This window comes from Kitasatospora sp. NPDC094015 (assembly GCF_040304075.1).
Taxonomy (GTDB): domain Bacteria; phylum Actinomycetota; class Actinomycetes; order Streptomycetales; family Streptomycetaceae; genus Kitasatospora.
Genome location: NZ_JBEOUL010000012.1, coordinates 1 through 182,561 on the forward strand (window position 1 = coordinate 1; position 182,561 = coordinate 182,561).

Below are 182,561 nucleotides of genomic sequence, written 5' to 3' on the forward strand. Positions count from 1 at the left end.
GTCGCCTCCCCCTGGTCCCGCGGCGGCTGGACCAACTCCCAGGTCTTCGACCACACCAGCGTCCTACGCTTCCTCGAAGTCGTCACCGGCGTCCAGGAACCCAACATCAGCACCTGGCGCCGCCAGATCTGCGGCGACCTCACCAGCTGCTTCGACTTCACCAAACCCGACTACACCATCCCCACCCTCCCCGACACCACCGCCCTCATGGCCAAAGCCGACGCCAACACCAACCTCCCCGCCGTCAAACTCCCCACCACCGGCACCCAAGCCCTCCCACCCCAGGAGCAGGGGGAGCGCCCCCACCGCAGGCTGCCCTACCGTCCCTGGGCGGACCTCACGGTGGACCGCAGCACCGGCACCGTGACCTGCACGATGACCAACTCCGGTACGGTGGCGTTCCCTTACACGGTCTACCCGAACATCGTCTACGCGTTCGCGGGCACGCCGTTCACCGTCGCCCCGGGCGCCACCAAGACCTACACCTGGGACGCCGCCACCACCGACGGCCGCTACGACTTCACCGTCCACGGCCCCGACGGCTTCGTCCGCCGCTTCGCCGGCACCGTCACCAGGACCGGCCAGGACGACACCCCCGTCCCCTCGGTGACGGCCACGCCGGGCAGCTCCTCGCTCACCCTCCAGCTGGTCAACGACGGCGGCACCGAGGTCTTCCTCACCGCCGCCCCGAACGACTTCGCGGGCACGGCGCAGACCGTCTGGCTGGCCCCGAACAGCCGGACCACCCTCGGCTGGCCGCTCGACCAGGGCCGCTACGACGTCGTCGTGACGGGCGGCAACGGCACCCGCTTCACCCAGCGCTACGCGGGCACCCTGCACTGACCCGGGCGGTCCCGGACCGCCGCTGCGCGCCGGTCGCCCCGAGCGGCGGCCGGCGCACAGGGTCGGCGCAGCGTCAGTGCAGGGTCGGTGCAGCGTCAGTGCAGGCCGGCCCGGAGCGCGGTGACCCGGTCGGCCGCGGCGGTGAAGCCGGGCCGGTCCAGGGTGCCGGCGTCCAGCGCCGCGGCCAGCGCCGCGACCGCCTGGTCACCCTGGCCGGTGTCCCGGGCCGAGCAGAGCAGCAGGTCCATGCCGGCGGCGGCCGCGAGCACCGAGCGCTGCCCGGCGTTGCCGTACGCGTTGAGCGCCCCGGCCTCGATCGCGTCGGTGATGGTGACGCCCTGGAAGCCGAGCCGGCCGCGCAGCTCCTGCTGGACCACGGTGGGCGACAGCCCGGCCGGGTTCTTCGGGTCCAGCGCCGGGTAGACCGCCCAGGAGAGCATCACCAGCCCCACCCCGGCGGCGATCGCGGGCGGGTACGGCACCTCGTCCACGGTGCGCAGCATGGTCAGCGACAGCGGCAGGGTGACCGGCCCGAGGTCGGTGTTCTGGCCCGCGGGTGCCGAGCCGAGCCCGGGGAAGTGCTTGGCGGTGGCCGCCACCCCGGCCTTCTGCTGGGCCCGGACGAAGGCGGTGCCGAGGGTGGCGACCGTCCTCGGGTTGCTGCTGTAGGAACGGCCGGTGGCGTCGATGAAGTTGCCCGGCTTGTCGTACACGTCGAGGACCGGGGCGAGGTTGACGTTCAGGCCGAGCCCGGTGAGGTTCTTGCCGGCGCCGGTGCCGGCGGTGGCCGCCGCGGCGGCCGGGTCGGGCGAGTGGCCGATCTCCTTGGCGGAGGGCACCGGCGCCCCGGGCAGCCGCTTGATCTTGCCGCCTTCCTGGTCCGTCATCAGCAGCAGCGGCTCCTTGACGGGGCTCTGCCGCTGGGCCTCCCGCAGCTGGTCGACGACGGCCTTGAGCTGCGCCGGGCTGGAGACGTTCTCGCCGAAGAACACCACCCCGGCGGCCTGGCCGGCCCGGATGGTCCGCATCAGCGACTCGGGCGGGGTCAGACCGGGGTAGGAGTAGACGACCCGGCGCCCGGCGAGCTGCTCGGCGGTCTGCGCCGGCGCGGTCGCCGTCGGCTCCGGGCTCGGGGTGGCGGAGCTCGGGCTCGGGCTCGGTGTGGGGGTCGGCGTCGGCGTGGGGCTCTGCGCCGAGGGGCTCGGGGTGCTGGGGGCCGGGGACGGCCCGGCCGTCGGGGACGATCCCGAGGAACAGGCGGAGAGCAGCAGCGCCGCAGCGACGGCCACCCCCAGGACGCGCGAGGACACGGCCGCTCCCTTCTGCTCCACCGGGCCTGAAGATCGCCTCCAGGCTAATCCGGGGTGGCCGGGATGCGGCCGCCGCCGCGCGCGGTCACGGGGTGTTCTCGTACCAGCCCAGCGCGTCCGCCCCGGTCTCGTCCTCGGGTACCCCGTCGGCCCAGTTCGACGCCAGGTAGACCAGTGCGGCGGTGATCCCGAGCGCCCACCAGCCCCAGCGCGGTATCCGTTCTCCCATGGGGCCGAGCCTACGGCACCGTCGTCACACAATCGGACGACCAGTCAGATCCTTTGCCGTACAGCGACGTTGCGGTCGCCCGGCGGTCCGCGCCGGGCCGCCCCGCGGGTCACGCCCGGTCGCCGGCCAGCTGCCCCCGGAAGCCGCCCGCGACCAGCCGCCGGTAGGCCGCGAGGACCGGCTCCGGCACCTGCTGCTCGACGGCGAAGCCGCGGCGCGGGTACTCGACCACCCGCTGCAGGGTGCCGACCAGCTTCTCGACCACCAGCCGCCGATCCCCGATGCCGGCCGCGTAGGCGTCCAGCCCGATCGGTACCGAGGCGCAGACCGGCTCGACCTCGGGCCAGCGCAGCCGGCAGGTCGCGTAGGTCCGGCGCTCCATGTACGGCATCGAGACCAGCATCAGCGAGCGCACCCGGACGCCCGCCGCGGCCAGCACCGCCCGGGAGAGGGTGAGGTTCTCGCCGGTGTGGCGGGCGGCCGGCTCCAGCAGGACGGCCGCGGCGGGCATGCCGAGCGCGCGGGCCCGGGCGGCGAAGCCGACCGCCTCCCCGTCGGGGAACTCCTGCGGCCGGATCCGGTTGGCCCCGCCGCTGAACACCGCGACCGGGAACATCCCCGCCCGGTACAGCCGCGCCGCCTGGTCCGCCACCCCGAGGTCGTGGCTGCCGAACACCAGGGCCGCGTCGCACGGCCGCACCGGCCGGCCGAGCCGCAGGTACGCCCAGAGCACCCGGGCGTCCTGCCACCGCCGCCCGGCGGGCACCTGTTCCTGACCGTCCACCACATCCGCTCCAGCGCCTCGTCCCCGGCTCCCCACGCTAGGGGTTGTCCGGCCGGGAACGGCCGCGCCCCGGCCGACGGCCCGGGGCGGGCGGGTCGGCCGGGGCGGCGGGTGGCGCGCCGGGGCGGGTCAGCCCAGCAGGGCCGGCAGCTCGGCGATCGAGGCGAGCACGTGGGTGGCCCCGTCGGCCCGCAGGCGCTCCTCGCCGTGCGCACCGGTGAGCACGCCGGCCACCACCGGGGCGCCGGCGCGGGTGCCGGCGAGCATGTCGTAGCCGGTGTCGCCGGCCACCGCGACCTGGCGGACCGAGTCGGTGCCGGTGCGCAGCAGCGCGGTCAGCGCCAGGTCCGGGTAGGGGCGGCCGCGGCCGGCCTCGGCGGGGCAGAGTGTCAGGTCGGCGATGTCCTGCCAGCCGAGCGCGGCCAGGATGCGGTCCTGGGTGGAGCGGGAGAAGCCGGTGGTCAGCACGACCTTGCGGCCGGCCGAGCGGAGCTGCTCGATCGCCTCGGCGGCGCCGGGCAGGGCCTCGCAGTGACCGGCCTCGACCAGGTCGTGGTAGGCGGCTTCGAAGGCCAGGTTGGCCTGCTGGGCCTTGGCCTCCTCGCCGAACAGGTGCCGGAAGACCGAGATCTTGGACTCGCCCATGGTGACCCGGACGTGGTCCAGCATGCGGGCGTGGTCCGGGGTGCCGGCCTCGACGCCGAGCGCGGCCGCGGCGGCGTCGAAGGCCCGCTCGACCAGGCCGTCGTCGGCGACGGTGGTGCCGGCCATGTCCAGGACGACCAGGCGGATGTCGTTGCTCATGTGCGTTGCCCTTACAGGTTGGCGAGGTGTGCGGTGGTCTCGGCGATCGCCGGGGAGCAGGTCATGCCGCGGCCGCCGGGGCCGGTGACCAGCCAGACGGCGTCGCTCAGCTGCTCGCGGTGCACCACCCGGGTGGTGTCGGTGCACTGCGCGTACACGCCTGCCCAGCGGCGGCGGATCCGCGGCAGCGGACGGCCGAGCAGCTCCTCGGCGACCGCGGTGAGGTGCTCGTACGGCTCCTCGTCCACGTCGAAGCCGAACGGCTGGTCGTACTCGTGGGTGTCGCCGATGGTCAGCCCGCCGTGCTGGCGCTGGACCATCAGCAGCTGCATCTTGTGCTCGGCGGCGACCGGCGGCTGCGGGTGGGCGGCCTTGAGCGCCTCCAGCTCGGGGCCGGCGAAGGCGGGGTAGTAGCGGAAGCTGTCGCCGTCGGCGACCGAGGTGGTGAGCGGCTCGTCCAGCGGGTCGGTCTGCATCATCTGCAGCCGCACCCGGCGGACCGGCAGCTGGGGGGCGAGTTCGCGGACCAGGCCGCCGAGCCAGGCGCCGGTGCACAGGATCACCAGGTCGCCCTCGTGCAGCTGCCCGTGGTCGTCGCGCACGGCGCTGGAGCCGACCACCTCGCGGACCTCGCGGCCGGGCACGAAGGTGTACCGGCCGGAGGCCTCCAGCTCGGCACGCAGCGCGGGCTGGGCGAGCCGGGGTTCCACCGCGGCGTCCCGCTCGCACCACAGGCCGCCCAGGAAGTCGCCGCGCAGGGCGGGGTTGGCGGCCCGGACCTCGTCGGCGCCGAGCAGCCGGTACCCGCGCTCGGCGGCGTCCGGGCGCTTCAACGCCGCTTCGGCGACGGCCAGTTCCTCCTGGCTGCGGACCAGGGTGAGTGAGCCGTTGGCCCGGAAGTGCAGTCCGGGGACGCGCTCGCCGATCTTCTCCCAGAGCTCCCGGGCGCGCAGCGCGGTGGCGAGCTCCTCGCCGCCGGCCCGGCCGCTGACCCAGACCAGGCCGAAGTTGCGCACCGAGGCGCCGCGGGCCTCGGCCTCGCGCTCGATGTGGACCACCTCATGGCCGCGCTCGACGGCCTGCCAGGCGTGCATGGTGCCGAGCACGCCTGCTCCTACCACGATGACTCTCATGCGGACAGGCTCCGGCGGCCAGGTGACGGGAGGTCGTCCGGCCGGGGGACCGGAGATGAACCGCCTGGCAAAAGTTGTACAGACAACCTGGTCGGACCTGCGGGATCGACCCTCCCGCTACCCAAACCCCCTGCCCGCCCCACCGGTTCGACGGCCACCAAGAGTTCACCCCATCGTGGTCCGCCGGACGACCGGGCCATCACGGATGCCGCTAGTATCTGCCCGGTCACTCCCGGTGACCGCCGCAGGCGTGCACACCGCCCCCGCAATCGAAAGGCTCGCGGAGCCGATGGCCCCTCGACTCTCCGTCGTCGTCCCGATCTACAACGTCGAGCGCTACCTGCCCGAGTGCCTCGACTCGATAGCTGCACAGGCCTTCGACGACTTCGAGTGCGTCATGGTCGACGACGGCTCCACGGACGGCAGCGCGGCGATCGCCGAGGAGTACGCCGCGAAGGACCTGCGCTTCCGCCTGGTCCGGCAGGCCAACAAGGGCCTGGGGGCGGCCCGCAACACCGGCTGGCGCCACCTCGACCCCGGCAGCGAGTACCTGGCCTTCGTGGACAGCGACGACACCCTGCCCGCCGGCGCCTACCGGCTGATGATCGACACCCTGGACGACACCGGCTCGGACTTCGCCACCGGCAACGCCCTGCGCCTGCGCACCACCGGCTACTCGCCCTCGCACGCCCACCGCAAGCCGTTCCGCGAGACCCGGCTGCGCACCCACGTCACCGAGATCCCCGCCCTGGTCACCGACCGCACCGCGTGGAACAAGGTCTACCGGCGCAGCTTCTTCGACGGCGCCGGCGTGCTCTACCCCGAGGGCATCCTGTACGAGGACGCGCCGGTCAGCGTGCCGCACCACTACCTGGCCGAGAGCGTGGACGTGCTCTCCGAGCCGGTCTACCACTGGCGGGTGCGCGAGGACGGCGACCTGTCGATCACCCAGAAGAAGACCGACCCGCGGGGGCTGATCGACCGGGTCCGCTCGATGGAGCTGGTCCGCGAGTGGCTGCTCGCCCGCCCGGAGCCACGCTTCCGCGAGCACCTGCGCAGCTACGACCGGAACTCCCTGACCGAGGAGATCCCGATGTTCTTCTGGTCGGTCCCGGACGGCGACCCCACCTACCGCGCGGCCTACCAGCAGCACGTCGGCCGCCTCCTGCGCGCCATCGGCGTCGACCAGATCGACCCGCTAGGCGCCCAGCTGCGCGTCAAGTACCGCCTCACCCTGGCCAACCGGATGCACGAGTTCGTCGCCCTCCAACGCCTCCACCGCCGCGTCCGCCGCCTGCGCACCCGCACCACGACGGCCTGACACCGGCACCGGGCACGGCCCTCAGAGGTCGAGCTCTCGCCGCGACATGCGCCGCCGTAGACACCTCTCCCGGTCACGCGCCTGCATCCTCGGCTCCCGGAGCAGGGCGTCGAACTCATCGTCATCAATGAGCTGTTGGGCCATGACCACATCGGAGTGACCGCGACGGTGTACGCCCACATCCGCCTCCGGCGCGACGCCATCGACCTCCTCAGCCGCACCCTCGGCAAGCCCTCCGAGGCCGCAACCGACCCCGACGACAGCGACGGCTCGCCGCTTTGTGCAGCACCCGTCCGATGATGTTGCCGTCAACTACTGCCGTCAAACGCTCAGGGGCCCATCGGAGACGCTTCCGATAGGGCCCCTGAGTTTCAACTCAATCGAATTCTTCGAGCCGCTTTCGCGGATATCCATGGAGTCGCTTGAACCACTCCATGGGATCCTCTAATTCTCGCAGATCACAACTCGGTCCGGCAGTGGCTAAGCCGGGTCGATGACGATTGGCTCTCCCGAGTGCAAGTAGAGGACATATCCGGCTTCCTCATCCGAGAGATCGGAAACAGGACAAACCCCGAGTGCCCATGTCGGCCGAGGCGTCCATCCGAAATCAGCAGGCGGATCGTACTGGTCGATGGCGACCACTTGAACCTCGGTTGGTGGGATTCCCAGCATGCAAGTCTCCCCAGCCGAAAGCTCGGACGGGTCGGGCTCCACTCTCCACGGAGTATTGCGCCAATCCCAGTGGTTAGGATCGCGCGAGAATCCAACCGTTCCATCCCAACGATTCTTCGACTCGTCGTCGATCTCGCGCCACGGCCACTCAATGAAGACACGAGTGGCGGTCGTGGAAGATACATACGTGTCAACTGGCTCGGCGGAGAGGATCAGGCGATCGCCGCGCGCGAACCCTTCGGCACTCTCATGTCTGACTCGCCTCATTGCTACCACCCTTCAGACCAGAATAGTGTAAACGGCGACTTATCTGCGTTGCCGCCGCGATATCCAGCGCCACCAAACACTAGATTCCTTGAGTCCAGACGGCCATAGCAAATATCCCAGCAAATATTGCGGGACGTTCCTCCGTAGCCAACTATCTCATTTGGCCCAAGGTTATCCAGAATTGTTTCCTCCGCGTGCCCTCGCCCCGGCACGAACTCCTCCCCCGGACGGAGGATCCAGTTAGAGGGCATGCCACCCGAACCTTCGAAGGCAATTCGGTTCACCCAGGTCTTCGTTTCGGTATTAAAGACACCGATCACTGCCGTGGTGCCCTTTTGATCCGCATGCGGATAGTCAGTTCGCATGCCCTGGAGTTCTTCGGCTCTGCCCCTTGCGCCAATTGCATCCAGTTCACTGGGGCCACACTCATTATGCACCAGCACCGGCGTGGTCCCCGCCAGCACATAGTACGTGTGGTAGTTGGCGACCGTGAGGTTGTACATCGCCTTGGTACCGTGGATTGCAAGCACCGAGGTGATCTCGACCTGAGTCCCGTCGGCGCTCCGCAGGCTGTGACCGGCGACGAGGTCCGACGCCGGCGTCCACGAGCCTGTGGTTTCGTCCCAGAAGGGGTGGCGTGCGGTGGTGTGGAGAGTGGATTCGGCACCTGACGCGTCCTTGGTTGTGACATCGACCAGGTCCTCGTCCGTGTGGACCAGCTTGGCAGTGACGGTCTGGGCGGCCTGGTTCTCGACGTGGCTCTGGTCCGCTGCCTCGACCTGGTCGCCTTCCGACAGGTCGCCGATCGGCTTCGCCGTCCCGTCCGCCATGAGCACGGGGGTGTCCGGCGTGAAGCTGCAGGTGGCCGGTTCCGGCTCATGACCGCCGCCGCCTGCTCCTTCGCCCGGACTCGACGGCTCGGCCGCGGGCTCGGCCGGCGGGGAGGGATCGGACGGCGGGTGGGGGTCATCCCCCTTGGGCGTGGCCGGCTTGTCGGTCTTTCCGAGGCGCAGAGAATCGTCGAACGCCTTGGTCGCCGCTTCTCCGCCGTCCTCCGCGGCCTTGGTCAGCAGTCCTCTGAACTTCGACCCGATCTTCGCGACCACTCGTCGGGCGAATACGCTGAGCCCGCCTTCAACCTCGACCTCGGGGCTGACCACGAGCGTCGATGCTTCAACAAGAACCTTCCCAGCTTCGTACTGTGAAGTATTCTTCCTGACCTTCAGGTGCTTCGAGACCGTGTCGGAGATGAAGGAGGTGAACTTCTTCTTGAACGGCGCCAGACCGGGATTGATGAACTCGGTTGCGCTGTTGTCGAGCGAGGCGAGCTCATCGACAATGCCGCCGATCGCATCACGAAAGTCACCCTGCGGCGGGGGTGCGTCGCCGCCGCTCTTGTCGAGGCGGTTGGCGATCAGGCCGGTCGGGTCGCTGCCGGAGACGGGGTTGTTGGCGGCGTAGGCGTAGCCGCCCATCTGGTCGGGGTCGCCCGCTTCGAAGACGGGGTCGACGGTGAGGAAGCGGCCGATCGCCGGGTCGTAGTTGCGCGCCCCGAGAAGGCTGAGCCCGGTCGTGGCGTCCGTGGGTCGGCCCAAGTAGCCGTGGTTGTCGGCCCAGGCGTTGGGCGGTGTGCCGCGGACGTTGCCGTAGGGATCGAAGTTCCGCCTCGTGATGGCAAGCGTGCTGCCGTCGACCTGCAGCTGGGCCGTGCCCTGGGCGGTGGTCGGCTGGTAGCTGACTGTGCCGTTGCTGGAGCGGACGATGGCCGTGCCGTCGGGCGAGGAGTAGTAGCGCTGCCCGGTGACCACCTTGGTGGTGTTGTTGAGGGTGAGCTGTTCCGCCCCACCGAAGAGGTACAGGACGTTGGACCCGCTGGCGGGCCCGCGCTGGACGAGCAGGCCACCGTCGGCGTCGTAGATGTACTTGGTGGGCGCGCCGTTGGTGGTGACGGTGTCGGTGCGGCCCTCCTCGTTGTACGTGAAGGCCTGGCTGCCGGTCTTGCTGCCGGTGGTGTCGCGGCCGGTGGTGTTGCCGGCGGGGTCGTAGTGGGGGGTGAGGGTGGTGGTGCCGGTGGTCGGATTGGTGGTGGTGATGGAGGTGGCGGTGTTGGGCTGGGCCGCGACCGCGGTTCCCGCGCCGGGATAGGTGCTGCTCTGGGTGGTGTTCTTGGCGGCATTGCCGGTGATGTCGTGCTGGACCTGCTGGTTCCGGTCACCGAGCTGGTTGTACTGCCAGTCCAGCCAGTACGGAGCGGGCCCACCGATGGAGGCCGCCGTCGGCCGGGTGGTGACACACCGGGCCAACTGCCCCGCGGTCACGGCGGTGATGCCGTTGCTGTCGGTCCAGGCGGTGGTCAGACGGTTCTGGGCGTCGTAGCCGAAGCATTGGGTGTCCGTGGTGCGGTCGGTGCCGCCGCTGGACTGGGTGTCGGTGATGGTGGTGGGGTTGCCGGCCTGGTCGTAGCCGTAGGTGAGGTTGGAGATGGGGTTCGCGGTGTTGGTCTGGAGGGTGACCTTGTTGGTGGCGAGTCGGCCGGTCGCCTGGTCGTAGGTCCGGTTGGTGCGCAGCTGCTTGCCGGGCATGCCGACGGTGGTCTGCAGCACCTGCCCGAGCGGGCTGTAGGCGACCGGGCCCGCGTACTTGGTGCTATCGGATCCCGCACCGATCAGGAGACCTTGGGCGTTGTAGCCGTAGCCGACCGTCTCGGCGGGCAGACCGCCTTCGCTGCCGTAGGTGGTGGATCCGAGCCAGCCGACGTCCTTGGTGTAGTCGGTCTTGGCGGTGTAGCTGCCGGCCAGCTTGCCCTCGTCCACCGGAATGGTGGTGGTGACGCTGGTGGGCTGGTAGTTGGCGTTGTAGGAGTCGACCGTCTTGGTGTAGGCGCTCCCGGTCTTCCCGCCGACGTAGCGGGTGCTGCTGTCGATCAGGCCCTTGTACTTCTGGTCGTAGCTCCACTCGGCCAGGAGCTTGCTCGAGTCGGTCGTGCCCGTGCCGGAGTACTCGCCGACCCGTCGGCCCGCCAGATCGTAGCTGAAGGCGAGGCTCTGGTTGCGGGCATCGGTGGTAGTGGCGACGCGGCCGTACCGGTCGTAGGTCGTCCGGGACAGGCCGCTGTCGGGGTCGGTCTTGGAGGTGAGTTGGCCCTGCAGGTCGTAGCCGTAGGACCAGGTGTTCCCGGCGTTGTCCTTGACGGTGTCGAGCTGACTGCCGGGGGTGTAGGTGTACATGGTGGTGATGTCGGCCGCAGCTGCGGAGTTGGCGGTGTTGCTCGCCCAGACCTTGGTGTTGGCCGCGTCGTACAGGGCGAGGTTGGCGTCACCCTGGACCTTGAGATAGCCGCCGGTGTGGGTGCCGGAGTTGCTGGACCAGAGCTGCGTGGTGCCGTTGGTGTCGAGGACGACGAGGTTGCCGTCGGCCGTGACCTTGGCGCTCGCACCCGGGTGGCCGGCGGTGCTGGTGGACCAGAGCGCCTTGCCGTCGGCGATGCCGTTCAGGACCAGGTTGCCGTCCGCCTGCATCGACAGCCGGACGCTCCTGGACAGCACGGACGTCCCGGCGGTGATCGTCGTCCCGCCGGGCAACTGCCGGTCGGGAGTGGAATCACGGGCGACCGTGGACGTGGTCCGCCCGAGCGCGTCGACGTACGTGGTCGTGGCGGTCCCGCCCTCGGGCGGAGTGGTGTCGACCCGGTCCACGCCCTTGTAGGTGGTCGCGGACTGCCAGAGGACGTCGGCGAACGACCGGAGCGCGCCGGTCACAGCCCGGCCCTGCCCGTCGTAGCCGGTCTGGGTGACAGAGGGTCCGGTCTGGTTGGTCTCGGCCCACAGGGTGGTGCCCGGTGCGGTCGTCGTGTCGACGTACGGAGCGATGCTGCGGACGTTCCAGCCGTGCGAGTCGTAGAAGCTGGAGGAGATCAACCGCCCGGCACCGTTGTCGGGCCGGGTCGACTGGCCCTGGCGGGCCTGCAGGAATCCGTCGTAGAGGGTGACCGCCGTGTTGTACAGGCCACCTTCCAGGAGCGTCTGGGTGGTGACGGTGGTCGGATCGGGGTTGTCGCCCGCGCCGTGCACCGAGTAGCTGAACTTGCGGTCCGGACTCTGGGTCGCCTTGTCCCGGCCGGGGGTCCAGACCGCCGCACGGCGGCCCAGCGTGTCGTAGGTCGACTCGGTCACCTTGCCGTTGGCATCGACCGCCTTGGTCACCAGGCCCCGGGCGGGCGCGATGGTGCTGCTGGCTGTCCACCCCATCGGGTTGGTGGTCGAGAACGAGGTCGGCAGGACCGAGGTCACCGGCGAGTACGTGGTGGTGGTCGCCAGACCACCGAGATCCAGGCTCTTCACCACCCGGCCGTAACCGTCGTAGGCCACCGCGCCGGTCGTCTGGAACTGCGGTGCACCGGAACCGTCGTAGCCCGTCAGGATCTGGTTCGAGGTCGCCAGGCCGAGCGTCGTGCCGTTCTGGCCGAGCGTGCCCGGGGTCCCCGGGTTGGTGACCGTGCCGTCGCCGTCGTAGAAGACGCGGCTGTCGTTGATCGTCGTGGTGCTACCGGCTGATGTGGTGCACGGGCCGGCGACCGTGACGATCTCGCTCGGGTAGCCGAGCATCATGGGGTTGCCGGCCGGAGCGGCCGCGTACTTGGTGGTGGTACAGGTCTCCTGCGAAGGGACCGTGACATCTCCCTTGCTGTCGACCTGCGACACTCGCCCCAGGCCGTCGAAGGAGGTCCGGTCCTGGGTCGTGCGCCAGGTGACGCCGTCCGACAGCAGGCCGAGCGAGCGTGCCGACGCGGACTCGGCCCGGTGCGCGATCAGGTCCGGCAGGGTCGACAGGTGTGCCGGGGCGGGCACTTCCGAGGTCCACGCGGTGCGCGGTGTGCTGGTGACCGGCACGACCGTGGGCTCGTCGATCAGGGACTTGCCGGTGACGCTTCCGCCGGCCTGCGTGTAGGACGCGCTCTCCTGCGCCGCCCCCGCCAGCCAGGGGCTGTCGGTGATCTGCTCTCCGAGGGAGTTCGCCAGCTTGACGCTGCGCCGGGCGCCGTCAGCCTTGAAGTCACCGTCCATGCCGCGCAGATACGAGACCGTGCTCTGGGTGACCGGATCGGGCGCCGAGCCGGAGGTCGTCGTGACGGTGCGGTAGCCGCGGAAGTCGTTCCAGGTGCGGTACTTGTCGTCGGTGAGTTCGGAGTCGTCGCGGTGCCAGGCCGTGCCACCGCTGTAGTCGTACTTCACGACCTGCGCGGGAGACCCGGCCTTGGTCCGGTCGCTCGAGGTGATCTGGGTCACCAGGGTCTTGTTGAACCAGTCCGCGATCGGGTCCTTGGCCCCCGGCGTGTTCCAGTAGACCGGGTAGCACGCCATGGTGTTGCTGTCGGCGGAGGCCGGCATGGTGCCCTTGACCCGGGAGCACTCGGGGTCGCGGTAGGTGACCGCGATGGAGGCGCCCGTCTCGGTCTGGACGCTGGAGATCCGCGGGTGGTACAGCGGCGGGGCGGCCGGGGTGAGGCCGTCGACCCGGTTGTCCATCTCGATGCCGGTGAAGGTGACCGGGTCGAGGGCGATGCTGTCGGCTCCGCCTGCCGTGGTGTCCTTGCCGGTGTGCCGGACCGACTGCAGCCACATCACCGCCTGCAGGGCGCCGACGTTCTTGGGGTCCTGGGTCTTGCCGGTGACGGGGTCCATCGTGCCGCCCGCGTCCGAGAAGACGTGGGTGAGGTCGTAGGTGTCGACGTCCTGCCAGCCGGCCCCGGTGCGGATCCTGGTGTCGATGGACTTGAGCCGGTAGGTCGACCAGAAGGTCGGCGCCGCAACCTGGCAGACGTCGTCGCCGGTGCCGGAGGTCTTGTACGTGGAGGGGCAGTTCAGGTCGTACGGGCTGTCCTGCCAGTTGGTGGCGGTGGCCTTCGACAGGTTCCCGTACTGGCAGACCGCATCGGATGCGGTGCAGCGCTGAGCGGTGTTGAAGACGACCTTCGCGGAGGGCTCCCGGCCGGCGACGGCGTCGGCGAGCTGGTAGCCGTATGAGATCTGGGTGAGGTAGCCGCCGCGGGTGTACGCGGTCAGGGTGCCGCCGGCGCCGGACTGAACGACCTGTCCGTAACCCATGTTGTAGTAGTTGGACTCGTTGGCCCAGTCGTAGCGCTGGACGTTGCCGTTCGGGTCGACGATGAAGTCGAGGTTGAACCGGTAGCCGGGCTGCTTGTCGCACTGCGACGCACTGCCCTTGGCGGCGGAGTAGCACGGGTCACCGCTGTTGGGGTGGTAGACCGGCACGCCCCAGGCGCTGTTGGTGGCACTGTCCGACGTGGTGCCGGGCGCGTGGTTGAGGCCGAGGTAGTACGAGGTACCGTCGGTCGTGGTGACCTTGAAGTACTCGCCGTCCCACAGCCCGTTGGAAGCGCCCGTCAGCCGCTCGATCTTCGTACCGTCGTCCGTCTGCAGGTGGTAGACGCCCGCACCGTCCCGGACCAGCTGCCCGCTGTGGGAACCGAGCGAGAGGGTCGCGTTCCAGCCGGCCCAGCACTCGTCCCCCGAGTCCTTGATGCCGGAGTTCGCACAGGGCTTGTAGGACCGCTCGATGAATCCCGGGCTGTAGGACCAGCCGTCACCGATCCAGGAGGACTGCGAGTTGCGCGCCGAGGTCTCGCCGTCGATCGACTGCGAGTCGTACGACAGGCTGACGGTCGGGCCATCCCCGGCGAGTGACGGTGGAGCCGTCACCGGGTAGCTGTACGTGAACGATCCGGCCGCCGAGGCCGACCAGGCACCCGCCGCGGACAGCGACGTGGCCGTGTAGTCGCCCTGCGAGCCGCCGGTACCGGCCACCGCGGCGACCGCCGTGCCACCGGGAGCCGCCGCGGGCGCCCTCGGCGCGGCCAAGGCCGACCTGGCCCGGGGGGCCGTCCCGGTCAGCGCGACGGTGCCGGTGATCCTGCGGGTCAGCGGGTCGTTGGTGAACTCCATCGGCTGCTGCACCCGGCACGCCGCCACCTCGGGGGTGGTGAGCGCACAGGACGGCATCCGGACCAGGTGCAGGCGGGACGCCCACCCTCCGCCGTACGCCTGCTCGATGGAGCTGTAGTCGAGGGAGACCGCGACGTTGTCGGCGCCCGGTCCGCCGTCGGCGCGGCCGAGGCCGACCAGCAACCCGTCGACATCGGCGGACTTGGCCTGGTTCCGGTCGGCGACCTGCACGTTCACCGACGACGCCGATGCACCCTGTGCACCGGCGGACGGCGCCAGTGGACCGACCGGGGAGAGCACCTGCAGGGAAACCGGCGACGACTTCGCCGACGACCCGAGCTCGACCTTGGTGGCGGAACCCTTCGGCCAGGTAGCGGGCACGACGGGGCGCGGCTTGAGTTCGCGAGCGCCGACCGGCACCTGCGAAGGCAGGGAGCTGCGCCCGTCGGCGGGGTGGCCGGGAACCTTCGGCGACTCGGGGAGCGGGTCGGCCGCCCAGCTGCGGTCGATGGCTTGGAACGGACCGATGACGACCTCGGCGGCGGCAGCCACCGGCACGGTCAGGGAGAAGGCGGTGAAGGCCGCGAGCGCGACCGTTCCCCGTCTGCGCCAGGACCGGCGCCGGGCCCGTAGGAATGTGTGATACCTGTCGCGCAAAACTGACCCTCACTCAGGAAGTGGACGAATGCCGGGCGCGTCCATCCAGAAGCCACCCCCGACCATGGTCAGCGAGAACCGTATTGCCACGCACCGACAGCAGCAATAGCCTTTCCTGACAAGCCTCCTGAGTATCCATCACAGATTCTCCGATCTGTGCAATCGCTGCAGGACGAAGGCCGACAAATGAGCTTCAAATCCGACACTTCGTCAGCTCCGACGGAAGTTCGTGTGACCTCCGTCACCGGGGCTGCGAATAACGCCGTGCTCCTTCCGGAAAGGGATATCTCGTGGGGGAAACCGCCCAGGCCCGTAGCCGCGCCAGTCGGCGAGGCCGCAGAACACCAGGCATGCAACTGGCCGCCTCGCTCGCGCTGGCCGGGCTCCTGATGGCCGCCGCACCGGCAACCGAGGCAGCCGGTGCACCCGCTGCCGCACCGGTCGGCCCGATGTCTGCCGCTCGCACGGCGGCGGCCGCGTCCGGCAAGCCGGTCACGGTCGAGGAGTTGACCACCGAGACCTCGCAGACCGTGGCCAACGCCGACGGCACCTTCAGCCTCACCACTCACATCCTCCCGACCCGGGTGAAGAGGAACGGCGCCTGGACCAGTGTGGACGCCACGCTCGCCAGGAACGGCGACGGCACGCTCTCCCCCAAAGCCACCCCGTCCGGGCTGGCCCTCTCCGGCGGCGGCACCGGGCCGCTCGCCACCCTGACGGACGCCAAGGGCCGCAGGCTCTCGCTCACCTTCCCGGTCGCGCTGCCCGCTCCGAGCTTCTCCGGCGACAGCGCCACCTACAGCGCAGTGCTGCCCGGGGTCGACCTCAGGGTCATCGCGACCGACCAGGGCGGCCTGCGCGAGGTGCTGGTCGTCCGCGACGCGGCCGCCGCCGCGAACCCGCAGCTCCGCTCGCTCCAGCTCGCGACCAGCACCAGCACCGGCCTGACACTGGCCGCCGGCCAGGACGACACGCTGACCGCGCGGTCCGCCGACGGCAGTACGGCCTTCGCCGCGCCTGCTCCCGTCATGTGGGACTCCTCCACCGGCAGCGACAGCGCGACCGCCCGCATGGCGGCCCCGAAGGCGAAGGCCGCCGTGCGGGGATCGGCGCCCGCTGCGGGGAATGCATCCGCCGAGCCCACGTCGAGCTCCACCGAACGTGAGCCCGGGACCGGCGCCAAGGTGAAGCCGATCGCCGTCACGGCGGAGGCCGGCACCCTCACGCTCACGCCCGACGCCGGCCTGCTGACCGGACCGGACACCGTGTGGCCGCTCTACATCGATCCGTCCGTCAACCCGATCACCACCGGCACCAACCACTTCGCCACCGTGAAGGAGGGCTGCCCCGGCCAGCGAGCCTACGACGTCGCCCAGGACAACGGCCAAGGTGTCGGCTACCAGCACTGGGACGACTGCCAGGGCCTGTACCAGTCGTTCTTCGAGCTCAACACCGGCAATCTCACCGGCGACATGGTGGTCTCCCGATCCGAGTTCCACATCACCGAGAGCTACGGCGCCTCCTTCGACTGCAACCACTCGGCCGCGGTGTCCCTGGCCACGGTCAGTGCGCTCGCGTCGGACGTCACCTGGAACCTCCACCGGCCCTCGGTCGCCGGGGACGGCTGGCTCGGCGGCACCCAGTACCCGAAGAGCTCCAACATCTCCAACCACTGCGGCAACCACGACGTCGTCTTCGACGTCACCGGCCAGATGCAGAAGCTCGTCGGCAACAGCGCCACCTGGACGGTCGGCATCTACGGCAACGAGACGAAGTCCAGCGGCAACAACGACTTCATGCGGTTCAACCCGAACCCGTACGTGATCACCGTGTTCGACATCGCTCCCGAGGTGCCCGATGGCCTCGGCGTCACCCCTGCCCCGCACAACCCGGACGGCAACGGCTGTGACGGCGCCCCCGGCTGGATCGGGGACTCCGGCACCACGGGCGGCGCATCCAACATCACCCTCAACGCCCATCTCAGCACCAAGATGAGCGGCGTCAACCTGCGCGCCGGCTACCACGTGTGGGACGACATGGTGGACAACGGAAGCGGCGGTTCGGCCGACGCCTCCTGGCCCGTCAGCACCTGGGTCGCCAACGGCGGCACCGTCTACACCAACATCGGCGGCCCGGTCAGCGACGGCCACCAGTACGGCTGGAACACCTGGGCCAACGACGGCACCCTCAACAGCGGCTTCTCCCGGTTCTGCTACTTCAAGGTCGACCTGACCGCCCCGAGCGTCCCCGCCTTCACCGAGAACGCCGCCTTCCCCCCGATCGGCGGCACCAAGGCTCCCACCGGCCACGCCGGCGACACCGGGGCCAAGGTCACCGTCACGGCCAACGACCCGACCCCCGGCGGCTGCACGCACGCCGCCTGCATCAGCAGCGGGATCGACCGCTTCGAGTACTCGCTCGACGCCGACATCCCCGCCGTCGGCGCCCACTCCGTCACGGCGACCGCCACCGGCGGCGGCAACGCCACGGCCGCCGTGCCGATCGACGTCCCGAGCAACCTCTGGGGCGCCCACACCTTGTTCGTCCGTGCCGTCGACAAGGCCGGCAACACCCGAGCCACTGTCGGCCAGTACTCCTTCTTCGCTCCCTGGAACCCCACCGCCACCACCGCCCCCGGTGACCTCACCGGCGACGGGTCGCCCGACCTCGCCGCGACCAGCACGGACGGGAACCTCCTGCTGATCCCCGGTGGCACCGACCCCGGCAGTGCACCGACCATCGCCTCGACGCCCGCGCAGAGTCCCGGAGCGGCCAAGTGGTCGGACTTCCTCATCGCCCACCGTGGGTCGGTGAGCTCGACCATGGACGACCTGTTCGCGTTCAACAAGACCAACCACGAACTCTGGCTCTACCCCAACGACGGCAGCGTACTGATCGACGGCGTGGCCGGTGTCCCGGGGCACTTCACCAACGGCGGCTACAGCAACATCAGGAACGTCGGGAGCTGCCCCGCCAAGGGCTCCGACGGCACCTGGAACCGGGTCACCCAGATCCTCGCGACCGGCGCCCTCGCCCAGTCCAAGACCCCCAGTGACCTCATCACCGTCGACAACAAGGAGCTCTGGTACTACCCCGGCACCTTCCGCGACGGGTGCTTCCTCGGCACCGGCGTGCGGATCGGCACCGGTGACTGGTCGAACTTCACCGTGATCGCGCCCGGCACGGTGGGCGGGACGCCGACCCTGTGGGCCCGCGACAACTCCACCGGAGCCGTCACCAGCTACCCCCTCACCTTCACGAACGGCATCCCCACCACGACCATCACCGCCCCCGGCTCCACCCCCCTGATCTCCGGTGTTCGCAACGCCGCCGGTCAGACCATGTGCCTGGACGGCACCAACAGCGGCAGCGCCAACGGCACCCCCATCCAGCTCTGGAACTGCAACGGCACCGGCGCCCAGAAGGTGACCTTCGGCACCGACCGGACCGTCCGCATCAACGGAAAGTGCCTGGACGCCGGCGGTGGCACCGACGGTGCCGCCGCACAGATCTGGGACTGCAACGGTTCCGGCACCCAGCAGTGGGAGGCTGGTCCCACTCCCGGCAGCCTGAAGAACTCCGGTTCCGGCCGCTGCCTCGACGACCCGTTCGCCTCCAACACCCAGGGCAACAGGCTCGTCATCTGGGGCTGCAACGGCGAGGGCAACCAGAAGTGGACCACCACGGCCGACGGCACCGGTCAGCCCGCCCAGCAGAACATCCTGGCGATCGGCGGCGGCAACCAGGCCACCACCATCGCCTCCCCCGGCGACATCGACGCGGACGGCTACCCCGATCTCTACACCACGACCGGCGGTGAAATCACCCGTCTTCCCGGCGCCCCGCCCACCGGCGGCCTGGCCCGGTTCGGCGCTCCCGTCGCCATGGGCGCCGTCCACCAGCCGGCCGACCGCTGGACGCTGACCGACACCGCCGACTCAGTCCGACCTGCCAACAGCCTCACCCTCACCGGCGCGGCCGCCATCACGGCGGGCCGTACCAACAAGGTCCTCGGCCTCGACGGCAAGAGCCCCTCCACCGCCAGGACCGCCGGTCCGGTGCTCACCACCACAACGAGCTACACCGTCTCCGCCTGGGCCTACCTCACCGATGCGGGCAACTACGCCACCGTGGTGGGCCAGTCCGGCACCAACGTCAGCACCTTTTACCTGCAGTACTCCAAGGCGTACGGCAGCTGGGCCTTCGTCAGCCCGGACAGCGACGTGGCCGCACCTGGGTCCTTCGCGGCGGCTGCCGCGCCGAACCCGCCCCAGCTCAACAGGTGGACCCACCTGGTCGCCACCTACGACGTCACCAGCAAGGCCATGAAGCTCTACATCGACGGCACCCTCGTCGCCATCGGCACCAACCCCAGTCCCCTGACGTCCACCGGACCCCTGACCATCGGCAGTTCCCGGACCGGCGACTACTTCCCTGGCCAGATCAGCGATGTCCAGACCTGGAACTCCGCACTGTCGCCTGCCACCGTCGCCGCTCTCGACACCGACCGGCCGAACTTCACCCAACTCAGCTGAGTACCCGACGGCCTCTCTCGTAAGCGCGGCCCTTCCACCCCGTTGACCCGGGGGGAAGGGCCGCGCCCCGTTCCGCAGGACCACCCCCGGCGGCGGGATCCGCCCGGGTCAGCGCAGGACGCGGGCCCGTAGGTAGTTGCGGCGGCCGAAGTGCGGCTCGTCGACCGCCGTCAGCTCCTCGACCTGGAAGCGGTAGAGCGCCGCCGCGCCCCGGCCCGCCAGGAACCGGGACCGGACCTGCGGGTCCTGCCCGAAGGAGGGGAAGCGCGCCTGGTACGCGGCGAAGGCCGCCTCGGCGTGCAGCCCCCAGGCCTCCCCCGCGCTGCCGCTCAGCTGTACCCCGCGCAGCTGCTCGCCGAAGGCCGGCGGCGGCAGGAAGACGGTCGCCGCCGCCCTCGCCTCCTCCGCCAGGTGCAGGCTGTGCCGGGTCGAGCGCTCGCTCACGAAGTACAGCACCAGGTCCTGGTCGTGGGCGAAGAACGCGAGGTTGGCGTGCGGCCCCCGCTCGTGGCCGGCCGTCGCCAGGGTGAGCACCTGGCTCTCCGCCAGGATCCCCTCCACCCCCTTGCCCAGCTCCGCCGCGGGCCAGTCCCCCTGGGTGACATCGAGCCGGTACGGCATGGCGCGTCCCTCCGTACTGCCACGGGAAATCGTGAGCCGGGCGAGCGGGCCCCCTCGCCCCCGCCCACATGCTCTCCCCGCCCGGCGGCCCGGCACAAGGGGCCCCCGGCGGACCGCCGGCCGCCCGGCGGCGAACCGACCAGTGTGCCCGATCACCCCGGCCCCGCACGGCCGTTCACCCGCACTCGGCATGTCCCGGCCAGTCGGTCGTACCCTGTGTGCCAACGACTGCGGCTCGATCAGGGGGACGAAGTGCACCGGAGCCATCGGCCCACCCGCGGCCGCCGCGCCCAGGGCGGCACCGCCTCCCTCCCCCGCGCGTACGACCGCGCCATGAGCGGTGAACTCCCCGACGACGGACCCGCGGACGGGCCCGCGGTGGACGCCCAGCGCCCCGAGATCGGCGACTCCTGGGCCCGGCTGCGCCGGCTCGGCCTCGACCCGGACCGCGGCCGCAACGCCCGCCGGATCGGCGCCGCCGAACTCGAGCACCGCCGCCGCGACATCGGGCTCGACCAGGTGCTCCCGGTGCTCCGCTCCTCGCTGCTCCCACCGGACGGCGGCACCCCGCTGCTGATGGCCATCGCCGACGCCGAGGGCCACGTGCTCTGGCTGGAGGGCAGCCGCCCGCTGCTGCGCAGCGCCGACAGCATCGGCTTCGGCCACGGCGCCCGCTGGGCCGAGGACGAGGTGGGCACCAACGGCATCGGGCTGGCCGTCCGGACCGGCCGCGCCACCGAGGTCCACTCCGCCGAGCACTACCTGCGCAGCCACCATGCCTGGACCTGCGTCGCCGCCCCGGTCCGCGACCCGCGCACCGGCCGGCTCGCCGGCGTGATCGACCTCAGCGGCCCGGCCCACAGCGGCGCCCCGTACCTGCTCCAGCTCACCATCACGGCGGCCAGGTTGGCCGAGACCGAACTGCGCGCCCGGCACCTGGAGTCGCTGCACCGGCTGCGCACCGTCGCGGCCCCGCTGCTGGCCGGGTTCACCGGGCCGGCGCTGGTGGTGGACGGTGCCGGCTGGACCGCCGCCGCCACCGGACTGCCCGACCTGCCACGGCTGCGGCTGCCCGCCGACGGCTGGGGCACCGGCACCCTGCACCGGCTGCCCGGCCTCGGCGAGTGCGCGGTCGAACCGCTGGCCGACGGCTGGCTGGTGCGCCCGGTCGCCGACCCGGCCACCGCGGAGGCCGAACTCGCCGAACCGGCCGACGGCGCCCGGATCCACCTCGACCTCACGCACGCCGACCGCCCCGCGCTCCGGGTCTCCGGCGCCGCCGGCAGCTGGTCGTACACGCCCAGCCCCCGGCACGTCGAACTGCTGCTGCTGCTCGCCGTCCACCGGGACGGCCTGACCGCGGCCGGGCTGGCCCAGGCGCTGTTCGGCGACCGCAGCCGTACGGTGACGGTGCGGGCCGAACTCTCCCGGCTGCGCCGGCACCTGGGCGGGCTGCTGGAGCACCGGCCCTACCGGCTCGCCGGGGCCGCGCGGGTGTCCGTCCAGGCCCCCGCCGAGCCCTACGACCTGCTGCCGGGTTCGAGCGCACCGGGCGTGCGCGAGGTGCGGGCGGGGCTGGCGGCCGGGCGTCTGCGGCTGCCCGCCGGCTGAGCCGGCCGGCCCCGGGCCGGGAGCGGCTCCGTCAGCCGCCGGCCAGCAGCGCGGCGAGTTGCTCGTCGGTGGGGCCCGAGACGGCTTCGGCCTCCGCCGAGACGCAGGCGTAGGTCCGGTCCAGCCAGGCCTTGACCTTGGGCTTGGAGACCTCCAGCAGCGCGCTGCCGTGCGGGGAGTCCAGTGCGAGGTGCAGCGTGGAGCCGTGACAGGGACAGTAGGCGGGCCAGAGCTTGATGTCCCCCTGACCGCTGAGCGATGCCAGCCCGTCCCGCAGCAGCTCGCGGGAGAAGACCCAGTCCGCCTCGTCGGGACGCCCCAGGTGGAAGGTGAGCCGCACCTCGAACGGGCGCTCGGCCTCGTAGCGGAATCTGGTGCGCACCTCACCCACCAGGTCCTGGTCCAACGCGATCCGCAGCGTCAGCACCTCCTCCACCACCGGCGGGACGGCGACGGCCCGGCCGGGTTCGCCGCCCGTGGGGGTGGCGGCGAGGGGCTGGTTCGAGGGGGCGGACAGCGGGTCGCGCGGCATAGACGGTCTCTCCGGGGCGGCTGGGTTGAAGGCCAGCGTGCGGCACCGGGGGCCGGTCGGCAAGAGTTGCAACGGGGTTGCAGGCCCGGTCCGGGCCGATCACCGGACACTCCGTCAACTCGCCCGCACCGTGGGTCACTAGAATGTGCGGAGGATGCCGCCCGAGGGGTGGCGGAGGGTGTACCGGCCGCTGGTAGTCTCGTGGCCCCGCCGCAGCGGCCGGCGCCCGTGCGAGGCGGAGAGGGAGGGGAGCCCGGTGGTGCTCCGCGAGGACAGCAGGACGCCCCGGCCGGTGCGCCGGCACGGCCGGCCGAAGCCGGTGGGCGGCCGGTTCCGGATGCCCACCCTCAGGTTCTCCGGGGCCGCGATGGCGATGTCGACCGTGGTCGGGATCAGCCTGCTCACCACCTGGCTGCTGAACGAGCAGCAGCAGGTCGGCCGCCGGCCCGGGCTGTCGGTCGGCGCCAGCCCGCCGCTGCCCAGCCCCGAGGCCGCCACGCCGCTCGCGCCCCCGCCCGCCGAACCGACCGCGGCCGTCCCGGCGCCCGCCCTGACCGGCCCGCCGCCGTCGGCCGCCACCGCGCTGCCCGGCGCCCGGCAGAGCGGCGCGAGCAGCTCCCACGCGGTGACCACCCGCCCCGGCGGGACCCCGTCCCGCCCCGCGGCCGGCAGCGGCGACTCCGAGCCCCCCGCCGACCGGACCTCGGCGCCGCCCGCCGCCACTCCCGCGCCGACCGGCCCGGCGGTGGAGCCCACCCCGGCCACGCCGACCGAACTCGCCGCCGACCACGCACTGCGGGGCACCGGCGAGATCACCTCGCTCGGCCGCTCGGGCACCCGGCACACGCTGGCGCTCGCGGTCGGCGAGCCGCTCACCGCGCTCCAGGTCGAGCTCCGGCTACGGCGGCCCGACGTGCTGCCCGGCACCGCCCCCTGGACCGATCTGCCGGGCGCGGTGGCCACCGTCTCGCTCGACCACGACAGCCTGATCTACCGGTTCACCCTGCCGCCCGGCCTCGACGTCGCCCCGGGCGCGTACGGGTTCACGGTGACCGGCAGCACCGTGCCCGCGCCCACCGCCTCGCCCGCCCCGTCCGGCAGCGGCAGCCCCACTGCGGCGGGCACCGGCGGCGCCCGGAAGGTGACCGTCACGGTGCCGGCCGCGGAGGGCTGGAGCGCCTCGGCCTTCGCCCTGGTGAAGCCGCGCGCGGTGGCGGCCCGCGGCAGCTTCGACGCCACCTGACCCAGGGCCGGGGCGAGCCGGGGCCACCGCCACGGCCCGGCCCCGGCCCTCCCGTCTGCCTTCCCGGCTAGCCCTCCTGGACCGCCCGGACGTGGACCGCCCGCCGCAGGTCGTCCAGCTCGTCGAGCAGGCTCCGGCGCAGCCCCGGGGTCGGCTCCGGCCGGGCCAGGCAGGCCTCGGTGGCCGCGACCACCTCGGCGGTCGCCCGGTCGCGCGGGAACAGCGAGTGCCCCAGCACCCCGGCCACCCGGTCTCCGCGCTCCCCGCCCACCGGCACCAGCTCGAAGTACCGCCCCCGGTACTCCGCCAGGAGCTCGTCCGCGCCCGACCGCCAGAAGCCCTCCGCCGTGGCCGTCAGCAGCCGGTTGGACAGCTCGCCCTCGAACAGCGCCGCCCAGGCCCTGGCCTTCGCGTCCGCGCCGGGCAGCGCGGCCCGGGCCCGGGCCGCGCCCTGCTGCGCGGCGTCGCTCGGATCGGCGGCCAGCTCGGCCGCGATCGCCGCCTCGTCCGCCAGCCCCTTGGCGGCCAGCGTGACCAGCGCGGACCAGCGCCGGTCGGGGCTGAGCCGCAAGCCGTCGGGCAGCCCGTCACCGGCCAGCCAGGCGCGCAGCCGGTCCAGGTCGGCGGGCGAGTCGGCGCTCTCCACCACGCCGCGCAGGGCGGCCAGCCGCAGGCTCTCCCCGGCGCCGGGACGGGCGAGCAGGTGCTCGGCCGCCCGGCCCAGCAGCGCGAGGCCCGCGGGCCGGTGCTCGGGCGCGAGGTAGCGGTCGACGGCCTCGGCGCGGGCGAAGGCGAGCACCGCCTCGACGGCGGCCACCGCGGTCTCGGCGGGCAGGTGCTCGGCGACCAGCTCCAGGTAGGCGAGCGGCGCCAGCTCGCCGTCCCGGACCAGGTCGCGGGCGTGCTCCCAGAGCACCGCCCGGGTCAGCTCGTCGTCGATCCCGGAGAGCGAGGCGGCGACGGTGCGCCAGGAGTCCGGGTCCAGCCGGATCTTGGCCCAGCTGAGGTCGCCGTCGTTGGGCAGCAGCAGCGCGGCGCGGGGGGCGCCGGTCAGCTCGGGCACCTCGGTCAGGCCGCCGGGCAGCAGGTCGACCGGGACGGCGGCGCGGCGCACCAGCCGCCCGTCCGTGCGGTCGTACACGCCGAGCCGGATCCGGTGCGGCCGGCTGCCCTCGTTCACCACGGCGGCCCCGGCGATCCGCTCGCCGTCGTACCGGACCTCCAGGCGCAGCGTGTCGACCCCGCTGGTGCGCAGCCAGCTCCCGGCCCAGCCGCGGACGTCCTGGCCGCTGGCCTCGGCGAGCGCGGCGAGGAAGTCGGCAAGTTCGGCGTTGCCGAAGGCGTGCTGCTCGAAGTAGCGGTTGACGCCGGCGAAGAAGGCCTCGTCGCCGAGCCAGACCACCAGCTGGCGCAGCGCCGAGGCGCCCTTGGCGTAGGAGATGCCGTCGAAGTTGCCCATCGCCTCGGCGACGCTGGCGGTGCCGTTGCCGGCGACCGGGTGGGTGGAGGCGCGCTGGTCGGCGTCGTAGCCCCAGCCCTTGCGGCGGGCGGCGAAGCCCGTCCAGGCGCCGGTGAAGCGGGTGGACTCGGCGGCCACCCGGTAGCCGAGCATCTCGGCGAACGACTCGTTCAGCCACAGGTCGTCCCACCAGCGCATGGTGACCAGGTCGCCGAACCACATGTGGGCCATCTCGTGGCAGACGATCATGGCCCGCAGCTCGCGGTCGGCGTCGGTGGGAGTGGAGCGGAACAGCAGCTCGTCGCGGAAGACCACGCAGCCCGGGTTCTCCATCGCGCCCCAGTTGAACTCCGGGACGAAGGCCTGCTGGTACTCGCCGAACGGGTAGCGGCGGTCGAACAGCTGGTGCAGCCGGTCGAGCGAGTTCCGGGTGACCTCGAACAGCTCGTCGGCCTCGCGGTCCAGCTCGGCGGCGAGCGAGCGGCGGGCGTGCAGGGCGAGCGGGATGCCGTCGTGCTCGGCGTGCACGGAGTGCAGCGGGCCGGCGACCACGGTCACCAGGTAGGTGCTGATCGGCTCGGTCGGGTGGAACCGCCAGCGGCCGCCGCCGGATTCGGCGAGCGCGCCGTTGCCGACCACCGTCCAGTCCTCGGGGGCGGTCACCGAGAGCGCGCAGCGGGCCTTGAGGTCGGGCTGGTCGAAGCAGCCGAACAGCCGGGGTGCCTGGTCCGGCCCGAGGGTGGCGTAGACGTACGCGGCGCCGTCGGCGGGGTCGGTGAAGCGGTGCAGTCCCTCGCCGGTGTTCGAGTACAGCAGCTCGGCCTCGACCAGCAGCTCGTTCTCGGCGGCGAGTTCGGGCAGCGCGAGCCGGGCGCCGTCGTACCCGGCCGGGTCCAGCGGACGGCCGTTCAGCACGGCGCGGCGCAGCTCGACGGCCGCGAGGTCGAGGAAGGTCCCCGCCCCGGGCTCGGCGCAGTCGAAGCGGACGACCGTGGTGCTGGTGAAGGTCCGCTCGCCCCGGGTCAGGTCCAGGTCGACGGTGTAGGAGTGGATGTCGAGCAGGCGGGCACGGACGAGCGCCTCGGAGCGTTGGAGTGCTGACATCCCTGCATGCTTGCCCAGCCGGCCCGGGACGACAAGGGATTCCGCTGCCAGCCGAGTCACGGCCGGTCAGGCCGCCCGGCTGGTTAGGGTGGGAGCGGTCCTGCCATGTCTGTCCACGCCGTCGAGGAGGAGACCAGTGACCACGGTCCTGACCCAGGGCGGCAATGCGCCGCTCGCCGCCGCCCGGGTGACGGTCGAGGTGACGGCGCCCAAGGCGCTGGACGTCTCCGGCCTGCTGCTGACGGGAGCCGGCAAGGTCCGCTCGGACGCCGACTTCGTCTTCTTCAACGCGCCGAACGGCCCCGGCGTCACCCACCGCCCCGCCACCGGCGGCAAGCCGGACGCGATCACGGTGGACACCGCAGCCGTGCCGGCCGGCATCGACAAGGTGGTGATCACCGCCAGCCTGGACGACGCGAGCGCGACCTTCGCCGGCACCGAGCCGACGGCGACGGTCCGCGACACCGCCACCGGGCGGGTGCTGGCCACCTTCACCCCGCCCCGGTTGGGCCGGGAGACGGCCCTGGTGGTGGTCGAGGTCTACCGGCGCGGCAGCGAGTGGAAGATCCGCGCGGTCGGCCAGGGGTACGCCGACGGGCTGGCCGGCATCGCCACCGACTTCGGCGTCTCGGTGGACGACGCGCCGGCCGCCGCCTCCGCCCCGGCCGCCGGCCGGCAGGCCGCACCGCCCGCGCCGCCGGCCGCCCCGCCGCGCCCGGCCGGCCCGCCCTCGGTCGGGCGGATCACGCTCGACAAGGGCCGGGTCGACCTGGTCAAGGGCGGTTCGGTGTCGCTGGAGAAGGGCGGCAAGCCGTTCCTCTCCTCGGTCCGGATGGGTCTGGGCTGGGAGCCGGCCGGGCACGGCAAGAACATCGACCTGGACGCCTCCTGCATCGCCTTCGACGCCCAGCGCCAGAAGATCGAGACGGCCTGGTTCATGAAGCTCTCGATCTTCGACGGCGCGATCGCGCACTCCGGCGACAACCTCACCGGTGAGGGCGCGGGGGACGACGAGGCGATCACCGTGCACCTGGAGGGCCTGCCCGCCGAGGTCTGCGGCCTGGTCTTCGTGGTCAACTCCTTCTCCGGCCAGAAGTTCACCGACATCAAGAGCGCCTACTGCCGCCTGGTCGACGCCGGCAGCGGCCAGGAGCTGGTCCGCTTCGAGCTGGCCCAGTCCGAGGCGCACACCGGCGTCGCGATGTGCAAGCTGGTCCGCCAGTTCTCCGGTGAGTGGGTGATGACCGCGCTCGGCGAGTACGTCGACGCCAAGACCGCCCGCGGCATGGTGAAGCCGGCCGCCGCGATGCTCTGAGCCGCCCGGCCTGCCTGCATGCCTGCCTGCCCGCCTGCCCGCCTGCCCGCCTGCCCGCCTGCCCGCCTGCCGCTAGGCGAAGGTGCGGCGCAGGTGGGCGGCGAGGGCGGCCGGGTCGGCGGACGGCACGCGGTGCCCGAGGTAGCCGTCCGGGCGGATCACGAAGGCCTCGCCCTGGCGGGCCCCGTACGCCTCCCGGAAGGCCCCCGCGGTGTCGTGCACCGCGGGCAGCAGCAGCCCGCGCGGGTCCGCGTCGGGGGTGAGCACCACGTAGGCGTCGAGCCTGCCGTGCGCGGCGTCCCGGGCGACGGCCGCACAGGTGTGCAGCTCCTCCGGCGGAGTGGTCTGGTTCGCGTACAGCAGGAGGGTGTGGTTGGGGCCCCGGAGCAGGTCGAACAGGCGCAGCGGGTAGGCAACGATGTCGCGCGCCAGGCCGGTGCAGTCCGGGGCGCGGTCGCCGGGGGCGGGGCCGGCCGGGCCGGGTTCGGCCGGGCCGACGATCGGGCTGCCGGGGTAGCCGAGCAGCAGCTGGGCCTCGCGGCGCAGCACCGTCCCGGGATCGTCGTCGTCGGAGTCCATGCCCTCCCGGGCGTGCCGCACGGTGCGGCCCACCACCTCCTCGCCGACCGGGTGGCGCTCCGCGTGGTAGCTGTCGAGCAGGCCGGGTTCCGCCCTGCCGCCGATCACCAGGGCTAGCTTCCAGGCCAGGTTGTAGGCGTCCTGGATGCCGGTGTTCATGCCCTGCGCCCCGGTGGGCGGGTGGATGTGCGCGGCGTCGCCGGCCACGAAGACCCGGCCGACCCCGTAGCGGTCCACCAGGCGGTGGCTGATCCGGAAGACCGAGGACCAGCGCAGCGTGGAGGCGGTGGTGCGGCGCGGGGAGAGCCGGTCGAGCACCGCCTGGATGTGGTGCAGCTCGGGGGTGCGGGCGCCGCCGAGACCGTGCTCGACGCCGTCCGGGCCGCCCTCGGCGGAGAGGTCCGGCGGGACCAGCATGGACATCCGGTAGCGGCCGAGGCCGGGCAACGGGATGCAGACCAGCATGTCGTCGGTGGCGCCCCGGTCGTCGGTGTGCTGGGCGCGGATGCCGAAGCCGGTCGGCAGGTCCCAGTCGACCTCGACGTCGCCGAGCATGTACTGCTCGGGGAAGGCGTCGCCCTCGAAGCTCAGGCCGAGGCCCCGGCGCACGACGCTGTGCGCGCCGTCGCAGCCGATCAGGTACGCGGCCCGGACCTGCTGCTCGCTCCCGTCGGGCAGCCGCAGCAGGGCCCGCACCTCGCCGGCGTCCTGCTCGAAGGAGAGCAGCTCGGTCTCCCGCTCGACGCGCACCCCGTGCCCGGCGAGGCGGTCCGCCAGCAGCTGTTCGGTGGCGTACTGCGGGAGCGCCGCGAAGGCGTACGGGATGTCGTCGGGCAGCTCCAGCGGGATCCGCGCCACCTGCCGGCCGTTGACGAACATCAGCTGGCCCCGCAGCGGCACGGCCGCGTCCAGCGCCTCGCGGACCAGGCCCATGGCGTCCCAGATCTCCAGCGTCCTCGGCTGGATCCCCACCGCCTTGGCGTACGGCTGCACGGCGGCCAGCCGGTCGACGATCCGGCACCGGACGCCGCGGCGGCTCAGCTCCAGCGCGGCGGTGAGCCCGACCGGCCCGGCCCCCACCACCAGCACGTCGATGTCGGCCATGACCGCCTCCTGGACGCCGCACGGGACTCCTTCCTCCACCTTGACGCCGCCCACGCCACCGGGCGACCGGGCCGGGGCGTCGACCGGCCCCGCCCCATCCGCAGACCATCGCTCGCACACCCGATCGAGGCCCACCCGATCGGGTGGAGATCCACCGCACACGTCCGGAAGGGAGCCGGCGCCTCGTAGCGTGACCCGCACCCGGAGGAGGGGCATCATGAGTGCCATGGCACATGAGCGACCGGCCCAGGACGCGCCGACGCAGGACGACATCCTGTTGGACGGCTTTCTCGGCCTGCACACCCCCGAGGGCTTCCGAGCCGAGCTCATCGAGGGAGAGATCGTCGTGGCGCCACCCACGGACGGGGATCACGAGGACTGCATCGGTCTGCTGATCGACCAGGTCGCCCTGCGATCGACGGTGAAAATGCAGGTCGCCGGCTACAAGGGCCTGCGCCTGGTCAGCGGGGGCCTGTGCCCCAGGAATCACGTCATCCCCGACGCCACCTTCGCCCCGATGGAGCTCCGCCTGTTCCGCGGTGCCCCGCCGTGGATGGAGCCGGCGGGTGTCGCGCTGGTCGTCGAGGTCACCTCCAGCAGGCCCGCGCAGGACCGGGTGGCCAAGCGGCACTGCTACGCCCGCGCCGGCATCCCGCTCCACCTGTTGGTCGACCGGGAGCGCTCATTGCTCAGCCTGTTCGCCGGGCCGCTCCGGGACGAGTACACCGAGGTGCACCACGCCCCGTTCGGCCACCCCCTGGCGTTGCCCGCGCCGTTCGACTTCGAGCTGGACACCAAGCCGTTCCTGTGACCGGTCCGGGTACGACGACGGGGCGGGCCGCACCGGAGTGCGACCCGCCCCGTCGGGGCGCTGCCGGGTCAGCCCCGGGTGGCCATCGCGCGCAGGAAGAAGGTGAGGTTGGCCGGGCGCTCCGCGAGGCGCCGCATGAAGTAGCCGTACCACTCCTGCCCGTACGGCAGGTACACCCGCATGGTGTTGCCCGCCTCGGCCAGCCGCAGCTGCTCCTCGGGACGGATGCCGAGCAGCATCTGGTACTCGAAGCTGTCCCGGGCGCGCCCGTTCCACTCCGCCAGCTGACCGGCGATCTTGATCATGTTGGGGTCGTGCGAGGCGATCATCGGGTAGCCCTCGCCCGCCATCAGCACCTTGAGCGCCCGGACGTACGCCAGGTCGACCTCGCGCTTGCCCTGGAAGGCGACCGACTCCGGCTCCTTGTAGGCGCCCTTGCACAGCCGCACCCGGGAGCCCGCCGCGGCGAACTCGCGGCAGTCGGCCTCGGTGCGCCGCAGGTAGGCCTGGAGCACCACGCCCAGCCACGGGAAGTCCACCCGCAGCTCGCGGGCGATCGCCAGGGTGGAGTCGGTGGTGGTGTGGTCCTCCATGTCCAGGGTGACCGTGGTGCCGACCGCCGCCGCCGCCTCGCAGATCCGCCGGGCGTTCTCCAGCGCGATCTTCTCGCCGTCGGCCGGCAGGAACTGGCCGACCGCCGACAGCTTCACCGAGACCTCGGCGTCGGCCGCGAGGCCGGTCTCGCCGAGGGCGGCGAGCAGGTGCTCGTACGCCTCCGCGGTGCCCGCGGCCTGCGCGGCGTCCTTGGTGTCCTCGCCGAGGTGGTCGAGCGTCACCTTGCGGCCGGTGGCGACCAGTTCGTCGGTGGCCGCGATGCCCTGGTCGAGCAGCTCGCCGGCGACGAACCGCTCGACTATGGCGTGGGTGGGCGGGAACTTCTCGACCAGGGTGCGCACCTGCGGGGAGCGGGACGCGGCGAGGAGGGCGGAACGGAGCATCGGTACTCCTGGAGATGATTCAGCAGGGAGAGAGGGGGTGGGGCGGCGGCGTGAGGGTGGCACCGCCGCCCCGGGAGGCACCTGGGCCCGGTCAGCCCATGTGCGGGTAGCGGTAGTCCGTCGGCGGGACGAACGTCTCCTTGATGGACCGGGTCGAGGTCCACCGCATCAGGTTCTGCTTGGCGCCGGCCTTGTCGTTGGTGCCGGAGGCCCGGCCGCCGCCGAAGGGCTGCTGGCCGACCACGGCGCCGGTCGGCTTGTCGTTGATGTAGAAGTTGCCGGCCGCGTGGCGCAGCACCCGCATGGCGTGCTCGACGGCCGCACGGTCCTGGGCGATGATCGCGCCGGTCAGGCCGTAGCTGGAGACGGACTCCATCTGGGCGAGCATCTCGTCGTACTTCTCGTCCTCGTAGACGTGCACGGCGAGGATCGGGCCGAAGTACTCGTCGCGGAAGTACTCGCTCGCCGGGTCCTGGCAGACCAGCACGGTCGGGCGGACGAAGTAGCCGACCGAGTCGTCGTAGCTGCCGCCGGCCAGGATCTCGACCTTCGGGTCGGCCTTGGCGCGGTCGATCGCGGCCTTGTTCTTGGCGAACGAGCGCTCGTCGATCACCGCGCTCATGAAGTTCGACAGGTCGGTGACGTCGCCCATGGTCAGCCACTCGACCTCGGAGCGGAAGTCGTCCTTGATCTCGGCCCAGATCGAGGCCGGGACGTAGGCGCGGGACAGCGCCGAGCACTTCTGGCCCTGGAACTCGAAGGCGCCGCGGGTCATCGCGGTCTTCAGCACGGCGCGGTCGGCCGACGGGTGGGCGACCAGGAAGTCCTTGCCGCCGGTCTCGCCGACGATCCGCGGGTAGGTGCGGTAGCCGGCGATGTTGGTGCCGACCTCGCGCCACAGGTGCTGGAAGGTGGCGGTGGAACCGGTGAAGTGGATGCCGGCCAGGTCCGGGTGCTTGAGCGCGACCTCGGAGACGGCCAGGCCGTCGCCGGTGACCATGTTGATGACGCCCTTGGGCAGGCCGGCCGCCTCCAGCAGCTGCATCAGCAGGTGCGCGGAGTACTGCTGGGTCGGCGAGGGCTTCCACAGCACCACGTTGCCCATCAGGGCCGGGGCGGTGGGCAGGTTGCCCGCGATGGCGGTGAAGTTGAAGGGCGTGATCGCGTAGACGAAGCCCTCCAGCGCACGGTGGTCGCTGCGGTTCCACACGCCGTCCGAGGAGACCGGCTGCTCGGCGATGATCTGCCGGGCGAAGTGCACGTTGAAGCGCAGGAAGTCGATCAGCTCGCAGGAGGAGTCGATCTCCGCCTGCTGGGCCGTCTTCGACTGGTTGAGCATGGTGGCGGCGGCCAGCGTCTCGCGCCAGGGGCCGGCCAGCAGGTCCGCGGCCTTGAGGAAGATCGCGGCCCGCGAGTCGAAGGAGAGCGCCTGCCAGGCCGGGGCGGCGGCCAGGGCAGCGTCAATGGCGTCGCGCGCGTCGTCCTGGGTGGCGTTGCGCAGCGTGCCGAGCCGTGCCGCGTGGTTGTGCGGCTGAACAACGTGGATCTCGGAGCCGGCGCCCATCCGGCGCTCCCCGTTGATCGTCATGGTCAGCTGGATCGGCTCCTGGCCGCCCAGCTCCTTCAGCTTGGCCTCCAGGCGGGCCCGTTCCGGGCTGCCGGGGGCGTAGCTGCGGACCGGCTCGTTCACCGGCGCGGGGACCTGGGTCACAGCATCCATGGGGCGCGCTCTCCTTCGAGTCGTGGGCGGGGAGCCGACGCGGGTCACACGGCGGCCATGGACGAACGCTAAGCCCGCCGGGCGGGCCACATGATTGGCCTGGCGGCTAAAGTCATCCGGACGGAGTTGTCCGACCGGATGAAGGAGCCCCGTGACCGCCCCCGCCCCCGCCGGCGGCCTCCCGCTGCGCCAGCTGCTGATGTCGCTGGGCGAGCCGCTGGTCGAACTCCAGGCCGCCCCGGCCGGGCTGGACGTGCCGGTCCGGGACGTGGCGATCCTGGACCCGGAGGACCCGGCCATCGCCTCCGCCGGCGAGCTGGTGCTGGCGATCGGCGCCCGGGGCCGGGCCGCGCTGCCCGCGCTGCGCGCCGCCGGCCGGGCCGGGGCCGCGGCTGTCGCGGTGAAGCTGGACGCCCCGGGGCAGGCGGACGCGCTGCGCGAGGCGGCCGCCGAGGCCGGGGTGGCGCTGCTGTCGGTGCGCCGGGAGACCCGCTGGGAGCACCTGGACTCGCTGGCCCGGGCGCTCATCGCCGGGCCGGACGCGCCGGTGTCGGCCGAGCCGAACGCGGGCGACCTGTTCTCGCTGGCCCAGACGGTGGCGGTGCTCACCGGCGGGATCGTCTCGATCGAGGACACCTCCAGCCGGGTGCTGGCCTACTCCCGCTCCTCGGACACCGACGAGGTGGACGACCTGCGGCGGCTGTCCATCCTCGGCTGGCAGGGGCCCGAGCCGTACCTGTCGAAGCTGCGCGAGTGGGGCATCTTCCAGCACCTGCGCAGCTCGGACAGCGTGATCGAGATCGACGCCCATCCGGAGCTGGGCATCCGGCGGCGGCTGGCGATCGGCATCCGGGCGGGCGGCCAGCCGCTGGGCACCATCTGGGTGCAGGAGGGCGCCCGCCCGCTGGCGCCGCTGGCGGACCAGGCGCTGGTGGGAGCCGCCCGGGTGGCGGCCGCCCAGCTGATCCGCCGCCGGCGGGAGCTGTCCGCGGACGTCCGGCTGACCAGGACGCTGCTGACCGGGCTGCTGGAGGGCTCCACCGGCCCGCAGTCGCTCGCCACCCATCTGGGCCTGGGCCTGCGCCGCCCGGCCACCGTGCTGGCGTACGCGGCCGGGCAGGGCCCGGATCGTGAGCTGACCCGGGCCGAGGTGACCGGGCTGATCTCGGTGCACACGGCCGCCCGGCACCGCGGCGCGCTGCTCGCCCCGATCGAGGACCGGGTGTACGTGCTGCTGCCGGAGCTGCCGCCGGCGCTGCCGCTGGCCACCCTGCGCAGCTGGGCGCAGGAGGTGGTGGTCGCGGCCCGCGAGCACCTCGGGGTGGAGCTCCGGGCGGCGATCGGCTCCACCGTGGACGGTCTGGCGGCGGTGCCGGAGTCGCGGGCGCAGGCCGACCGGATCCTGGACGCGATGGGCCGCGGCGGGGTCGAGCTGGAGGTGGCCGCCCTGCTCGACGTCCAGGCCGAGGTCATGGTCAGCGAGGTGCTGGCGCTGCTGCAGGAGCGCGCCGGGCTGCGCGATCCGCGGCTGACGGCGCTGGCCGAGTACGACCGGCGGCACGGCACCCGGCTGGCCGAGTCGGTGCTGGCCTGGCTGGACGCGCTGGGCGAGGTCCGGGTGGCGGCCGACGCCCTGCACATCCACCCCAACACGCTGCGCTACCGGGTGCGCCGGGCCGAGCAGTTGACCGGGATCGACCTGGCGCAGCCGCAGCAGCGACTGCTGGCGATGCTGCAACTGCGGCTGCCCGCCGAGGACGCCTGACGGGTCCTCGGCGGGCAGCCGCGGGGAAGAGCTCGGGCTCAGTAGTCGTAGCCGTGGCCGGGGCGGTGCTGCAGGCGCCACCACGGGCCGGTGATCGCGACCATGATGCCGGGCACCTGGATGTTGGCGAACAGGATCTCGCCGTCGTCCGAGAAGGTGACGCCGGTGAACTCGCTGAACTCGGGCTTCTCGGCGGTGCCGATGTTCAGGTCGTTGCGGGCGATCGGGTAGGTGCGGCCCTCCTCGGTGGTGCCGAACAGGTGCGACTGGCCCTCGCCGTCCTCGGCGATGACCAGGCCGCCGTACGGCGAGACGGTGATGTTGTCCGGGCCGTCGTAGTTGCCGTGGTCGCCCATCACGTCGGTGTTGACGCCGAGCAGCACCTTGAGGGTGATGGTGCGGCGGGCCGGGTTGTAGAACCAGACCTGGCCGTCGTGCTGGACCGGGCTCTCGGTGCGGGCGAAGCTGGAGACGAAGTAGAAGCCGCCGTCGCCCCACCACATGCCCTCGAGCTTGCGGGCGCGGGTGACCTGGCCGTCGGTGAACTGCTTGCGGACGGAGACCGTCTGCGCGTCGCGGTCCGGGACGTTCACCCAGTCCACGCCGTACGTGGTGCCGACCTTGACGGCCCGGGAGAGGTCGTCGACGAAGGTGCCGTGCGAGTCGAAGACCTTGAACGCCTCCAGCTTGCCCGCGTCGGCGGCGAGCTTGCGGAGCTTGCCCTTGCCGTGCCGGAAGCCGGCCGGCGGGGTCCAGCGGAACAGCAGGCCGTTCGGGTTGGAGGCGTCCTCGGTCAGGTAGAGGTGGCCGCGCTTCTGGTCGACCACGACCGCCTCGTGGGCGTAGCGGCCCAGCGCCTTGATCGGCTGCGGGTCGCGGTTGGCCGCCTGGTCGTACGGGTCGACCTCGAAGATGTAGCCGTGGTCCTTGGTGAAGCCGTTCTTGCCGGCCTTGTCCTCGGTCTCCTCGCCGGACAGCCAGGTGCCCCACGGGGTGGCGCCACCGGCGCAGTTGGTGGCGGTGCCGGCGATGCCGACCCACTCGGTGACCTTCTTGCCGCCCTGGCGGACCTCGACGACGGTGCAGCCGCCGGCCGCGCCCGGGTCGTAGACGTGGCCCTCCAGCAGCGGCACCGGGTACGGCCAGCTCGAACGGGCGCCGGCCAGCTCGTGGTTGTTGACCAGCAGGGTGCCGCCGTGCTTGCCGGGGAAGGCGGCGGTGCCGTCGTGGTTGCTCGGCGTGGACTCGCCGGTGACCAGCTTGGTGGTGCCGGTGCGGGTGATGATCTGGTAGCGGAAGCCGTGCGGGAGGGCGAGGATCCCGGCCGGGTCCTTGACCAGCTCGCCGTAGCCGGTGGCCCGGCGGGCGGCCTCCACGGCCTCGGCGGCGGGGACCTCGCCGCCGGTCGGGGCGGCGATCGCCCCGGGCGCGGTGGCCAGCACCTCGGCGCTGCCGGCGACCAGCACGCCGGCGCCGAGAAGGGTGGAACGGTTGACGAAGTCCCGACGGGACAGCGGCATATCGGTCACTCCTGTGGGATGGCCGTGGCCGGGGCACGCCCCGGTGTCGCGGCTCTAGGGGTCTTCGACGGAGACCGTCGACGCCCAGCAGGCTGGGCCCGCGGAGTGAACCCCGGGTGAATCCGACGCAGCGTCAGCGTGGTCTTTTGCCAACCGTATGCACGTTCATGACCTGGTCTTTACCACTCGCGCGATCCCGGGTACGCTGCCCGACCGTCCAGCCGTCCAGCCGCCCGGCGGCTCAGCGCTGGGCCCGCTCCAGCCGCCACTGCTCCCAGGCCGCCAGCCAGTCCTCCTCGGCGCCCGCCGGCCCCTGCGCCGGCCCGCCCGACCAGAGCCGCTCCCAGGCGCGCTGGGCCGGCAGGCTCGGCACCTCGGAGGCGAACACGGTGTACCGGATGACCTCCTCGACCGCCGCCCGACCCTCCGCCGTCCCCACCAGCCAGTCGGTGTTCTGCGCCAGCCTGGTCAGCTGGTTGACCATCACGCCGACCGCCTCGCCCGCCTCGTCCCGGCTCTCGGAGGCGAGCCGCATCTGCTGCCGCACGGCCGCCTCCCAGCACAGCGTGCCGGCCTCCCCGCGCAGCCGGCGCGGCAGCCGCGGCGCGCGCCGGGAGCGCATCTGTGCCTCCATCACCAGCACCTCGCTGACGCTGTGCTCGACCACCGCGCGGTGCGCGTCCAGGCCGCTGACCGGCGGCAGTTCGCGCTCCTGGACCGGTACGTCGACGGTCAGCCGACGCTCCGCCAGCCGCCGCAGCAGCGCGGTGCGGCCGAGCACGTAGCGTTCGAAGTCCCCGATCGGGCGCAGCTCGACAGCGCCCGGCGGCACGCCCCGGCCGGTGACCGTCACGGTGACGCCGTCCAGGTGCAGCCGGCCCGCCCAGACCGGCCGCGGCTCGTCCTCCGGCCGCCGGTCCTCGTGGATCTGGACCGCGCGCGGCTCGCCCTCGACGGTGATCCACTCGCGCATCGCCCGGACCCGACCGGGGCCGTCGCCCTCGTCGATGCCGAGGTGGTCGTAGACCCGGTCGCGCTCGTCCTCGACCACGTCCTCCAACTCCGGCAGCAGCAGCCCCCGGTCGGCCCCCGGACGGTAGGTGCGCACGGTGACGTACGGCCCCTCGGGCGAGCTCCAGTCGCCGGAGCGGACCTCGACCCAGCCCAACTCGCCGTTGCAGAGCTCGTACTCGGCCAGCGCGTGGCGGGCGTCGCCGCCCGGCTCCGGGGCGGCGTCCGCGGGCGGGCCGCCCGGCAGCAGCCGGTCCACGCCGTACACCGGGAAGTCCACGGCGGCCAGCACCTCGCGGTTGCAGGCCTCGTGGTCCGCGTAGAAGTCCTCGGGATCCTGGGGCCCGCTCGTGCGCTGCCTCTTCATCCTCTGCCGCACCCCCGCGTCCTCGCCTCGCCTGTCGCCCGCGCGGGCGACAGCCGGGACCACGCCCCGCCCGCCCGCGCCGCGTGGGCCCCACCATACGGCCCAGCCACCTGCTGGGCCATCAGCTTCAACCGTACGGTTACCGGATCGGCGGCTCGGCCCCGCCCGGACGCCGATGTCGGTAACCTTGCCTACGCTGAACGCCATGACAGCAACCAGCGACTTCCCCGCCCGGATCAGCATCGTCACCCTCGGCGTCGCGGACCTCTCCCGCAGCACCGCCTTCTACGAGGCGCTCGGCTGGCAGCGCTCGGCCGCCTCCAGCCCGGAGATCGTCTGGTTCCGCACCGCCGACTCGGTGCTCGGGCTCTTCCCCACCGAGGAGCTGGCGGCCGACGCCGGGCTGCCGGCCACCGCCGGGGAGCCGAGCTTCCGGGGCATCACCCTGGCGGTCAACCTGGAGTCCCCGGAGCGGGTCGACGCCGCCCTCGCCACCGCCGTCAAGGCCGGCGCGACGGTGGTCAAGCCACCGACCGCGACCTCCTGGGGCGGCTACTCCGGGTACTTCGAGGACCCGGACGGCCACCTGTGGGAGCTGGCCCACAACCCGTTCTTCCCGTTCACCGCCGCGGGCCAGCTCGACCTCCCCTGAACCGAGCCGTCAGCGCTGCTGCGACCTGGCTCTGAAGGCGGCCTTCCGGGCCTCCTTGGCCACGCCGCGGTCCAGGTGCAGCTCCCCCACGATCTCCAGCACCTGCGGGGTGTACGGGTGGTCGACCCGCCACAGCTCGCCGAAGTAGCTCGCCGGGTTGTCGGTGACCGGCAGCTCCGCGACCAGGTCGCGCATCCGCCCGGCGTCCCCCTCGCTGGTCAGCATCACCGCCGCGAACGAGTCCACCGCCGTCCACAGCGCCACCGCGCGCTCCGGCGCCGCGACGTCCTCGCCCCGGCCGCGCAGCCAGGCCCGGGCCGCACCGCTCAGCTCGGGGTCGTCCAGCACCTCGCGCACGGCGGGCCGGGCCGGGTCGCCCAGCTCCTCCACCGCGATCATGCAGAACATCCGCCGGACCGGGCCGTGGACGTCGCGCCCGCGCGCCGCCGCCAGCAGCTCCCGGGCGGCGGCCTCCGGCTCCCGGTCCTCCAGCCAGGCCTGCAGCTCCAGGTCGGGCAGCACGTTGCCGGACTCGGTGATGCCGCGCAGCAGCGCCTCGGCGTCGCCCTCGGCCAGGTCGCCGACCAGCGGGGCGTCGTACCCCTGCTCCAGCAGCCACTCGCGCACCGCGTACTGGCCGAGCGGGGTGAGCCGTACCGTCCCGAACCGGGCGGCCTCCTCCTCGTCCGGCTCCTGCTCCGCGGCCGCGGCCCGGGCCTCGGCCGCCCGCCGGGCGCCGGCCTCCTCGTCCTCGGCCTCCTCGCCCTCCTCCTCGAACAGGTCGGGGTCGATCGGCCGGTGCTCCAGCAGCCCCAGCTCCGCGAGGTCGCCGAGCATCGGGTCGAGGGTGACCATCAGGTCGGTGATGTCGCCGAGCATCTCCTCGTCCGGCTCCTCCCCCTCGGGCACCACCAGCAGCGCCGCCAGCACCCCGAGCGGCACCGTCTCCTCGCCCGGCTCGGCGAAGGCGGTCATCTCGTACAGCACCTGCAGGGCCTCGTCGAGCAGGTCCGCGGCGGCGTCCCTGGCCTGCTCCACGTCGGACAGCTCGTCCTCCGGGGCGTCCTCCTCCTCGCCCTCGCCCTCGGGGGCGAGCGAGTCGGCCTCGGCGGCCAGCTCCCGCATGATCCCGGCCGCGTCCAGCCACAGGCCGAGGACGACCGACGGGTCGCCCTGCTCGGCCGCCTCCAGGTCAGGCCCGGGAATGGCCGCGTGATCGCCCTCGGCGGTGGTGCCGGTCTCCACCAGATCCAGGTCGCAGGCCAGCGCCCAGGCCCGCATCGCCTCGACCACCGCCTCCTCCGGGACCTCGCCCTCGGCCGGGGCAAGACCCAGCAGGCGGGCCGCCGCCTCGCGGTCGCCGTCGGTGAGGTCGCCGAACTCGTCCACCGGGCGGTGCGGCAGCGTCCAGCGGGCCAGCGCGACGGCGTGCGCGATCAGCGGCACCGCCAGCGCGGCGGCCACCAGCTCGGAGTCCGGCGGCAGCGTGATCGGCGGCACCAGCACCGCCGAGTCGTCCAGGTCCTCGTCGCCGCCGCCGCGGGCGCCGTACAGGTCGGCCAGGTCGAAGTCCGCGGGCAGCAGGCCCTCGCCGGGCTCACCACCGCCGGCGGCGGACGGGTGTTCAGGGGTGTTGCGGCTTCGTCCGGCCATCGTTGCGCGATCTCCCGGGGTGACGGTGGGCACTGCCGGACCGATCGCTGTGTGTCGGTCCGTCCACCCAGCGTATCGGGCGGGCACAGCCGATGCCCTGCCTACCGGGGGCACGGCGCCGAGCAGCTGCCGGGAGCACGTATCCTTCGCTGGGCGCCGTGCACACCCCGCGCGAGCCCCCCGGGCGACGAAGCCCACCCCCCTGTTCTGCACACCCCGCCCCAACCGGGCTGCTGCTCCGTGCCACCACCCCGGGCCCGGCACGGCCCGCTGGTGCCCGGCCACAGGAGATCCCTGCCATGGCGGACCTCTCCCGCGTCGCCTCCGGACCCGCCCGGTTCCCCGGAAGCCGACTGTCGGAGGCCCTCCTCCCCCCGGAGCTCGCCCCCCGTACCCAGCTCCGGCTCGCCGCGATCAGCCGCTGGAACGCGCTGCGCGGCATCCGCGTCGGCCTGGTCGCCGCCGCCCTGCTGCTCCTGCTGATCGGCGCCAATCTGGCCACCCCGATCTACCCGGTGCTCGCGGACCGGCTCGGCCTCACCCCGGTCGCCGTCACCGGACTGTTCACGGTCTACGTCTTCGCGCTGATCCCGGTGCTGGCCGCGGTCGGCCACTGGTCCGACCACCTCGGCCGGCGCGCGCTGATCCTGCCCGCGATCGCGCTGGCCGCGGCCGGTGACGCGCTCTTCGCCACCGCCGGCAGCTTCTGGCAGCTGGCCGCCGGACGGGCCGTCCAGGGCATCGCGGTGGGCCTGTCCACCGGCGCCGCCGGCGCCGCGCTCGGCGACCTGCTCCCCGGCCACCCGACGCTGGCCGCCAAGCTCACCCTGGCCTGCTCGGCCGGCGGCGTCGCGCTCGGCCCGATCGTCGGCGCCTCGCTCTCCGGCGGCGCCCACCCGCTGCTCACCCCCTTCCTGCTGCACGCCGTGGCGCTGCTGGCGCTCTGCGTGCCGCTGGCCGTGGTGCACCCGAGGATGCCCGGCCGGGAGCGGCCGCCGGCCTCCCCGCCGCGCATCACCACCCCCGCCCACCTGCGGCCGCAGCGGCTGCGGCTGCCGCGCCGGGGCCGCCGGGAGTTCCTGCTCGCCGCGGCGGCCGGCTTCACCTCGTACGCGGTCTTCGGCACCTACCTCAGCCTGGCGCCCTCGTTCTCCGCGCAGCTGCTGCACTCGCCGTCCCGGATGACCGGCGCGGTGGTCGCCGCGCTGCTGCTCGGGTCCTCGGCCGCCGCGCAGCTGCTGGTGCCGCCGACCTCGGACCGCCTGGTGATCGCGCTCGGGATGGCGGGCCTGGCGGCCGGTCTCGGCCTGGTGGTCGCGGCCCAGTACACCGGCACCCCGGCGCTGCTGTTCATCGGCAGCGTCCTCGGCGGAGCCTGCCAGGGCGTGGCCTTCCGCTCGCTGTTCACCACCGCCTCCTCGGCGATGGACCCGGAGCGCCGCGGCAGCGAGCTCTCCACCCTCTGGGTGATCGTCTACCTGGGCAGCTCGGCCCCGGTGGTCGCGGTCGGCGCGCTCACCCAGCGGTTCGGCCTGCTGCCCGCCGTCAGCGGCTTCGTCGGCCTGGCCGCCGTCGCCTGCGTGGTGCTGGCCGCGGCCGTCCTGCGCCGCCCGCGCTGAAGGCGCGGCCGGGGGGTGCGCCCACACGCACCCCCCGGCCCCTGCGGGCCCGCCCCCACGTCCTCGGGCGCCTGGCAGGTTAGGAAACCTTACTAACCTCCGCCCCTCATGCTCCTGCCGGGGTCCGGAGCCGTCAAGCCCCCGGGGCGACCCCGGCACGGAGCCGACCCCGGACGCACCGCACCCCCACCGCGGGAGCGAACTCCCGGGATGGGGGTGCGGGTGGAGCCGGCGGGCCGGCGCCGGGTGTCAGACGTTGAAGCCGAGCGCGCGGAGCTGGTCGCGACCGTCGTCGGTGATCTTGTCCGGGCCCCACGGCGGCATCCAGACCCAGTTGATCCGCAGGTCCTTGACCAGGCCGTCGGTGGCCGTCCTGGCCTGGTCCTCGATGACGTCGGTCAGCGGGCAGGCCGCCGAGGTGAGCGTCATGTCGATGGTGGCCACGTCGGACTCGTCGATGTGGATGCCGTAGATCAGGCCCAGGTTCACCACGTCGATGCCCAGCTCGGGGTCGACGACGTCCATCAGGGCCTCGGTGAGGTCCTCGACGGACACGGTGCCGGCCGTGGTGCCGACGATCACGGTCGGGCCCTCGGCGGCCTGGGTGGCCTCGGCGGGGCTGCCGCTCTCGGTGTCGCTCATGTGTACGCCCTCCTCGGGCACGTCAGTCGTTGATGGCGGGCTGCTCGGCCAGCGCCTTGGCGGTGGCGTCCTTCCAGGCCATCCAGCTCAGCAGCGCGCACTTGACCCGGGCCGGGTACTTGGAGACGCCGGCGAACGCGACCGCGTCCTCCAGCACCTCCTCGTCGCCCTCGGCCTGGCCCTTGCTCTGCATCAGCTCCAGGAAGGCCTCCTGGATCGCCTGCGCGTCGCCCACGGACCGGCCGACCACCAGGTCGTTCAGCACCGAGGCGCTGGCCTGGCTGATCGAGCAGCCCTGCGACTCGTAGGAGACGTCGACGACGGTGGCGCCGTCCAGCCGCACCCGCAGGGTGATCTCGTCACCGCAGGTGGGGTTGACGTGGTGCACCTCCGCGTCACCGTCCCGCAGCCCCTTGCCGTGGGGGTTGCGGTAGTGGTCCAGGATGATCTCCTGGTACATCGAGTCGAGCTTCATCGCGATCCCCGTCCCCTCAGCCGAAGAAGTTCCGGACGTGGTGCAGGCCGTCGATCAGGGCATCGACCTCGGCCGGCGTGGAGTACAGGTAGAACGACGCCCTGGTGGTCGCAGGAATTCCGTACCGCAGGCAGACCGGGCGCGCGCAATGGTGACCGACCCGGACGGCGATGCCCTGCTCGTCCAGCACCTGGCCCACGTCGTGCGGGTGGATGTCGCCGAGCACGAAGGAGATCGCCGCGCCGCGGTCCACCGCCGTGCGCGGACCGATGATCCGCAGGTCGGGCACCTCCAGCAGGCGCTCCACCGCGTACTCGGTGATCGCGTGCTCGTGGGCCGCGATCCGGTCCATGCCGATCGCCGACAGGTAGTCCACGGCCGCACCGAGACCGACCGCCTGGGCGATCGGCGGGGTGCCCGCCTCGAACTTGTGCGGCGCCGGGGCGTAGGTCGAGGCGCCCATGGTGACGGTCTCGATCATCTCGCCGCCGCCCAGGAACGGCGGGAGGTCCTCCAGCAGCTCCTGCCGGCCCCAGAGCACGCCGATCCCGGTCGGGGCCAGCATCTTGTGGCCGGTGAAGGCGACGAAGTCGGCCTCCAGCGCCTGCACGTCCAGCACCATGTGCGGGGCGGCCTGCGAGGCGTCGATCAGCACCAGCGCGCCGACCGACTGGGCCTTGCGGACGATCGCCTCGACCGGGTTGACCGTGCCCAGCAGGTTGGACACCAGCGTGAACGAGACGATCTTCGTCTTCTCGGTGATCAGCTCGTCGATGTTCGACAGGTCCAGCCGGCCGTCGTCGGTCAGGCCGAACCACTTCAGCTTCGCACCGGTGCGCTGCGCGAGCAGCTGCCACGGGACGATGTTGGAGTGGTGCTCCATCTCGGTGATGACGATCTCCGCGTCCGCGTCCACGCGGTACGGCTCGTCGGCCCAACCGAGCATGTTGGCGACCAGGTTGAGCGACTCCGAGGCGTTCTTGGTGAAGATCACCTCGTCCCGGCTCGGCGCGTTGATGAACGCCGCGACCTTGTCGCGGGCGCCCTCGTACAGCGCCGTGGCCTCCTCGGCCAGCACGTGCACGCCGCGGTGCACGTTGGCGTTGTGCTGCTCGTAGTAGGCGTTCAGGGCTTCCAGCACCTGGCGCGGCTTCTGCGAGGTCGCCGCGTTGTCCAGGTACACCAGCGGCTTGCCGTCGTGCAGCACCCGCTGCAGGATCGGGAAGTCCTTGCGGATCGCGTCGCCGAAGCCCTGCGCCTCGGTCAGGAGCCCGGCGAGCGCCGAGCCGGGATGGGTTGTCACTCGGAAGCGCCGCCCTTCACGTAGGACTCGTAGCCCTCGTTCTCCAGCTTGTCGGCCAGCTCCGCACCGCCGGACTCGACGATCCGGCCGGCCGCGAAGACGTGGACGTGGTCGGGCTTGATGTACCGCAGGATGCGGGTGTAGTGGGTGACCAGCAGGGTGCCGACCTCGCCGGTCGAGCGGACCCGGTTGATGCCCTCGGAGACCACCCGCAGGGCGTCCACGTCGAGGCCGGAGTCGGTCTCGTCGAGGATCGCGATCTTCGGCTTGAGCAGCTCCAGCTGGAGGATCTCGTGGCGCTTCTTCTCGCCGCCGGAGAAGCCCTCGTTGACGTTGCGCTCGGCGAACGCCGGGTCCATCTGCAGGCCGGCCATCGCCTCCTTGACCTCCTTGACCCACAGCCGCAGCTTGGGGGCCTCGCCGCGGACGGCGGTGGCGGCGGTGCGCAGGAAGTTGGAGACCGAGACGCCGGGCACCTCGACCGGGTACTGCATCGCCAGGAAGACGCCGGCGCGGGCCCGCTCGTCGACCGACATCGCCAGCACGTCCTCGCCGTCCAGCAGCACCTCGCCGCCGGTGACGGTGTACTTCGGGTGGCCGGCCAGCGAGTACGCCAGGGTGGACTTGCCGGAGCCGTTGGGGCCCATGATGGCGTGGGTCTCGCCCTGCTTCACGGTCAGGTCGACGCCGCGGAGGATCTCGCGGGGGCCGTTCTCGGCCTCGACGGAGACGTGCAGGTCGCGGATTTCAAGGGTTGCCATGGGGACTCAGGACTCCTGGTTGACGGAGACGAGCACATCGTCCCCTTCGATCTTGACGGGGTAGACGGGGACCGGCTTGGTGGCGGGCAGTCCGGAGGGCTTGCCGGTGCGCAGGTCGAAGCTGGAGCCGTGCAGCCAGCACTCGATCATGCAGTCCTCGACCTCGCCCTCGGCGAGCGAGACGTTGGCGTGCGAGCAGGTGTCGTTGATCGCGAACACCTCGCCCTCGGTGCGGACCAGGGTGACCGGGATCCCGTTGAGCTCGACCCGCTTGGGCTCGTCCTCCGCGAGGTCGGTCAGCGCGCAGGCGCGGAGAAAGCTCATGCGACGTTCTCTTCCAGCTCCGCTTCGATCTTCTCCATCAGGCGGTCCTGGATCTCCGCGACGCCGATCTGCTGGACCAGCTCGGCGAAGAAGCCGCGCACCACCAGGCGGCGGGCCTCCTCGGCCGGGATGCCGCGGGCCTGCAGGTAGAACAGCTGCTCGTCGTCGAAGCGGCCGGTCGCCGAGGCGTGGCCGGCGCCGGCGATCTCGCCGGTCTCGATCTCCAGGTTCGGGATCGAGTCGACCCGGGCGCCGTCGGTCAGCACCAGGTTCCGGTTGAGCTCGTAGGTGTCGGTGCCCTCGGCCGCGGCGCGGATCAGCACGTCGCCGACCCAGACCGCGTGCGCGTCCTGGCCCTGCAGCGCACCCTTGTAGGCCACGTTGGAGCGGCAGTGCGGCGTGTCGTGGTCGATGACCAGCCGGTGCTCCAGGTGCTGGCCGGCGTCGGCGAAGTAGAGCCCGAACAGGTCGGCCTCGCCGCCGGGGGCGGCGTAGTTGACCCGCGGGTGCAGCCGGACCAGGTCGCCGCCGAAGGTGACCACCACGGACTTGAACGAGGCGTCCCGGCCGACCAGCGCGGTGTGCTGGGCGGCGTACACCGCGTCCCGCTCCCAGTCCTGGATCGAGACGAAGGTGAGCTTGGCGCCGTCGCCGACCAGCAGCTCGACGTTGGCGGCCCGGGTGCCGGTGCCGGTGTGGTTGACCACCACGACCGCCTCGGCGAACGGCTTGACGTCGATCACCACGTGGGCGAAGCGGACCCCGCCCTCGCCGTGCACGTCGATCCGGACCGGCTCGGTGAGCACCGTCTCCTTGGGGACGGTGACCACCAGCGCCTGCTCGAACGAGCTGAACGCCTGCGCGGCGACCCGGTCGACCGGCTTGCCCGCGGTGCCGATCCGCGCGTCGTCCCGGCCGACGAGGTCGGCGGTGACGCCCTCGGGCAGGCCGAGGTCGATCTTGTCCTCGCCCTGGACCCCGCTCGCGGCGGTGCCGTCGTGCAGCCCGCCCAGCCGGTGCAGCGGGGTGAACCGCCAGTCCTCCTCGCGGCCGTGCGGCACGGGGAAGTCGTTCACGTCGAACGAGGGCTTGACCGAGACGCGGGCGTCGATCGGCTGCTTGACCGTGGACCGGCCGGTGCCGGGGCCGGCCAGCTGGGCGCCGGCGCCGGCCGTGCCGACCTCGATCGAACCGGCGGTGGTGGAGCCGGTGCTGTTGTTGACGTCAGCCATGGCTGTCGTGGTGCTCTCTTCCTAAGGGTGTGGACTGGACTGCGTGCGGCCGTGCGTCAGCCGACGGAGCCCTCCATCTGCAGCTCGATCAGCCGGTTCAGCTCCAGCGCGTACTCCATCGGCAGCTCGCGCGCGATCGGCTCGACGAAGCCGCGGACGATCATCGCCATCGCCTCGAACTCGGTCATGCCGCGGCTCATCAGGTAGAAGAGCTGGTCCTCGCTGACCTTGGAGACGGTCGCCTCGTGGCCCATCGACACGTCGTCCTCGCGGACGTCGACGTACGGGTAGGTGTCCGAGCGGGAGATGGTGTCGACCAGCAGCGCGTCGCAGAGCACGTTGGACTTGGCGCCCTTGGAGCCCTCGCCGATCTCGATCAGGCCGCGGTAGGAGGTCCGGCCGCCGCCCCGCGCCACCGACTTGGAGACGATGTTGGAGGAGGTGTTCGGCGCCATGTGCACCATCTTGGCGCCGGCGTCCTGGTGCTGGCCCTCGCCCGCGAACGCGATCGACAGGGTCTCGCCCTTGGCGTGCTCGCCCATCAGGTACACGGCCGGGTACTTCATGGTGACCTTGGAGCCGATGTTGCCGTCGACCCACTCCATGGTCGCGCCCTCGTACGCCACGGCGCGCTTGGTGACCAGGTTGTAGACGTTGTTCGACCAGTTCTGGATGGTCGTGTAGCGGCAGCGGCCGCCCTTCTTGACGATGATCTCCACCACGGCGCTGTGCAGCGAGTCCGAGGAGTAGATCGGCGCGGTGCAGCCCTCGACGTAGTGGACGTAGGCGTCCTCGTCGACGATGATCAGCGTCCGCTCGAACTGGCCCATGTTCTCGGTGTTGATCCGGAAGTAGGCCTGCAGCGGGATGTCGACGTGCACGCCCTTCGGCACGTAGATGAACGATCCGCCGGACCACACGGCCGTGTTCAGCGCGGCGAACTTGTTGTCACCCGCCGGGATGACGGTGCCGAAGTACTCCTTGAAGAGCTCCGGGTGCTCCTTGAGCGCGGTGTCGGTGTCCAGGAAGATGACGCCCTGCTCCTCCAGGTCCTCGCGGATCTGGTGGTAGACGACCTCGGACTCGTACTGCGCGGCGACACCGGCGACCAGGCGCTGCTTCTCCGCCTCCGGGATGCCCAGCCTGTCGTACGTCGCCTTGATGTCGGCGGGCAGGTCCTCCCAGGACTCGGCCTGCTTCTCGGTCGAGCGCACGAAGTACTTGATGTTGTCGAAGTCGATGCCGGTGAGGTCCGAGCCCCAGGTCGGCATGGGCTTCTTGCCGAACAGCTTCAGGCCCTTGAGCCGCAGGTTCAGCATCCACTCGGACTCGGACTTCTTCGCCGAGATGTCGCGGACGACGTCCTCGCTGAGGCCTCGCTTGGCGGTGGCACCCGCGGTGTCGGAGTCCGACCAGCCGTACTCGTAGGTGCCCAGGCCCTCGAGCTCCGGGTGTGCGATGTCAGTCATGCGAGGTTCCTCCGCGCGGACGAGCCGATTCGTGTCGGGACGTACCGACAGTCGGCACGGCACCGGGCCCCCGCTCGGCGGGGGACGGTGCGGCACCGGGTGCCGGCACATAGGTGGTGCAGACCCCGTCGCCGTGGGCGATGGTGGCCAGCCTTTGCACATGGGTGCCCAGCAGCTGCGAGAAGACCTCGGTCTCCGCCTCGCAGAGCTGCGGGAACTGCTCGGCGATGTGCGCGACCGGGCAGTGGTGCTGGCAGAGCTGGGCCCCGACCGGGGCCTTGGCCGCCGACGCGGCGGGCACCCGCCGCACCGTGGCAGCGTACCCGTCGGCGCTCAGCGCCTGGGCGAGCGCCTCCGCGCGCCCGCCCTCCTCGGCCTGCGCCAGGAGCCGCCGGTACTTCTCGCCCTGCTGGTGGAAGCGGGCCCGGGCGAACGCCGCGACCGCCTCCTCCCCGGCCTTGCCGCCGCCCACCGTCTCGGAGATCCAGCGCAGTGCGTCGGCGGCGAGCTGGTCGTACGCCTGGTAGAAGGCGTCGCGGCCGCACTCGGTGAGGGCGAAGACCTTGGCCGGGCGACCCCGGCCCCGGCTGCCGTAGACCCGCTGCTCCCGGGACTCCACCAGGCCGGCGGCGGCCAGCGAGTCCAGGTGCCGGCGGACGGCGGCCGCGGTCAGCCCCAGGCGGCTGGCCAGGTCGGCGGCGGAGGAGGGGCCGTGGTCGAGGATCGAGCGGGCGACCCGGTCACGGGTCGCCCGGTGACCGTCCACCGCCGCTTCGACCGCCGGCGCGGGCACCGTCGGCGCGGCGGCCGGATCGGCCTCCGGCTCCTGGTCGTGCTCGCGCAGGTATTTCACAACACGATTGTTGCGTAATTCCCTCGGGAAGGACAAGCCGTGATCCACGCCTCATCCGTGGCTTCAATCACGCAGGTAAGCCTTACCTGACCTGCGGAAATGATCAAAGGAGGGCGCGCGCGGCCCCCGCCACCGGCCCTCTTAGACTCCCCGGTATGCAGACAGAACCCGCGGTCGAGGTGGCCGGCCTGGTCAAACGGTACGGCGCCAAACTCGCCGTCGACGGTCTTGACCTGGCCATCTCTCGCGGCACGGTGACCGCCGTGCTCGGGCCCAACGGAGCCGGCAAGACCACCACCATCGAGACCTGCGAGGGCTACCGGCGCCCCGACGCCGGCACCGTCCGGGTGCTCGGGCTCGACCCGGTGGCCGACGCGGCCCGGCTGCGGCCCCGGATCGGCGTGATGCTCCAGTCGGGTGGCGTGTACGCCGGCGCGCGCGCCGTCGAGATGCTCCGACACACCGCGCGCCTGTACGCCGACCCGCTGCCGGTCGACCCGCTGGTCGAACGGCTCGGCCTCGGCTCCTGCGGCCGCACCACCTACCGCCGGCTCTCCGGCGGCCAGCAGCAGCGCCTCGCGCTGGCGATGGCCGTGGTCGGCCGCCCCGAGCTGGTCTTCCTGGACGAGCCCACCGCCGGCCTCGACCCGCAGGCCCGCCGCGCCACCTGGGAGCTGGTCCGCGAGCTGCGCGACAGCGGCGTCACCGTGGTGGTCACCACCCACCACATGGACGAGGCCGAGCAGCTGGCCGACCAGGTCGCGATCGTCGACCACGGCCGGGTGATCGCCACCGGCAGCCCCGAGCAGCTCTGCCGCGGCGGCGCGGAGAGCAGCCTGCGCTTCGACGGCCCGCCCGGCCTGGACCTGGCCGGCCTGCTCAAGGTGCTGCCCTCGGGCGCCGAGGCCACCGAGCCCGCGCCCGGCTCCTACCGGGTCACCGCCCCGGTCGACCCCCGGCTGCTGGCCACCGTCACCGCCTGGTGCGCGGAGGCCGGCGTGATGCCGGAGAAGCTGGCCGTGCAGCGGCGCAGCCTCGAAGACGTCTTCCTCGATCTGACCGGACGGGAACTGCGCTCGTGACCACCTACGAACCCCGGCCCGGCGCCGCCCCCGTCGGCCGGATGCTGCTGGCGCAGACAGCGCTGGAGACCAGGATGCTGCTGCGCAACGGCGAGCAGCTGCTGCTGACGGTGATCATCCCGACCGTGCTGCTGGTGCTGTTCAGCGCCGTGGACGTGGTCACGGTCGAGGGCCCCGGCAAGCGGGTGGACTTCCTGGCACCGGGCCTGCTGGCGCTCGCGGTGATGTCCACCGCATTCACCGGCCAGGCGATCGCCACCGGCTTCGAGCGCCGCTACGGGGTGCTTAAGCGGCTGGGCTCGACCCCGCTGCCGCGCTGGGCGCTGCTCACCGCGAAGACCGGCTGCGTGCTGGTCACCGAGGTGCTCCAGGTGCTGCTGCTGTCGGCGATCGCGCTCGCCCTCGGCTGGTCCCCGCAGGGCAACCCGCTCGCGGTGGCGGCGCTGCTGGTGCTGGGCACCGCCGCGTTCTCCGGGCTCGGCCTGCTGATGGCGGGCACCCTGCGCGCGGAGGCCACCCTGGCCGCCGCCAACCTGGTGTTCGTCCTGCTGCTGCTGGCCGGCGGCGTGGTGGTCCCGCTGTCGAAGTTCCCGGCCGCCGTCCGCCCGGTGCTGGAGCTGCTGCCGATCGGCGCGCTCTCGGACGGGCTGCGCGCGGTGCTCCAGCACGGCGCGGGGGTGCCCTGGTCGGACCTCGGCCTGCTGGCCGGCTGGTCGGTGCTGGGCCTTGGCCTGGCGGCGCGGTTCTTCCGCTGGGAGTGAGCGGGCCGGGGCGGGCCCGGCCGGACCCGCCCCAAGATCGGACATAAGCCCACCTAGGATGAGCGGGTGCGTACCCCCACCTCCCTCCTCGCCGACCGCTGGCACCCGACCGCCGAGACCGTCCGGCGGGCCACTCTCGCGGCGGTGGTGATGAGCGTGGTCATCGTGATCACCGGCGGCGCCGTCCGGCTCACCGCCTCCGGCCTCGGCTGCACCACCTGGCCCAGCTGCACCGGCGAGAGCCTGACCCCGACGCCCGCGATGGGCGTGCACGGCATCATCGAGTTCACCAACCGGATGCTCACCTACGTGCTGTGCGCGGCGATCGGCTGGGCCACCCTGGCGGCCCGCTGCGCCCGCCCCTGGCGGCGCGGGCTCACCCGGCTGGGCTGGGCCCAGTTCTGGCTGGTGGTGAGCAACGCCGTGATCGGCGGCCTGAGCGTGCTCACCCACCTGAACCCGTACGTGGTCGCGCTGCACATGGTGGCGGCGATGGGCCTGGTCTGGGTCGCGGTGCTGATGTGGGAGCGCTCGAAGGAGGGGGACGGCGCGCCGCGGCCGCTGGTCGCCCGCCCGATCCTCCAGCTGTCGCGGGTGCTGGTGCTGGTGGTCGGCCTGCTGGTGCTGGCCGGCACCCTGGTCACCGGCGCGGGCCACCACCCGGGCTCCTCCGGCACGCTGGACAAGCCGGTGCGCCGGATCATGCTGGACTACGACCGGCTCGCCCAGGCCCACGCCGACCTGGCCTTCGTCGCGGTCGGCCTGACCATCGCGGTGGTCTTCGTGTTCGCCGCCGTGAAGGCCCCGCCGGCCGCCCGGGCCCGGGTCCGCGACCTGATGGCCGTCCTGCTGCTGCAGGGGCTGCTGGGCTTCGTGCAGTACTTCACCGACGCCCCCGAGGTGATGGTGGGCGTGCACATGCTGGGCGCCGCGCTGACCTGGATCGCCGCGCTGCGGATCCCGTTCGCGCTGCGGGAGCGGACCGAGCCGACCGGCGCGGTGCCCGCGGTGCCCGCGCCGCAGGCCGCCGCCGTCTGATCCGGCCCGTGCGAAGGGCCCCCGAGCGCTGCTCGGGGGCCCTTCGCGTGCGTCTGCGGGCGGCTCAGCCGCCGATCTGGATGCCGGCCATCCGCTTCCACTCGTAGGCGCCGGTCCGCACCTTGAGGCCGAGCTCACCCTCGAAGGAGTCGTGCACCTTCACCCCGGCCAGCTCGGCGGCGCGCAGGCCGACGGCGTGGGTCGGGGCGACCTGGTCGCCCCAGGCGCCGTCCGCGCCGACCACGACGATCCGGGTGGCGGTGCGGCCGACGTACTCGACGACGCCCTCGGCGCTGCCGCCGTGCTGGGCGGCGAAGCGGGTCAGGTGCTTGGCGATGCGCTTGGCCCGCCGCTCGGCGCGGGCGTCGGGCGCGGCGGTGGTGGCGTTCTCTGCGCTGGTCATGCCCGCATGCTACCGATCGGTAGCCCGGCTCGCGACGGGAGCACGGTGTGCGGCGGGCCACACCGGCGGCGGCTAGCCTGGACCGGTGACGTTCGAAGGCTGGCAGGACGAGGCGCTGGAGTTCTACGAGCGGCTGGAGGCCGACAACTCGAAGGACTTCTGGACCGCCCACAAGGAGCTGTACGAGCGCGCGGTGCGCGAGCCGATGGCCGAGCTGCTGGAGCAGCTGGAGCCGGAGTTCGGCCCCGGCAAGATCTTCCGCCCGCACCGCGACGTCCGGTTCAGCGCCGACAAGGCGCCGTACAAGACGCACATCGGCGGCTACCTGGCGGCCGGCGGTTACATCCAGCTCTCCGCCGACGGGCTGGCCTGCGGCAACGGGATGTACCGGCTGGCGTCCGACCAGCTGGAGCGCTACCGGGCGGCGGTCGCCGAGGATCTGAGCGGGGCCGAGCTGGAGCGGGTGATCACCCGGGTCGGCCGCGCCGGCCCGGTGGTCTCCGGCCGCGACGCCCTGCGGACCGCGCCGCGCGGCTACCCCAAGGACCACCCGCGGATCGGGCTGCTGCGCAACAAGGGCCTGGTCGCCTGGCAGGACTGGGAGCCGGCCGACTGGCTGGGCACCCCGGAGACGTACCGCCGGATCACCGCCTTCCTGCGGGTCTCGCAGCCGCTCAAGGACTGGCTGGACGAGCACGTCGGCCCGAGCGAGCTGCCGGCACGCTGAAGGGCCCCCGCCGGCGTACCGGCGAGGGCCCTCCAGGAGTTGCGGCTACTTGACGAAGGGGTCGACCGCGATGACCACGAACAGCAGGGTCAGGTAGGTGATCGACCAGTGGAACAGGCGCATCTCCTTGAGCTTGGCGCCCACCAGACCGGCCTTGGCGCGGGCGTGCAGCCCGTGCGCCTCCTTCAGCCAGGCCGCGCCGAGCACCGCCGCCGCCACCGGGTACAGCCAGCTGGTGTCCGCCAGCGGCCACAGCGCCAGCGAGACCAGCACCATGACCCAGGAGTACGCGACGATCTGCCGGGCCACCGCCAGGTTGCCCTTGATCACCGGGAGCATCGGCACGCCGGCCCGGGCGTAGTCCTCGCGGACCTTCATCGACAGCGGCCAGTAGTGCGGCGGCGTCCAGAAGAAGATCACCAGGAACAGCACCAGGGCCGACCAGGACAGCGAGTTCGTCACCGCGGCCCAGCCGACGAAGACCGGCATGCAGCCGGCGATGCCGCCCCAGACGATGTTCTGCGCGGTGCGGCGCTTGAGGCCCAGGGTGTAGACGAAGACGTAGAAGAGGAGCGCGGCCAGCGCCAGCGCCGAGGCCAGCGCGTTGACCAGCAGGCCCAGCCACAGGGTCGAGCCGACCGCCAGGGCGATGCCGAAGACCAGCGCCTCGCGCGGCGAGACCATGCCGGTGACCAGCGGCCGCCGCTCGGTGCGGGTCATCACCGCGTCGATGTCGCGGTCGATGTACATGTTGAGCGCGTTGGCGCCGCCCGCCGACAGGTAGCCGCCCACCACGACCCAGAGCACCAGCAGCGGGTCCGGCACCCCGCGCTGCGCCAGGAACATCACCGGCACGGTGGTGATCAGCAGCAGCTCGATGATCCGAGGCTTGGTCAGTGCGACGAAGGCCCCGACACGGGCCCCGAACGGCCGATGCGCAGGCGTCGCTCCGACCGCCCCGGCGGGGCGGGATTCGACGGCGGTCACGAACACCCCAACTCACGATGAACCTTCACAGGCGTCCACCGGACCTCTGGGGTGCCGATACGTCCGCTCTGCGCGTACCACGCCACCTTAGACGCTCCATATCTCCCGACCGGCCCCGGGGTACCCCGGCGAGCCGAACCGCACACCGCCGGGTGAATCACCCCAGACCGGACATGACATATGACCGCCGATGCCCCCATTTGCACCACTCCCCCGTCTTGCTCCTCGGACGGGCGAAACGGGGGATTTTCGATGAAGGTAGGACAGAGGAGCTGACACAGTGCCAAGGGAATGGGCCCTCCCGATCCCCGGTTGTCCCACCACGCAGGGTGAGGGGCTCCATGAGCGGTAGGCTCGCACAGAGAAGCGGGATCAACCCTCCGTGACCGGCACCATCGATGCGTCCGGCCCACAGCGACGTGGCCGACCCGGTCCCCTTCACGGGGTCACACTTCACTATGGAAGGAGCCCTGAGTCAGGGTGAGCACGACGCCGAACGTATTCGAGTGGACCGAACTGGACCAGAGGGCCGTGGACACCGCCCGGGTCCTGGCCATGGACGCCGTGCAGAAGGTGGGCAACGGCCACCCCGGCACGGCGATGTCCCTGGCCCCCGCGGCTTACGTGATCTTCCAGCGCTTCCTGCGCCACGACCCGACCGACCCCTCCTGGGTGGGCCGCGACCGCTTCGTGCTGTCCCCGGGCCACACCTCGCTGACGCTCTACACCCAGCTGTTCCTGTCCGGGTACGGGCTGTCGCTGGAGGACCTGAAGGCGTTCCGGGTCGCCGGCAGCCGCACCCCGGGCCACCCGGAGCACGGCCACACCGCAGGCGTGGAGACCACCACCGGCCCGCTCGGCCAGGGCATCGCCAACGCCGTGGGCATGGCGATGGCGGCCCGCTACGAGCGCGGCCTGTTCGACCCGGAGGCGCCCGCCGGCGAGTCCCCGTTCGACCACACCATCTGGGCCATCGTCTCCGACGGCGACCTGGAGGAGGGCATCTCCGCGGAGGCGTCCTCGCTGGCCGGCCACCAGAAGCTGGGCAACCTGGTCGCGCTGTACGACGACAACCACATCTCGATCGAGGGCGACACCGCGACCGCCTTCTCCGAGGACGTCCTGGCCCGCTACGAGGCCTACGGCTGGCACGTCCAGCGGATCACCCCGAAGTCCGACGGCGACGTGGACGTCTTCGCCCTCGCCGAGGCGCTGGAGGCTGCGAAGGCCGAGACCTCGCGCCCGTCGATGATCGCGATGCGCACCATCATCGCCTGGCCGGCCCCGGACGCCCAGAACACCGCCAAGGCGCACGGCTCCGCGCTCGGCGACGCCGAGATCGCCGCCACCAAGAAGGTCCTCGGCTTCTCGCCGGAGAAGACCTTCGAGGTGTCGGAGGCGGTCCTGGAGCACGCCCGGCACGTGATCCAGCGCGGCAAGGCCGCCCGGACCGAGTGGGAGCAGGGCTTCCACGCCTGGCACGCCGCCAACCCGCAGCGCGCCGCCGACTTCGACCGGATCCAGATCGGCGAGCTCCCGGCCGGCTGGGAGAAGTCCGTGCCGACCTTCCCGGCCGGCAAGGAGGTCGCCACCCGCAAGGCGTCCGGCGAGACCCTCAAGGCGCTCGGCGCGGTGATCCCGGAGCTGTGGGGCGGCTCGGCCGACCTCGCGGAGTCCAACCTCACCACGATCGACGAGGACAGCTCCTTCCTCCCCGCCGACAACCCGCTGAAGTCCGCGAGCCCGTACGGCCGCACCATCCACTTCGGCATCCGCGAGCACGCCATGGGCTCGGCCATGAACGGCATCGCGCTGCACGGCCGCACCCGGGTGTTCGGCGGCACCTTCCTGGTCTTCGCCGACTACATGCGCCCGGCCGTCCGGCTCGCCGCGCTGATGAAGCTGCCGGTCACCTACGTCTGGACGCACGACTCGATCGGCCTCGGCGAGGACGGCCCGACCCACCAGCCGGTCGAGCACCTGGCCGCGCTGCGGGCGATCCCGGGCCTGGCCATGGTCCGCCCGGCCGACGCCAACGAGACCGCGGTGGCCTGGCGCACCGTGCTGGAGCGGCACACCAGCCACCCCGGCCCGGTCGGCCTGGCCCTCACCCGGCAGAACGTGCCGACCTTCGACCGCGAGGTGTTCGGCTCCGCCGAGGGCACCGCGAAGGGCGGCTACGTGCTGGCCGAGGCCTCCGACGGCGCCCCCAAGGTGATCCTGATCGGCACCGGCTCCGAGGTCCAGCTCGCCGTCCAGGCCCGCGAGGCCCTGGAGGCCGAGGGCGTCCCGACCCGCGTGGTCTCGATGCCGTCGATCGAGTGGTTCAACGAGCAGGACCAGGCGTACCGCGACAGCGTGCTGCCGCCGAACGTCCGTGCCCGGGTCTCGGTCGAGGCCGGCATCGCCCAGGGCTGGCGCGAGCTGGTCGGCGACGCCGGTCGGATCATCAGCCTGGAGCACTTCGGCGCCTCCGCCGACTACAAGGTGCTCTTCCAGGAGTTCGGCCTGACCGCCGACGCGGTCGCGGGCGCCGCCCGCGCCTCGCTCCGCACGGTCGAGGCCGTCTCCCGATAGCACCGCCTGGGCCGGGGTGGCCGACCGCACATCGGCCGCCCCGGCCCGTCTGACGACCCCACAGCAGACGAACGAAGACACGAAGAAGAGGACTGAGCACCATGACTGACGCACTGAAGCGCCTCAGCGACGAAGGCGTGGCGATTTGGCTGGACGACCTCAGCCGTGACCGGCTGAACACCGGGAACCTGGCCGAGCTGGTGCAGAACAAGCACGTCGTGGGGGTCACCACCAACCCGACCATCTTCCAGAAGGCCATCGGCGGCAGCAGCACCGCCTACGACGGCCAGCTGCGCGACCTCGCCGTCCGCAAGGTCACCACGGACGAGGCCGTCCGCATGATCACCACCTGCGACGTCCGGGACGCGGCCGACGTGCTGCGCTCGGTCTACGACGCCTCCAACGGCCGCGACGGCCGGGTCTCCATCGAGGTCGACCCGCGCCTGGCGCACGAGACCGCCGCGACCGTGGCCGAGGCCAAGCAGCTGTGGTGGCTGGTCGACCGCCCGAACGTGTTCATCAAGATCCCCGCCACCAAGGCCGGCCTGCCCGCCATCACCGAGGTGCTCGGCAAGGGCATCAGCGTCAACGTCACGCTGATCTTCTCGCTGGAGCGCTACCGCGCCGTGATGGACGCCTACCTCTCCGGCCTGGAGAAGGCCAAGGCCGCCGGCCTGGACCTGTCCTCGATCGAGTCGGTCGCCTCGTTCTTCGTCTCCCGGGTCGACACCGAGATCGACAAGCGCCTGGAGAAGATCGGCGGCGACGCCAAGAACCTCCGCTCCAAGGCCGCGCTGGCCAACGCCCGCCTCGCCTACCAGGCGTACGAGGAGGTCTTCGGCAGCGAGCGCTGGAAGGCCCTGGAGTCCGCCGGTGCCAAGCCGCAGCGCCCGCTCTGGGCCTCCACCGGCGTCAAGGACCCGGCCCTGCCGGACACCCTGTACGTCACCGAGCTGGTCGCCCCCGGCACCGTGAACACGATGCCCGAGGCCACCCTGGACGCCACCGACGACCACGGCGCCGTCACCGGTGACACCATCACCGGCACCTACGCGGACGCCGCGTCCGTGATGGCCGCCCTCGCCGCCGCCGGCGTCGACTACGACGACGTCGTCCAGGTGCTGGAGGACGAGGGCGTCGAGAAGTTCGAGGCCTCCTGGAACGAGCTGCTCGACACCGTGACGGCGTCGCTGGCCTCGTTCGCGAACGAGAAGTGACCCTGCTCGCCGCCATCGCACTGGAAGCGGAGCCCATCACGTGAGCAACACTCAGCCGTACCCGGATGTCGAGGGGGCCGACGTCGAGCAGGTCGACGCCCAGCTCGTCCCCGCCAACCCGCTGCGTGACCCCGCCGACCGGCGCCTGCCGAGGATCGCCGGGCCGTCCGGCCTGGTGATCTTCGGCGTGACCGGTGACCTGTCGCGCAAGAAGCTCATGCCCGCCATCTACGACCTGGCCAACCGCGGCCTGCTGCCCCCGGGCTTCTCCCTGATCGGGTTCGCCCGCCGGGAGTGGGAGGACGAGGACTTCGCCAAGGAGGTCCACGAGGCGGTCAAGCAGCACGCCCGGACCCCGTTCCGCGAGGAGGTCTGGCAGCAGCTGGCCAAGGGCATGCGGTTCGTCCAGGGCACCTTCGAGGACGACGACGCCTTCGACACCCTGCGCAAGACCATCGAGGAGGTGGACCAGGCGCAGGGCACCAGCGGCAACTTCGCCTTCTACCTCTCGGTGCCGCCGAAGGCCTTCCCGATCGTGGTGCAGCAGCTCAAGAAGCACGGGCTGGCCGACCCGCCGGCCGGCTCCTGGCGCCGCGCGGTGATCGAGAAGCCGTTCGGCCACAACCTGGAGAGCGCCCAGGAGCTGAACCGGATCGTCCACGAGGTCTTCCCCCGGGACGAGGTCTTCCGGATCGACCACTACCTGGGCAAGGAGACCGTCCAGAACATCCTGGCGCTCCGCTTCGCCAACACCATGTTCGAGCCGATCTGGAACCGGTCGTACGTGGACCACGTGCAGATCACCATGGCCGAGGACATCGGCATCGGCGGCCGGGCCGGGTACTACGACGGCATCGGCTCCGCCCGGGACGTCATCCAGAACCACCTGCTCCAGCTGATGGCGCTGACCGCCATCGAGGAGCCGGCCTCGTTCCACCCCAAGGCCCTGGTCGCCGAGAAGCTCAAGGTGCTCAGCGCCGTCCAGCTCCCCGAGGACCTCGGCAAGCACACCGTGCGCGGCCAGTACACGGCCGGCTGGCAGGGCGGCGAGGAGGTGATCGGGTACCTGGAGGAGGACGGCATCAACCCCAGGTCCAAGACCGACACCTACGCCGCCATCAAGCTGGAGATCAACAACCGCCGCTGGGCGGGCGTCCCGTTCTACCTGCGCACCGGCAAGCGGCTCGGCCGCCGGGTGACCGAGATCGCGGTGGTCTTCCAGCGCGCCCCGTACCTGCCCTTCGACTCCTACGCGACCGAGGAGCTGGGGCAGAACGCCCTGGTCATCCGGGTCCAGCCGGACGAGGGCGTGACGGTGCGGTTCGGCTCCAAGGTGCCCGGCACCTCCTTCGAGGTCCGCGACGTCACGATGGACTTCGCCTACGGCGAGTCCTTCACCGAGTCCAGCCCCGAGGCGTACGAGCGGCTCATCCTGGACGTCCTGCTCGGCGACGCCAACCTCTTCCCGCGCCACCAGGAGGTCGAGCTCTCCTGGGGGATCCTCGACCCGATCGAGAACTACTGGGACAGCCACGGCAAGCCCGCCCAGTACCCCGCGGGCGGCTGGGGGCCGACCGAGGCGGACGAGATGCTCGCACGAGACGGCAGGAGCTGGCGGCGGCCATGAAAATCGACCTGACGAACACCACGTCCAGCAAGATCAACGCCGCCCTGATGGGCGCCCGCCGGGCCGGCGGTGCCGGGATGGTGCTCACCCTCGTCATCGTCACCGACGAGGGCAGCGCCTACGACGCGCTCAAGGCCGCCAACGACGCCTCCCGCGAGCACCCCTCGCGGATCCTGGCGGTCATCAAGCGGGCCGGCCGCTCGCCGCGGGCCCGGGCCGAGACCCGGCTGGACGCCGAGCTGCTGGTCGGCTCGGACGCCGGCCCGGGCGAGACCGTCATCCTCCGGATGCACGGCGAACTCGCCAGCCACGCCCAGTCGGTGGTGCTCCCGCTGCTGCTCCCGGACGCCCCCGTGGTGGTCTGGTGGCCGGAGAACGCCCCGGAGAACCCGGCCCACGACCCGCTCGGCGCACTCGCCCAGCGCCGGATCACCGACGCGGTCACCGCCGAGTCGCCGGTCGCCCAGCTCGCCCAGCGCGCCGCCAGCTACACCCCGGGCGACACCGACCTGGCCTGGACCAGGATCACCGGCTGGCGCTCGATGCTGGCCGCCGCCCTGGACCAGCGGCCCGTGACGATCACCTCCGCGGTGGTCGAGGGCGAGTCGTACAACCCCAGCGTGGAGCTGCTCGGCCTGTGGCTGACCGCCCGGCTGCGGGTGCCGGTGGAGCGGGTCGTCACGGCCGGCCCCGGGATCACCGCGGTCCGCCTGCGGGCCGAGGACGGCGACATCACCCTCGACCGCCCCGACGGCCTGCTGGGCACGCTGGCCATGCCCGGCGCGCCGGACCGGATGGTCGCGCTCAAGCGGCGGGACACCGCCGACCTGATCGCCGAGGAGCTGCGCCGGCTCGACCCGGACGACATCTACGCGGCGGCCGTCCGCACCCCGGTCGACCGGCTCCGCGAGCCGTCCGACGCCGAGGCCGGCGCCCGGTCCTCGGCGGAGCCGGTGGCCGCCTCGGTCGCCGCCCCGGCCCGGGTCACGGCCAAGGTGCCGGCCGCCTCGGCCTCCACGCCGGACGCCGCCCCGAAGGAGGCGGCGGCGAAGAAGCCGGCGGCCGGGAAGGCGACCGCCAAGAAGGCCGCGGCCAAGAAGTCGGCCCCGCGCAAGCGCGGCAGCTCATGACCGCGGTCGACCGGCAGCTCGTCGTCCACCACGACAAGGAGCTGATGGCGCGGGCGACCGCGGCCCGGCTGATCACCCGGATCGTGGACGCCCAGGCCGCTCGCGGCACCGCCTCGGTGGTGCTGACCGGCGGCCGCAACGGCAACGCCCTGCTGGCCGCGGTCGCCGCCTCCCCGGCGCGCGACGCGGTCGACTGGGCGCGGCTCGACCTGTGGTGGGGCGACGAGCGCTTCGTCCCCGCCGCGGACCCGGACCGCAACGCCGTCCAGGCCCGTGCCGAGCTGCTCGCGCAGGTGCCGCTCGACCCGGCCCGGGTGCACGAGATGCCGGCCTCGGACGGGCCGGACGGTGCGGACCCGGACGCGGCCGCGGCGCGCTACGCCGAGGAGCTGGCCGCGGCCGCCGGGCCGGGGCAGCGCCTCCCGGCCTTCGACGTGCTGCTGCTGGGCGTCGGCCCGGACACCCACGTGGCCTCGCTCTTCCCGGACCACCCGGGCGTGCGGGAGGCCGAGCGCACCGTGATCGGCGTGCGCGAGGCCCCGAAGCCGCCGCCCACCCGGATCTCGCTCACCCTCCCGGCGATCCGGGCGGCCCGCGAGGTCTGGCTGCTGGCGGCCGGCGAGGACAAGGCGGACGCGGTGGCGCTGGCGCTCACCGACCCGGGCGAGCAGCTGGCCCCGGCCAGCGGCGCGTACGGCACCGAGCGCACCCTGTGGCTGCTCGACCGGACGGCGGCGGCGAAGACCCGCGCGGCCTAGGCCCGGCACCACGAAGGGGCGGGTGGACGCACAGCGCGTCCGCCCGCCCCTTCGCCGTTGCCCCGGGAACCGCGGAAGGGGCCGGGCCACCGGCCCGGCCCCTTCGCAGAGGTGAAGACTGTTCAGATCTCGCCGCGGAGCTTGGCCAGCGCCTCGGCGAGGATCGCCTCGCCGTCGGCGTCGGTGCGACGCTCGCGGACGTAGGCGAGGTGGGTCTTGTACGGCTCGTTGCGGGCCGGGGCCGGGGGGTTGTCCTCGTCCTGACCGGCCGGGAAGCCGCAGCGGGGACAGTCCCAGGTGTCCGGGATGGCCGCTTCGGCCGCGAAGCTGGGGCGCGTCTCGTGCCTGTTCGCGCACCAGAAGGAGATCCGGTTGCGGGGGGCGGACTCGCCGCGCTCCGCCTCGCCCATCGGGCCGGCGCCGACTCTGCTGCCTCGGATGGCGTTGCCACTTGCCACGGTCTGACTCCCTGCGTGCTGGTGCGATGCGACCTCGACCGATGCCCGGGACCCGGTCCTGTCTGCGGCCGGTACCCCCTGCCGCCCGGCCGCGGCCTGCGGACGGTGGCGAAGTCGTCCTAGTGTAAGCGGGAGTTAAGGATCTGCCACCACCGCCTCCGCCACCGGGCCCACTCAGGATAAGCGGCCGGGCCACACCCCGTCAGATCCCTGCCGGAGCCGGGTCAGTTCTTGTACTTGAGCACCAGGCCGAGCACCACGATGCAGGCGAACCAGCCGGCGCCGACCAGGATGGTGATCCGGTCCAGGTTGCGCTCGGCCACCGCCGAGCCGCCGCCGGTCGACATCGCGCCACCGCCGAACATGTCGGACAGGCCGCCGCCCTTCCCCTTGTGCAGCAGCACCAGGAGGATCATCAGCAGACTCAGGATGATCAGGGCAATCGAGAACCCGAGAACCACGACGGGACCAACTCTCTCGTATCTTCGGCGAAGGGGCCGGGCCGCGTGGAAGCGGTCCGGCCCCAAAGCCTACGTTGCTGCGGCGGCGTTAGCCTACTGCCTGGTCACGGTACCGCACGATCTTGACGAACTCGTCGGCGTCCAGGGAGGCACCGCCGATCAGGGCGCCGTCCACGTCCGGCTTGGCCATCAGGCCGGCCGCGCTGGACGACTTGACCGAACCGCCGTACAGCACCCGGACCTTGCCGGCCAGCTCGGCGGAGTACAGCTCGGCCAGGCGGGCGCGGATCGCCGCGCAGACCTCCTGGGCGTCCTCGGGGGTCGCCACCTCGCCGGTGCCGATCGCCCACACCGGCTCGTACGCCACCACGATCGACTCGGCGTCCGCGGCCGGGACCTCGGACAGCGCGCCGTCCAGCTGGGCCAGGGTGTGCTCGACGTGGGTGCCGGCCTTGCGGACCTCCAGCGGCTCGCCGACGCACAGGATCGGCGTGATGCCGTTGCGGTAGGCGGCCTTCACCTTGGCGTTGACGATCTCCTCGTTCTCGCCGTGGTACTGGCGGCGCTCGGAGTGGCCGATCACCGCGTAGCTGCACTTGAGCTTGGCGAGCATCGGGCCGGAGATCTCACCGGTGTAGGCACCGGAGTCGTGCGCCGAGACGTCCTGCGAGCCGTACTTGATCTTCAGCTTGTCGCCGTCGACCAGGGTCTGCACCGAGCGGAGATCGGTGAACGGGACCAGGACGGCGACCTCGACGGCCTCGTAGTCCTTGTCGGCCAGCGCGAACGCCAGCTTCTGGGTGTGCTGGATGGCCTCGAGGTGGTTGAGGTTCATCTTCCAGTTGCCCGCCATCAGCGGGAGACGGTCACTCATGCGATCAGCCTTCCAGGGCGGCGAGACCGGGAAGGGTCTTGCCCTCCAGGTACTCGAGGCTCGCGCCACCGCCGGTCGAGATGTGCCCGAACTTCGTCTCGTCGAAGCCCAGGATGCGGACGGCGGCGGCGGAGTCGCCACCGCCGACCACGGTGAACGCGTCGCTGTCCAGCAGCGCCTGCGCGACGGCCTTGGTGCCCTCGGCGAAGGTGGGGTGCTCGAAGACGCCCACCGGGCCGTTCCAGAACACGGTCTTCGCGTCGGCCAGCTTCGCCGCGAACAGCTCGCGGGTCTTCGGACCGATGTCCAGGCCCTCCTTGTCGGCGGGGATCTTGTCCGCGTCGACGACCTCGAAATCGGTGACCGGGGCGAGGGTCTTGGTGTCGGGGAAGCTCGCGGAGACCGCGATGTCCACCGGCAGCACGAACTCCACACCGTTCTGCTTCGCCCGCTCCAGGTACTCCAGGACGACCGGGATCTGGTCCTTCTGCAGCAGCGAGATGCCGACCTCGTGGCCGAGCGCCGCGAGGAAGGTGTACGCCATGCCGCCGCCGATCAGGATCCGGTCGGCCTTGCCCAGCAGGTTGTCGATCACGCCGACCTTGTCGGAGACCTTCGAGCCGCCGAGCACGACCGCGTACGGGCGCTCGACCTCGGCGGTGAGCCGCTTGAGCACGGCCACCTCGGTGGCGATCAGGTCGCCGACGGCGTGCGGCAGGCGGGCCGGCAGGTCGTAGACCGAGGCGTGCTTGCGGTGCACGGCGCCGAAGCCGTCGCCGACGTACAGGTCGGCCAGCTCGGCCAGCTGGTCGGCGAAGGCGCCGCGCTCGGCGTCCTCCTTGGCCGTCTCACCGGCGTTGAAGCGCAGGTTCTCGAGCAGCGTGACCTCGCCGTCGGCCAGGGCGGCGACGGTGGCCTTCGCGCTCTCGCCCACCGTGTCGGTCGCGAACGCGACCGGGGTGCCGAGCACCTCGCCGAGGCGGACGGCCACCGGCGCGAGGGAGAACTGCGGGTCGGGCTCGCCCTTGGGGCGGCCCAGGTGGGAGGCGACGACGACCTTCGCACCGGCCCGCACCAGCTTGGCGATGGTCGGGGCGACGGCGCGGATCCGGCCGTCGTCGGTGATCCGGCCGCCGGACAGCGGCACGTTCAGGTCGGCGCGGACGAACACGCGCTTACCGGCGACGTCGAGGTCTTCGATGGTCTTCACGGTCTTCGAATCTCCTGGGGAGAAGGTGGCGCGAGGCAGCGGCACGGCGGCGGGCCGCCGGGATCGAGTGAGGGTGCGGTGCGCAGCGGCAGGGCCCGGACGGCTGGAGTGCCTTCCGGGCCCTGCCCCTTACGTCACTTCAGCGCCCGCTGGGGTCAGAGCTGTCCACCGACGAGGGTGGTCAGGTTGACGAGGCGGTTGGAGTAGCCCCACTCGTTGTCGTACCAGCCGAAGACCTTGACCTGGTTGCCCTGGACCATGGTCATCAGCGAGTCGAAGATCGTGGAGAACGGCGAGTTGACGATGTCGGAGGAGACGATCGGGTCCTCGGTGTACTGCAGGATGCCCTTGAGGGAGCCCTCGGACGCCTTCTGGAAGGCCGCGTTGACCTCCTCGACGGTGACCTCGCGCTCCAGGGTGACGACCAGGTCGGTGATCGAGCCGGTCGGGACCGGGACGCGCAGCGAGGTGCCGTCCAGCTTGCCCTTGAGCTCGGGCAGGACCAGGGCGGTCGCCTTGGCGGCGCCGGTCGAGGTCGGGATGATGTTCAGCGACGCGGCGCGGGCACGGCGCAGGTCCTTGTGCGGGAAGTCCAGCGTGACCTGGTCGTTGGTGAACGCGTGCACCGTCGTCATCAGGCCCTTGACGATGCCGAAGTTCTCGTTCAGTACCTTGGCCAGCGGCGCCACGCAGTTGGTGGTGCAGGAGGCGTTGGAGATGACGGTGTGGTTCGCCGGGTCGTACTTCTCGTCGTTGACACCCATCACGATGGTGACGTCTTCGTCGGTCGCGGGGGCGGAGATGATGACCTTCTTGGCACCGGCGGTCACGTGCTTCTTGGCCTGGTCGGCCTTGGTGAAGATGCCGGTGGACTCGATCACGACGTCGACGCCCAGCTCGCCCCAGGGGAGGCTGGCCGGGTCGCGCTCGGCGATGACCTTGAAGGTCTTGCCGTCCACGGTGATGCTGTCGGCGGTGTGGGACACCTCGGCCTGGAGGGTGCCCAGGATCGAGTCGTACTTGAGCAGGTGAGCCAGGGTCTTGGTGTCCGTCAGGTCGTTGACACCGACGATCTCGATGTCCGCGGCCTGGGACCGAACCGCGCGGAAGAAGTTGCGGCCAATGCGGCCGAATCCGTTGATGCCTACCCGGATCGTCACGAACCGATCTCCTTGTGAGGTACGCCGGACCTAGCCCGACGGGGGTGGAAATGGGATGTCCCCGACCAGCACTGACCCTACCTCCCCAAGGGCTGCACGGGCACATCGCCTCTCCGGCGTCCGGGCGCCGACAGGGGCGCGCGCAGCCCGTCCGCGAGCCGCTCGCCGCAAGGGTGAGCGGGTCGCGCGGCTGCGCGCGCCCCTGATGGTCCGGTGCCCGGCGCGGGCCTAGCCGAGCGCCATCTCCTCGGTCAGGTTGGCCTCCGTGTTGGGCAGTCCCAGCTCGGCCGCCCGCTTGTCCGCCATCGCCAGCAGGCGGCGGATCCGGCCCGCCACCGCGTCCTTGGTGAGCGGCGGGTCGGCCAGTGCGCCGAGCTCCTCCAGCGAGGCCTGCTTGTGCTGCATCCGCAGCTGGCCGGCGGCCGCCAGGTGCTCGGGCACCTCCTCGCCGAGGATCTCCAGCGCGCGCTGCACCCGGGCGCCGGCCGCGACCGCGGCCCGGGCCGAGCGGCGCAGGTTGGCGTCGTCGAAGTTGGCCAGCCGGTTGGCCGTGGCGCGCACCTCGCGGCGCATCCGGCGCTCCTCCCAGGCCAGCACCGACTCGTGCGCGCCGAGCCTGGTGAGCAGGGCGCCGATCGCGTCGCCGTCCCGGATCACCACCCGGTCCACCCCGCGGACCTCGCGGGCCTTGGCCGGGATGCCGAGCCGGCGGGCCGCGCCGACCAGCGCCAGCGCCGCCTCGGAACCGGGGCAGGTGATCTCCAGGGAGGAGGACCTCCCGGGCTCGGTCAGCGAGCCGTGTGCCAGGAAGGCTCCGCGCCAGGCGGCCTCCGCGTCGCAGGTCGCGCCCGAGACCACCGCCGGGGGCAGGCCCCTGATCGGCCGTCCCCTGCCGTCCACCAGCCCGGTCTGCCGGGCGAGCAGTTCGCCGTCCTTCACCACCCGCACCACGTACCGGCTGCCGCGGCGCAGCCCGCCGGGGGCCATCACCACCAGATCCGAGGAGTGCCCGAAGATCTCCAGCAGGTCCTTGCGCAGCCGCCGCGCCGCAATGCCGGTGTCCAGCTCCGCCTCGATCACGATGCGACCGCTCACGATGTGCAGTCCGCCCGCGAAACGCAGGATCGCCGAGACCTCCGCCTTGCGGCAGCATGCCCGGGTGACGGGGAGCCGGCTGATTTCATCCTTGACCGCTGCCGTCATCGCCATGGGCCGATCCTTCCATGTGTCCGGAAAATCCGGTCGTACGCAGCCGCCAAGAGCTCCGGGTCGTGTCGCGGCGTGCCGTCGGCCCGGGCCACCCGGTCGAGCACCAGTGCGGCGCCCATCCGTTCGGCCGCTTTCTCCAGCCCGGCCAGGTCGGCCTGGCCGAAGGCGCCGCCGGTGACCGCCCGCTCGTCCACCAGGATCGCGTCGACGGCCAGCTCCGGGGCGTGGTCGGCGATCACCTCCAGGTGGCGCTGGGGGGTGAAGCCCTCGGTCTCACCGGGCTGGGGCGCCAGGTTGAGGGTGAGCAGGCGGCGGGCCCGGGTCTCGGTCAGGGCGGCGGCCAGCTCCGGGACCAGCAGGTGCGGCAGCACGCTGGTGAACCAGGAGCCGGGGCCGAGCACCACCCAGTCCGCCTCCAGCACCGCGGAGACCGCCTCCGGGACGGCCGGCGGGCCGTCCGGCAGGAGGCTGATGGAGAGCACCGTGCCGGGGGTGACGGCGACGCTGGCCTGACCCCGGACGGCGGTGACCTCGCCCGGGCGGGCCGGGTCGTGGCCGCGGACCTGCGCCTCGATGTCCAGCGGGACGGCAGACATCGGCAGCACCCGGCCCTGCACGTTCAGCAGCCGGCCGACCCACTTGAGCGCCTCGACCGGATCGCCGAGCTTCTCCCAGAGCGCGACGATCAGCAGGTTGCCGACCGCGTGACCGCCGAGGCCGCCGTTGCCGGTGAAGCGCTGCTGGATCACCTCGGACCAGGTCCGGCCCCAGTCGTCGTCCCCGCACAGCGCCGCCAGGGCCTTGCGCAGGTCGCCCGGCGGCAGCACCCCGAGTTCGCTGCGGAGCCGGCCGCTGGAGCCGCCGTCGTCGGCGACGGTGACCACGGCGGTCAGCTCGTTGGTCAAGCGGCGCAGCGCCGAGAGCGAGGCGGACAGGCCCTGGCCGCCGCCGAGGGCGGTGATCCTGGGCGCACCGGGACGCGACTTCTGTCCGGCCTGGACGGGCCCGGTCGCCAGGGCGCGCTCGGAGGGCCTGTGCTGGAGCTGCCGCGCTGGCGAGTACCCGGTCACACCGACCCCATGTTCCTGTCTCATGCTCCTCCGAGCGACGGACGGGGCGCTGGTGTCACTCCCGGCCGGTCACTCCCTGCCCATGTCACGGTGGACCAGCACCGTTTCGACCCCGTCCGCGATCAGACGCTTGGCCAGCCGCTCCGACATGGCGACGCTCCGGTGCTTGCCACCGGTGCAGCCTACGGCAAGAGTCATGTAGCGCTTTCCCTCGCGGCGATAGCCTTCGGTGATGACCCGCAGCAGGTCGGTGTAGCCGTCCAGGAACTCCTGGGCGCCCACCTGCTGGAAGACGTACTCGGCCACGTCGGGGTCGGTGCCGGTGCGGGCCCGCAGCTCGGGGACCCAGTGCGGGTTGGGCAGGAAGCGGCAGTCCACCACCAGGTCGGCGTCGACCGGCAGGCCGTACTTGAAGCCGAAGGACATCACGGTCGCCCGCAGCTCGGGCTCGTCGTGGTCGGCGAACTGGGCGTCCAGCTTGGCGCGCAGCTGGTGCACGTTGAGGTTGGAGGTGTCGATCACCAGGTCGGCCTCGCCGCGCAGCTCGCGCAGCAGGTCGCGCTCGCGCTCGATGCCGTCCACGATCCGGCCGTCGGCCTGCAGCGGGTGCGGGCGGCGGACCGACTCGAAGCGGCGCACCAGGGCGTCGTCCGAGGACTCCAGGAAGACCACCCGGAGCCGGACGCCGCGCTTCTCCAGCTCCTCCAGGGAGGTCAGCAGGTCGTCGAAGAAGGTCCGGCCACGGACGTCGACGACGGCGCCGATCCTGGGCACCGCGCCCTGGGACCTGGCGCCGAGGTCGACCATGGTCGGGATGAGGGCCGGCGGAAGGTTGTCCACCACGAACCAGCCCAGGTCCTCCAGGCACTTCGCGGCGGTGCTCCGGCCGGCTCCGGACATGCCGGAGATGATCACCAGCTCCGGTGCGGCCTCGCCCGTACTGGACACAGTCACTTCGGTTCCCCGCTCTCGGTGGTTCTGCTGAGGAGAACGCGCGCGGGGCCGCCGGGCTTCCCCGGCTCACTCGGCCGGGCGGCGCCCGGGCCCCGGTGTTGACGGGCGACATCGGCCGTCATGGCGTCTCCTGGGGTGCTGGCGTCTGCCGGTCGGCGTCGGTCGTGCGCGGACCGCCGGCGGGTTCGACGCCGTCGTCAATGATCTCGCCCGTGGCGGTGTTCACCGCGAATGAGGCGGGTGTACGGGAGGACAACGCTGCCGCAACAGTCTCCGCCGTGCGGCGGCCGATGCCCGGGACCTCGCACAGTTCGTCCACGGTGGCCGCACGCAGCCGCTTCAGCGAACCGAAGTGCTTGAGCAGGGCCTGGCGGCGAGTCTCGCCGAGCCCGGGGACGGAGTCCAGCTCCCCCGCCGTGAGCCGCTTGGAACGCTTGGTGCGCTGGTAGCGGATGGCGAAGCGGTGCGCCTCGTCGCGCACCCGCTGGAGCAGGTACAGGCCCTCGCTGCTGCGCGGCAGCACCACCGGGTCGTCCTGGCCGGGCAGCCAGACCTCCTCCAGGCGCTTGGCCAGGCCGCAGAGCGCGACGTCGTCGATGCCCAGCTCGTCCAGCGCCCGCCGGGCGGCGGCGACCTGCGGCTGGCCGCCGTCCACCACCAGCAGCTGCGGCGGGTAGGCGAAGCGGCGCGGGCGGCCGGACTCCTCGGCCTGGCCCGCCGGGCCGGCGTCGTCCTCCTCCGGGACGGCCCACTCGCCGGTCTGCTCGCGCTCCTGGAGGTAGCGGCGGAACCGGCGGGTGATCACCTCGTGCATCGAGCGGACGTCGTCCTGCCCGGCGAAGCTCTTGATCTGGAAGCGCCGGTACTCGCTCTTGCGGGCCAGGCCGTCCTCGAAGACCACCATCGAGGCGACCACGTCCTCGCCCTGCAGGTGCGAGATGTCGAAGCACTCGATCCGCAGCGGGACGGAGTCCAGCTCCAGCGCGTCGGCGATCTCCTGGAGCGCGCGGCTGCGGGTGGTGAGGTCGGCGGCGCGCTTGGTCTTGTGCAGCGCCAGCGCCTGCTGGGCGTTGCGGCCGACGGTGACCATCAGGTCCTTCTTGTCGCCGCGCTGGGGCACCCGCAGGTCCACCGGGCCGCCGCGCAGGCCGCACAGCCACTCGCGGACCGGCTCGGCCGGCTCGGGCAGCGCGGGGACGAGCACCTCGCGCGGCACCGGCTCGGTGCCGGCGCCGTACAGCTGCTGGAGGGCGTGCTCGACCAGGGCGGCGGTGTCGACGTCCTCGACCTTGTCGGTGATCCAGCCGCGCTGGCCGCGGACCCGGCCGCCGCGGACGTGGAAGATCTGCACGGCCGCCTCCAACTCGTCCTCGGCGAGGGCGAGCAGGTCGGCGTCGGTGCCGTCGGCGAGGACCACCGCGTTCTTCTCCATGGCGCGCTTGAGCGCACCGATGTCGTCCCGCAGCCGGGCCGCCCGCTCGTACTCCATCTCCTCAGCGGCCTGCTGCATCTGCTGCTCCAGCCGGCGCAGGAAGCCGCCCGTCCGGCCGGCCATGAACTCGCAGAACTCCTCGGCCAGTTGCAGGTGCTCGGCCGCGTCGACCTTGCCGACGCAGGGGGCGGCGCACTTGCCGATGTAGCCGAGCAGGCAGGGGCGGCCGACCTGCTGGGCGCGCTTGAAGACGCCGTTGGAGCAGGTGCGGACCGGGAAGACCCGCAGCAGCAGGTCCACCGTCTCGCGGATCGCCCAGGCGTGGCCGTACGGGCCGAAGTAGCGCACGCCCTTCTTGTGCGCCCCCCGCATCACCTGCACGCGGGGGAACTCCTCGTTCAGCGTGACCGCGAGCTCGGGGTAGCTCTTGTCGTCGCGGTACTTCACGTTGAACCGGGGGTCGAACTCCTTGATCCAGGAGTACTCCAGCTGGAGCGCCTCGACCTCGGTGCCCACCACCGTCCACTCCACCGAGGCGGCGGTGGTGACCATGGTCGCCGTCCGCGGGTGCAGGTTGGCGATGTCCTGGAAGTACGAGGACAGCCGCGGGCGCAGGCTCTTCGCCTTGCCGACGTAGATGACCCGGCCGTGCGCGTCGCGGAACTTGTAGACCCCGGGCGAGACCGGGATCTCACCGGGTGCCGGACGGTAGGTGGACGGGTCAGCCATGGGATTCACCCTACCGATTGGCGGTGACAGTCCGTGGCCTGATCCACTTCTCCCCCGCTGCCGGCTCAGTGCGGCGGGCCGCCGCGGTGCAGCAGGTCGGTGCCGAGCGGGGTCAGGGTGTGCAGCACCGCGCCCCCGCGGCGCCGGGTGGTGATCAGGTTGGCGTCCCGCAGGACGGCGGTGTGCTGGCTGGCGGAGGCGGGCGAGACCGCGAGCCGGCGGGCCAGCTCGGTGGTGGAGCAGCCCTCGGCGAGGATGCCCAGCGCGGCGGCCCTGGTGCGGCCGAGCAGCGCCGCCAGCGGACGGGCACCCGGTCCGGCCGGCTCGGCCGACCACAGGCCGGCGCCCACCAGCGGGTCGCGCAGGGTCGGGATCAGCAGGGTGGCGGGCGCCGCCTCGTCCGTCAGGTCGTACAGCAGCTCGGGGCCGTCCGGCAGGAAGACCATCGGGGCGATCACCAGGCCGCGGCCGGTCGGCCGGTGGTCCAGCTCCAGGCCGCAGCGGACCTCCAGGACCGGTGCCCGCCAGCGCACCACCTCGGGGCAGAGGGTCTCCAGCAGCCGTTCGATGCCGCTGTCCATCAGGGTGCGGGCCCAGTCCGCCCGGACGGCGTCGAGGTGGGCGCGCATCCGGCCCCAGTGCGGGCCGATCAGCTCCTGGTAGCAGGCCTGCAGGCTGTCCGCGAGCAGTCGGCGGGCGGGCAGGGCGCCGCCGCTCAGCTCGGCCAGCCAGCGCGGGTCGGCGCGCGGCGCGGTGATGTGCGACAGCTCCTGGCGCACCAGCTCGTCCGGGGCGCCGAGCAGCGTCTCCAGCCCGGCCGGCGCGGACGGCTCGGTGCCGGCCAGCGCGGTGACGTCCAGCCAGGGGCCGGGGCCGACCAGCGACCACAGCGGGCGGGCCGCCTCGCTCAGCCGGGGCGGGACCAGCCGGCGCCAGGGCCGGAACGGCAGCGCCGAACCGTACCCGGCCAGCAGGTGGAGGCTGTTGAAGGTCTCGGCGAGCGGGCCGGCGGTGGGTGCGAACCTGATCCGGACCAGGTCGTCGGAGGTCAGGTGGATCCGTAACAACTCTCGCCCCTCCCCAGGCGGCCCGCGCCGGGCCGAGCGCCGGGGCCATTGTCCCCGGCTCCCCGGACACCGTCCAGCTGCGCCTTTAAGGCACGGCCGAAAGGCGTGGGCGCACGGCCCCGGCACCCGCAGACTTGAGCCACGTCGACGCCGGACGACGGGCCGGCTCCGGTGCCCGCCACGGGGGTGCGGGCACCGGGGCCGCCGTGCTGCGGGCCGGGTGCGGTACGGGCCGGGTGCGGGCCGGTCAGGCGGGGGTGACCTGGAGCTTGCCGTCCTGCACGGTGACGGCGTACGCGGGCAGCGGGGTGGGGGCCGGGCCGTCCGCCACGGCGCCGTCGGCGATCGCGAACTTGCTGCCGTGGCACGGGCAGAGGATCTGGCCGCCCTTGACCTGGTCCACCACGCAGCCCGCGTGGGTGCACTTGGCGCTGAAGGCCTTGTACTGGCCGGCCTCGGGCTGGGTGACCACGATCTTCTGCTCGCGGTAGACCTTGCCCCCGCCGACCGGGACCTCGGTCGCGGCGCCCAGGTCGACCGGGGTGGCCGAGCCGCCCTTGGCGCCGTCCGAGGACGAGGAGGAGGAACAGCCGGTGAGCGCGACGGCCCCGCCGCCGGCCGCGAGGGCGGCGGCGCAGCAGAGCAGGGTGCGACGGGAGGGGGCGGGGATCTGGGCCTCGGTCATCGGGCGCTCCTGGGTCGGCGCGGGCGGGAACGGGCGGCAGTCTATGCCCGGAACCTGAGCGGCCCGCCCCGCGTGCTGCGGGGCGGGCCGACGGGAGGGCGCGGGAGGGCGCGGGCTACTTCTTCGCCGCCGCGCGCTTGCGGACCGGCTTGGCGGCCGTCTTGGCCGGGGCGGCCTTGGCGCCCGCCCTCGCACCGGACCTGGCCGGTGCCTTCGCCTTGGCCGGGGTGCCCGGCACCGGCAGGTCGCCCAGGATGTCGCGGAGGAACTTGCCGGTGTGGCTGGCGGGCACGGCCGCGACCTCCTCGGGCGTGCCCTCGCACACCACGCCGCCACCGCCGCTGCCGCCCTCGGGGCCCATGTCGACCACCCAGTCCGCGGTCTTGATCACGTCGAGGTTGTGCTCGATGACGATCACGGTGTTGCCCTTGTCGACCAGCCCGTCGAGTACCCGGATCAGCTTGCTGATGTCCTCGAAGTGCAGACCGGTGGTCGGCTCGTCCAGCACGTAGACCGTCCGACCGGTGGAGCGCTTCTGCAGCTCGGAGGCGAGCTTGACGCGCTGCGCCTCGCCGCCGGAGAGGGTCGGCGCGGACTGGCCGAGCCGGACGTAGCCGAGGCCGACGTCGTGCAGCGTGCGCAGGTGGCGGGCGATCGCCGGGACGGCCTCGAAGAAGGTGACCGCCTCCTCGATCGGCATGTCCAGCACCTCGGCGATGGACTTGCCCTTGTAGTGCACCTCCAGCGTCTCCCGGTTGTACCGGGCGCCGTGGCACACCTCGCACGGGACGTAGACGTCCGGCAGGAAGTTCATCTCGATCTTGATGGTGCCGTCGCCGGAGCAGTTCTCGCAGCGGCCGCCCTTGACGTTGAAGGAGAACCGGCCCGGCAGGTAGCCGCGGACCTTGGCCTCCTGGGTCTCCGCGAACAGCCGCCGGACGTGGTCGAAGACGCCGGTGTAGGTGGCCGGGTTGGAGCGCGGGGTGCGGCCGATCGGCGACTGGTCCACGTGCACCACCTTGTCCACCAGGTCGGTGCCGGTGATCCGGGTGTGCCGGCCGGGGACGCTGCGCGCGCCGTTCAGCTCGCGCGCCAGGTGGGTGTAGAGGATGTCGTTGACCAGCGTCGACTTGCCGGAGCCGGAGACGCCGGTGACGGCGGTGAAGGTGCCGAGCGGGAAGCCGACCGTGACGTCCTTGAGGTTGTGCTCGCGGGCGCCGTGCACGGTGATCCGACGCTTCGGGTCCTGCGGGCGACGGGCGGCCGGGATCGGGATCGCCCGCTTGCCGGCGAGGTACTGGCCGGTGAGCGACTCCTCGTTCTTCAGCAGCTCCTTGAGCGAACCGGAGTGCACGACCTTGCCGCCGTGCTCGCCGGCGCCGGGGCCGATGTCGACGACCCAGTCGGCCGTCTTGATGGTGTCCTCGTCGTGCTCGACCACGATCAGGGTGTTGCCGATGTCCCGCAGCCGGACCAGGGTCTCGATCAGCCGGTGGTTGTCGCGCTGGTGCAGCCCGATCGAGGGCTCGTCCAGCACGTAGAGCACGCCGACCAGGCCGGAGCCGATCTGGGTGGCGAGCCGGATCCGCTGGGCCTCGCCACCGGACAGGGTGCCGGCGGCGCGGTTGAGCGAGAGGTAGTCCAGGCCGACGTCGACCAGGAAGCGCAGCCGCTCGTTGACCTCCTTGAGCACCCGCTCGGCGATCTGCTTGTCCCGGGCCGTCAGCCGCATCGCGCCGAGGAACTCGGCGCAGTCGCTGATCGACATCGCGGCGACGTCGGCGATCGACCTGTCCTGCACCGTGACCGCCAGCACCACCGGCTTGAGCCGGGTGCCCGAGCAGGCCGGACAGGGCACCTCGCGCATGTAGCCCTCGAAGCGCTCGCGGCTGGAGTCGCTCTCCGACTCCGAGTGGCGGCGGGTGACGAACGGGACCGCGCCCTCGAACGAGGTGGTGTACGAGCGGTCGCGCCCGTACCGGTTGCGGTAGCGGACCTCGACCTGGGTCTTGTGCCCGTACAGCAGCGCCTTGCGGGCGCGCGCGGGCAGCCCGGCCCAGGGCAGGTCGGTGCGGAAGCCCAGCTCGCCGGCGAGCGCGTCGACCAGCCGCTGGAAGTACTCCCTGGTGTGGCCCTGCGACCACGGGTGGATCGCGCCCTCCTCGAGCGACTTCTCCTCGTCCGGGACGACCAGCTCCGGGTCGACCTCCATCCGGTTGCCCAGGCCCGAGCACTCCGGGCAGGCGCCGAACGGCGAGTTGAAGGAGAACGAGCGCGGCTCCAGCTCCTCGAAGGAGACGTCGTCGTACGGGCAGTACAGGTGCTCGGAGAACATCCGCTCGCGCTCCGGGTCGTCCTCCGGGAGGTCGACGAAGTCGAGCACCACCATGCCGCCGGAGAGCTTGAGGGCCGTCTCGACCGAGTCGGTCAGCCGGCGCTTGGCGCTCTCCTTGACGGTGAGGCGGTCGATGACCACCTCGATGGTGTGCTTCTCCTGCTTCTTGAGCGTCGGCGGCTCGGTCAGCTGGACCGTCGCGCCGTCCACCCGGGCCCGGGCGTAGCCCTTGGACTGGAGGTCGGCGAACAGGTCGACGAACTCGCCCTTGCGCTCCCGGACCACCGGGCTGAGCACCTGGAAGCGGGTGCCCTCGGCGAGCTCCAGCACCCGGTCCACGATGGCCTGCGGGGACTGCCGGGCGATCGGGCGGCCGCAGTGCGGACAGTGCGGCTTGCCGATCCGGGCGAACAGCAGGCGCAGGTAGTCGTAGACCTCGGTGATGGTGCCGACCGTGGAGCGCGGGTTGCGGCTGGTGGACTTCTGGTCGATCGAGACGGCCGGCGACAGCCCCTCGATGAAGTCCACGTCGGGCTTGTCCATCTGCCCCAGGAACTGCCGGGCGTACGAGGACAGCGACTCGACGTAGCGGCGCTGACCCTCGGCGAAGATGGTGTCGAAGGCCAGCGAGGACTTGCCGGACCCGGAGAGGCCCGTGAAGACGATGAGGGAGTCGCGGGGCAGGTCGAGCGAGACGTTCTTGAGGTTGTGCTCGCGAGCACCACGGACGATGAGGCGGTCGGCCACTGCTTCTGGCGCCTTTCTCCGGGGAGAGGTGGCTTGGAATCCCCTCCGAGGGGGTCCAACGTGCGAGAGGGGCTGTTTCTTCCAGCTTGCCGCAGGCAGCCTACTAGCTCAGGCGTTCGATTATCGAGCCGGTCCGGCCCGGTCCACCCGAACGAGTGATGGTCGCCCTCCGCACCACAGCGCCGACCTGCCCGAAGGCCCTGCTCGGCCGCGGTTCCGGGAGTAGCGTCACCCCCGTCAACGACCGACCGCCCGTGCGGGCAACGCCGCGAACGCGCCAATTCGGAGGCCAGTACCCCATGACCGACACGACCGCCGACCGGATCGCCGCCCGGGCCGCCGCCGACGACCTGCACCGGGTCGCGGAGAGCACCGAGCTGCTCCTGCACACCGTCGCCGGGCTGGAGCCGGCGGCCCTGTTCGAACCCTCCGCACTGCCCGGCTGGACCCGCGGCCACGTGCTGGCCCACCTGTCCCGCAACGCCGACTCGCTGGTCAACCTGCTGGAGTCGGCCCGCACCGGGGTGGACATCCCGCAGTACGCCAGCGCGGAGGCCCGCGAGCAGGGCATCCAGGACGGCGCCGGCCGCCCGCTGGAGGAGCAGCTGGCGGACCTGCGCCGCAGCCACGAGCGGTTCCTGGCGGCCGCCGCCGACCTGCCCGACGGGGCCTGGCAGGCGCAGCTGCGCCACCGGGCCGGCTACCTCTTCCCGGCCCACCAGCTGCCGTTCAAGCGCCTGGCCGAGGTCGAGTACCACCACGTCGACCTGGCCGCCGGGCACACCCCTGCGCACTGGCCGGAACCGTTCGCCGCGGCCGAGTTCCCGCGGCTGGCCGAGCTGTTCCGCACCGCCGAGGGCGTGCCGGCCGCCGTGCTGGTCGCCGAGGACGTCGAGCTGCGCGAGCACCTCGGGCCGGCCGGCGGCGGGCCGGAGCTGACCGTCGAGGGCCCGGTGCGGGCGCTCACCGGCTGGCTCTCCGGCCGCTCCGACGGCGACGGCCTGCAGGTCCACCGCGGCGGCGAGCAGCTGACCGACCCGCGCGCCGCGCTGCCCCGACTGCCGGCGATGGGCTGAGCGGGGCATCATGCGGGTGATCGACAATCGGACGGGCACGGCCCGGACGAGCGGTTATCGGAGACGAGGAGCGGCACGATGACGTACCACGGAGCGGTCAAGGTCGGCGGTCCGCCGGACGTGCGGGAACTGGCCCATCTCATCATCACCAAGGTGGCGGTCGGCCCGTACGACAACAACGCGTACCTGCTGCGCTGCCGGGCCACCGACACCCAGTTGCTGATCGACGCGGCGGCCGACGCCCCGGTGCTGCTGGAGACCGTGGGCGAGCGCCTGGACACCGTGGTCACCACCCACCGGCACCACGACCACTGGGCGGCGCTGGCCGAGGTGGTCGCCGCCACCGGCGCCCGGACGGCGGCCGGCCGGATCGACGCCGAGGGCATCGAGGTGCCGACCGACCTGCCGCTGGAGGACGGCCAGGTGCTCGGCTTCGGCCGGATCGAGCTCACGGTGCGGCACCTGGTCGGGCACACCCCCGGCGCGATCGTGCTGGTCTACGACGATCCGCAGGGGCACCCGCACGTCTTCACCGGGGACTGCCTCTTCCCCGGCGGCGTCGGCAACACCTGGAAGGACCCGCAGGCGTTCGCCACCCTGTTCCGCGACGTCAACGAGAAGATCTTCGACGTGCTCCCGGACGAGGCCTGGGTGTACCCCGGCCACGGCGCCGACACCACCCTGGGCGCCGAGCGCCCGCACCTCGCCGAGTGGCGCGAGCGGGGCTGGTGACGACCGGGGCCGGTGCCCGCATGACGCGCGCACCGGCCCCACCGGGTCCTGGCGGCCGCTATCCCCGGCCCGCCGCGGGGGCACCCGCCTCCGCCGGCGCCACCCGCGCGGACGGGCGGTCGAAGGCCTTCGTCACCCGCTGGCCGAGCCGCTGCGCGGGCAGCTCGATCAGGTGGAAGGTGAGGTGGCTGATCACCAGGACGACCGCGCAGAAGCCGACGCCCATCACGGCCCGGCTGCCCAGCGACAGCGAGGTCACCGCGTTGGGGCTGATCAGCCAGAGCATGACGCTGAGCAGCACGGCGTGCACCAGGTAGACGGAGTAGCTGACCGAACCGAGCCAGGTCAGCACCCGCGGCATCCGGAAGCGTCGCACCGCCATGCCCAGCGCGAAGGTCGCCCAGGTGGCCACCATGGTCGTCACCCAGTGCCACTGGAAGTGCGGGGCGACCTGGCCGTTCTCGCCGTAGCGTCCGCCGACCAGGAGGATCAGCGGCACCGTCACGACACCCGCCGCGATGCACACCAGGCGCCGGACCTGTCCCTGCTCGGCGCGGTAGATCGCGGTGCCGGCGAACATGGTGGCGAGGATGGTCATGCTGAACCAGCCGGGCAGGCGGGTGTTCAGCGAGAGCAGGCCGAGCGCCAGCGACCCCAGTACCAGGGCCCCGGCCACCGCCACACCGCGCCGGCGGCTCATCACACCGAACAGCCCCAGGGCCATCACCACGGCCACCCCGACCACCGCCCGGCGCAGCCCGCTCTGGTCGTGGGCGATCGTGATCAGCGGGAAGGCTCCGACGGCGGCCACCGCGACCACCGCGAAGGCGGTGGAGATCTCGGCGCTGCGCCGGTGCACGTTGAGCACGAACAGGGCCGCCACCAGGAGGTAGAAGGCCATCTCGTAGGAGAGCGTCCACATCACGAAGACGGTGCCGCCGACCCCGACGAAGTCGTGCAGCATGGTCGCGTTGCCGAGCGCCGCGATCGCCGGGTGCTCCATGGTGAACCAGCTGAGCGGGGTCAGCGCCTGGGTGTAGGCGTCGAACTTCCAGGCGACGGCGCCGACGGCCACCACGAACAGGCAGAGCGGATAGATCCGGAAGAGCCGGCTGACCCAGAAGCCCCGGACGCTGCCCCGGCGTTCCAGCGAGGCCGGCACGATGTATCCGCTGACCAGGAAGAACAGGAAGACGGCGTAGGTACCGATGTCGAACTTGCCGGCGGTGCGGGCGAACACCTCGGGCATCACGGCCTGGACGAAGTGGCCGACCATGATGGACAGGGCCGCGAAGCCGCGCAGCGCGTCGAGCCAGCCGAGCCTCGGCTTGGCGGGCCCTGCCGCCGCCGGGGCGGCGGGCGGCGCTGCCTCCCGGGCCGGTTCCTGAATCGTGAGGGACATCCGAGGAGGCTAGCGCAGGGCCCGCCGGGCCCCGCCGCCGCCCACCCCCGTGGCAGGGCACCGCGGGCCGGGACCGGAGGCGCCCGGGTGCGCGGCGGGGCCCGCGACCGGACGAACCGGTCGCGGGCCCCGTGCTGCGGACGGTCGGGCCGTCAGGCGTCGAGCTTCTCCTGCTCCTGCTCGCGCTCCAGCTGCTTCCTGGAGGCGATCAGGCTGGCCACCGTGGTCACCGCGAGCACCACCACGATGAAGCCCAGCGAGAGCGGGATGCCGATCTCCGGCACGTGCACGCCGCTCTCGTGCAGCGCGTGCAGCACCAGCTTCACCCCGATGAAGCCGAGGATCACCGACAGGCCGTACGACAGGTAGATCAGCTTCTTCAGCAGGCCGCCGATCAGGAAGTACAGCTGCCGCAGGCCCATCAGCGCGAAGGCGTTGGCGGTGAACACGATGTACGGGTCCTGGGTCAGGCCGAAGATCGCCGGGATCGAGTCCAGCGCGAACAGGACGTCGGTGGTGCCGATCGCGAGCATCACGATCAGCATCGGCGTCATCAGCCGGCGGCCGTTCTCCCGGATGAAGAGCTTGGTGCCGTGGTACTTGTCGGTCGACGGGAAGTGCCGCTCGATGGACTTGAGCAGGCGGTTCTCCTCGAACTCCTCGTCCTCGTCGCCGGCCCGGGCGTCCTGGATCAGCTTCCAGGCCGTCCAGATCAGGAAGGCGCCGAAGATGTAGAACACCCAGGAGAAGGTGGTCACCAGCGCGGCGCCGCCGGCGATGAAGACCGCCCGGAGCACCAGCGCGATGATCACGCCGACCATCAGCACCCGCTGCTGGTAGATCCGCGGGACCGCGAACTTGCTCATGATCAGGATGAACACGAAGAGGTTGTCGACACTGAGCGACTTCTCGGTGATGTAGCCCGCGAAGAACTCGCCGGCCGGCTTCGAGCCGCCGTACCACCACAGGAAGCCGCCGAACGCGACGGCGAGGGCGACCCACACCGCCGTCCAGATGCCGGCTTCCTTGATCGACACCTCGTGCGGCTTGCGGCCGCCGATGAAGAAATCGGCCACGATCAGGGCCACCAGGACCCCGATCGTGCCGGCCCACAATGCTACGGAAACGTCCACTTGCTGCTCCTCCGGCAGGTCGGCGGGACACACGTCGTCTGCCGGAGGTCTCCTCCGCCCGCCGCGCCCGCCGAACGGGCCGCGCGGACCCAGTGGCCCGGGCCGCCCGGATGGACCGGGGGCCGTGATGACGGACGCACTGCGACGGGAGTACTCCCCTCCGCTTCGGTCCACCGTACCAAAGAATCCCAAGAGAAGGTAAAGAGATCTCCCCGAAAGGTAAAAGGGTGGCCGGAACCCGCCCTCAGCGGGCCGCCCGTCGCGCCAGCGCGACCCGCTCCAGCAGGGCGGGCAGCGCAAGGCTGTCGGGCGCCGGCACCGCCGGGGTGTACGTCCACAGGTGCTCGACCCACGGGTCGGCGAGGTACTCCTGCGGGACCGGAGCCATCCGGGTGAGGCCGCGCCAGAACCGGTCGAGCACCGGACCGTAGGCGCGGGCCTGGGCCCGGTCCGCCACCATCAGCAGGTGGACGCCGGCCTCCGGGCCCTCCTCGGAGAGGAAGCGGAGCTTGGCGACGGTGCCGTCGTCGAAGCCGTGCGGGAAGTCGTGCACCAGCAGCAGCCGGGCCAGGTCCGCCTGCGACCCGAGCTCCTCGGCGGCTCCCGCCCCGCGGGCCATCTGGATCAGGTCGACCCGCTCGACCAGCGAGTCCAGCAGCCCGGCGATCCCGGCCGCGGTGGTGGCGGGCGGCTGCGCCAGCAGCCCGGCCATCGCCAGCGGGGCGAGCGCGGCCCCGGCCGCGCCGGCCGGGTCGATCACGTGCAGCAGCAGGCCGCCCGGCGGGTGGCAGGCCAGCAGCCGAGCGGCGGTGGCCACGGCCAGCGTGCCCGCGGCGGCCACCGCCTCGGCCCGGTCGACCGGCCCGCCGGTGGAGTCGGACGCCGCCCCGCAGTCCACCCACAGCCCCCGGGAGAGCGGCAGGCGCAGCAGCAGCGGGACCTTCAGCGCGGGGTTCTCCGGCAGGTGCAGATCGCCGATCCGCACGCCGTACGGCGGCTCGGCCGGCGGGCGCCAGTCGGCCCAGGCGGGAGCCTCCCAGCCCGCCATCGGGGCGGGCACGGCCGCCTCGACCACCGCCAGCTCGGCCAGCAGCTGCGCGGCGTCGCGCTCGAGCACCTCCCGGGCCCGGGACTCCAGGTCGTCGCGGCGGGCCCGGACCCGCATCCGGCCGAGCTCGGCGTCGGCGCCGAACCGGCTGCGCGGGTCGGCGAGCAGCGCCTCGATCTCCTGGTCCTGGCGCCGGTCCGCGTAGGCGACGGCGGAGCGGTAGGCGGCGGCGGACCGGGCGGCGTCCTCGAAGATGCCCCAGACCTGGTTGTAGAGCCGCTCGTCCATGGTCCGGCCGGGGGCGTCACCGGCCACCGGCGCCTCGGGGCCGGTCGGCGGGGACGGCGGCACGGACAGCGGTGGTGGCGTGCTGCCCGGGGCGGGCCGGCGCGGGTGCGCGATGTTCAGCGGGCCGCCGGCGGCCCGGGTCGTGGGCGCGGGTTCGGCCGCCGCCGGGGCCAGCGCGGCCGCCTGCGCGGCGGCGTCCGGCACGCCGTGGTCGCGCAGCAGCGCCTCGGCGCCGCCGGCGTACCCCTGGCCGACCGCGCGGAGCTTCCAGATCCCGCCCCTCAGGTACAGCTCCAGCACCGTCACGGCGGTCTCCGGGCCGAGGCCGGCGACGGTGAAGGCGGCGAACTCCGTGCCGCCGGGCCCCGCCACGGCCGCGACCGGGGCGGTGAGGGCGCCGAAGGCCGGGCCGCCGGGCGGCAGGACCAGCGCCACCGACAGCCGTTCGACGCCGGCCGGCAGCGCGTCCAGCTCGACCGAGACCTCCTGCCGGTCGGCGGGGGCGGTGGCCGGCCGGACGCCGGGCAGCCCGGGGCCGCCCGGACGGGCGATCCGGTCCGGGCCGGTGACCCGGCCGTCGGCGTCCGCGAGCAGCACCACCGCGGCCGGCCCGCCGGCCGCGGTGATCCGGATGCTCAGCCCGGTGTGCGGCAGCGGGAGGTTCTGCCCCCGCACCAGCTCGGCGGCCATGGTGCTGTTCCTCTCCCCGCTGTCGACTCCCCGCCCGTCCGGCCGGCCCGCGCGGGGCCGGCCGTCCTGATCAGAGGAAGGGCGCGATGTCGGGGAGCATGTCCTGGAAGGTCCGGGCCTTGGCGGGGGCGCCGATGGCCGTCATCTGCCAGCCGTTGCCCTCGCGGACCACCTTGGCCATGATCTGGCCGGTGTGCGCGCCGCCGCCGGCCAGCTCGTAGCGGGCCAGCTCCTTGCCGGTGGTCTCGTCGACCAGGCGGCAGTGCGCGTTCTCGACCTCCTGGAAGGTCTGCCCGGTGTAGGAGCTGACGGTGAAGACGATCTGCGTGATGTGGACCGGCACCCGGGCCAGGTCGACCAGGATCGACTCGTCGTCACCACCGGCGCCGACCCCGCCGACCACGTTGTCCCCGGTGTGCCGCACCGAGCCGTCGTTGCTCACCAGGTGCTGGAAGAACACCACGTCGGAGGGCGTCTTCTCGGCGTAGAGCAGGGCGGAGGCGTCGAGGTCGACCTCCTTGGTGCGGCGGCCGAACAGACCGCGCCGGGCGGCGGCCTTCCAGCCGAGGCCCATCCGCACGACGGTCAGCGACTCACCGGTGGACTTCTGGAGGCTGACGCTCTGGCCCTTTGCCAGGTTCACCGACACGGTGCTGTCCTCTCTCGGGTGGCCTCGGCACCGTGATCCGGTCGAGGCCCGTTCGGGTGGGGCGCAGAGCTCCCCGCGGCTACCCTAACGGCCTGACGGACGGTCGTCCCCGCCGGTGCCGGGGTTTGTGGCACCGCTGGGACAAACTCCCGCGGCCGGCCGGGCCGATCAGGCCATCCCGGCCTCGCGCATCTGCCGGAGCTCCTTCTTCAGCTCGCGGATCTCGTCCCGCAGCCGGGCCGCGACCTCGAACTGGAGCTCCGCCGCCGCGGTGTGCATCCGGTCGGTCATCTCCTGGATCAGCTCCGCCAGTTCGGTCGCCGGCAGGCTCTTGGACGGCTTGCGGCCGGCGCCCAGCGACGGCACCGGGGCCTTGCCCTTGCCCTGCCCCCGGTAGCCGGTGGCGAGCAGCTCCTCGGTGTCCACGTCCTCCCGGGACATGGTGGCGAGGATGTCGCCGATCTTCTTGCGCAGCGGCTGCGGGTCGATGCCGTTGGCCGTGTTGTACGCCTGCTGGACCTCGCGGCGCCGGTTGGTCTCGGAGATCGCCAGCTCCATCGCCGGGGTGATCCTGTCGGCGTACATGTGGACCTGGCCGGAGACGTTGCGGGCCGCGCGGCCGATGGTCTGGATCAGCGAGGTGCCGGAGCGCAGGAAGCCCTCCTTGTCCGCGTCCAGGATCGCCACCAGGGAGACCTCGGGGAGGTCGAGGCCCTCGCGGAGCAGGTTGATGCCGACCAGCACGTCGTACTCGCCCGCCCGCAGCTCGCGCAGCAGCTCGACCCGGCGCAGGGTGTCGATGTCGCTGTGCAGGTAGCGGACCCTGATGTCGAGGCCGAGCAGGTAGTCGGTGAGGTCCTCGGACATCTTCTTGGTGAGGGTGGTGACCAGGACCCGCTCGTCCTTCTCGACCCGCTTGCGGATCTCGTGCACCAGGTCGTCGATCTGGCCCTCGGTCGGCTTGACGATCACCTCGGGATCGATCAGGCCGGTCGGCCGGATGATCTGGTCGACCACGCCGTCGGCGCGGGCGAGTTCGTACTTGCCGGGGGTGGCCGACAGGTAGACCGTCTGCCCGATCCGCCCCAGGAACTCCTCCCACTTCAGCGGACGGTTGTCCATCGCGGAGGGCAGCCGGAAGCCGTGCTCGACCAGGGTGCGCTTGCGGGAGGCGTCGCCCTCGTACATCGCGCCGATCTGCGGGACGGTGACGTGCGACTCGTCGATCACCAGGAGGAAGTCCTCCGGGAAGTAGTCCAGCAGCGTGTTCGGCGGGGAGCCGGGCTCGCGGCCGTCGAAGTGCATCGAGTAGTTCTCCACGCCGGAGCAGGTGCCGATCTGGCGCAGCATCTCGATGTCGTAGGTGGTCCGCATCCGCAGCCGCTGGGCCTCCAGCAGCTTGCCCTGCTTCTCCATCCGGGCGAGCGTGTCCTCCAGCTCCTTCTCGATGTCGTTGACCGCGCGCGCCATCCGCTCGGGGCCGGCGACGTAGTGCGAGGCGGGGAAGACGTAGATCGACTCGTCCTGGCTGATGATCTCGCCGGTCAGCGGGTGCAGGGTGTAGAGCGCCTCGATCTCGTCGCCGAACATCTCGATCCGGACCGCGAGCTCCTCGTAGACCGGGAAGATCTCGATGGTGTCGCCGCGGACCCGGAAGGTGCCGCGGGTGAAGGCCAGGTCGTTGCGGGTGTACTGGATGTCGACGAAGCGGCGCAGCAGCGCGTCCCGGTCGACCTCCTCGCCGACCTTGAGCCGGACCATCCGGTCCACGTACTCCTGCGGGGTGCCCAGGCCGTAGATGCACGAGACCGAGGCGACCACCACCACGTCGCGGCGGGTGAGCAGCGAGTTGGTCGCCGAGTGGCGCAGCCGCTCGACCTCCTCGTTGATCGAGGAGTCCTTCTCGATGTAGGTGTCCGTCTGCGGGACGTAGGCCTCGGGCTGGTAGTAGTCGTAGTACGAGACGAAGTACTCGACCGCGTTGTTCGGCAGCAGCTCGCGGAACTCGTTGGCCAGCTGGGCGGCCAGGGTCTTGTTCGGCGCCATCACCAGGGTGGGCCGCTGGAGCTTCTCGATCATCCAGGCGGTGGTCGCCGACTTGCCGGTGCCGGTGGCACCCAGCAGGACGACGTCCTTCTCGCCCGCGCGGATCCGGCGCTCCAGCGCGGCGATGGCCGCCGGCTGGTCGCCGTTGGGCTGGTAGGGACTGACGACCTCGAAAGGCGTCACGGACCGCTCGATACTCGTGATGGGTCGCACGGATCCACCGTACGGCCAGCCACCGACAATCCGGGTCGGGATCCGGCGGGGCCGGCCGGCACCGGCTGAGTACGGGGGCTCAGGCGGGCGGCCGGGGGCGGGCGGGACACTGGGGGCCGACGCCCCGCCGACCCGAGGACCAGCCATGCTCAGCACCGTCGCCCGCACCGTCGTCCCGGCCCTCGGCCGGCTGCGGATCAGCGCCGAGGAGGGCGCCGCCATCGCGCCGGGCAGCATCGTGGCGGCCAACCACTCCGCGCTGGTCGACCCCGGGGTGGTGCTGGCCGCGGTCGGGCGGCTCGGGGTGCGGCCGGTGGTGCTGGCGACCGCCGGACTGTGGCGGATCCCGGTGCTCGCCGGGGCGCTGGTGCGCGGCGGCCACATCCCGGTGCACCGGGGCAGCGAGCGGGCGGCCGAGTCGCTGGCGGCGGCCGCCGAGGCGCTCGCCGCCGGCCGGGTGGTGGTGATCTACCCGGAGGGCCGGCTGCCGCGCCGGGTGGACGCCGGGGAGAGCGCGCCCGGCCCGTTCCGCACCGGTCTGGCCCGGCTGGCGGAGGCCACCGGCGCCCCGGTGGTCCCGGTCGGGCAGGCGGGCTCCCGGCGGATCAGCTCGGGCTCGACCGCCAAGCAGCTGGCCGGGCTGGCCACCGCACCGCTGCGCCGGCCCACCCTGCACGTGCACGTGGGCACCCCGGTCCGGCTGGCGGGGGACACCGGGGCGGCCACCGCGCAGGCGCACGCGGCGGTGTCGGCCGCCTGGCGGACGGCGGCGCAGCGGGCCGGGCTGCTGCCGGCCGGCTGACCGGCAGCGGGCACCGCACGGGCGGCGGGGCCGGCGGCAGGGAAGGCCGGCGCCGAGCGGCGGAGGCCGGCGGCGGGCAGCGGGCGGGCTCAGTCCTCGGCGGCCAGCGCCAGGACCTCCTCCTCGGGGATCTCCACGTAGCTCTCGCCGTCCACCTCGATCTCGGACCCGGCGAAGGCGGTGAACAGGATCACCTGGCCCACCTTGACGTCCAGCGGGTGCAGCTTGCCGCTCTCCAGCGACCGGCCGGCGCCCACCGCCATCACCTCGCCCCGGCGGGTGTCGGCGTCGTCCCGGGCGGCTCCCCCGAGCGGCTTGACGATCAGGCGGTCCTGCTTCGGCTGGAAGTCGGGCATGGCGAGGTCCTCTCGGGTCGGCGACCGCGGCCGCCGTCGGGCGGCCCCGCATGCCGATTCTGCCGGGGCCGGGGCCCGGCGCCCGGTAGGACGCGGCGCCTTCCGCGACGCCTTCCGCGCCGGATCGGGCCCGCGCGTCAGGCCTTCGCGCTGTCCCGGGCCAGGGCGACCAGGCGGGAGATGGCCCGCAGGTACTTCTTCCGGTAGCCGCCGCGCAGCAGCTCCTCGGGGAACACCTGGTCGAACGGGACGCCGGAGGCCGTGATCGGCAGCTCGCGGTCGTACATCCGGTCCGCCAGCACGACCAGGCGCAGCGCGGTGGACTGGTCGTCGACCTGGTGCACGCCGCGCAGGAAGACCGCGCCGACCTCGTCCAGCAGGGCGCCGTAGCGGCTGGGGTGGACCTCCTTGAGGTGTTCCAGCAGCGTGTCGAAGTCGTCCAGCACGGCGCCGGGGGCACGACCGGCCCGCTCGGTCACCTCGGCGTCGGTGTACGGCGGCGGGGCCTCGGGCAGCCCGCGGTGCCGGTAGTCCTGGCCGTCGATCCGCAGCGGGCGGAAGTGCGCGGACAGGCCCTGGATCTCGCGCAGGAAGTCGGTGGCCGCGAACCGGCCCTCGCCGAGCTTCTCCGGCAGGGTGTTGGAGGTGGCGGCGAGCTTGACGCCGTTCTCGACCAGCCGGCCGAGCAGGGTGGAGACCAGCACCGTGTCGCCCGGGTCGTCGAGCTCGAACTCGTCGATGCACAGCAGGCGGTGGCCGGAGAGGGTCTGCACGGCCTGCTGGAAGCCGAGTGCGCCGACCAGGTTGGTCAGCTCGACGAAGGTGCCGAAGGACTTGGGGCCCGGGGTGGCGTGCCAGAGCGAGGCCAGCAGGTGGGTCTTGCCGACGCCGTACCCGCCGTCCAGGTAGATCCCGGACGGGCCGGCGGGGGCCGGGGCGGAGCGGCGGAACCAGCTGCGCCGGGGAGCGCCCCCGGCGGTGGCGTTGAGGCCCGCGGCGAACTGCTCGAGGACCTGGACGGCCTCGTACTGGCTGGGCTGGGTGCGGTCCGGGATGTAGCTGCCGAAGCTGACCCCGGTGAAGCGCGGCGGCGGGACCATCTCGGCCACCAGGCGTTCGGCGGACACGACGGGGCGGCGGTCGGCGAGCGCGGCCGGACGGGGCGCGGCTATCGCTTCGGCGGTCTCGGGGTGAGGGGCAGCAGACACGTGGAAAGGGTACGCCCCTCCTGCCGGGCCCCTCACGGGTGCGGGAGTGGAAGACTCTGGGGCATGCAGCAGCTGATCAACCCCCTGTCGGGGCCGGTGGACGATCCGTGGTCGCTCCAGTCGCTGGCCGAGGTCTACGCCTACCCGGAGCAGGTCCGGCGGGGCCGGTCCTGGCTGCGCGCCAACATGGTCTCGGGCCTGGACGGCGCCGCCCGCCTCGACGGGCTGTCCGAGGGGCTCTCCGGCGCCGCCGACAAGCGGATCTTCGGGGTGCTCCGGGCGCTGGCCGACGTGGTGCTGGTGGGGGCGCAGACGGTCCGGGCGGAGGGGTACCGGCCGGCCCGGGCGCGGGCCGAGTTCGCGGCGGCGCGGGAGGCTGCTGGCCAGCGGCCGGCTCCGGCCATCGCGATCGTCTCGCGCGGCCTGGAGCTGGATCCGACCGCCCCGCTGTTCACCGATCCGCTGGTCCGCACGACTGTGGTGACCTGCGAGGACTCCCCCGCCGAGGCGCGCCGGGAGCTGGCCCGGGTGGCCGACCTGGTGGTGGCCGGCACCACCTCGGTGGACCTGCCGACGGCGGTCGCCGAGCTGGCCGACCGGGGCTGGACCAGGCAGCTGACCGAGGGCGGGCCCCGGCTGCTGGGGCAGCTGGCGGCGGCCGGGCTGCTGGACGAGCTCTGCCTGTCGCTGGCGCCGCTGGTGACCGGCGGTGACGCGGCCCGGATCGTGGCGGGCCCGGAACTGCCGGCCGCGCAGCGGATGCGGCTGGCTTCGCTGATCGAGCAGGAGGGTTTCCTCTTCACCCGCTACGTGCGCGCGGCGGGCCCGGAGGCCGGTACCGGGTGATCACGTACTCCCGTGGCCCATGTGGCGCGTGGGCAGCGTGAGGAAAGCCTCCTCCGGGCAGTATGAGAAGGGACACCGGACCCGGGGGCCTGCGACAGCGAAGGGACTCACGTGTTCAAGACCGTACTGATGATCGAAAAGGCGCTCTCCGACGCCGACGTGGAGCTGGTCACCACGCTCCACGGCGAGGAGAAGGTCTCGTTCGTCGTCCTGATGCAACCGCGCGGACGGCAGGACGAGCTGCTGCGCGCGCTCGACGACGTGGCCCTCGGCCATCTCGACAAGGCGGTGCACGAGCACGACGACGCCGACAGCCCCACTCTTGCGAGCGAATCGCTCGAGCACAGCCTGCGCCACCTGCGGCGGGCCGGGGCGGAGGCGACCGGCCTGGTGATCGAGCAGGACCCGCTGGAGCAGCTGCGCTCGGTGGTCGAGCGGCACGCCGCCGACGAGGTGCTGGTCCTCACCTCGCCGCACTTCGTGGAGGAGTTCTTCCACCGCGACTGGGCCTCCCAGGCCCGCCACAAGGTGGGCGTCCCGGTGCTGAAGCTGTTCGCCCGCGACTCCTAGGGGCCACCCGCCGGTAGTGCAGAATCGTCCTTGCGGAACCTCCGCGAGGACGATTCGCCGTCCGGCCGCCACGGCCTTCCCGCCGCACCCGAGTACGGAGCACTCTCTTGAACGACGCCGCCCACGACCTGCACGCCCCGCACTTCATCGGCATCGGCGGCGCCGGCATGTCCGGCCTGGCGAAGATCCTCGCGGTGCGCGGCGCCAAGGTGTCCGGCAGCGACTCCAAGGAGTCCGAGACGGTGCTGGCACTGCGCGCGCTCGGCGCCGAGGTGCACGTCGGCCACGCCGCCTCCAACGTGCCGGCCGGGACCAGCAGCATCGTGGTCTCCAGCGCGATCCGCGCCGACAACCCGGAGCTGGCCGCCGCCCGCGAGCGCGGCATCCCGGTGGTGCACCGCTCGGACGCGCTGGCCGCGCTGATGGGCGGCCGCCGGGCGCTGGCGGTGGCCGGCACGCACGGCAAGACCACCACCACCAGCATGCTCGCGGTCAGCCTCGGCGAGCTGGGCCTGGACCCCTCGTACGCGATCGGCGGCGACCTCGACGCCCCCGGCTCCAACGCCCACCACGGCACCGGCGACATCTTCGTCGCCGAGGCGGACGAGAGCGACCGCAGCTTCCACAAGTACGCGCCCGAGGTGGCGATCGTGCTCAACGTGGAGCTCGACCACCACGCCAACTACGCCTCGATGGACGAGATCTACGAGTCCTTCGAGACCTTCGTCGGCCGGATCGTGCCCGGCGGCACGCTGGTGGTCTCCGCCGACCACCCGGGCGCCCGGGAGCTGACCGCACGGGTGGCCGGCCGCCCGGAGCTGAACATCGTCACCGTCGGCGCCGCCGACGACGCCGACCTGCGGGTGCGCTCGGTGGTGGCGCGCGGGATGACCAGCGAGGTCACCGTCGAGCTGGACGGCGCCGAGCTGCTCTTCACGGTCTCCGTGCCCGGCCGGCACTACGCGCACAACGCGGCCTCGGCGCTGGCCGCCGGCGTCGCGCTCGGGGTGCCCGCCACCGACCTGGCCAAGGCGATCGGCAGCTACACCGGGGTCCGCCGCCGCCTCCAGCTCAAGGGCGAGGCCGCCGGCGTCCAGGTGATCGACTCCTACGCGCACCACCCGACCGAGATGGCCGCCGACCTGGAGGCGATCCGCGAGGCCGCCACCGGCCGGGTGCTGGTGGTCTTCCAGCCGCACCTGTTCAGCCGGACCCAGCAGCTGGCCGAGGAGATGGGGCAGGCACTGGCACTGGCCGACGCCTCGGTCGTGCTCGACATCTACCCGGCCCGCGAGGACCCGATCCCCGGGGTGACCAGCGAGCTGATCATCGACGCCGCCCGCCGGGCGGGCGCCGAGGTCACCGCCGAGCACGCCTTCGCGGCCGCCCCCGCCCTGGTGGCCGGCCTGGCCCGGCCCGGCGACCTGGTGCTCACCATGGGCGCCGGCGACGTCACCAACCTGGGCCCCGAAATTCTGGAGGCCCTCGGCGGCGTTGCAGCGAGGGACTGACACCAGCCGAGCCGGGGAGCCAGCCGTGAGCTACGAGATCCAGAAGACCGACGCCGAGTGGCGCGAGCAGCTGTCCCCCGAGGAGTACCACGTGCTCCGCGAGGCCGGCACCGAGCGCCCGTTCGTCGGCGAGTACACCGACACCAAGACCGTCGGGGTGTACGCCTGCCGCGCCTGCGGGAGCGAGCTGTTCAGCAGCGAGACCAAGTTCGACAGCCACTGCGGCTGGCCGTCCTACTACGCCCCGCTCGCCGGTGACCGGGTCGAGTACATCGAGGACAGCACGCTCGGCATGCGCCGGGTGGAGGTGCGCTGCGCCAACTGCGGCGGCCACCTCGGCCACGTCTTCGAGGGCGAGGGCTACGGGACGCCGACCGACCAGCGGTACTGCATCAACAGCATCTCGCTCACCCTGCGTCCCGCGGACGGATCCGCCGGGTAACCGTCCGGTCACCCTCGTCACCGCGCTCCCCCGACCGTGCCAGACTGATCATCGGTCAGGCAGGGGCGGGAGGAGCACGGTGGCACGGCACGGCACTGGGGTACTGGGGATGCTGGCGCAGGCGCAGCTCGACCAGCACCGCCGGGCGGAGGAGCAGCGCAAGGCGGCCGCCGCCGCCCAGGCCCGGTACGAGCGGGAGCAGCGGGCCGCCCAGCGGGCCGCCGCCCAGGGGCAGCGCGAGGCGCTGCGCGCCTACCAGCAGGCCCGGGAGGCGGACGCGGCCCGCCGCACCGCCGAGCTGGACGACCGGGTGGCGGACCTGCGCCGCATCCTGGCGCAGGGGCTGGCCGGGCCGGCCTTCCGGCTGGCCGAGCTGCGGCGCGCCGCCGAGCCCGCGCCGTTCGACCCCGGCCGCCTGGGCGTCCCGGTGCCGCTGCCCGACCAGTCCTGGTACCACGTGGTCCCGCCCACCGAGCAGCAGCTGTACGACCCGCGGATCCGGCGGGAGTACGAGGACCGGATCGGGCACGCCCGGGCCCGCTTCGAGCACGACTGGTACGCGGCCCAGGCGGCCGAGCAGCAGCGGCTCGGGCAGCTCGCCGAGTACCGCGCGCAGTACGAGAGCTGGGCGGCCGAGCAGCGCCGGGCCGCCGCCGCGCAGGCCGAGCCGGCCCGGCGGCTGGAGGCCGAGCTCGGCGCGGGCTCGGCCGCGGGCGTGGCCCAGTACTTCGAGACCGCCCTCGCCTGGCGGGGCGACTGGCCGGACGACGTGCCGCAGGAGTGCGCCGCGCGCTGGGAGCCGGGCGAGCGGCGGCTGGTGGTCGACCAGCAGCTGCCCGAGCCCTCGATCGTGCCCGCCCTGGCCCGGTACCGCTACGTCAAGGTCGACGACCGCGAGGCCGAGATGCCCCGGTCGGCCACCGAGCGCAAGGAGGTCTACCGCGAGGTGCTGGCCCAGTGCGCGCTGCGGGTGCTGTCCGAACTGCACCGGGCGGACGCCGACGGGCTGCTGGACTCGGTCACGCTGAACGGCTACGTGCTGGCCCCCGACCCGGCCACCGGGCAGAGCGGCCGGCGGTTCCTGCTGACCGTGACGGTGGACCGCGACACCTTCCGAGCCCTCGCGCTGGACCGGGTCGAGCCGGTGAGCTGCCTGGTCGACGGGCTCGGCGGCAGGCTCTCCGCCCGTCCGGAGAAGCTGCAGGCCGTGCCGGTCGGGGCGACCGCCGATCCGGCCGCCCTCCCGGCGGAGCCCGCCGCCCCGGCCCCGGCCCCGGCGTACGAGGGCTCGGCGGACGGCGAGGAGCCGGACCTCTTCCTGATGGACCCGCTGGTCTTCGAGGAGCTGGTGGCCGAACTCTTCCGCCGGCGCGGCTTCGTGACCAGGACCACGGCCCGCAGCGGCGACCAGGGCGTGGACGTGGTGGCCGAGGACCCGGACCCGATCACCGGCGGGCAGATCGTCATCCAGGCCAAGCGCTACCGGGGGCGGGTCGATCCGACCGCCGTCCGCGACCTGGACGCCACCCGGGTCCACCACGGCGCCAACAAGGGCATCCTGGTGACCACCGCGACCTTCGGCAAGGGCTCGCGGGACTGGGTCAAGGGCAAGCCGCTGACCCTGGTCGACGGCGCCCAGCTGGTCGACCTGCTGCACGAGCACGGCCTGCGGGGCCGGCTCGGCGTCCGCCCGGCCCGCGGTCGGCGCACCCCCGCGCAGCCGCTCGCCCCCGGCCAGAACACCGTCCTGCCGAGCACCGAGCTCGCCGAGCTGACGGTCTCGTTCAGCGCCGCCGGCGCCGATGCCGACCTGACCCTGCTGCTGCTCGCGGCGGACGGGCGGGTCCGCGGCGACGAGGACTTCGTCTTCTACCACCAGCCGAGCACGGCCGGCGGGGCGGTCGCGCTCGGGCGGCGGACCGTCGCCGGCGCCGTCGCCACCGAGACCGCGGTGATCCGCCCGGCCGCGCTGCCGGCCGAGGTGCACCGGATCGCCGTCTCGGTCAACATGGACACCGAATCCGACGCCGACTGCGGGCAACTGCGTGACGCCCGACTGGAGGTGAGCGGCGCGGCCGGCGCCGGCTGGTCGTTCGCGCCGCCCGCCGACCCCGGCATCTCGGCGATGCTGGTGGCCGAGGTCTACCGGCACCGGGCCGGCACCGCGGACGAGGTGTGGAAGCTGCGCGCGGTCGGCCAGGGCTGGGCGGACGGCCTGGCGGGCCTGGCCCGCGCGCACGGGGTGGACGTCGAGTGACGCCCGAGGTCAGGCCGGCAGGTCCCGGCTGTGCTTGAACTCGGTGGCGCACCGGCGGTAGCCGAGCCACGCGTTGATCGCCAGCATCGGCCCGTTGGAGCCGTCGTTGCTGGTGTACGCGGCCGTGCAGCCGGCCGCCCGGGCCCGGTGCAGCGAGTCGAGCTTGGCCAGCTTGGCCAGGCCGCGGCCGCGGTACTCCGGGCGGGTGGCGGTGAAGGCCGACCAGTACCGGCCGGCGCCGTCGGTGTGCACCGCGCTGAACGCCGCCGGGGTGCCGTCCACCACGGCGACCGTGGTGAGGTCGCGGTCCAGGTCCGGCCGCTGCCAGATCTCGGCGGTCCACTCCTGGTACGGCTGGGCGTTCAGGGTGAGGTCGCCGGGCTCGTCCCGGGAGCCGGCCACGTCCACCAGGTAGAGCGGGTACGGGTCGTCCAGGTAGTCGGCGGCCCGGCGCAGTTCGACGCCCGGCGGCGGGCCGGGCAGCGGCGGCAGCCCGGCGGTGAGGTCCAGCGCACCGAAGTGGGCGTCCCGGCCGGCCCGGTAGCCGTGCCGGGCGGCGAAGGCCAGGCCGCCGGGCACGTCGTCGACCCAGCCGTGCACCGTGACGGTGCCCAGGTCGGCCAACTCGCGTTCGGCGGCCCGCAGCAGGGCCGCGCCGGCGCCGCGCCGGCGCTCGCCGGGCAGCACACTGACGTTCAGGAAGGCCTGGCCGGGTTCGGCGCTGTCGGTCAGCGTCCCGAACCGCGCCGAGCCGACCACCAGGCCGTCCACCTCGGCGACCAGCAGGTGGTAGTGCGGGCGGGCGGCCAGCCAGGCGACCACCTCGGGGGTGACCACCAGGTGGTCGCGGCCCGCCCGGTGGGCGGCTGCTGCGGCGGGGGCGTCGGACGGCAGGAAAGTGCGGACTGTCACGGTCATAGACGCGTCACGTTAGCCACTCCGGTACTGAAGCGCCGCTGAATAACCCGCGGCCCCGGGGAAAGCTCAAGTTCAGCTCTGAGATTGCCGGGTGCGGGTTGGCAGCGGGGCGCCGGGGATACACCCTCAGCAGCGGGGCGGATGTGCGACGAAGCCTCCCCCGCCCCCGTAGTTCCCACACTTCTCTCTCACGCCGTTCGGCGAGTCCTCCGGAAGGGGGCGTCAGGCATGACATCGATTGCGTCCGGATCACCTCGGCTGGGCGTCGGCATCGGCTGGCGATCGGAGATCGACACCGCGGTGGAGCGGCTGCCCGGCCTGGACTGGGTCGAGGTGGTGGCCGAGAACATCTGCGCCGGTCACCTGCCGGACTCCCTGCACGCGCTGCGGGCGCGCGGCGTCACGGTGGTGCCGCACGGCGTCTCGCTCGGCCTCGGCGGGGCCGACCTCCCCGACCCGGGCCGCCTCGCCCGGCTCGCCGAGGTCGCCGAGGCGGTGGCGGCGCCGCTGGTCACCGAGCACCTGGCGTTCGTCCGGGCCGGCGGCCTGGAGGCGGGCCACCTGCTGCCGGTGCCGCGCACCCGCGCATCGCTGCGGGTGATCGCGGAGAACGTCCGGATCGCCCAGCAGGAACTGCCGGTGCCGCTGGCGCTGGAGAACGTGGCGGCGCACCTGCGCTGGCCCGACGACGAGCTGTCCGAGGGGCAGTTCCTGGCCGAGCTGGTCGAGCGGACCGGGGTGCGGCTGCTGATCGACGTCGCCAACCTGCACACCAACCGGGTCAACCTCGGCCTCGACGTGACCGCCGAGCTCGACCGGCTGCCGCTGGAGGCGATCGCGTACGTGCACGTGGCGGGCGGGATCGAGCGGGACGGCGTGTGGCACGACACCCACGCGCACCCGGTCGGCCCGGCCGTGCTGGAGGTGCTCGCCGAGCTGTGCGCGCGCACCGACCCGCCCGGCGTGCTGCTCGAGCGGGACGAGAACTTCCCGCCGCCGGCCGAGCTGGCGGGCGAACTGGCGGCCGTCCGCCGGGTGCTGGAGCGGCAGGTGCAGCATGTCTGAACGGGACGAGTACCTGCACCGCGGCGAGCGCGCCGCCGACGCCGAACTGGTCGTCGCCAGGGCGGAGTTGGCCCGCCGGCAGACCGAACTGGTGGCGGCCCTGGTGGCCGGCGGTCCGGTGCCGGAGGGCTTCGACCCGGAGCAGGTCCGGATCCAGGCCGACGGGCTGGCGGCCAAGCGCCGGGAGACCGTCGCCCGGGTCGCGCCCGAGCTGGCGGCGATCCTCGGCGAGGCCTACCACCCGCTGTTCCGCCGGTACGCCGCGCAGCACCGGCAGACCGGCGGCTACCGGGCGGACGCCCGGGCCTTCGCCGAGTGGGCGCTCGCCGCCGAGGCGGCCACGCCCTGGCGCGGCGCGCTCGGGCAGTGGCTGCGGCCGGCGGCCGAGCGCCGCCCCCGCCGCCGGTGGGGCAACCGGTAGTCCCGGCCGGGACCCGGACAATCGACAACTTCCACGGGGGGAATCACCATGTGGCACACCGAATTCACGATCGCCGCCCTGCTGGTGGCGACCGCCATGATCTGGACCTCGATCGCGCTGCGCCGGATGCGCCGGGTCAGCGACCCGCAGGGGCTGCCCGGCCGCGGACTCCCGCTGCTGGACGCCGCCTTCCTGGCCGGCGGGCCCACCCGGGTGATCGACACCGTGATCGTCCGGATGGAGCGCGAGGGCCGGGTCGTGGTGGCCCGGGACAAGACGGTCACCGTCACCGACCCGGTTCCCCGGGACGCGGTGGAGGCGGCGCTGATCGAGGCCGCCGGGCCCGCGCGGCGGCTGGAGCTGGCCGCGCTGCGCAGGCTGGCGGTCCGGGCGCCCGCGGTGCAGCAGATCGGCGACCGGCTGGCCGCCCGCGGGCTGATGCGCCGCCCCGACCTGCACCGGGCCGTGGTCCGGGCCCGCCGGTTCTGGTGGCTGGCCATGCTGGCCACGGTGGTGCTCGGCGTGCTGGGCTCGATCGCCTGGGTGCAGCGGATCTCCGACGAGGCCGAGTTCTCCTTCCCGCCGTTCCCCGCCTTCGCCCTGCTGCTGATCGTGGGCGTGATCGGCCTGGTGGCCACCCGCCCCGGCCCGGCCCGGATCACCCCGGCGGGCCGCCGCCAGCTGTCCCTGATGAAGGACGGCACGCCCTGGCGCCCGCACGACGTCGCCGCCGGCCCCGAGGACCTGCTGCTGTACGGCGGGATGGCGCTGGGCGGTGCGGCGGTGCTGACCGACGAGGTGCTGCGGGACGCGATGGCCGCCCGGATGCAGTCCGCCGCCGCCTCCGGCTCGACGGGCACGGACTTCGGCGGCTCGACCACCTGGTGCGGGGCCGCCACCAGCAGCTGCAGCTCCTCGTCGAGCTGCGGGTCCTCCTCCAGCTGCGGATCGTCGAGCTGCGGCGGCAGCAGCAGCTGCGGGTCCTCGTCGAGCAGCTGCGGCTCGTCCTCCAGCAGCTGCGGCTCGTCCTCGAGTTGCGGGTCCTCCTCCAGCTGCGGGTCCAGCTGCGGAGGCGGCAGCAGCTGCGGCTCCTGACCTGCGGATCACGGTCACAGTTCGGTATCGCGGTCCGGGGTTCCGCTTCCACGGCGCCCCGGGCCGGTCTACAACAGCCACATGTGGCTGCTCCTGCTGATCCCCGCGTGCGTCACCGCCGTGGTGTCCTGTCTGCGGCTGGTGCGGGTCGCCGCCACCTTCGACCCGGTCGCGGACTGCGCGGCGGCCCGCCCGGACCAGCTGGCCGGCGTCGGACTGTACGAGACCGCGTACCTGGCGGGCGGCCCGACCCGGGTGGTCGACCTGGTGCTGGTGCTGATGGCGGGCCGGGGCCGGCTGCACCTGGCCCACACCGGCTGGACCACGGTGGTCGACCCGCAGGGCCGCAGCCGGCTGGAGCGCGCGGTGGTCGGCGCGGTCGGCACCGACGGCCAGTGCCGCACGGGGCGGCTGCGGGCCGCGCTGGCCGGGCACCCCACCGTGCTGGAGATCGGCGAACGCCTCGCGGCGGCCGGGCTGGCCACCCCGGCCGAGGTCCGCGAGCGCACCTCGCTGGCGCTGCGCCGGGTCCGGTACGCGTTCCTGCTCGGACTGGCCCTGCTGGCCGCGGCGCTGCTGGCGGGCCCGTCCGAACCGGGCGACACCACGGCGGCGCTCGCCTGGTTCTCGCTGCCGCTGATCCTGACCGGCGGCACCCTGCTGATGGCCCGGGTCGACGTGCAGCCCTACACCCGGTGGGCCGCTCCGGCCGGCGAGCGGGCACTGCGGTCCGCGGTCCTGCCCCGTCAGCACGGCGGGCCGGTGGACGAGGACGAGCGGGCCCTGCTCAGGGCGGTGGCGATGGAGGGCCCGGAGGCGGTCACGGACGCCCGGCTGCGGGCGGCGCTGCGGCACTGAGGTCCGCGCGCCCGCCCGCAGCCGGCGAGGGGCTCAGACCAGGCCGGCCAGCAGCTCCGCGACGGGCTTGCGGCGCCCGGTGAAGAACGGGACCTCCTCGCGCACGTGCAGCCGGGCGCGGGAGGGCCGCAGGTCGCGCATCAGGTCGACGATCCGGTGCAGCTCGTCCGCCTCGAAGGCGAGCAGCCACTCGTAGTCGCCGAGCGCGAACGAGGCCACCGTGTTGGCCCGCACGTCCGGGTAGCCGCGGGCCATCATGCCGTGCTCGGCGAGCATCGCCCGGCGCTCCTCGTCCGGGAGCAGGTACCACTCGTAGGAGCGCACGAACGGGTAGACGCAGATGTAGTCGCGGGCGCGCTCGTCGGCCAGGAACGCCGGGATGTGCGACTTGTTGAACTCGGCCGGGCGGTGCAGCGCCATGTTCGACCAGACCGGCTCCAGCGCCCGGCCGACGGCGGTGCGGCGGAAGCGGTTGTACGCCTCCTGCAGGTCGTCCGAGTCCTCCGCGTGCCACCAGACCATCAGGTCGGCGTCGGCCCGCAGGCCCGAGACGTCGTAGGTGCCGCGGACGGTCACGTCCTTGGCGTCCAGTTGCGCGAACAGCTCCTCCACCTCGGCGGCCAGCGCGGCCCGGTCCTCGGGCAGCTCACCCTTCAGCTTGAACACCGACCACATGGTGTAGCGGATGACCTGGTTGAGGTCGCGGGCCTTCTTCTTCACGGGCTGTTCAGTGGTCTCAGTCATGCGCCCATTGTCCCTTCCGCAACGGGTCCGCCCCGCGCCGGGGTCGGCCCGCCGGCGCGCTGCGCCAGCTCCGTCACCGCGCGGCGGGCGCCGGCGATGCAGGCGGGGATGCCCACCCCGTCGTAGGCCGCTCCGCACACCGCCAGCGCCCCGGCCCCCGCCACCGCGGCCCGGATCCGGGCCACCCGGTCCAGGTGCCCGACCGGGTACTGCGGCAGGCCGCCGGCCCACCGGGTCACCGCGCTGTCGTACGGCTTCGCGCGCAGCCCCACCGCCCGTTCCAGGTCCGCCAGCGACCGGGCCACCAGCTCCTCGTCCGGCAGCCCGAGCGCCTGCTCCTCGCGGTAGCGGCCGAGCGAGGTGCGCAGCAGGAAGGACTCGGGGGCGGCGCGCTCCAGCCAGCCCCACTTGTTGGAGGAGAAGGTCGAGGCCTTGATCGACCGGCCGTCGACCGGCGGGACCAGGAAGCCGCTGCCGGTGAGCGGCAGGGCCGGCCCGGTCCGCCGGAACGCCATGGTGACCAGCGCCATCCCGGCGTACTCGATGCCGTCCAGCTCGGTGGAGGCGGCGGGCAGTTCGGGCCGCAGCAGGGCGGCGGCCTGCGGGGCGGGGACGGCGAGCACCACGGCGTCCGCGGAGAACCGCTCGCCGCCGGCGACCAGCCGCCAGCCCTCCGGGGTGCGGCGCAGTTCGGTGACCGGGCTGCCGGTGCGCAGGTCGGCGCCGGCCGCGCGGCAGTACGCCGCGACGGCCTCGGGGAAGGTGCCGATGCCGCCGCGCAGCCCCTGGAAGACCGGGCCGCCGGCGCTCGCCCGGCCGGCCAGCGCGCCCACGCCCTCGACCAGCGAGCCGCCGGCCCGGACGATCGGGAGCAGGGCCGGGACGGCGGCGCGCAGCGAGATCTCGTCCGCCCGGCCCGCGTAGACGCCGCCGAGCAGCGGCTCGACCAGCCGGTCGACCACCTCGCGGCCGAGCCTGGCCGCGACGTAGGCGCCGATCGCGACGTCCTCGTCCGCCTCCCGGGCCTCGCCCGGCCCGGCGGGCACCTCGTGCCGGGCGCGGTCCAGCCCCTCGGGCGAGAGCACCCCGGAGGCGGCCAGCGCGTCCAGGTCGCCGGGGACGCCCATCAGCTGGCCGGCGGGCAGCAGGCGCAGGCCGCCCCTGGTCCAGACGGCGGCCTTGGCGGGGGTCGGCGGTTCCAGCGCGGGGCCCAGCCCGACCAGCCGGGCGAGTTCGACCGCCTCCGGCCGGCGGGCGAGCATCGACTCCGCCCCGAGGTCGACCCGGACGCCGCCGACCTCCCCCGCCATCAGCTTCCCGCCCAGCCGGTCGGAGCCCTCCAGGAGGGTGACCCGGCCCGGCGCGGCGCTCAGGAAGGCGGCCGCGGCGAGCCCCGCGATGCCACCACCGACCACGACGACGTGAGGTTCTGCCATGTCCGGAAGTCTCGCAGGTCCTCCTCAGCGGCCCCGGACCAGGCCGTCCAGGTACACGAGGACCGGGAACGGGAGCGGCCGCTCCAGCGTCCCCCGGAAGATGCCGACCGGCGCGTACGCGGAGGTTGACGGGTCCAGCTCGTAGGCGTGCACCACCGGACGCTCGTCCTCCTCCTCGACCAGCCAGTAGTGCGGGATGCCCGCCTCGGCGTACTTGCGCAGCTTCACCGTCCGGTCGCGGTGGGCGGACTCCGGCGACACCACCTCGACCACCAGCCGGACGTCCTGCGGGGCGAACCAGGTGCGGTCGGAGCGGAACGGGGCGGTCACCACGACGAGGTCCGGCTCCGGCCGGTTCCGGCTGTCCAGCCGGACCGTCATCTCGCGCTCCGGCTCGAATCCGTCCGGCGCCTGCGCGACCAGGGTGTTGGTGAGGGCGGTGACCACCCGGCCGTGCCAGTTCCGCTGCGGGGACATCATGAAGACGAGTGCTCCGTCGATCAGTTCGGTGTGCCGCGGAGCCTCGGGGAGCCGGTCGAGGTCCTCCGCGTACCAGCCCTCCGGGCGGGGCGGGCGCATCCACTCGGGCAGCGCAGTCATGCAGCCCACTGTAGCCATTCGCCAGGGCGGGCCGTCGACATCCGAACGCGGCCGGGGCGTGACCGAGTTGGGACCGGCCGGCGGGATCCTGCGGGGATCCGGCCGCGTCGGACCGGCAGGGCCGGCCACCGACGGGGTGCCGGAGACGACGGGGAGGGCCGGGAAGCATGGCGGTACGAAGAGTTGTGGCCGGGCTGGGGGTGGCGGCGGTGCTGCTGCTGAGCGGGTGCGGGGCCGGTTCGGGTGGGAACGGCGCCGCGGGTGACCGGGCGGCGGCGCCCGCCGTCGCCGAGGGCGGCAAGCCGGCCGTCGCGGACGGCGGGAAGGCGCCGGCGGACGCCAAGGCGGGCACCGGCGGCGCGGCCCAGCCCGCCGCGCAGCCCTCGGCGCCGGCCGCGGACCCGCGGTACATCGAGTACAAGGCGCAGCTGGGCCTGGAGGTGAAGGAGATCGGCACGGCGGTGACGGCGGCCACCGCCGCGGCGCAGGCCGCCGGCGGGTACGTCTCCGCGCAGAACGTCTCCGGCACGGACGCCCAGCTCACCCTGAAGGTGCCCGCCGGCGGCCACCAGCAGGCGCTGGACCAGCTCACCGCGCTCGGCAGCAGGACGCTGCGGCTGACCAGCCAGGCGGACGACCTGACCCAGCAGGTGGTGGACGTCGACAGCCGGGTGAAGTCCCAGCAGGCCAGCGTGGACCGGGTGCGGGCACTGATGGCGGACGCGAAGACGCTGGCGGAGGTGGTCTCGCTGGAGAGCGAGCTGAGCCGGCGGGAGGCCGATCTGGAGTCGTTGAAGAGCCAGCAGCAGGCGCTGTCCGGGCGGACCTCGTTCTCCACCATCACCCTGGAGCTGCACACCGAGCGGGCCGCCGAGCCGGCCCCGGCGAAGCCGCACCACGACGGGCTGTGGGCCGCGGTCGGCCACGCGGCGGGCGGGGGCTGGCACGTGCTGGTCGCGATCGTCCGGGGCCTGCTGGTGGCGCTGGCCGCGATGGCGCCGTTCCTGCTGGTCGCGGTGCCGGCCGGGCTGCTGCTCAGGTGGCGGCTCGGTCGGCGGCGCACCGCGCGCCCCGAGCCCTCGCCGGCCCCGCCGGTGGAGCCGCCGGCCGGCCCGACCCCGCCGCAGTGACCCCACCGCAGTGACTCGGACGCAGTGACGGGTGCGCCCGGTGCCCCCGCCTGATCGGCGGGGAGCACCGGGCGCACCGGGATCAGCGGGCGCTGGCCTCGTGCACGAAGGCGACCAGCCGGCTCAGCGCGTCCGGGTCCATGCTCGGCATCACGCCGTGGCCCAGGTTGAAGATGTGGTGGCTGTCGCCGACCGCCCGGGCAGCGGCGTCCAGCACCTCGCGGGCCTCGGCCTCCACCACCGGGGTGGGCGCGTACAGCACGGCCGGGTCCAGGTTGCCCTGCAGGCCCTTGCCGGGGCCGACCCGCTCGGCGGCGACGTCCAGCGGCACCCGCCAGTCCACCCCGACGATGTCCGCGCCGGCCTGGCCCATCAGGCCGAGCAGCTCGCCGGTGTTGACGCCGAAGTGGATCCGCGGCACGCCGTACGGGGCGACGGCGTCGAAGACCTTGGTGCTGGCGGGCAGCACCGAGCGGCGGTAGTCGTCGGGGGCGAGCGCGCCGGCCCAGGAGTCGAAGAGCTGGATCGCGGAGGCGCCGGCCTCGATCTGGATCTTCAGGAAGGCCGCCGTGATGCCGGCCAGCCGGTCGACCAGCTCGGCCCACAGCTCGGGCGCGCCGTACATCATGGCCTTGGTGTTCTCGTAGCTCTTGGACGGGCCGCCCTCGACCAGGTAGCTGGCCAGGGTGAACGGCGCACCGGCGAAGCCGATCAGCGGCGTGCTGCCGAGCTCGTCCACCAGCAGGCCGACCGCCTCGGTGATGTACGGCATGTCGTCCGGCTCCAGCGGGCGCAGCCGCTGGAGGTCGGCGGCGGTGCGGATCGGGTCGGCGATCACCGGGCCGACCCCGCCCTTGATCTCGACGTCGATGCCGACGGCCTTGAGCGGGACCACGATGTCGCTGAAGAAGATCGCGGCGTCCACCTTGTGCCGGCGCACCGGCTGGAGGGTGATCTCCTTCACCAGCTCCGGCTGCATGCAGGACTCCAGCATCGGAATCCCCTCACGCACCTTCAGGTACTCCGGCAGCGAGCGGCCGGCCTGCCGCATGAACCAGACCGGGGTGTGCGGCACCGGCTCGCCCCGGGCAGCCCGCAGGAACGCGGAGTCGTACGCGGCGCCGCGGCGCGCGAGGGGCTGCTGACCGGTCTGGGCTGCGGGGGTGGCCGCGGAAGTCTCGCTCACGCCCCAAATCTTCGCACGCGCCCCGCGCACCCCCGTCCCGGGCGGGTCGTGGATTCGTCCAAGATGCCCGGCTCGTGGCCCGCCCGGCACGCCGGACCGGCGAAAGGTGCTCGGAATGCGGCGCCGCGCCGCCTAGTCTTCAGACCATGGCAGCGGTCGGCGGGCACCCCGCACACGGTGGAGGTACGGGCAAGGAGTCGGCGCCGATCGAGTTCCGGGACGCGGTCGAGGCGCTGGCCGGGGCCCGGTTGCGCCCCGAGCTGGTGCTCACGCCCACCCCCGCGCCGCGCCGGCTGGCCCCGTTCGCGTACGCGATCGGCGCGACGGTCGAGGTGGACGGCGAGGAGCTGGCCGACGGCCGGCTGGTGCTGCTGCACGACCCGGCCGGCCAGGAGCCCTGGCACGGCGACTTCCGGGTGGTGACCATGGCGCGGGCCGAGCTGGAGCCCGAGATGGCCGGCGACCCGCTGCTCTCCGAGGTCGGCTGGGCCTGGCTGATGGACGCCCTGCAGGCGCACGGCGCCGGGTACACGGCGCCCGGCGGCACGGTGACCCGGTGCGCCTCGCAGTACTTCGGCGCGCTCGCCGACCGGCCGTCCTCCACCGAGATCGAGCTGCGCGCCTCCTGGACCCCGTCCGACGGCCGGTTCGAACGGCACCTGGCGGCCTGGGGCGACCTGCTGTGCATCTGCGCCGGCCTGCCGCCGGCGGTGCCCGCCCCGCTGCCGCTGGCGGACGCCCCGTCACTCGGCGGAGTGGTCCCGATGCCCGCGCGCCGCCGTCCGCGCTCCCACTGAGGGGGGCATCGCCGCACGCGCGACCCGGCGCCACCCGCAGGGCTGACGGAGTGTGACTTCCGTCGCGGTCTGTGTCAATTACCGGACCAAACTTGACCAACCGAGGTCACAGATTGATCGACCTTGTGCGATTTCTGGGCATGTCGCATCAGTCACCTGCGCGATTTGTCCGTATTGTTACTCACTAGATCGTGATCATTCGCTAAAGCCGGGCACGCATGCTGCCGAAGGTGTCAGTGACCCTTTCCACACGCGGAACACTCCGACCGCCCCATCGGGGTTCCGTCCGCCACTCCCCACAGGAGGCCTGGTGTCGGTCCTTCTCGAGCACCCCGCAAACGTGGTCGCGTACCGTCCGACGAAGCCCACCGCCATGGTGGTCATCGCCGACCCACGCGTCCGAAACACCGTCACCCGCCACCTGTGGGCCCTGGGTGTGCGCGACGTCATCGAGGTCTCCTCGATCGCCGAGGCCCGCCCCCGGGTCACCACCCCCCGGGACATCTGCATCGCCGATGTCCACCTGCCCGACGGCTCCGGGCTGACCATCCTCGCCGAGACCCGCGCCGCGGGCTGGCCCAACGGCCTGGCGCTCTCCGCCGCCGACGACATCGGCGCGGTCCGCAGCGCGCTGGCCGGCGGCGTCAAGGGCTACGTGGTCACCGGGACGCGGACCAACGTCGCGATGCCCGGCCGCCCCGGACTGCCGCTCGGCGCGGCCGGGATGGCCGGCCGGATGCGGCGACCCGGGATGCCGGGGGTGCCCGGCGCGGTCGGAGCCCCCGGTGCGCCCGGCGCACCCGGTGCTCCCGGGGCGCAGACCTCGGCCTACCGGGAGCTGTCCGGCCGCGAGGTCGAGGTGCTCCGGCTGGTCGCCGAGGGCCAGTCCAACAAGGCGATCGGCGTCGCGATGGGCCTGTCCGCGCTGACGGTCAAGAGCCACCTGGCCCGGATCGCCCGCAAGCTGGGCACCGGCGACCGGGCCGGCATGGTCGCCGTCGCACTGCGGACGGGCATCATCCACTGACCCGGCTCACACCTGCCCGACACAGCGGTGGCGGCCCGGAGGAACGTTTCCTCCGGGCCGCCGTCTTTTTCACCGTCCCTCCCCCGTCCGTGCGCCGATCGCCCCCGTCCGTCCGCTCCGCCGCCGCCCCGGCATATGTCCGGACCCGGTCTGACCAGTCCGACAACACTCCCGGGAGCGGGTGCCGTCGTACCCTTGGGGGGTGACCGACGCCGTAGCAGCCATCCCAGACGAAGAAGCCCCGGTCCCGCTCCTCGAACCGAGGGAGGGGCTGCCACCCGTCGTGGCCGACCAGGAGGCCCTGGCCGAGACCGTCGCCGCCTTCGCGGCCGGCACCGGCCCGGTCGCCGTGGACGCCGAACGGGCCTCCGGCTACCGCTACGGCCAGCGCGCCTACCTGATCCAGCTCCGGCGGGCGGGCGCCGGCACCGCGCTGATCGACCCGATCGCCTGCCCCGACCTCGGTGAGCTGGGCGAAGCCCTGGCCGACACCGAATGGGTGGTGCACGCGGCCACCCAGGACCTGCCCTGCCTGTCCGAGGTCGGCATGCGCCCGCGCCGGCTGTTCGACACCGAGCTGGCCGGACGGCTGGCCGGCTTCCCCCGGGTCGGGCTCGGCCCGATGACCGAGAACGTGCTCGGGCTCTCGCTCGCCAAGGAGCACTCGGCGGTGGACTGGTCCACCCGCCCGCTGCCCGAGCCCTGGCTGCGGTACGCCGCCCTGGACGTCGAGGTGCTGGTCGAGCTGCGCGACGCGCTCGAGCGGGAGCTGGACGCCCAGGGGAAGCTCGGCTGGGCGCTGGAGGAGTTCGCGGCGCTGGTCGACGCCCCCAAGCCGGCCCCCCGGGTCGACCCCTGGCGGCGCACCTCGCAGCTGCACAAGGTCCGCCGCCGCCGCCAGCTGGCCGCCGTCCGCGAGCTCTGGCAGACCCGGGACCGGATCGCCCGCGAGCGCGACGTCTCGCCCGGCCGGGTGCTGCCCGACCTCGCGATCGTCAACGCCGCGCTGGCGATGCCGCTGAACGCCCCGGCGCTGCTGGCCGTCTCCGGCTTCGGCCCCCGGGTCAACCGCCGGCAGCTCGACCAGTGGCTGGCCGCGCTGCAGCGGGCCCGGGAGATCCCGGAGAACCAGCTGCCGCCGTCCTCCGCACCGCACGACGGCCCGCCGCCGCCGCGGGCCTGGGCGGACAAGGACCCGGTGGCCGCGGCCCGGCTCACCGCCGCCCGCGCCGCCGTCGCGGCCCTGGCCGAGCAGCACAACCTGCCGGCCGAGAACCTGATCACCCCGGACCTGGTGCGCCGGGTCTCCTGGGAGCCGCCGGCCGAGGCCACGGCCGAGACCGTGGCAGCGGCGCTGCGCCGCCTGGGTGCCCGCCGGTGGCAGACCGAGCTGGTCGGGGCGGCACTGGCCACCGCGTTCGACGAGCCGCCCGCTCCGGCCGAGTAGGCGGCGGTCCGTCCCGCGGGGAGCGCCGGGGGAACCCGGCGCCCCCTGCGCGGTTTGCGCGGACACGTGTCGGGGGACACACGGGCAGATCCGGTGGTGGGCTATGGGCAACCTAGTTACCGGCGGGTAGCATGACCGTGAAGCAGCGCCGCTCCACCCGTGGGCCGGGGTCTGCGTACCACGTCATCCCCCTGGGAGGAGAGCCCCCGTGCCTCGTACCGCGAGGGACGTCGTCTTCGTCGACGGCGTCCGCACCCCGTTCGGCAAGGCCGGCCCGAAGGGCATCTACCACGAGACCCGTGCCGACGACCTGGTCGTCAAGTGCATCCGTGAGCTCGTGCGCCGCAACCCGAACCTGCCCGTCGAGCGGATCGACGAGGTCGCCGTCGCGGCCACCACGCAGATCGGCGACCAGGGTCTGACCATCGGCCGCACCGCCGCGCTGCTGGCCGGCCTGCCGAAGTCCGTCCCGGGCTACTCCATCGACCGGATGTGTGCCGGTGCGCTGACCGCCGTCACCGCGACCGCGGGCGGCATCGCCTTCGGCGCGTACGACATCGTGGTCGCCGGTGGCGTCGAGCACATGGGCCGGCACCCGATGGGCGAGGGCGTGGACCCGAACCCGCGCTTCGTCTCGGAGAAGCTGGTCGACGAGTCCGCCCTGTTCATGGGCATGACCGCGGAGAACCTGCACGACCGCTTCCCGCACCTGACCAAGGAGCGCTGCGACGCCTACGCCGTGCGCTCCCAGGAGAAGGCCGCCAAGGCGTACGCCAACGGCGACATCCAGCCCGACCTGGTGCCGATCGCGATCCGGAACACCAACCCCGAGGTCGGCGAGACCGGCTGGGGCCTGGCGACCACGGACGAGCCGATGCGCCCAGGCACCACGATGGAGTCGCTGGCGAACCTGAAGACCCCGTTCCGCCCGCACGGCAACATCACCGCGGGCAACTCGGCCGGCCTCAACGACGGCGCCACCGCCTCGCTGCTCGCCGCCGAGGACGTCGCCGAGGAGCTCGGCCTCCCGGTCAAGATGCGCATGGTCTCGTACGCCTTCGCCGGCGTCGAGCCCGAGGTGATGGGCATCGGCCCCGTCCCGGCGACCGAGAAGGCGCTGGCCAAGGCCGGCCTGACGATCGACGACATCCAGGCCTTCGAGGTCAACGAGGCCTTCGCCGTCCAGGTGCTGTCCTTCCTGGACCACTACGGGATCGCGGACGACGACGAGCGGGTCAACCCGTACGGCGGCGCCATCGCCTTCGGCCACCCGCTGGCCTCCTCGGGCGTGCGCCTGATGAACCAGCTGGCCCGCCGCTTCGAGCAGCGCCCCGACGTCCGGTACGGCCTGACCACCATGTGCATCGGCTTCGGCATGGGCGGGACCATCATCTGGGAGAACCCGCACTTCGAGGGTGGTAAGTGATCATGAGCACCACTGAGCTGCTGCAGCGCGCCGCCGAGCTGTTCCCCGGCGAGGTCGTCACCACCGCGCACGTACGCCACCTGGACCTGCCGCTGCAGGCCGGCAAGCTGGCGCTGATCACCCTGGACAACGGCTTCGACCACACCAAGCCGACCACCTTCGGCCCCGGCTCGCTGGCCAAGCTGTCCGAGGCGCTGGACCAGGTCGAGGCCGAGGCCGCCGCCGGTGGCATCGTCGCCGTCGCGATCACCGGCAAGCCGTTCATCTTCGCGGTCGGCGCCGACCTCAAGGGTGTCGAGGTGCTCAAGGAGCACAGCGACGCGCTGGCCATCGGCAAGGGCGGCCACGACGTCTTCAAGCGGATCGCCGCGCTGCCCGTCCCCAGCTTCGCGTTCTACAACGGCGCGGCGATGGGCGGCGGCGTCGAGGTCGGCCTGCACGCCACCTACCGCACCGTCAGCTCCGGCGTCCCGGCGTTCTCGCTGCCCGAGGTCTTCCTCGGCCTCGTCCCCGGCTGGGGCGGCTGCACCATCCTGCCGAACCTGATCGGCCCGGCGAAGGCCGTCAAGGTCATCATCGAGAACTCGATGAGCCAGAACAAGCAGCTCAAGGGCAAGGAGGTGTTCGAGCTCGGCATCGCGGACGCGATCTTCGAGCCGGCCGACTTCCTGGAGCAGTCGCTGAACTGGGCCGCCTCCGTGCTCACCGGCGCCACCGAGGTGGCGCGCGAGGAGATCGACCGCGGGAAGGCCTGGGACGACGCCGTCGCCTGGGGCCGCCTGGTCGCCGACTCCAAGGTGCACGGCGCCGCGCCGGCCGCCTACAAGGCGCTGGACATCATCGCCCAGGTCAAGGACCAGGACCTGCAGGCCGGCTTCGACGCCGAGGACGCGGCCCTGGCCGACCTCATCATGAGCGGCGAGCTGCGCAGCGGCATCTACGCCTTCAACCTGGTGCAGCGCCGGGCCAAGAAGCCGTTCGGCGCGCCGGACAAGTCGCTGGCCCGCCCGGTCTCCAAGGTCGGCGTGGTCGGCGCCGGTCTGATGGCCTCCCAGCTGGCGCTGCTGTTCGCCCGCCGGATGGAGGTGCCGGTCGTCCTGACCGACATCGACCAGGAGCGCATCGACAAGGGCGTGGGCTACGTCCACGGCGAGATCGACAAGCTGCTGGAGAAGGGCCGGATCGGCAAGGACAAGGCCAACAAGCTCAAGGGCCTGGTCTCCGGTCACCTGGACAAGGCCGTCGCCTTCGGGGACGCGGACTTCGTGATCGAGGCCGTGTTCGAGGAGATGGGCGTCAAGCAGAACGTGCTGGCGGAGCTGGAGGCCGTGGTCGCGCCGACCACCATCCTGGCCACCAACACCTCCTCGCTGTCGGTCACCGAGATGGCGTCGAAGCTGGAGCACCCGGAGCGGGTCGTCGGCTTCCACTTCTTCAACCCGGTCGCGATCCTCCCGCTGCTGGAGATCGTCCGCGCCGAGAAGACCGACGAGGGCTCGCTGGCCACCGCGTTCGGGGTCGCCCGCAAGCTGAAGAAGACCGCCGTGCTGACCAAGGACGCCCCGGCGTTCGTGGTCAACCGGATCCTGCTGCGCTTCATGGACGCCATCCAGGGCGCCATCGACGAGGGCACCCCGATCGAGACGGTCGAGAAGGCCGTGCTGCCGCTCGGCCTGCCGATGTCGCCGATCGTGCTGCTGGAGCTGGTCGGCCCGGCCATCGCGCTGCACGTGTCGGAGACCCTGGCCGCGGCGTTCCCGGAGCGGTTCACGGTGTCGGAGAACCTCGGCAAGCTGGTCAAGGCCGGCAAGCGGGGCTTCTACGTCTGGCAGGACGGCCAGCAGGTGCTGGACCCCGAGGTGCTGGCGCTGCTGTCGTTCGGCACCACCGTGCTCACCGAGGAGCAGGTCCTCGCGCGGGCGCTGGAGGCCGTCGCGCAGGAGATCGGCCTGATGCTGGACGAGGGTGTCGTCGGCGAGGCGCAGGACATCGACCTGTGCATGATCACCGGCGCGGGCTGGCCCTTCCACCTGGGCGGGATCACCCCGTACCTGGACCGTGAGGGCGTCTCGGAGCGGGTGAACGGGAAGCGGTTCCTGGCCCCGGGTGTGGCGTCGATCCCGGCCTGACGGATCTGATCGAGGACGGCGGAGTGGCCCTGCGGGGCTGCTCCGCCGTTCTGCTTTTGAAGGCAGGCAGGCTGCGGGGAGGGGGCTTCCGGGGTCGCGCAGTTCCCCGCGCCCCTGGGGGGTGGGGGGTGACCGGGAGGCGCAGGGTGCGGGAGGGGAGCTTCCGAGGGCGCGCAGTTCCCCGCGCCCCTGCGGCCGCGGCGGGTCAGCGCTTGAGGCGGTAGATGACGGTGTCGCCGGTCATGCCGACGACCTCGTAGTAGGACTCGAGGAGGGTCTCGATCCGGGGGACCAGCTCGGGGTTGTACGGGGCGGTGCCGGAGTCGTCGACCACGACCTCGGGGAGGTTCTTGTGCATCTCGGCGTCGAAGGTCTGCCAGGCCTCGGAGACGCTGTACTGCTCGCCGACCTGCTGGCCGTCCTTGCCGCCGCTGAAGTTGGTGAGGAAGCCGGCCGTCAGGTAGCGGGAGGCGGGGCGGCGGTCCGCCAGCCAGTAGAGCTCCGGGTGCATGCCCCAGACCAGGACGGTGTCCTTCTTGGTGGTCTGGGCGGCGACGGCGGTGGCCACCTCGGTGGTCTGGGTGAGCCGCTGGCCGGGCCAGAAGACCGCCAGGCCCCAGAAGAAGGTCGCGGCCGCGGCGGAGTACACCAGCACCGGCCGCCAGCGCACGGCGGAGGTGGAGACGGCGCCGACGCCGAGCATCACCAGGGGCGGCATCAGCTGGAGGTAGTAGTGGCCGAAGAAGTGGAAGCCGACGCTGACCGCGACCACCGAGGAGAGCAGCCAGAACCACAGGTCGCTGGTGGAGCCGTGCTCCTCGGCCGCGGCCGGTGACGGCAGTCCGCGGCGGCGCCGCAGCCAGAGGCGGTAGGCGACGGGTGCCAGGAAGCCGAGCCCGGCCGCGAGCAGGATGCCGGAGTTGCCGAGTGCGCGGCCGAGCATCTGGAGCCAGTTGGAGCCCAGCGTGGCGTAGTCCCCGCTGCCGGTGACCACCCAGAACAGGAAGCCCTTGGGCTTGGTGAGGATCGCGGCGACCAGCGCTATCGGCAGCGCGAAGCCGAACCCGATCTTGAACAGGGCGGGCTGCCAGCGCACCCCGCGGTGCCGGGCGTCCTGGAACAGCATCCAGAGCACCGGCAGCATCACGGCCCCGCCGGTCTGCTTGGTGAGCGAGCAGAGCGCCACCGCGATGCCGGCGGCCAGCCAGCGCCGCCGCTCGGCGTACCGGAAGGCGGCCACCATGGCGGGCAGCATGAAGACCTCGAAGGTCGCCGCCTGGGTGTCCTCCGGGGAGAGCCCGATGGAGAGCAGCAGGTAGAGCAGTCCGGCCGCGGCGCCGGCCCGGTTGCCCCAGCGGCCGCGGGCCAGTGAGGCCAGCAGCACGGCGGTGACCAGGTGGGCGACTATCGCCAGGGTCCGCAGCGGCCAGAGCGAGGCCGAGCCGAACACCGCGAAGCAGGCCTCGTACAGCCAGGGCAGCAGCGGTGGCTTGCGGTCGACCACGGTGTCGTACAGGACGCCGCCGTCGGCCAGCATCCGGGCCTGGGTGGCGAGGTAGCCCTCGTCCGGGCTCCACACCGGTCGCAGGAAGGACGGGATGTGGGTGACCACCGCGAGCAGGGCGAGCACCGGCACCAGCCTGGTCCAGTACCCGGTCCGGACGCGTTCGGGCACGCGTGCGGTCAGGGCGGCGAGGCGGGTGGTGAGTGGCACAGGTGACAACCTACCGGGCAGTTCTGGCGCGGGCGCTGCCGGTCCCGGCATCGGTACGACAATAGTCCGATCGTGGGCGACGGAGCATGGTATTAGGGCACGGACCCCGCAGCGCGCGGCCCCGGGAGCGGACGGTGCCGCTCCCGGGGCCGTGGCGGTGGCGGCCCGGGGCCGGGGTCAGGCCTGGACGGCCTGGGCGCCGAGCCTGGACACCAGCGCGGTGACCTGGCGGGCGATGTCCGGGGCGGTCAGACCGATCTCGGCCATGATCTGGTCGCGGGTGGCGTGGTCCAGGAACTCCTGCGGGATGCCGAAGTCGCGCAGCGGCAGGTCCACGTCGGCGTCGCGCAGGGTCTGCGCGACGGCCGAGCCGACGCCGCCGGCGCGGCCGTTGTCCTCGACCGTGACGACCACCCGGTGCTCGGCCGCGAGGCCGGGCAGGGCCGGGTCCACCGGCTTGACCCAGCGCGGGTCGACCACCGTGCAGGTGATGCCCTGGGCGGCGAGCAGCTCGGCGGTCTCCAGGCAGACCGGGGCCATCGCGCCGACCGAGACGATCAGCACGTCGGCGCGGCGGTCGCCGTCGCGCTCGCCGTTCTCCAGCAGCAGGTCCATGCCGCCGATCCGGCCCAGCGACGGGACGGCGGGGCCGACCGTGCCCTTGGAGTACCGGACCACGGTGGGCGCGTCGTCCACCTCGACGGCCTCGCGCAGCTGGGCGCGCAGCTGGTCGGCGTCTCGCGGAGCGGCCAGCCGCAGGCCCGGGACGACCTGGAGGATCGACATGTCCCACATGCCGTTGTGGGAGGCGCCGTCGGTGCCGGTGACGCCGGCCCGGTCGAGCACGAAGGTGACGCCGAGGCGGTGCAGGGCGACGTCCATCAGGACCTGGTCGAAGGCCCGGTTGAGGAAGGTCGCGTAGACCGCGACGACCGGGTGCAGGCCGTTGGTGGCCAGGCCGGCGGCGGAGACCGCGGCGTGCTGCTCGGCGATGCCGACGTCGAAGATCCGGTTCGGGAAGGCCTTGGCGAACGGGGCGAGGCCGACCGGGTGCAGCATCGCCGCGGTGATGCCGACGATGTCCTTGCGCTCGCGCCCGAGGGCGACCATCTCCTCGCCGAAGACCGAGGTCCAGTCCTTGCCCGCGGACTTGATCGGCAGGCCGGTCTCCGGGTGGATGACGCCGACCGCGTGGAAGCGGTCCTCGTCGTTGTTCTCGGCGGCGTGGTAGCCGCGGCCCTTCTCGGTCAGGCAGTGCACGATCACCGGGCCGCCGAAGCCTCGCGCCTTGGTGAGGGCGGACTCCAGGGCGGTGAGGTCGTGGCCGTCGATCGGGCCGATGTACTTGATGCCGAGGTCCTCGAACATGCCCTGCGGGGCGATGAAGTCCTTGAGGCCCTTCTTGGCGCCGTGCAGCGTCTCGAACAGCTGCTGGCCGACCACCGGGGTGCGCTGCAGGGCGTCCTTGCCCCAGGACAGGAACCGCTCGTAGCCCTGGGTGGTGCGCAGCGTGGCGAGGTGGTTGGCGAGGCCGCCGATGGTCGGCGAGTAGGAGCGCTCGTTGTCGTTGACGACGATGACCAGCGGACGGTCCTTGGCGTCGGCGATGTTGTTGAGCGCCTCCCAGGCCATGCCGCCGGTGAGCGCGCCGTCGCCGATCACGGCGACCACGGGGCGGTCCTTGTGGCCCTGGAGCTGGTTGGCCTTGGCCAGGCCGTCGGCGTAGCCGAGCACGGTGGAGGCGTGCGAGTTCTCGATCACGTCGTGCTCGGACTCGGCGCGCGACGGGTAGCCCGACAGGCCGCCCTTGGTGCGCAGGCCGGAGAAGTCCTGGCGGCCGGTGAGCAGCTTGTGCACGTAGCTCTGGTGGCCGGTGTCGAAGAGGATGCGGTCGCGCGGCGAGTCGAAGACCCGGTGCAGGGCGATGGTCAGCTCGACCACGCCGAGGTTGGGCCCGAGGTGGCCGCCGGTCTTGGAGACCTCCTCGACCAGGAAGCCGCGGATCTCCTCGGCCAGTGCGGCCAGCTGCGCCGGGGTGAGCCGGTCGAGATCGCGCGGTCCCCTAATGCGGGTCAGCAGGGCCACCCGTTCCTCCTCGTTCACAGTTCCCGGACCCAGGGCGGGCCCGATGGGCGCCGTCGCCCGCGGGTGCGGGGTGCATCGGCGCGGACCGGCACACCCTTGACCGGTCGAGTCTAATGTCCAGCTGCCGGACACCACGCGGCACGGCGGTTGTCGTACTGTCACACCACCCGTGCCCGGGCGGCCGTTCGGTGCCCTCGCACAGTCCTATCAGCACCGATGAACACGACGAGGCCCGGCACCCGAATGGTTCGGGTGCCGAGCCTCACACCGTACGCGGGGGTCAGCCCCGGCCGGAGGACTTCTGGGTGCGGCGGGAGACCGAGTCCAGCACGACCGCGCCGAGCAGGACCGCACCGGTGATCATGTACTGGATGGCCTGGTTGACGTGCACCAGGTCCAGGCCGGTGATGATCGACTGGATCACCAGGATGCCGAGCAGCGCCGACCAGGTCTTGCCGCGGCCGCCGAACAGGCTGGTGCCGCCGATGACCGCCGCGGCGATCGAGTTCATCAGCACGCTGCCGCCACCGAGCAGCTTGTCCGCCGAACCCTGCTGGGAGGCGATGAACAGGCCGCCCAGGGCCGCCATGCCGGCCGAGATCATGAAGACCGAGATCCGGACCCAGGCGACGTTGATGCCGGCCCGGCGGGCGGCCTCGACGCCACCGCCGACCGCGAAGATCTGCCGGCCGTAGGAGGTGCGGCGGAGCACGAAGTCGGTGATCACGACGATGCCGAAGAACACCACCAGGGGCAGCGGCAGGCCGCGGTCCTGGTTCAGCATGTACGCCGCGACCAGGCCGATCACGGCGATCACGCCGGTGCGCAGCGCGATCTCGCTCATCGGGCGGGCCGACAGGCCGGCGGCGGAGCGGCGGCGGCTGTCGATCAGCTGGCCGGCGCCGAAGAGCACGATGCCGAGGAGGGCGAAGGCCCAGGTGAAGAAGACGTCGCCGTCACCGAGGAAGTAGGTGTCCAGCTTGGCGATCACACCGTCGTTGATCAGGTTGACGGTGCCCTTGTCGCCGAGCACGGAGTTCTGCAGACCCATCCAGGCCAGCATGCCGGCCAGGGTGACCACGAAGGCCGGGACGCCGATCTTGGCGAAGAAGAAGCCGTGCAGCGCGCCCATGCCGATGCCGACCGCCATCGCGATCAGGACGGCCAGCCACTCGTTGATGCCGGAGCGCACCGAGAGCACGGAGGCGATCGCGGCCGAGACGCCGGCCACCGAGCCGAGCGACAGGTCGATCTCACCGAGCAGCAGCACGAAGACGATGCCGACGGCGATCAGGCCGGGGCCGGCGATCCACTTGGTGATGTTGGTGAGGTTGTCCGCGTTCAGGAAGTCGCCGGACACGGTCTGGAAGATGGCCGCGATCAGGATCAGGCCGAGCACGACCGGGACGGAGCCCAGGTCGCCGCTCTTCATCTTCCGCTTGAACTCTTCGAGGTAGCCCGCGAAGCCCGCCTCGCGGACCAGCAGCCGGGGGTCGATCGCGGCCGGCGGCGTGTCGGTGGTGGTCTGGTTGGTGGTCACTTCGCGTCCTCCGCGAGACGTGCCTGACGCCGGGTCACGGCGTTCTCGGTGGCGCCGGTGATGGCGGAGATGATCTCCTCGTGCGAGGTGGTGGCCACCTCGAAGACGCCGTTGTTGCGGCCCAGGCGCAGCACCGCGACGGTGTCCGCGACGGCCTTGACGTCGGCCATGTTGTGGCTGATCAGGATCACGCCGAGGCCGCGGTCGCGCAGCCGCTCGACCAGGTCGAGCACCTGGGCGGTCTGCTCGACGCCGAGCGCGGCGGTCGGCTCGTCCAGGATGACGATCTTCGGGTCGCCGACCAGGGCGCGGGCGATCGCGACCACCTGGCGCTGACCGCCGGAGAGCGCGGCGATCGGGATCCGCACGCTCGGGATGCGGATCGACAGGGTGTCGAGCAGCTCCTTGGCGCGCTTCTCCATGGCGACCTCGTCGAGCGTGCCGAAACGCTTCAGCTCGCGGCCGAGGAAGAGGTTGCCGACCACGTCGAGGTTGTCGCAGAGCGCGAGGTCCTGGTAGACGGTGGCGACACCGAGTGCCTGGGCGTCGTGCGGCCGGTTGATGCCGACCTGCGTGCCCTCCCACTCGATCGCGCCCTCGTCGATCGGGTGGACGCCGGCGATGGTCTTCACCAGCGTCGACTTGCCCGCGCCGTTGTCACCCACCAGGGCGACCACCTCACCGGCGTTCACCTCCAGGTGGACGTCGGTCAGCGCCTGGACGGCACCGAAGCGCTTGGAGACCCCGCGCAACGCCAGTACGGGTGCGCCTGTCACGTGAACCATCTCCTTCATTCCCGCGCCGCCTGCCGTGGGGGCAGGGCACGGCCGCCGCGCGCCGACCCGGGCGCGAAGGGTAGTGCGAAAAGGTTTGGGGGCACGGCGGCCCGCCTCCACCACGGGAGGCGGGGGTGTCCGCACGCCGCGCCAGGGCGGGCGACGCCCTCCCGGGTGGGAGGGCGTCGCCCGCTGGGGATTACTTCAGGCCGGCCGTGGCGCAGGCGGCGGCGTAGTCGCCGGTGCAGATGTCGGCGGCCTTGTAGAGGCCGTCGGCGATCACGGTGTCCTGGATGTTGGCCTTGGTGACGACCTTCGGGTCGAGCAGCTTGGCCGGGATGCCCTTGTCGGTGTCGCTGTCGATGCTGGCGGAGGCGACGGACTTGATGTCCTTGCCCTGCAGCAGGTCGACGGCGAGCTCGGCGGCCGAGTCGGCGAGCGGCTTGTAGGCCTTGTAGATGGTGTAGGCCTGGTCGCCCGAGACCAGGCGCTGGATCGCGTCGAGACCGGCGTCCTGGCCGCCGACCGGGACGGTGATGCCCGCGCCCTTGAGCTGGGTGATGATCGCGGCGGCCATGCCGTCGTTGGCGGAGTAGACCGCCTGGAAGCCGTCCTTGCCGAGCTGGGTGATGGCGGCGCCGACCTTCTGGCCCGCGACGGTGGGCTTCCACTCACCGGACTGCTCGTAGACGACCTTCTTGACCTTGCCGTCGAGGACCTTGTGGGCGCCCGACTTGAACTTCGCGGCGTTCGGGTCGGCCTCGTCACCGTTGATCATGACGATGTTGGCGTCGGCGGCCTTGGCACCCAGGGCGTCGACCAGGGCCTGGCCCTGGAGCTCGCCGACCTTCTCGTTGTCGAACGAGACGTACGCGGAGACCGGGCCGGTGGCCAGGCGGTCGTACGCGATGACCTTGACGCCCTTGTCGGCCGCCTCCTTGACCCAGGACTGGGTCGACTTGGCGTCGAACGCGTCCAGGATGATGACCTTCACACCCTGGGCGATCAGCGTGTCGAACTGCTGCTTCTGCTTGGCGGCGGAACCCTCGGCGTTGCTGTACTTGACGTTGCAGTCGGCGCAGAGAGCCTTGACCTTGGCCTCGATGAAGGGCTTGTCGAAGGACTCGTAGCGGGTCGACGAGGCGTTCTCGGGGAGCAGCAGGCCGATCGACTTGGTGTCGCCGGACGCGGCGCTGTCCTTCTTGTCACTGCCGGCCTTGCCACAGGCGGCCATGGAGAGGGCCATCGAAACCGCGGCGGTACCGATGACAGCGCGACGCATCATTGCGTTCATGGTGGGGGTGCCTCCCTGACAGAGCCGCAACGTTGCGGCGAGGTGGAAGGGAGTCAACCTGGATCGTCCGCTTGTCGTCAATAAGTAAAACCGGAAGGACGAAGATTCGAACCCTTTCGTTATCTTCCTGAAGGCGAAGCCGAGACCATGCGGCGGGCGCAGGCCCCGGCGCCACCTCTGTCGCCGGGTCAGCCCTGGGCGGCGGCGGCAACGCCGGTATGCCGGATTGCGCCCGATTCGCCCATCTCGCTCATCACCAGCGCCAGCGCTCCCAGCACCTCCGCACGGCCGCCGAGAGTGCCCGGAACCACCGACAACTGCCGGGCGGCGCTGGGGATCGCGTACCGGGCCACCGAGTCCCGGATCGGGGAAAGCACCAGCTCACCGGCTTCCGCCAGGTCCCCGCCGAGGATGATCCGGCGCGGGTTGAGCAGGTTGCACAGGGTCGCCACGCCCATCCCGATCTGCCGGCCGGCGTCCGCGATCACCCGCCGGCAGCCGAGATCGCCCTGCTGGGCCAGCTGCACGACCTTGGTCAGGGACAGCTCCCCCGGGTGGTTGGCGTTCAAGAGGTTGAGCAGGTAGCGGGAGCCGACGAAGGTCTCCAGGCAGCCGCGGTTGCCGCAGCGGCAGACCGGCCCGGCCTCGTCCAGGGTGATGTGGCCGATCTCGCCGGCGGTGCCGCCCGGGCCCCGGTAGATCTGACCGTTTATCACCAGCCCGGAGCCGACACCGCTGGCCACCTTGATGTACGCCAGGTCGCTCAGGCCGCGCCCGGCGCCCCAGACCAGCTCGCCCAGCGCGCCGAGGTTGGCGTCGTTGTCGACGTACACCTCCATGCCGAGGCGCTGGGAGAGCTCCTTGCCGGGGGCGATGCCGGTCCAGCCGGGCAGGATCGCGGTGGAGCCGAGCGCCCCGGTCTCCAGGTCGATCGGTCCGGGCACGCCGAGGCCGACGCCGATCACCTTGTCCGCGCGGAACCCGGCCTGCGCGAGCAGCCGGTCCACCAGCGCCTCGGCCCGGTCGAAGCCCTGCTGCGCCGAGACGTCCACGTCGATCGGCTCGCTCTCCTCGGCGAGCACCCGGTGCGCGAGGTTGCCCACCGCGACCCGCAGGTGGGTGTGGCCGAAGTCCACCCCGACCACGATCCCGGCGTCCCCGCTGAGCGAGACGCTGCGTGCCCGGCGCCCGCCCGAGGAGGTGTCGGCGACCACGACGGTGCCGCTCTCCTTGAGCTCCCGGACGATGTTGGACACCGTGGCGGCCGACAGCCCCGTGCCCCGAGCGATCTCGGCCTGGGTGAGCGAGCCGGCCATCCGCACCGCGCGCAGCACCCGTTCGAGATTGGCCCGGTGCAACGAGGACTGCGATCCCGGTGTGTCCATCGACATGATTCACCCTCCCAGGGCACGGGGACTCGACCGTCCCCGCCCCTGCCGCGCCTTTGCGGCGGAGCTCCGGTGGCGTCGGTGATCGTCACCTCACGGTGTTGATCCCTCAACCAACTGTTCAGCTTCAACTTCTGAACTCTAGGCTCAGCCGCCGCCCACCGCCGGGTCAAGCTCCAACCGGGACCGTTCTGAAACCTGCGCCCGCACCGCGGCCACCCCCCGATATACGCAGGTCCACGCCGGACCGGTCGTGGGAGGATGCCTGTGCATCCGAGCCTGACAAAGGAGTCCTGCGAGTGCCTGGCACCAACTTGACCCGTGAGGAGGCCCGTACCCGGGCCCAGCTCCTGCACGTGGACGCGTACGAGATCGATCTCGACCTGGGCACCGCCCGGGCGGGAGGCACGTTCCGGTCCACCACCGTGGTCCGGTTCTCCGCCACGACGCCGGGCGCCGACAGCTTCATCGACCTGGTCGCCCCGAGCGTGTCCGAGATCGTGCTGAACGGCCGGTCGCTGGACCTGGCGAACTTCGCCGACAGCCGGATCGCGCTGCCGGGCCTGGAGGCGCAGAACGAGCTGCGGGTGGTCGCCGACTGCGCCTACACCAACACCGGCGAGGGCCTGCACCGCTTCGTCGACCCGGTGGACGGCGAGACCTACCTCTACACCCAGTTCGAGGTGCCGGACGCCCGCCGCGTCTTCGCCAGCTTCGAGCAGCCCGACCTGAAGGCCCCGTTCACCTTCACCGTCACCGCCCCGCGCGGCTGGGTCGTGGTCTCCAACTCCCCCACCCCGACCCCGACCGGCGAGGGCGACACCCAGGTCTGGGCCTTCGAGCCCACCCCGCGGATCTCCTCGTACATCACCGCGCTGGTGGCCGGCCCGTACGTCGGCGTGTTCGACGAGTACACCAACGGCGACCAGCGGGTGCCGCTCGGCGTCTACTGCCGCCCCTCGCTGCGCGAGTTCCTGGACGCGGACGCGATCTTCGAGGTCACCCGGCAGGGCTTCGACTACTTCCAGGAGAAGTTCGACTTCGCCTACCCGTTCGCCAAGTACGACCAGCTCTTCGTGCCGGAGTTCAACGCCGGCGCGATGGAGAACGCGGGCGCGGTCACCCTGCGCGACCAGTACGTGTTCCGCTCCAAGGTCACCGACGCCTCCTACGAGGCCCGCGCCGCCACGATCCTGCACGAGCTGGCCCACATGTGGTTCGGCGACCTGGTCACCATGGAGTGGTGGAACGACCTCTGGCTGAACGAGTCGTTCGCGACCTTCGCCGAGGCGGTCTGCCAGGCCGAGGCGCCCGGCTCGCGCTGGCCCGGCTCCTGGACCACCTTCGCCAACCAGATGAAGACCTGGGCGTACCGGCAGGACCAGCTGCCGTCCACCCACCCGATCATGGCGGAGATCAACGACCTGGAGGACGTCCAGGTCAACTTCGACGGGATCACCTACGCCAAGGGCGCCTCGGTGCTCAAGCAGCTGGTCGCCTACGTCGGCCAGGACGCCTTCTTCGAGGGCGTGCGCGCCTACTTCAAGCAGCACGCCTGGGGCAACACCCGCCTCGGCGACCTGCTCGGCGCGCTGGAGAAGGCCAGCGGCCGGGACCTCAGGACCTGGTCCAAGGCGTGGCTGGAGACGGCCGGCATCAACATCCTGCGCCCCGAGCTGGAGCTGGCCGAGGACGGCACGATCCGCTCCTTCGCGGTGCTCCAGGAGGCCCCGGCGCTGCCCGCCGGCGCCAAGGGCGAGGCCGTGCTGCGCCCGCACCGGATCGCCATCGGCGCGTACGAGCTGCAGGACGGCAAGCTGGTGCGCACCGACCGGATCGAGCTCGACGTGGTCGGCGCTCGCACCGAGGTGCCGCAGCTGGCCGGGCGCCCCAAGCCCGCCGTGCTGCTGCTCAACGACGACGACCTCTCCTACGCCAAGGTCCGCCTGGACGAGGCCTCGCTGGCCGTGGTCACCGGGCACCTGGGCGACTTCACCGACTCGCTGCCGCGCGCGCTGTGCTGGGCCTCCGCCTGGGACATGACCCGCGACGGCGAGCTGGCCGCCCGCGACTACCTGGAGCTCGCGCTCTCCGGCCTCGGCCGGGAGTCCGACATCGGCGTGGTCCAGTCGGTGCAGCGCCAGGTCAAGCTGGCCCTGGACGCCTACGCCGACCCGGCCTGGCGCGAGCAGGGCCTGACCCGCTGGGCCGCCGCCGCCGAGGAGCAGCTGCGCGCCGCCGCCCCTGGCGGCGACCACCAGCTGGCCTGGGCCCGGACGCTGGCCTCCGTCGCCCGCTCCGACGAGCAGCTCGCCCTGCTCGCCGCGCTGCTGGACGGCTCCACCGTGCTGGACGGCCTGGCCGTCGACACCGAGCTGCGCTGGACGCTGCTCGGCCGGCTGGTGGCCACCGGCCGCGCGGACGACAAGGCGGTCGAGGCCGAGCTGGCCCGCGACAACACCGCGGCCGGCCAGGAGCACGCCGCCAGCTGCCGGGCCGCGCGCCCGACCGCGGCGGCCAAGGCCGAGGCCTGGGCCTCGGTGGTGGAGTCGGACGAGCTGACCAACTACGTCCAGGAGGCCGTCATCGGCGGCTTCCAGCAGTCCGACCAGCGGGAGCTGCTCGCCCCGTACGCCGCCCGCTACTTCGCGGCGGTCAAGGGGATCTACGAGACCCGCAGCCACGAGATCTCGCAGCAGATCATCGTCGGCCTGTACCCGGCCTACCAGGTCGAGCAGGCCACCCTGGACGCCACCGACGCCTGGCTGGCCTCGGCCGACCCGGCGCCGGCGCTGCGCCGCCAGGTCGTGGAGTCGCGGGCGGGCATCGAGCGCGCGCTGAAGGCCCAGGAGGCCGACCGCGCGGCGGGTGCCCGGGCCCTCGGCCACTGACGGCCGACGGAACGCGACGGCCCCCGTCACCTCGGAGGAGGTGACGGGGGCCGTTCTCGTGCAGTGCTGCGGCGGGGCGGTCGGGCCGCTACTTGCCGGAACTCGTGCGGCGGGCGGAGAGCATGCACAGGCCCGCGATCACGACGAACGACAGGACCGGGATCCCGACGAACAGACCCAGGGTCTGCGCGACGGTCAGCCCCTGGCCCGGGTCGTCACCGTCGTCCCGGATCAGTGCCATGGCGGGCGACGACATCAGCATCATCAGCGTGGCCGCTGCGGAGACCGCACCAGCGCGCAAAGCGTTCCTCTTGTCCACGTTTTCCACGGTACCGGCCGCCTACCTGCCCCCGCGCGCCGGGGTGGGCCTTCCGGTACCGCCCGCCGCGCCGCGCCCGGCCATCGCCGCGGCGAGCCGGGCGGTGCCCGGGGCGGCGGCCAGCTGTTCGAGGGTCACCGGCCTCCCGGCGGCGTCCGCCACCGGCAGCCGCCAGTTCGGGTACTGGTCCCAGGTGCCGGGCAGGTTCTGCGGGCGCGGGTCGCCCACCGCGTCCGGCAGCCAGACGCCGACCAGCTCGGCCGGGGTGGCCAGCAGGAAGCCGTAGAGGGCCTCCGCGCTCAGGCCGTCCTCGGCCGCGAGCCGCCCGATCCGGACCAGCTCGGCGTGCCACTCGGTCAGCTCGGCCGCCGCCTCGGCCTGCTCCTCGCCCAGCGGGCGGGCCAGCAGCCCCAGCCGGTGGCGCAGCTCGACGTGCTCGCCGCTCAGGCGGGCCGCGGTGCTCGGCAGGTCGTGCGTGGTCAGGGTGGCCAGGCAGCCGGAGCGCCAGCGCTCCGGGGGCAGGATCGCGCCCTTGTCCTGCCAGTCCCGCTCGAACCAGAGCACCGAGGTCCCGAGGACGCCACGGTCCGTCAGCTCCTCGCGCACCCCCGGCTCGACCGTGCCCAGGTCCTCGCCGATCACCGCGGTCCCGGCCCGGTGCGCCTCCAGCGCCAGCACCCCGAGCATCGCCTCCGCGTCGTAGCGGACGTACGCGCCCCGGGTCGGCGGCTGCCCGGCCGGCACCCACCAGAGCCGGAACAGGCCCATCACGTGGTCGATCCGGATCGCGCCGGCGTGCCGGGCGGCGGCGCGCAGCAGCTCCGCGTACGGCGCGTAGCCGGCCTCGGCGAGGGCGTCGGGGCGCCAGGGCGGCAGGCCCCAGTCCTGGCCGTGCGCGTTGAAGGCGTCCGGCGGGGCGCCGACCGAGATGCCCTCGGCCAGCACGTCCTGGAGCGCCCAGGCGTCCGCGCCGTCCGGGTGCACGCCGATCGCCAGGTCGTGGATCAGGCCGACGCCCATCCCGGCCTGCTCGGCGGCCCGCTGGGCGCCGCCGAGTTGCTCGTCGACCAGCCAGGCGAGCCAGCGGTGGAACTCCACCCGGTCGGCCAACTCCTGCGCGACCAGCCGGACATGGGGGCTGTCGGGGTGGCGCAGGCCCTTCGGCCAGTGGTGCCGGTCGCTCCCGTGCACCTCGGCCAGCGCGCACCAGGTGGCGTACTGCTCCAGCCATGCGCCCTCGCGGGCGACGAAGGCCCGGTAGGCGGCGTCGCGGCCGGCGCCGCGGGGCACCCGGTGCAGGATCTCCAGTGCCTGCCGCTTCAGCGCCCAGACCGCGTCCCGGTCGATCAGGCCGTCGTGCCGCAGCACCTCGTCGCGCAGGTGCCGGGCCCGGCGCGGGAGTTCGCCGAGATCGGCGTAGGCGCACTCGGGCACCGCCTCGATCCGCAGGTGCACCGGGTCGGCGAAGCGCCGGGAGGACGGGCGGTAGGGGGAGGGGTCGGAGGGGGCGCCGGGCAGGCCGGCGTGCAAGGGGTTGAGCTGGACGAAGGCGGCGCCCAGGTCGTTGCCGGCCCACTGCACCAGCTCGGTGAGGTCACCCAGGTCGCCCATGCCCCAGGAGCGTTCGGAGAACACCGAGTACAGCTGGGCGAGGAAGCCCCAGCCGCGGCCGGTCGGCTCCGGCACCCGCTGCGGCGCCACGATCAGCGCGGCGCTGCCGGTGCGCCCGCCCAGCCGGGCGGTGAGGCGGTGCCGGCCGAGCGGGAGGTCGGCGGGCAGCCAGTGCGAGTGGCCGGTGGGGAGGGTCCAGCTGCCGCCGTCCTCCAGCTCGACGCTCAGCACCGCGGCGGCCGGCACGTCCAGCGCGGTGCGGCGGCCGGCCCGGGCCACGATGCACGGCGGGAGCAACCGGGCGGCCTGCTCGGCACGGTGGCGCTCCAGCTCGGCGCGGACCGACTCCGGCCCGGCGGCGTCCACGCCGAGCGCGGCCAGCACCGCCACCAGCGTGTCCGGCGCCACCGGCACCGGGCCGCTGCCCGGGTCGTAGGTGCTGTCCACCCCGTACGCGTGCGCCAGCGCGACCAGGTCCGGCGGCGGTGCCGGACTGTCCTCGGCGGGCACCTGCTGCCCGTTGCTGCCGGTCTCGTCACGGTCCAGGAATGCGGCCACGCTGCGGCTCCCTGAGGTCTGGAGGGCACCCAATGGTGAACAGCCACAGTCCTACCCGTCCCGGGGGCCCGCGACCCCGACCGACACGGGCGACGGGCGCGGGCCGGTGCGCGCCCTGACGCCGGGTCGGGTCCGCGGGACCGGCGGACGGGCCGGCGCTTACCGCTTTTCGGATATATCAGACATACGTGCCAGCGGCGTTGACACCGCCCCGGGCAACTGGTGGGCTGTGGCGGCGAGGCGGGTCAAGGGTGGTGCGGCAGTTCGGTGATCCGCGGCGGCGGGGTCGGTGAGCTGCGCTTTCGGTGCGAGGAGGCTCCTGTGCAGGCGCGCGTTTCTGAGGCGGCGGGACGGCGGCTGAGGCACCGGATCGAGCACAGCCCGGCCCTGCGCGAGGTGCTGTGGCACCCGGCCGCGCTGACCGCCCGGCGGACGGCCGCCCGGACCGCGCGCCAGCTGGCGCCGAAGGCCGCCGACCGCTTCATCGCCGACATCAAGGGCACCACCCCGCTGCTCGCCTCGGTCCGGGCCGAGCGCAAGGCCGGCCGCCGCAGCAGCGCGCTCCAGCTGGCCGCCACCCTCTCGGCCGCCGCGGTGGTCGGCGGGCTGCTGATCAGCGCGCCGCCCGGGTACGCCGCACCGGCCGGCGACCAGCACACCGTGAGCGCCCCGGCGCAGGTCACCCCGCTCGGCTCGCTGGCCGACCCGCAGGTGTACCCCCGCCCGCAGCAGCTCCGGGCGGCCGGCCGCCCGGTCGGCGTGCCGCAGGCCGTCACCCTGGTCACCGGCGACGGCGCGGACGGCGCCGCGCTGGACGCCGTCCGGCAGATCCTCGGCAGCGCCGGGGCCACCGAGGTCACCCCGGCGCCGGAGGCCCCCGCCCCGACCGCGGGCGCGCTGGTGGTCTACGTCGGCGGCCCGGGCCAGCAGGCGGACCGGCTGCTGCACGACCTGGCCGCGGCCGGCGGCACCGAGCAGCCGAGCGCCGCCGGACTCCCGGCCGGCGGCTACGTGCTGGCGGCCGGCCAGCTGCCCGCCGCCGGCGGCGGCAGCTACGGCGCGGTGGTGCTGTCCGGGGTCGACGGCGCGGGCACCTTCTACGCCGCGCAGAGCCTGCGCCAGCTGCTCTCGCCGCTCTCCCCCGGCCAGGGCCAGGGCGAGGGCGCGAAGGGCTTCCCGGGCCTGACGATCCGCGACTGGCCGAGCGGCGCCGCCGTCCGCGGCACCGCCGAGAGCTTCTACGGCACCCCGTGGAGCGCGGACGAGCGGCTCGCGCAGATCGACTTCCTCGGCCGCACCAAGCAGAACTTCTTCCTCTACGCCCCGGGCGGCGACCCCTACCGGCTGTCGCGCTGGCGCGAGGCCTACCCGGCCGCGCAGCTGGCGGAGCTGCGCGAACTCGGCGCCCGGGCCCGGGCCAACCACGTCACGCTGGGCTACGCGATCGACCCCGGCCAGTCGTTCTGCTACAGCTCCGGCAAGGACCTGGACGCGCTGCTGGACAAGCTGGAGACGCTGCGCGGGATCGGTTTCAACGCCTTCCAGCTGCAGTTCCTCGACGTGAGCTACGACGAGTGGCACTGCGGCGCCGACCGGAAGGCGTACGGCACCGGGCCCGCGGCCGCCGCCAAGGCGCAGGCCGCGCTGGTGGGCAAGGTCCGCGACCGGCTGGCCCGGCACCCCGAGACGGCGCCGCTGTCGGTGATGCCGACGGAGTACCAGAAACAGGGCGCCACCCCGTACCGGACGGCGCTGGCGGCGGCGCTGCCGCCGGACGTCCAGATCGCCTGGAGCGGCGGTGCGGCGATCCCGGCGAAGGTGACCGGCGGCCAGTTCGAGGAGACCGCGGGGCTGTTCGGCCACCCGCTGGTCACCATGGACAACTACCCGGTGAACGACTCCACCCCGGAGCGGCTCTACCTGGGCGGCTACGCGGGCCGCGACCCGGAGGTGGCCAAGCGCTCGGCGGTGCTGCTGACCGCCGCGATGAGCCAGCCGGTGGCCTCCCGGATCCCGCTGGCCACCGCCGCGGACTTCGGCTGGCAGCCGGACGGCTACCAGCCGCTGGACTCCTGGCGCTCGGCCCTGCACGCGCTGGCCGCGAACGACGCCGAGCTGGCCGCGCTGACCGCGCTGGCCGGCAACAACTCCTCCTCCCCGCTGTCGCGCCAGGAGTCGGGCTACCTGCTGCCGCTGCTGGACCACTTCTGGGCCGCGCTGGAACCGAGCGCCGGCAACGCGCCCGACCTGGCCCGGCTGACCGAGGCCGCGGGCCCGCTCCGGGACGCCTTCCGCACCATGGCCGCCGCCCCGCAGACCCTGGGCGACGACCCGATCGGGCCGGAGACCGGCCCGTGGCTGACCAAGCTCGCCGCCTACGGCCAGGCCGGGCAGGCCGCCGTCGACATGCTGCTGGCGCAGCGCGGCGGCGACGGCCAGGCCGCCTGGGACGCCCGGGTGCGGCTGCGCAGCCTGCGCGAGCAGCTGGACGGCAGCCCGGTGACGGTGGGCGCGGACGTGCTGGACGGCTTCCTGGAGCGGGCCGTGCAGTCCGCCGACACCTGGTCCGGCCTGACGGCCGGTGGGGTCACGGCCGGCAGCACCTTCGGCAGTGCGCACGACCACGTGCCCGCGCTGATGGCCGACGGTGACGCCGGCACCTTCTACTGGAGCGCGGGCCCGCCGCAGCCGGGCGACACCGTCGGCCTCGACCTGGGCACCGCCCGGCCGGTCGGTCAGGTGACCGTCCTGATGGGCTCCTGGGGCAGCGGCCCGGACGCGGCCGCCGCGGCCGGCGACTACCTGCACGACGCGGTGCTGGAGTACTCCACCGGCTCCGGGGGCTGGCACCAGCTGGCCAAGGTGCACAACCAGCCGAGCATCTCGGTGGACGTGCCCGCCGGCACCTCGGTGAAGGCGGTGCGGCTGCGGGCCACCGGGAGCCAGAAGACCGCGGTGGCGATCCGCGAGTTCAGCGTGGCGGCGCCCGGCGACAGCCCGGCGTCGGTCAGCGCGCCACCGGCCGCGCCCGGCTCCTCGCCCGCCGCGGTGCTGGACGGCGACCCGGACACCGCCTGGCGGGCGGCCGCGGTGCCGTCCAGCAGCACCGCACCGCTCACCGTCGAGCTGGGCGCACCGCGCCCGCTGGACCGGGTGACGGTGCTGACCGACCCGACCGTCCGGGCCACCGCGAGCGCGGAGGTGCGCCGCCCGGACGGCAGCTGGGTGCCGATCGGCCCGGTGAACCCCGGGTACAACGAGCTGGCGGCCGGCGGCGGCGCGGCCGAGGCGATCCGGCTGGTCTGGGCGGCCGGCGGCGACGCGCCGGTGGTCAACCAGATCATCCCCTGGTACGCGGACGTGCCGGCGGCCCGGATGAGCCTGCCCGCCGCACCGCTGGACGTGGTGGCCGGGCAGGCGACCCCGGCGCAGGCCAAGGCGGTGCTGGAGGCGGGCCGGCCGGAGGGCGCGACCGGGCAGCTGAAGGCCGAGGTGCCGGCCGAGGCGAAGGGGCTGACGGTCACCCCGGCGGCGTCCGTCACCGTCCCGCGCGGGGCGAAGGTCGGCGCTCCGCTGCTGGTCTCCGCGGCCGCGACCACCCCTTCGGGTACGTACCAGGTGCCGGTCACCTTCACCTCGGGGACGCTGACGGTGCGGCAGGTGCTCACGGTCCACGTGGTGCCGCCGACCGGGGGCCCGGACCTGGCCAGGAGCGGCACCGCCGCCTCCTCGGGCGACGCGGCCGCCGGCCAGAGCGCCTCGGCCGTCAACGACGGCGACCCGAAGACCCGCTGGGCGGCCAAGCCGGCGGACGACGCCTGGGTGCAGATCCGGCTGCCGCAGAAGGTGCGCCTGGGTTCGGCGGTGCTGCACTGGCAGGAGGCGTACGCCTCGGCGTACCGGCTGCAGACCTCCGCGGACGGGGTCAGCTGGACCACCGTCGCCACCGTCGAGGACGGCACCGGCGGCACCGAGACGGTGCGCTTCGACGCGCCGGACACCCAGTACCTGCGGGTGCAGGGGGTGACCAGGGCGACCGCCTACGGGTACTCGCTGTGGAGCGTGGAGGCGTACGCGGTCACGCCGTAGCGCCCGGGGACGACGGCGGGCCGCCTGCGCTCCCGCTGGGGGTGCACAGGCGGCCCATGAGGCTCACCGAAGGATGTGTCGGGCAGGCCCTTGTCTGTCAGGCGGAGAGCGGCTCGGGCTGCTCTCCGCGGCGGATGGGGCGGGACCGGCCGTGCGGGCCCGGCAGGACGCCCCCGGTCTCGGTATGGTCGTGGTGCTCGAAGCCGCTCAGCTGCTGGTGCAGCTGGTCGAGGCCGCCGTACGGCTCCAGGTAGGGGCGCCAGCGCGGGTCCTTGATCCCGGTGCCGATCACCCGCCAGGCGAGGCCGCTCGGTGCGGCCGGGGGGTGCTTCATCCGCCAGCCGAGTTCCGTCAGGTGACGGTCGGCCTTGGTGTGGTTGCAGCGGCGGCAGGCCGCGACCACGTTGTCCCACCGGTGCTGGCCGCCCCGGCTGCGCGGGATGACGTGGTCGACGCTGGTGGCGGCGGCCCCGCAGTAGACGCAGCGCCCGTGGTCACGGGCGAACAGTGCGCGGCGGGTGAGCGGGACGGGCCCGCGGTAGGGGACCCGGACGAACCGGGTCAGTCGGACGACGGACGGCGCCGGAACGGCGCTGGTGGCGCTGTGCAGAGTGATTCCGGAATCCTCCAGGCAGACCGCCTTGTGACTGAGGACCAGGATGAGTGCGCGGCGCATCGATACGACGCCGAGTGGCTCGTAGGACGCGTTGAGGACCAGGACATGCGGCACGGAGGCCTCCTTGGACGCCTGCGGCGCGTGGCTCGCGCCGGGACGAGCGGGCGATCGCGCATTTTGAGCGCGATCTCCCCCAGTGTCGCCTTACGTCTTCGTACGGCGCCACCATTTCCTGCCTAACAGATCGTTCGGAAACGGACAGTGCCGCTCTCCAGGTGGGTCGATGTGCGATCCGTCATACCCGATATGCCCGGACGGCGGGTCCGCTGCACCCGGCGTGCCTGGTGAGCGGCGTGCCGGTGGCTCCGGGGGCGCTGACGGCGGGTCCGTCCGGGTGGTCGGCGGCCGCTAGGGTTGCCGGGACGGTCCGCCCCGACCGGGCGGCCGCTCACAGCTCCCCCCGGAAGGAAGCCCTGCACGTGGTTCGGTCCGCCCCGGTCAGCCTGCTCGCTGACGCGACCCCCTCCCCCTCCCCCTCGTCCCCCCCGCTGAACTTCACCCTGCCGACCAGTACGGACCAGGTGAGCAGCACCACCAGACAGGCCGCGAGCTGGCTGGACGCGAACTGGCAGGGCTGGGTCGAGGGTGCGCTGCGGATCCTGTTCATCGTGCTGCTGGCCCTGGTGCTGCGGGCGATGGTGCGCAAGCTGATCGACAAGCTGATAGCGCGGATGGGGCGGCCCTCGGAGGCCGAGGCGGAGCTGAGCCGGCTCGGCGGGCTGCTGGCCAACAGCGGGATGGTCAACACCGAGCGCCGCCAGCAGCGCTCGGAGGCGATCGGGTCGGTGCTGCGCAGCGTGGCCTCGTTCACCATTCTGGGGACGGCGGCGCTGATGGTGCTCTCCGCGCTCGGGGTGAACCTGGCGCCGCTGCTGGCCAGTGCCGGGGTGGCCGGGGTGGCGATCGGCTTCGGCGCGCGCAACCTGGTGACCGACTTCCTGTCCGGGGTCTTCATGATCATGGAGGACCAGTACGGCGTCGGGGACGAGATCGACACCGGCGTGGCCAGCGGCACCGTGCTGGAGGTGGGGCTGCGGGTGACCAAGCTGCGCGGCACCGGCGGCGAGATCTGGTACATCCGCAACGGCGAGGTCAAGCGGATCGCCAACATGAGCCAGGGCTGGGCGACCGCCGCCGTGGACGTGCAGGTGGGCTACCGGGAGGACCTGGAGCGGGTGGAGGCGCTGATCACCGAGACCGCCGAGCAGCTGACCAAGGAGTCCCCGTTCGACGAGCTGATCTGGGGCCGGGTCAAGGTGCTGGGCGTGGAGTCGGTGGCGGCGGACTCGGTGGTGCTGCGGCTGGAGGCGCGCTGCTCCCCGGGCAACGCCGCGCTGGTCTCGCGGACCCTGCGGCTGCGGCTGAAGGCGGCCTTCGACCTCGCGGGCGTCAAGCTCAAGGAGGAGACCCCGGCGGTGCCGGCCGCGGTGGCGGCGCCCGCCACCGGGGTGGAGATCCTGCCGCCGTCGGTGCTGGCCGACCCCGGCTCGGCCCGCTCGCTGGCCACCAAGCCGATCCCGCTGCCGGCGGACGGCGCCGGGCCGGCCGCCGGCTGACCCGGAGCACGACCTGCGGAGCCCCGTTCCCCCTGGTGGGGGGCGGGGCTCCGGGCATGTCCGGTAACGCTTCGGCATCCTCGCCCGGCACGGCCATTGACACCCCCCGGGGCCGGGATCTACGGTCCTTCCCAAGGAATTGGAAACTTTCCTAACAGTTCACCGGGCAACGACACTTCCGTCACCCCCCGCACCACCGCACCCCGCCGGCAGAGGAGGATCGGACCGTGACCGACAACACCCGCTCCCGCTCGCCGCTGGCCGGCACCCCCAGCCTGCTGCGCGCCATCAACGACCGCGCCGCCCTGGAACTCCTGCTGGCCAACGGCCCCCTCTCCCGCACCCAGATCGGCACCCTGACCGGTCTCTCCAAGCCGACCGCCTCCCAGCTGCTGGCCCGGCTGGAGGCGGCCGGACTGGTCGTCCCGGTCGGCACCACGGCCGGCGGCCCCGGCCCGAACGCGCAGCTGTACCAGGTCAACCCGGCCGCCGGGTACGTGGCCGGGCTGGACGTGACCACCACCCACGTCCGGGTCGCCGTCGCGGACATCACCGGCGGCACGCTGGCCGAGCAGCAGGTGCCGACCAGGGGCTGGCCGGCCGCGGAGACCGTGCAGCGGGTGGCCGGGGCGGTCGCCGCGACCCTCGCGCAGGCCGGGCTCGCCGAGGGCAGCCTGCACCAGGCCGTGATCGGCATCGGCGGCGCGCTGGACCCGGCCACCGACCGGCTGCGCTACGCCTCCCACCTGCCTGGCTGGCACTCGCCGCGGCTGGTCGCGGAGCTGGCGGAGGCGATCGGGGCCCCGGTCACCATCGAGAACGACGTCAACCTGGCCGCCATCGCCGAGCAGGCCTTCGGCGCCGCCCTGGGCAGCGAGGACTTCGTCCTGCTCTGGGCCGAGGAGGGCATCGGCGCCGCGATCGTGATCGCCGGACGGCTGCACCGCGGCTTCACCGGCGGTGCGGGCGAGGTCGGCTACATGCCGGTGCCCGGCTCGCCGGTCGTCCACGACGTCCGGCGCAAGAACTCCGGCGGCTTCCAGGAGCTGGCCGGCGCCCCCGCCGTCCTGGCGCTGGCCCGCGAGCACGGGCTGACCGCCGGGACCGCCGAGGAGGCGATCGAGCGGGCGCTGGCGACCCCCGGCGCCGGCGAGGAGTTCCTCGCCGTCCTGGCCGACCGGCTCGCGGTCGGGCTGGCGGCCATCGTCGCGGTGGTCGATCCGGAGCTGCTGGTGCTCGCCGGCGGCATCCCGACCGCCGGCGGCGAGCGGCTGCGCGAGCTGGTCCAGGAGTCGCTGGCCCGGATCTCCATCCCCCGGCCGGAGGTGCGCTCCAGCACCGTGCCCGGCTCCCCCGTCCTGCAGGGCGCGCTGCAACGCGCCCTGGCCACCGCCCGGGACGCCGCCTTCACGACCCACTGAAGCCGAGCGCCCGCCACCGAACCGTGCCACCGCACCCGCGTCCCGCACCCGCACCGCCGTACCGAGCCGTGCAGCCGCAGCCGCCGCGGCGCCCCCCGGGGCCCGCGGCACCCTCCAGAACCACCGAAGGCACCCCCACGCACGGGCCGACGGGCCATGCCGCCTGCCCCCGTACCTCCAGGAGAACCCACCAGTGGACACCACCCGCAGAACGCACCGCGCGCTCGCCGCCCTGACCGGCACCGCCTGCCTGGCCCTGCTGGCCACTGCCTGCACCGGCACCAACTCCGGTGGCGGCCAGGACGGTTCGGCCGCCGGCCAGGACGTGACCATCACCTTCTGGCACGGCTGGAGCCAGGACAACGAGGTCAAGGCGATCGCCGACAACGTGGCCGCCTTCGAGAAGCTGCACCCGAACATCCACGTCAAGGTGGTCGGCAACATCGCCGACGACAAGAGCGAGCAGGCGCTGCGGGCCGGCGGCGACGAGGCCCCGGACGTGGTCTCCTCCTTCACCACCGACAACGTCGGCAAGTTCTGCTCGGCCGGGGTCTGGGCGGACCTCAAGCCGATGCTGCAGAAGGACGGCATCGACCCGGCCAAGACCTTCCCGGCCGCGATGCTCCAGTACAGCCAGTTCCAGGGCAACCAGTGCTCGCTGCCGCTGCTCGGCGACGCCTACGGCCTGTACTACAACAAGACCGCGTTCGCCGCGGCCGGGATCACCGCGCCGCCGAAGACCTTCGGCGAGTTCGAGGCGGACGCCGTCAAGCTGACCCAGGCCGACGGCGACGGCTACAAGCAGCTCGGCTTCATGCCGAACTACCACGGCTACGAGTCCACCCCCAGCCACTTCCTCGGCCAGTACGGCCCCGGCTACTTCGCGGCGGACGGCACGTCCGACATCGCCACCGACCCCAAGGTCGCCGCGATGTACACCTGGCAGAAGGGCCTGGTCGACAAGCTGGGCGGGTTCGACAAGCTGGAGAAGTACCGCACCGGCTTCGGCGACGAGTTCAGCGCCAAGAACCCCTTCACCACCGGCCAGGTGGCGATGTCCATCGACGGCGAGTGGCGCACCGCCTCGCTGGCCGAGGACAAGCCGGAGTTCGAGTGGGCCACCGCGCCCTTCCCGGTGCCGGACGACCAGGCCGCGAGCTACGGCCGCGGCTACCAGACCGGCACCATCGTCGGCATCGCCAGGACCAGCAAGAAGCAGACCGCCTCCTGGGAGCTGGTCAAGTACCTGACCACCGACACCGACGCGGTGGTCAGCTTCGCCAACGCGATCCACAACGTGCCCAGCACCTTCGCCGCCCTCGACTCGCCGAAGCTGGACGCCGACGCCAACTTCCGCACCTTCATCGACATCGCGAAGAACCCGCACTCCAACACCACGCCCGCCAGCATCAACGGCGGCGCCTACCAGGTGTCCATGCAGAACCTCGGCTACGAGTTCGAGTCCGGCCGGCAGAGCGACCTCAAGGCCGGGCTGGCCGCCACGGCCAAGGAGATCGACGCGGCCGTCCAGCAGGCGAAGTGACCCGCCATGGCACTCGCTGACACCCCCGTCCCGGCGGCGCTGCGCACCAAGCGCCGCCGGGAGACGGCCCGCACCCTGGCCTTCCTCTCCCCCTGGCTGATCGGCTTCGGCGTCTTCTTCGCCTACCCGCTGGTCTCCACCGTCTACTTCTCCTTCATGAAGTACGACGGCTTCACGGCCCCGACCTTCAACGGGCTGAAGAACTGGGACTACGTCCTCAACCACTACCCGTCGTTCTGGACCGGCCTGGGGAACACGCTCTGGCTGGTCCTGGTGATGGTCACCCTGCGGGTGGCCTTCGGGCTCGGCATCGGCCTGCTGATCACCAAGGTGCGCAGCGGCGTCGGCTTCTTCCGGACCGCGTTCTACCTGCCGTACCTCGCCCCGCCGGTGGCCGCCACGATGGCCTTCGCCTTCCTGCTCAACCCCGGCACCGGGCCGGTCAACCACCTGCTGGGCGAGCTGGGCCTGCCGCAGCCGGGCTGGTTCACCGACCCCAGTTGGTCCAAGCCGGCCCTGACCATGCTCGCCATGTGGGGCGTCGGCGACCTGATGGTGATCTTCATGGCCGCCCTGCTGGACGTCCCCAAGGAGCAGTACGAGGCCGCCGAGCTGGACGGCGCCGGCCCCTGGCAGCGGTTCCGGTACGTCACCTTCCCCAACATCTCGCCGATCGTCATGTTCGCCGTGGTCACCGGCGTGATCCAGACCATGCAGTACTACACCCAGGCGATCGTGGCCGGGAAGGTCGCCAGCGGCGTCATCGGCGGCTCCGGCCAGCAGTTCGAGCCCGGCTACCCGCACGGCTCCACCTGGACCCTGCCGCAGATGGTCTACAACCTCGGCTTCCAGCGCTTCGACACCGGCTCCGCCTGCGTGGTCGCCGTGATCCTGTTCGCCATCTCGATGGCCTTCACGTCGCTGCTGCTGCGCCGCAAGTCCGGCTTCATCAACGAGGACTGAGCCATGACCCTCACTTCCGCCGTGCGCCTGCCCGTCCGGGCCTCCTCCGCCGCCGCCAAGGTGGCCCGGCGCCGCGCCGCCCTGCACTGGGTGGCCGTGCACTCGCTCGCCATCGCCGCCGCGCTGTTCTTCCTGCTGCCGTTCGTGTTCGTGCTGCTCACCTCGGTGATGTCGGACCGGCAGGCGCTCACCGCCGACCTGTGGCCCACCGAGTGGCACTGGGGCAACTACGCCAAGGTCTGGCAGACCCCCGGGTTCCTGAGCTGGTGGCGCAACACCCTGCTGTACGCCGGCGCGGGCACCCTGCTGACCGTCGTCTCCAGCGTCCCGGTCGCCTACGCGCTCGCCAAGTTCCGCTTCCGCGGCCGCAACCTGGCGCTGATGGCGGTCATCGCGATGATGATGCTGCCGCCCCAGGTCACGGTCATCCCGATGTACCTGTTCTGGGCCAAGCAGCTGCACCTGACCGGCTCGCTCTGGCCGCTGATCATCCCGATGGCTTTCGGCGACGCCTTCTCCATCTTCCTGCTCCGGCAGTTCCTGCTGACCATCCCCAAGGAGTACCTGGAGGCCGCCCGGATCGACGGCTGCGGCGATCTGCGGACCCTGCTGCGGGTGGTCCTCCCGATGGCGAAGCCCGCCATCGCGGCGGTGGCGCTGTTCCAGTTCTTCTACTGCTGGAACGACTACTTCGGCCCGCAGATCTACTCCAGCGAGAACGCGGGCGCCTGGACGCTCAGCTACGGCCTGGAGTCGTTCAAGGGCGCCCACCACACCAACTGGAACCTCACCATGGCAGCCACGCTGCTCGTGACGGCTCCGGTGCTCGTGCTGTTCTTCTTCGCGCAGAAGGCCTTCATCGAAGGCGTGACACTGACAGGGGTCAAGGGCTGATGTCCGCACTGAAGTTGGCAATCGTCGGCGGCGGTTCCACGTACACCCCGGAGCTGATCGACGGCTTCGCCCGGCTGCGGGACACCCTCCCGATCGCCGAACTGGTGCTGGTCGACCCGGCCGCCGACCGGCTGGAGCTGATCGCCGGGCTGGCCCGCCGGATCTTCGCCCGCCAGGGCCACGGCGCCCGGGTGAGCACCGCCACCGAGGTCGCCGCCGGGGTCCAGGGCGCGGACGCCGTCCTGCTCCAGCTGCGGGTCGGCGGACAGGCCGCCCGCAACGAGGACGAGACCTGGCCGCTGGAGTGCGGCTGCGTCGGCCAGGAGACCACCGGCGCCGGCGGCCTGGCGAAGGCGCTGCGCACCGTCCCGGTGGTGCTGGACATCGCCGAGCAGGTCCGGCTGGCCAACCCGGACGCCTGGATCGTCGACTTCACCAACCCGGTCGGCATCGTCACCCGGGCGCTGCAGACCGCCGGGCACAAGGCGGTCGGCCTGTGCAACGTGGCGATCGGCTTCCAGCGCAAGTTCGCCGCCCACCTGGGCGTCGACCCCGAGCTGGTCCGCCTGGACCACGTCGGGCTCAACCACCTGACCTGGGAGCGCGGCGTCACGCTGCTCGACGCCCCGGGCGCCGCCGGCGGCCGGGAGGTGCTGCCCGAACTGCTGGACGGCTTCGGCGAGCAGATCGCCGAGGACCTCCACCTGCCGCTGCCGGTGATCCGCCGGCTCGGCGTGGTCCCCTCCTACTACCTGCGCTACTTCTACCAGCACGACCAGGTGGTGGAGGAGCTGCGCAGCAAGGGTTCGCGCGCCGCCGAGGTCGCCGAGATCGAGCGGCAGCTGCTGGAGATGTACGCCGACCCGGCCCTGGACACCAAGCCGGAGCTGCTCGGCAAGCGCGGCGGGGCGTTCTACTCGGAGGCCGCCGTGCAGCTGATCTCCGCCCTGCTCGGCACCGGCGGCGCCACCGGCGTGCAGGTGGTGAACACCCGCAACGACGGCGTGCTGCCGTTCCTGCCGGACGACGCGGTGATCGAGGTGCCGGCCGAGGTCGGCCCGGGCGGGGTCCGGCCGCTGCCGCAGCGGCCGGTCGAGCCGCTCTACGCCGGCCTGATCGCCGGCGTCACCGCGTACGAGCAGCTGGCCCTGGAGGCCGCGCTCAAGGGTGGCCGGGAGCGGGTCTTCGACGCCCTGCTGGCCCACCCGCTGGTCGGCCAGCTGGACCTCGCCGACCGGCTGACCGACCGGCTGATCGCCCACAACCGCACCCACCTGAGCTGGGCGTGAGCGTGAACGACCACCGTGCACCGTCGTGGGGGGAACCGATGGACCGTCAACAGCCGGCGCAGCTCGACGGCGTGCTCGCGATCGACGCCGGGAACAGCAAGACCGACGTGGCCCTGGTGTCGGTCGAGGGCGCCGTGCTCGGCTCGGCCCGCGGCGGCGGCTTCCAGCCGCAGCTGGACGGCGCCGAGCAGGCCGTCGCGGGCCTCGCCCCGCTGGTCGAGGAGGCCGCGCGGCAGGCCGGGCTGAGACCGGGCCGGGTGCTCACCGGCCACGTCAGCGCCTGCCTGGCCAACGCCGACCTGCCGATCGAGGAGCAGCAGTTGCAGGCCGCGCTGGCGGCCCGCCCCTGGGGGCTGACCAGCCACGTCGCCAACGACACCTTCGGCCTGCTGCGGGCCGGCACCGACGGCCCGCGCGGGGTCGCGGTGGTCTGCGGCGCCGGGATCAACTGCGTCGGGCTGCTGCCGGACGGGCGGACCGCCCGCTTCCCGGCGCTCGGCCACCTCACCGGCGACTGGGGCGGCGGCGGCGGGCTGGCCGCCGAGTCGATGTGGCACGCCACCCGGGCCGAGGACGGCCGCGGCGGCCCGACCGCGCTGGCCGGGGCCATCGCCGCCCACTTCGGCCTGCCCAGCACCACCGCGGTCGCCGAGGCGATGCACCTGGGCCGGCTGGACCGCGGGCGGCTGCACGAGATCGTCCGGGTGCTGTTCGCCACCGCGGAGCAGGGCGACCCGACGGCGCTGATGCTGATCGACCGCCAGGCGGACGAGATCGCCCGGCTGGCCGTGGTCGCGCTGACCCGGCTCGACCTGCTCGGCGAGCCGACGCCCGTGGTGCTCGGCGGCGGCGTGCTGGCCGCCCGCCACCGGCTGCTGATCGACAACCTGACGGCCCGGCTGGCCGCGGCCGCGCCGCTGGCCGAGACCCGGATCGTGGTCGCCCCGCCGGTGCTCGGCGCCGCCCTGCTCGGCCTCGACCACCTCGGCGCGGGCCCCGAGGCCCAGCAGCGGTTGCGGGACGCCTACCCGACCAGCAGCCCGGTCGCCGCCTGAGCGCCGGCCGGGCGGCCACCGCCCGGCCCCGCGCCACCTGATCCCCCGCCGCCGGGGCCACCGGGGTCCGCACACCCCACCGGCCCCGGCGGCGGGCACGTTCCACGGTCGGGCCGCCGACCGGCTCTCAGTGGGGCCCGCCACGGCCCCGGAAGGCCCGCCGGTACTCGCGGGGCGCGACGCCGACCCGGCGGGTGAAGACCGGGCGCAGCGAGACCGCGGAGCCGAAGCCGCAGCGGGTGGCGACCTCGTCCACCGGCAGGTCGCTCTCCTCCAGCAGGCGCTGGGCGGCCAGCACCCGCTGCTCCAGCAGCCAGCGCAGCGGGGACGTGCCGGTGGCCCCGACGAACCGGCGGGCGAAGGTGCGCTCCGACATCAGGGCGAGCCGGGCCATCCGGGCCACCGTCCAGGGGGTGTCGAGTTCCGCGAGGACGGCCGCGCGGACGGCGCCGAGCGGGTCGGCCGGGCCGGCCGCCGGCACCGGGGAGGGGATGAACTGGGCCTGGCCGCCGGCCCGGAAGGGGGCGGTGACCATGGCCCGGGCGATGGTCGCGGCGGTCTGCTGACCGTGTGCGGAGCGCACCAGGTGCAGGCAGAGGTCGATCCCCGCGGCCACCCCGGCCGAGGTCCAGACCTGGCCGTCGCCGGTGAAGAGCACCTCCGGGTCGACCGTCACCGCCGGGTGGCGGCGGGCGAGTTCGGCGGCGAGCCACCAGTGGGTGGTGGCCCGGCGGCCGTCCAGCAGGCCGGCCTCGGCGAGCACGAAGGCGCCGGCGCACAGCGAGGCGACCGGGATGCCGCGGGCGTGCGCGGTGCGCAGCACGTCCAGCAGCCGGGGGTCGGCGGGGGCGTCCGGGTCGGTGATGCCGGGGACGACCACCAGGTCGCAGTCGAGCAGGCCGGTGAAGTCGGTGTCCGGGCGCCGCTCCAGGCCGCCGCCGAGCCGGACCGGCCGCTCGTCCGGGCCGCAGACCCGCAGGTCGAAGACGGGCAGCCCGGGTTGGGAGAGCCGGTTCGACCAGACCTCGCCGATCACGGCGTAGTCGAAGGCGCGTACTCCGTCGAAGATCGGGCAGCCCACGGTGTGCATGGCGGGATTGTATCGATGACAGGCATTGCTGCCGCTCACGGCGGCCCGCCGGCCGACCCCAGGATGGAGCCATGACGAACACCAGCGCATTCAACGCCCCGCTCGAACTCGCCGCCGACGCCGTCCTGGTGGTGATCGACGTCCAGCAGGGCTTCGACGACCGGGAGTACTGGGGCGAGCGGGACAACCCCGAGGCCGAGGAGCGGATCGGCGCCGTCCTGGCGGCGTGGCAGGAGACCGGCCGGCCGGTCGTGATGGTGCAGCACCGCTCGACGGACGGGCCGCTCACCCCGGGCACCCCCGGGTACGAGCTGAAGCCGGTGGTGGCCGGCGCCGCCTGGGACCTGCACGTCACCAAGACGGTCAACAGCGCCTTCTACGGCACCCCCGACCTGCACGCCTGGCTCCAGGCGCGCGGCGCCACCCAGCTGGTCACGATCGGGATCATGACCAACGTGTGCAACGAGACCACCGCGCGGATGGGCGGCAACCTCGGCTACGACGTGGTCTTCCCGATCGACGCGATGCACACCTTCGCGATGGCCGGGCCGGACGGGGTGACCGTGCCCGCCGCCGAGCTGTCCCGGGCCACCGCGGCCGCGCTGCACACCATGCGGTTCGCCAAGGTGGTCGGCACCGCGGAGCTGCTGGCCGCGGCGGCGAAGCCGGCGTCCTGACGGTGGCCGGCCGGGGCAGGTCCGGAGGTGGGGCGCGATGACGAGAGGGGGGTCGGTATCGATCAGATGAATATTCGAAGTTCCGTCGAGATGCCCCGCTTTGGCCGTTGAGACCGGTGTTCGATCACCGGTACTGTCCCCGCTCCGAGCAGCACCACCAGCGGTGCGCCGACGGCCCAGGAGCGCGCGCCAGATGGCGATTCTCAAGTCCACCATGCAGGAGCAGGTCGCCCAGGCGATCGCGGCGATCGAGCCCAACGACCGTCCGGTGGTGACCTTCCACACCATCACCGGGCCCAGCCCCTGGATCATGAACGAGCTGGGTCTGATCGGCCAGCTCTTCGTGAAGTACTACTTCGTCACGCTGACCGAGCGGGTGGTCGTGGTGCACCGGGCCGGCCGGCTGGCCAACCGGCCGAAGGAGCTCGTCCACGTCATCCCGCTGGAGCAGGCCCGCGGCCTGGTCAGCGACGTGCGCCGGCGGACGCTGTGGAGCTCGCTGCGCTTCCAGTTCCCGGGCGAGGCGAAGCCGACCCGGCTGAACGTCGCCCGCTACTGGCGCACCGAGCTGGACCAGTTCGTCCCGGGCCTGACCGGCGAGCAGATCGCGGTCTGAGCCGGCCGGGCCGGCCGGCGGCGCGGGATCGGAGCCGGGTGAGCGGGATCAGAGCCGGGTGTGCACCCAGTCCGCGAGGATCTTGGCGCAGCCGTCCACCGACTCGCGCCAGGTCCGGGCGGCGCCCTCGCCGGCCTCGTCGCTGACGTGCTTGACCAGCCGGATCGGCACCCCGGCGCGCACGGCCACGGTGGCCAGGGCGTAGCCCTCCATGTCGACCAGGTCGGCGCTCCGCGCCAGCCGGTCGCGGGCCTCGGGGTCGGAGACGAAGAGGTCGCCGGTGGCCAGCACCGGGCCCGGCTCCGGGCCGAGCTCGATCGGCCCGCCGAAGGTGCGGCCGGTCAGCAGGTTCAGCACCCGGCTGTCCAGGTCGTGCTGGAGCACCCGGGAGACCAGGTGGGTACCGGCCCAGCCGGAGCGCAGCGCACCGGCCGTACCGAGGTTGACGATCTCGGACGGCCGGTCGCCGCCGGCCAGCACGGTGGCCAGGGCGGCGGTCGCGTTGATCTTCCCCATACCGGTCAGCAGGACGGGGAAGCGGCCGTCCAGGTAGGCCGACTCCTCCTCGACGGCGACGACGAGGAGCGGGAGGCCAGGGGTGACGGTACCGATCAGACGCATGGCCCCCATGCTACGGGGCAGGCCGCGGGAGGGCCGATGGCACGGGGGTGGAACCGGGCGCGGTGCGCACGGCGTCGATGGGGAACGGAACGTCCCGGTACGGGCGGTGGGCGCAGCGGCCCGATGCTCAAGTCCGGCGCAAGTCACGTGTGCTCGTCGGTGTCCGCGGCCATACTGCTGGCATCGGGCCGAACCCCGGACCAGGGGCGGCCACAGGGGAGGGCGGGGCGGTGGCGACACCAGTGATCACGGGGGAACGGGCGTCCGCGGGGGCTGCGGTGCCCGCAGCGGCGGTGCCCGCACGGGGGGTGGTCCGCAGCGGGCGCGCCTTCCTGGGACGCGCGCTCGACAGCCCGCCGGGGCAGCTCCGGCTGGCCGGCGCGGTGCTGGCGGCGCTGGTCCTGCTGTTCGGCGCCGTGACGGCCTGGCAGGTCGGCACGCGCGCGAGCGCGGCCGGCCAGGTGGCCTCCAGCAGCGGCCCGTTGAGCCAGGACGCGGCCGAGATCTACCGCTCGCTGGCGGACGCGGACACCACCGCCGCATCCGGGTTCCTGCTCGCGGGCAACGAACCGGCGGCCGTCCGGCAGCGCTACCAGGACGACCTGACCACGGCGGCCCGGCTGCTGGCGCAGGCCGCCGCCCGGGCCAGCTCCTCCGCCGAGGCGCAGCGCTGGATCGCCGAGCTCAACCAGCAACTCCCGCAGTACGCGGGCCTGGTGGAGACCGCCCGGGCCAACGACCGGCAGGGCCTGCCGCTCGGCGGCGCCTACCTGCGGTACGCCTCCGCGCTGATGCAGGACACCATGCTGCCGAACGCGCAGCGGCTGGTCAGCGCCGAATCCGCGCAGCTGGACCAGGACTACGGGCGGGCCGAGTCGGCGCCCTGGGCGGCGTTCGCGCTCGGGCTGCTCGCGCTGGCCGCCCTCGGCGCGTACCAGCTGCGGCTGTTCCGGCGCACCAACCGGGTGTTCAGCCCCGGGCTGGTCGGCGCGACGGCCGCACTGCTGGCCGCGCTGGTGTGGCTGCTGGGCGGCGGGCTGGCGGCCGGCGACTCGCTGGCGGAGAGCCGGACGGCCGGCGCCGAACCGCTGCGGGCGCTCGACGACGCCAGGACCGAGGCGCTCCAGGCGCACGCGGCGGAGAACCTGAACCTGGTCGACCGCGGGTCGAGCGACACCTACACCACCCGCTGGAGCGAGGTCACCGGTGCGCTCGGCGGGGCCGCCGCCGGCGCGAAGGGCCCGGCGGAGGGCTCGCTGGCGCGCGCCGAGCGGCTCGCACCGCGGGACGCGGCCGGATCGGTCACCGAGGCCCGCAAGCAGTTCGCGACCTGGAGCGACCGGCACAAGCAGGCGGCCGACAAGGAGGCCGCGGGCGACTACGACGCCGCGCTGCAGGGCACCGTGGGGGCGGGGAAGAACGACACCGCGGAGGCCGCGTTCGCCGCGCTGGAGCAGCAGTTGGGCCAGGCCGCGACGGTCGAACGGGCCCGGTTCAAGGCCGCCGCCGACGGGGTGGACGGCGGCCTGGAGGTGCTGGCGGCGGGCGCGGCGGTGCTCGCCGTGCTGTCCGCCGCGGGCGTGGTCCGGGGGATCGGCCGCCGACTGGCCGACTACCGCTAGAGGGGGTGGGGACGATGATGCAGACGGTACGGGCCAGGGCCCTGGTGGCCGCGGTCGCGCTGGCGGCCGGGGTGCTCGGGGCGGGCACCTCGGTGGGCGCGCCGCAGGGCGCCGCCCGCGCGCAGGCGCCCGCCGCCGCGGAGCTCGCTCCGGCGGCCGACACCTGCGACACCACGAAGAGCGTGCCGCCGGGCAAGGACGTCAACGGCGCGAAGATCAGGAAGATCCGGGAGCGCGGCACGCTGGTGGTCGGCATCGACCAGAACAGCTACCACTGGGGCTACCGCAATCCGCAGACCGGCAGCATCGAGGGCTTCGACATCGACCTGGCGCACGCCATCGCCAAGTCGGTGCTGGGCGACCCGGACCGGATCACCTTCAAGGCGGTGCCGACCGCCCGCCGGATCGACGCGGTCAAGGCCGGCGAGGTGGACGTGGTGATCCGCACCACCACCATCACCTGCGCCCGGCTGCAGGAGGTCTCCTTCTCCAAGCCCTACTTCGCGGCCGGGCAGCGCCTGGTGGTGCCCAAGTCCGCCAAGGCCACCGGCGTCGACCAGGGGCTGAAGGGCAAGCGGGTGTGCGCCGCGGCCTCGTCCTCCTCGGACAGCGAGCTCAAGAGCAACCGGCACGGCGCCACCGAGGTCACCATCGTGCCGAACCAGCTGGACTGCCTGGTGCTGATGCAGCTCGGCAAGGTCGACGCGACGCTCACCGACGCCGTGCTGGCCGCCGCCCAGGCCGCCCAGGACCCGACCATCGAGGTGGTCGGCGAGACCCTGTTGGCCGGCTGGATGGGCGTGGTGGTCAACCAGGCCGACACCGACCTGCTCGCCTGGGTCAACCAGGCGCTGCTGGACTACAAGGCGGACGGCGGCTGGCAGCGCAGCTACGACCACTGGCTCGCCGGCTCCATGGGCAGTTCCGACCAGTACGCGTACAAGCCGTAGCGCTCCCCGGCGGGCGGCGGGCCCGCCGCCCGCACCGCCGTCGACCGGCCGGCCGGCATCCGGAAGACTGGCCGCCGGGAGACGCACCGCCGGCGCCCGCCGGAAGGACGGTCAGCCGCTCACCCCGTCGACTGCGCTGCCCGTCGTGGCAGAGAGGAAGGACCCCGCGTGGCAGGATCGGCCGGCCCGGTGATGAGCCGGGAGGAGGTGGACCGTGCGCTGGCCCGGCTGGGCGCCGAGCGCGACGCGGTCGAGTCCGCCCTGCTCGCCCTCCAGGACCACCCGGGCCGCCGGCTGCTGGAGGGGGCCGAGCTGAGCGGGCGCACCGCGGAGCGGTGGTCCGTCGCCGGCCAGGGCCTCGCCCTGCTGTGGGCGCTGTTCGACCGGTACTCCGAGGCGCTGGCCTCGGCCCGGGCGGTGCGCGCCCGGCGCAACCGGCCGGGCGCCGCCGAACTGGCCGAGCTCGGCGAGCTGCTCGCCGGCAAGGCCGTCACCGTCTCCGGCGGCCAGCTCCCCGAGCCGGCCGGCCGGCTGGGCGCCCCCGCCCGGCTGGTCGAACAGGTCAGCCTGGCCGAGCTGATGGAGCGGATGAACGGCTGGTACGAGACCGTGCTGGAGGTGGTCGGCGCCGCCGATGCGGTGTGGTCCGCGCTGCCGGCCCGGATCGACCTGCTGCTGGCCGAGCTGCACCGGGTGCAGATGCTGGCCGGCTCGGTCGGGGTGCGGCCCGGCGGCCACCCGCTCGCCGACGACCTGGCGGACCTGGCCCGCGACCTGACGGCACTGCGGGACGGCGTACGGGCCGACCCGCTGGCGCTCTGGCGCCCGGCCCGGGTGCCCGCGCAGTCCGGCGGCGGCTCCGCGCAGGGCGCGTTCGGCGCACCGGGGGGCGCGGTCGACACCGAACGCTTCGACCGGGCCGGGCGGGCGCTGGACGACATCCGGGTGGAGCTGGAGGGCCTGCTGCGGCTGCGCGACGAGTCGCACGAGCGGCTCCAGCAGGTGGCCGACCTGCTCCAGCGGGCGGACGCCACGCTGGTCGAGGCCCGGCGGGCCCGCGGCGAGGTGCTGGCGAAGATAGCCGCGACCGAGGTGCCGGCCGTGCCGGGGCCGACCACGGCGCTGCGCGACCGGATCCGGCAGGCCGTCGAGTGCCAGCAGACCGGCCAGTGGCACCGGCTCGGGCCGCTGCTGGACAGCCTGGAGGACGCCGCCGCCAAGGAGCTCGGCCGGGCCCGGCACTCGCTGACCGAGGTGGCGCAGCCGCTCGCGGTCCGGGCCGAGCTGCGCGGGCGGTTGGAGGCGTACAAGGCGATGGCCGCCCGGCTCGGCCTCGCCGAGGACCCGGAAGTGGTGGAACGGTTCGAGAAGGCGCGCTGGCTGCTCTGGAGCGCGCCCTGCGACCTGCGGGCGGGGGCCGAGGCGGTGGCCAGGTTCCAGCAGGCGCTGCGCCCGCCGGACCGGGCCGGTTCGGCCGGACCGCAGGACGCACGACCCGGTGGACAGGGATGAGAGACGGTCAGGGGGAGCGGTACTGATGGCTGCTGAGCTGTGTGTACGGCCCGAGTGCTCCGGCACCGGTGAGATCGACCCGGACGGCTACTGCACCGAGTGCGGGCTCGCCCCGCAGCGGACGGCCGCACCGGCGGCGCCCGCGGCCGCGACGGCGGCACCGGCCGCCGCGGGGAGCGGCGCCGGCAGCCCGTGCGGCCGGGACTGCGGCGGCACGATCGACGCCGACGGCTACTGCGACGAGTGCGGCCTGGCGGCCGTGGCGGTGGCGGCCGCGCCCAAGGTGCCGGCCGCGCGCGCCGGTTCGAGCCGCTCCGGCTCGGTGCGCACGATGTCCGGCCGCTCCCGCTCGCACCGCACCTCCGGCCGCACCGGCCGCGGCTCCGCGGTCTCGGTGCGCACCGGCACCGGCTCCACCGGCACCGCCCGGCGCGGCAACCTCGGCGCCGGCCTGGTGGTCGTCCCCCCGGTACCCGCGCCGGACCCGGCCTCGGCCGTGCTGGCCAAGGCCGAGGTGCCCGAGCGCAAGCGGTACTGCAGCAGGTGCGAGAGCCCGGTCGGCCGGGAGAAGGACGGCCGGCCCGGCCGCCCGGACGGCTTCTGCACCAAGTGCGGCACCGCCTACTCCTTCACCCCCAAGCTGGAGCGCGGCGACCTGGTCGGCGGCCAGTACGAGGTGGTCGGCTGCCTGGCGCACGGCGGGCTCGGCTGGATCTACCTGGCGATCGACCGCCGGGTCAACGACAAGTGGATCGTCCTCAAGGGCCTGCTGGACACCGGCGACGAGGACGCGCTGGCGGTCGCGGTGGCCGAGCGGCGCTTCCTGGCCGAGGTGGACCACCCCAACATCGTCCGCATCATCAACTTCGCCGAGCACCCGGACGCCCGCACCGGCTCCACCGACGGCTACATCGTGATGGAGTACGTCGGCGGCAAGTCGCTCAAGGACATCGCCAACGAGCGCCGCACCCCGGACGGCCGGCGCGACCCGCTGCCGGTCGAGCAGGCGATCGCGTACGCGCTGGAGGCGCTGCCCGCGCTCGGCCACCTGCACAGCCGCGGCCTGGTGTACTGCGACTTCAAGGTCGACAACGTGATCCAGAGCGAGGACTCGCTCAAGATCATCGACATGGGCGCGGTCCGCCGCCTCGACGACGACGGCCCGATCTACGGCACCGTCGGCTACCAGGCGCCGGAGATCGGCACCGACGGCCCGACCCCGTCCTCCGACCTCTACACGGTCGCCCGCACACTGGCCGTGCTCACCTTCGACTTCCCCGGCTACGCCACCACCCACCAGCACGAACTGCCCGGCCCCGAGGAGGTGCCGGTCCTCGCGCGGTACGAGTCCTACTACCGCTTCCTGGTCCGCGCCACCGACCCCGACCCGGCCCGCCGGTTCGCCTCCGCCGCCGAGATGGCCGACCAGCTGACCGGCGTGCTGCGCGAGGTCCTCAGCCTCGGCGACGGCCGCCCCCGCCCGGCCGCCTCCACCCTGTTCGGTCCCGAACTGCGCCTGGTGGACAGCGAGCTGACCGAGCAGCCGCTCGACCCGGCGGCCGCCGCCCTGGCGCTGCCGCTCCCCCGGGTCGACCCCGGCGACCCCAACGCCGGCTTCCTCGCCGCCCTCACCGCCGGCGGCCCCGCCGAGGTGCTCGCCACCCTGGAGGCCGCCCCCGCCCCCTCGGTCGAGCTGCGGCTGCGGGCGCTGCGGGCCCACCTGGAGCTGGGCGAACCGTCCGCCGCCGAGCAGACCCTGACCGAACTGGCCGAGGAGCACCCGGACGACTGGCGGGTGGTCTGGTACCGCGGACTGACCGCGCTGGCCGCCGGCCGGTCCGAGGCCGCCGCCGAGTCCTTCGACGCGCTCTACGACGCCTTCCCCGGCGAGATCGCGCCCAAGCTGGCCCTCGCCCTCTGCGCCGAGCTGCTGGGCAACGCCGAGGACGCCACCGAGTTCTACCGGCTGGTCGGCAGCACCGACCGCAGCTACGTCAGCGCCGCGTTCGGCCTGGCCAGGGTACGGCTGGCGGCGGGCGACCGGGCCGGCGCCGTCCAGGCCCTGGAGGCGGTGCCGGAGGCGTCCGCGCACTTCACCTCGGCCCGGGTCGGCACCGTCCGGGCCCGGATCCGCGGCCGCTCGGCCGCCGAGGCGCTGGGGCCCGAGCTGCACCGCTGCTCCGAGCAGCTGGGCGCGCTCGGCCTGGACGCCCGCCGCCGCGAGGAGCTGGCGGTGGAGGTGCTGGACACCGCGCTCGGCTGGGTGCTGGCCGGCAAGGCCGGCGCGGCCGGCCCCGACGCCGACCGGAAGGTGCTCGGACATGCACCCACCGAACGGGAACTGCGGTTCGCTCTGGAACACTCCTACCGGGTGTTGGCCCGGTTGACCGACCGGGCCGAAACAAGGATCGAGATGGTGGAGCGGGCGAACCGGGCCCGCCCCCGGACGTGGGTGTGACGCAATGCCGCAGCAGACCAGGTGCCCCAGCTGTGCCGAACCGATGGACCCTCAGGACCTGTTCTGCGGGGCCTGCGGCGCGAACCTGAACGGGCCGCCGACCGTGGTGGACGGGCCGGCCGCCACCGGCAGCGGCGCTGCCGGTGGCGGCGGGACGTGCGTGCGCTGCGGCGCGCCCGACCTCGCCGCCGACGGGTACTGCGAGGCCTGCGGCCAGGCGCAGCCGCGCCCGCGCGACCACCAGGAACGCGCGCTGGCCGGCGTCGCCGGGGTCTCCGACCGCGGGCTGCGCCACCACCGCAACGAGGACGCCTTCACGGTCGCCGGCACCGCGCTCCCCGACGGCTCGCCGGCCGTGATCGCCGTGGTCTGCGACGGGGTCTCCTCCTCCGCACGGCCGGACGAGGCCTCCGCCACCGCCGTGGACGCCGCCTCCGAGTCCCTGCTGACCGCCCTGGAGCATGGCACCGACCCGACCGCGGCGATGCGCGGCGCGATCGCCGTCGCGGCCCGCGCGGTGACCGACCTGGCGTACGACGGCACCCCGCCGGAACGCCCCGGCGGCCACCTGAACGCCCCCGCCTGCACCTACGTCAGCGCCGTCTCGGCGGCCGGCCTGGTCACCATCGGCTGGGTCGGCGACACCCGGGCGTACTGGATTCCGGACGACCGGGAGGCCGCCGAGCCGTACCGGCTGACCGAGGACGACTCCTGGGCCGCCCGGATGGTCTCGGCCGGGCTGATGGCCGAGTCCGAGGCGTACGCCGACCCGCGCGCGCACGCCATCACCGGCTGGCTCGGCGCCGACGCCGAGGACCTCGACCCGCACACCGTCAGCTTCACCCCGCACGTCCCCGGGGTGGTGCTGATCTGCACCGACGGCCTGTGGAACTACGCCGAGGCCGCCACCGACCTGGCCACCTTCGTGCGCCGCGACGCCCGGACCGAACCGCTCGCGACCGCGCAGGCGCTGGTGAGCTTCGCGGTGGCGGCCGGCGGGCACGACAACATCACCGTCGCGGTGCTGCCGATCACCCCGCGGCCCCAGCGGGCCGGGGAGTCCGAGGAGCACGAGGCGACCCTGCTCGACCTGCCGGTGCAGCAACCGCGGCACGACGACACCCTGCACGACCTGCCGCGGATCCCGGCGCCCGCAGCCGCACCGGCAGCCGCTCCGGCGGCCGTCCCCGCGGCCGTCCCCGCTCCGGCCGCGGCTCCGGTGCCCGCGCCCGCCGCGGCGCCGCCGATGCCCGCGTACGCACCCAGCACCGACTGACGACCACTCATCTGACCGCTCGACAGGAGCTCTCAGCCATGGCAAGTCTGTCCCGGCCCACCGCACCCCGATTCGACGTCGAGATCTTCCAGAACGAGTACCTCGCCGAGGGCGCCCGGGAGGTCAACGCCATCGTCACCGTCACCGCCACCGGCGGCGGCACCTCCGGCGGGCGCCCGCTGTCCCCGGGCGACGGTCCGGCCGCCGGCGTGGTGATCATGGTCGACTGCTCCGGCTCGATGCAGTACCCGGCCGCCAAGGCGAAGAACGCCCGGGAGGCCACCGCCGCCGCCATCGACACCCTGCGCGACGGGGTCGCCTTCGCCGTGGTCGCGGGCACCCACGAGGCCACCGAGGTCTACCCGGCCGACGGCGGCCTCGCGGTGGCCGGCGACGCCACCCGGCAGGCGGCCAAGCAGGCCCTGCGCAAGCTCACCCCGGCCGGCGGCACCGCGATCGGCACCTGGCTCACCAAGGCCCAGGCGCTCTTCGACACCCGGTCGGACCTCGCCATCCGGCACGCCATCCTGCTCACCGACGGCCGCAACGAGCACGAGAAGCCGGCCGACCTGCAGCGCGCCCTGGACCGGGCGAGCGGCTACTTCACCGCCGACTGCCGCGGCGTCGGCACCGACTGGGAGGTCGCCGAGCTGCGGAAGATCTCCTCCGCGCTGCTCGGCACGGTCGACATCGTCGCCGAGCCGAACGGCCTGGCCGAGGACTTCCGCGCGATGATGGCCACCACCATGGGCAAGCAGGTGGCCGACGTCGCACTGCGGGTCTGGACCCCGGCCAACGCCCGGGTCAGCTACGTCAAGCAGGTCGCGCCCAACGTCGAGGACCTGACCGGGCGGCGCACCGAGGCCGGCCCTCGGGCCGGCGACTACCCGACCGGCTCCTGGGGCGACGAGAGCCGCGACTACCACGTCTGCGTCGAGGTGCCCGCCGCCGCCGTCGGCAACGAGATGCTCGCCGCCCGGATCAGCCTGATCCTGCCGCAGCCGGGCGAGGCCACCCCCGAGGTGCTCTCGCAGGGCCTGGTCAAGGCGGTCTGGACGGACGACCTGGCCTCCTCCACCCGGATCAACTCCCAGGTCGCGCACTACACCGGGCAGGCCGAGCTGGCCGACTCGATCCAGGAGGGCCTGGCCGCCCACCGGGCCGGCGACGTCGACCGGGCCACCGCCAAGCTCGGCGCGGCCGTCCGGCTCGCCCACCGGACCGGGAACGAGGGCACGCTCAAGCTGCTCCAGAAGGTCGTCGACGTGGTCGACGCGAAGGAAGGTACCGTTCGTTTCCGCAAGGATGTGAGCGAGGCCGATTCGATGACACTCGAGACCCGGTCGACGAAGACCGTCCGGGTGAAGAAATAATCGACCGACCGAGACCTGACCGGCCACCGCCCGGGGCCGAGCAGCTGGACATGTGGGGGAACTGATGCCGATCTGCCCTAGGGGCCATGAGTCGCAGGCCGAGGACTGGTGCGACTTCTGCGGCTTCCCGATGACTCCGCCGCCCGGCCTGGCCGTCCCGGGGAGCCCGGCCTCGGCCGGCCCGTTCGGGGCTCCGCCCGCCCCTCCGGGTCCGCCCGCGCCCCCCGGTCCGCCCGGACCGCCGCCCGGCCGGTCGTACGGCTCCCCCACCGTCGTCTCGCCCTCCCCCGCCGGCCCGGACTTCACCACCGACCTGGTGACCTGCCCGATCTGCCGCACCCCGCAGACCGGGCGGTACTGCGAGGAGTGCGGCTACGACTACCAGCTGCCCGCCACAGGTCGCCCGCCCGCCCCGGCCGCCCCGCAGGCGCCCGCCGGACCGCCGCCGCCCCCGCCGGGCCCGGGCGGGACGGACGGTGGCCGGCCGGACTACGGCTACCCGCCGCCGCAGGGCTTCGGGCAGCAGCCGTACGAGTCCCAGTCGCCCTACGAGCCGCAGTCACCGTACGAGCCCCGGTCGCCGTACGACCCGCCGGCGCCGCACTCCTCGCAGGCGGCCCAGGGGCCGCAGGCGCCGTACGAGGCGCAGTCCCCGTACGAGGCGCCGGCGTCGCAGTCCCCGTACGAGACCCGGTCGCCGTACGAGCAGCAGTACCGCCAGCCGTACGAGCCGACCCCGCCGGCGCCGTCCTCGCCGTTCCCGGACCAGGACGGCTACGAGCGCAGCGGTCCGGTGTACGCCCAGCCGGGGCAGGGTGCCCCGCGCCAGGGCGGCGCCGGGCAGGGCGGTCCGGGTGACGAGCTGGGCACCTCGTTCCGGCTCGCGCCGCCCGGCGTGGCCTCCCAGCAGGGCCAGCACGCGCAGCACGGCCAGCACGGTCAGCACGCGCAGCAGGGGCCGCCGCCCGGGCCGGCCGCGCCGCCGGTGCGCAGCCAGTGGATCGCGGTGGTCAGCGCCGACCGCGACTACTTCACCGAGATGATGACCCGCAGCGGCCCGGAGGCGGCGGGGCTGTTCTTCCCGCCGTACAGCCCGGAGCGCCGGATCCCGCTCACCGGCCGCGGCCAGCTGCGGATCGGCCGGCGCAGCCAGAACCGCGGCACCGTGCCGGAGATCGACCTGTCGGTGGCCCCGGAGGACCCGGGCGCCTCGCACCAGCACGCCCTGCTCGCCGAGCAGGCGGACGGCAGCTGGGTGCTGGTCGACCAGGACTCCACCAACGGCACGACGGTGAACGGCAGCCCCGACCCGGTGCCGCCGCACACCGCGATCCCGCTCAACGACGGCGACCGGGTGCACGTCGGCGCCTGGACCACCATCACCCTGCACCGCAGCAGCTGAGCGGGCGCCCGGTCACCGGGCGGCCGGTCAGCGGGCGGCCGGTCAGCGGGCGGCCGGTCAGCGGGCGGCCGGACCGGGTCGCCGCGCCAGGCCGCCGGGCCGCCGCACCGGCCCGGCGGGAGTCCGCTCCCGCCGGGCCGGACAGCTTTGCTCATGCTTTGCGCAAGCGCCTTTCACCGCGCACACACGGACCCCTAGGGTCGTGACCATGACTGAAGCAATATCCGCTGACGGGATCCGGAAGCGGTACGGGGATGTCCAGGCTGTCGACGGAGTGTCACTCTCCGTCGAGTCTGGCGAGTTCTACGGGATTCTCGGCCCGAACGGGGCCGGCAAGACCACCACGCTGGAGATCCTGGAAGGGATCCGCGAGCTCGACGAGGGCCGCGTCGAGCTGCTGGGGCTCAGCCCCTGGCCGCGCAACTCCGCACTGCTGCCGAGGATCGGCGTGCAGTTCCAGGCCTCGGCCTTCTTCGTGAAGCTGACGGCCCGTGAAACCATCCGCACCTTCGCCTCGTTCTACGGCGTCGGCCCCAAGCGGGCCGACGCGATGCTGGAGCGGGTCGGCCTGACCGAGTCGGCCGGGGTGCAGACCGAGAAGATGTCCGGCGGCCAGGCGCAGCGGCTCTCGATCGCCTGCGCGATCGTGCACGACCCGGAGCTGCTCTTCCTGGACGAGCCCACCACCGGCCTCGACCCGCAGGCCCGCCGCAACCTCTGGGACCTGCTGCGGGACATCAACGCCGAGGGCCGCACGGTCGTCCTCACCACCCACTACCTGGACGAGGCCGAGGTGCTCTGCGACCGGGTCTCGGTGATGGACCACGGCAAGGTGCTGAAGACCGGGACGCCCGCCGCGCTGGTCCGGGAGATCGACGACACCGTCCGGGTGAGCGTGGAGTCCGGGCAACTGGCGACCGGCCGGGCGCAGGAGCTGTTCACCGCCGCCGGGGCGCAGATCACCGGGCTGGAGGACGACGGGGCGACCCTCTCGCTCTCCACCCGGCTGCCCGCGCCGGTGCTCTCCGTGCTGGCCGAGCAGAACGCGCTGCGCGGCCTCGAGGTGCGCGGCGCCACCCTGGAGGACGTCTTCCTGCAGCTGACCGGACGGGAGTACCGGGCATGAGCACCACTTCCACCCCCGTACGGCGGCAGGACCCCGCCACCGAGCCGGCCGGCACCGAGCGGGTCAGCGCCTTCACCGGGCTGACCCGGGTGATGCTGCTCGGCTTCGTCCGCGACCGCGGCGCGCTGTTCTTCGTGCTGCTGATGCCGCTGATATTCCTGCTGCTCTTCGGCGCGCTGTTCAAGAGCGCCGGCACCGCGCACGTGAAGGTGGCCGAGATCGGCCAGGTGCGGGTGCTGGACGACGTCCAGGGCGAGGGCCGGGCGCAGCTGGAGAAGGTCCTCACCATCACCAAGTTCGACGACGAGGGCGCGGCGCTGGAGAAGCTGCGCAAGGGCGACCTGGACGGGGTGATCAGCGAGGGCCCGGACGGCACGGTCAACCTGCGCTACAGCGCCACCGACCAGGTGAAGGCGGGCGGTGTCCAGAGCATCGTCAACTCGGTGGTGCAGGGCGCCAACCAGGCGGCCTCCGGGAAGGCACCGGCGTTCTCCATGGTGTCCTCCCAGGTCGAGGACGAGTCGCTGAAGCCGATCCAGTACCTCACCCCCGGCCTGCTCGGCTGGGCGATCGCCACCGGCGCGGTCTACGGCGCCTCGTTCACGCTGGTCAGCTGGCGCAAGAAGCGGGTGCTGCGGCGGCTGCGACTGGCCCCGGTCTCGCCCGGCGTCGTGGTCGGGGCGCGGGTGGCGGTGAGCCTGGTGGTGGCGCTCGCGCAGACCGCGATCTTCCTGACGGTGGCCACCATGCCGTTCTTCGGTCTCAAGCTGACCGGGGACTGGTGGCTGGTGGTGCCGCTGGTGCTCTGCGCGACCGTCGCCTTCATGTCGATCGGCCTGGTCACCGGCGCCGCCGCGAAGAGCGAGGAGGCGGCCAACGGCATCAACCAGATGATCATCCTGCCGATGTCCTTCCTCGGCGGCGCCTTCTTCCCGCTGGACGGCGCGCCCACCTGGCTGCAGACGGTCTCGCGCTTCCTGCCGCTGCGCTACCTGGTCACCTCCGCGCAGTCGGTGCTCAGCCGGGGCGGCGGGGTGCTGGACATCCTGCCGGCGATGGGCGGGCTGCTCGCCTTCACCGCGGTGATGTGCGCGATCGCCTGGCGCTTCTTCAACTGGGACGACGCGTAGCGTCCACCGTGGCCGATCGGCGCCCGACCTGCGCCGATCGGCCCGGAGCCACGATCCCCGGGGGTCGTACACCGAAAGTCCCGGTGTACGGCCCCCGGGGCCGTCTGGGAGCATGGTCGGGTGAACGAGATCCGGCGCGAGACGCTCAGCGAGGAGACCTTCTACCAGGCCGTGGGCGGCGAGGCCACCTTCCGGCTGCTGGTCCACCGCTTCTACCAGGGCGTCGCCCAGGACGAGCTGCTGCGGCCGATGTACCCGGAGGAGGACCTCGGCCCGGCCGAGGAGCGCTTCGCGCTGTTCCTGATGCAGTACTGGGGCGGTCCGCGCACGTACAGCGAGCAGCGCGGGCACCCGCGGCTGCGGATGCGGCACGCCCCGTTCGCCGTCGACCGGGCCGCGCACGACGCCTGGCTGAAGCACATGCGGGCGGCACTGGACTCGCTGGGCCTGCCCGTGGAGGCGGAGCACCAGCTGTGGGACTACCTCACCTACGCCGCCGCCTCGATGATCAACACCGCGGGCTGACCGAGGCTCCCGGGGCCGGGCTCAGGCCAGTGGGCTGAGGCCGAGGCCGGCGCCGGGGGCCGGGGTGCGGCGTACCGCCACCGATCCGGCGGGGGCGCTGAGCCGTAGCCAGCTGCCGGCCCGGTGCACGGTGAGCGGCACGGCCGGCTTCAGGAAACCGATCACGTACGCCGCGTGGACCGCCCGCAACGGCACCTCGGGGGCGGCCGGCAGCGGGCGCGACCAGATCTCGTCGGCCAGCGCGTCCAGCGCCGCACGGGTCCGGTGGTGCTCCGGGATCCGCTCGCTGCGCTCCTTGAACTCCCCGACGGCGGCCATCAGTTCGGGGTACACCTGGTAGGCGGACGGCGCCCCGACCGGCTGCCAGCCGGTGCGCGGCGGGAGCAGGCCGGCCCAGGCCGGGCCGGTCACCGGGGCCGGCACGTCGAACGCGCCCGCCTCCTGGTCCACCGACTCCAGCAGCTGCCCGGCCGAGACCGTGGTGTCCAGCGGGCCGTCCAGCCCGGCCAGCCGCGCCGTACGGATCGCCAGTGCCCCGGAGCCGCCCAGCGGCAGCCGGCCGAACACGGCGAGCACGCCACCCGGGCCCGCCGCACCCGTACCGGGGACGGCTTGGAGTCGCACCGCCGCCGCACGGTCGAAGCGCAGCAGCCTGGCCAGGAAGGCGCCGAGGTCGGCGGCCTCCCCGGTGTCGGCGAGACGGAGGCGGGTGGTGGTGGTCAACGGTGTTCAGCTCATTCGGTGCGGTCGGCGATGGTCCGGGCCCGCGGCCCGGCCGGCTCCGGGGCCGTGGCCCGCGGGTGGAGGTGCCCCTCGGGGCCCGGCCGGCTCAGGCCGCGGCGCCCTGGGGCTCCCGGACGTCGTCGGTGTAGCGGCTGAGGAACTCGCGCTCCACGGCGCTGATCCGGCGCGGCCGGCCCTCCGCCAGGTTGTACGGGACGACGACGGTCGAGGCCCGCACGTACACGGTCTCGGTACCGTCCTCGGCCACGTCCTTGATCTCGTAGGCGACCGTCAGCGAGGCGCCGCCGATCTGGGTCACCCAGGTCTCCACCGTGACCGGCTCGGGCCGGTGGGTGAGCGGACGCTTGTAGTCGATCTCGTGCCGGGCCACCACCGAGCCGCCCGCGAACTCGCCCGCACCGGCCTCGGCGGCGCGGTGGAACATGAAGTCGATCCGCGCCTCCTCCAGGTAGCGCAGGAAGGTCACGTTGTTGACGTGGCCGAAGGCGTCCATGTCGGACCACCTCATGGGGCAGGCGTAGATGTGGCGTGCCACGTGGAATCTCCTCCGTTCGAAGGGCCGTTCGCGGCCCCGTCCGCCAACCGCGCGGGCCGTCGGACGGCCCTCAGGGCGGCGGCCCGGCAGACCACCCCCAGGGGCAGCCTGCCGGGCCGTTGTTGCATCGGCGTTGCCGCCGGCCGTCCGGTTGCGGACGGCTCGGTATGCGCTCGACTCAGCCTCGGGTCAGCTTCTTGTAGGTGGCCCGGTGCGGGCGGGCGGCGTCGGCGCCCAGCCGCTCGATCTTGTTCTTCTCGTAGGAATCGAAGTTGCCCTCGAACCAGAACCACTTGCTCTCACCCTCGTACGCGAGGATGTGGGTGGCCACCCGGTCCAGGAACCAGCGGTCGTGGGAGATGACCACGGCGCAGCCCGGGAACTCGAGCAGGGCGTTCTCCAGCGAGGAGAGCGTCTCGACGTCGAGGTCGTTGGTGGGCTCGTCGAGGAGCAGCAGGTTGCCGCCCTGCTTGAGGGTGAGCGCCAGGTTGAGGCGGTTGCGCTCACCACCGGAGAGCACCCCGGCCGGCTTCTGCTGGTCCGGGCCCTTGAAACCGAAGGCCGAGACGTAGGCGCGGGAGGGCATCTCGACCTGGCCGACGTTGATCCAGTCGAGCTCGTCGGAGACGACGGCCCACAGGGTCTTCTTCGGGTCGATGTTGGCCCGGCCCTGGTCGACGTAGCTGACCTTGACGGTCTCGCCGACCTTGACGGTGCCGCCGTCCGGCTGCTCCTCGCCGAGCAGCATCTTGAACAGCGTGGTCTTGCCGGCGCCGTTCGGGCCGATCACGCCGACGATGCCGTTGCGCGGCAGGGTGAAGCTGAGGTCGTCGATCAGGACCTTCTCACCGAAAGCCTTGGAGAGGTTGTTCACCTCGACCACGACGCTGCCCAGACGCGGGCCCGGCGGGATCTGGATCTCCTCGAAGTCCAGCTTCCGCATCTTGTCGGCCTCGGCCGCCATCTCCTCGTACCGCGCGAGGCGGGCCTTGGACTTGGCCTGACGGCCCTTGGCGTTGGAGCGCACCCACTCCAGCTCCTCCTTGAGCCGCTTGGCGCGCTTGGCGTCCTTCTGGCCCTCGACCTTGAGGCGCGACTGCTTGGCCTCGAGGTAGGTGGAGTAGTTGCCCTCGTACGGGTAAGCGCGGCCGCGGTCGAGCTCGAGGATCCACTCGGCGACGTTGTCGAGGAAGTACCGGTCGTGGGTGACCGCGACGACGGTGCCCGCGTACTTCTCCAGGTGCTGCTCCAGCCAGTTCACCGACTCGGCGTCCAGGTGGTTGGTGGGCTCGTCGAGCAGCAGCAGGTCGGGGGCCTCCAGCAGGAGCTTGCAGAGCGCCACGCGGCGGCGCTCACCACCGGAGAGCTTGGTGACGGGCCAGTCGCCGGGCGGGCAGCCCAGGGCGTCCATGGCCTGCTCCAGCTGGGCGTCGAGGTCCCAGGCGTTGGCGTGGTCCAGGTCCTCCTGGAGCCGGCCCATCTCCTCGAGCAGCGCGTCCGAGTAGTCGGTCGCCATCAGCTCGGCGATCTCGTTGAACCGGTCGAGCTTGCCCTTGACCTCCTTGACGCCGTCCTGGACGTTCTCCAGGACCGTCTTGGACTCGTCGAGCGGGGGCTCCTGGAGGAGCATCCCGACGCTGTAGCCGGGCGAGATGTACGCCTCGCCGTTCGACGGCTGGTCGAGGCCGGCCATCATCCGCAGCACGGTGGACTTACCCGCGCCGTTCGGGCCGACGACGCCGATCTTCGCTCCGGGGAGGAAGTTGAGAGTCACGTCGTCAAGGATGACCTTGTCGCCGTGTGCCTTGCGCACCTTGCGCATGGTGTAGATGAATTCCGCCACGTGAGATCGCTCCGGCGTCGTCGTGAGTAATCGGCTTGCAGCCTTCCATTGTGCCGCACCGGGCGGCACCGCCCTAACGGCCGTCCTGACCGGGGCCCCGACGCGGACGGTCCCGCCCTCCGCGGATCGCGGGGGACGGGACCGTCTCAGCACTCAGACCCGGAGGTCAGGCCCGGTCTCCCGGGCCGTACCGCGTCAGGCCGCGTTGCGACCGTGGCGGCCACGACGGCGCAGGGCGAAGACCGCACCCGCACCGGCGACGACCAGGGCGCCGGCAACGCCGGCGATGATGCCGGTGCCGCTACCGCCGCCGGTGGAGGCCAGGTTGCCGCCGCCCGTGGTGGTGCCGGTGGCCGGGGTGGACGGCGAGGCGCTCGGGGTCGAGCCGCCGGTGCCACCGGTGGTGCTGGACACCTTGCAGTCCAGGACGCCGGAGAACTCCTTGGTGAAGTTCGGGCCGGTCACCTTGATCTTGTACGCGGCGTCCTCGGCGACCGGGACGAGCACGGTCTCGGTCTTGCCGGGGGCGACGTTGACGGTCTTGCCGGGCGCGACGGTCACGTCGGCCGCCTCGTCACCGCCGTTGGTGACGGTGACCTGGACACCGTTCTTGGTGCAGTCGATCTTGGCGGAGGCCGACAGCTGCGGGCCCTTCGCCTGGGTCCAGGTGGCGGCGGCGGTCTTGTTGACCGTGACCTCCTCGGAGCCGGCCAGGATCATGCTCTGGCTGTGCTTCTCGGGGGTGTAGCCGACGCTGAGGAAGACGCGGCCGGTCTGCACGACGGTGGTCGCGGTGGCGTTGACCTTGGCCGAGCCGGCCGCGGTGCCCGACGGGACGTCCAGGAAGAGCTGGGTATCCTTGGCGATCGGACCGGTGAGGGTCGAGACGGCCTTGCCGTCCTTGTCGAGCAGCTTGACCTTGCCGCCGGAGGCGTCGTCGGAGACCGACAGCTTGACCGACTCGGCGCTGCTGTTCAGGGTGAACGGGCCGAGCTTGGTGCCCGACTTGCCGTTGACGGTGGCCGGGTCGAGGTCGAGCGAGGGCTTGGGCTCGGGCATGCCCGTGTTCGCGGAACCCGCGAGGTACTCGGTGAGCTGCTTGGCCTCCGCGTCCAGCGGGGTGGCCGTGGTCTTGTTGTCCGAGAAGCGCCAGATCGCGGCCTGGGTACCGGCGGCCGCGTCCTCCTTGGTGAAGTCACCGGTGACCCCGGCGGCCTTCTTGACCGTCTCGAGGTCGAGCTTCGGGTACGAGTGCTCCAGGATCCAGCGGATCTTGCCGGCGGCCTCGGCCTTGCCGGGAGCGCCCAGCGAGCTGGAGGACCAGTCCGACTCCTGGTACTTGATCTCGCCCTTGATGTCGACGCCGTGGTCGACGTCGATGCAGTAGGTCTGGATCTTCTTGCCGTCGGAGGTGAGCAGGGTGAAGAGGCCACCGTCGATCTTGTGGGTGGCGTCCACCTGCACCGGTCCGCTCAGCATGGTCGGCTGGATCACCGCGGTGACCCCCGAACCCGAATCCCCCTCGGCGGCCGGAGCCGCGCCTGCCGCGAAGGCCCCACCAGCGACCGCCAGGCTCGATGCGAGCATGACAGTGGCTATCCGGGAGAGAGCCCGCCCCTGCTTGTGGAACATGTGTTGATCCCTTCGGGCTTGACCGCGCTCGTGGCCGGCCGCCCTTGCAAAGCGGCGCCCCCTGTGACGCCACTGCACCTGTGTGGACCAGACGCATCCTATTGACCTGCCGCGACGTTCAAACCGTAGTAGCAAACCAGGACAGTTCCGTAGCTATATCGTTATCAAACAGCTGATCATCCAGTGTTGTTGACGGTTCGACAGAATGCACCATCGATTCCGCCCCCGGGCGCGCTTTGCACTCCACGGCCCACGAAGTGCCGGGATATCGATCAGATTTGCACCTTAGTCGACATGTTCCCCCCTGCTCGACACAACTCCACCACGGGCCTCACCCGTCACCTCCATCGGTGGCCAACTCCCGCCCTGAACCGCCCACATCACCCACATCACCCACATCGGACACCCGGTCCGGCCCGGTCGACCGCCTCGCCTCGACCGCTGCCACGATCCAGCCCGGCAGGGCCTGCTCCACCGAGGTGACGGCCGGCGGCAGCTCCGCCAACCCGCCCCGCACCGCTCCGACCTGCCCCGTCGGCAGCTCCGGCCGGACCGGCACGGCCCGGCGGAACGCCGAGGTGCCCCGCGAGAGGTCGTGGCCCACCACTCGGGCGTCGATCTCCACCACCGACCGCCTGCGCTCCTCCTCCTCCCACTCCCTGACTCTCAGTCGCCCGCTGACCACCACCGGATCGCCCTTGCTCACCGAGCTGACCAGGTTGGTCGCCAGCCAGCGCCAGGCCACCACCGTCACCCAGCTGGTGTCGCCGTCCACCCAGTCACCGCTGCCGCGGTCGAAGCGCCGCTCGGTGGTCGCCATCCGGAAGTTGGCGACCGGCACGCCGGCGGCCGTCTGCGCGTAGCTGACCGTCGAGGCCACGTTCCCGACCATGGTCACCAGGGTCTCGTTCACCGCTCACCCCTCGTCTCCGGACCGGCGCTCCCGCCGGCCCCTCGTCACCGCCCACCGGCCGCCACCGGACGGCCCCACCCACGGACCGCCATTCGGCCACCCACGGGCAGGCCCCGCAGGCCGCCATTCGACCACCCGCGCCGACCGCCCAGCGGCACCGGCAGAACTCCGGAAGGAATCCCTCGGGACGCATTCCCGGGGCATTCCGTCCGGGATCAGATTGCCCCATTCACCGACACTCGCCGGAAGCGCCCGATTTCCTGTGGAAAACTCGCCCCTGTGGACAATCCGAGTAGCTCGTTCGAGTTAGTGAACCCTGAATTCCATTGTCTCGGGAACTCGCCCATCCTCGCGGACATGACAACGAATCACGCAAACCGCACATCCCACCAGGACCCGAACGAGTGGCCAGCCGCCCGCCCGGGGCATGTCATCCGACCGAACTAACCCAAATCCGGCCCCCACCTGTCACTACCGCCGGGTATTCTCCGCACCGAATCCATAACGGGTGAGGAGGCAGCCCCGTAACGAGTGCACAACGTCCGGCTCCAACGCCCCTCAGGGCGCTGCACGTCCGGCCACCACCTGCGATTATCGGACCGCTCCACCAAGGCCGACACACCCGACCCGACACCTGAACGCCCGGTGGAGGATCCCGACACCCGTATCCTGTCCCGGAACATCCAGCCCCCGGCCAGGGGTCGGGTGCGCCCGTCCACCCGGGTACCCGAGAGACCTGCCCCGGTCGCGACATTGCGTCCGCGGTCCCTCACTCAGCGCAGTCGAAGGCCGGTTTTCCCGGCCTGACGCCCCGCCCGGCCCCCATAGCTCAGCGGATAGAGCACCCGCCTTCTAAGCGGTAGGTCGCAGGTTCGAATCCTGCTGGGGGCACCGAGACCCCGCCCGAATGGACCGGGCGGGCAATCCGGCCGACCGGGCTCAGGCCACCGGGCCGCCCTGAACGGGCCCTTCCGCACCCCCGGCGCAGGCCGCCCGAGCAGCCCCCGCCGAGAGGTCCGCGAGATAGCGGTCGACCAAGCGGATCTGGCGTTCCGGCGGGAACTCCTGCGGCGCGAACAGCGCCTGCACCACCAGCCCCAGGACGTGGCTCTGCGCCGCGGCGGCCACCTCCAGGTCCGCCTCGCCCACCTCCGCCTCGCCCGCCGCCGCCCCCACCTCGTTCCCCGCCCCGCCCGGCAGCTCGCCGAGCCGGCGGGCCCGGGCGACGTGCGCGGCCATCCGCAGCCGGGAGCGCCGGTAGCGCTCGGCGTGCTCCGCGGCCAACTCCGGATCGGCGAGCGCCACGTCCCAGGAGGCGACCCAGATCCGGTTGTCGGCGGCACCCTGCGCCGTCAGCGGCAGGATGTCCAGCAGGACCGCCCGCAGCGTGGCCAGCCCGGGGGCGGCCGCGTCGACACCTGGGCGCGCCCGGCCGGCCGAGCGCCGGTCGAGGACCTCGAGAGCGTGTCGGACCAAGGCGCGCTTGTTCGGGAAGTAGTGGGTGAGCAGCCCCGTGGAGGCGCCCATCTCGGCGGCGACCGCGCGCAGCGTCAACCCCCCGAAGCCGCCGTCCGCCAGCACCCGCCAGACCGCCGCCGAGACGTCGGCGCGACGGGCTTCATGGTCTCCACGGGCGGGCGTCATGGCGTTCATGCTACCTACCAAACGTTTGTTATGTACCCTGGCACCCGCACTCACCCGCACCCCCGCACCCCCGCACCCCCGCACCCCCGCACCCCCGCACCCGAACCCCGCACCGCCCGACCGGAGGCCCGCCGTGTACGCCGTACCGCTCACCGAGGACGCCGAGCTCCGCCCGCTGGAACCCTGGCAGGCCGAGGAGTTCCTCACCCACATGGATCGGGCCCGCGCGGACGTCGACCCGTGGATCCCGTGGGCCGCGCGCTCGACCGACCTCGACTCGGCCCGCGCCACCCTGCAGGGGTACGCGGACCGGCAGGCGTCCGACACCGGCCGGATCTTCGGCATCTGGCTGGACGGCACCCTGGTGGGCGGGGTGATGTTCGTCCACTTCGACGCCACCGCCGGCACCTGCGAGGTCGGCGTCTGGTCCGAGCCCGCCGGGCAGGGGCGGGGGCTGATCTCCGCCGCGGTCCGGCAGCTGATCGACTACGCGCTGGTCGAGCGCGGCCTGCACCGGGTGGAGTGGTGGAACACCGCGAACAACGTGCGCAGCCGCGCCGTCGCGCAGCGGATGGGGATGCACCGGGACGGCGTGCTGCGGGAGTACTCCTCCTACAACGGCGTCCGGCACGACATGGAGATCTGGTCGGTGCTGGCCCACGAGTGGCGCCGCCCGGACGCCCCGGCAGCCACCACCGCGACCGCCTGAGCCCGCCCCGGCACCCCGGCCCGCTCTCCGAGGTGTGGCAGGTGGTGGACGCCTCGGGCCTGGTCGCCGGACCGCACACCTCGACCCTGCTCGGCGTCTCCTGCCTCGGCTGCACCGGCCAGTTGGTGGAGATCACAGCGACGGCCGTGGTTGCGGACGGGGACGCTGTGCAAGGGTGAGGCCGACAGCGCGACGGACATCCCCAGCACCCCCGGAGGCACCGATGGTCGAGCAGGTCGAGACCGGAGTGGACGGCCTGCGCGCCGAGGTGGCGGGCGCCGTCGCCACCCTGGTGCTGGACCGCCCGGCCCGCCGCAACGCCGTCACCCGGGCGATGTGGCAGGGGATCCCGGGCGTGCTGGACCGGCTGGCCGCCCACCCGGAGGTCCGCGCGCTGGTGCTCACCGGCGCCGCCGGCACCTTCTCCGCCGGCGCGGACATCACCGAACTCGCCACCGTGTACGCGGGTCCGGACCTGGCGGAGGCCTACCACGCGCAGAACGTGGCGGCCGAGGAGGCGCTGGCGGCCTTCCCGCACCCCACCCTCGCCGTGGTGCACGGTGCCTGCGTCGGCGGCGGCTGCCAGCTGGCGGTCGCCTGCGATCTGCGGTTCGCCGCCGAGGACGCCCGGTTCGGCATCACCCCGGCCAAGCTGGGCGTGGTCTACCCGGCCGCGCCGACCCTCCGGCTGGCCCGGCTGGTCGGGCCAGCCCGGGCCAAGTACCTTCTGTTCTCAGGTGAGTTGGTGTCCGCCGCGCGCGCGGAGCGGTACGGGCTGGTGGACGAGGTGCTGCCGGCCGCCGAACTGGACGGGCGGGCGGCGGAGTTCGCGCGGCTGCTGGGGCGGCGCTCGCCGCAGACCATCGGCGCGGTGAAGGCCGCGCTGTCCGTCCCCGCGGACCAGGCTGCCGAGGCGCTGGCCCCGTGGGTGCGCAAGTCCCGCCTGGCACCGGACGCCAGGGAGGGGCTGGCCGCCTTCCTGGAGCGCCGTGAGCCACAATTCTGACCGACACCACCCCCTCATGGATCGGCTCCCGATGGACACCCGCACCCCTGCCCGACCCGACGTCCCCACCGGCGGCGAGGGGGTGGGCGAGCAGGCCGCCCCGGCCCCGAAGGAGCCCCGCTGGGCCCGGCTGGTCACCGACGGCGTGGAACCCAAGAACGTGATCATCGCGGCTCTGCCGCTGGTGGGCGTGGGCCGCTACGGCCTGGCCGGCCTCGGGTGGGCGGTGTTCGCCGCGCTGTTCGCCGCCGTGATACCGACCTGGTTCATCCGGCACGGGATGCGCAGCGGCCGGATCGAGGACCGCCACGTCGGGATGCGCCGGCGCAGGCTGGTGGTGCTGCCGTTCGTGATGCTGTCGGTGCTGACCAGCCTGGTGACGCTGGTGCTGCTGGACGCGCCGGCCGACATGACGGCGATGGTGCTGGCGATGTTCGCCTCGCTGGTGCCGCTGCTGGTGGTCACCGTCTGGTGGAAGATCTCCGTGCACACGGCCGTGACCAGCGGCGCGATCGTCTGCGTGGCCGTCGCGCTGGGGCCGTGGTGGCTGCTGGCGTACCCGCTGGTGCCGCTGGTCGGGTGGTCCCGGGTGGTGCTCCGGGACCACACGCCCGCGCAGACCGTCGCGGGCAGCGTGGTCGGCGCCCTGACGGCCGGTCTGGTGTTCTGGGCCACCCGCTGACGGCAGACGGCAGACGGCAGACGGCCCGGAACGCCTCCGGGCCGCAGCGGCCGCGCTCAGCGGATCGGCAGCCCCGAGATCGCCCGCGCGATGACCAGCCGCTGGATCTCGCTCGTCCCCTCGAAGATGGAGTAGATCGCGCTGTCCCGGTGCATCCGCTCCACCGGGTACTCCCGGGTGAAGCCGTTGCCGCCGAGGATCTGCATCGCCTGCGCGGTCACCCACTTCGCGGTCTCACCGGCGTAGAGCTTCGACATCGAGCCCTCGGCGGCGGTGAACGGCTGGTTGTTGGCGGCCATCCAGGAGGCCCGCCAGACCAGCAGCCGGGCGGCGTCGATCCGGGTGCGCATGTCCGCCAGCTGGAAGGCGACGCCCTGGTTGTCGATGATCGGCCGGCCGAACTGCACCCGGGTGCGGGCGTAGTCCAGCGCCACCTCGTACGCCGCCCGGGCGATCCCGATCGCCTGGGCGCCGACGGCCGGCCGGGACGCCTCGAAGGTCGCCATCGCCGCGTTCTTCCCGGCCGCCGACCCGGTGCCGGAGGCGGCGCCGGCCGCCCGTTCGCGGGCCCGGGCGAGGCGCTCGTCGAGCTTCTCCTTGCCGCCGAGCAGGCAGTGCCCGGGCACCCGGACCTCGTCCAGCACCACCTCGGCGGTGTGCGAGGCGCGGATGCCGTGCTTCTTGAACTTCTGCCCCTGGGCCAGGCCCGGGGTGCCGGGCGGCACGATGAACGAGGCCTGCCCGCGCGCGCCGAGGGTCGGGTCGACGGTCGCGACCACCACGTGCACGTCGGCGATGCCGCCGTTGGTGGCCCAGGTCTTGGTGCCGTTCAGCAGCCACTCGTCGGTGGCCTCCTGGTAGACCGCGCGGGTGCGCAGCGCGGAGACGTCCGAGCCGGCGTCCGGCTCGGAGGAGCAGAAGGCGGCCACCTTGACGTCGTCCGGGGTGCCGAACATCTGCGGCGCCCAGGTGCCGATCTGCTCGTCGGTGCCGTTGGCGAGCACGGCGACGGCGGCCAGCGTGGTGCCGACGATGGCGAGGCCGAGGCCGGCGTCGCCCCAGAACAGCTCCTCCATGGCGATCGGGATGCCGACGCCCGAGGGGTCGAAGTACTGCTGGGCGTAGAAGTCGAGGGAGTAGATGCCGAGTTTGGCCGCCTCCTGGATGATCGGCCAGGGGGTCTCCTCGCGCTCGTCCCACTCGGCGGCGGCCGGGCGCATCACGTCGGCGGCGAAGCCGTGCAGCCAGTCGCGGACGGCCAGCTGGTCCGGCCCCGGGTCCAGGGAGAAGGTGCTCATGGTGCCTCCGGTCGGCGGGTTGGCGCGTGGGGTCGCGCGCTGGTTCGGGTGCGGGCTCGCGTTGCGGTCCGCGCGCCGGTCCGTACGACGGTGCGGCGGCACGGCGGTGCGGTCGGCGGCGCGATCAGGGGTAGGGGGCCGGGTGCGGGCCGGGCGGGGCCCGCGCCATCGGCGTGTTACCTCGGGTAACATCACAGGAGTCTGCTACTGATTGGTAACGCCTGTCAACGCTCGCCACGCCCCCGACCGCAGGAGCCCGCACCGTGCCGACGCCCCCCGCCCAGCCCACCGGCGAGCTGCGCCGCGAGCAGCTGCTCAACGCCGCCGACCGGGTCGTCCAGCGTGAGGGGCCGGGCGCGAGCATGAACGCGATCGCCGCCGAGGCGGGGATCACCAAGCCGATCCTGTATCGGCACTTCGGCGACCGGAACGGCCTGATCGGCGCCCTGACCGAGCGTCACACCAGCGGGCTGCTGGCCGCGGTGCGGGCCGCGCTGAACGAGCCGCTGGAGCGCCGGGACCGGGTGGAGCACGTGCTCGACACCTACCTGGCCGCGATCGAGTCCCGGCCGCAGGTGTACCGGCTGCTGACCCACCCGGAGGCCGGCGATCCGACCGGCGCGGGCAGTGCGCTGGCGCCGGCCCTGCGGCAGATCGCCGAGGAGATCACCAAGGCGGTGCAGACCCAGGTCGACCTGGGCGCCGACGGGCCGCTGCTGTCCGAGACCTGGGGCCGGGCGGTGACCGGGATGGTGCTGGCGGCCGGTGACTGGTGGCTGGAGCAGCGGCCCTGCCCGCGGGCGCGGATGGTGCAGGCCCTCGCCGACCTGCTCTGGGGCCGGCTGGCCGCCGCGGGCGACCTGCCCGGGGCCGTCGCGGCGGCCCAGCCGGCGCCCCCACCGGCCGAGGAGCCGGCCGGAGAACCGGCCGCGGAGCAGTCGCCGCGGACCGGGTGATCCACCGCCCCTCCCGCCGAACATGAGGCGCACTCACCTCTTGTGCGGGGCCGTCACCCTCGGGCAGGATCGGCCACCACCACGCCCGAACCACCGAGCACCCGAGCAGCACCGCCGCACCGTCGCCCTGAACCGCCCGCCCCGATCCCTTCCGAGGTGTCCCGTGCGCGTTCGCCGTTCGGCCGCAGCCCTGTGCCTGGCCGCCGCCGCCCTGCTGACCTCCACCCCCGCGGCCGGCGCCGCGACCGCCGGCGAAGCCCGTACCGGTGCGGACCGGGCCGGCCGCCCGGCGGCCGACCTCCCCACCGGGACGGTCACCACCGCCGACGGCCGCACCCTGTTCACCGACGGCTCCGGGCGGGTGCTCGACCTGCGCGGCTTCAACCTCGACAAGTACGCCGAGGCCACCGAGGCCGATCTGCGCTCGATCGCCGACCGCGGTTTCACCCTGGTCCGGCTGCCGGTCTCCTGGACCAGGCTGGAGCCGGCCCCCGGCCGGTACGACCGGGCCGAGCTGGACCGGCTGCACCGGCTGCTCGACGCGGCCGAGCGGTACGGGCTGCTGGCCGTGATCGACTTCCACCAGGACGTCTACGGGCCCAAGTTCGGCGGCGGCGACCGGGGCATCCCGGTCTGGGCCACCCGGGACGAGGGCCTGCCGTTCGTGGAGGACCCGGACGACTGGTTCGCCGGGTACTTCCAGCCCGCCGTCCAGGCCTCCTTCCGCCACCTGTACGACGACGCCGACCTGCGCCGGGCGCAGACCCGCTTCTACACCTGGCTCGCCGGCGAACTCCGCGGCCACCGCTCGCTGCTGGGCTACGACCTGTTCAACGAGCCGTCCGGCCCGATCGACGGCGACCCGACCGATCCCGCGGTGCTGGTGGCGGCCTCGGCGGCGCTGGAGCGCGACCGGCTGCCGGCGATGTACCGGCGGCTGATCGGCGCGATCCGCCGGGTGGACGAGCGCTCCTGGCTGTTCGTGGAGCCGACCGTCCTGGTCGGCCAGGGCGTGCCCACCGAACTGCCGGCCCTCGCCGACCCCCGCCCCGGGCCCGACCGGCTCGGCTACGCGCCGCACTTCTACGACACCGCGGTCGAGGCGGGCCGGGACTGGGATCCGGCCGGCGGCTTCGTCGAGCGCTACACGGCGGCGATCACCGGCTACCCGACCGCCCACCGGCTTCCGGTGCTGGTGGGCGAGTGGGGGCCGCCGAACACCCGGACCCCGGGCAACGCCGAGCTGGTACGCCGTCAGGTGGCCGCGATGGCGGGCTTCGCGGCCGGCTGGACCCAGTGGTACTGGTGCACCGGCACCGGCGGCTACTGCGCGCTCGGCCCGGACGGCCGGCCCGCCCCCGGCGAGGAGCCGGCCTTCGGCCCGTACCCGGCCGCGCTGGCCGGGCGCCCGGTCTCCCAGGGGGTGCGCGCGGACGGCCGCTGGGCGCTGACCTTCACCGCCGGGCGCGGCCCGGTCCCGACCGAGCTGGTGCTGCCCGCCACCGGCTACCCGAACGGTGTCCGGGTGACGGTCTCCGGGGCCCGGACGGCGCTGGTGGACGTCCGGCAGCCGGGCGCCGGCCGGGCCGGGTCGGCCCGGATCCTGCTGCCGGGCGTCCGCGCGGGGGCGCGCGTCACCGTGACGCTGACCCCGCGCTGACGCCGCGGCGACACCACCGCTCTCCACGGCTCACCACGCCGGCGCCGCCGTCCGACCCGCCGCGGCCACGGCTCAGCCCAGCCCGCGCCGGGCGAGCAGCGGCTCGGTGCGCGGGTCGCGGCCGAGCACCGCGCGGAAGGACTCCAGCGCGTCCCGGCTGCCGCCCCGGGAGAGCAGCTCGGCCCGGAAGACCTCGCCGCTCTCGCGCACCGGGCGGCCGTTGGTCCGGAACCACTCCACGGTGTCGGCGTCCATCACCTCGGACCAGATGTAGGCGTAGTACCCGGCGCTGTAGTCGTCCGAGAAGACGTGGCTGAAGTAGCTGGTGCGGTAGCGCGGCGGGATGCCGGGCACCAGCAGCCCCGCCCGCTCCAGCGCCTGCCGCTCGAACTCCTCGGCGTCGGCGATCTCCTGGCCGGCCGGGACGGTGTGCCAGGCCCAGTCGAGCAGCGCCGCCGCCAGGTACTCCACGGTGCGGAAGCCCTGGCCGAAGTTCTCGGCCGCCTCCAGCCGCCGCAGCAGCTCGGCCGGCAGCGGCTCGCCGGTCTCGTGGTGGCGGGCGAAGCTGGTCAGCACCTCCGGCCAGGTCATCCACATCTCGTTGACCTGGGAGGGGAACTCCACGAAGTCGCGGGGCACCGCCGTGCCGGAGAACAGCGGGTAGCGGACCGCGGAGAACAGCCCGTGCAGGGCGTGGCCGAACTCGTGGAAGAGCGTGCGGACCTCGTCCCAGGTGAGCAGGGCGGGCTCGCCGGCCGCGGGCCTGGCGATGTTGAGGTTGTTCACCACCACCGGGCGCCGGCCCAGCAGCTCGGACTGCTCGACCAGTTCGTTCATCCAGGCGCCGCCGCGCTTGGTGTCCCGGGCGTGGAAGTCCGCCAGGAACAGGCCGAGCGCGCTGCCGTCGGCCTCGAACACCTCGAAGACCCGGGCGTCCGGGTGGTAGGCGGTCAGGTCGGTGCGCTCGGTGAAGGTCAGCCCGTACGCCAGGCGGGCCGCGAGGAACACCCCGTCGTGCAGCACCCGCTCCAGCTCCAGGTACGGGCGCAGCGCCGCCGCGTCCAGCTGGTAGGAGGTCTGCCGGACCCGCTCGGCGTAGAACGTCCAGTCGTGGGCGGCGAGTTCGGTGATGCCGTCGGCCTCGGCGGCCTTGCCGAGTTCGGCCCGCTCGCGCTCGGCGTTGGCGACGGCCGGCGCGACCAGCCGGGCGAGCAGCGCGTCCACGGCCTCGACGCTGCCGGCGGTCTCGTCGGCGACCACGTGGGCGGCGTGGCTCGGGTGGCCGAGCAGCGCGGCGCGCTCGGCCCGCAGCCCGGCGAGCCGGATCGCCAGCGGACCGTTGGTCGCGGTGGCCCGGCCGAGGGCGGCGGCGAGCAGGCGCTCGCGCAGCGCGCGGTCGGTCAGCTGGGCCAGCTCCGGCTGGTTGGAGACGTTCTTCAGGCTGAGCACCCACCGGCCGTCCAGGCCGAGCGCCCGCCCGTTCTCGGCGGCCGCGGCGACGGCGTCGGCCGAGAGCCCGGCCAGCTCCTCGGCCCGGTCGAGCACGATCGCGCGCTCCTTGTCGGCCGCGCGCAGGTTCTTGCGGAAGGCGGCGGCGTCGGTGGCGAGCGCGGCGTTGATCTCGCGCAGCCGCCGCTGCTCCTCGGCGCCGAGCAGGGCACCGGCCCGGACGAACCCGTTGTGGTGGCGCTCCAGCAGCCGCAACGACTGCGCGTCCAGGCCGAGGTCGGCACGGACCCGGTACAGCGCGTCGAACCGGGCGAACAGCGCCTGGTCGAGCAGGATCGCGTCCTGGTGGGCGGCGAGCCGGGGGCTGATCGTCGCGTCCAGCTCCTGCACCCCCGCGGTGCCGTCGGAGGACGACTGGTTGGCGAAGACCAGCGCGACCCGGCGCAGCAGCGCACCGGACCGCTCCAGCGCCACGACCGTGTTCCCGAAGCTCGCCGGCTCCTGGTCGGCCGTGATCGCGGCGATCTCGGCCAGCTGGTCGGCCATGCCCCGCTCGAAGGCCGGCAGGTAGTGCTCTTCCCGGATCTCGGCGAAGGGCGGCAGTTCGTAGGCCAGGGTGCTGGGCCCGAAGAAGGGGTTGAGGCTCATTCGACCGACCATACGCGGTGGTGTCGGAGCTGCCTACCTCCACTTTTGAAGGACGGTCAGCCGTGCTCGGGGGCACCGGCGCGGTGCGGTCCGGGCCAGGGATCCGACCGGCCGGAGACCCGGCGGGAACCGGCCTGCGGCCGGCTGTCGGACCCACCCGGTACCGTCGGACCCGCACCGCGGATCCGCTCCCGCGGCCGACCCGGGAGAGGAGGCACCGCCGATGGCAGCGCCGACCGCACCGCGCACCGCCCTCGTGCCCGACCAGCACGGGTCCGGCGGGCGCCTGCAGCCGCTGGACGAGGCCGGCGTCCCGCTCGGTCCGGCGGTCCACCACCCGCGCCTGGCGGCCGCGGTCGCCGCCGCCGAGGAGGCCGGGCAGCCGCGCTGGGTCTGGGCCGCCGCCGACAGCGCGTACGCCCCGCTGCTCCCGGTGCGGCTGGCCCGCTGCCACGACCTGCGGCTGGTCGAGGCCCTGCTGCTGGGCCATGAGGGACGCTGGGGGGCGCCGCGTTCGCTCGGCGCCGCCTGGGCCAGGCTGCACGGCCTCGCCGTCCCCGCCGACCTGCCCGAGCCCGGCGTCGACGACCAGGACGGCCTGTTCACCCCGGACCGGCTCCAGCTCCCCCCGGGCACCGACCCGCTGGCGGCGGTGGTCGCCGTCCACGCCGAGCAGCAGCGCCGGCTCTCGGCCATCGCCGACCCCGCGGCCCGCTCCCGGTTCCGGCTGCTGGTGGCGGCCGAGTCGGCGGGCGCGCTGCTCGCCGTCGAGATGGCAGACGACGGCCTGCCCTGGCGGGTGGACGTGCACGACCGGCTGCTCACCGACCTGCTCGGCCCGCGCCCGACGATCCCCGGCGCCCGGCCCAAGCTGCTGGCCGAGCTCGCCGCCGAGCTCCAGCAGGCGCTCGGCGGGCGCCCGTTCAACCCCGATTCGCACGGCCAGGTGCTGCGGGCCTTCGCCGACCAGGGCGTCCAGCTCGGTTCCACCCGCAGCTGGGAGCTGCGCCAGGTCGACCACCCGGCGGCCGACCTGCTGATCCGCTACAAGGAGCTGTCCCGGCTGCACGCCGCGCACGGCTGGGCCTGGCAGGACACCTGGGCCAGGGGCGGCCGGTTCCGCCCCGAGTACGTGGTGGGCGGCGTGGTCTCCGGGCGCTGGGCCAGCCGCGGCGGCGGGGCGCTGCAGATCCCCCGCGTGCTGCGCGGCGCGGTGGTCGCCGACCCGGGCTGGGCCCTGGTCGTCGCCGACGCCGCCCAGCTCGAACCCCGGGTGCTGGCCGCGCTCTCCGAGGACGCGGGCCTGGCCCGCAGCGCCGCCGGCGGCGACCTGTACCAGGCGCTCGCCGCCCACGCCTTCCAGGGTGACCGGGAGAAGGCCAAGCTCGGCCTGCTCGGCGCCATGTACGGCCAGACCACCGGCGACATCGGGCCGCTGCTGGCCACCCTGCGCCGCCGCTACCCCGCCGCGATGGGCTACGTGGAGGCGGCCGCCCGGACGGGCGAGGACGGCGGCGTGGTGCACTCGCGGCTCGGGCGGGCCTGCCCGCCACCCTCCGCCGACTGGCTCGACCTGACCGAGGCCGCGGACGCCGCCGCCGAGGGCGGCGCGCGCTCCGCCCGGGCCCGGGGCCGGTTCACCCGCAACTTCGTGATCCAGGCCAGCGGCGCCGACTGGGCGCTCGCCCTGCTCGCCTCGCTGCGTCGCCGGCTGACCGCGCTCGGCGGTGGCGAGGACCGCCCGCACCTGGTGCTGTTCCAGCACGACGAGGTGATGGTGCACACCCCGATCGACCTGGCCGACCAGGTGGTGGCCGCGGTGACCGCGGCCGGCGAGGAGGCCAGCGCGCTGGTCTTCGGAGACACCCCGGTGCGGTTCCCGCTCAGCACGGCCGTGGTGGAGCGGTACGCCGACGCCAAGTAGCGGGCGGGCGCCGCCGCGGCACCGGGCCGGCTCAGAACTTCCGGAACTCCCGGGCCGCTTCGGCCGCCGCCACCACCTCGGCCAGCGCGGCGCCGGTCGAGGCCGCCACCACGGCGGCCACCGCGCCCTCCACCAGGGGCGCGTCCACCAGCACCCGGCCCTCGCCCGGCTCGTCCTCCAGCACGGTGCGCGCGGTCAGCACCGAACTGCCCAGGTCGGCCAGCAGCACCACCCCGGCCCCGCCGTCCGCGGCCCGCACCGCCCCGGCGATCAGCTCGTAGCTGGTGCCGAGCCCGCCGTCGGCCGTCCCCGCCGCCGGCAGCACGGTCACCGCGCCGCCGCCCAGCTGCGCCAGCAGGTCGCGCAGGCCGTCGGCGAGCCCGGCGCTGTGCGAGACCAGTACCACTCCGACCCGAGCGTCCATCGGCCGAGCCTAACCGGCCGCCGCGGCACGGCCGTTCGTCCGAGCGCCGTGTCGTTGCGGGTGGCCCCGCAGGCCACGACATCGTGCCGTTGCCGGTGGCCGCGCGGGCCCGGCGGCGTCTCGTCGCCGGTCGCGACCCGGGTCCGGCGGCGTGTCGTTGCCGGTGGCCGCCCGGACCCCGCGGCGTAACGTCGGTCGCAGCATCCGCCGAGGGGAGCCAGCGCCGTGAAGAAGCTGATCAACGACCCGGAGCACGTCCTGCCGGACGCCCTGGCCGGGTTCGCCGCCGCCCATCCGGAGCTGGTGGTGGACCTGGCCGCCCGGGTGATCACCAGGGGCACCCGGCCGGCGGCGCCCAAGGTCGCCCTGGTCTCAGGTGGCGGCTCCGGGCACGAGCCGCTGCACGCGGGCTTCGTCGGCCCCGGCATGCTGGACGCGGCCTGCCCCGGCGAGATCTTCACCTCCCCCGTCCCCGACCAGGTGCTCGCGGCGGCCCGGGCCGTGCAGCAGGGCAGGGGCGTGCTGCTGGTGGTGAAGAACTACACCGGCGACGTGCTGAACTTCGGGCTCGCCGCCGAACTCGCGGCCGAGGAGGGGATCGAGGTCCGCACCGTCCTGGTGGACGACGACGTCGCCGTCGAGGACTCCACCTGGACGGCCGGACGCCGCGGCACCGGTGCCACCGTCGCGGTGGAGAAGATCGCCGGCGCGCTGGCCGAGCGCGGGGCCACGCTGGCGGAGGTGGCAGCCGTCGCCGAACAGGTCGACGCCGCCTCCCGCTCCTTCGCGATCGCCCTGAGCGCCGCCACCGTGCCGGCCGCCGGGCACCCCGGGTTCGACCTGCCGCCCGACGAGATCGAGGTCGGCGTCGGCATCCACGGCGAGCCGGGCCGCCGGCGCGCACCGCTGCGCCCCGCCCGCGAGCTGGTCGCCGAGGTGGTGGACACCATCCTCGCCGACCACCACCTCGCCGCGGGCGACCGGGTGGTCGCGCTGGTCAACGGCCTGGGCGCGACCCCGCTGCTGGAGCTCTACCTGGTCTTCGGCGAGGTGCACGCCCGGCTCGCCGAACGCGGCATCACGATCGCCCGCAACCTGGTCGGCAGCTACGTCACCAGCCTGGACATGGCCGGCTTCTCGCTCACCCTGACCAGGGCGGACGACCGGCTGCTGGAACTCTGGGACGCCCCGGTGGCCACCCCCGCCCTCCACCGGTCGTGACCGTGGACACCCTGGACACCGCCCTCGCCGCCGATTGGCTGCGCGCCGCCGCCGCGTCGGTCGAGGAGCACGCGCAGCAGCTGACCGAGCTGGACACCGCGATCGGCGACGGCGACCACGGCAGCAATCTGCGCCGCGGCTTCTCCGCGCTCGCCCCGCTGCTGGCCGCACCGCCGGCCGGCGGCCCCGGCGAGCTGCTGCGGGCGGCCGGCACCACGCTGATCTCCACGGTCGGCGGCGCCGGCGGCCCGCTGTACGGCAGCGCCCTGCGGGCCCTCGGCGCCGCCCTGCCCGCCCGGCCCGCCACCGCCGCCGACCTGGCCGGGGCGCTGGCCGCCGCACTGGCCGCGGTGCAGCGGCTGGGCGGCGCGCAGCCCGGCGACAAGACCATGGTGGACGCGCTGGCCCCGGCCGCCGAGGCCTTCCGGGCAGCCGCCGATCGGGGGCTGCCGGCCGCCGCCGAAGCCGCCGCCCGGGCCGCCGAGCAGGGCGCCCGCGACACCGTGCCGCTGCAGGCCCGCAAGGGCCGGGCCTCCTACCTGGGCCCGCGCAGCACCGGGCACCAGGATCCGGGCGCCACCTCCACCGCACTGATCCTGCGGGCGCTCGCCGAGACCACCGCCGGAGCCTGATCCCTGCTCACCCGGCCCCGCTCACCCGACCCCGCTCACCCGGCCTCGTCGGTCCGGTCGGTCCGGCTGATCAGCATCAGCAGCGCGTCGTCCCCCAGCTCGCCCCCGGTGTGCACCAGCAGGTCGGCGTAGATCCGGCCGACCGCCGACTCCAGCTCGGCCGGCGAGCGCGCGGCCCCGCCCACCAGCGGGCCGACCCGTTCGGCCAGCGGGTAGAACTCGCCGGTCCGCCGGTGCCTGGCCTCCACCACCCCGTCGGTGCACAGCACCAGCACGTCGTCCGCGCCGAACGGCACCCGCATCGACGTCGGTTCGCCGACCGCCAGCGAGCCCAGTCCCAGCGGCACCCAGGGGTCGCTGGCCTCCAGGACCGTCACCCGGCCGTCCCGGGTCACTTGGATCGGCGGCACGTGGCCGAAGTGCAGCAGCTCGACCAGGTCCGGGTCGGCGAACTCGGCGAACAGCGCCGTGGTGAACTCGCCGTCCGGCACGTGCCGCTCCACGCTCGCCTCGATCCGCGCCGCGACCCTCCGCAGCTCCCGTTCGTCGTACGCGGCCTCCCGGAACGCGCCCAGCACCACGGCCGCCGTCTGCACCGCGCCCAGCCCCTTGCCCCGGACGTCGCCGACCAGCACCCGGGTGCCGTTCGGCGTGTCCAGCACCGAGTAGAGGTCGCCGCCGATCCGGGCCGCGTCGGCCGCGGAGACGTACCGCACGGCCAGGCGCAACGGCCCGACGCGCGGGCCGGGCTGGCGCAGCAGCGCCCGCTGGGCCGCCTCCGCGACCGAGCTGACGGCGGCGAAGGCGGCGGCCCGGCGCATCCGCAGGCGGGCCACCCAGGCGCTGAACGCGGTCATCGCCAGGTAGCTGAGCATCGCGCCGAACAGGAACCGGCCGTCGCTGAGGTCGGCCACCTTGTCGTAGTAGCTCAGCCAGACCAGCGAGACCAGGCCGAGCGTGCAGACCGCCAGCAGCTCCATCGGCCGCAGGGTCAGACAGGCGATGGCCGGGACCACCACCATCAGCGGGGCCAGGTAGCGGTCCTGCCCGGAGAGGAAGTCCGCCAGCGAGACCACCAGGATGGCGAGCAGGGCCGGCGCGGCCCGGCGGCGGAACGAGAGGTCCTGCAGGTCGGCGGCGAGCAGCGCGCTGCGCCGGCGGGCCGGCGGCACCCCACCGGCCCTGGGCAGGGCCGTGCGGCTCCGGCTGTTCCAGGACACATTTCGAACATATCGGAGTAAAGGCTCCCCCGCGCCGCACGGACAGGGCCGCCCGGCGGCCACCGGAACGGGCGAATCACCGCGATCCGGATATGACCGCCGGGCGATCAGCCGCCATGCTGCGAGTCAGGCCACAGCTGCCCGCCCTGCCGCGGAATACCCCCGGGGGGTATGGTGTTGAGCCTGACAGACCTACCCGCGCAGCCCTATCCCCGGAGGCCCCCGTGTCCAGCACCACCACCTACACCGTCACCGGCATGAGCTGCGGCCACTGCGAGAAGTCGGTGAGCGCCGAGGTCTCCGCGCTCCCCGGCGTGATCGAGGTGGCCGCGGACGCCAAGGCCGGGACGGTCACCGTGTCGGCCTCCGCACCGCTCACCGAGGAGCAGGTCCGGGCCGCCGTCGACGAGGCCGGTTTCGCCCTGGTCGGCCAGGAAGCCTGAGCCCGGCAGCGGGGGCGGCGCCGGTCCCGGCCGCCCCCGCGGCGGACCCGCGAAGAGGAGCAGACTGAGGCATGAGCACCACCCACGGCATAGCACCCGCCGCCGTCGAGCGGGTCGAACTCTCGATCGGCGGCATGACCTGCGCCTCCTGCGCGGCCCGGATCGAGAAGAAGCTCAACCGGATCGACGGCGTCGAGGCCACCGTCAACTACGCCACCGAGCGGGCCCGGGTCGACTTCGGTCCGGGGGTGAGCGTCGCCGACCTGATCGCCACCGTGGAGCGGACCGGCTACACCGCCGAACTCCCGCCGCCCCCCGAGCCCGCCGCCGCGCCGGCCGGCCCCGAGCAGCCGTCCGCGGCGCCCGACCCGCTGCTCCAACGGCTGCGGATCAGCACGCTGCTCGCCGTCCCGGTGGTGCTGCTCTCGATGATCCCCGCCCTCCAGTTCGACGACTGGCAGTGGCTCGCCTTCGCCCTCACCGGCCCGGTCGTCGTGTACGGCGGCCTCCCCTTCCACCGCGCTGCCTGGACCAACCTCAAGCACGGCGCGGCCACCATGGACACCCTGGTCTCGCTCGGCACCCTGGCCGCCTTCGGCTGGTCCGTGTGGGCCCTGTTCCTCGGCGACGCCGGCATGCCCGGCATGCGGCACGGCTTCACCCTCGCGGTCGGCGGCCAGGACGCCGCGAGCACGCTCTACCTGGAGACCGCCGCCGCCGTCACCGTCCTGATCCTGCTCGGGCGCTGGCTGGAGGCCCGCTCCAAGCGCCGCGCCGGCGCCGCCCTGCACGCCCTGCTGGAACTCGGCGCCAAGGACGTCTCGGTCCTGGTCGACGGCCGCGAGGTCCGGCTGCCGGCCGACCGGCTCACCGTCGGCGCCCGGTTCGTGGTCCGTCCCGGCGAGAAGATCGCCACCGACGGCACGGTGCTGGAGGGCAGCTCGGCCGTGGACGCCTCGATGCTCACCGGCGAGTCCGTCCCGGTCGAGGTCACCACCGGCGATCCGGTCACCGGCGGCACCGTCAACGCCGGCGGCCGGCTGGTGGTCGAGGCCACCCGGGTCGGCGCCGACACCCGGCTGGCCCGGATCGCCAAGCTGGTCGAGGAGGCACAGAACGGCAAGGCCGCCGCCCAGCGACTGGCCGACCGGATCTCCGCCGTCTTCGTCCCGGTGGTCGTCCTGATCGCCCTGGGCACCCTGGTCGGCCAGCTGCTCGCGGGCGCCGGCAGCACCGCGGCCTTCACCGCCGCCGTCGCCGTGCTGATCATCGCCTGCCCCTGCGCGCTCGGCCTGGCCACCCCCACCGCCCTGATGGTCGGCACCGGCCGCGGCGCCCAGCTGGGCATCCTGATCAAGGGCCCCGAGGTGCTGGAGTCCACCCGCCGGGTCGACACCGTCGTGCTCGACAAGACCGGCACGGTCACCACCGGCCGGATGTCCCTGATCGCGGTGCACACCGCCGAGGGCACCGACGAGGCCGAGGTGCTGCGCCTGGCCGGCGCGCTGGAGAACGCCTCCGAGCACCCGATAGGCGCCGCCGTCGCGGCCGCCGCCACCGAACGCCTCGGCACGCTGCCCCCGGTCGAGCGCTTCGAGAACCTGCCCGGCCGCGGCGTGCTGGGCACGGTCGACGGCCACGCCGTCCTGGCCGGCCGTGAGGCCCTGCTCGCCGACCGCGCCCACCACCTGCCGACCGCCCTCGCCGAGGCCGCCCGCCGGGCCGAGGCCGCCGGTCGCACCGCGGTGGCGGTCGGCTGGGACGGCGCCGCCCGCGCCGTGCTGGAGGTCGCCGACACCGTCAAGCCCACCAGCGCCGAGGCGATCGTCGCGCTGCGCGCCCTGGGGCTGCGCCCGGTGCTGCTCACCGGGGACAACCGCGCGGTGGCCGCATCGGTGGCCGCCGAGGTCGGCATCGCCGCCGAGGACGTGCTGGCCGAGGTGCTCCCCGAGCAGAAGGTGGCCGCCGTGCGGCGCCTGCAGGCCGAGGGGCACGCGGTGGCGATGGTCGGCGACGGCGTCAACGATGCCGCCGCGCTCGCCCAGGCGGACCTGGGGCTGGCCCTCGGGACCGGGACCGACGCCGCGATCGAGGCCGGCGACCTGACCCTGGTGCGCGGGGACCTGCGCGCCGCGGCGGACGCGATCCGGCTGGCCCGCCGGACCCTGGCCACCATCAAGGGCAACCTGTTCTGGGCCTTCGCCTACAACGTGGCCGCCATCCCGCTGGCCGCGGCCGGGCTGCTGAACCCGGTGGTGGCCGGCGCCACGATGGCCTTCTCCTCGGTCTTCGTGGTCACCAACAGCCTGCGGCTGCGCAAGTTCCGCGCCTCCTGACGGCGGCCGGCCGGCCGGCTGCTCGGGCGATCACCGCCCGAGCAGCTCGCCGCCGTTGCAGTGCAGGATCTCGCCGGTGATGAACCCGGCCTCCGGCGAGGCCAGGAAGTAGACCGCGGCGGCCACCTCACCGGACTCGCCGATCCGGCCGACCAGCGTCCGCGCCGCCCGCCGGGACACCTCGGCCTCGTCCAGCCGCGGCCCGAAGAACTCGGTGCCCGACACCGTCCCGGGCGCCACGATGTTGGCCGTGATGCCCGAGGTCCCGAGCTGGGCCGCCAGGAAGTGGTTCCAGGCGTGCAGCGAGGCCTTCGCGGCCCCGAACGAGCCGGCCCCGCGCAGCGCGGCGATCGAACTGACCGTGACCACCCGGCCGGAGCCCGGGGTGAGGCGGTCGCGGATCGACTCGGTGAGCATCACCACGGTGAGCACGTTGCGCTCGAAGTCCCCGCGCCAGCGCGCCAGGACGGCGTGCGGGCCGGCCCCGATCACCGTCTCCCGGCTGCCCGCGTTGTTCACCAGGACGTCGATCCGCTCCGGCAGCGAGGACAGCACGGCCTCCACCGCGTCCGGGTCCGCCAGATCGCAGACCACCGGGGTGACCTCGGGGCCGAGCTCGGCCGCGGCCCGCTCCAGCACCTCCCGGCGACGGCCGACGATCACCACCCGCTCGCCGGCCAGGGCGAACCGGCGCGCCACCTCGTACCCGATCCCGGTGCCACCACCGGTCACCACGACGTTCCTGGTCATCCGCGCAACTCCCTCCCTGCCCGGCCACCGCTCCGCCGCACATGCGGGGCGGTCCGTCCGGAATGAGACGATTCCTATCACGCTGGGTTGCCATGGCTGCGGGGAGGGTGACGCTGCTCGGCGGGCGTTCGGTGTGGTATGGGCCGTCCGGGCCCGTCCGCGGGGGTGCAGCGAGGCGCACACGGAGCGTGGCGAGAGCCAACTCACACCCGCTACCCGTAACTTTGCGCCCCCAGTTACGTCTTACCTTGTACAGCGCGGCAGCTTTCGGTGCGCGGCGACGAAGGAACGGCAACGTCTCCGCCCTCGGCCTCTGCCGCCGACGGGGCTCCGGCGGGCCCCGGGACGGCCGTCGATCGGCGGCCAAGGCGCACGACGCCGGGGCGCGACCAGGTCCGGGACGCTTTGAGCGGCCGTTTCCGGGACGAGGTGGCGACCGGGCGTCGTGCGCACGGTGTACGGACCGGACGGCTCTGCCGCCCAGGGACGGCGAAGGGCCCGGCTGTCAGTGGCAGCCGGGCCCTCTCGCGTACGGGGGCCGCGGTCAGCGGGCCTCGAGCGGCACGTAGTCGCGGATCGCGGTGCCGGTGTAGATCTGCCGCGGACGGCCGATCCGGCTGCCCGGGTCGTTGATCATCTCGTGCCAGTGGGCGATCCAGCCCGGCAGCCGGCCGAGCGCGAACAGCACGGTGAACATGCTGGTCGGGAAGCCCATCGCGCGGTAGATCAGACCGGTGTAGAAGTCCACGTTCGGGTAGAGCTTGCGCGAGACGAAGAAGTCGTCGCTGAGCGCGTGCTCCTCCAGCTTGAGCGCGATGTCCAGCAGCTCGTCGGACTTGCCGAGCTGGCCGAGCACCTCGTGCGCGAGCTCCTTGACCAGCGCGGCACGCGGGTCGAACGCCTTGTACACGCGGTGACCGAAGCCCATGAGCTTCACGCCGTCCTCGCGGTTCTTCACCTTGCGGATGAAGGCGTCGACGTCGCCGCCGTCCTTCTTGATCTGGTCCAGCATCTCCAGCACGGCCTGGTTGGCGCCGCCGTGCAGCGGGCCCCAGAGCGCGGAGATGCCGGCCGAGACCGAGGCGAACAGGTTCGCGTGGCTGGAGCCGACCAGGCGCACGGTGGAGGTCGAGCAGTTCTGCTCGTGGTCCGCGTGCAGGATCAGCAGCTTGTCCAGCGCGTTGACGATCACCGGGTTGAGCTCGTAGTCCTCGGCCGGGACCGCGAAGGTCATCCGGAGGAAGTTCTCCACGTAGCTCAGGTCGTTGCGCGGGTAGACGAAGGGCTGGCCCATCGCCTTCTTGTAGGCGTACGCCGCGATGGTCGGCAGCTTCGCCAGCAGCCGGACCGTCGACAGGTGGCGCTGCGCCGCGTCGAAGGGGTTGTGGCTCTCCGGGTAGAACGTGGAGAGCGCGCCGACCACCGAGGACAGCATCGCCATCGGGTGCGCGTCCCGGGGGAAGCCCTGGTAGAAGCGCTTGACGTCCTCGTGCAGCAGGGTGTGCTGGGTGACCTCGTTGGAGAAGGTCGCGAGCTGGTCGGCGGTCGGCAGCTCGCCGTTGATCAGCAGGTAGGCCGTCTCCGCGAAGTTGCCGCGCTCCGCGAGCTGCTCGATCGGGTAGCCGCGGTAGCGCAGGATGCCGTTGTCACCGTCGACGAAGGTGATCGCCGACTTGTACGCCGCGGTGTTGCCGAAGCCGTTGTCCAGGGTGACCAGACCGGTCTGCGGGAGCAGCTTCGAGATGTCGAAGCCGGCGTTGCCCGCAGTGCTCTCGACGACGGGGTACTCGAACTCGTCGTCCTGGTACCGCAGTACTACCGATTTGTCGCTCACGTCTTCCTCACCGACGAAATGAATCCTCATCCGAGTGCCCTGACCGTCTCTACGATCCCCCATCCGGAGGATGGCTGCGCACTCGGGGTGGGCCGGAAAGGGGCCCGACCTACAAAAGCTGTCGCCGCAGCCGGTATGAACCGGACAAGATCGGCACCTGACCAGGTTCCGCCCTAAATCTCTTCACGTCAAGACAACCCCCGACCGTACCCGCCAGTCGGAGAATCATCCAGTTGCCAGCCGGTGGTCCAGGGCCGAATGGCGCCGACCTGCACTGACGGCCCGCACGGCCTGTCCGATCGCCTTCCGCGACCCGACGAGCACCACGAGTCGTTTCGCCCGCGTCACGGCGGTGTACAGCAGGTTCCGCTGGAGCATCGTCCACGCCGACGTAGTGACGGGAATCACCACCGCCGGGTACTCGCTACCCTGCGACCGGTGGATGGTCACCGCGTACGCGTGCGCCAGTTCGTCCAGCTCGTCGAAGTCGTACGGCACCTCCTCGTCCTCGTCGGTGAGCACGGTCAGTCGCTGATCGTCCACGCTCAGCGAGGTCACCACCCCCACCGTGCCGTTGAAGACGCCGTTGAGTCCCTTCTCGTAGTTGTTGCGGATCTGGGTGACCTTGTCCCCCACCCGGAACGTCCGCCCGCCGAACCGGCGCTCCGCCAGCCCCTCCCGGGCCGGCGTCACGGCCGCCTGGAGCAGGGTGTTCAAGGCGCCCGCGCCGGCCGGACCGCGGTGCATCGGCGACAGCACCTGCACGTCCCGGCGCGGGTCCAGCCCGAACTTCTGCGGGATCCGCCGCGCCACCACGTCCACCGTCAGACCCGCCGCCCGCTCCGCGTCGTCCTCCACGAAGAGGAAGAAGTCCGACATCCCCTCGGTCACCGGCGGCAGGCCCTCGTTGATCCGGTGCGCGTTGGTCACCACGCCCGACTGCTGGGCCTGCCGGAAGATCCTGGTCAGCCGCACCGACGGGACCGGGCTGCCCGGCGCCAGCATGTCCCGCAGCACCTCGCCCGCCCCCACCGAGGGCAACTGGTCAACGTCCCCCACGAACAGCAGGTGCGCGCCCGGCGCCACCGCCTTCACCAGCTTGTTCGCCAGGATCAGGTCCAGCATCGACGCCTCGTCGACCACCACCAGGTCCGCGTCCAGCGGCCGGTCCCGGTCGTACGCCGCGTCACCGCCCGGCCGCAGCTCCAGCAGCCGGTGCACCGTGGACGCCTCCACGCCGGTCAGCTCCGCCAGCCGCTTCGCCGCCCGCCCCGTCGGCGCCGCCAGCACCACCTTGGCCCGCTTCGCCAGCGCCAGCGTCACGATCGACTTCACCGTGAACGACTTGCCGCAGCCCGGCCCCCCGGTCAGCACCGCGACCTTCTCGGTCAGCGCGAGCCGCACCGACTCCCGCTGCTCGGGGGCCAGTTCGACCCCCGTGCGCTTGGCCAGCCAGCCGAGCGCCGCCTCCCAGTCCACCCCCGCGAAGCCCGGCATCCGGTCGGCGTCCGCCCGCAGCAGCCGCAACACCTGGTTCGACAGCGAGACCTCCGCCCGGTGGAACGGCACCAGGTAGACCGCGGTGATCGGCTGCCCCTCCGCGCCCGGCACGCTCTCCCGGACCACGCCCTCCTGCACCACCAGCTCGGCCAGACAGTCGATCACCAACCCGACGTCCACCTGCAGCAGCTTCACCCCGTCCGCGATCAGCCGCTCCTCCGGCAGGTAGCAGTGCCCCTGGTCGCTGCTCTGCGAAAGCGCGTACTGCAGGCCCGCCTTCACCCGCTCCGGACTGTCGTGCGGGATCCCCACCGCCTGGGCGATCCGGTCCGCCGTCAGGAACCCGATGCCCCACACGTCCGCGGCCAGCCGGTACGGCTCGTTCTTCACCACGCCGATCGAGCTGTCGCCGTACTTCTTGTAGATCCGCACCGCCAGGGAGGTGGACACCCCGACACCCTGCAGGAAGACCATCACCTCCTTGATCGCCTTCTGCTCCTCCCAGGCGGCCGCGATCATCCTGGTCCGCTTCGGCCCCAGCCCCGGGACCTCGATCAGCCGGCCCGGCTCCTGCTCGATCACGTCGAGCGTGTCCACCCCGAACTGCGCGACGATCCGCTCCGCGAACCGCGGCCCGATCCCCTTGATCAGCCCCGACCCCAGGTACCGCTGGATCCCCTGCACCGTCGCGGGCAGCACGGTGGTGTAGTTCTCCACCGTGAACTGCTTGCCGTACTGCGGATGCGAACCCCAACGGCCGAACAGCCGCAGCGACTCCCCGGGCTGCGCCCCCAGCAGGGCGCCGACCACCGTCAGCAGGTCGTTCGCCCCGCGCCCGGTGTCGACCCGGGCAACCGTGTAGCCGGTCTCCTCGTTGGCGTACGTGATCCGCTCCAGCACCCCCTCGACCTGCGCGAGCTGGCGCTGGGCCGGGGCCTGGGCGGGGCTCTGGGCCGGGGACTGCCCCTGGGCGGGTGGTCGGAGGGCCGGGCCCGGTCCGGACCGCTCCTCGCCCGCTTCGGCCGCCCGACGCTGCTGCGTGGCCACTGAGCCCCCTCTCGCCGCTGGTCACTGTCCGCTACGCACCGTACCTCCCCGCGCCGACAGCCGGTGCCCGGGTGGACATCCCCGTTTGTGGGGCCACCGGGACGATCCGAGGATGCAGGTACGGACAGGACCACGACGCCACCCGGAGCCCGCATGAGCACCACAGCCCGTCCCACCACCACCGGACCGGCCGTCCTGCTGCACTCGCGCGACCCCGAGGCCTCCGCCGCCTTCTACACCGCCCTGTTGGGCTGGCGCTTCGTCCGGGCGACGGAGGGCCGCCCGGACCGCTTCCGGCACGGCGGGCGGACCGTCGCCACGGTGCTGCGGGCCGCCGGGCCCTCGGCCGTACCCGCGTGGACGCCCGCCTTCGCGTGCGGCGACCTCCGGGCCGCCTCCCGCCGCATCCTCGCGGCGGGAGGCCGGCCCCCCGCCGGCCCGTTCCGGTCGGCCGGCACGGCCACCGATCCCACCGGAGCCAGCTTCACCCTGCGGCCCGGCAGCCCCTCTGCGGACGGGCCGGGCAGCGTGTACTGGACGGAGCTCTTCAGCCTGGACCCGGCGGCGGCCAAGGCCTTCTACCGGACGGCCCTCGGCTGGCGGAGCGAGGACATCCCCTTCGAGGGCGGCCGGTACACGGTGATGGCGTCCGCCCACTGCGGCATCCGCCAGCTGCACCCCAGGGAGGCGGCCGCGGGCACCACCTCGCACTGGCTGCCCTACCTCGCGGTGGAGGACGTCGACCGCAGCACCGACAGGGCCGGCCGGCTCGGAGCCACCCTGCTCGCACCGGTCCGGGAGATCCCCGGCTTCGGGCGCTCGGCCCGGTTCCGCGATCCGCACGGGGCGGTGTTCGCGCTGGTCTCCGGAAATGCGAAAAGCCCCTCCGGGTGACCCGGAGGGGCTTCTCTGAAAGATTGTTCGGCGGCGTCCTACTCTCCCACAGGGTCCCCCCTGCAGTACCA

At 73.2% G+C, this 182,561-nt stretch carries 140 protein-coding genes, 1 tRNA gene and 2 pseudogenes; 70 read left to right on the forward strand and 73 right to left on the reverse strand.

What is annotated here, in order from left to right; genetic code table 11:
* Window positions 1–843 (forward strand): phospholipase domain-containing protein (locus tag ABT014_RS16735; RefSeq protein ID WP_350639503.1); only part of this gene is annotated, 843 nt, incomplete at its 5' end.
* 95 nt (window positions 844–938) lie between these two features.
* On the opposite strand, the gene ABT014_RS16740 is transcribed toward ABT014_RS16735, so the two are convergent.
* The 5 genes from ABT014_RS16740 to ABT014_RS16760 all read right to left on the reverse strand — a co-directional run bounded on the left by ABT014_RS16740 (window position 939) and on the right by ABT014_RS16760 (window position 5,103).
* Complete coding sequence (locus ABT014_RS16740) at window positions 939–2,153, reverse strand: glycoside hydrolase family 3 N-terminal domain-containing protein (RefSeq protein ID WP_350639504.1); 1,215 nt, start codon at window positions 2,151–2,153, stop codon at window positions 939–941.
* An 85-nt stretch (window positions 2,154–2,238) separates the two neighbouring features.
* Window positions 2,239–2,382 carry a hypothetical protein gene (locus ABT014_RS16745; protein WP_350639505.1) on the reverse strand — a complete coding sequence of 48 codons (144 nt, stop codon included), beginning with the start codon at window positions 2,380–2,382 and terminating at the stop codon, window positions 2,239–2,241.
* A gap of 109 nt (window positions 2,383–2,491) precedes the next feature.
* Window positions 2,492–3,166 (reverse strand): YdcF family protein, encoded by a 675-nt coding sequence (locus ABT014_RS16750; protein ID WP_350639506.1) that lies wholly within the window; start codon window positions 3,164–3,166, stop codon window positions 2,492–2,494.
* A 129-nt stretch (window positions 3,167–3,295) separates the two neighbouring features.
* Window positions 3,296–3,970, reverse strand: a complete 675-nt coding sequence (locus ABT014_RS16755) for a phosphonatase-like hydrolase (RefSeq protein ID WP_350639507.1) — start codon at window positions 3,968–3,970, stop codon at window positions 3,296–3,298.
* Window positions 3,971–3,981: 11 nt separating this feature from the next.
* Window positions 3,982–5,103: a TIGR03364 family FAD-dependent oxidoreductase gene (locus ABT014_RS16760; protein WP_350639508.1), complete on the reverse strand. Its 1,122-nt coding sequence runs from the start codon at window positions 5,101–5,103 to the stop codon at window positions 3,982–3,984.
* A 289-nt stretch (window positions 5,104–5,392) separates the two neighbouring features.
* Here ABT014_RS16760 and ABT014_RS16765 point away from each other — a divergent pair, with 289 nt between their 5' ends.
* Window positions 5,393–6,424, forward strand: coding sequence for a glycosyltransferase family 2 protein (locus tag ABT014_RS16765; protein WP_350639509.1), 1,032 nt, complete (start codon window positions 5,393–5,395; stop codon window positions 6,422–6,424).
* A gap of 941 nt (window positions 6,425–7,365) precedes the next feature.
* On the opposite strand, the gene ABT014_RS16770 is transcribed toward ABT014_RS16765, so the two are convergent.
* The gene (locus tag ABT014_RS16770) at window positions 7,366–14,562 is read right to left on the reverse strand and encodes a polymorphic toxin-type HINT domain-containing protein (protein ID WP_350639510.1); all 7,197 of its coding nucleotides are present in this window, start codon (window positions 14,560–14,562) and stop codon (window positions 7,366–7,368) included.
* Between the two features lie 770 nt (window positions 14,563–15,332).
* On the opposite strand from ABT014_RS16770, the gene ABT014_RS16775 reads away from it, so the two are divergent.
* Window positions 15,333–19,517 carry a ricin-type beta-trefoil lectin domain protein gene (locus tag ABT014_RS16775; RefSeq protein WP_350639511.1) on the forward strand — a complete coding sequence of 1,395 codons (4,185 nt, stop codon included), beginning with the start codon at window positions 15,333–15,335 and terminating at the stop codon, window positions 19,515–19,517.
* Window positions 19,518–19,625: 108 nt separating this feature from the next.
* Here ABT014_RS16775 and ABT014_RS16780 read toward each other — a convergent pair whose 3' ends face one another.
* Window positions 19,626–20,138, reverse strand: coding sequence for a pyridoxamine 5'-phosphate oxidase family protein (locus tag ABT014_RS16780; protein WP_350639512.1), 513 nt, complete (start codon window positions 20,136–20,138; stop codon window positions 19,626–19,628).
* Window positions 20,139–20,471: 333 nt separating this feature from the next.
* On the opposite strand from ABT014_RS16780, the gene ABT014_RS16785 reads away from it, so the two are divergent.
* Window positions 20,472–21,749: a GAF domain-containing protein gene (locus tag ABT014_RS16785; RefSeq protein ID WP_350639513.1), complete on the forward strand. Its 1,278-nt coding sequence runs from the start codon at window positions 20,472–20,474 to the stop codon at window positions 21,747–21,749.
* Window positions 21,750–21,780: 31 nt separating this feature from the next.
* Here the strand turns inward: ABT014_RS16785 and ABT014_RS16790 are convergent, their stop codons facing one another.
* Window positions 21,781–22,281, reverse strand: coding sequence for an SsgA family sporulation/cell division regulator (locus ABT014_RS16790; protein ID WP_350639514.1), 501 nt, complete (start codon window positions 22,279–22,281; stop codon window positions 21,781–21,783).
* Between the two features lie 256 nt (window positions 22,282–22,537).
* Between ABT014_RS16790 and ABT014_RS16795 the strand changes: the two genes are divergently transcribed.
* Window positions 22,538–23,524 carry a hypothetical protein gene (locus ABT014_RS16795; RefSeq protein ID WP_350639515.1) on the forward strand — a complete coding sequence of 329 codons (987 nt, stop codon included), beginning with the start codon at window positions 22,538–22,540 and terminating at the stop codon, window positions 23,522–23,524.
* Window positions 23,525–23,591: 67 nt separating this feature from the next.
* Here ABT014_RS16795 and pepN (ABT014_RS16800) read toward each other — a convergent pair whose 3' ends face one another.
* Entirely contained in the window at window positions 23,592–26,087 is a 2,496-nt protein-coding gene (pepN, locus tag ABT014_RS16800; protein ID WP_350639516.1) for an aminopeptidase N, read from the reverse strand.
* 148 nt (window positions 26,088–26,235) lie between these two features.
* Between pepN (ABT014_RS16800) and ABT014_RS16805 the strand changes: the two genes are divergently transcribed.
* Window positions 26,236–27,402, forward strand: a complete 1,167-nt coding sequence (locus tag ABT014_RS16805; protein ID WP_350639635.1) for a TerD family protein — start codon at window positions 26,236–26,238, stop codon at window positions 27,400–27,402.
* Between the two features lie 72 nt (window positions 27,403–27,474).
* Here ABT014_RS16805 and ABT014_RS16810 read toward each other — a convergent pair whose 3' ends face one another.
* Complete coding sequence (locus ABT014_RS16810) at window positions 27,475–29,085, reverse strand: FAD-dependent monooxygenase (protein ID WP_350639517.1); 1,611 nt, start codon at window positions 29,083–29,085, stop codon at window positions 27,475–27,477.
* Between the two features lie 217 nt (window positions 29,086–29,302).
* Between ABT014_RS16810 and ABT014_RS16815 the strand changes: the two genes are divergently transcribed.
* On the forward strand, window positions 29,303–29,896 hold the full coding sequence (locus ABT014_RS16815; RefSeq protein ID WP_350639518.1) for a Uma2 family endonuclease: 594 nt from the start codon (window positions 29,303–29,305) through the stop codon (window positions 29,894–29,896).
* A 68-nt stretch (window positions 29,897–29,964) separates the two neighbouring features.
* Here the strand turns inward: ABT014_RS16815 and ABT014_RS16820 are convergent, their stop codons facing one another.
* Window positions 29,965–30,894, reverse strand: a complete 930-nt coding sequence (locus ABT014_RS16820) for a proline dehydrogenase family protein (protein WP_350639519.1) — start codon at window positions 30,892–30,894, stop codon at window positions 29,965–29,967.
* 91 nt (window positions 30,895–30,985) lie between these two features.
* Entirely contained in the window at window positions 30,986–32,614 is a 1,629-nt protein-coding gene (pruA, locus tag ABT014_RS16825; RefSeq protein ID WP_350639520.1) for an L-glutamate gamma-semialdehyde dehydrogenase, read from the reverse strand.
* A 151-nt stretch (window positions 32,615–32,765) separates the two neighbouring features.
* On the opposite strand from pruA, the gene ABT014_RS16830 reads away from it, so the two are divergent.
* On the forward strand, window positions 32,766–34,379 hold the full coding sequence (locus tag ABT014_RS16830; protein WP_350639521.1) for a PucR family transcriptional regulator: 1,614 nt from the start codon (window positions 32,766–32,768) through the stop codon (window positions 34,377–34,379).
* Between the two features lie 38 nt (window positions 34,380–34,417).
* Here the strand turns inward: ABT014_RS16830 and ABT014_RS16835 are convergent, their stop codons facing one another.
* Complete coding sequence (locus ABT014_RS16835) at window positions 34,418–35,899, reverse strand: alkaline phosphatase PhoX (RefSeq protein WP_350639522.1); 1,482 nt, start codon at window positions 35,897–35,899, stop codon at window positions 34,418–34,420.
* A gap of 241 nt (window positions 35,900–36,140) precedes the next feature.
* Window positions 36,141–37,277 carry a hypothetical protein gene (locus ABT014_RS16840; RefSeq protein ID WP_350639523.1) on the reverse strand — a complete coding sequence of 379 codons (1,137 nt, stop codon included), beginning with the start codon at window positions 37,275–37,277 and terminating at the stop codon, window positions 36,141–36,143.
* A 205-nt stretch (window positions 37,278–37,482) separates the two neighbouring features.
* Here ABT014_RS16840 and ABT014_RS16845 point away from each other — a divergent pair, with 205 nt between their 5' ends.
* On the forward strand, window positions 37,483–37,929 hold the full coding sequence (locus ABT014_RS16845) for a VOC family protein (RefSeq protein WP_350639524.1): 447 nt from the start codon (window positions 37,483–37,485) through the stop codon (window positions 37,927–37,929).
* A 9-nt stretch (window positions 37,930–37,938) separates the two neighbouring features.
* Here ABT014_RS16845 and ABT014_RS16850 read toward each other — a convergent pair whose 3' ends face one another.
* Complete coding sequence (locus tag ABT014_RS16850; protein WP_350639525.1) at window positions 37,939–39,582, reverse strand: hypothetical protein; 1,644 nt, start codon at window positions 39,580–39,582, stop codon at window positions 37,939–37,941.
* A gap of 299 nt (window positions 39,583–39,881) precedes the next feature.
* Here ABT014_RS16850 and ABT014_RS16855 point away from each other — a divergent pair, with 299 nt between their 5' ends.
* Entirely contained in the window at window positions 39,882–41,201 is a 1,320-nt protein-coding gene (locus tag ABT014_RS16855) for an MFS transporter (RefSeq protein WP_350639526.1), read from the forward strand.
* A gap of 249 nt (window positions 41,202–41,450) precedes the next feature.
* Here the strand turns inward: ABT014_RS16855 and ABT014_RS16860 are convergent, their stop codons facing one another.
* From ABT014_RS16860 to ABT014_RS16895, 8 genes are read right to left on the reverse strand one after another with little or no spacing between them, the layout of a single operon-like run.
* Complete coding sequence (locus tag ABT014_RS16860) at window positions 41,451–41,843, reverse strand: metal-sulfur cluster assembly factor (RefSeq protein WP_350639527.1); 393 nt, start codon at window positions 41,841–41,843, stop codon at window positions 41,451–41,453.
* A 22-nt stretch (window positions 41,844–41,865) separates the two neighbouring features.
* Window positions 41,866–42,318 (reverse strand): Fe-S cluster assembly sulfur transfer protein SufU, encoded by a 453-nt coding sequence (gene sufU / locus ABT014_RS16865; protein WP_350639528.1) that lies wholly within the window; start codon window positions 42,316–42,318, stop codon window positions 41,866–41,868.
* A 16-nt stretch (window positions 42,319–42,334) separates the two neighbouring features.
* Complete coding sequence (locus ABT014_RS16870; protein ID WP_350639636.1) at window positions 42,335–43,585, reverse strand: cysteine desulfurase; 1,251 nt, start codon at window positions 43,583–43,585, stop codon at window positions 42,335–42,337.
* Between the two features lie 32 nt (window positions 43,586–43,617).
* A complete protein-coding gene (sufC, locus tag ABT014_RS16875) occupies window positions 43,618–44,382 on the reverse strand; it encodes a Fe-S cluster assembly ATPase SufC (RefSeq protein ID WP_350639529.1) in 765 nt (254 codons plus the stop codon).
* 6 nt (window positions 44,383–44,388) lie between these two features.
* On the reverse strand, window positions 44,389–44,706 hold the full coding sequence (locus tag ABT014_RS16880) for a bifunctional 3-phenylpropionate/cinnamic acid dioxygenase ferredoxin subunit (RefSeq protein WP_350639530.1): 318 nt from the start codon (window positions 44,704–44,706) through the stop codon (window positions 44,389–44,391).
* Complete coding sequence (gene sufD / locus ABT014_RS16885; RefSeq protein WP_350639531.1) at window positions 44,703–45,938, reverse strand: Fe-S cluster assembly protein SufD; 1,236 nt, start codon at window positions 45,936–45,938, stop codon at window positions 44,703–44,705. Before sufD ends, ABT014_RS16880 begins: the two co-directional genes overlap by 4 nt.
* 56 nt (window positions 45,939–45,994) lie before the next feature.
* Window positions 45,995–47,407, reverse strand: coding sequence for a Fe-S cluster assembly protein SufB (sufB, locus tag ABT014_RS16890; protein ID WP_350639532.1), 1,413 nt, complete (start codon window positions 47,405–47,407; stop codon window positions 45,995–45,997).
* Window positions 47,400–48,260, reverse strand: coding sequence for a helix-turn-helix transcriptional regulator (locus ABT014_RS16895; protein WP_502894991.1), 861 nt, complete (start codon window positions 48,258–48,260; stop codon window positions 47,400–47,402). The genes sufB and ABT014_RS16895 overlap by 8 nt, the downstream gene beginning before the upstream one ends.
* Before the next feature lie 155 nt (window positions 48,261–48,415).
* Here ABT014_RS16895 and ABT014_RS16900 point away from each other — a divergent pair, with 155 nt between their 5' ends.
* The 3 genes from ABT014_RS16900 (at window position 48,416) to ABT014_RS16910 (ending at window position 51,141) form a co-directional block, all read left to right on the forward strand.
* A complete protein-coding gene (locus ABT014_RS16900; protein ID WP_350639533.1) occupies window positions 48,416–49,342 on the forward strand; it encodes an ABC transporter ATP-binding protein in 927 nt (308 codons plus the stop codon).
* Window positions 49,343–49,383: 41 nt separating this feature from the next.
* Window positions 49,384–50,103, forward strand: a complete 720-nt coding sequence (locus ABT014_RS16905) for an ABC transporter permease (RefSeq protein ID WP_350639638.1) — start codon at window positions 49,384–49,386, stop codon at window positions 50,101–50,103.
* A gap of 66 nt (window positions 50,104–50,169) precedes the next feature.
* Window positions 50,170–51,141: a COX15/CtaA family protein gene (locus ABT014_RS16910; RefSeq protein ID WP_350639534.1), complete on the forward strand. Its 972-nt coding sequence runs from the start codon at window positions 50,170–50,172 to the stop codon at window positions 51,139–51,141.
* A 64-nt stretch (window positions 51,142–51,205) separates the two neighbouring features.
* Here the strand turns inward: ABT014_RS16910 and ABT014_RS16915 are convergent, their stop codons facing one another.
* Complete coding sequence (locus tag ABT014_RS16915) at window positions 51,206–51,544, reverse strand: hypothetical protein (protein WP_350639535.1); 339 nt, start codon at window positions 51,542–51,544, stop codon at window positions 51,206–51,208.
* Window positions 51,545–51,629: 85 nt separating this feature from the next.
* Between ABT014_RS16915 and ABT014_RS16920 the strand changes: the two genes are divergently transcribed.
* A complete protein-coding gene (locus ABT014_RS16920; protein WP_350639536.1) occupies window positions 51,630–52,271 on the forward strand; it encodes a DUF2461 domain-containing protein in 642 nt (213 codons plus the stop codon).
* A 45-nt stretch (window positions 52,272–52,316) separates the two neighbouring features.
* Here ABT014_RS16920 and ABT014_RS16925 read toward each other — a convergent pair whose 3' ends face one another.
* Window positions 52,317–53,258, reverse strand: a complete 942-nt coding sequence (locus ABT014_RS16925) for a heme o synthase (protein WP_350639537.1) — start codon at window positions 53,256–53,258, stop codon at window positions 52,317–52,319.
* 480 nt (window positions 53,259–53,738) lie between these two features.
* Between ABT014_RS16925 and tkt the strand changes: the two genes are divergently transcribed.
* The 5 genes from tkt (at window position 53,739) to pgl (ending at window position 60,567) form a co-directional block, all read left to right on the forward strand.
* Window positions 53,739–55,835, forward strand: a complete 2,097-nt coding sequence (tkt, locus tag ABT014_RS16930; protein WP_350639538.1) for a transketolase — start codon at window positions 53,739–53,741, stop codon at window positions 55,833–55,835.
* Window positions 55,836–55,936: 101 nt separating this feature from the next.
* On the forward strand, window positions 55,937–57,052 hold the full coding sequence (tal, locus tag ABT014_RS16935; protein ID WP_350639539.1) for a transaldolase: 1,116 nt from the start codon (window positions 55,937–55,939) through the stop codon (window positions 57,050–57,052).
* 121 nt (window positions 57,053–57,173) lie between these two features.
* A complete protein-coding gene (gene zwf, locus ABT014_RS16940) occupies window positions 57,174–58,679 on the forward strand; it encodes a glucose-6-phosphate dehydrogenase (RefSeq protein ID WP_350639639.1) in 1,506 nt (501 codons plus the stop codon).
* Complete coding sequence (opcA, locus tag ABT014_RS16945; RefSeq protein ID WP_350639540.1) at window positions 58,676–59,809, forward strand: glucose-6-phosphate dehydrogenase assembly protein OpcA; 1,134 nt, start codon at window positions 58,676–58,678, stop codon at window positions 59,807–59,809. Before zwf ends, opcA begins: the two co-directional genes overlap by 4 nt.
* A complete protein-coding gene (pgl, locus tag ABT014_RS16950) occupies window positions 59,806–60,567 on the forward strand; it encodes a 6-phosphogluconolactonase (RefSeq protein ID WP_350639541.1) in 762 nt (253 codons plus the stop codon). Before opcA ends, pgl begins: the two co-directional genes overlap by 4 nt.
* A 122-nt stretch (window positions 60,568–60,689) precedes the next feature.
* Here the strand turns inward: pgl and ABT014_RS16955 are convergent, their stop codons facing one another.
* The 12 genes from ABT014_RS16955 to uvrA all read right to left on the reverse strand — a co-directional run bounded on the left by ABT014_RS16955 (window position 60,690) and on the right by uvrA (window position 74,958).
* Window positions 60,690–60,977 carry an RNA polymerase-binding protein RbpA gene (locus ABT014_RS16955; protein WP_033820152.1) on the reverse strand — a complete coding sequence of 96 codons (288 nt, stop codon included), beginning with the start codon at window positions 60,975–60,977 and terminating at the stop codon, window positions 60,690–60,692.
* A 272-nt stretch (window positions 60,978–61,249) separates the two neighbouring features.
* Window positions 61,250–61,486: a preprotein translocase subunit SecG gene (gene secG / locus ABT014_RS16960; RefSeq protein ID WP_350639542.1), complete on the reverse strand. Its 237-nt coding sequence runs from the start codon at window positions 61,484–61,486 to the stop codon at window positions 61,250–61,252.
* A gap of 88 nt (window positions 61,487–61,574) precedes the next feature.
* Window positions 61,575–62,360, reverse strand: coding sequence for a triose-phosphate isomerase (gene tpiA / locus ABT014_RS16965; protein ID WP_350639543.1), 786 nt, complete (start codon window positions 62,358–62,360; stop codon window positions 61,575–61,577).
* A 4-nt stretch (window positions 62,361–62,364) separates the two neighbouring features.
* The gene (locus ABT014_RS16970) at window positions 62,365–63,570 is read right to left on the reverse strand and encodes a phosphoglycerate kinase (RefSeq protein ID WP_350639544.1); all 1,206 of its coding nucleotides are present in this window, start codon (window positions 63,568–63,570) and stop codon (window positions 62,365–62,367) included.
* 155 nt (window positions 63,571–63,725) lie between these two features.
* Window positions 63,726–64,730, reverse strand: coding sequence for a type I glyceraldehyde-3-phosphate dehydrogenase (gap, locus tag ABT014_RS16975; RefSeq protein ID WP_350639545.1), 1,005 nt, complete (start codon window positions 64,728–64,730; stop codon window positions 63,726–63,728).
* Window positions 64,731–64,958: 228 nt separating this feature from the next.
* Window positions 64,959–65,939 (reverse strand): DNA-binding protein WhiA, encoded by a 981-nt coding sequence (gene whiA / locus ABT014_RS16980; protein WP_350639546.1) that lies wholly within the window; start codon window positions 65,937–65,939, stop codon window positions 64,959–64,961.
* Window positions 65,930–67,033, reverse strand: a complete 1,104-nt coding sequence (locus tag ABT014_RS16985; RefSeq protein ID WP_350639547.1) for a gluconeogenesis factor YvcK family protein — start codon at window positions 67,031–67,033, stop codon at window positions 65,930–65,932. Before ABT014_RS16985 ends, whiA begins: the two co-directional genes overlap by 10 nt.
* A 45-nt stretch (window positions 67,034–67,078) precedes the next feature.
* Window positions 67,079–67,963: an RNase adapter RapZ gene (gene rapZ / locus ABT014_RS16990; protein ID WP_502894993.1), complete on the reverse strand. Its 885-nt coding sequence runs from the start codon at window positions 67,961–67,963 to the stop codon at window positions 67,079–67,081.
* Window positions 67,964–68,081: 118 nt separating this feature from the next.
* Window positions 68,082–70,124: an excinuclease ABC subunit UvrC gene (gene uvrC, locus ABT014_RS16995; protein ID WP_350639548.1), complete on the reverse strand. Its 2,043-nt coding sequence runs from the start codon at window positions 70,122–70,124 to the stop codon at window positions 68,082–68,084.
* Window positions 70,125–70,189: 65 nt separating this feature from the next.
* Complete coding sequence (locus ABT014_RS17000; RefSeq protein WP_350639549.1) at window positions 70,190–71,191, reverse strand: winged helix-turn-helix domain-containing protein; 1,002 nt, start codon at window positions 71,189–71,191, stop codon at window positions 70,190–70,192.
* Window positions 71,192–71,438: 247 nt separating this feature from the next.
* Window positions 71,439–71,876: a Rieske (2Fe-2S) protein gene (locus ABT014_RS17005; RefSeq protein WP_350639550.1), complete on the reverse strand. Its 438-nt coding sequence runs from the start codon at window positions 71,874–71,876 to the stop codon at window positions 71,439–71,441.
* Window positions 71,877–71,991: 115 nt separating this feature from the next.
* Window positions 71,992–74,958, reverse strand: coding sequence for an excinuclease ABC subunit UvrA (gene uvrA / locus ABT014_RS17010; protein WP_350639551.1), 2,967 nt, complete (start codon window positions 74,956–74,958; stop codon window positions 71,992–71,994).
* Window positions 74,959–75,257: 299 nt separating this feature from the next.
* Here uvrA and ABT014_RS17015 point away from each other — a divergent pair, with 299 nt between their 5' ends.
* Together ABT014_RS17015 and ABT014_RS17020 are read left to right on the forward strand one after the other, a co-directional pair.
* Entirely contained in the window at window positions 75,258–76,034 is a 777-nt protein-coding gene (locus tag ABT014_RS17015) for a maleylpyruvate isomerase family mycothiol-dependent enzyme (RefSeq protein WP_350639552.1), read from the forward strand.
* 78 nt (window positions 76,035–76,112) lie between these two features.
* The gene (locus tag ABT014_RS17020; RefSeq protein WP_350639553.1) at window positions 76,113–76,766 is read left to right on the forward strand and encodes an MBL fold metallo-hydrolase; all 654 of its coding nucleotides are present in this window, start codon (window positions 76,113–76,115) and stop codon (window positions 76,764–76,766) included.
* 58 nt (window positions 76,767–76,824) lie between these two features.
* Here the strand turns inward: ABT014_RS17020 and ABT014_RS17025 are convergent, their stop codons facing one another.
* The 5 genes from ABT014_RS17025 to uvrB all read right to left on the reverse strand — a co-directional run bounded on the left by ABT014_RS17025 (window position 76,825) and on the right by uvrB (window position 84,235).
* Complete coding sequence (locus ABT014_RS17025; RefSeq protein ID WP_350639554.1) at window positions 76,825–78,168, reverse strand: acyltransferase family protein; 1,344 nt, start codon at window positions 78,166–78,168, stop codon at window positions 76,825–76,827.
* A gap of 152 nt (window positions 78,169–78,320) precedes the next feature.
* Window positions 78,321–79,301, reverse strand: a complete 981-nt coding sequence (locus ABT014_RS17030) for a TerC family protein (RefSeq protein WP_350639555.1) — start codon at window positions 79,299–79,301, stop codon at window positions 78,321–78,323.
* Window positions 79,302–79,545: 244 nt separating this feature from the next.
* Window positions 79,546–81,327 carry a TerD family protein gene (locus ABT014_RS17035; RefSeq protein ID WP_350639556.1) on the reverse strand — a complete coding sequence of 594 codons (1,782 nt, stop codon included), beginning with the start codon at window positions 81,325–81,327 and terminating at the stop codon, window positions 79,546–79,548.
* A 70-nt stretch (window positions 81,328–81,397) separates the two neighbouring features.
* Complete coding sequence (locus tag ABT014_RS17040) at window positions 81,398–81,976, reverse strand: TerD family protein (RefSeq protein WP_350639557.1); 579 nt, start codon at window positions 81,974–81,976, stop codon at window positions 81,398–81,400.
* Window positions 81,977–82,144: 168 nt separating this feature from the next.
* Window positions 82,145–84,235, reverse strand: coding sequence for an excinuclease ABC subunit UvrB (gene uvrB, locus ABT014_RS17045; RefSeq protein WP_350639558.1), 2,091 nt, complete (start codon window positions 84,233–84,235; stop codon window positions 82,145–82,147).
* Window positions 84,236–84,380: 145 nt separating this feature from the next.
* Here uvrB and ABT014_RS17050 point away from each other — a divergent pair, with 145 nt between their 5' ends.
* The gene (locus tag ABT014_RS17050) at window positions 84,381–85,037 is read left to right on the forward strand and encodes a lysophospholipid acyltransferase family protein (RefSeq protein WP_350639559.1); all 657 of its coding nucleotides are present in this window, start codon (window positions 84,381–84,383) and stop codon (window positions 85,035–85,037) included.
* A gap of 89 nt (window positions 85,038–85,126) precedes the next feature.
* On the opposite strand, the gene ABT014_RS17055 is transcribed toward ABT014_RS17050, so the two are convergent.
* Entirely contained in the window at window positions 85,127–85,393 is a 267-nt protein-coding gene (locus ABT014_RS17055; protein WP_350639560.1) for a co-chaperone GroES, read from the reverse strand.
* A gap of 137 nt (window positions 85,394–85,530) precedes the next feature.
* Window positions 85,531–86,565: a cell division protein ZapE gene (gene zapE / locus ABT014_RS17060; protein ID WP_502895002.1), complete on the reverse strand. Its 1,035-nt coding sequence runs from the start codon at window positions 86,563–86,565 to the stop codon at window positions 85,531–85,533.
* Between the two features lie 99 nt (window positions 86,566–86,664).
* Between zapE and ABT014_RS17065 the strand changes: the two genes are divergently transcribed.
* The 5 genes from ABT014_RS17065 to ABT014_RS17085 all read left to right on the forward strand — a co-directional run bounded on the left by ABT014_RS17065 (window position 86,665) and on the right by ABT014_RS17085 (window position 92,227).
* Entirely contained in the window at window positions 86,665–87,447 is a 783-nt protein-coding gene (locus ABT014_RS17065; protein ID WP_350639562.1) for a pyrimidine reductase family protein, read from the forward strand.
* 111 nt (window positions 87,448–87,558) lie between these two features.
* Window positions 87,559–88,017 (forward strand): indole-3-glycerol phosphate synthase, encoded by a 459-nt coding sequence (locus ABT014_RS17070; protein WP_350639563.1) that lies wholly within the window; start codon window positions 87,559–87,561, stop codon window positions 88,015–88,017.
* A 107-nt stretch (window positions 88,018–88,124) separates the two neighbouring features.
* Complete coding sequence (gene murC / locus ABT014_RS17075; protein ID WP_350639564.1) at window positions 88,125–89,528, forward strand: UDP-N-acetylmuramate--L-alanine ligase; 1,404 nt, start codon at window positions 88,125–88,127, stop codon at window positions 89,526–89,528.
* Between the two features lie 25 nt (window positions 89,529–89,553).
* The gene (gene msrB / locus ABT014_RS17080; RefSeq protein ID WP_350639565.1) at window positions 89,554–89,970 is read left to right on the forward strand and encodes a peptide-methionine (R)-S-oxide reductase MsrB; all 417 of its coding nucleotides are present in this window, start codon (window positions 89,554–89,556) and stop codon (window positions 89,968–89,970) included.
* Between the two features lie 109 nt (window positions 89,971–90,079).
* Window positions 90,080–92,227: a restriction endonuclease gene (locus ABT014_RS17085; RefSeq protein ID WP_350639566.1), complete on the forward strand. Its 2,148-nt coding sequence runs from the start codon at window positions 90,080–90,082 to the stop codon at window positions 92,225–92,227.
* Window positions 92,228–92,236: 9 nt separating this feature from the next.
* On the opposite strand, the gene ABT014_RS17090 is transcribed toward ABT014_RS17085, so the two are convergent.
* A complete protein-coding gene (locus ABT014_RS17090; RefSeq protein ID WP_350639567.1) occupies window positions 92,237–93,145 on the reverse strand; it encodes a GNAT family N-acetyltransferase in 909 nt (302 codons plus the stop codon).
* A 228-nt stretch (window positions 93,146–93,373) separates the two neighbouring features.
* Here ABT014_RS17090 and ABT014_RS17095 point away from each other — a divergent pair.
* From ABT014_RS17095 to ABT014_RS17105, 3 genes and pseudogenes are all read left to right on the forward strand, one after another.
* Window positions 93,374–94,631: pseudogene (locus ABT014_RS17095) on the forward strand (MbnB/TglH/ChrH family RiPP precursor modification enzyme).
* A 48-nt stretch (window positions 94,632–94,679) separates the two neighbouring features.
* Window positions 94,680–95,726: a TIGR04222 domain-containing membrane protein gene (locus tag ABT014_RS17100; RefSeq protein ID WP_350639568.1), complete on the forward strand. Its 1,047-nt coding sequence runs from the start codon at window positions 94,680–94,682 to the stop codon at window positions 95,724–95,726.
* An 81-nt stretch (window positions 95,727–95,807) separates the two neighbouring features.
* Window positions 95,808–96,584, forward strand: coding sequence for a TIGR04222 domain-containing membrane protein (locus tag ABT014_RS17105; protein ID WP_350639569.1), 777 nt, complete (start codon window positions 95,808–95,810; stop codon window positions 96,582–96,584).
* Between the two features lie 33 nt (window positions 96,585–96,617).
* On the opposite strand, the gene hemQ is transcribed toward ABT014_RS17105, so the two are convergent.
* From hemQ to ABT014_RS17120, 3 genes are read right to left on the reverse strand one after another with little or no spacing between them, the layout of a single operon-like run.
* On the reverse strand, window positions 96,618–97,328 hold the full coding sequence (gene hemQ / locus ABT014_RS17110) for a hydrogen peroxide-dependent heme synthase (RefSeq protein ID WP_350639570.1): 711 nt from the start codon (window positions 97,326–97,328) through the stop codon (window positions 96,618–96,620).
* A complete protein-coding gene (gene hemG, locus ABT014_RS17115; RefSeq protein WP_350639571.1) occupies window positions 97,325–98,764 on the reverse strand; it encodes a protoporphyrinogen oxidase in 1,440 nt (479 codons plus the stop codon). Before hemG ends, hemQ begins: the two co-directional genes overlap by 4 nt.
* Window positions 98,765–98,788: 24 nt before the next feature.
* A complete protein-coding gene (locus ABT014_RS17120; protein ID WP_350639572.1) occupies window positions 98,789–99,364 on the reverse strand; it encodes a Uma2 family endonuclease in 576 nt (191 codons plus the stop codon).
* Between the two features lie 167 nt (window positions 99,365–99,531).
* Between ABT014_RS17120 and ABT014_RS17125 the strand changes: the two genes are divergently transcribed.
* Window positions 99,532–100,494: a DUF4349 domain-containing protein gene (locus ABT014_RS17125; protein WP_350639573.1), complete on the forward strand. Its 963-nt coding sequence runs from the start codon at window positions 99,532–99,534 to the stop codon at window positions 100,492–100,494.
* A gap of 82 nt (window positions 100,495–100,576) precedes the next feature.
* On the opposite strand, the gene hemE is transcribed toward ABT014_RS17125, so the two are convergent.
* Window positions 100,577–101,680, reverse strand: coding sequence for a uroporphyrinogen decarboxylase (hemE, locus tag ABT014_RS17130; protein ID WP_502894995.1), 1,104 nt, complete (start codon window positions 101,678–101,680; stop codon window positions 100,577–100,579).
* Window positions 101,681–101,826: 146 nt separating this feature from the next.
* On the opposite strand from hemE, the gene ABT014_RS17135 reads away from it, so the two are divergent.
* The 5 genes from ABT014_RS17135 to ABT014_RS17155 all read left to right on the forward strand — a co-directional run bounded on the left by ABT014_RS17135 (window position 101,827) and on the right by ABT014_RS17155 (window position 108,506).
* Window positions 101,827–102,477 (forward strand): DUF3000 domain-containing protein, encoded by a 651-nt coding sequence (locus tag ABT014_RS17135; protein ID WP_350639574.1) that lies wholly within the window; start codon window positions 101,827–101,829, stop codon window positions 102,475–102,477.
* A gap of 310 nt (window positions 102,478–102,787) precedes the next feature.
* Window positions 102,788–103,504, forward strand: a complete 717-nt coding sequence (locus ABT014_RS17140) for a LuxR C-terminal-related transcriptional regulator (RefSeq protein ID WP_350639575.1) — start codon at window positions 102,788–102,790, stop codon at window positions 103,502–103,504.
* Window positions 103,505–103,706: 202 nt separating this feature from the next.
* A complete protein-coding gene (locus ABT014_RS17145) occupies window positions 103,707–104,951 on the forward strand; it encodes an HRDC domain-containing protein (protein WP_350639576.1) in 1,245 nt (414 codons plus the stop codon).
* Window positions 104,952–105,159: 208 nt separating this feature from the next.
* On the forward strand, window positions 105,160–106,377 hold the full coding sequence (locus tag ABT014_RS17150) for a thiolase family protein (protein WP_350639577.1): 1,218 nt from the start codon (window positions 105,160–105,162) through the stop codon (window positions 106,375–106,377).
* Window positions 106,377–108,506: a 3-hydroxyacyl-CoA dehydrogenase NAD-binding domain-containing protein gene (locus ABT014_RS17155; protein ID WP_502895003.1), complete on the forward strand. Its 2,130-nt coding sequence runs from the start codon at window positions 106,377–106,379 to the stop codon at window positions 108,504–108,506. The genes ABT014_RS17150 and ABT014_RS17155 overlap by 1 nt, the downstream gene beginning before the upstream one ends.
* A 205-nt stretch (window positions 108,507–108,711) precedes the next feature.
* Here ABT014_RS17155 and ABT014_RS17160 read toward each other — a convergent pair whose 3' ends face one another.
* The 6 genes from ABT014_RS17160 to ABT014_RS17185 all read right to left on the reverse strand — a co-directional run bounded on the left by ABT014_RS17160 (window position 108,712) and on the right by ABT014_RS17185 (window position 117,300).
* On the reverse strand, window positions 108,712–110,271 hold the full coding sequence (locus tag ABT014_RS17160) for an ArnT family glycosyltransferase (RefSeq protein ID WP_502894996.1): 1,560 nt from the start codon (window positions 110,269–110,271) through the stop codon (window positions 108,712–108,714).
* A gap of 126 nt (window positions 110,272–110,397) precedes the next feature.
* Window positions 110,398–112,305: a 1-deoxy-D-xylulose-5-phosphate synthase gene (gene dxs / locus ABT014_RS17165; protein ID WP_350639580.1), complete on the reverse strand. Its 1,908-nt coding sequence runs from the start codon at window positions 112,303–112,305 to the stop codon at window positions 110,398–110,400.
* 280 nt (window positions 112,306–112,585) lie between these two features.
* Complete coding sequence (locus tag ABT014_RS17170; RefSeq protein ID WP_350639581.1) at window positions 112,586–113,845, reverse strand: sugar ABC transporter permease; 1,260 nt, start codon at window positions 113,843–113,845, stop codon at window positions 112,586–112,588.
* Window positions 113,842–114,630 (reverse strand): ATP-binding cassette domain-containing protein, encoded by a 789-nt coding sequence (locus ABT014_RS17175; RefSeq protein WP_350639582.1) that lies wholly within the window; start codon window positions 114,628–114,630, stop codon window positions 113,842–113,844. Before ABT014_RS17175 ends, ABT014_RS17170 begins: the two co-directional genes overlap by 4 nt.
* 190 nt (window positions 114,631–114,820) lie before the next feature.
* On the reverse strand, window positions 114,821–115,915 hold the full coding sequence (locus ABT014_RS17180) for a sugar ABC transporter substrate-binding protein (RefSeq protein ID WP_350639583.1): 1,095 nt from the start codon (window positions 115,913–115,915) through the stop codon (window positions 114,821–114,823).
* Between the two features lie 188 nt (window positions 115,916–116,103).
* Complete coding sequence (locus ABT014_RS17185; RefSeq protein ID WP_350639584.1) at window positions 116,104–117,300, reverse strand: ROK family transcriptional regulator; 1,197 nt, start codon at window positions 117,298–117,300, stop codon at window positions 116,104–116,106.
* Window positions 117,301–117,602: 302 nt separating this feature from the next.
* Here ABT014_RS17185 and pepN (ABT014_RS17190) point away from each other — a divergent pair, with 302 nt between their 5' ends.
* Window positions 117,603–120,194, forward strand: a complete 2,592-nt coding sequence (gene pepN / locus ABT014_RS17190) for an aminopeptidase N (protein ID WP_350639585.1) — start codon at window positions 117,603–117,605, stop codon at window positions 120,192–120,194.
* Window positions 120,195–120,282: 88 nt separating this feature from the next.
* Here pepN (ABT014_RS17190) and ABT014_RS17195 read toward each other — a convergent pair whose 3' ends face one another.
* Window positions 120,283–120,513, reverse strand: a complete 231-nt coding sequence (locus ABT014_RS17195) for a hypothetical protein (protein ID WP_502894998.1) — start codon at window positions 120,511–120,513, stop codon at window positions 120,283–120,285.
* 21 nt (window positions 120,514–120,534) lie between these two features.
* A complete protein-coding gene (gene malQ / locus ABT014_RS17200) occupies window positions 120,535–122,634 on the reverse strand; it encodes a 4-alpha-glucanotransferase (RefSeq protein ID WP_350639642.1) in 2,100 nt (699 codons plus the stop codon).
* Between the two features lie 369 nt (window positions 122,635–123,003).
* Between malQ and ABT014_RS17205 the strand changes: the two genes are divergently transcribed.
* Complete coding sequence (locus tag ABT014_RS17205) at window positions 123,004–126,771, forward strand: beta-N-acetylglucosaminidase domain-containing protein (RefSeq protein WP_350639587.1); 3,768 nt, start codon at window positions 123,004–123,006, stop codon at window positions 126,769–126,771.
* A gap of 97 nt (window positions 126,772–126,868) precedes the next feature.
* Here ABT014_RS17205 and ABT014_RS17210 read toward each other — a convergent pair whose 3' ends face one another.
* Window positions 126,869–127,501: an HNH endonuclease gene (locus ABT014_RS17210; protein ID WP_350639588.1), complete on the reverse strand. Its 633-nt coding sequence runs from the start codon at window positions 127,499–127,501 to the stop codon at window positions 126,869–126,871.
* Window positions 127,502–127,860: 359 nt separating this feature from the next.
* Here ABT014_RS17210 and ABT014_RS17215 point away from each other — a divergent pair, with 359 nt between their 5' ends.
* The 7 genes from ABT014_RS17215 to ABT014_RS17245 all read left to right on the forward strand — a co-directional run bounded on the left by ABT014_RS17215 (window position 127,861) and on the right by ABT014_RS17245 (window position 136,168).
* On the forward strand, window positions 127,861–129,003 hold the full coding sequence (locus ABT014_RS17215) for a mechanosensitive ion channel family protein (protein WP_502895004.1): 1,143 nt from the start codon (window positions 127,861–127,863) through the stop codon (window positions 129,001–129,003).
* A 257-nt stretch (window positions 129,004–129,260) separates the two neighbouring features.
* The gene (locus ABT014_RS17220; RefSeq protein ID WP_350639643.1) at window positions 129,261–130,424 is read left to right on the forward strand and encodes an ROK family transcriptional regulator; all 1,164 of its coding nucleotides are present in this window, start codon (window positions 129,261–129,263) and stop codon (window positions 130,422–130,424) included.
* A 193-nt stretch (window positions 130,425–130,617) separates the two neighbouring features.
* The gene (locus ABT014_RS17225) at window positions 130,618–131,967 is read left to right on the forward strand and encodes an extracellular solute-binding protein (RefSeq protein WP_350639590.1); all 1,350 of its coding nucleotides are present in this window, start codon (window positions 130,618–130,620) and stop codon (window positions 131,965–131,967) included.
* A gap of 6 nt (window positions 131,968–131,973) precedes the next feature.
* Window positions 131,974–132,930: a carbohydrate ABC transporter permease gene (locus tag ABT014_RS17230; protein ID WP_350639591.1), complete on the forward strand. Its 957-nt coding sequence runs from the start codon at window positions 131,974–131,976 to the stop codon at window positions 132,928–132,930.
* 3 nt (window positions 132,931–132,933) lie between these two features.
* Window positions 132,934–133,824 carry a carbohydrate ABC transporter permease gene (locus ABT014_RS17235; RefSeq protein WP_350639592.1) on the forward strand — a complete coding sequence of 297 codons (891 nt, stop codon included), beginning with the start codon at window positions 132,934–132,936 and terminating at the stop codon, window positions 133,822–133,824.
* A gap of 8 nt (window positions 133,825–133,832) precedes the next feature.
* Entirely contained in the window at window positions 133,833–135,113 is a 1,281-nt protein-coding gene (locus ABT014_RS17240; protein WP_350639645.1) for a 6-phospho-beta-glucosidase, read from the forward strand.
* A gap of 38 nt (window positions 135,114–135,151) precedes the next feature.
* Complete coding sequence (locus tag ABT014_RS17245; RefSeq protein WP_350639593.1) at window positions 135,152–136,168, forward strand: N-acetylglucosamine kinase; 1,017 nt, start codon at window positions 135,152–135,154, stop codon at window positions 136,166–136,168.
* Between the two features lie 127 nt (window positions 136,169–136,295).
* Here the strand turns inward: ABT014_RS17245 and ABT014_RS17250 are convergent, their stop codons facing one another.
* Window positions 136,296–137,258, reverse strand: coding sequence for a GlxA family transcriptional regulator (locus tag ABT014_RS17250; protein WP_350639594.1), 963 nt, complete (start codon window positions 137,256–137,258; stop codon window positions 136,296–136,298).
* Between the two features lie 71 nt (window positions 137,259–137,329).
* Between ABT014_RS17250 and ABT014_RS17255 the strand changes: the two genes are divergently transcribed.
* On the forward strand, window positions 137,330–137,935 hold the full coding sequence (locus ABT014_RS17255) for a cysteine hydrolase family protein (protein ID WP_350639595.1): 606 nt from the start codon (window positions 137,330–137,332) through the stop codon (window positions 137,933–137,935).
* Window positions 137,936–138,128: 193 nt separating this feature from the next.
* Window positions 138,129–138,551: a hypothetical protein gene (locus ABT014_RS17260; protein ID WP_350639596.1), complete on the forward strand. Its 423-nt coding sequence runs from the start codon at window positions 138,129–138,131 to the stop codon at window positions 138,549–138,551.
* A gap of 48 nt (window positions 138,552–138,599) precedes the next feature.
* Here ABT014_RS17260 and ABT014_RS17265 read toward each other — a convergent pair whose 3' ends face one another.
* On the reverse strand, window positions 138,600–139,172 hold the full coding sequence (locus ABT014_RS17265; protein WP_350639597.1) for a nucleosidase: 573 nt from the start codon (window positions 139,170–139,172) through the stop codon (window positions 138,600–138,602).
* A gap of 293 nt (window positions 139,173–139,465) precedes the next feature.
* On the opposite strand from ABT014_RS17265, the gene ABT014_RS17270 reads away from it, so the two are divergent.
* The 10 genes from ABT014_RS17270 (at window position 139,466) to ABT014_RS17315 (ending at window position 152,546) form a co-directional block, all read left to right on the forward strand.
* On the forward strand, window positions 139,466–140,794 hold the full coding sequence (locus tag ABT014_RS17270) for a GlnX family signal transduction membrane protein (RefSeq protein ID WP_350639598.1): 1,329 nt from the start codon (window positions 139,466–139,468) through the stop codon (window positions 140,792–140,794).
* Between the two features lie 14 nt (window positions 140,795–140,808).
* Window positions 140,809–141,744: a glutamate ABC transporter substrate-binding protein gene (locus ABT014_RS17275; RefSeq protein ID WP_350639599.1), complete on the forward strand. Its 936-nt coding sequence runs from the start codon at window positions 140,809–140,811 to the stop codon at window positions 141,742–141,744.
* A gap of 192 nt (window positions 141,745–141,936) precedes the next feature.
* Complete coding sequence (locus ABT014_RS17280; RefSeq protein ID WP_350639646.1) at window positions 141,937–143,256, forward strand: hypothetical protein; 1,320 nt, start codon at window positions 141,937–141,939, stop codon at window positions 143,254–143,256.
* 25 nt (window positions 143,257–143,281) lie between these two features.
* A complete protein-coding gene (locus ABT014_RS17285) occupies window positions 143,282–145,714 on the forward strand; it encodes a serine/threonine-protein kinase (protein WP_350639600.1) in 2,433 nt (810 codons plus the stop codon).
* Between the two features lie 4 nt (window positions 145,715–145,718).
* The gene (locus tag ABT014_RS17290) at window positions 145,719–146,990 is read left to right on the forward strand and encodes a PP2C family protein-serine/threonine phosphatase (RefSeq protein WP_502894999.1); all 1,272 of its coding nucleotides are present in this window, start codon (window positions 145,719–145,721) and stop codon (window positions 146,988–146,990) included.
* Window positions 146,991–147,028: 38 nt separating this feature from the next.
* Window positions 147,029–148,363 carry a vWA domain-containing protein gene (locus ABT014_RS17295; RefSeq protein ID WP_350639601.1) on the forward strand — a complete coding sequence of 445 codons (1,335 nt, stop codon included), beginning with the start codon at window positions 147,029–147,031 and terminating at the stop codon, window positions 148,361–148,363.
* 64 nt (window positions 148,364–148,427) lie between these two features.
* Complete coding sequence (locus ABT014_RS17300; RefSeq protein WP_350639602.1) at window positions 148,428–149,765, forward strand: FHA domain-containing protein; 1,338 nt, start codon at window positions 148,428–148,430, stop codon at window positions 149,763–149,765.
* A gap of 274 nt (window positions 149,766–150,039) precedes the next feature.
* Window positions 150,040–150,891 (forward strand): ABC transporter ATP-binding protein, encoded by an 852-nt coding sequence (locus ABT014_RS17305; RefSeq protein ID WP_350639603.1) that lies wholly within the window; start codon window positions 150,040–150,042, stop codon window positions 150,889–150,891.
* Window positions 150,888–152,021, forward strand: coding sequence for an ABC transporter permease (locus ABT014_RS17310; protein WP_350639604.1), 1,134 nt, complete (start codon window positions 150,888–150,890; stop codon window positions 152,019–152,021). Before ABT014_RS17305 ends, ABT014_RS17310 begins: the two co-directional genes overlap by 4 nt.
* A gap of 120 nt (window positions 152,022–152,141) precedes the next feature.
* Complete coding sequence (locus ABT014_RS17315; RefSeq protein ID WP_350639605.1) at window positions 152,142–152,546, forward strand: globin; 405 nt, start codon at window positions 152,142–152,144, stop codon at window positions 152,544–152,546.
* A 21-nt stretch (window positions 152,547–152,567) separates the two neighbouring features.
* On the opposite strand, the gene ABT014_RS17320 is transcribed toward ABT014_RS17315, so the two are convergent.
* The 5 genes from ABT014_RS17320 to ABT014_RS17340 form a co-directional block, all read right to left on the reverse strand.
* Window positions 152,568–153,269 (reverse strand): DUF8010 domain-containing protein, encoded by a 702-nt coding sequence (locus tag ABT014_RS17320; protein WP_350639606.1) that lies wholly within the window; start codon window positions 153,267–153,269, stop codon window positions 152,568–152,570.
* A gap of 106 nt (window positions 153,270–153,375) precedes the next feature.
* On the reverse strand, window positions 153,376–153,825 hold the full coding sequence (locus ABT014_RS17325; protein WP_350639607.1) for an acyl-CoA thioesterase: 450 nt from the start codon (window positions 153,823–153,825) through the stop codon (window positions 153,376–153,378).
* Window positions 153,826–154,003: 178 nt separating this feature from the next.
* The gene (gene ettA / locus ABT014_RS17330; RefSeq protein WP_350639608.1) at window positions 154,004–155,668 is read right to left on the reverse strand and encodes an energy-dependent translational throttle protein EttA; all 1,665 of its coding nucleotides are present in this window, start codon (window positions 155,666–155,668) and stop codon (window positions 154,004–154,006) included.
* A gap of 195 nt (window positions 155,669–155,863) precedes the next feature.
* Entirely contained in the window at window positions 155,864–157,255 is a 1,392-nt protein-coding gene (locus tag ABT014_RS17335; protein WP_350639609.1) for a Cys-Gln thioester bond-forming surface protein, read from the reverse strand.
* Window positions 157,256–157,631: 376 nt separating this feature from the next.
* Window positions 157,632–158,213: a single-stranded DNA-binding protein gene (locus tag ABT014_RS17340; RefSeq protein ID WP_350639610.1), complete on the reverse strand. Its 582-nt coding sequence runs from the start codon at window positions 158,211–158,213 to the stop codon at window positions 157,632–157,634.
* A gap of 818 nt (window positions 158,214–159,031) precedes the next feature.
* Here ABT014_RS17340 and ABT014_RS17345 point away from each other — a divergent pair.
* A tRNA-Arg gene (locus tag ABT014_RS17345) sits at window positions 159,032–159,104 on the forward strand.
* A 48-nt stretch (window positions 159,105–159,152) separates the two neighbouring features.
* On the opposite strand, the gene ABT014_RS17350 is transcribed toward ABT014_RS17345, so the two are convergent.
* The gene (locus ABT014_RS17350; RefSeq protein WP_350639611.1) at window positions 159,153–159,857 is read right to left on the reverse strand and encodes a TetR/AcrR family transcriptional regulator; all 705 of its coding nucleotides are present in this window, start codon (window positions 159,855–159,857) and stop codon (window positions 159,153–159,155) included.
* Window positions 159,858–159,990: 133 nt separating this feature from the next.
* Between ABT014_RS17350 and ABT014_RS17355 the strand changes: the two genes are divergently transcribed.
* From ABT014_RS17355 to ABT014_RS17370, 4 genes and pseudogenes are all read left to right on the forward strand, one after another.
* A complete protein-coding gene (locus tag ABT014_RS17355; protein WP_350639613.1) occupies window positions 159,991–160,566 on the forward strand; it encodes a GNAT family N-acetyltransferase in 576 nt (191 codons plus the stop codon).
* 14 nt (window positions 160,567–160,580) lie between these two features.
* Window positions 160,581–160,745: pseudogene (locus ABT014_RS17360) on the forward strand (RidA family protein); the annotation flags it as partial.
* A 44-nt stretch (window positions 160,746–160,789) separates the two neighbouring features.
* A complete protein-coding gene (locus tag ABT014_RS17365; protein ID WP_350639614.1) occupies window positions 160,790–161,572 on the forward strand; it encodes an enoyl-CoA hydratase/isomerase family protein in 783 nt (260 codons plus the stop codon).
* 31 nt (window positions 161,573–161,603) lie between these two features.
* Entirely contained in the window at window positions 161,604–162,254 is a 651-nt protein-coding gene (locus ABT014_RS17370; protein ID WP_350639615.1) for a phosphatase PAP2 family protein, read from the forward strand.
* A gap of 56 nt (window positions 162,255–162,310) precedes the next feature.
* Here the strand turns inward: ABT014_RS17370 and ABT014_RS17375 are convergent, their stop codons facing one another.
* Window positions 162,311–163,552, reverse strand: a complete 1,242-nt coding sequence (locus tag ABT014_RS17375) for an acyl-CoA dehydrogenase family protein (protein ID WP_350639616.1) — start codon at window positions 163,550–163,552, stop codon at window positions 162,311–162,313.
* Window positions 163,553–163,815: 263 nt separating this feature from the next.
* Here ABT014_RS17375 and ABT014_RS17380 point away from each other — a divergent pair, with 263 nt between their 5' ends.
* A complete protein-coding gene (locus tag ABT014_RS17380) occupies window positions 163,816–164,508 on the forward strand; it encodes a TetR family transcriptional regulator (RefSeq protein WP_350639618.1) in 693 nt (230 codons plus the stop codon).
* A gap of 163 nt (window positions 164,509–164,671) precedes the next feature.
* Window positions 164,672–166,168, forward strand: coding sequence for a cellulase family glycosylhydrolase (locus ABT014_RS17385; protein ID WP_350639619.1), 1,497 nt, complete (start codon window positions 164,672–164,674; stop codon window positions 166,166–166,168).
* Window positions 166,169–166,240: 72 nt separating this feature from the next.
* Here the strand turns inward: ABT014_RS17385 and ABT014_RS17390 are convergent, their stop codons facing one another.
* Window positions 166,241–168,265, reverse strand: a complete 2,025-nt coding sequence (locus ABT014_RS17390; protein ID WP_350639620.1) for a M3 family metallopeptidase — start codon at window positions 168,263–168,265, stop codon at window positions 166,241–166,243.
* Window positions 168,266–168,488: 223 nt separating this feature from the next.
* On the opposite strand from ABT014_RS17390, the gene ABT014_RS17395 reads away from it, so the two are divergent.
* Complete coding sequence (locus ABT014_RS17395) at window positions 168,489–170,189, forward strand: bifunctional 3'-5' exonuclease/DNA polymerase (RefSeq protein ID WP_350639621.1); 1,701 nt, start codon at window positions 168,489–168,491, stop codon at window positions 170,187–170,189.
* 31 nt (window positions 170,190–170,220) lie between these two features.
* Here the strand turns inward: ABT014_RS17395 and dhaM are convergent, their stop codons facing one another.
* Window positions 170,221–170,613 (reverse strand): dihydroxyacetone kinase phosphoryl donor subunit DhaM, encoded by a 393-nt coding sequence (gene dhaM, locus ABT014_RS17400; RefSeq protein ID WP_350639622.1) that lies wholly within the window; start codon window positions 170,611–170,613, stop codon window positions 170,221–170,223.
* A 225-nt stretch (window positions 170,614–170,838) separates the two neighbouring features.
* On the opposite strand from dhaM, the gene dhaK reads away from it, so the two are divergent.
* Window positions 170,839–171,834 carry a dihydroxyacetone kinase subunit DhaK gene (dhaK, locus tag ABT014_RS17405; protein ID WP_350639623.1) on the forward strand — a complete coding sequence of 332 codons (996 nt, stop codon included), beginning with the start codon at window positions 170,839–170,841 and terminating at the stop codon, window positions 171,832–171,834.
* Entirely contained in the window at window positions 171,831–172,466 is a 636-nt protein-coding gene (gene dhaL / locus ABT014_RS17410) for a dihydroxyacetone kinase subunit DhaL (RefSeq protein WP_350639625.1), read from the forward strand. Before dhaK ends, dhaL begins: the two co-directional genes overlap by 4 nt.
* 35 nt (window positions 172,467–172,501) lie before the next feature.
* Here dhaL and ABT014_RS17415 read toward each other — a convergent pair whose 3' ends face one another.
* Window positions 172,502–173,686, reverse strand: a complete 1,185-nt coding sequence (locus ABT014_RS17415; RefSeq protein WP_350639626.1) for a PP2C family protein-serine/threonine phosphatase — start codon at window positions 173,684–173,686, stop codon at window positions 172,502–172,504.
* A 116-nt stretch (window positions 173,687–173,802) separates the two neighbouring features.
* On the opposite strand from ABT014_RS17415, the gene ABT014_RS17420 reads away from it, so the two are divergent.
* Together ABT014_RS17420 and ABT014_RS17425 are read left to right on the forward strand one after the other, a co-directional pair.
* The gene (locus ABT014_RS17420; protein ID WP_502895001.1) at window positions 173,803–174,129 is read left to right on the forward strand and encodes a heavy-metal-associated domain-containing protein; all 327 of its coding nucleotides are present in this window, start codon (window positions 173,803–173,805) and stop codon (window positions 174,127–174,129) included.
* A 71-nt stretch (window positions 174,130–174,200) separates the two neighbouring features.
* Window positions 174,201–176,465, forward strand: a complete 2,265-nt coding sequence (locus tag ABT014_RS17425) for a heavy metal translocating P-type ATPase (protein WP_350639629.1) — start codon at window positions 174,201–174,203, stop codon at window positions 176,463–176,465.
* Window positions 176,466–176,495: 30 nt separating this feature from the next.
* On the opposite strand, the gene ABT014_RS17430 is transcribed toward ABT014_RS17425, so the two are convergent.
* The 3 genes from ABT014_RS17430 to recD2 all read right to left on the reverse strand — a co-directional run bounded on the left by ABT014_RS17430 (window position 176,496) and on the right by recD2 (window position 181,449).
* Complete coding sequence (locus ABT014_RS17430; protein ID WP_350639630.1) at window positions 176,496–177,215, reverse strand: SDR family NAD(P)-dependent oxidoreductase; 720 nt, start codon at window positions 177,213–177,215, stop codon at window positions 176,496–176,498.
* 544 nt (window positions 177,216–177,759) lie between these two features.
* Window positions 177,760–179,049: a citrate synthase gene (locus ABT014_RS17435; RefSeq protein ID WP_350639631.1), complete on the reverse strand. Its 1,290-nt coding sequence runs from the start codon at window positions 179,047–179,049 to the stop codon at window positions 177,760–177,762.
* 225 nt (window positions 179,050–179,274) lie between these two features.
* Window positions 179,275–181,449: an SF1B family DNA helicase RecD2 gene (gene recD2 / locus ABT014_RS17440; protein ID WP_350639647.1), complete on the reverse strand. Its 2,175-nt coding sequence runs from the start codon at window positions 181,447–181,449 to the stop codon at window positions 179,275–179,277.
* A gap of 300 nt (window positions 181,450–181,749) precedes the next feature.
* On the opposite strand from recD2, the gene ABT014_RS17445 reads away from it, so the two are divergent.
* Window positions 181,750–182,490, forward strand: a complete 741-nt coding sequence (locus ABT014_RS17445) for a VOC family protein (protein ID WP_350639633.1) — start codon at window positions 181,750–181,752, stop codon at window positions 182,488–182,490.
* The last annotated feature ends 71 nt before the right edge of the window (window positions 182,491–182,561 follow it).

Bases quoted from the DNA above. Each gene is read 5' to 3' on its own strand.
- ABT014_RS16815 (WP_350639518.1), top strand. From the start codon at position 29,303: ATGAGTGCCATGGCACATGAGCGACCGGCCCAGGACGCGCCGACGCAG.
- ABT014_RS17245 (WP_350639593.1), top strand. From the start codon at position 135,152: ATGGACCGTCAACAGCCGGCGCAGCTCGACGGCGTGCTCGCGATCGAC.
- ABT014_RS17105 (WP_350639569.1), top strand. From the start codon at position 95,808: ATGTGGCTGCTCCTGCTGATCCCCGCGTGCGTCACCGCCGTGGTGTCC.
- sufC (WP_350639529.1), bottom strand. From the start codon at position 44,382: ATGGCAACCCTTGAAATCCGCGACCTGCACGTCTCCGTCGAGGCCGAG.
- ABT014_RS16905 (WP_350639638.1), top strand. From the start codon at position 49,384: ATGCTGCTGGCGCAGACAGCGCTGGAGACCAGGATGCTGCTGCGCAAC.
- ABT014_RS16915 (WP_350639535.1), bottom strand. From the start codon at position 51,544: ATGACCAGCGCAGAGAACGCCACCACCGCCGCGCCCGACGCCCGCGCC.
- ABT014_RS16785 (WP_350639513.1), top strand. From the start codon at position 20,472: ATGAGCGGTGAACTCCCCGACGACGGACCCGCGGACGGGCCCGCGGTG.
- pgl (WP_350639541.1), top strand. From the start codon at position 59,806: ATGACCGCGGTCGACCGGCAGCTCGTCGTCCACCACGACAAGGAGCTG.
- ABT014_RS16845 (WP_350639524.1), top strand. From the start codon at position 37,483: ATGACAGCAACCAGCGACTTCCCCGCCCGGATCAGCATCGTCACCCTC.
- ABT014_RS17175 (WP_350639582.1), bottom strand. From the start codon at position 114,630: ATGGTTCACGTGACAGGCGCACCCGTACTGGCGTTGCGCGGGGTCTCC.
- ABT014_RS17260 (WP_350639596.1), top strand. From the start codon at position 138,129: ATGGCGATTCTCAAGTCCACCATGCAGGAGCAGGTCGCCCAGGCGATC.
- ABT014_RS16835 (WP_350639522.1), bottom strand. From the start codon at position 35,899: ATGCCGCTGTCCCGTCGGGACTTCGTCAACCGTTCCACCCTTCTCGGC.
- ABT014_RS16775 (WP_350639511.1), top strand. From the start codon at position 15,333: ATGCAACTGGCCGCCTCGCTCGCGCTGGCCGGGCTCCTGATGGCCGCC.
- ABT014_RS17025 (WP_350639554.1), bottom strand. From the start codon at position 78,168: ATGTCCCTCACGATTCAGGAACCGGCCCGGGAGGCAGCGCCGCCCGCC.
- ABT014_RS16955 (WP_033820152.1), bottom strand. From the start codon at position 60,977: ATGGGCGAGGCGGAGCGCGGCGAGTCCGCCCCCCGCAACCGGATCTCC.
- ABT014_RS16820 (WP_350639519.1), bottom strand. From the start codon at position 30,894: ATGCTCCGTTCCGCCCTCCTCGCCGCGTCCCGCTCCCCGCAGGTGCGC.
- ABT014_RS17285 (WP_350639600.1), top strand. From the start codon at position 143,282: ATGGCTGCTGAGCTGTGTGTACGGCCCGAGTGCTCCGGCACCGGTGAG.
- ABT014_RS17430 (WP_350639630.1), bottom strand. From the start codon at position 177,215: ATGACCAGGAACGTCGTGGTGACCGGTGGTGGCACCGGGATCGGGTAC.
- pruA (WP_350639520.1), bottom strand. From the start codon at position 32,614: ATGGATGCTGTGACCCAGGTCCCCGCGCCGGTGAACGAGCCGGTCCGC.
- ABT014_RS17235 (WP_350639592.1), top strand. From the start codon at position 132,934: ATGACCCTCACTTCCGCCGTGCGCCTGCCCGTCCGGGCCTCCTCCGCC.
- ABT014_RS17265 (WP_350639597.1), bottom strand. From the start codon at position 139,172: ATGCGTCTGATCGGTACCGTCACCCCTGGCCTCCCGCTCCTCGTCGTC.
- ABT014_RS17335 (WP_350639609.1), bottom strand. From the start codon at position 157,255: ATGCTCGCATCGAGCCTGGCGGTCGCTGGTGGGGCCTTCGCGGCAGGC.
- ABT014_RS16745 (WP_350639505.1), bottom strand. From the start codon at position 2,382: ATGGGAGAACGGATACCGCGCTGGGGCTGGTGGGCGCTCGGGATCACC.
- tpiA (WP_350639543.1), bottom strand. From the start codon at position 62,360: ATGAGTGACCGTCTCCCGCTGATGGCGGGCAACTGGAAGATGAACCTC.
- sufB (WP_350639532.1), bottom strand. From the start codon at position 47,407: ATGACTGACATCGCACACCCGGAGCTCGAGGGCCTGGGCACCTACGAG.
- ABT014_RS16780 (WP_350639512.1), bottom strand. From the start codon at position 20,138: ATGCCGTACCGGCTCGATGTCACCCAGGGGGACTGGCCCGCGGCGGAG.
- ABT014_RS17375 (WP_350639616.1), bottom strand. From the start codon at position 163,552: ATGAGCACCTTCTCCCTGGACCCGGGGCCGGACCAGCTGGCCGTCCGC.
- whiA (WP_350639546.1), bottom strand. From the start codon at position 65,939: ATGGCGATGACGGCAGCGGTCAAGGATGAAATCAGCCGGCTCCCCGTC.
- ABT014_RS17185 (WP_350639584.1), bottom strand. From the start codon at position 117,300: ATGGACACACCGGGATCGCAGTCCTCGTTGCACCGGGCCAATCTCGAA.
- ABT014_RS16880 (WP_350639530.1), bottom strand. From the start codon at position 44,706: ATGAGCTTTCTCCGCGCCTGCGCGCTGACCGACCTCGCGGAGGACGAG.
- ABT014_RS16760 (WP_350639508.1), bottom strand. From the start codon at position 5,103: ATGAGAGTCATCGTGGTAGGAGCAGGCGTGCTCGGCACCATGCACGCC.
- ABT014_RS16765 (WP_350639509.1), top strand. From the start codon at position 5,393: ATGGCCCCTCGACTCTCCGTCGTCGTCCCGATCTACAACGTCGAGCGC.
- ABT014_RS17065 (WP_350639562.1), top strand. From the start codon at position 86,665: ATGCAGCAGCTGATCAACCCCCTGTCGGGGCCGGTGGACGATCCGTGG.
- ABT014_RS17180 (WP_350639583.1), bottom strand. From the start codon at position 115,915: ATGAACGCAATGATGCGTCGCGCTGTCATCGGTACCGCCGCGGTTTCG.
- ABT014_RS17365 (WP_350639614.1), top strand. From the start codon at position 160,790: ATGGTCGAGCAGGTCGAGACCGGAGTGGACGGCCTGCGCGCCGAGGTG.
- ABT014_RS16810 (WP_350639517.1), bottom strand. From the start codon at position 29,085: ATGGCCGACATCGACGTGCTGGTGGTGGGGGCCGGGCCGGTCGGGCTC.
- opcA (WP_350639540.1), top strand. From the start codon at position 58,676: ATGAAAATCGACCTGACGAACACCACGTCCAGCAAGATCAACGCCGCC.
- ABT014_RS16855 (WP_350639526.1), top strand. From the start codon at position 39,882: ATGGCGGACCTCTCCCGCGTCGCCTCCGGACCCGCCCGGTTCCCCGGA.
- ABT014_RS17085 (WP_350639566.1), top strand. From the start codon at position 90,080: ATGCTGGCGCAGGCGCAGCTCGACCAGCACCGCCGGGCGGAGGAGCAG.
- ABT014_RS17100 (WP_350639568.1), top strand. From the start codon at position 94,680: ATGTGGCACACCGAATTCACGATCGCCGCCCTGCTGGTGGCGACCGCC.
- ABT014_RS17230 (WP_350639591.1), top strand. From the start codon at position 131,974: ATGGCACTCGCTGACACCCCCGTCCCGGCGGCGCTGCGCACCAAGCGC.
- ABT014_RS17295 (WP_350639601.1), top strand. From the start codon at position 147,029: ATGGCAAGTCTGTCCCGGCCCACCGCACCCCGATTCGACGTCGAGATC.
- sufU (WP_350639528.1), bottom strand. From the start codon at position 42,318: ATGAAGCTCGACTCGATGTACCAGGAGATCATCCTGGACCACTACCGC.
- ABT014_RS17310 (WP_350639604.1), top strand. From the start codon at position 150,888: ATGAGCACCACTTCCACCCCCGTACGGCGGCAGGACCCCGCCACCGAG.
- ABT014_RS17090 (WP_350639567.1), bottom strand. From the start codon at position 93,145: ATGACCGTGACAGTCCGCACTTTCCTGCCGTCCGACGCCCCCGCCGCA.
- hemQ (WP_350639570.1), bottom strand. From the start codon at position 97,328: ATGACTGAGACCACTGAACAGCCCGTGAAGAAGAAGGCCCGCGACCTC.
- uvrC (WP_350639548.1), bottom strand. From the start codon at position 70,124: ATGGCTGACCCGTCCACCTACCGTCCGGCACCCGGTGAGATCCCGGTC.
- ABT014_RS17395 (WP_350639621.1), top strand. From the start codon at position 168,489: ATGGCAGCGCCGACCGCACCGCGCACCGCCCTCGTGCCCGACCAGCAC.
- ABT014_RS16840 (WP_350639523.1), bottom strand. From the start codon at position 37,277: ATGAAGAGGCAGCGCACGAGCGGGCCCCAGGATCCCGAGGACTTCTAC.
- ABT014_RS17005 (WP_350639550.1), bottom strand. From the start codon at position 71,876: ATGACCGAGGCCCAGATCCCCGCCCCCTCCCGTCGCACCCTGCTCTGC.
- ABT014_RS16860 (WP_350639527.1), bottom strand. From the start codon at position 41,843: ATGAGCGACACCGAGAGCGGCAGCCCCGCCGAGGCCACCCAGGCCGCC.
- ABT014_RS17280 (WP_350639646.1), top strand. From the start codon at position 141,937: ATGAGCCGGGAGGAGGTGGACCGTGCGCTGGCCCGGCTGGGCGCCGAG.
- ABT014_RS17370 (WP_350639615.1), top strand. From the start codon at position 161,604: ATGGACACCCGCACCCCTGCCCGACCCGACGTCCCCACCGGCGGCGAG.
- ABT014_RS16900 (WP_350639533.1), top strand. From the start codon at position 48,416: ATGCAGACAGAACCCGCGGTCGAGGTGGCCGGCCTGGTCAAACGGTAC.
- ABT014_RS17350 (WP_350639611.1), bottom strand. From the start codon at position 159,857: ATGACGCCCGCCCGTGGAGACCATGAAGCCCGTCGCGCCGACGTCTCG.
- ABT014_RS16755 (WP_350639507.1), bottom strand. From the start codon at position 3,970: ATGAGCAACGACATCCGCCTGGTCGTCCTGGACATGGCCGGCACCACC.
- dhaM (WP_350639622.1), bottom strand. From the start codon at position 170,613: ATGGACGCTCGGGTCGGAGTGGTACTGGTCTCGCACAGCGCCGGGCTC.
- ABT014_RS17055 (WP_350639560.1), bottom strand. From the start codon at position 85,393: ATGCCCGACTTCCAGCCGAAGCAGGACCGCCTGATCGTCAAGCCGCTC.
- ABT014_RS17290 (WP_502894999.1), top strand. From the start codon at position 145,719: ATGCCGCAGCAGACCAGGTGCCCCAGCTGTGCCGAACCGATGGACCCT.
- ABT014_RS17420 (WP_502895001.1), top strand. From the start codon at position 173,803: ATGCTGCGAGTCAGGCCACAGCTGCCCGCCCTGCCGCGGAATACCCCC.
- tal (WP_350639539.1), top strand. From the start codon at position 55,937: ATGACTGACGCACTGAAGCGCCTCAGCGACGAAGGCGTGGCGATTTGG.
- ABT014_RS17035 (WP_350639556.1), bottom strand. From the start codon at position 81,327: ATGGCCGCCGAGCTGGTGCGGGGGCAGAACCTCCCGCTGCCGCACACC.
- ABT014_RS16850 (WP_350639525.1), bottom strand. From the start codon at position 39,582: ATGGCCGGACGAAGCCGCAACACCCCTGAACACCCGTCCGCCGCCGGC.
- ABT014_RS17160 (WP_502894996.1), bottom strand. From the start codon at position 110,271: ATGCCGGGACCGGCAGCGCCCGCGCCAGAACTGCCCGGTAGGTTGTCA.
- ABT014_RS17120 (WP_350639572.1), bottom strand. From the start codon at position 99,364: ATGACTGCGCTGCCCGAGTGGATGCGCCCGCCCCGCCCGGAGGGCTGG.
- sufD (WP_350639531.1), bottom strand. From the start codon at position 45,938: ATGGCTGACGTCAACAACAGCACCGGCTCCACCACCGCCGGTTCGATC.
- ABT014_RS17250 (WP_350639594.1), bottom strand. From the start codon at position 137,258: ATGCACACCGTGGGCTGCCCGATCTTCGACGGAGTACGCGCCTTCGAC.
- ABT014_RS17015 (WP_350639552.1), top strand. From the start codon at position 75,258: ATGACCGACACGACCGCCGACCGGATCGCCGCCCGGGCCGCCGCCGAC.
- ABT014_RS17125 (WP_350639573.1), top strand. From the start codon at position 99,532: ATGGCGGTACGAAGAGTTGTGGCCGGGCTGGGGGTGGCGGCGGTGCTG.
- hemG (WP_350639571.1), bottom strand. From the start codon at position 98,764: ATGGCAGAACCTCACGTCGTCGTGGTCGGTGGTGGCATCGCGGGGCTC.
- ABT014_RS17300 (WP_350639602.1), top strand. From the start codon at position 148,428: ATGCCGATCTGCCCTAGGGGCCATGAGTCGCAGGCCGAGGACTGGTGC.
- ABT014_RS17445 (WP_350639633.1), top strand. From the start codon at position 181,750: ATGAGCACCACAGCCCGTCCCACCACCACCGGACCGGCCGTCCTGCTG.
- ABT014_RS17050 (WP_350639559.1), top strand. From the start codon at position 84,381: ATGCTCAGCACCGTCGCCCGCACCGTCGTCCCGGCCCTCGGCCGGCTG.
- ABT014_RS17275 (WP_350639599.1), top strand. From the start codon at position 140,809: ATGATGCAGACGGTACGGGCCAGGGCCCTGGTGGCCGCGGTCGCGCTG.
- ABT014_RS17020 (WP_350639553.1), top strand. From the start codon at position 76,113: ATGACGTACCACGGAGCGGTCAAGGTCGGCGGTCCGCCGGACGTGCGG.
- ABT014_RS17255 (WP_350639595.1), top strand. From the start codon at position 137,330: ATGACGAACACCAGCGCATTCAACGCCCCGCTCGAACTCGCCGCCGAC.
- ABT014_RS16985 (WP_350639547.1), bottom strand. From the start codon at position 67,033: ATGAGACAGGAACATGGGGTCGGTGTGACCGGGTACTCGCCAGCGCGG.
- ABT014_RS17135 (WP_350639574.1), top strand. From the start codon at position 101,827: ATGGCAGCGGTCGGCGGGCACCCCGCACACGGTGGAGGTACGGGCAAG.
- ABT014_RS17425 (WP_350639629.1), top strand. From the start codon at position 174,201: ATGAGCACCACCCACGGCATAGCACCCGCCGCCGTCGAGCGGGTCGAA.
- ABT014_RS17390 (WP_350639620.1), bottom strand. From the start codon at position 168,265: ATGAGCCTCAACCCCTTCTTCGGGCCCAGCACCCTGGCCTACGAACTG.
- ABT014_RS16790 (WP_350639514.1), bottom strand. From the start codon at position 22,281: ATGCCGCGCGACCCGCTGTCCGCCCCCTCGAACCAGCCCCTCGCCGCC.
- pepN (WP_350639516.1), bottom strand. From the start codon at position 26,087: ATGTCAGCACTCCAACGCTCCGAGGCGCTCGTCCGTGCCCGCCTGCTC.